The 172059-nt window shown below is 39.9% G+C and carries 133 protein-coding genes, 3 tRNA genes, 1 other RNA gene, 2 pseudogenes and 1 riboswitch (1 of these 140 running past the window's edge); of the genes and pseudogenes, 77 read left to right on the plus strand and 62 right to left on the minus strand.

What is annotated here, in order from left to right; all coding sequences use genetic code 11:
• The 8 genes from H9X96_RS05720 to H9X96_RS05755 form a co-directional block, all read left to right on the plus strand.
• On the plus strand, positions 1 to 705 hold the 3' portion of the coding sequence (locus tag H9X96_RS05720; RefSeq protein WP_187665350.1) for a tetratricopeptide repeat protein. 384 nt of this gene lie to the left of the window's left edge; only the last 705 of its 1089 coding nucleotides appear in the window; its start codon lies off the left edge, out of view; it ends in the stop codon at positions 703 to 705.
• An 84-nt stretch (positions 706 to 789) separates the two neighbouring features.
• On the plus strand, positions 790 to 1938 hold the full coding sequence (locus tag H9X96_RS05725; protein ID WP_187665351.1) for a lipopolysaccharide assembly protein LapB: 1149 nt from the start codon (positions 790 to 792) through the stop codon (positions 1936 to 1938).
• Between the two features lie 350 nt (positions 1939 to 2288).
• Positions 2289 to 4451, plus strand: coding sequence for an FUSC family membrane protein (locus H9X96_RS05730; RefSeq protein WP_187665352.1), 2163 nt, complete (start codon positions 2289 to 2291; stop codon positions 4449 to 4451).
• 51 nt (positions 4452 to 4502) lie between these two features.
• Positions 4503 to 4913: an organic hydroperoxide resistance protein gene (locus tag H9X96_RS05735; protein ID WP_187665353.1), complete on the plus strand. Its 411-nt coding sequence runs from the start codon at positions 4503 to 4505 to the stop codon at positions 4911 to 4913.
• Positions 4914 to 5294: 381 nt separating this feature from the next.
• On the plus strand, positions 5295 to 6236 hold the full coding sequence (locus H9X96_RS05740; protein ID WP_187665354.1) for a sulfite exporter TauE/SafE family protein: 942 nt from the start codon (positions 5295 to 5297) through the stop codon (positions 6234 to 6236).
• Positions 6237 to 6411: 175 nt separating this feature from the next.
• On the plus strand, positions 6412 to 7806 hold the full coding sequence (locus H9X96_RS05745) for a sensor histidine kinase KdpD (protein WP_187665355.1): 1395 nt from the start codon (positions 6412 to 6414) through the stop codon (positions 7804 to 7806).
• 323 nt (positions 7807 to 8129) lie between these two features.
• Positions 8130 to 8906 carry a sensor histidine kinase gene (locus tag H9X96_RS05750; RefSeq protein WP_187665356.1) on the plus strand — a complete coding sequence of 259 codons (777 nt, stop codon included), beginning with the start codon at positions 8130 to 8132 and terminating at the stop codon, positions 8904 to 8906.
• Positions 8907 to 8908: 2 nt separating this feature from the next.
• Entirely contained in the window at positions 8909 to 9997 is a 1089-nt protein-coding gene (locus H9X96_RS05755) for a histidine kinase (RefSeq protein ID WP_187665357.1), read from the plus strand.
• Positions 9998 to 10103: 106 nt separating this feature from the next.
• Here the strand turns inward: H9X96_RS05755 and H9X96_RS05760 are convergent, their stop codons facing one another.
• Positions 10104 to 10754 (minus strand): DsbA family protein, encoded by a 651-nt coding sequence (locus tag H9X96_RS05760; protein WP_187665358.1) that lies wholly within the window; start codon positions 10752 to 10754, stop codon positions 10104 to 10106.
• A 1-nt stretch (position 10755) separates the two neighbouring features.
• Positions 10756 to 11793 (minus strand): aldose epimerase family protein, encoded by a 1038-nt coding sequence (locus H9X96_RS05765; protein WP_187665359.1) that lies wholly within the window; start codon positions 11791 to 11793, stop codon positions 10756 to 10758.
• 84 nt (positions 11794 to 11877) lie between these two features.
• On the opposite strand from H9X96_RS05765, the gene H9X96_RS05770 reads away from it, so the two are divergent.
• From H9X96_RS05770 to H9X96_RS05780, 3 genes are read left to right on the plus strand one after another with little or no spacing between them, the layout of a single operon-like run.
• Positions 11878 to 13029, plus strand: coding sequence for a galactokinase (locus H9X96_RS05770; RefSeq protein WP_187665360.1), 1152 nt, complete (start codon positions 11878 to 11880; stop codon positions 13027 to 13029).
• A gap of 34 nt (positions 13030 to 13063) precedes the next feature.
• Positions 13064 to 13594, plus strand: coding sequence for an RNA methyltransferase (locus H9X96_RS05775; protein ID WP_187665361.1), 531 nt, complete (start codon positions 13064 to 13066; stop codon positions 13592 to 13594).
• A gap of 24 nt (positions 13595 to 13618) precedes the next feature.
• Positions 13619 to 14278: a YdeI family protein gene (locus H9X96_RS05780; protein ID WP_187665362.1), complete on the plus strand. Its 660-nt coding sequence runs from the start codon at positions 13619 to 13621 to the stop codon at positions 14276 to 14278.
• 42 nt (positions 14279 to 14320) lie between these two features.
• Here H9X96_RS05780 and H9X96_RS05785 read toward each other — a convergent pair whose 3' ends face one another.
• The 4 genes from H9X96_RS05785 to gltB form a co-directional block, all read right to left on the minus strand.
• Positions 14321 to 15742: a SusD/RagB family nutrient-binding outer membrane lipoprotein gene (locus H9X96_RS05785; RefSeq protein WP_187665363.1), complete on the minus strand. Its 1422-nt coding sequence runs from the start codon at positions 15740 to 15742 to the stop codon at positions 14321 to 14323.
• Between the two features lie 11 nt (positions 15743 to 15753).
• Entirely contained in the window at positions 15754 to 18798 is a 3045-nt protein-coding gene (locus tag H9X96_RS05790) for a SusC/RagA family TonB-linked outer membrane protein (RefSeq protein WP_187665364.1), read from the minus strand.
• 398 nt (positions 18799 to 19196) lie between these two features.
• Positions 19197 to 20663 (minus strand): glutamate synthase subunit beta, encoded by a 1467-nt coding sequence (locus H9X96_RS05795; protein ID WP_187665365.1) that lies wholly within the window; start codon positions 20661 to 20663, stop codon positions 19197 to 19199.
• 87 nt (positions 20664 to 20750) lie between these two features.
• Positions 20751 to 25256, minus strand: coding sequence for a glutamate synthase large subunit (gene gltB / locus H9X96_RS05800; RefSeq protein WP_187665366.1), 4506 nt, complete (start codon positions 25254 to 25256; stop codon positions 20751 to 20753).
• Between the two features lie 375 nt (positions 25257 to 25631).
• Between gltB and ffs the strand changes: the two genes are divergently transcribed.
• Positions 25632 to 25731, plus strand: an RNA gene (gene ffs, locus H9X96_RS05805) — signal recognition particle sRNA small type.
• Positions 25732 to 25829: 98 nt separating this feature from the next.
• On the plus strand, positions 25830 to 26495 hold the full coding sequence (fsa, locus tag H9X96_RS05810) for a fructose-6-phosphate aldolase (protein ID WP_187665367.1): 666 nt from the start codon (positions 25830 to 25832) through the stop codon (positions 26493 to 26495).
• A 36-nt stretch (positions 26496 to 26531) separates the two neighbouring features.
• Here the strand turns inward: fsa and H9X96_RS05815 are convergent, their stop codons facing one another.
• On the minus strand, positions 26532 to 27026 hold the full coding sequence (locus H9X96_RS05815) for an HAD-IIIA family hydrolase (RefSeq protein ID WP_187665368.1): 495 nt from the start codon (positions 27024 to 27026) through the stop codon (positions 26532 to 26534).
• A 124-nt stretch (positions 27027 to 27150) separates the two neighbouring features.
• On the opposite strand from H9X96_RS05815, the gene H9X96_RS05820 reads away from it, so the two are divergent.
• Both H9X96_RS05820 and H9X96_RS05825 read left to right on the plus strand, forming a co-directional pair.
• A complete protein-coding gene (locus H9X96_RS05820; protein WP_187665369.1) occupies positions 27151 to 27984 on the plus strand; it encodes an alpha/beta fold hydrolase in 834 nt (277 codons plus the stop codon).
• Between the two features lie 259 nt (positions 27985 to 28243).
• A tRNA-Lys gene (locus H9X96_RS05825) sits at positions 28244 to 28316 on the plus strand.
• Positions 28317 to 28578: 262 nt separating this feature from the next.
• Here the strand turns inward: H9X96_RS05825 and H9X96_RS05830 are convergent.
• Positions 28579 to 28797, minus strand: a complete 219-nt coding sequence (locus tag H9X96_RS05830) for a hypothetical protein (protein WP_187665370.1) — start codon at positions 28795 to 28797, stop codon at positions 28579 to 28581.
• Between the two features lie 345 nt (positions 28798 to 29142).
• On the opposite strand from H9X96_RS05830, the gene H9X96_RS05835 reads away from it, so the two are divergent.
• The 3 genes from H9X96_RS05835 to H9X96_RS05845 all read left to right on the plus strand — a co-directional run bounded on the left by H9X96_RS05835 (position 29143) and on the right by H9X96_RS05845 (position 31604).
• Entirely contained in the window at positions 29143 to 30825 is a 1683-nt protein-coding gene (locus H9X96_RS05835) for a hypothetical protein (RefSeq protein ID WP_187665371.1), read from the plus strand.
• A 32-nt stretch (positions 30826 to 30857) separates the two neighbouring features.
• Positions 30858 to 31166: a hypothetical protein gene (locus H9X96_RS05840; RefSeq protein WP_187665372.1), complete on the plus strand. Its 309-nt coding sequence runs from the start codon at positions 30858 to 30860 to the stop codon at positions 31164 to 31166.
• A gap of 276 nt (positions 31167 to 31442) precedes the next feature.
• Positions 31443 to 31604: a hypothetical protein gene (locus H9X96_RS05845; protein WP_187665373.1), complete on the plus strand. Its 162-nt coding sequence runs from the start codon at positions 31443 to 31445 to the stop codon at positions 31602 to 31604.
• On the opposite strand, the gene H9X96_RS05850 is transcribed toward H9X96_RS05845, so the two are convergent.
• Together H9X96_RS05850 and H9X96_RS05855 are read right to left on the minus strand one after the other, a co-directional pair.
• Positions 31605 to 32351, minus strand: coding sequence for an SDR family NAD(P)-dependent oxidoreductase (locus tag H9X96_RS05850; RefSeq protein ID WP_187665374.1), 747 nt, complete (start codon positions 32349 to 32351; stop codon positions 31605 to 31607).
• An 89-nt stretch (positions 32352 to 32440) separates the two neighbouring features.
• Positions 32441 to 32734: a hypothetical protein gene (locus tag H9X96_RS05855; protein WP_187665375.1), complete on the minus strand. Its 294-nt coding sequence runs from the start codon at positions 32732 to 32734 to the stop codon at positions 32441 to 32443.
• Between the two features lie 252 nt (positions 32735 to 32986).
• On the opposite strand from H9X96_RS05855, the gene H9X96_RS05860 reads away from it, so the two are divergent.
• From H9X96_RS05860 to H9X96_RS05885, 6 genes are all read left to right on the plus strand, one after another.
• Positions 32987 to 33136: a hypothetical protein gene (locus tag H9X96_RS05860; RefSeq protein ID WP_187665376.1), complete on the plus strand. Its 150-nt coding sequence runs from the start codon at positions 32987 to 32989 to the stop codon at positions 33134 to 33136.
• 180 nt (positions 33137 to 33316) lie between these two features.
• Positions 33317 to 33961: a Crp/Fnr family transcriptional regulator gene (locus H9X96_RS05865; RefSeq protein WP_187665377.1), complete on the plus strand. Its 645-nt coding sequence runs from the start codon at positions 33317 to 33319 to the stop codon at positions 33959 to 33961.
• 70 nt (positions 33962 to 34031) lie between these two features.
• Positions 34032 to 34826, plus strand: a complete 795-nt coding sequence (locus tag H9X96_RS05870; RefSeq protein ID WP_187665378.1) for a sulfite exporter TauE/SafE family protein — start codon at positions 34032 to 34034, stop codon at positions 34824 to 34826.
• Positions 34827 to 34912: 86 nt separating this feature from the next.
• Positions 34913 to 36331, plus strand: a complete 1419-nt coding sequence (locus H9X96_RS05875) for a rhodanese-like domain-containing protein (protein ID WP_187665379.1) — start codon at positions 34913 to 34915, stop codon at positions 36329 to 36331.
• A gap of 28 nt (positions 36332 to 36359) precedes the next feature.
• Positions 36360 to 36917, plus strand: coding sequence for a YeeE/YedE family protein (locus H9X96_RS05880; RefSeq protein WP_187665380.1), 558 nt, complete (start codon positions 36360 to 36362; stop codon positions 36915 to 36917).
• 4 nt (positions 36918 to 36921) lie between these two features.
• Positions 36922 to 37335, plus strand: a complete 414-nt coding sequence (locus H9X96_RS05885) for a DUF6691 family protein (RefSeq protein ID WP_187665381.1) — start codon at positions 36922 to 36924, stop codon at positions 37333 to 37335.
• 80 nt (positions 37336 to 37415) lie between these two features.
• On the opposite strand, the gene H9X96_RS05890 is transcribed toward H9X96_RS05885, so the two are convergent.
• The 3 genes from H9X96_RS05890 to H9X96_RS05900 all read right to left on the minus strand — a co-directional run bounded on the left by H9X96_RS05890 (position 37416) and on the right by H9X96_RS05900 (position 42923).
• Entirely contained in the window at positions 37416 to 37763 is a 348-nt protein-coding gene (locus tag H9X96_RS05890) for a hypothetical protein (protein WP_187665382.1), read from the minus strand.
• 445 nt (positions 37764 to 38208) lie between these two features.
• Positions 38209 to 39921 (minus strand): RagB/SusD family nutrient uptake outer membrane protein, encoded by a 1713-nt coding sequence (locus H9X96_RS05895; RefSeq protein WP_187665383.1) that lies wholly within the window; start codon positions 39919 to 39921, stop codon positions 38209 to 38211.
• Between the two features lie 11 nt (positions 39922 to 39932).
• Positions 39933 to 42923, minus strand: a complete 2991-nt coding sequence (locus tag H9X96_RS05900) for a TonB-dependent receptor (protein ID WP_187665384.1) — start codon at positions 42921 to 42923, stop codon at positions 39933 to 39935.
• Positions 42924 to 43873: 950 nt separating this feature from the next.
• Between H9X96_RS05900 and H9X96_RS05905 the strand changes: the two genes are divergently transcribed.
• Both H9X96_RS05905 and H9X96_RS05910 read left to right on the plus strand, forming a co-directional pair.
• Positions 43874 to 44092, plus strand: a complete 219-nt coding sequence (locus H9X96_RS05905; protein ID WP_187665385.1) for a hypothetical protein — start codon at positions 43874 to 43876, stop codon at positions 44090 to 44092.
• Between the two features lie 45 nt (positions 44093 to 44137).
• Entirely contained in the window at positions 44138 to 44392 is a 255-nt protein-coding gene (locus H9X96_RS05910) for a hypothetical protein (RefSeq protein ID WP_187665386.1), read from the plus strand.
• 12 nt (positions 44393 to 44404) lie between these two features.
• Here the strand turns inward: H9X96_RS05910 and H9X96_RS05915 are convergent, their stop codons facing one another.
• A complete protein-coding gene (locus tag H9X96_RS05915; RefSeq protein WP_222943839.1) occupies positions 44405 to 44665 on the minus strand; it encodes a hypothetical protein in 261 nt (86 codons plus the stop codon).
• Positions 44666 to 45101: 436 nt separating this feature from the next.
• On the opposite strand from H9X96_RS05915, the gene H9X96_RS05920 reads away from it, so the two are divergent.
• Together H9X96_RS05920 and H9X96_RS05925 are read left to right on the plus strand one after the other, a co-directional pair.
• Positions 45102 to 45845, plus strand: coding sequence for a hypothetical protein (locus tag H9X96_RS05920; protein ID WP_187665387.1), 744 nt, complete (start codon positions 45102 to 45104; stop codon positions 45843 to 45845).
• A gap of 206 nt (positions 45846 to 46051) precedes the next feature.
• Positions 46052 to 47182: a DEAD/DEAH box helicase gene (locus tag H9X96_RS05925; RefSeq protein WP_187665388.1), complete on the plus strand. Its 1131-nt coding sequence runs from the start codon at positions 46052 to 46054 to the stop codon at positions 47180 to 47182.
• 123 nt (positions 47183 to 47305) lie between these two features.
• On the opposite strand, the gene H9X96_RS05930 is transcribed toward H9X96_RS05925, so the two are convergent.
• The 6 genes from H9X96_RS05930 to H9X96_RS05955 form a co-directional block, all read right to left on the minus strand.
• Positions 47306 to 48253, minus strand: a complete 948-nt coding sequence (locus tag H9X96_RS05930) for a nitrilase family protein (protein WP_187665389.1) — start codon at positions 48251 to 48253, stop codon at positions 47306 to 47308.
• An 84-nt stretch (positions 48254 to 48337) separates the two neighbouring features.
• Positions 48338 to 49165, minus strand: coding sequence for a helix-turn-helix domain-containing protein (locus H9X96_RS05935; protein WP_187665390.1), 828 nt, complete (start codon positions 49163 to 49165; stop codon positions 48338 to 48340).
• A 69-nt stretch (positions 49166 to 49234) separates the two neighbouring features.
• The gene (locus H9X96_RS05940; RefSeq protein WP_187665391.1) at positions 49235 to 50668 is read right to left on the minus strand and encodes a TolC family protein; all 1434 of its coding nucleotides are present in this window, start codon (positions 50666 to 50668) and stop codon (positions 49235 to 49237) included.
• A complete protein-coding gene (locus H9X96_RS05945; protein ID WP_187665392.1) occupies positions 50661 to 53828 on the minus strand; it encodes an efflux RND transporter permease subunit in 3168 nt (1055 codons plus the stop codon). Before H9X96_RS05945 ends, H9X96_RS05940 begins: the two co-directional genes overlap by 8 nt.
• Before the next feature lie 44 nt (positions 53829 to 53872).
• A complete protein-coding gene (locus H9X96_RS05950; protein ID WP_187665393.1) occupies positions 53873 to 54955 on the minus strand; it encodes an efflux RND transporter periplasmic adaptor subunit in 1083 nt (360 codons plus the stop codon).
• Between the two features lie 85 nt (positions 54956 to 55040).
• Positions 55041 to 55427, minus strand: coding sequence for a hypothetical protein (locus H9X96_RS05955; RefSeq protein ID WP_187665394.1), 387 nt, complete (start codon positions 55425 to 55427; stop codon positions 55041 to 55043).
• 326 nt (positions 55428 to 55753) lie between these two features.
• On the opposite strand from H9X96_RS05955, the gene H9X96_RS05960 reads away from it, so the two are divergent.
• Together H9X96_RS05960 and H9X96_RS05965 are read left to right on the plus strand one after the other, a co-directional pair.
• A complete protein-coding gene (locus H9X96_RS05960) occupies positions 55754 to 56623 on the plus strand; it encodes a nucleoside phosphorylase (RefSeq protein ID WP_187665395.1) in 870 nt (289 codons plus the stop codon).
• 99 nt (positions 56624 to 56722) lie between these two features.
• Positions 56723 to 57043 carry a hypothetical protein gene (locus H9X96_RS05965; protein ID WP_187665396.1) on the plus strand — a complete coding sequence of 107 codons (321 nt, stop codon included), beginning with the start codon at positions 56723 to 56725 and terminating at the stop codon, positions 57041 to 57043.
• A 61-nt stretch (positions 57044 to 57104) separates the two neighbouring features.
• On the opposite strand, the gene H9X96_RS05970 is transcribed toward H9X96_RS05965, so the two are convergent.
• The gene (locus H9X96_RS05970) at positions 57105 to 59399 is read right to left on the minus strand and encodes a GH92 family glycosyl hydrolase (RefSeq protein WP_187665397.1); all 2295 of its coding nucleotides are present in this window, start codon (positions 59397 to 59399) and stop codon (positions 57105 to 57107) included.
• Between the two features lie 184 nt (positions 59400 to 59583).
• Between H9X96_RS05970 and mnmA the strand changes: the two genes are divergently transcribed.
• The gene (mnmA, locus tag H9X96_RS05975) at positions 59584 to 60675 is read left to right on the plus strand and encodes a tRNA 2-thiouridine(34) synthase MnmA (RefSeq protein ID WP_187665398.1); all 1092 of its coding nucleotides are present in this window, start codon (positions 59584 to 59586) and stop codon (positions 60673 to 60675) included.
• A gap of 2 nt (positions 60676 to 60677) precedes the next feature.
• Here mnmA and H9X96_RS05980 read toward each other — a convergent pair whose 3' ends face one another.
• Together H9X96_RS05980 and H9X96_RS05985 are read right to left on the minus strand one after the other, a co-directional pair.
• Complete coding sequence (locus tag H9X96_RS05980) at positions 60678 to 61625, minus strand: bifunctional UDP-sugar hydrolase/5'-nucleotidase (protein WP_187665399.1); 948 nt, start codon at positions 61623 to 61625, stop codon at positions 60678 to 60680.
• Positions 61603 to 62376, minus strand: a complete 774-nt coding sequence (locus H9X96_RS05985) for a 5'-nucleotidase C-terminal domain-containing protein (protein ID WP_187665400.1) — start codon at positions 62374 to 62376, stop codon at positions 61603 to 61605. The genes H9X96_RS05980 and H9X96_RS05985 overlap by 23 nt, the downstream gene beginning before the upstream one ends.
• A gap of 68 nt (positions 62377 to 62444) precedes the next feature.
• Between H9X96_RS05985 and H9X96_RS05990 the strand changes: the two genes are divergently transcribed.
• From H9X96_RS05990 to H9X96_RS06010, 5 genes are all read left to right on the plus strand, one after another.
• The gene (locus tag H9X96_RS05990) at positions 62445 to 63011 is read left to right on the plus strand and encodes a DUF922 domain-containing protein (protein WP_187665401.1); all 567 of its coding nucleotides are present in this window, start codon (positions 62445 to 62447) and stop codon (positions 63009 to 63011) included.
• Between the two features lie 120 nt (positions 63012 to 63131).
• The gene (locus H9X96_RS05995) at positions 63132 to 64238 is read left to right on the plus strand and encodes an acyltransferase (RefSeq protein ID WP_187665402.1); all 1107 of its coding nucleotides are present in this window, start codon (positions 63132 to 63134) and stop codon (positions 64236 to 64238) included.
• A gap of 107 nt (positions 64239 to 64345) precedes the next feature.
• Entirely contained in the window at positions 64346 to 64945 is a 600-nt protein-coding gene (locus tag H9X96_RS06000) for an RNA polymerase sigma factor (RefSeq protein WP_187665403.1), read from the plus strand.
• A gap of 91 nt (positions 64946 to 65036) precedes the next feature.
• Positions 65037 to 66062: a FecR family protein gene (locus H9X96_RS06005; protein ID WP_187665404.1), complete on the plus strand. Its 1026-nt coding sequence runs from the start codon at positions 65037 to 65039 to the stop codon at positions 66060 to 66062.
• A gap of 54 nt (positions 66063 to 66116) precedes the next feature.
• Positions 66117 to 68792: an outer membrane beta-barrel family protein gene (locus tag H9X96_RS06010; protein ID WP_187665405.1), complete on the plus strand. Its 2676-nt coding sequence runs from the start codon at positions 66117 to 66119 to the stop codon at positions 68790 to 68792.
• Positions 68793 to 69217: 425 nt separating this feature from the next.
• Here H9X96_RS06010 and H9X96_RS23065 read toward each other — a convergent pair.
• From H9X96_RS23065 to H9X96_RS06030, 3 genes and pseudogenes are all read right to left on the minus strand, one after another.
• Positions 69218 to 70901, minus strand: a pseudogene (locus H9X96_RS23065) (serine hydrolase domain-containing protein).
• A 58-nt stretch (positions 70902 to 70959) separates the two neighbouring features.
• The gene (locus H9X96_RS06025) at positions 70960 to 71646 is read right to left on the minus strand and encodes a hypothetical protein (protein WP_187665407.1); all 687 of its coding nucleotides are present in this window, start codon (positions 71644 to 71646) and stop codon (positions 70960 to 70962) included.
• A gap of 88 nt (positions 71647 to 71734) precedes the next feature.
• The gene (locus tag H9X96_RS06030; protein ID WP_370576719.1) at positions 71735 to 72043 is read right to left on the minus strand and encodes a PadR family transcriptional regulator; all 309 of its coding nucleotides are present in this window, start codon (positions 72041 to 72043) and stop codon (positions 71735 to 71737) included.
• 121 nt (positions 72044 to 72164) lie between these two features.
• On the opposite strand from H9X96_RS06030, the gene H9X96_RS06035 reads away from it, so the two are divergent.
• From H9X96_RS06035 to H9X96_RS06045, 3 genes are all read left to right on the plus strand, one after another.
• Positions 72165 to 73103 carry a D-2-hydroxyacid dehydrogenase family protein gene (locus H9X96_RS06035; RefSeq protein ID WP_187665408.1) on the plus strand — a complete coding sequence of 313 codons (939 nt, stop codon included), beginning with the start codon at positions 72165 to 72167 and terminating at the stop codon, positions 73101 to 73103.
• 253 nt (positions 73104 to 73356) lie between these two features.
• A complete protein-coding gene (locus tag H9X96_RS06040; RefSeq protein WP_187665409.1) occupies positions 73357 to 74649 on the plus strand; it encodes a BamA/TamA family outer membrane protein in 1293 nt (430 codons plus the stop codon).
• Between the two features lie 92 nt (positions 74650 to 74741).
• Positions 74742 to 75329 (plus strand): DUF4142 domain-containing protein, encoded by a 588-nt coding sequence (locus tag H9X96_RS06045; protein ID WP_187665410.1) that lies wholly within the window; start codon positions 74742 to 74744, stop codon positions 75327 to 75329.
• A gap of 495 nt (positions 75330 to 75824) precedes the next feature.
• Here H9X96_RS06045 and H9X96_RS06050 read toward each other — a convergent pair whose 3' ends face one another.
• Positions 75825 to 76850, minus strand: a complete 1026-nt coding sequence (locus H9X96_RS06050) for a LacI family DNA-binding transcriptional regulator (protein WP_187665411.1) — start codon at positions 76848 to 76850, stop codon at positions 75825 to 75827.
• A 119-nt stretch (positions 76851 to 76969) separates the two neighbouring features.
• Between H9X96_RS06050 and H9X96_RS06055 the strand changes: the two genes are divergently transcribed.
• From H9X96_RS06055 to H9X96_RS06075, 5 genes are all read left to right on the plus strand, one after another.
• Positions 76970 to 78448 (plus strand): xylulokinase, encoded by a 1479-nt coding sequence (locus tag H9X96_RS06055; RefSeq protein WP_187665412.1) that lies wholly within the window; start codon positions 76970 to 76972, stop codon positions 78446 to 78448.
• Positions 78449 to 78513: 65 nt separating this feature from the next.
• On the plus strand, positions 78514 to 79845 hold the full coding sequence (gene xylA, locus H9X96_RS06060; RefSeq protein ID WP_187665413.1) for a xylose isomerase: 1332 nt from the start codon (positions 78514 to 78516) through the stop codon (positions 79843 to 79845).
• 20 nt (positions 79846 to 79865) lie between these two features.
• Positions 79866 to 81554 (plus strand): sodium/sugar symporter, encoded by a 1689-nt coding sequence (locus H9X96_RS06065; RefSeq protein ID WP_187665414.1) that lies wholly within the window; start codon positions 79866 to 79868, stop codon positions 81552 to 81554.
• Positions 81555 to 81827: 273 nt separating this feature from the next.
• Complete coding sequence (locus H9X96_RS06070) at positions 81828 to 82649, plus strand: hypothetical protein (RefSeq protein ID WP_187665415.1); 822 nt, start codon at positions 81828 to 81830, stop codon at positions 82647 to 82649.
• A gap of 41 nt (positions 82650 to 82690) precedes the next feature.
• Complete coding sequence (locus H9X96_RS06075; protein ID WP_187665416.1) at positions 82691 to 83752, plus strand: PCMD domain-containing protein; 1062 nt, start codon at positions 82691 to 82693, stop codon at positions 83750 to 83752.
• Between the two features lie 24 nt (positions 83753 to 83776).
• Here the strand turns inward: H9X96_RS06075 and H9X96_RS06080 are convergent, their stop codons facing one another.
• The 3 genes from H9X96_RS06080 to H9X96_RS06090 form a co-directional block, all read right to left on the minus strand.
• Positions 83777 to 85666, minus strand: coding sequence for a gamma-glutamyltransferase family protein (locus H9X96_RS06080; protein WP_187665417.1), 1890 nt, complete (start codon positions 85664 to 85666; stop codon positions 83777 to 83779).
• A gap of 88 nt (positions 85667 to 85754) precedes the next feature.
• Positions 85755 to 87017 (minus strand): MFS transporter, encoded by a 1263-nt coding sequence (locus H9X96_RS06085; protein WP_187665418.1) that lies wholly within the window; start codon positions 87015 to 87017, stop codon positions 85755 to 85757.
• A gap of 165 nt (positions 87018 to 87182) precedes the next feature.
• On the minus strand, positions 87183 to 88007 hold the full coding sequence (locus H9X96_RS06090) for a DUF6515 family protein (RefSeq protein ID WP_187665419.1): 825 nt from the start codon (positions 88005 to 88007) through the stop codon (positions 87183 to 87185).
• A gap of 136 nt (positions 88008 to 88143) precedes the next feature.
• Here H9X96_RS06090 and H9X96_RS06095 point away from each other — a divergent pair, with 136 nt between their 5' ends.
• From H9X96_RS06095 to H9X96_RS06105, 3 genes are all read left to right on the plus strand, one after another.
• The gene (locus tag H9X96_RS06095; protein WP_187665420.1) at positions 88144 to 89886 is read left to right on the plus strand and encodes an ABC transporter ATP-binding protein; all 1743 of its coding nucleotides are present in this window, start codon (positions 88144 to 88146) and stop codon (positions 89884 to 89886) included.
• Positions 89887 to 89905: 19 nt separating this feature from the next.
• Entirely contained in the window at positions 89906 to 91504 is a 1599-nt protein-coding gene (locus H9X96_RS06100) for a Na+/H+ antiporter (RefSeq protein WP_187665421.1), read from the plus strand.
• Between the two features lie 293 nt (positions 91505 to 91797).
• Positions 91798 to 92289, plus strand: coding sequence for a YMGG-like glycine zipper-containing protein (locus H9X96_RS06105; protein WP_187665422.1), 492 nt, complete (start codon positions 91798 to 91800; stop codon positions 92287 to 92289).
• A 157-nt stretch (positions 92290 to 92446) separates the two neighbouring features.
• Here the strand turns inward: H9X96_RS06105 and H9X96_RS06110 are convergent, their stop codons facing one another.
• Positions 92447 to 93307: an NAD(P)-dependent oxidoreductase gene (locus H9X96_RS06110; RefSeq protein WP_187665423.1), complete on the minus strand. Its 861-nt coding sequence runs from the start codon at positions 93305 to 93307 to the stop codon at positions 92447 to 92449.
• 124 nt (positions 93308 to 93431) lie between these two features.
• The gene (gene msrA / locus H9X96_RS06115) at positions 93432 to 93923 is read right to left on the minus strand and encodes a peptide-methionine (S)-S-oxide reductase MsrA (RefSeq protein WP_187665424.1); all 492 of its coding nucleotides are present in this window, start codon (positions 93921 to 93923) and stop codon (positions 93432 to 93434) included.
• Positions 93924 to 94130: 207 nt separating this feature from the next.
• Between msrA and H9X96_RS06120 the strand changes: the two genes are divergently transcribed.
• Together H9X96_RS06120 and H9X96_RS06125 are read left to right on the plus strand one after the other, a co-directional pair.
• Positions 94131 to 94631 (plus strand): GNAT family N-acetyltransferase, encoded by a 501-nt coding sequence (locus H9X96_RS06120; RefSeq protein WP_187665425.1) that lies wholly within the window; start codon positions 94131 to 94133, stop codon positions 94629 to 94631.
• 13 nt (positions 94632 to 94644) lie between these two features.
• Positions 94645 to 96549: an AAA domain-containing protein gene (locus H9X96_RS06125; RefSeq protein ID WP_187665426.1), complete on the plus strand. Its 1905-nt coding sequence runs from the start codon at positions 94645 to 94647 to the stop codon at positions 96547 to 96549.
• Here the strand turns inward: H9X96_RS06125 and H9X96_RS06130 are convergent.
• Together H9X96_RS06130 and H9X96_RS06135 are read right to left on the minus strand one after the other, a co-directional pair.
• The gene (locus tag H9X96_RS06130) at positions 96546 to 98039 is read right to left on the minus strand and encodes an acetyl-CoA hydrolase/transferase family protein (RefSeq protein ID WP_187665427.1); all 1494 of its coding nucleotides are present in this window, start codon (positions 98037 to 98039) and stop codon (positions 96546 to 96548) included. The genes H9X96_RS06125 and H9X96_RS06130 overlap by 4 nt on opposite strands.
• A 75-nt stretch (positions 98040 to 98114) precedes the next feature.
• Positions 98115 to 98942, minus strand: a complete 828-nt coding sequence (locus tag H9X96_RS06135) for a helix-turn-helix domain-containing protein (protein ID WP_187665428.1) — start codon at positions 98940 to 98942, stop codon at positions 98115 to 98117.
• 83 nt (positions 98943 to 99025) lie between these two features.
• Here H9X96_RS06135 and H9X96_RS06140 point away from each other — a divergent pair, with 83 nt between their 5' ends.
• From H9X96_RS06140 to H9X96_RS06190, 10 genes and pseudogenes are all read left to right on the plus strand, one after another.
• Positions 99026 to 100381, plus strand: coding sequence for a TolC family protein (locus tag H9X96_RS06140; RefSeq protein ID WP_187665429.1), 1356 nt, complete (start codon positions 99026 to 99028; stop codon positions 100379 to 100381).
• 20 nt (positions 100382 to 100401) lie between these two features.
• A complete protein-coding gene (locus tag H9X96_RS06145; protein WP_187665430.1) occupies positions 100402 to 101454 on the plus strand; it encodes an HlyD family secretion protein in 1053 nt (350 codons plus the stop codon).
• A gap of 2 nt (positions 101455 to 101456) precedes the next feature.
• Positions 101457 to 103040, plus strand: a complete 1584-nt coding sequence (locus H9X96_RS06150; protein WP_187665431.1) for an MFS transporter — start codon at positions 101457 to 101459, stop codon at positions 103038 to 103040.
• A gap of 262 nt (positions 103041 to 103302) precedes the next feature.
• Positions 103303 to 103378: transfer RNA gene (locus tag H9X96_RS06155), tRNA-Lys, on the plus strand.
• A gap of 720 nt (positions 103379 to 104098) precedes the next feature.
• Entirely contained in the window at positions 104099 to 105391 is a 1293-nt protein-coding gene (gene ltrA, locus H9X96_RS06160) for a group II intron reverse transcriptase/maturase (protein ID WP_187665432.1), read from the plus strand.
• A 1009-nt stretch (positions 105392 to 106400) separates the two neighbouring features.
• Positions 106401 to 108746 (plus strand): annotated as a pseudogene (locus H9X96_RS06165) (outer membrane beta-barrel protein).
• Between the two features lie 34 nt (positions 108747 to 108780).
• Positions 108781 to 109653, plus strand: coding sequence for a TraB/GumN family protein (locus tag H9X96_RS06175; RefSeq protein ID WP_187665434.1), 873 nt, complete (start codon positions 108781 to 108783; stop codon positions 109651 to 109653).
• Between the two features lie 308 nt (positions 109654 to 109961).
• Entirely contained in the window at positions 109962 to 111140 is a 1179-nt protein-coding gene (locus H9X96_RS06180) for a hypothetical protein (RefSeq protein ID WP_187665435.1), read from the plus strand.
• 17 nt (positions 111141 to 111157) lie between these two features.
• Complete coding sequence (locus H9X96_RS06185; RefSeq protein WP_187665436.1) at positions 111158 to 112291, plus strand: hypothetical protein; 1134 nt, start codon at positions 111158 to 111160, stop codon at positions 112289 to 112291.
• 215 nt (positions 112292 to 112506) lie between these two features.
• Entirely contained in the window at positions 112507 to 112896 is a 390-nt protein-coding gene (locus H9X96_RS06190; RefSeq protein WP_187665437.1) for a DUF1573 domain-containing protein, read from the plus strand.
• Between the two features lie 293 nt (positions 112897 to 113189).
• Here H9X96_RS06190 and H9X96_RS06195 read toward each other — a convergent pair whose 3' ends face one another.
• Positions 113190 to 113924: an IS3 family transposase gene (locus tag H9X96_RS06195; protein ID WP_187665438.1), complete on the minus strand. Its 735-nt coding sequence runs from the start codon at positions 113922 to 113924 to the stop codon at positions 113190 to 113192.
• On the minus strand, positions 113924 to 114238 hold the full coding sequence (locus H9X96_RS06200) for a transposase (protein ID WP_187665439.1): 315 nt from the start codon (positions 114236 to 114238) through the stop codon (positions 113924 to 113926). Before H9X96_RS06200 ends, H9X96_RS06195 begins: the two co-directional genes overlap by 1 nt.
• Positions 114239 to 114537: 299 nt before the next feature.
• On the opposite strand from H9X96_RS06200, the gene H9X96_RS06205 reads away from it, so the two are divergent.
• Positions 114538 to 114954 carry a hypothetical protein gene (locus H9X96_RS06205; RefSeq protein WP_187665440.1) on the plus strand — a complete coding sequence of 139 codons (417 nt, stop codon included), beginning with the start codon at positions 114538 to 114540 and terminating at the stop codon, positions 114952 to 114954.
• Between the two features lie 11 nt (positions 114955 to 114965).
• Entirely contained in the window at positions 114966 to 116615 is a 1650-nt protein-coding gene (locus H9X96_RS06210) for an MAC/perforin domain-containing protein (protein WP_187665441.1), read from the plus strand.
• Between the two features lie 206 nt (positions 116616 to 116821).
• Here H9X96_RS06210 and H9X96_RS06215 read toward each other — a convergent pair whose 3' ends face one another.
• The 11 genes from H9X96_RS06215 to H9X96_RS06265 form a co-directional block, all read right to left on the minus strand.
• Entirely contained in the window at positions 116822 to 117550 is a 729-nt protein-coding gene (locus H9X96_RS06215; protein ID WP_187665442.1) for a hypothetical protein, read from the minus strand.
• 10 nt (positions 117551 to 117560) lie between these two features.
• Entirely contained in the window at positions 117561 to 118076 is a 516-nt protein-coding gene (locus H9X96_RS06220) for an endonuclease V (protein WP_187665443.1), read from the minus strand.
• Positions 118077 to 118213: 137 nt separating this feature from the next.
• Positions 118214 to 118825, minus strand: coding sequence for a DUF4142 domain-containing protein (locus tag H9X96_RS06225; protein WP_187665444.1), 612 nt, complete (start codon positions 118823 to 118825; stop codon positions 118214 to 118216).
• A gap of 24 nt (positions 118826 to 118849) precedes the next feature.
• Positions 118850 to 119716, minus strand: a complete 867-nt coding sequence (locus H9X96_RS06230; protein WP_255431019.1) for a hypothetical protein — start codon at positions 119714 to 119716, stop codon at positions 118850 to 118852.
• Positions 119717 to 119793: 77 nt separating this feature from the next.
• Positions 119794 to 119976, minus strand: coding sequence for an RNA polymerase sigma factor (locus tag H9X96_RS06235; protein WP_187665445.1), 183 nt, complete (start codon positions 119974 to 119976; stop codon positions 119794 to 119796).
• 85 nt (positions 119977 to 120061) lie between these two features.
• Positions 120062 to 121540: a serine hydrolase gene (locus tag H9X96_RS06240; RefSeq protein WP_187665446.1), complete on the minus strand. Its 1479-nt coding sequence runs from the start codon at positions 121538 to 121540 to the stop codon at positions 120062 to 120064.
• Between the two features lie 58 nt (positions 121541 to 121598).
• Entirely contained in the window at positions 121599 to 122786 is a 1188-nt protein-coding gene (locus tag H9X96_RS06245) for an acyltransferase (protein WP_187665447.1), read from the minus strand.
• A gap of 190 nt (positions 122787 to 122976) precedes the next feature.
• Positions 122977 to 123978 carry a YafY family protein gene (locus H9X96_RS06250; RefSeq protein WP_187665448.1) on the minus strand — a complete coding sequence of 334 codons (1002 nt, stop codon included), beginning with the start codon at positions 123976 to 123978 and terminating at the stop codon, positions 122977 to 122979.
• 3 nt (positions 123979 to 123981) lie between these two features.
• Positions 123982 to 124272: a helix-turn-helix domain-containing protein gene (locus H9X96_RS06255; protein WP_187665449.1), complete on the minus strand. Its 291-nt coding sequence runs from the start codon at positions 124270 to 124272 to the stop codon at positions 123982 to 123984.
• Between the two features lie 178 nt (positions 124273 to 124450).
• Positions 124451 to 126967, minus strand: a complete 2517-nt coding sequence (locus H9X96_RS06260) for a heavy metal translocating P-type ATPase (protein WP_370576715.1) — start codon at positions 126965 to 126967, stop codon at positions 124451 to 124453.
• A 277-nt stretch (positions 126968 to 127244) separates the two neighbouring features.
• Complete coding sequence (locus H9X96_RS06265) at positions 127245 to 128552, minus strand: DUF5074 domain-containing protein (RefSeq protein ID WP_187665450.1); 1308 nt, start codon at positions 128550 to 128552, stop codon at positions 127245 to 127247.
• A gap of 92 nt (positions 128553 to 128644) precedes the next feature.
• A riboswitch (cobalamin riboswitch) is annotated at positions 128645 to 128834 on the minus strand.
• Between the two features lie 183 nt (positions 128835 to 129017).
• Between H9X96_RS06265 and H9X96_RS06270 the strand changes: the two genes are divergently transcribed.
• Complete coding sequence (locus H9X96_RS06270) at positions 129018 to 130793, plus strand: restriction endonuclease (RefSeq protein ID WP_187665451.1); 1776 nt, start codon at positions 129018 to 129020, stop codon at positions 130791 to 130793.
• Between the two features lie 93 nt (positions 130794 to 130886).
• On the opposite strand, the gene H9X96_RS06275 is transcribed toward H9X96_RS06270, so the two are convergent.
• Both H9X96_RS06275 and H9X96_RS06280 read right to left on the minus strand, forming a co-directional pair.
• Positions 130887 to 131303 carry a hypothetical protein gene (locus H9X96_RS06275; protein ID WP_187665452.1) on the minus strand — a complete coding sequence of 139 codons (417 nt, stop codon included), beginning with the start codon at positions 131301 to 131303 and terminating at the stop codon, positions 130887 to 130889.
• Positions 131300 to 131857: an RNA polymerase sigma factor gene (locus H9X96_RS06280; RefSeq protein WP_187665453.1), complete on the minus strand. Its 558-nt coding sequence runs from the start codon at positions 131855 to 131857 to the stop codon at positions 131300 to 131302. The genes H9X96_RS06275 and H9X96_RS06280 overlap by 4 nt, the downstream gene beginning before the upstream one ends.
• Before the next feature lie 113 nt (positions 131858 to 131970).
• Between H9X96_RS06280 and H9X96_RS06285 the strand changes: the two genes are divergently transcribed.
• Together H9X96_RS06285 and H9X96_RS06290 are read left to right on the plus strand one after the other, a co-directional pair.
• A complete protein-coding gene (locus H9X96_RS06285; RefSeq protein WP_187665454.1) occupies positions 131971 to 132315 on the plus strand; it encodes a DUF6249 domain-containing protein in 345 nt (114 codons plus the stop codon).
• A 107-nt stretch (positions 132316 to 132422) separates the two neighbouring features.
• Positions 132423 to 134858, plus strand: a complete 2436-nt coding sequence (locus tag H9X96_RS06290; RefSeq protein WP_187665455.1) for an outer membrane beta-barrel family protein — start codon at positions 132423 to 132425, stop codon at positions 134856 to 134858.
• 90 nt (positions 134859 to 134948) lie between these two features.
• Here the strand turns inward: H9X96_RS06290 and H9X96_RS06295 are convergent, their stop codons facing one another.
• The 3 genes from H9X96_RS06295 to H9X96_RS06305 all read right to left on the minus strand — a co-directional run bounded on the left by H9X96_RS06295 (position 134949) and on the right by H9X96_RS06305 (position 140758).
• Complete coding sequence (locus tag H9X96_RS06295; RefSeq protein WP_187665456.1) at positions 134949 to 137369, minus strand: family 20 glycosylhydrolase; 2421 nt, start codon at positions 137367 to 137369, stop codon at positions 134949 to 134951.
• 237 nt (positions 137370 to 137606) lie between these two features.
• A complete protein-coding gene (locus tag H9X96_RS06300) occupies positions 137607 to 138362 on the minus strand; it encodes a hypothetical protein (protein ID WP_187665457.1) in 756 nt (251 codons plus the stop codon).
• A 71-nt stretch (positions 138363 to 138433) separates the two neighbouring features.
• On the minus strand, positions 138434 to 140758 hold the full coding sequence (locus H9X96_RS06305; protein WP_187665458.1) for a glycoside hydrolase N-terminal domain-containing protein: 2325 nt from the start codon (positions 140756 to 140758) through the stop codon (positions 138434 to 138436).
• Between the two features lie 148 nt (positions 140759 to 140906).
• On the opposite strand from H9X96_RS06305, the gene H9X96_RS06310 reads away from it, so the two are divergent.
• From H9X96_RS06310 to H9X96_RS06355, 10 genes are all read left to right on the plus strand, one after another.
• A complete protein-coding gene (locus H9X96_RS06310) occupies positions 140907 to 141983 on the plus strand; it encodes an aminotransferase class V-fold PLP-dependent enzyme (RefSeq protein WP_187665459.1) in 1077 nt (358 codons plus the stop codon).
• Between the two features lie 413 nt (positions 141984 to 142396).
• Positions 142397 to 143509, plus strand: a complete 1113-nt coding sequence (locus H9X96_RS06315; RefSeq protein WP_187665460.1) for a tetratricopeptide repeat protein — start codon at positions 142397 to 142399, stop codon at positions 143507 to 143509.
• 107 nt (positions 143510 to 143616) lie between these two features.
• On the plus strand, positions 143617 to 145593 hold the full coding sequence (locus H9X96_RS06320; RefSeq protein WP_187665461.1) for a PAS domain S-box protein: 1977 nt from the start codon (positions 143617 to 143619) through the stop codon (positions 145591 to 145593).
• A complete protein-coding gene (locus H9X96_RS06325; protein WP_187665462.1) occupies positions 145590 to 145991 on the plus strand; it encodes a response regulator in 402 nt (133 codons plus the stop codon). The genes H9X96_RS06320 and H9X96_RS06325 overlap by 4 nt, the downstream gene beginning before the upstream one ends.
• 52 nt (positions 145992 to 146043) lie before the next feature.
• Complete coding sequence (locus tag H9X96_RS06330) at positions 146044 to 147213, plus strand: pyridoxal phosphate-dependent aminotransferase (RefSeq protein ID WP_187665463.1); 1170 nt, start codon at positions 146044 to 146046, stop codon at positions 147211 to 147213.
• On the plus strand, positions 147210 to 149147 hold the full coding sequence (locus H9X96_RS06335) for a DsbA family protein (protein ID WP_187665464.1): 1938 nt from the start codon (positions 147210 to 147212) through the stop codon (positions 149145 to 149147). The genes H9X96_RS06330 and H9X96_RS06335 overlap by 4 nt, the downstream gene beginning before the upstream one ends.
• A gap of 121 nt (positions 149148 to 149268) precedes the next feature.
• Positions 149269 to 151704 (plus strand): outer membrane beta-barrel protein, encoded by a 2436-nt coding sequence (locus H9X96_RS06340; protein WP_187665465.1) that lies wholly within the window; start codon positions 149269 to 149271, stop codon positions 151702 to 151704.
• A 77-nt stretch (positions 151705 to 151781) separates the two neighbouring features.
• Positions 151782 to 152144 carry a hypothetical protein gene (locus H9X96_RS06345; RefSeq protein ID WP_187665466.1) on the plus strand — a complete coding sequence of 121 codons (363 nt, stop codon included), beginning with the start codon at positions 151782 to 151784 and terminating at the stop codon, positions 152142 to 152144.
• Between the two features lie 237 nt (positions 152145 to 152381).
• Positions 152382 to 153509, plus strand: coding sequence for an efflux RND transporter periplasmic adaptor subunit (locus tag H9X96_RS06350; RefSeq protein ID WP_255431021.1), 1128 nt, complete (start codon positions 152382 to 152384; stop codon positions 153507 to 153509).
• Between the two features lie 26 nt (positions 153510 to 153535).
• The gene (locus H9X96_RS06355) at positions 153536 to 158083 is read left to right on the plus strand and encodes an efflux RND transporter permease subunit (RefSeq protein WP_187665468.1); all 4548 of its coding nucleotides are present in this window, start codon (positions 153536 to 153538) and stop codon (positions 158081 to 158083) included.
• Positions 158084 to 158192: 109 nt separating this feature from the next.
• Here the strand turns inward: H9X96_RS06355 and H9X96_RS06360 are convergent, their stop codons facing one another.
• Together H9X96_RS06360 and H9X96_RS06365 are read right to left on the minus strand one after the other, a co-directional pair.
• A complete protein-coding gene (locus H9X96_RS06360; RefSeq protein WP_187665469.1) occupies positions 158193 to 159224 on the minus strand; it encodes a saccharopine dehydrogenase NADP-binding domain-containing protein in 1032 nt (343 codons plus the stop codon).
• A 99-nt stretch (positions 159225 to 159323) separates the two neighbouring features.
• Complete coding sequence (locus tag H9X96_RS06365) at positions 159324 to 159875, minus strand: hypothetical protein (RefSeq protein ID WP_187665470.1); 552 nt, start codon at positions 159873 to 159875, stop codon at positions 159324 to 159326.
• A gap of 242 nt (positions 159876 to 160117) precedes the next feature.
• Here H9X96_RS06365 and H9X96_RS06370 point away from each other — a divergent pair, with 242 nt between their 5' ends.
• The gene (locus H9X96_RS06370) at positions 160118 to 160483 is read left to right on the plus strand and encodes a MauE/DoxX family redox-associated membrane protein (RefSeq protein WP_187665471.1); all 366 of its coding nucleotides are present in this window, start codon (positions 160118 to 160120) and stop codon (positions 160481 to 160483) included.
• A 56-nt stretch (positions 160484 to 160539) separates the two neighbouring features.
• On the plus strand, positions 160540 to 161439 hold the full coding sequence (gene bla / locus H9X96_RS06375) for a class A beta-lactamase, subclass A2 (RefSeq protein ID WP_187665472.1): 900 nt from the start codon (positions 160540 to 160542) through the stop codon (positions 161437 to 161439).
• An 80-nt stretch (positions 161440 to 161519) separates the two neighbouring features.
• Here bla and H9X96_RS06380 read toward each other — a convergent pair whose 3' ends face one another.
• The 8 genes from H9X96_RS06380 to map form a co-directional block, all read right to left on the minus strand.
• Complete coding sequence (locus H9X96_RS06380; protein ID WP_187665473.1) at positions 161520 to 162662, minus strand: acyltransferase; 1143 nt, start codon at positions 162660 to 162662, stop codon at positions 161520 to 161522.
• Positions 162663 to 163056: 394 nt separating this feature from the next.
• A complete protein-coding gene (locus tag H9X96_RS06385) occupies positions 163057 to 164175 on the minus strand; it encodes a PepSY domain-containing protein (RefSeq protein ID WP_187665474.1) in 1119 nt (372 codons plus the stop codon).
• A gap of 22 nt (positions 164176 to 164197) precedes the next feature.
• Positions 164198 to 165400, minus strand: a complete 1203-nt coding sequence (locus tag H9X96_RS06390; protein ID WP_187665475.1) for a DUF4374 domain-containing protein — start codon at positions 165398 to 165400, stop codon at positions 164198 to 164200.
• Positions 165401 to 165444: 44 nt separating this feature from the next.
• Complete coding sequence (locus H9X96_RS06395) at positions 165445 to 167832, minus strand: TonB-dependent receptor (protein ID WP_187665476.1); 2388 nt, start codon at positions 167830 to 167832, stop codon at positions 165445 to 165447.
• An 81-nt stretch (positions 167833 to 167913) separates the two neighbouring features.
• Positions 167914 to 169131 (minus strand): hypothetical protein, encoded by a 1218-nt coding sequence (locus tag H9X96_RS06400; protein WP_187665477.1) that lies wholly within the window; start codon positions 169129 to 169131, stop codon positions 167914 to 167916.
• The gene (locus H9X96_RS06405; RefSeq protein ID WP_187665478.1) at positions 169115 to 169777 is read right to left on the minus strand and encodes a hypothetical protein; all 663 of its coding nucleotides are present in this window, start codon (positions 169775 to 169777) and stop codon (positions 169115 to 169117) included. Before H9X96_RS06405 ends, H9X96_RS06400 begins: the two co-directional genes overlap by 17 nt.
• 91 nt (positions 169778 to 169868) lie before the next feature.
• Positions 169869 to 170414 (minus strand): sigma-70 family RNA polymerase sigma factor, encoded by a 546-nt coding sequence (locus H9X96_RS06410; RefSeq protein WP_222943841.1) that lies wholly within the window; start codon positions 170412 to 170414, stop codon positions 169869 to 169871.
• Between the two features lie 184 nt (positions 170415 to 170598).
• Positions 170599 to 171405, minus strand: a complete 807-nt coding sequence (gene map, locus H9X96_RS06415) for a type I methionyl aminopeptidase (RefSeq protein WP_187665479.1) — start codon at positions 171403 to 171405, stop codon at positions 170599 to 170601.
• A 360-nt stretch (positions 171406 to 171765) separates the two neighbouring features.
• Between map and H9X96_RS06420 the strand changes: the two genes are divergently transcribed.
• Positions 171766 to 171841 (plus strand) — tRNA-Lys (locus tag H9X96_RS06420).
• The last annotated feature ends 218 nt before the right edge of the window (positions 171842 to 172059 follow it).

Raw genomic sequence — 172059 nt, forward strand, 5'->3', positions numbered from 1 at the left:
AATGCTTTGAGAAACCGTGCGATTTTTGCTTATAATAAAAAGGATTTCGCAAGTGCATTAGCAGCTTTCAATGAAGTAACAGCTAAAAACCCAACAGATACTTCTATGTATGTGAACGCAGGTGTAACTGCGAAGGCAATAGAAAACTATCCAGAGGTAGTTAAAAACTTCAAAAAAGCAATTGATTTAGGTTATAAAGACTCAAAAGTTCTTTATTCTGAAATCGTAAATGTGACTTTCGATAAGTTAAAGGACAGTGTTGCGGGCTTAGCTTTATTAAAAGAAGCGGGCAGCAAATTTCCAGATGATTCGTATTTCATCGGTTTAGAAACTGATCTTTACATCAAATCTGGTAACATTGCTAAATCTCAAGAAATGTTGACTAAATTAATTGCAAAAGATCCAAAAAATGCAATTTATCAATATTTGTTGGGTGATACTTACTACAAACAAGCGTTAGCATTACAAACCGAGAGAAATAAAATTGATCCTAAGAAAACGAAAGAATTCAATGCGATTAGTGCAAAGATGATCGCGTTTATTGATCAGTCAACTCCTTACTACAAAGCAGCGTTAGAATTGGATCCTAAGAATGAAAATGCATTAGAGAACTTGAAAATCATTTATTTATTTAAAGATGATAAGGTAAACTATGAAGCAACTAAGAAAAAATTAGACGCTTTAAGAGCTGGACAGCCTCAATAAGCAAGTAATAATTAGATTAAAAAGGAGGGGTAATTTTTATCCCTCCTTTTTTTTTATAAGTTTGTAGCTAGAACACACCCTAGTATGAAAAAGACCTATTTATTTAATGCTGCTATCCTTGTTTTATTGAGTGCGAACCATGCTTTTTCGCAAAAAAGCCAGCTGCAAATTGCGAGAAACAGCGTCGGAAAACTTCAACTGGCGATTGCTGGTAAACAGGATGAGAAAAAACAGCTGAGTATACTAGGAGAGGGGATCAAGGCAGCTGAAGCCGCCCAAAATGATAAAAAGACTAAGAAGTGGCCGGAAACCTGGGCAATTAAAGCTTATCTAAGTGCTTATGTATCTATTATTGATGCGGATGTAAATAATTCTGACCGTTATTATACCTTAGCTGTTGAAGCAATAGATTCTGCTAAAAGATTAGATAAATTCCAGGCCAATACGCAACTGATTTCAGCGGCATTCTACAATGTGAATATAAAAAAACAAGATAAAGGAAATACTGCCTTTGCCAGCAATGATTTTAGCACAGCCTATGAACTGCTAAAAGAAGTGAGTGATTTCTTTCCAAAAGACACAACTTTGGCGATTAATACTGCCTTAGCTGCACAAAACATGCAGTCTATAGACAAAGCATTGTTCTATTATAAAAGAGCTAAAGAAAATGGCATTAAAAGTCCTATCGTATATCAAAAGCTAAGCGGGATATATTCTTCGAAATTTGAAAATGAATTGGCCTTAAAGTCATTAGAGGATGGGATAAAAATGAATCCTTATAATATTTACCTCACGAATGATTATATCAATCTGTTGTTAGATATTGAAAAATATGACGATGCAATTCGCGTCATTGAAGCTACGTTAAAAGTAGAAAGTAAAAATAAGCTGTTGTATTTCCTTTACGGATATTTGCATCAAACTAAATCAAATAACAACACAGCAATATTAGCTTATAATAAAGCATTGAGCATTGATGAGAACTATTTTGATGCACTTCACCAATTAGGAATCGCTTATATTAATGCAGCGAACGAATCTCTGAAAACAAAAAGGACTGACAACGGACCATCATTTACATCTTTAATCAACCGTGCTGAAATTGCATTATTACAAGCTCATGAAATTAATCAGAATGATAAATCGACAGTTCAACTGCTGATTGATATTTATACCAGAAAAAACAGACTGGACAAAGTACAGCAGCTGAAAGGGAAACTGGAAGAGTTTTAAAATTATACTTTTGTTATCCGTCAAATCACCTATAGCATAGGTGTCTTGTACAATACTACTTAACATAATATTAATTATCAGACTTTATTTAGGAAGAGTTAGAATTTGATTTGGAGATTTACTGGATGCCTTAGCTTTCGATATCAACCTATACTACCTGCCTTATTCTTGCCTCGATCCTGGCTCAAATTATGAATTTGTAGAAAATAATAGCCGTTTCAACTGTCTTTATCGCAGTTTTATACGGAAAAATTCATTTTGAAAATCTTAATACTATGGTATGATTTTGTTATTTTGCATAAAGCAGTTGTTAATGGCACAATTGATGATTGTAAATCTATTTTTATGCTATGTTCAATCGTCCAGTCAGAAGTATCCAGGATTTTTTATTAAGCACTTATTTCGCTGATGGCCTCAGGATTACTATCGGTGTCCTTTGTCCATCTCTTATCCTTGCTCAATTTGGTCTTCTTCAATACGGAATGACCTTATCCTTAGGGGCTTTGTGTGTGAGTGTTGTAGACACACCCGGGCCAATTGTTCACCGTAGAAATGCAATGACGATCACTACAGGTCTCATCACGATCATTTCTATTGTTGTAGGTCTAACAAATAGTAACGTCTATTTTATTGGAGCACTGCTGTTTATCTGCAGTTTCATTTTTTCAATGCTTTTTTTATATGGCTTAAGGTCTGCTGCGATTGGTACTGCTGCCCTGCTCATTATGGTATTGAGCATTGATGACGTAAGGCCCTGGAAAGAAGTTTTAGTATTTGCATTACTTATATTTACAGGTAGTATTTGGTACACTTTGTTGAGCTATTTTGTGTACAGGATCAGGCCCTTTCGCTTAGTTCAACAAACATTGAGTGATTCCATTCATGAAATTTCTGAATTCTTACGTGCTAAAGCAAAATTTTATCATCAGAACACAGACTATGATGAGAACTATGCAAAGCTTTTACAATTGCAGGTTCTTGTTCATGAAAAGCAGGATGCAGTTCGGGAAGTCCTATTTAAAACAAGGGAAATCATTAGAGAATCTACCCCAGAAGGTCGTTTTCTTCTACTTGTTTTTGTTGACATGGTGGATCTATTTGAACAAGTGATGTCTACTTATTATAACTATGAGCAACTTCATGATCAATTTGACGAATCCGGCATTTTAGCCAGCTATGAATCTGTGATTATAAAGATCGCAGATGAACTTGATGAAATCGCTTTTGCTTTAAAAAGTGGTGGTGTTCCTAAGATCCCAAGCTCTTTGATTGAAGATGTAGAGCGCCTGCGGAATGAAATCATTGCACTTGAAAATAACAATACAGAAGGAAAGTACAATACTTTAGGGATTATAGCACTTAAAAATATAGAGGTAAACATTGAGAATATACTCTCCAGAGTGAAAACGATTAATGGCTATTTCAATAAAAAAGAAAAGAAGAATCTAAAGCCTAGAGTGATTGATGTGGAACGTTTCATCACCAGACAATCTATTGATTTAAAACTGTTGGTTGAAAATCTAACTTTTACTTCTTCTACATTCAGGCATTCTTTAAGGGTGGCTATCGTTATGCTGGTTGGATTTGTAGTCGCCAGACTATTAAATTTCTCCCATAGTTACTGGATCTTACTGACTATTTTAGTCATTTCTAAGCCTGGTTTCAGTCTGACAAAAAAGCGAAATTATGAACGTTTAATCGGTACTGTTATTGGGGCATTTATTGGAATGGGAATCTTGGTCTATGTTCAAGATAAGCACACCTTATTTATCATTCTACTCTTCTGTATGATTGGCTGTTATAGTTTTCAGCGTAAAAATTATGTAGTGAGTGTTTTATTCATGACGCCTTATATTCTGGTTCTTTTTGATTTTCTTGGGATGGGCGGTTTATCTGTCGCACGTGAACGTATTTATGATACCCTGATTGGCTCCGGAATCGCCTTGCTGGCGAGTTACTCGTTATTCCCTAACTGGGAACACCAAAAGCTAAAAGAAGCTATGCTGGCTACGTTACGTGCGAACATGAATTATTTTGAACAAGTTACATTTTTGTATACTGATGAAACGCATAATCTGACGAATTATAAAGTAGCCAGAAAAGAAGTGTATGTAACAACAGCAAATTTGGCCTCGCTTTTTCAGCGGATGTTTTCAGAACCCAAGAGCAAGCAATTGCGGATGAAGGAGCTTCATCAGTTTACAGCTTTAAATCACTTGCTTTCCTCCTATGTTGCTACGCTGTCTTTGTATAGTAAAGAACATTCCTTTAAGATTTCGAATTTCGATGATCTTAAACCTGTAGTAAACAACACAACTTACTTGATGAATTTGTCTATTGAAGTGTTGAATAACCATAGCAGTTCATTGAGTAATGTCCCGTTGATCAGGCAGCCGGTAAAGAGCGAAAATCAATGTCAAAATAGCCATGATGATATGATCCATGAGCAGTTTGATCTGATCCAAAAAGTAGCTTACGATATCTTTAAGCTTTGTGAAAAAATTAAAATCTAAAACTTTAATTGGCTCGGAACTGTTGTAGTGGTATTAAATTTAAATGAAATTATGGAAAAAATATATACAGCTTCCGTTACAGCAAAAGGTGGCCGCGACGGACATATCAAATCGAGCGATGGAACGATAGAATTTGACTTAAGAAAACCAAGAGAAATGGGCGGCCAAGGTGGCGCCACTAATCCTGAGCAATTATTTGCAGCAGCCTGGGGCCCATGTTACTTAGGCGCTTTAGGTTCGGTAGCAGCTCATGACGGCGTGGAAGTTTCTGAAGCTACTGTAGAAGTACATGTCTCTTTTAACAAGGATGACAATTCTTTTGTATTATCAGCTGATCTAGATGTTCATATTCCAGGCATTACCACGGAAGAAGCCCAAAAATTAGCCGATAAAGCGCATCGTGCTTGTCCATATTCAAAAGCAACCAGGGGAAATATTGAAACTCGTGTAACCGCGATTTAAATTCGACTCCTAACCTCATAAATCATCTCCATTAAAAATAAAGGTTCTGAAATTAATTTCAGAACCTTTATTTTTTTATAGTTTCCATAGGCTGAAGGACATTTTCAAATGATATTTCTACTAAGGCACCCACCCTCCTCTTTTTTTAATTCTTATTCGCTAATGCGTTCTTCAATAGCGTAAATCAATAAATAACGGGTATTTCAATGGCCCATTTAACTCTGAAAGTCTTTTATTCTAATTAAAACAGGACAAATTATTTTGTTTAGTCGAAAAGTTAATATATTATTGTCTACTAAATCAATAGACTTAATATGGTTCATGGATTAGAACAACCTTTCACAGACGATTAAACTATCAAATTTTCAGCACAGTACAATAATGAGTTTAGAAGAAAAAGAAATTACCTTAACTATTAAGCCTAGCCTATCTCAGGAAAAGAAATGGAAACGCATCGCTTACTTATGTTTATTGATTCTGGCGGTCCTTTTTATCGGGTATGCCAGCGTTTCCTACTTAAATTACGAATCTGTTTTTGCTTTTGGAAAAGAGGTTTACCTCCAAATTGACGACAAATTCCTATGGATGTTGATGGTTGGCTTTCTTGCACAAATGGTAGATGGAGCCTTGGGGATGGGTTATGGTGTTATTTCTACTACATTATTGCTATCTGGAGGGTTAAATCCTGCTGTGATTTCAGGCAGTATTCATACAGCGGAAATGTTTTCAAGTGGCGCTTCAGGTTTCAGTCACTATAGGTTCGGAAACGTTAATAAGAAGCTTTTTAAAACCTTGCTGATCCCTGGTGTATTAGGAGCTATAGCAGGGGCGCTTTTATTAGGATATGCAGGAGAAAGGTTTTCTGAATATATCAGACCTGTTATTTCTGTATACACTTTAGCTTTGGGAATAAAGATCCTGACCAATGCATTTAAGGAAAAACCCAAGCTTCAGAAAGTCAAAAGAGCTGGCTGGTTAGCAGGTGCAGGAGGTTTTTTGGATTCTTTTGGCGGTGGTGGATGGGGTCCACTAGTCACTTCTACCCTGATATCAAAAGGACGTACTCCGAAATATGTAATTGGTTCTGTGAGCCTAACAGAATTCTTTGTCACCATGGCGAGTGCAGTGACTTTTTTCTTCATACTAGGCGTCAGTCACTGGCAATCTATTTTAGGCTTACTGATTGGAGGCGTAATTGCAGCACCAATTGCAGCAAAATTGGTAGGAAAACTTCCAATTAAAAAGATGTTTATTGGCGTTGCTGTAATCGTTATACTTTCTAGTTTGAGAATCATATGGAATGCTGCCAGTAAAATACTGTAAATCAGTAGAATTAATAAGGTAATGCATATGTTGTTTATGTTTAAAAGTAATTAGTATTTATTTAAATACTAACTTTATACCCTTACAGCACTAGAAATAAAAAGCACATGACTACTTCATTTTCAAAAGATTAGCTATTTGTAAAATAAAAGAATAGATTTGTTCTATTATCAAAATGGCAAACGCTCTCAATCTATTTCTTAGGTACTTTAAAAGACCACCCCTGGACAAAATGATCATGGAAGATGAAGTTAGTTCTACTAACCTCAGTAGGTGCATCACTATAACCAGTTTATTTGTACCAATTACCTTAATCATTCACCTTTATTTCAGGTACGGGAATTTTAAAGTGGGTCCAGAGGAAATCACCTGGTTAAATGATCTTTTCTTTATAAACATGATCATGGGACCAGTATGCTTGTTCTTAAGTTTAATTGGTTTCTTATTAAAATTTACACGAAGAGAATATTCTTTGCTGAGTAAACTATTGCCTCACTTAGTGTTCTTTGTATTCGCTTCCTGTGGTGCTTTATGCTCTATTTTTGGACAATCTTTGGACAATGCAATCATTACTTTTATGCTGGCATGTGTGTTAAATGCAGCGACGATTTTAATTCGGCCTTTACATGCGGCTATTTATTTTGTATTGATTTATTGTTTTTTCATTTATGGGGTGACACTCACTCAGCCAAATCAAAATACAGTATTGTTCAATGCAATTGACGGACTTTGTGTCATTGCTGTTTCTTTTGTAATCTCCTGGGTGCTGTGGAACAACAATATGACCCGTTTTAAGCAAGACCGACTCATACAATCGCAAAAGCAGATATTGGAATATCAATATGAGAAACTATGTGCTGCTAACCAGGACCTGGAAGATATAAATGCAAGTAAAGACCAGTTTTTTTCCATATTGGCACATGACCTTCGCGGACCGCTAAATTCAGCGCTTGCGCTTACCACTTTTTTGGAAGAAGGTGTATTTGAAGAGGATACAGATGAACGCAATAGAACATACAATTTATTGCAGACCAGTCTCAGTAATAGCGCTATATTGTTGGAAAATGTACTTTTATGGTCCACTAATCAAGCGGGAATACTAAATTTTAAACCCCAGATTCTTGATGTAAAGCAAACATTGCAATCCAGCATAGAGGTACTAAACATTGTTGCCGCTCAAAAAAACATCGAAATCATCAATAAGGTGCCTAGTCAGTTATTGATTTCGGCCGATGTGGATATGATCCACACTGTTTTTCGAAACTTGTTGTCAAATGCGATTAAATTCACCCCAAACTTTGGCAGTGTCGAGATTCATGCTGAATTATTGAATAAAGCGGTACGGATTTCTGTGATTGACTATGGTGTGGGGATGAATAGTAAAACGCTAAGCAATCTATTTCGCATCGAAAAGAAAATGCCTGGCAGAGGCACCAACAATGAAAGCGGAACTGGTTTGGGCTTAGTATTATGTAAAGATTTTATAGAGAAACATGAAGGGAGTATAGTTGTTGAAAGTAAGGAGAACGAAGGAAGTAAATTTATTATAACTTTACCGGGAAGAACCTAAAAAACTAATTGATGACTTCCGCTTTTAAGCAGCATTTTTCCCAAACGTTTTCGAATTTCCGTTGGTTGCTACATCTTATATTTTGGGTAGTCTTTATTGGCTTAGTCTATTTCGTAGCCGACAAAAGCAAACTGTTTAACAATCTGAAATTTCCAGAACCATTTCCAGTCATCTTCATTAGTACATTTTGTTTAGTGATGTTTCTGCAATCCTATACTTTTATACTTGGCATTATTCCATTACACAAGCAGAAAAAGAAGTATATATTTTGGTTATGTATGCCCTTGCTCTTTCTATCCTGCTTTCTGATCAACTTATCCATTATGAGTATGGTGATTAGTACAATTCCGGTCATGAGTATCAGACCAGAACTTGGTTTCTGGTACATCTTGAGTAATCATCTACTGCTGTATCTATTTGTCTCCTCAATATTCATCGCTTTTTATTACTTTATCGACATCTATGACCGGCAAAAGGAAATTCAGAATCTTGGGCGCTTTAAATCTGAAAAGATTGAATTGGAAAGCCGGTTTTTAAAATCACAGGTCAACCCCCACTTTCTTTTCAATACACTCAATAATATTTACGCGCTTAGTTTAAAGAAATCAGAAAGAACTCCGGTCATAATTGAGAGGCTAGAATCTTTACTACATTATATGCTATACGATTGCAAGGAGGATTTAGTAGAACTGGACGATGAATTTACATTTACGAATAGCTATATTTCGCTCGAAAAGCTACGGCATAAGGAAGACCAATGTACCATAACGACGACTATAAAAGGAATCACTGCCGGGCATAAAATTGCACCTTTACTTTTGATTAATTTTTTGGAAAATGCATTCAAACATGGTACTAAAACCAGCTTTGGTAAATCCTGGATCAATATGGAGATTGAAGTTCAAAAAAAAGAACTTCATTTTAAGCTTCAAAATAGCAAGCCAGCAAATCCTGCTCTTCAAAATTTCTCTGAGTATCAAGGCGGCATTGGACTGAATAATGTAAAGCGAAGATTAGAAATTCTCTACCCAAGACGCCATAAATTAACGATCAATAATGCTCTTGATCACTTTGAAATCTGCCTAATCCTTATTTTTTAATCATGAGTAATTTCGCGCAACTAGAGATTAACGAACGCAACCGGTGGGTTTATTTTAATAAATACCGCTGGGTAGCCCATGCTGCTTATTGGATCTGGGTATTGATCGTAAGCACCATTATGCGTGCTAAAGGACCGATTACACCTTCTTTGGTTTTTAATCATTTCTTTCTCTCGAATGTGATGATTGCTACATTTTTCTATCTCTACTGCTTGTATTTTATCCCATATTTTTTCAAAAGAAATAAAAACCTGCAATTCTGGTTATTGATGCTGGTTTCCTTACTGGGGATTTCGGCTATTGATGTTTTCTTTGGAAAAACCTTTGTACATCTGACAGATCCTGTTTCAGTTACCAGCGATCTGAGCTTTTCAAAAATTTATGCAGGTAAGCTGGCAAGCTACCTGTTAAATTTTCTGTTCTTCTCCATGATGCTTTTTTTTATGGAGAAAAATGAAGAAGGCAATACACTTCTGGAATTGGAAAAAGAAAAGAAAGAAATTGAACAAGTAAAGCTAGATCTATTAAAAAGCAATATCAATCCAGATTTCCTCATGAGGTCTTTACATCAATTAAAGGAATCCGCCAAAATACATGAAGAAACCACGCCAGAAGCTATCCTTACCTTTTCAGATTTGCTCAGGTACCGCCTTTATAGAGGTCGGCAGCTTTATAGTCCATTAAAAGAGGAACTAGCTGCTTTTAGATCTTTCTTACATTTTATTGGTCTGGACCATTTACATCATCAGCTGCATATCAAACTGGATGTTCAGGGGGAAGATGCTGATCAATATATCGCGCCACTATCTATCGTTAATCTTTTAGAGCCTTTTTGTAAAATCATACACGATCAGGCCGTCAGGTTGGATATTGTTATACTAATTGAATCGGATGAATTGCACTTAGAAATGCAGTACGGATCTCACTCAACGTCACAGCTTTTAGCAGATCTGGAAGCGTACCGCGATAATTACAGTCAGCTGTATGGAGACCTTATAAAGCTGTATTATGAGTGTGAAGAAACTGAACCTTCATTTTTTGTCCGGCTGAGCTTGCCTATAGTTGGACAGCAGGTTACATCGGAAGCCTAATTGCTATTGATCATATCAATATAAAAAAGTTCAAACACTATTTACAATGTTTGAGCTTTTTTATAAAATCTATCGTTTAAAAAAGAAAGCTAATTAGGGATTAGGTTTACGTTGCGCTTGATTGACGGGATTCCCAGGCCTGATTTAATGCTCCGAGAAATGTTTCTGGAGGCTGTGCGCCAGATACCGCCAGTTTCTCATTGAATACAAAGAATGGGACACCGCGAACACCTATTGTTTCTGCAGTTTTCTCATCATATCGTACCTCATCAGTAAAACGATCACTGTTTAACATTTCTCGGATTTCTGACACATCTAAACCAACAGAAAGGCCGATTTTTTGCAGTGCCTCCTGATCATCAATATTCTTTCCATCAGTAAAATGAGCCTTGAACATCGCTTCTTCTATCGCATCACCAAGTCCTTTTGTTTTTGCAAGTTGAATTAACCGGTGTGCATCAAAAGAATTAGCCACTATTGCCTGATCAAAATTGAAAGTCAGGCCAACTTCAGCTGCTGCATTGGCTACGTTTTTATGAGTTTCCGCTGCCCATTCTTTTGACTTTCCATAACGTTCTGCTAAATACTCTTCAGAAGTTTTGTCAAGTATAGTCACCGCATTTGGATCCAGCTCGAAACTATGCCATTCCACTTCTATTTCGCCCTTGTGATCAAAGTCTGCCAAAGCAGCTTCAAACTTTCTCTTTCCTATGTAGCAAAACGGACACCTTACGTCCGACCAGATATCGACTTTCATATTAATTATGTTCTATTTTATAAACTGTAGTTTGTGTGTAAGTCTCTCCAGGTCTAAGAATCGTACTTGGAAAAGAAGGAATATTGATACCGTTTGGATGGTGCTGTGTTTCTACACAAAAGGCCTCAGAAGCATGGTAAGTAGCCCCTCCTTTTCCTCCCAATACTGATAAGTACTTGGCAGTATAAAGGTGTGCGACTGGCTCAGTAGTATATACTGATAGTTTCAGTCCACTTTTCTCCTCAGAGGTTTCAGAAGCCAAAGTGAATTCGCCATAAGGTTTATCCAAAACATACGTCTGATCATAGCCTTCTTCCGAATTCCAGTCATGGGCAAAGGTTTTGCCGCCAAGGAAATCGTGATTTGTGCCTTGTACAGGGATCAACTTGCCAGTTACGACATAATTATCATCCTGTTCCAGATAATTGCTTGCAGGCATTCTATGGAAGTGCTGATCTATAACGCCAAGGTCCGGAGACAAATTAAAATAACTATGATGTGTTAAGTTAATTGCTGTCGCTTCATCTGTAGTTGCTTTGAAATCCAATCTCAATTCATTGTCATCTGTAAGCTTAAAGGTAAGCTGTACGGTCAGATTTCCTGGAAAATTCTCTTCTCCAGCAGGAGAAATATATTGTAATGTCAAACTTGGATCAATGGTTGGTAAAATAGTCCATAATTTTCTGTCGAAACCAATCTCACCACCATGCAGGCAATCTCCGCCTTTTGCTTGCGATAACTGATATACAGTGCCATCAATACTGAACCTGCCACTTTTAATACGGTTGGCATAACGACCGATTACAGCGCCCAGATAAGGATAATTAGCCAGGTAATCTTCATTGATATATCCTTCAAAATCATCAAAACCCAATACAATATCTTGCTTTTCGCCATGTTTATTCGTCACGATGAACTTATTGATGATTGCACCATAGTTGTATATTTTCACATAAGTACCATGTGTATTTGTTAACTCAATTCCGAAGACTTCTTTATCATCAATAAATTTCCCGGTCTTGATTAGCTTTGTTTCCATAAATTGTATATTAGGGCGGTTGTTATTTATAACAATACTATCAATACTTTACTTAAAACAAAAACATTAATTTAAAAAATTACAATGAAAGCGGAATTGACCGAAAAATTCTCAGCGCTATACGGACAAGAACCAAAGGCGAATTATTTTACCCCTGGCCGTGTAAACCTGATTGGCGAGCATATTGATTATAACGGTGGATTAGTCATGCCATGTGCAGTTACTTTGGGTACCTGGTTGAGCATTGCGCCTAATAATGATCAGGTGATCCGCTTTAAAAGCCTTAATTTTCCTGAAGAACAGGAGATTCCATTACAAGAGGCATATACTAAAACTGGCCCGGAATGGTACAATTATCCATTGGGAGTTTTCCATGAAATCCTTAAAAAACATAAAATCCCTACCGGTCTGGATTTGTTGTTTTATGGCAATATTCCTATCGGATCAGGACTTTCCTCTTCTGCTTCTATTGAGGTAGCTATGGCTTATGCATTGAATGATTTCTTCGGTTTAGGCTACGATAAAATAGAAATTCCTTTATTGGCTCAGAAAGTAGAAAATGAGTTTATAGGTGTGAACTGCGGCATTATGGACCAATTTGCCGTTGCATTTGGAGAAGAGAACAAAGCCTTAGTGCTAAATTGTGATACTTTAAAATACAAATCGGTAGACTGTAACCTGGGTGATTATGTTCTGGCCATCATCAATACAAATAAACCAAGGAAGCTGGCAGAATCTAAATATAATGAAAGAGTAACCGAGTGTCAGACGGCTTTGGCAAATCTTAACCAGGAGATTACGCTTAACAATCTATGTGAATTGAATGCAGAGAAATTTGCTTTGCATAGTCAGTTGATTAAAGATGAAACCATATTGAAAAGAGCTACTCACGTGATCAGAGAAAATGATCGTGTTCATCTTGCTGCAAAAGCATTGAATGAAGGCAATCTGCAAGAATTTGGTCGTTTAATGTATGCCTCTCATCAGTCACTAAAAGATCTTTATGAGGTTACCGGTAAAGAGTTGGATGCGGTTGTTGAATTTTGCAGCGATTATGAGCATGTGATTGGTGCCAGGATGACCGGTGCTGGTTTTGGCGGATGTGCGATCGCCCTGCTGAAAAAAGGTGAAGAAGAAAATTTCGCAAAACAGCTTACCGATTTCTATGTAGCACGCATCGGATATCCTGCTTCTATTTATATCAGTGACATCGGCAATGGTGCATCTGCAATTTAAATCCTATTTTTGCCGCATAGAATAATAGTCCTTAATGAAGAAATTAAAAACAGACGAGTTAAACCGCGTTGGTGTAGAAGAGTTTAAAGAACAGGAAAAGTTACCGGTTATTGTAGTATTGGATAATGTGCGAAGTATGCACAATATAGGTTCTGTATTTAGAACAGCTGATGGCTTTGCCATAGAGAAATTATACCTCTGTGGCATTAGTGCTCAACCCCCACACCGTGAAATAGAAAAAACGGCATTGGGCGCAACCCAGTCGGTAGCCTGGGAACACTTTGAAACCACTTTAGATGCGGTTGCTAGTTTACGTAAAGATGGATATGAGATCATAGCCATTGAACAGGCTTCGGGTAGCACGATGCTGAACACCTTTCAGCCAGATGTTCAGAAAAAATATGCTTTGATCTTTGGAAATGAAGTAAATGGAGTGGCCGATGAGGTGATGACCCAGATTGACAAATGTATTGAAATTCCTCAGTTTGGTACCAAACACTCTTTCAATATTGTGATCTCTGCAGGAATTGTACTATGGGACTTCTTTGCTAAATTGAGGTTATAAAAAAAATGTTTTTAAAGCTAGCTGATGGAAAATACATTACTTAAAAAATTGCATATTAAACCTGGATACAGCGTGCTTATTGAGAATGCTCCGGATAATTTAGTGCAATTTCTAGGTGATTATGATGCAGTCCAGCTTAGCTTTAATGCAGAAAGGGTCTTTGATGCGGTCATTTTATTTGTGACTAATGGTTATGAACTGGAAGAAGCTCTGGCCCGTTTACATAAAAGATTAGAGCCAAACACGCTATTATGGATTGCTTATCCTAAAAAAAGTTCAGGAATAACGACTGATTTAAACATGATGGGGCCCTGGGATGAATTGAAAACTTATCAATTGACTCCTTGCGCTTCTGCATCAATTTCTGAGGTCTGGACTGGACTTCGATTGAAGCCTATATCCTCGGTTAAGGCCTCTCCTGTTAGAAATGAGCACATTCAAAAGAATGAATACGCTAATTATATTGATGTGCAGAATAAACAGGTAAAAATACCTGAGGATTTTGAATTTGCATTAAAAAAGGAGCCTAAAGCGCTGGAGTATTTTCTGTCTCTCGCTTACTCTCATAAAAAAGAATACGTATTGTGGATCTTAACAGCAAAACAGGATAAAACCAGGATTGGCAGAATTCAGAAAACAATCAGCATGCTGCTCGCGAAGAAAAAAAATCCAAATGAGAAATAAAAAAAGAGCTGCTAACCTTAGGTCAGCAGCTCTTTACTTGTTCTATTTTGCCCACCATACCGGCTCAGAGGTCAATATTGACTGCTGTGGCTGAGGGTTTGATGTAATCTCTTGAGAAGGATAAGGAAAACGCTGTGGGATATAAGGACGAAATGCATTAACAACAACATTCAGCGTTGGAAATCCTGTTCTACGCCAGTCATTATAAGCTTCAAGTGATAAGAAATTGGATACATACTTTTCTCCAATTAAGCTTTTTAAAGGATTAGCGGGATTCAGTATTCCATGTGCAATGATGTAAGTGTTTATATCATTTGTAGCAACGCCTAATGAAAGCATGTTTTGCCTGATCGCTTCTACGAATATAGGCTGAGCAGTGGCTGGACCAGACTTAATTAATGTAGCTTCAGCTTTAATGAATAAGGCTTCAGCATAATTCGCCAGATAAACTGGTGCTGAGGGGCCTACTTGATCTAAGAGTAAATATCCACCAACTTTAGGTCCCACAGTTGCATATATTTTAGGGTTTGGATTAGGGTCAGTACCGCTTTCTCTACCTAAAAAACCTCCACCAGAACCCGCAAGTCCTAGGATAGGCAGCCTCGGGTCATTATTTGCAGTTAATAAATCGACAAAAGTTTTGTTTAATACCACTCCACCAGCTCCAGGCAAGGTTCCACGATACCATGGGTTTTGTGACTTATCACCACCACTATAGGTTACTTTAGCATTGTCCCTATTGTCCGTAAAGCCATTTTGCAAAGCTGCAAGGGCGAGGTCAGCTTGCGCTGAAGCATTGTATCCTGCTGCCTTACTTAAGCGCAGGTAATATCTTGCTTTTAGCGTGTAGGCAAACTTTTTCCAGGAAGGGAAATCCCCACCATAAATCAAGTCATCTGCTTTTACATTGATACCACTAGGTTCACTATTCAAGATGACAATAGCTTCATCTAAATTCTGTTGAATGACCTTATAAATATCTTCCTGGCGATCATATTTTGGCTTTAATCCATCGAGCGCTCCAAAGGCTTCCGAGTACGGGATATCTCCAAACAGATCTGTGCAAATCGCCAGATTGTAAGCCAGCATTACTTTTCCAATTGCTGCATAACCATTATTCCCTCCTGCTTGTGCTTTACCGATCATAATTCTTAGGTTGTTAAAAATTGCAGGGTAAAGATCAAAACTCCAAGTATTGTTGACGTCGCTTGGGGTAATTCTATAACTATCAATTTCTGGTGATGGCTGATTTAAAGCCAGCTGCTGTGTCCAATAAGCAGCAACAGAGCCGGGAAACCCTCCAAGAATATTTGTAGTCGTATAGAGCTGAACAGGTGTTAAGATCAGCGCTTCTTGAACATCTAAAGGATTGTTCGGATCTTTATTAATATCTAAATATTTCTTACATCCAGATGCAGAAATCAGCATTAAAAATGCTACGAATATATAATATGTCTTTTTCATGATTGGTCTGTTTAAAAAGTAACTTTTACCGCAAAATTGAAACTTTTGTTAGATGGCGTTACAAAATTGGTAAAGCCGGCACCATTTCCAGTTCCATATAGACTCACTTCAGGATCTGAGCCTGTGTAGTGTGGGGTATAAAACCATAAATTTCTGCCTGTAGCAGAGACACTCAACCCTTTAAATGGCGTTTTCCTTAATATATCCGCTGGAAAAGTATAAGCTAGGGTTACTTGTCTTAGTTTGATGTAAGTCCCATCCTCTACTCCATTTTCGTCTACTGCTGAAAAGTTTTCCTGATAATATTTTTGGTCCAATGTAACTTGTTTTGTGTTTTCTGAACCATCTTCAGTCACCCCATCAAAGACTTTAGTGGCAGTTCTGTCTTCAGTAACTTTAGTAACCCCATAAAAATTAAGGTAGAAATTGTCAAGGTTATATACATCACCGCCCTTTTTCATGTCAAGTACCGCAGAAAGCGTAATACCTTTATAGTTCAGCGTTGTGGTTAAACCTGCATTCCACTTAGGTACGGTATTGCCTATAGGACCAAGTTGTTCATCTATAATAGGATAACCTTCAGCATCTATTACTAACCTTCCAGCATCATTTCGAAGGTATCGCGAGCCAAAAATAACGGCATAAGGTTGGTCTTTATAAGCAAATACACCAGGGCTAACAAAACCCGCAAACTGAATGTTATCAAGACCTTGTCCAATCTCAGTTACTTTATTGTTGATTTTGGTGAAATTCAAAGCAATATCCCAGGTGAGGTTTTTTGTTTTTATTGGTGTACCGCCCAATACCAACTCCACACCCCGATTATACATACTTGCCGCATTGATAACAGCGGCATTAAAACCACTTGACGGGGTTATTGGTGTTGTACTGATCAGGTCCTTACTTACTTTATTGAAATAAGTAACTTCAAAATTCAACCTGCTTTTAAGAAATTTGAATTCAAAACCCGTTTCAAATTCCTTCAGACCCTCGTTCTTCAGGTTCCTATCACCGTAAGTATTCGTCAATAAGAACCCATTCAGACCATCATAAGGAAATTCTATATTTCCAATAATTGGTTTTACATAAGGAGTACCAATACTATAAGGTGCAACATTATCATTTCCTACATAGGAATAAGAAATACGGAATTTACCGAAATTCATAATTGGATTATTATTCATTCCTAATGCTTCGGTAAAGATAAAAGCACCGGATGCTGAACCATAAGGATAAAATTGCTTATCGCTATTCAGCACAGAAGTTCCATCATATCTCCCTGTCAATGATAAGGATAGCATTTTCTTATATTCTCCTGTCATCTGTGCGTATATACCTACTTTTCTATAATTACTTTCCGTAATCGTGGAGATCTGGGTAGATGCGTTGCTAATATTATAAAAATCCTTAGCCGATAAACCTATACCCTTATCAAAAACTGTTTTCTGATCAGAAGCCAGAATATTATTACCGATCAAAATACTTCCAAAGAAATCATCGCTGAAGTTCCTTTTCGCTTCTATAATCAAGTCATGATTATACTGTCTGAAATTTATCTCCCGATTGTACATTTTACCATTATCAGATTCTCCACCAACAATTCCGGAAGCTTCATGGTAATGCGTATCATCATTAAAGATATCAGCCCCTACACGTTCGGTAATGGTTAACCAGGGAGTTGGATTGTAAGTAACGGTAAAAACTGGCAGAAATCTGTTGACAAGGGAGCTGAATTTTACATTATCTACTAACCAGTAAGGATTATTTCTTGCAGCACGGAACACTCGCTGTGTTCCATCTGGATAAGTGGTAGGAAATGGATCCCAGGATATAGGTGCCGCATAAACTGTCCAAAATGGACTTGCAAGACTATTTCCTTCTGGTAAACGATCATTAGCAGTGTTAACATAGTTCAGTTGCCCAATGACGTTTATTTTATCAGTAATATTATTCGAAAATTTGGTGAAGAAGGAATGCCGACCAAAGTCAGTGCCTGGCATTGTTCCTTTAGTTTTTAGATAGGAATAGGATACAAGATAGGTTGATTTATCAGAAGCACCACTTAACGCAACGGTATTGTCTGTGGTAAGCCCAGTCCTAAAAAACTCCTTCCTGGGATCGTGTTTCTGTACAGGGACCCCATTCACAGTTAAGCCATCAATCAGTGGCCCCCAAGAACCTGAGCCTAATTCTCCATTATTTCCATCGATGTAAACACCATTGCTACCTTGAGCATACTTATCCTGAAATTCTGGAAATATTGGATGATCTACTGTAATTCCTGAAGAAATAGAAATCGAAGGTTTTCCCTTGCCCGTTTTAGTGGTAATAATCACTACTCCTCTTGCAGCAGCAGAACCATATAATGCACTGGCCGCTGCCCCTTTTAATATAGTCACACTTTCTATAATATTTGGATCAATGTCAATGGCCCTATTAGCTGTTCCTCCTGCACTTAATGCACCGTCAGGATTACCGGCTTCAGAGTTATTAATAGGTACGCCATCCACGACAAAAAGAGCGCCGTTCTCGCCTGTCAAAGAGGTATTACCGCGAATTACAATTTTAGAGGAACTACCTGCGGCCCCACTGGAATTGGTAATTTGAACCCCCGCTACTTTACCAGCCAGTGCATTCACTAAGTTATTTTCTTTGGCAGCCACTAAAGCATTACCTCCAACTTCCTGTGTGGAATAGGTTAAGGTACGTTTATCCCGCTTTATGCCAAGTGCGGTCACCACAATTTCATTTAAACTAGTTTCGTCATCGGATAGAGAAACATTGACTTCATTACTGCTCCCTATTGTTTTCGTCTGAGTTTTAAAACCCAGATAAGAAAACTCCAGACTCAGGTTGGTACCTGTTACTTGAATACTGTACTTACCCGCAGAGTTGGTTAAGGTACCGGTTTTCTGTCCAACCACCCTTATGGATACTCCAGGAAGGGGATTTTGGTCACTTTCGGCTGTCACAGTTCCCGTAATCGTACGGGTTTGTGCCCACGCGGCTATGCTAAATAGCAATAGCAGCATTAAAAATGGTAATGATTTTTTCATAGGTCATTTAGAATTAGTTTGTTACTTAAATTTAAGCATCAAACTGCGGTATCTGAATCAAAACGTCTCTTTTTTGTTACTGATGGCAGAAATGTTGATATAAGCTGTATATTGGCGTTTTTTTTCAAAAAAAACAGTCCGTATCGGGCTAATTATGAGGTCGATAAATCAAGTTTTAATGACCTCATAAAAATAAAAAGAGAATTCTTCGGCTGATTTATAAAGCAGCTGAAAAATTCTTATGCCAAGAATCTTTTTTTGAAATCTCAACATGAAACCGCCTGCTAATTATTTCCCTATAGAAAAATAAGGCATAAAAAAGCAGCTATCATCCAAGGGACAATAGCTGCTTATGTTTAAATGGTGGGATAATTTCCACCAGGTTTATTTTTTAATAATTAGGCGTAAGGGATACCGTCTTTTGATGCAAGTCTGCTGTGCCCCATTAAGTACTCATCCACCTTACGGGCAGCTTCTCTACCTTCTGAAATGGCCCAAACTACCAATGATTGTCCACGGCGCATATCTCCTGCTGCAAAGATCTTTGCAATATTGGTTTGATATTTACCTTCTTCAGCTTTCACGTTACCTCTGTTATCCAACTCTACTCCTAATTTTTCAATTAAGCCTTCTTTTTGAGGATGCAAAAATCCCATTGCCAATAAAACCAGCTGACAAGGCAAATCTCTTTCCGTTCCTGGTTTCTCCTTGAAGTTCAAAGGTCTGCCAGTAGGATCAATCTCCCATTCTACATCTACTACTTTTAAGGCTTTAAGGTTGCCGTTTTCATCCTTGATAAATTCCTTAGTATTTACTCCCCATGCTCTTTCACAACCCTCTTCATGGGAAGAAGTCACTTTTAGTAACATTGGGAAGGTCGGCCAAGGCATGTTTGAAGTACGTTGTGATGAAGGCATTGGCATGATTTCAAACTGCATCACGGATTTCGCCCCCTGACGGTTTGAAGTGCCGATGCAATCAGAACCAGTATCACCACCACCAATTACAATCACATCCTTACCAGTAGCCAAAATCGCCTCTTGCTCAAAGCTAATCTTTTGAACACGCTTGTTCTGTTGTTTTAAGAAGTCCATGGCAAAATGAACGCCTTTAGTCTCGCGACCAGTAATCGTCAAATCTCTTGGAATGGTAGAACCACCTGCTAAAACAATACTTTGGAATTCTCTAAGTAAAGTGTTCAATTCTACATTTACCCCAACATTGGAGTTGCATTTGAACACAATACCTTCTTTTTCCATCAGCTTGATGCGTCTGGTTACTATATCTTTCTGAAGTTTAAAATCAGGAATACCATAATTCAATAACCCTCCAGGTGCGTCATCGCGTTCGTAAACCACCACCTCATGACCAGCTCTGTTTAATTGCGCTGCTGCAGCAAGTCCCGCAGGACCTGATCCGATCACCGCTACTTTCTTACCGGTACGGATCAAGGGCTCTTCCGCTTTGATATATCCTTTGTTGAAGGCAATTTCAATAATATGTTTTTCGATCTCTTCAATAGATACTGGAGATTTGTTGATGCCAAGGACACATGCAGATTCGCAAGGTGCCGGACAAATCCTTCCTGTGAACTCAGGGAAGTTGTTGGTGCTCAACAATATAGTTGAAGCCAGCTGCCAATCTCCTTTATATACCGCGTCGTTAAATTCCGGAATTACATTTCCTAGTGGGCAGCCCGACTGGCAAAATGGAACACCGCAATCCATACACCTTGCGGCTTCACGGTTGACCTGCTCTAGTTCAAAATTCTCTACAAATTCATTATAATGCTTTAAACGTTCTTTAGCATCTTCTTTTATAGGAGCAGTTCTCTCATACTCTAAAAATCCGGTTACTTTTCCCATAGTTAAGCTATATTTAGTTTAGTGGTTCTCGTCATTTTTTGTTTCAATTTACTCTGGTGGCTCTCGATTGTTTTGTGCTGGAAATAATTAAACATTTACAGCAGCTCTTTTCATCATTACGGCTTTGTATTCCTTAGGGAATACTTTGATAAAGTGTGCAGATTGAGTCGCCCAATCACTTAAGATAAACTTAGCTAAACTACTATCTGTAAGCTGGATGTGTTTTTTTAGTAACACATTTATGCGTAGCTCATCCTGTTCATCCAGTGGATCAAGGTCTACCATTTCCTTATTGCATTTATTGGTAAATTCTTGCTTCACATCATAGATCCAGGCTACACCACCGCTCATACCAGCAGCGAAATTACTGCCTGTATCACCGATCACCAGCACTTCACCACCAGTCATGTATTCACAACCATGATCACCTAAACCTTCAACTACAGCTGTAGCACCAGAGTTTCTTACGGCAAACCTTTCACCAGCCTGACCTCTCACATACAACTCACCAGAAGTTGCACCATATAAGGCAACGTTACCAATGATGATATTTTGTTCCGGCACATAGCTGATGGTACTAAAAGGATAGATGGACAATCTAGCTCCAGAAAGGCCTTTACCTACGTAATCATTCGCTTCACCCTCCAGCTGCAATGAGATTCCTTTGGCTGCAAAAGCACCGAAACTTTGTCCGGCTGAACCTTTGAATTTAAAGTTGATCGTATCTGCTGGTAAACCTTGCGATTTATAAATTTTTGAAACTTCATTTGAAAGCATCGTACCTAAAGCTCGGTTGGTGTTTTTCACCTCAAACTCTCTGTAAATCGGCTCTTTATTCAACAATGCAGGAGCTGCAGCTTTGATCAATTGGTGGTCTAAAATATCCGCTAATCCATGATCTTGAGTTTCTGTTTGATACAAGCTCAAGCCATTGTCTGGCGCTTTATATAAAATCGCAGAAAGGTCAAGGTCTTTTAATTTCCAGTCGCTCGGATCAATTGTACGTAAGCTTAAAGCATCTGCCTGACCTACCATTTCCTCTACTGTTCTGAAACCAAGTTCTGCCATGGTTTCTCTCAACTCTTCCGCTAAGAAATGGAATAGGTTTACAACGTGATCTGCTTCACCGGTAAACAACTTTCTCAAGTTAGGATCCTGTGTGGCCACACCCACCGGACAAGTATTCAAATGACATTTTCTCATCATGATACAGCCAGAAGTGACTAGAGCAGCGGTAGCCACACCCCATTCTTCAGCACCTAAAAGAGCCGCAATGGCGATGTCTTTACCCGTTTTTAATTGACCATCCGTTTGTAATACTACCCTGCTGCGCAAGCGGTTTTTAACCAAAGTCTGGTGTGCTTCCGCTAAACCAAGTTCCCAAGGTAAACCAGCATGCTGGATCGATGTTAATGGCGATGCACCAGTACCTCCGTCAAATCCTGAAACCAGGATTACATCGGCATGAGCTTTCGCAACACCGGCTGCAATCGTGCCTACACCAGCTTTAGAAACCAGTTTTACGTTGATTCTAGCTTCACGGTTGGCATTTTTCAAGTCAAAAATCAGCTGCGCTAAATCTTCAATAGAATAAATATCGTGGTGTGGCGGAGGCGAAATTAACCCTACACCAGGCGTAGCATGACGAACTTTTGCAATCCATTCGTCTACTTTATCGCCAGGTAATTGCCCACCTTCACCAGGTTTTGCACCTTGTGCCATTTTAATTTGCAGCTCATCTGCGTTGCTCAGGTAATAACTAGTCACACCGAAACGTGCAGAAGCAATTTGCTTGATTGCAGAACGCATAGAATCACCGTTAGGTAAGGTTTCATAGCGCAATTCATCTTCACCACCTTCTCCGGTATTACTCTTTCCGCCAATGCGGTTCATCGCAATCGCCAAAGTGGAGTGTGCTTCATGAGAGATCGAACCGAAAGACATGGCACCTGTAGCAAAACGCTTCAGGATCTGTTCAACTGGTTCTACTTCTGATAAAGATACTGCAGGACGTTTATAGTTAAATTCAAACAGTCCGCGAATGGTAAACGCTTGATGCGTTTGTTCATTTACAAGCTTAGAATATTGTTTGTATACGTTGTAATCATTCTTTCTGGTCGCATTTTGTAACAAGTGGATCGTTTGAGGATTGAACAAATGCTGTTCTCCTTTACGTTTCCATTTGTAATTACCGCCTGTTGGCAAGATCATATCCGGACGTGTAGCCGAACCAAAAATCCTGTTGTGTTTGATCAAAGTTTCTCTGGCAATCTCATCCAGTCCTAAACCACCGATTCTTGAAACCGCACCGGTAAAGTAATTGTCGACCACCTGTTTGTTCAAACCAAGAATTTCAAAAATCTGTGCGCCATGATAAGATTGAAGCGTAGAAATTCCCATTTTAGAGAAAATCTTCAACAATCCATTATTTACAGCATAAATATAGTTCTGTATAAGTTTCGCGGGTTTAACTTCCAATTCTGTTTCAAAACCAGTAATCGTTTCTTCTGCTAAGTAAGGGTTTACTGCAGTTGCACCGAAGCCAATTAAGCAAGCAAAATGGTGCACTTCCCAAACATCACCAGCTTCTACTACTAAGCCTACATCGCCTCTGTATCCTTTACGGATCAAATGATGGTGAACTGTAGAAACAGCCAATAAAGAAGGAATGGCAGCGTGTTCAGAGTCTAAAGCACGATCTGATAAAATAATCACCTGGAATCCATCTTCTACAGCATCTACTGCATAACGACATAACCTATCTAATGCTTTTGCCATAGCGCCTGGTTTACCAGTAGCTCTGAAATAAGTTTGTAAGGTTTTAGATTGGAATACTCCGGTATCTATACTTCTAAGCTTCTCTAACTCTAAATTCGTTAAAATAGGATGCTTGATACCCACACAGTGACACTGCAGTGCATTTTCTTCCAGAATATTTCCATTATTTCCCATGAATCCCGCAAGACTCATCACCACTTTTTCCCTAATAGGGTCGATTGGCGGATTGGTTACCTGGGCAAACAATTGTTTGAAATAAGAAGAAAGATGCTGTGGTTTTTGAGATAAAATCGCCAATGGAATATCTGTACCCATCGATCCGATTGGCTCTTTTCCATCCTTAGCCATTGGTTTCAGGATTAAGTCGATGTCTTCACGGCTATATCCAAATACCTGCTGATATTTAAAAATAGATTCTTCTGAAAGACCGCTAAACACTACTCTTGGATCAGAAAGTTCTTCTAATCTGATTTGATATTGATTTAACCAATCTGCATACGGCCTGCGACTGCATACTTGTTGTTTAATTTCTGTATCGGAGATGATCCTTCCCTGCTCCATATCTACCACAAACATCTTTCCAGGCGTCAACCTACCCTTTTCAATAATTTTGCTTTGATCTAAAGCCAATGCACCAGCTTCGGAAGCCATAATCACATGGTCATCTTCTGTAATGGCATACCTTTGCGGACGCAATCCGTTTCTATCCAACGTTGCTCCAATCAGGTTACCATCTGTAAAAGAAACAGCTGCTGGACCGTCCCAAGGCTCCATTAAAGTAGCATGGAACTTATAGAATGCCTGTTTTAGCTCGTCCATATCATCGTTACCGTCCCATGCCTCAGGAATTAACATCATTAAGACATGTGGCAGAGAACGACCTGCATGCACTAAAAGCTCTACTATATTATCTAAACAACCTGAATCGGAATTGGATTCATCAATTACAGGAAGTAAAATATTCAGTTCTTCAGGTGTAAAGTGCGAAGAAGCCAATGACTTCACGCTTGCTCTAAACCAGTTCAGGTTCCCCTGAAGCGTATTAATTTCTCCATTATGGGCGATATACCTAAAAGGTTGCGCCAACTTCCAGGAAGGGAAAGTGTTTGTTGCAAAGCGACTATGGATTAGGCCAAAAGCGGAAACAACGCGCTTATCACTGAGCTCAGTAAAATAGGATCTTACCTGCAATGAAGTCAGCTGTCCTTTATAAACTATAGTTCTTGAAGAAAAAGAGGCAATATAAAACTCGCCATTAATCCCCTTCACGGTATTATTAATCGTCTTTGACAGGTAGTTCTTGAAAACGTAAAGTTTACGTTCAAAATCTGCACCAGCAGCGATTGCATACGGGCGGCCAATAAATACCTGTTCCATTTCTGGTTCTACAGATAAGGCCATATCGCCAATGCCTTCTGTATTGGTTTGTACTTTTCTAAAACCTAGAACTTCCAGGCCCAATTTCTCTCCCGCACGATAAATGATTTCTCTGCACTCTTCTCTCGCTTTAACGTCTTTCGGTAAAAACAACATCCCTACTCCATAGTCTCCGGATTCATTCAGACTGAATCCTATTTTAAGACATTCGTCATAAAGAAATTCATGAGGTATCTGTATCATGATACCTGCACCATCTCCGGTGTTAATTTCAGCGCCGCAAGCTCCGCGGTGATCAAGATTTTCAAGAATGGTTATTGCGTCGGAAATGATTTGTTGCGATTTTCTCCCCTTAATATGAGCAACGAAACCAATGCCACATGCGTCATGTTCAAAACGCTGGTCGTATAACCCTTGCTGATCTTGTGTTTGTTCCATAAGTTTAATTTATTGTTGGTTGGTATAGTGTGATTCGAACACTAAGTTACGAAAAAAAATCAAGTAATTATAATATCGGCATCTTTTTTAGGAAAAATGCAGAACATTTAAAATATAAACTCTTTATATTATAATATTGATACTTGAAATCGATGTAAAATGTAATATTGGCAATGAAGATTCCCGGATATAAGGGAGTTAGCATCAAAACAAACTCATGTCTGCTGCTGAGCTTTCATAAGCCCAAAAAAAAATTAAAATTATTTTCCTCTTCAAATCCTTTAATTTCAATCGATTAACTGAAAAACCCCCTTAAAAATGAAATAAAAGCATTTTATACTTTGGTAGATTCAGATCTTTTCCTACTTTTGTGACGGGCAAGTATTACACGATCAGCTCCTTTTGAACTCCCCCAGGGCGGGAACGAAGCAAGGGTAGAAAGTTGTAGCGATGCGATGTAAAGTGCTTGCCCATTTTTATTTTTTAGATTGACATGCTTCAACTGCATCCTCTTCTTTCTAACGACCAAATCGAGTTAATTAAAACCATATATTTTCTTAAACTATATATCTTATGAAATTTTTCATAGACACAGCTAATCTTGATCAAATCAGAGAAGCTCAAGACCTTGGCGTTCTAGACGGCGTAACTACCAACCCTAGCTTAATGGCTAAAGAAGGTATCACTGGCGAACAAAATGTAATTAACCACTACAAAGCAATTTGTGACATCGTTGATGCCAATGTAAGTGCAGAGGTTATTTCCACTGATTATGAAAGCATGATCAAAGAAGGTGAAGCATTAGCTAAACTAGATCCGAAAATTGTTGTTAAAGTTCCTATGATCAAAGATGGTGTTAAAGCCATTAAATACCTTTCATCTAAAGGAATCAGAACAAACTGTACGTTGATCTTCTCTGCCGGACAAGCTTTAATCGCTGCAAAAGCAGGTGCATCTTACGTATCTCCATTCTTAGGTCGTTTAGACGACATTTCTACAGATGGTTTTCAATTGATCGAAGACATCAGATTGATTTTTGATAACTACCAATACGAAACTGAAATTCTTGCAGCTTCAGTTAGAGGACCAATGCACATCGTTAACTGCGCTAAATTAGGTGCTGACGTGATGACTGGCCCACTTTCTGCCATCCTTGCATTAATGAAACACCCATTAACTGATAGCGGCTTAGCTCAGTTCTTGGCTGATCATGCTAAAGCAGAAGCAGCAGCTAAATAAGCTTAAATAACAGATCATAAAAAAAGTCCTGTTGAATTAATTCGACAGGACTTTTTTTACGGCTTCATAACTGATTTGTTCATCTGGTTCGATTAGGATACCCTTCACTCCTGCTCCATTGGCCGCTTCTACATCTCTTGGTTTATCGCCAATCATCACAGATAAGGCCGGATCAATATGATAAGTTGCGATCGCTTCTAATACCATTCCAGATAAAGGTTTTCTGCAATTACAAGGCTCAGAAACTGTTGGATGGTGTGGACAATAGTATGCATGCGTGATTTTTGCCCCCTTTGCCTCAAATTTTTCAGCTAAAATACGGTGCATTTCTGCCAGTGTTTCTTCCGTATAACGTTTTAAGGCGATTCCACCCTGATTGGTAATGATAATCAGCATATACCCCTCGTCATACAGCTTCTTTAATGGTGGGATCTGGTATTCAAGGACTTCAAAATCTTCTACTTTACAGATGTAATCATAGATTTCGTGATTTAAAACCCCATCACGATCTAGAAATATTGCTTTATTCATTTAATTATTCTTTTTTGCCAAATATGGCAATATTATTATTGTTTATTCTCCCAAAATGACGCTTTTATTAAACATAATCACGATATATGGTGTTATTAATCTTTGAACCTTTAAAATTTATAATATGCCATATATCAAAAGAAATCCCGAGAACAGTAAATCTGTGAATATATTTTACGAAGATCTTGGTTCAGGAAAACCAGTAATTTTAATTCATGGCTGGCCTGTATCACACGAAATGTGGGAGTATCAGGTTGCATCAGTTGTTTACAGTGGCTACCGCTGCATTGCATACGACAGACGTGGTTTTGGCCAGTCTGACAAACCTTGGACCGGTTATGATTATGATACCCTCGCCTCCGATCTGAATGAATTAATCCTTGCACTCGATTTATCTGAGGTTACACTCGTTGGATTTTCAATGGGTGGTGGTGAAGTAGTGCGTTACTTAGGTAAATACGGCAGCTCTAGGATTGAAAAAGCAGTATTGATTAGTACAGTTGTTCCTTTAATGCTAAAAACTGACGACCATGAAGAAGGTGTTCCAAAGGATGTTTTTGATGAAATTATTGCCAATATCCATCAGGATCGTCCTGCATTCTTAACTGGTTTTGGAAAACAGTTCTTTGGGGAAGGGATTTTAAATAAACCGGTAAGCGAGGATATACAGAACTGGATGCACCAGCTCGCGATTGTGGCTAGTCCAAAGGCTACCGTAGATTGTGTGAGGTCATTCTCTGAAACTGATTTTAGAACAGATTTAAGTACCATTACCATTCCTGTAATGATCGTACATGGAGATGATGATCAGGTGGTACCTATTAAAGCAACCAGTGCAATTACTGCAATGTTACTTCCTAATGCTGATTATTATGTAATGGAAGGTGCATCACACGGCTTATTTATCACTCATAAAGATGAATTAAACCAATTACTAGTTAATTTTCTAAAAAGATAATTCAAAATGATAGGAATTTGAGCAGAAATGCAAGAGACAATTCTTTGTTTCCTGATCAAATTCCTGTTTTTTTTAATTCCAAATAGTTGATTTTAGCACCAAAATAAGGCCTTTGATAGGGCTTAAAATAAATAATCTAGCTTAAAATCAGTGTAGTATAGATTTTATGATTTTTTAATTTGCACTTCATATAACCTAATCCTATATTTGCATCACTTTAAACGGAAACGCTTAGAGTAAAGCTAAAAATAACAGCTTTGATTCCGTAGCTCAGCTGGTAGAGCATTACACTTTTAATGTAGTGGTCCTGGGTTCGAATCCCAGCGGGATCACAGAGAATAGTAACAAAACGCATAGAAGCCTGAAAATCAGTTGATTGCAGGCTTTTTGCTTTTACGGTTAACACTAAATTACTCACCTAATCACATATAAGTGAGTAATTTAGAGGTTTATTTACTCACCAAATTGAATGTAAATTTCTGATTCACAGAAACTTTATCTATTGAACGACTTGACGTACACTGACTGCAAGACTACTTTTGTTAACCCTAAATCAGTTGATTATGAAAACGAGTTTCAGTCTGCTTTTCTACCTCAAAAATATGATAAACCTATATTTCTTTCAAACTCAATGATCCCATCATTAAAACTACTTAAAAATCCTTTTAACACCATCTCCTCTTTTTCAACATCCCATCCCGGATACTCAATGATGTAATTTTCTGCGGTACTTTTTTCATCACTGGCTAAAAGATCATAAAGGTCTGCCTCACTGATAAAGTAGGCTCTAACATCTTTTTTTAATTCTTTCAACGGCAAATAACTAAGTCTATCAATGAGATCGAAACGGCTGGCATTTCTGCCTAAAAACTGTCTTTCTTTTTTATAAACGGAGTCCTAATTTCATCATATATATATGACCGGAATAAGGACTGAAATTTTTGAGGTGGCGAAAAAACACATTAGTTATCGTTAATACCCAAAAATAGTTAAATTTTATTTGTTTAAAAAGCAAATATGTAATAGAATGCCTATCATAATATTCCTATTATCAAATTTTTATTCAAAAACATTATATATTATTTTTAACAAGTCTAAATAAATCATATATTTGCCTATGATTCATTGAACATTATCAAACTATAAATTAACGAACAAATGGAAATCAAAAAAGAATCTCATTGGCTATATCTGGCTTCTCTTTTTATAATTATATTTATTTCCGGGTGTAAAAAAAGTGACCCGCCGCTTTCCAGTAATTTAAAAATTTTACATAACAACTTAGCGGCTGTTCCAGTGCCAAATTTTGCATGGGAGAATCTTGATTGGATGCCAACCCCTACTGGGCAAGCAAAAATACCGTCTCCATGGTCTGGACAGGGAAGTATTGCTGGAACCTACGGCTTGGATGTAACAAATGACAGAAGGTCACAAGATGGATGGATTTTATTGTATAGTACTTTTGACGAGAACGCCAGGAGCCCACTAATAAATCCATATTTTATTCTGTATAACAAATATCGAGGGATCATGCGGATATTTTCATACACAACAACTCAATTTGTAAGTTATTCCTCTTATATAAAAGAAGGTATCTCTATTAATTCTACCCATAAAACATCTATGTTTAATTTCTTAGGAAGCAGTTTTATTGATGTTAATGATAAACGAAATTCTTACAAGCAGATTCAACCAGCTCCATTGGATGGCTCCTCACCCTTTGCTTCAAATAAATGGTATATGTCCGAATATGAGATTGCATATGATCCTTTGATAAAAGACATACCTTATCAAAATATTCAACTGCTTTGGTCAATGGAGTACCATAACATCACAAAAATTGAATTGGGTGGAAAAATTCAGGGCAGTATAAGTAGCGTTATGGGTGGCAAATCTAAAGGAGCACAGATAGTTTCGGACCTGGAAAATACGGGGAAAGTTGCTGGAACAGCTTTGGTGTCTGGGGTGGGACTTGAATTTTTCAACAAGCACACCTCAAATAAGGAAACAGGAGAAAATAAGATAGGAGTACCCAATGATATTTTCAAATCCATTTTACAAGGATTAAAAGGTGCGCTAACGAGCAATATAGGTAAATTACCAGAAGCTGTAATTGGATTATTCAGCGCCATTTTAGGGGGCTCAAGTGGTTCCAATAATATTAATCTAGGGGTTGATCTTGATGCTAGGCTTGAAGGCACAAGCGTAAATACAGGATCATTCCCATCAAGCCCGACCTCAGTATGGATGCCAGGAACAAACATATTACCAACAGCTACCGGATACATTCCTCTATACAATAAAACTTTGGGCGTGTTTAATGTGAAAGAAAACCTTCCAGCGGTTAAAATTACCGGAACAGATTATTTGTACTTTAAAATGGATTGGGATCGATTTCCTAAGCATATTACTTTGAACATCCCAAAAATGGATTTTTCTCAATATGTTGAGATTAATCCTGAAGTTCAAAAAGAAGCTACTGTGACCATTAGAAAACAAGAATTGATCCTGAGAATTCAACCTAAATTTCAATTTAATTCAACCGCTCAAATTAAAAATGTTAGTGCTGAGAGAGCAGACAAATGGATGGGAAATGCTGAAGATATTCCTGCTGGGTATCAAGGACGGAGCCTTGATGCCTTTGTTAATCCTACTAGTATTTATCTTTATAGCGAGCTATCAGGCCGAGGAGACCCGAAACATGAGTATGATTTTGTTGTTCGTTTTACTATTGATGTAAAGCCTAATAATAATACTCCCATGACAACAATCGTAAAGACTTTTAAATTAAACGTAGACCAAACCGGCTTAATTGTGAAAACGATAAGTGTCAGGTCCTAATTCTATAATTGAAACTAATAATATTATTTAAAATGAAATTAAGAACATATGTACTCACCATAGTCGTAACCTGTTTAATTTTTATCGGATGTAAAAAAGATGATTTTGACGGAAAGTTGCAGATTTCATTTGCTGTTTCACCATCTGAAATCGACATATATACAACGGATAATAAAGAGATAGCAATTAAAAGCATCAAGTTGAACAGCCAAGAGACAACAATAATGGTCAACTTAAATGCAGGAAATTATGTGATAAAGCCATTTAAAAGTGGGCATTTGTATGGGGAGAAGGGCGCTCAGGTAAATCGAGGGAAAACGACAATTTTACAATTTAACTGATCCATATATTTCGTATATTTAAATATAGCAATTGCAGTTAAAAACGTACAAAATAAATGATGAGAAATTCGGTGAGTCGAATTTAAAAACGCACCAAATACTATTTAAACGCTGATTTTCGCACCAGGTGCAAATCCCAGTGGGATCACAGAAAAGCCTCGCAGAAATGTGAGGCTTTTTATGTACAGAGGTATTTTACACCATGCTTGGAACATTATTTTGGATCAAGCGGAGGGGCTATCCTTCGCCTGTACCATCTGCAGATTATCAAAAAAGATGTTTCAACATTACCCGCTAAGACTTAACAGCAATGGCCTGTATGGCTACCGAAACGGTAAGCAGAACATGATCAGATTTCCTAACGAAAAATTACAGGAACGTGAAGGGATAACCATTACTGTACTGGATCTGGAAAGGCTTGCGAAAATGAAGAATTAACTAAGCCATGACTCCTCCATCCAGGATAATTTGTGTTCCATTACAATAACTAGAGTCATCACAAGCCAGATAAATAAATGCTTTAGCCACCTCTTCAGGTGTACAAAGCCGTTTAGATGGCGATCCGTCAATCCATGCTTGATGAATGGCTCCTGGAGCCTCAGCCAATAATGGAGTTTCCACATAATATGGACAAAGTGCATTCGCTCTGATATTTTGTGCGGCATATTGAACCGCTATATTTTTGGTAATGCCTAAAACGCCATGTTTGGCTGCTGTGTATGGTACTAAACCGTGTTCTGCTTTCAATCCACCAAGCGAAGACATATTTACAATTACCCCTCCACCCTGCTTCAAAAACTGCTGCAGTTCATATTTTACGCAATAAAACTGGCCAGTTAAATTTACTGCGATCAACCTGTCCCAAGTAGCCTCAGGCATATCATGTATCCCGGAATAAGTTCCGCCAATACCTGCATTATTAAAAGCTACATCCAAACTTCCAAATTCTGCCACAGTCGTAAGGATAGCCAATTTGACGCTTTCCACATCTGACACATCAATTGGAACAAACATACATTTGGCTCCTAATGCCTTTATTTCATTAAGCGTTTCCAGGTGATCCTTGTTTTCAAGGTCAGCCACAACAACTATCGCTCCTTCTCTTGCAGCCTCAAGAGCAGCAGCTTTTCCAATACCTGAATTTCCTCCGGTGATGAATACCACCTTTTTTTCCAATTTTCTCATAATTTCTAATTAGCGAAAGCATTAGATCCCTTTTAGTATTTGGTCAACTAACAAATAATTTTTTCCAGGCCATTTATTTGGCCCAACGATTAACCTGCTTTCATCCGGATAAAAGAAGTTAAATGCTCTTCAAGTAAAGCGGTTTTAAAGTCATTATCAGGTGCATTTTCAGTTATTGTGATCTCCTGATCTGACACACTAATTGTTAAAGCAGTTCCAGCAATTATATCAGGAAACAGCACATTGATCTCATTATAAACATGGACGAAGTCTATATTCAGCATAGCATCTAATTTAGTGTTGATATAGTCTGGAAATTCCCTTTTTAGAAGGTCGAAAAGAACTACAGCGCTTATTGGATGTATATTTTTAATGCTTGTCATAATGGTTTTTTAAATGTAATGTCTTATCAAAATATTTTGAAAAAACGTGTATCGCCTTTATCCGATCAAATGTAGGTTATCAAAGTTCGCTGGTAATGATCAACATCATAGATTATATTGATTCTGATCAAGTTGAATTATTGTTCGTTATTGATCTTTATATCACAATTCAAACACATTACCCACCCATTAAAATCGATAAGAGAACTCCATCGCAGCTATCGCCAATAACAAAAATGGAAAGAGCGGTCTATGGATAAGAATGGAAATTATAACAAAAAGCAAGGAGGCACGGGAGATGAAGTTCTTGCCAAGAATAATTTATTTTTTTCATATTTTACCGGAGTTCCCGAAAAAAAAGAGGAAAATGAATCACAAGTACTAACATTAGGCAATGTTTAAGTTATAATTATCTATTTAAAATTTATTAAAAACAAGATTACCAAAGGCATTCTCCTGAAATCTTCAGGAAGGATCCAGTAGACCGCTCAAAAGTGCGAGCAGAAGAAACCATCCTTGTGACAAATTAGGTATGGACTTAGTTAAATCGTATTTTCGCAAAAAAAAATACCCATTCAAAAAATGAGCACAGAACCTAGCATCACCAATTATGTAGAATCTCTATTTCCCACTTTTGAACCTGGGTTAAAAAAAGTTCTAATTGAAAGTGGTGACCTTAAAACCTTTGATGCAGGAGAAATGATAATGCAGACTGGGCAAAATATGCGTTCCACTATTCTCATCGTTGAGGGACTTGTTAAACTTTATCGTGAAGGTGATGACGGAAATGAGTTTTTCATGTATTACCTGCAACCGGGAAATGCCTGCGCGCTGTCGATGATCTGTGCTACACGACAAGAAACCAGCCAGGTGATGGCTAAGGCCGTTGAACCTACCAAAGGTTTAATGATACCTATCTCGCTGATGGATACCTTGATGAAGGAATATAAATCCTGGTACTATTTTGTACTGGAAACGTATAGAAACCGATTTGAAGAATTACTGACCGTGATAGATAACATTTCATTTAAAAGTATGGATGAACGACTGGAATTCTACCTGGCAAAACAACACAGAGACCTGAATACCAGAAAACTACAAATTACTCACAGCGAAATTGCTAATGATCTAAACTCTTCAAGAGAGGTCATTTCCAGGCTCCTAAAAAAAATGGAACAACGTGGAACGCTCAGCCTACATAGAAATTACATCTCCTATCTTAAGTAATTTTCCAAAGTGACCTAAGTCACTGTCATTCGAATTGAAAACTTTCAACTTTGTCTAAAATATATTAGACATGGAAGTCATAGCATACTTAGCAGCCGCATTCATCGGCTTATCACTTGGCCTAATTGGTGGTGGTGGTTCAATTCTAACCATGCCGGTGTTGGTCTATCTTTTTGGGATTAACCCACTATTAGCAACCTCTTATTCACTTTTTGTAGTTGGCTCAACCAGTTTGGTAGGTACAATCAGCAATTATCGCAAAGGACAGGTGAACCTAAAAGCGGCTTTTTTTTTCGGATTAGCCTCGATTGTGACTGTCTATATAACCAGAAAATTTATTGTCCAATTAATTCCTGAACATCTATTCTCCATAGGTAGATTCTCTGTAAGTAGTGCATTGGCAACCATGGTATTTTTCGGATTCCTGATGCTAATGGCTTCGATAAGCATGATAAAGAGTAAGCAAATTGACGGAGAAGAGCAAGAATGCAAGGATTGTATTAAATTTTTCAAATTACTTGGTTATGGTATCACTATTGGCCTGGTAACCGGACTTCTTGGTGCTGGAGGAGGCTTCTTACTGATCCCCGCCTTGGTATTCTTAGTAAAGTTACCGATGAAAAACGCAATCGGTACCTCGTTACTCATCATCGCTCTCAATTCGTTAATCGGATTTACAGGAGACCTGGGACACTTTGATATCCAATGGAAATTCCTATTGGGGATCACCGCTATTGCCATAACAGGTTTGCTGATCGGCAACCTTTTTAGTAAAAAAATTCCCGGAGAGAAACTTAAAAAAGGATTCGGTTGGTTTGTATTGATTATGGGAATTTATATCATTCTAAAAGAACTTCTAAAATAAAATCGTTAGGTGACCTGAGTCACCGTCCAGCGCCTACTTTTTAATGAAATTTGTATTGTAATTAACAACAACTAAAAATTAAACACATGACTATTGAACAGATTTATACTGGATGTTTAGCACAAGGTGCTTACTATATCCAATCAGGTAATGAAGCCGCTATCATAGATCCATTAAGAGAAGTAGCTCCTTACATTGAAAAATCGTTGGCAAATCATGCAACCATTAAATATGTATTTGAAACGCATTTCCATGCTGACTTTGTTTCAGGACATGTGGATTTGTCTAAGCAAACCGGTGCACCGATTATATATGGTCCCAATGCCAAGCCAACTTACCAGGCACACATTGCAAAAGACGGCGAGATTTTTAAGTTAGGTGACATCAGCATTAAGGTATTGCATACCCCGGGGCATACGATGGAGTCAACCTCTTATCTATTATTCGATGAGCTAGGCAAAGAAACTGCACTATTCTCGGGTGATACTTTGTTCATAGGTGATGTAGGTCGTCCGGATTTAGCACAAAAAGCCGCACAGATGACCAAGGAAGATTTAGCAGGCATTTTATTTGATTCGCTGCGAAAAAAAATAATGCCTTTAAGTGATGATATTTTTGTTTATCCAGGCCATGGCGCCGGATCTGCCTGTGGTAAAAACATGAGTAAAGAAACTACTGACACCTTAGGCCATCAAAAATTAAGCAATTATGCTTTAAGATCCGACATGACTCGTGAAGAATTCATTAAGGAAGTAACTGACGGATTGACTCCCCCACCCGCGTATTTCCCTTTGAATGTAAAAATGAACAGAGAAGGTTACGACAGTTTTGAAACTGTGCTGAAAAAAGGAACTCAGGCATTAACACCTGAAGAATTTGAACTCATCGCCAATGAAACCGGAGCCTTGTTACTGGATACAAGAGCTGCACAAATATTTGCCAGTGCCTTTGTTCCCAACTCAATTAATATAGGTATTGATGGCAATTTCGCACCATGGGTTGGAACACTGATACCAGATATACAGCAACAAATTCTGGTCATTGCAGATGATGGACGGGAAGAAGAAGTGGTAACCAGATTGTCAAGAGTTGGATATGACCATGCAGTAGGATACCTTAAGGGTGGAATCGAATCATGGATCAAAAGTGGCAGAGCAATTGACCAAATCCAGTCTATAACGGCAAAAGAGCTGGCGAACAGATTTGATAAAACACCACTGAACATTCTCGATGTACGTAAAGCATCGGAATACTTTTCTGAGCACTTGCTGAATGCAGAAAACACACCATTGGATTATATTAATGATGTTATGGCCAAACTTGACAAAGCAAAAACCTATTATGTACACTGCGCCGGGGGATACAGATCAATGATCTTCAATTCTATTTTGCGTGCTCGTGGATTTGATCACCTGATCGACATTAAAGGTGGTTTTAAAGCGATCAAAGAATCCGAAAAACTTGAGGTATCCGATTATGTTTGCCCAAGCAAAATGACTAAATAAACATCATAAATAATTTAATTAAAACATCATGCTTGATTTATTGAGACAACCCTGGCCATGGTATACCTCCGGGATTGCCATCGCTACAATTATGGTCTTGCTTTTATTCTTCGGGAAGTCATTTGGTTTTTCAACGAATCTGAGAACCATCTGTACCATAGCTGGAGCCGGCAAAAGAGTAAAGCTCTTTGATTTTGACTGGAAAACACAAAAGTGGAACCTTTTATTTCTACTTGGCTCCGTACTTGGGGGAGTTGTAGCTGCAACATTTCTTGATAGTGGGGAGCCACTACATTTGTCTGTGGCAACGATTAAAGATCTGAAACAGATTGGTATTCAATTCGATGGACAGCTGAATCCGGCACAGATTTTTGGTCCAGATTTCATTAGTTCCCCTTATGGAATATTCATTCTCCTACTGGGCGGAATACTGGTTGGCTTTGGAGCTCGATATGCCGGTGGCTGTACCTCAGGTCATGCAATTAGCGGCCTGTCAAACTTACAACTCCCTTCTTTGATATCAGTAGTGGGATTTTTTACAGGTGGACTGGTGATGACCCATTTTTTATTACCATTAATTTTTTAAAGATATGAAAGGAATAAAATTTATAATTACAGGATTAATATTTGGTGTCATTATGGCTAAATCCGAAGCTATTTCCTGGTACAGGATTCAGGAAATGTTCCGCTTTCAGTCCTTCCATATGTATGGAATTATAGGTACAGCCGTTGTGATTGGCCTCATCGCCGTATATGTGATCAAAAAGTTCAAACTGAAAGATACCCAAGGTGACCAGATCATCTTTCATGATAAAGATAAGAGTTGGGCACGTTACCTAATAGGAGGATCAATTTTTGGTTTGGGTTGGGCGCTAACGGGAGCATGTCCGGGTCCTATGTTTGTGAATATTGGATACGGCTATTGGGCCATGGGAATTGTTGTACTGGGTGCGTTGATGGGAACTTACCTTTACGGAGTTATTAAAAATAAACTGCCGCATTAAAAAATCAATAGAAAAGATTGATCCGACTGGTGATTTTCACTACTACATTGAACCAGCTTCTTTTTTAATGATGAGTTCAGCTAATAATCCCTCACATATCCGGTTCGTAATACAAACTGTATCGGATCATTAAGGCCGATGGATGCGTTCAGACTTTGATGAATGGATGGCTCTTCCAGTATTTGGGTCATCGGATGTATGGCGATACCTTTTTCTTTTACTTTTAGGAACAGCCGTTGCATCCGCCTGCCGGTTTCGATGAGGGAGTCTACAGAGTTATCTTTACTTGTTATTAAAAACCAACCTGCAGATGAAGCTACCTGTTTCTCTACCTGGTTAATATTCTGATTCCTGAAGTTTTTAACCATCACGTTGGATTTTCCATAAAAGTTACGCACCACCCAACTAGAAATAACCTCGATTTCCATACTGCCAGTGGTAAGGCCATCTCGGTATTTTTAGTCCTGCCCATTCTTCGTGGGAAATCAGTTCGTGCAGAAATTGGTGCTAATTCAATGTCCAGTTCTAAGGAAACAAGTATTTAAATAATTTTCGTATCTGAATCAGTAAGTCCTTTGGGTATTCCCTGGCGGAACAAATTAGCTTTATTAATGTGCAGAGTGAAAAAATCTTTAGCTCCCTTGGCGGCGTTTTAAGCGGCGCTGCGTTAAAAGAATATATTCATTACTACAACAATAAAAGATAAAAAACAGGTTAAATGCAAAGAGCCCGGTGGAATACCGGGCTCTCGCACAAAAAACTTAATTTTGTCATCTGTCCAACATTTTGGGGTCACACCATAAATGATCAGCCTCTTCAAAATATTGTTTGTAATTATAATTTATCTAATGGCATCAATGACCATTTTCACCATTACTGAGTTGGGTTTTGAGTTAATTTTCCAGGATATGAATTAATAGCGCTTTGAGGAATATAGTATATTACTCTAAAATCAGTAGCGGCAATACTTACATTTTGATTTTGAGGTCCCGGATATTGACGCCTAAGTGCCTTTCCATTACGGAATACATCAAAACTACGTTCAGCCTGGTAGGCCAGTTCCAATTGTCTTTCTTTATCGATTAAATCTCCCGCATTAGTAGCATCTAACGAAGCATAGCCGCCATTAACAATAGAACGGGTTCTTATGGCATTTAAATCGCTAAGTGCCTCTTGAAATTTCTGTAATTTGGCGTATGCTTCGGCTCTGTTTAGATACACCTCGCCCAACCTGCTAATTACTGGAGAATGTAACTGTGAATTTTCACCTTCACGCGAATCTTTAACGATATAAAATTGTGGGTAAACACGATTTAATGTTATAAAATAATCTATATAACCAGTGTAAGTTTTTCCGTTTTTATAATTTACGGTATAAATTTCTTGTGTCGCATTTAGCGGTGTTAGCGTGTATACATCTGTACCTTCAGTGCAGGTAATTGTACTACCAGATCTGGTTACAGTTGCTTGCACATAGTTGACCACATTACCTGCATCATCTTTTATAAATCTAAATACCTCGGTATAGGCTCCAGCTGTATTTTTCGAATAAGTAGGCTCTATAAATGCCGCTCTGGCATCCACAATTTTATATTTATCTGGTCGCCAATCATTTCTACCAGTTTCATTTAACAAGCCAATGTATTTGGCACTTGCATACATTTCGCCCCAACCCTGTCCACCAATATTCGAGTACATGCCACCAACACCAAAAAAATGATCTGAACCAGAGAATTCTGATGCTATACGCTTAATTGCAAAAATGGTTTCCCTATTGTTTTCAGGTGTTAAAGTGTTGTATTTCATGAACTGATCCCTTGGTAATAGGCTGTAAGTAGATGAACTAGCTATTACTTTATTTGCATAATCTACTGCTAGCTGAGCATTGGCCTGATTAGGGTTTTCATACGTGCCACTCATGTAAAGATAAATTCTCGAAAGCATAGCCTGAGCAGCACCTTTAGAAGCAAAAGCAGACCCTTTATTTATAGTAATTAATTCCTCTGCCTTTTTCAAGTCCGAAATTGCTTGTTCATAAGTTGCTTTAACCGTAGACCTATCTGGTAAGTTGATGTTGATAACATCTTTAGGTGTACCGTTCACAATAGGCACGCCTAAATTGGTCTCTGGACTTTGGTAGTAAGGGCGTCCAAAAGCACGAACCAAATAAAAATACATCATTCCTCTAACATAATAACACTCTCCTAATTTACTATCAAGTATCGCATTTTTACCTTGTGGAATTAAGTTGATGATATTTGATGCTTGTGCAACGGCCTTATAACCACTATCCCAAAAAGTTGTTAATCTTGAATTATTTGGGGTTCTGGCAAAGGATATAAATTCGTAAAATGGATCCGTAGAAGATCCTCTGATCATCATATTGTCTCCCGCATATTCACCTAGGCGATGCATAGGATCTGACCAAGCTTTAAGCTGTGCATATACTCCATTAAGTAATCCATCTATAGATTCTTCTGGATTTTGATTTATCTTTTCAGATTGTAATGATCCGAATGGCTCTCTATCAACCTTACAAGATGATAGGGCAATTGTAGCAAAGATGATAACTAATATCTTTTTCATTTTTATGTGATTTAGAATGAAGCATTAAGTCCGAACATGAATTTTCTTGACATAGGATAAACAGACGGTCCTGTAGAGAATAAAACAGCTCCATCATTAGCAGGTAATTCTGGATCTACACCCGAATATTTGGTTAAAACAAATAAGTTTTCTCCTGATAGAAACACCCTCAAATTCCTTACTTTGTATTTTTTAAAATCGAAACTGTATCCTAATCCCAATGAACGCATTCTGAAAAAGTCACTACTTTCTAAATAACGTGATGACATAGCATTGCCTTTATCTTGATTATTATATCGAGCTACCGGGTGAGTTGCAATGTCGCCAGCTTTCTGCCATCTGTTCCAACCATCAGCTAACTTCATCTGATTTCTATCCGTATAAGCTCCATCTGAATCGTATTCCTGCCGCGAATAATTATAAATTTTTCCTCCTATTGAATACCCAAAAACTGCATTTAGATCAAATTTTTTCCAGGTTAAGACAGTAGTAATACCACCAAAGAAATCAGGTGAAGCTTTTGATAATTTTTCCTGAGTAGCTTGCGCATAGGTAGAGGTCTTTGTTCTGTCTATTTCATTCCCATTTGCATCTCTGGTTACTTTATACCATTGAGGTAAACCATTATCTGGGTTAACACCCGCCCATTCTGGCATGTAATAGGTATCCACTGGTAAACCAATTTGTAGTATTCGAGTGGCAGAGCCAGCTATACCTAAACCATCATCAACAATTATTGGTTTGGCAGTGTACGTTCCATCTAAATTTCTAGTTTTGTAGATATCGCTAAGCTTATTAACGTTGTGTCCTAAATTCATATCCAGGCTCCATGTGAAGTCGTTGGTACGAATAATATCGCCCCCTAGCGCTATCTCTATACCTTGATTTCTCATTTCACCAACATTCTGGTATAACCTTGTTACGCCTGTTAGACCCGAAATAGGTACATTATAAAGAATATTATTGGTATTCTTTATGTAAAAATCTAAGTTCAATCTAAGTCTGTTATTAAATGCAGCAGCATCTAAACCTAATCCACTGGTGTAAGTCTCTTCCCAGGTAAGGTTTGCGTTTCCAAGCTGACTGATCAAAAGACCTGGTACCCCATTGTAACTAGCTGCTGGGTTTACAGCGTATAAATCGAATTGTGGATACAAAGCACTTGGACGGTTACCTACAGTACCAACAGCAGCACGAAGTTTTAAGTTATTAATGTACTTAGTATTAAACCAATTTTCTCGGTGAATGTTCCAACCTGCTCCCACTGAAAAGAAGTTTCCATATTTTTTGCCGAAATTCGATGCACCATCCCTACGAAATGATACTTGTCCCAGGTATTTATCATCATAGGAATAACTAGTTTTAAAAAGCAAGGATTGCAATGCCCATTCGCTTATTCCTCCTTTAGTTCGTTCAGGTTTAGATACTACATCCAATACCTCAAATCCTGGAATTAATCCCGTTCCGTAAACATCTAATGATTTGCTTCTGTAATCATTAAATTCATAACCTGCAACAGAATTTAAGCTATGCTTTCCCCAAGAATTAATATAAGTTAAAAGTTGGTTGGTATAACGACGTGTATATTCGTCTCTGTATTCAGTAATACGACCATTTACACTTAATCCTCCATTCGAACGGGGATCCGTATAACTGCTGGCAGAATAGGTGTTAAATCTATAGTTATTAACAGAAGAAAAAGTTAACTTATTTGTTAATTTGATATCAAAATCAAAATTACCCATTAATTCATAGTTCGTATTTGCTGCTTTGTTCCATTGTAAATCATAAAGATAGTTAGTGGATACGCTATTTACCCAAGTGCTGGAACGATGAGGAACTAAATTTCCGTTGGCATCATATGGGCTGTCCCATGGTAAATTTGAATATATTGAAGTTACAGAATATTGTTTATCGGTAACCGCGCGGCGAGCCCCCACTAAAGATGGCTTAATGGTAAGCCAGTTAAAAGGCTTGTAAACAGTATTCAATCTGAAATTATAACGTTCGTAATCATATCCCTTTATAGCTCCAGATTCGTCGTATAAACCGATTGATAGCATCGATTGTAGCTTTTCTGTTCCACCTTGAAAAGTGATATTATGATTTTGATTGAAGCCTGCTTTCGTTGCTAAATCCCACCAATCGAAATTACTGTCGCGTAAATCTGGTTTCCACCTAGGAAAGCTAATGGTATTTGCGTTGGCAAAGGAAGAAAAATATTCGTATAATTCAGCACCGTTCATTACTTCCAAATTACCATTAGTAAGTTGTGTTACGCCTAATCTGGAAGATACATCGATTGTCATTTGTCCAGATTTGGCTCTCTTAGTAGTCACGATGATTACACCATTTGCGCCTTGAGAGCCATAAATTGCAGTAGATGCGGCATCTTTTAATACACTAAGACTCTCAATATCTTCTGGATTTAAGTCTCCAGGACTAGAGCCAATAATGACGCCATCAATTACCCATAACGGACTAGTAGTTCCACCTAAAGTAGCCTGTCCGCGAATGATAACTGCCCCTGCTGAGCCTGGCCTTCCTGAGCCTGGTGCAACAAAGAGACCAGCGGCCTTCCCAGCAAGCAGATTTTGTACATTTGGCGAAGTAACGTTTTTTAATGCACTGCCTTTAATGGTGCTTAATGCTCCTGTTAAACTTTCTCTTTTTTGAACACCATAGCCAACAACAACAACTTCATTCAAAGACTCAGTTAATTCTGCAAGTGCAATATCTCCTAGAGATTGCTGGTTAATAGTGATTTCTTTAGAAGTGAAGCCAACAAAGCTAATTATTAAAACTTCACCTATTCTTGCTTCTATGTTAAAGGAACCTGAAGAATTGGCAGATGAAACGCGGGTAGTGCCTTTAACTTTTACAGACGCGCTTGGAATAGGTCTTCCTTCTAGATCCTTAATGGTTCCAGTTATTGGCAGATTTTGTGCCCTGGCTAAAATAGCAAAAGCACTTAGAAAAAATAATAGAAATAACTTTTTCATAATAGAATTACAGTTTAAAATGGTTAGTTAGTTTGTTTTTTAATTGATACGAATAATTTGAACACATTAAAGCATAAGACAGTTGATTAGTTGGTTGAAATTTATTTTTAATTAAGTTTAGCTGTCAACTAATAGGTCTTTTTAACTCCTAATTGAATTCTAAATTATGTGATTGAAAACATTAAAAACAAACAGACTCTACACAAACGTTTGTTCAATTGAAGGCATTCATGAAAATTCTAAACTTAATCTTGACTAAACTATTTAGAATTCAGTGTTTTCAGTAGAATGAAAGATTTTAAACCATATTTAGGTCCGTTTTCTATAGAAATTAACGCTTTATCAGTCTTGATGAAGCTTCTTTTTAGCAACTTTTCAATCCAAAATAAATTGAAAACTGATTTTTCGCAATCGTTTGCGTTAGGATTTGTTCAAATCTTCCATGTTTTTTTATAAGAAAGAAATCATACTAAAACTTGTAAATATTATTAAAAAATCTTTTGTAGGGCGTGTTCAGGTTTATTTTACATCGAGAGTAGAAATGCAAAACTGGTTTGAAGAAACAAACTAGCTGGGCTTAAGCTTTCCTGCTTATATCAGTGGGTTTTTAACCATCCCCTCCACTTCCAGTTTGAAAATCAGTACTATTAAATCATAGGATAATCAATATCAGGTGTTTATTGTAACCTTGATTTTAAGTCTATTTTCACAGCGTTACAAGAAAGGTCAAACGGAGTTACAAGGTCATCTTATCCTGTAAGGGTCCTAGCAACCTCCTCGTAGAACCCTGGCAAAAATCACAAAATTACACACAGATTCTGGCTTCATTCTCACAAAGCCAGGGCATAAATTTAATTTCAGCATCAGGAACTTAAATGGCCAAATGAAACATAAAACCTACTTAGGTTGTTTTTTAGGTAATTGTCTACTTTTTAATAATACTTCAGATTATGACAAATCAAGAAAATATCAAAAGAAAAGATAACGCGCCAAAAAAGACTGTTTACAAAGAAACAGAAGAACGCAACAATGTAAACAAACCAGATAACGGAGAGACCTCCTCTGTGGCAGATATGGGAAGAACAGACCTAATTTCAAGGACTGAACGCAAGCATAAACCATTGGGATCAAGTCATGAGCCAGGAACAGCACCAGGCAGTGACCTCTAAATTTGCTATATAGCCAATAAGGTAAATCATTTAAATAGTGAACAGATGAAAAACAATAAAACATCAAAACCAGGTTCCGAGGAGTACCATGTCGAAAAGACCGAAGATTTAAACCTTCCTAAATACCATAGCAGCACAGACCGTAGAAATAGTGATGAGTTACCGGCGACTGAAAACCTGAATGATCAGCCCGAGGATACTACTCAGAAGACCGCAAAAGAGCAAGATCTTCCCAAAACTAATTTAGGGAATAAGGAGCATGGTGACGAAAAACAACGTGAAAAGATCATCACTCCCTAACTTGGCCCTTGTCTAATTAAAATCAACAGCTACCGTAACACACAGATTTCCAAATGAAGTAGCCAGACTATTGGCAAATTCCAAGGATTTCGGTGCCGAAGAAATCATATAGGTAGAAGCATTCAAGAAACTAGGTGCATATAGAAATCCCCATACCGCAATGACAATAAGGGTTGCGATGGCATTTCCTCCTGAAAAATGCAGCAATCTTGGAATAATGATGGTCCCGGAGAGAAAAAATGCGGTAGTTTTTGTCACGTTTTTATTTAGCATTTTTCTAGCAACCCAGATAATCGGCAAAAGGAACTCCTTCCGATTTAGTCGGAGTTGAGGAAATGGGGTACAAAACATCGGGAAATGATGAAATAAAAATCAAAATAGAAAAGCCCTTGATCTGCTTTGAAAATACGCGCATCCAGGGCTTTCAATTTGAGAATTATTTAAAAATTTCGCTATTTCTTAATAAAATCCTGTATTGGTTAAAAACGATATTCTTAATAAAATCTCGGTGTCGGATTTAAGCTTAAATCCTTTATAATCTATCCGTACTATTTATATAAGGACTTTCGTGCATTTTATAAAGAAACCAAAAGGTTTCGGCCTTAATTTAAACAGCAATATGGCAGAATACCGGAATAATGCTAAATAAAACACAAACAGATTTCTATATTTGATTCCAAAATACTTCACAGTTTTAACAAAACACATTATGAAAAGATACCTTTTTATACTCTTTTTGTTTTTCTCCTTTTCAGGGTTTGCACAGCAGACGCTGAACAATTACAAATATGTAGTGGTTCCGGAAAAATTCAGCTTCTTAAAAACCAATAACCTTTATGGATTAAATGACCTGGCTAAATTCCTGGTGGAACAAAAAGGATTTACGGCTTATTATGACAATTCAGAATTGCCTTCAGAGATTGTAAATAACAAATGCCAGGCCCTGAACCTGGATTTAGTAGAGCGTAAAACCATGTTCACTACTAATCTGACGATCCTATTAAAAGATTGCCAGGGTAATGTGCTCTTTAAAAGTAAAGAAGGAAAAAGCAGAGAGAAAGAGTATAAAACCTCTTATAATTTTGCACTCAGAGATGCCTTTGCTTCCATGGATAGCCTGAATTATGTAACTTCATCTGCGCCAGCGGTTATGCCATCTGCAGCAGTTGTTCCTCAGCAAAACAGGGTAGTAACCACTTATGCACCCGCTGTGGCTGCTGAAGTCGTTCCTGCTGCAGGTACCTTATATGCACAGCCAATTGCGAACGGTTTTCAACTGATCAATACTGTCCCAAAAGTAGTGTTGACCTTAATGATCACTACCATACCGGATTACTTTATTGCAAACAATGCCACTGCTCAAGGCATCGCCTACAAAAGAAATGGCGAGTGGTTCTTTGAATATTATCAGAACAATAAACTGGTTACTGAAAAATTATTGATTAAGTTTTAAAACAGTGCCCACACCTGGCTCCTTCCCGGAAATTCGACAGGTGTGGGACTATTTCCCTCCATTTAGCCCCAAATTATAGAACCTTTACTATATAATTGATGATTATAGAACAAACACTCTATATTTATTGGGATCAAAGGCTAAATTAATTTAAACCAAGGCTAACAACGATTTTTGCTTACTTTTACACAAAAAATTGAGTAATTATGCCTTTTACAGCCTTAGGTTTGTCCCCTGCTTTATTGAAAGCACTGGCAGATCAGAATTTCACCACAGCTACCCCTATTCAACAAACTGCTATTCCAGCGATATTAAATAAAAAAGATGTTTTAGGTATTGCGAAAACTGGTTCTGGAAAAACAGCCAGTTACGTTTTGCCGCTTTTAATGAATTTGCAGCAAACCATTGGTGTGAAAAATCGCCATGCGAATGTATTGGTACTAGTGCCTACGCGTGAATTGGCAGAACAGGTAAAAGAAGTATTCAAGACTTTTAGTCCGGCACTGCCCAAGCCAGTGAAAACGCTGGCGGTATATGGCGGGGTTTCCATTAATCCGCAAATGATGGGTATGCAAGGAGTAAATGTGCTGGTGGCTACCCCGGGTAGATTATTGGAATTGGTAGACAACAATGCGGTGCACTTATCTGATATTGAAACCCTGGTATTAGATGAGGCTGATAAAATGCTCAACTTAGGTTTTAAAGAAGAACTGAACAAAATCCTCGCTTTATTACCTAAGAAACGTCAGAATTTATTGTTTTCTGCTACGTTGAGCCCTGATATTGAAAACATCAATCAGATTGTGCTGCATGATGCGGTAGTCATTAAATTGGAAGCAGAAGAAGATACACTGGACACGATCAATCAGCTGGCTTATATTGTTTCAGAAGAAAAGAAAGGACCATTTTTACGCTACCTGATCCATCATCATGATATGAAACAGGTATTGGTATTTACTTCTTCCACGCATCAGGCAGATGCCGTGGTCAACAAGCTTAAAAAGAATAATATTGATGCCAGAGCCATCCATAGCAAGAAAAGTCAGGGCTCCAGAACGGAATCTTTACTGCTCTTTAAATCCGGTAAACTAAGGGTATTGGTCGCCACAGATTTAATGGCCAGAGGAATTGATATTAATTTCCTTCCTTATGTGATCAATTATGAATTACCAAGATCACCTAAAGATTATGTACACCGGATTGGTAGAACTGGACGTGCAGAAGCTGCAGGAGATGCCATTTCCTTAGTGAGCAAGAATGATTTGCATCATTTCGAAGTGATCCAGAAAAAGATGGGTAAAACAGTGAACTTAATTGATGGCGAGAATATTACCTAACGTAACTTCTTATTTTCAGCTATTATAGACTAATAACATCATAAAATACCCCAAATAAGCAGTAGACTGCCCCCAAAAATTTTGACACTTTTTGAGGGCAGTCCAATTATTGTTTGATTTGCTTTATTTTTTTAGCCAGGATACCTGCTGCTTGCTTTCATGTGCAGCACCGATGATGTCTTTATAAAGCTCTGGTCTTCTGGCTTCCAGATAACGGAATCCTCCGGCCAGATGTAGCGGCTCAGGACTCAGTTCCGCTACCACAAACTCATTATTCAAGGACCTGCATTCAGCCATCACCTCACCAAAAGGATCAATAACCATCGAACATCCATTTTTAAGCTGATCGTCATCCATACCAATTGGGTTAGCAAACACCAGGTAGATCGCATTGTCGTAAGCACGGGCAGGCAGCCATTTCATTAGCCATTGACGCCCTTTTAAACCGTCAAATTCGGCCCTTAGTACTTCCTGATTGCCAATTTTGTCTTTCCAAAGCCCAGCGTCCACAAAACCTGCACCTGGTCTGGTAGATGGTGTACACATAGTCACATGAGGCATAAAGATCACCTGAGCACCTAATAAGGTGGTTGCCCTAACATTTTCAACGATGTTATTATCGTAGCAAATCAGGATACCACATTTCCAGCCATACAGGTCAAATACAGTATATTCATTGCCTGGTGTCAGATGAGGGTTAATAAAAGGATGTAATTTACGGTGCTTGGCTACCAGTCCGCTTTGATCTACGCAAATGTAAGCCTTAAATAAGTTATCGTCTTTGTCCTTTTCAAAAAGTCCCGCCAGGATCGCAATATTATACTTTTTTGCCAATTCTGTTAATTTAAGAATACTGGGCCCATTTGGGATGAATTCCGCCAGATCCAGCATTTCTGATTTGGAAAGCGGCCTTGCGAAAGTATAACCGGTGATGGAACATTCATGGAAAGCAATCGCGTCTGCTCCAGACGCTGCGGCATTTTTAGCCATTTCGGCAATCACAGAAAGGTTATAATCTTTATCCCCGCTGCGGTTTTCAAACTGTGCTGAAGCTATTTTAATGTTTTTCATTTTGAGGTGATTAATATTTAAGAAGAAGCCCAAAACTAGGTACGCTTGCGGAGAAAAATTTGTATAAAACCGACAAAATGATTCCTACACGGCCATGAGATTGATCGCCAGCAGTTGCTGTGTATGTTTATAATACCTCGGACTAAGGCCTGTCATTTTTTTGAAACTGTTGTTCAGATGGGCCTGGTCGTAATAGCCAGCTGCATAAATCAGTGCTGCGATTTTATCCTGATCCCTTTGCTTTTGCAGGAGCTTTAGCAAATGCTGGAATTTAATGGTGTCTGCAAATCGCTTAGGGCTGGTTCCGATATATTCTCTGAATTTACGCTCCAATTGCTTTTCCGTCAAAGGCAGCTCTCGCAAAAGTTCGGCAATGCTGATGACGCCCTGCTGCTGATAAATCAGCTGCATCGCGCTGGCGATCTCTGGCTTTAAAGCACAAGACTCCATCAATCTTTTACATAAAAACTTTTCAATGCGGCCAACCGCAGTATCAATTGAAACCGAAGAAATGACCTGCTCTTCCAGATCCCGGGCTTCGGAACCAAATAAATGGACCAGTGGTATGGTCTGGTCTTTGAATTCATCAGCCGGAATATGAAAATGTGTAAACAGCGCATGTGGCTGCAAAACCACCACAATCATACTCAAATCGCCACTAGAAGCCATGGTGCTGTAATGACTCAGCTGCCCGTAAACAAAGCTCCGCGGCTGTATTCGAGGGATAAGATGGCCTTCCTCCCATTGCATCAGCTGGTCTTTCAGATGAAAAACAATGCCGGGATTTCCGTCGGAAAACATACGGTAATGCCGCTGGGTGTCCGTCTGCGGATTTAACACCAGGTGGTGTTTAACCAAACCCTGAAGTAAACTTTGAGGAGGCAATTGCATATCGGATATAAAGGTAAACAAAAACGGCCCAGAATGTTGTTGATCCCGGGCCGTTCTATTGATATTAATAAATGGCTATGATGTTACTGATTATTTCCAGCCTCCGCCTAAATCCCTGTAAAAGTGGACTACCGCATTCAGCTGTTCTTTCTTAGTTTCAATCAGTTCTAATTTAGATTCCAGCGCATCTCTTTGTGTCATTAAGACTTCAAAGTAGTTCACTCTGGCCGACTTAAACAGGTCATTTGAAACCACGATCGACTTATTTAAAGCATCCACCTGCTGTGATTTCAGATCGTAGCTTTTTTCCAGGTTGCCGATCTTGGAAAGCTGATTAGAAACCTCTAAATAAGCATTTAGGATGCTGCGCTCATAATTGTACATCGCCTGAAGCTGACGCGCATTAGCCGTCTTAAACGCTGCTTTAATTGCGTTTCTATTGATCAGCGGACCAGCAACATCACCTGCCAGTGAATACAAAACTGACTCCGGGAACTTCAGGAAGTAACTCGGTTTAAAAGCCTGTAATCCTACTGCTGCAGAAATGTCCAGGGTAGGATAAAACGCCGCCCTTGCTACTTTAACATCTAGTTTTGCTGCTGCAAGCTCCAGCTCTGCCTGCTTAATATCCGGGCGGTTAGCGAGTAATTGCGATGGCACACCAGCCTGAACAGCCGCAGGCAGTAAACCTAAAAAGTTAGCGCGTTCTCTCTTGATCTCCTGAGGATACTGACCCAGCAGGAAGTTAATCCTGTTTTCCGTTTCTTTAGTCCTTTGCAATAGGTCAAATTCTAAATTTTTTGACGCCAGTACTTCTGCCTGAAATTTCTGAACACCTAATTCTGTCGCCCTGGCCGCCTCTTTCTGAACTTTTACAATGGCCAATGCATTCTTTTGCAATTCGATGTTTTGTTTTACAATTTCCAGCTGGCTATCTAGCGACAGTAACTCATAATAAGATGCTGCTACTTCCGCGATCAGGTTGGTTACAGCAAAGTTCTTCCCTTCCAAAGAAGACAAATACCTGCTCACAGCCGCTTTCTTAGCACTTCGCAGTTTCTTCCAGATGTCAACTTCCCAATGCGCATAAGCGGATAAATTATAATCCATCAATGGATCTGGAACGGCTTTCCCCGGAGCGATTTCCGTTCCGGCATCACCTGCCCCCTGACTGGTATAACGGCCTACTTTTTCTACGCCAATACCTCCGCCTAAGCCCAACGTTGGCAGCAATTCTCCTTTTTTGATCTTGATTTCGTTTTTGGCAATTTCAATTTCCTGCATCGTGATTTTCAGCTCCTGGTTATTTTTCAAGGCCGTATCAATCAAATTGATCAGGTTTTGATCCTTAAAAAAGCTGCGCCATGGCATCGCTGCGATATTAGTGCTGTCCTTGCTATTACTGTAAACTTCAGGCACAGCTGTATTTGAGGTTTGTATGGCAACCGAAGGCACTTTACATCCTGCTACCGCTATTGCGGCGCTCAATGCCAGCATGGAGCCTTGTAACTTAAATTTATACATGGTGATCAATTTCTTCGGTTAATGGATTTTCTTCTTCGTTTTTAACTAGTTTATGTTTTTCTGCAATTCTGCCGAATACATAATACAAGCCTGGGATGATCAACACACCGCAGACGGTACCTACCAGCATACCGCCAGCCGCTGCTGAACCAATCGTCCTGTTCCCAATTTTACCCGGCCCATTCGCCAAAACCAATGGAATCAAGCCGGCAATGAAAGCAAATGAAGTCATTAAAATCGGACGGAAACGAACGGCTGCTCCTTCCATTGCTGCCTGCAATACCGTGGCTCCTGCCCTGTGCTTCTGCACTGCAAACTCCACAATCAGTACTGCGTTCTTACCCAGCAATCCAATCAGCATGACAAAGGCCACCTGTGCATAGATGTTGTTCTCTAATCCACAAATTTTCAGCAGCAGAAAGGCCCCGAAAATTCCGCATGGCAGCGAAAGAATTACTGTTAATGGCAGGATGAAACTTTCGTACTGTGCGGCAAGAATCAGGTATACAAAGCCTAAACAGATGAGAAAAATGTAAATCGCCTCATTTCCACGGGATACCTCATCTTTGGAAATACCGGCCCAATCGATGCTGAATCCTCTTGGCAAGGTCTTCTCCGCCACATCATTGATGGCATTAATCGCCGCACCACTACTGTAACCCGGTGCCGAAGAACCGCTGATCTCCGCAGTATTGTACATATTGTGTCTGGTAATTTCAGAAAGACCATATACCTTTTCCATCCTCATAAAGGCCGAAAATGGCACCATTTCGTCCCGGTTATTCTTAACGTATAACTTAAGGATGTCCTCTGGTAATGCTCTATATTGTGGTAAAGCTTGTACCATTACCTTATACTGACGGTCGTATTTGATGAAATTGGTTTCATAATTACTACCTACCAAGGTGGAAAGGGTGTTCATGGCATTTTCAATGGTCACACCTTTCTGCTGTGCAATGTCATTGTCCACACGCAGCATATATTGAGGGAATGCTGCACTGTAGAAGGTAAATACCGACGACAATTCCGGACGTTTACTCAGCTCCTTCACAAAATCCTTACTCACAGTTTCCATCTTTTTAAAGTCGCCAGACCCAGCCTTGTCGAGTAAACGCAATTCGAACCCCCCGGCAGCACCATAACCTGGTACAGCAGGCGGCTGAAAGAATTCAATGGTAGCTCCGGAAATCCCTTTGGATTTTTCTTCCAGTTCCTTCATAATCTCCTCCACACCGTTTTTGCGGTCTTCCCAGCTTTTCAGGTTCACCAAACAAGTACCCGAGTTGGCACTGGTGCCTTCTGTCAGAATTTCATAACCTGCAAGCGCAGAGACAGATTGAACGCCCTCTACGCCTTCCGCAATTTTCTGTAGTCTTTCTGCAATTTCATTGGTTCTTTCTAAAGAAGAGCCTGGAGGAGTTTGGATAATCGCATAAAACATCCCCTGATCCTCATTCGGAATAAAACCTGAGGGCAGACTGTTGTTCAGGAAAAAAGTTCCGGCACAGAATGCCAGCAGTACGCCAAAAGTGATCACCTTACGGTTTACAATCAGCCCAAGTAGCTTTTGGTATTTGCCGGAAAGTTTATCAAAACCTCTGTTAAAACCATCCAGAAACTTATCTAAAGCATTCTTTTTCTTTGTGTGTCCATGGTGATTTTTTAGTAGAATCGCACAAAGTGCCGGTGTTAGCGTAAGGGCAACGATACCAGAAAGGATAATCGCTGTAGCCATCGTAATAGAGAATTGCCTGTAAAAAATCCCCACTGGGCCAGACATAAAGGCTACCGGGATAAATACAGCAGCCATCAAAAAGGTAATCGCGATAATGGCTCCACTGATCTCGTGCATCACTTTCTTTGTCGCTTTTCTTGCAGAGATGTGGTGTTCCTGCATCTTGGCATGGACCGCTTCAATCACCACAATGGCATCATCGACGACGACCCCAATCGCCAGTACCAGGGCGAATAAGGTCACGAGGTTGATGGTAATCCCGAAAAACTGCATGAACATAAACGTTCCAATCAGCGATACGGGCACGGCAATCGCTGGAATCAAGGTAGAACGCCAGTCGCCCAGGAATAGGAATACCACCAATCCAACCAGGATAAAGGCCTCCAAAAGCGTATGGATTACTTTTTCAATCGAAGCGTCCAGGAATTTTGAAACGTCGTAACTTATCTCATAATCTACACCTTTAGGAAAGGAAGATTTCTTGATTTCCTCCATTTTGGCCTTGATGTCTTTAATCACCTGACTCGCATTACTTCCATAAGATTGCTTCACCGTAATCGCCGCTGAAGGCCTGCCGTTTAAGTTCGAATAAATATCATACATCGAACTTCCAAACTCTATATTGGCTACATCTTTTAGTCTCAAAATCTCCCCTTGCGGCGTAGACCTTAGAATGATATCTCCGTAAGCTTCCTGGGTAGTGAAACGACCTGGATATTTTAACACATATTCAAAGGATTGAGATCTTTTTCCGGAACTTTCGCCAGTTTTTCCTGGTGATGCTTCTAAACTTTGCTGGTTCAATGCTTCCAAAACCTCATCTGCAGAGATTTTATAGGCCAGCATGCGGTCTGGTTTCAGCCAGATGCGCATCGCATATTCCCTATTACCCAGGATATCTGCCACACCAACACCGTCTACCCGTTTCAGTTCAGAAAGCACGTTAATGTCTGCAAAGTTGAACAGGAATTTCTGATCCATCTTCGGATCCTTGCTGTACAAGTTGATGTACATCAGCATATTTGATTCTTCACGAGTGATCTTTACGCCTTCACGCACCACTAATGGCGGTAATTTGTTGATCACGGAAGCGACACGGTTTTGAATGTTAACGGAAGCCTGATTGGGATCCGTTCCCAGGTTAAACACCACTTGAATCGATGCTTCACCATCATTACCAGCATCAGAAGCCATATATTTCATTCCTGGAACACCATTAATGGCTCTTTCTAAAGGAATGATGACCGATTTAATCATCAGCTCGCCGTTAGCTCCGGGGTATTCGGCAGTGATATTCACCTTTGGCGGTGAAATTGAAGGGAATTGCGTCACCGGTAAATGGCTCAAAGCCAAAGCACCCAGAAACACAATAATGAGGGATATTACTATAGAAAGGACTGGCCTTTGTATAAACTTATTAAACATTTACTTAGTTTTAAATGATAGGATCAAACTGAAAAGACTCGTAATTATTCCGCTTTTAATCTCAAATGAGAGATGACTTCCTTAGGATCCTGGAATTTATACCTGATCTTTTCATCATCTTTAACTTTCTGAACACCTTCCAAAAGGATCTGATCGGTTTCAGAAAGACCGCTTCCTACTACGTACAGGTCAGGCATTTCACTGGCAATGGTGATGTTTCTGGAATGGATCACATCGTCCTTTCCTACTACAAACACATACATTTTATCCTGAATCTCGTAAGTTGCTTTCTGCGGAATAATCAGTGCCCCACGTAATGGAACCACCATCTGTATTTTGCCGGTTTCGCCATTTTTTAACAGCTTATTGGCATTTGGAAAACGGGCCCGGAAAGCAATGTTACCGGTTTCTCCATTGAACTCACTTTCAATCACCTCTACATTTCCCTTTTCTGGTAAGACCTGGTTATTGGCCAATACCAGGCTCACTTTTTTATCGCCACGATCTTTTACATTCATCTGGTAAGACAAATATTCAGGCTCAGAAACATTGAAATATGCGAATACTTGACTGTTATCAGAAAGACTGGTTAGCAATGCGCCTTCATCAATCAAACTTCCTAATTTCAGTGGAATCCGGTCGATGGTGCCATCAAAAGGCGCCTTGATCTCGGTAAATGACAGATGGAGTTTCGCCAGCGAAACTTCGGCTTTAGCAGCATCCAGTTTGGCTTGTGCTACTGCCTGCTCATTTCTGGAAACTACATTTTTATCGGCCAGAAATTTTACATTCTGCAGTTCTATCTGCGCTTCTTTTACTTCAGCCTGAGCTTTTAGCAGCTCCGCTTCGTAAAGCTTAGGCATGATGCGAAACAGGAATTGACCAGTCTTAACAGACTGTCCTTCATCAACATATATGTTTTGAAGGTAGCCCTTTTCCTGGGCGCGGATCTCAATATTCCGAACGGAACGAATTTGAGATACATATTCTTTCGTAAAAGAAGTATCCGTTTTTAAAGGATTGGTAATGGAAAACTGACTTTCTTCTTTTTTCTCTTCTTTTTTTGTGGTACAGCTTGTAAGGTTCAACAAGGCAACAGCGCCTGTCAGCACGAGTATTTTCTTCATGAGTAATTAATGGAAATTAAGCGAATAAATTCCTGGAATCCATAGAATTCCAGCGTAAGGGTTCTAAACGAAAATTACGTAGTGCTCAAATTCTCAGTACTCGTTGTCTGATGTAGATTGGTGAAGAATTGCCGGAAAACGGCAGAAAGGGTTGATAATGCTGATGATCATCAGCATCAGCGATTAAAATCGAATAAAAGTTTAGATACCACCTGTCCAGGAAGTAATAATCCTGGTGTAAGTTCTTAGCAGGAAGTTCTTCGCTGCTGAGGTGTTCCTCATCCAGATCTAAATCAGCCTCTTCGATGATATTAATATCCTGTCCAGCACCCCATAATTTTGGCCGCTCACTTTTTGCAAGTCTCTGATTGGATGGACAATGTTTGAAATGATGAGGCGTATCCGCATGAAGATAGTGCCCTCCGCATAGCAGGAAGGTAAACAAAGCCACGAAAAATACGACTACTCTCATTTTGGTCGCAAAAGTAATCAAAGTATTGAAAGAAAAAAATGAATATAAACAAATTGAAAATCGCGTGATATTTGATCATCCAACAATTCCATGTTTATTTGTCGTCTGAAATCACCAGCAGTGTACCCTTATAGTACTCCCGAATTAAAATGCGGAGCTTGTTCATACACACTGAGTTTAGGATCAATGATGGAATACTCCTGTTCTACGTATCCTGCGGTAAATGCTAATTTTCATCATGCACTCCTTTCAAACCTGAGGTATTTTTTTTAATTTTAATTTACTCCTTCAGGTTTCATAGGTTTGCAGGATCAATCACTGTAATTATGGAAAACAAAATATCAGAGTCAGATTTAATTATCAATCAGGATGGGAGTATTTACCATTTGAATTTATTGCCTGAAGACCTGGCCCAAACTGTGATCACCGTTGGGGATCCCGATCGCGTTTCAGAGATTTCTAAACATTTTGACCGTATAGAACTTAAAAAAGGAAAACGTGAATTCATCACCCATACCGGTTATGTAGGTAAACGGAGGATCACGGTGATCTCCACCGGAATCGGAACAGACAATATTGACATTGTATTTAATGAACTGGATGCCCTGGTAAATATTGATTTTGAAAGCAGAACAGTAAAAAAAGAGCTGACTTCATTGGATATTATCCGGATTGGAACCTCTGGTGCCATACAACCAGATCTGCCGATGGGCACCATCCTTGCTTCTTCTTTTGGCCTAGGCCTGGATGCTTTGATGCAGTATTACATCCATGAATTATCTGTAGATGAACGTCCGATTTTAGAAGCATTCCATTCCCATTGTGCGCATATTAAGGGAATCCATCCTTATTTAACGGCTGCCGATGATACCTTATTAAAAACTATTGGGGCTGATATGGAACATGGAATTACGATTACTGCACCTGGCTTTTATGCACCTCAAGGGCGCCAGGTCCGAGCTAAGAATGCCATCCCTAATTTCATCGCTTTACTCAATACCTTTCAGCATGGCAATTACCGGATTACGAATCTGGAAATGGAAACAGCAGGGATTTATGCGCTGGCTAAAGTATTAGGTCATAAAGCGCTGTCCGTAAATGCAATACTCGCCAGCAGGGTGAATTTTGAGTTTAGTAAAGCTCCGAATAAAGTAGTAGATCAGGCGATCCGAATGGTGTTGGAAAAAATGGGCTAATCCCAGTAACCTGACCTGATTTACGGTAAAAGGATTTTAAAGATTTCCAAACAAAACAGGCCTTTCTGTGTTCAATTGATAGATATAGAAAGAATAGTTATGTTTGAAGTATTAAAAAATAAAGTCCGAATTATAGCTGCAACATCATTGTTAAGTGCGTACGATACAGAAGAATTAGATGCAGGAAAAAGATTTATTGCCATCCTTGCTGGTGCATATATCTTTCAGAAAGGAATTAGAGCCATTTCAAAACATCCTGTAATAGGAATTCAGGAAGCGGTACTCGGTGGTATATTGTTATACAATGGTACGGTAGGTATTCATAAAAAGATCGTTAAAAGGCCTAGAGAGCTTTCTGACATCAGAAAAAATCAAATACAGGGAAACGACCCAAGATCGGCAGTACCCGCTTTTGTTTAATTTATTTGATAGGCCGGAAATCCCGGCCGTATCACCAAATTCTGAGCAACGGATTCTACTTTTAAATTTTCGCTGTTTTCACAGGTTTTGAAGTCATATAGAATGTTAATTTCCCACCTTTTAAGATATCTGAGTGTTTAATCAGATGATTGCTAATAACAACACCATTTAACAATACTTTTTGCACGTAAACATTCTGATCACTCTGGTTGATGGCTTCTACTGTAAATGTATTTCCGCCTTCTAAATGGAGGATGGCAGATTTGACTGCCGGACTGCCTAAAGAATATTCATCTGAGCCAGGTGCTACCGGATAAAATCCTAAAGAAGAAAACATATACCAGGCACTCATCTGGCCACAATCGTCATTGCCGCCCAAACCATCGGGAGTTGGTTTATACTGCATTTTTAAAATGTTCCTCACTCTTGCCTGAGTTTTCCAAGGTTGTCCTGCCCAGTTATATAGGTAAGCAACATGATGTGCTGGTTCATTACCATGTACATATCCACCAATAATCCCTTCACGGGTAATATCTTCGGTATCTGCGAAAAACTCATCAGGAAGGTGCATATTAAACAAACTGTCGATTCTTGCGCCAAATTTCTGCTTCCCTCCCATGATATTCATTAAGGATTCCGGATCCTGAGGAACAAAGAAACTGTAATTCCAGGTATTTCCCTCGATAAAACCTTGTCCGTGGGTACTCAATACATCAAATTCCTTTTTGAAAGAACCGTTCGCTAACCTTGGACGCATAAAACCAATCGTTTTATCATACACGTTTTTCCAGTTTCCAGAACGTTTCATGAATTCTTCATATACAGGCTGGTTATTTAATTTTTTTGCGATTTGCGCAATGCACCAATCGTCGTAAGCATATTCCAAAGTGTTCGACACGGAGGTTCCACTATCTTCTGCTGGAATATACCCCATATCAATATATTTTCCTATACCTTCATAACTGCGATGATTAGCGGTCGTGATACAAGCCTCTAAAGCTTTTTGAGCATCTCCATTGTAAACACCTTTGATGATCGCATCAGCCACGACAGAAACGCTGTGGTAACCACTCATACACCAGTTATCATTGGCATAATGCGACCAGACCGGCAGCATTTTTAAGGCACTCTGATCATAATGTGCCATCATAGACTTCAGCATATCATTGTTACGCGAAGGTTGGATCAGATTAAAAAATGGATGTAAAGCACGATAAGTATCCCATAAAGAGAAGGTCGTGTAATTGGTGAAACCATCTGCCTGGTGCACGTTCTGGTCTAAACCTTTATATTGTCCATTTACATCCCCATAAGTAGTAGGGTTGATAAATGCATGATACATCGCGGTATAGAAATTCACTTTATCATCTTCAGAGGCGGCAATATTAATCTTGTTCAGTTCTTTATTCCAATCGGCTTGTGCTGCTGCTTTTACACGGTCGAAATCCCATCCTGGAACCTCGGTCTTCATGTTTTCCAATGCGTTAGCCTGACTAACCGGTGATAATGCAAACTTCACTTTCACCTGCTCCTGAGCATCGGTATCGAAGTCGAAGTGCATGCGGATTCTCTTTCCGGCAATCTCCGGGAAGTTATGATTCTGATCGAATTTTCTCCAGAAACCCTGGTACGCCTGTTTCTTGTCAAAATTCTTCTGTCCATAGCTTTTAAAAGGCTTCGAGAAGGTCATCGCAAAATACACCGTCCTTGTTCTCGCCCATCCGTTGGTTTGACGGTAGCCGGTCACCAAAGTATCATTGACCACGCGTACATAAGTCCATACTGTTTTGTCGTCATAATTATAAATTCCAGACATTAGATCGAGAATAATGTGCGACTGATCCGATTTTGGAAAAGTATAACGGTGCATACCTACTCTTTTACTCGCAGTTAACTCCGCCTGAATCTGGTGGTCATCCAGTTTCACTTTGTAGTAACCTGCTTCCGCAGTTTCATTGGCATGGGAATACCCGGAGCGAAATCCACTTCCCGGCACATCGGCAGTACCCGGGTTCATTTTTAAAACGCCTTGAGTTGGCATCACCAGAAAATCACCCAGATCCGAATGACCAGTACCGCTAAAGTGGGTATGACTAAATCCAACAATCGATTTGTCCTCATATTTATATCCTGCACAGTACTTATACACATCGCCATTGTACTTGCCATTCAGTTCATAAGAAAGCGTATCTGTATCCGGACTCAGCTGCACTGAACCAAAAGGAACAGTGGCTCCTGGATAGGTGTGGCCCATTTTCTGGGTCCCAATAATCGGTTTTACATACTTTACCAATTCCTTTTGTGCTTGCGCAGAAAGGGCTGGAAGCAGTATACAAAACAATAATGCTTTTTTCATTTGTTTAAGTTGAGGTTTTTTTACAATACTCTAAGGTATAAATAATTGGCAAAAATCCACTCTAATTAAGTTGCTATAACGTTTAATCTAATCATTATACTTTTATCCTTTTTACAAGCAACTGACGCCTGATATGAGAATGTATGGGTAAAAACCGCTATTTTTGCCCTCAGAATAAATTATAATGAGTAAACTCGGTAGAATATTGGTAGCCATGAGTGGCGGAGTAGATAGTTCAGTGGCAGCAGTGATGCTGCACGAACAAGGATATGAAGTAATCGGATTAACCATGAAGACATGGGACTATGCGACCTCAGGTACCAGCAGTAAGGAAACCGGATGTTGCAGTCTGGACAGCATCAATGATGCACGTACATTGGCGGTAAATTACGGATTTCCACACTATATATTAGACATCAGGGATGAGTTTGGTGATTATGTAATTGATAACTTCGTTGATGAATATCTTGCAGGCCGTACCCCTAACCCTTGTGTTCTATGTAACACCCATATCAAATGGGAAGCATTATTGAAACGCGCAAACAAATTGGATTGTGAATTTATCGCGACCGGTCATTATGCTAACGTTAGACAGCACGACAATGGTCGTCATGTGATCTCTAAAGGTCTGGATGAAAATAAAGATCAATCTTATGTCCTTTGGGGTGTTTCTCAGGAAAACCTGGCGCGTACTAAATTCCCATTGGGATCTTTCGCAAAGGCGGACATCAGACAAATGGCTTTAGATATGGGACAGGAAGAACTGGCTAAGAAAAGCGAAAGCTATGAAATCTGCTTTGTACCGGACAATGATTACCGTGCTTTCTTAAGACATAAAGTAGGTGATTTAGAAGACCGCGTAGCTGGTGGAAATTTCATTACCAGTGACGGTATGGTGGTTGGACAGCATAAAGGTTATCCATTTTACACCATCGGACAGCGTAAAGGCTTAGGGATCGCTTTTGGTGAGCCGATGTTTGTGACGCAAATCCTTCCAGAAAGCAATACCGTGATGTTAGGCAGAGCCGATGAACTGGAACGTCATGAAGCCCTGGTTAGAAATGTGAACCTGATTAAATATGAAAACATTTTAGAACCCATGACTGATGTGGTGACTAAAATCAGATATAAAGATGCAGGAACCCTAAGTACTATTGTACAGGAGGATGATAAAATGAAAGTAGTATTTGATCATGCTGTATCTGCAATAGCACCGGGTCAATCCGCAGTATTTTATGAAGGAAACGACCTTCTTGGTGGCGGTTTCCTTTGTTAAGCTTAGCTATCTAATCGATCTGAAATGGTATAAGGTGCAGCAGTTTTAATACGCTTGCCCTTATATCTTTCAAAGTAATAATCCAATCTTCCCAGGTTAATCCCCGCAAATCCTACCTGATTTATCGTGGTGATTTTTCCATCCAGGTTCAATACGTCTTCCGGCTGATCCATAAAAGTATGGGTATGCCCACCGATGATTAAATCTATATTTCTGGTATTTTTAGCCAATTTCTGATCTGAATCCCTATCGCTGTCATATTTATATCCCAGATGTGATAGACAGATCACCAAATCACATTTCAGCTCATTTTTAAGCAGACTGGCCGTTTGATTTGCGGTTTTCACAGGGTCTAAGAATACGGTGTCTCCGTAATTGATTTCCCCTACCAATCCTGCTAATTTAATTCCGATTCCGAATACACCGATCTTGATGCCCTGCTTTTTGAAAATCTGATAAGGCAAAGTTGATTTGTTCAGTAAGGTATTCGAGAAATCGTAATTGCTGCATAAAATTGGAAAATTGGCATGCGGCAACTGCTTGTAGAAGCCTGCCAGGCCATTGTCAAAATCATGATTTCCCATCGTTGCAGCATCATAATTCATTTCAGACATCAGTTTAATTTCTAGCTCTCCGCCATATTTATTGAAATAAGGAGTACCCTGAAAAATATCACCTGCATCAAAAAGCAATACATTTTTTTCTTTAGCACGAATAGATTTGATCAGGGCCGAACGTCTGGCAGTTCCACCTAGTCCTTCATACTTTGAACCATCCATTGGGAAAGGTTCTATTCGGCTGTGCACATCATTGGTATGTAAGATGGTCAGCTTTACCATATCTCCGGCAGCTAGCGCGTCAAAAGCATTTAAGTTTAATGCTGCAGCAGCAGCCACTACCCCTCCTGTTTTCAGGAAGTTTCTGCGATTAATCTTTTGTAATTCTTCCATCTAATTTTGGATTTATTGTTTTTCCAGCAGCCTGGTTTTCTTTAATGTAAGTAATCAGGGCATCGCGCATTCTGACACCTAAAATCTTTTTCTCAATTGGGTTTTTGAAACTTTGAACGTTATCACCTCCATCCGCTACATAGTCTGAAGTTAAGACCCTATAGTTTTTATTTGGATCCAGCGGTTTTCCATTGATCATGACCTCCGTTGGTTTGTCATTTACAATTTTCATTCTTAAGCCGGCAACCGGTTGTCCGCCTTTCTCAGCAATGTAATTCAGCAGGTTTTGGACAGCAGCTGGACTCAGGGTGAAAACCATCATTTCATTCTCAAAAGGCATGACTTCAAAAACATGTGACATTTTGATGTCTCCTTTAGGAAGCGCCACCCGGATTCCACCATTCGTAGAGGGCATCGCGAAATCTATAGTCGGGTCGTATTTGAGTGCTTCATGCAGCAAAGCATCAGAGAAGAAATTTCTTAGCAAATTTTCAGCAACGGGTTTATCGTCTTTTTTATCCAGCTTTTCCATCAGCACCTCAGAATGCCCAATTACGGTATTCATCTCCTGATCCATCTTGATTTTATAAGGCAAATAGGTCTTGATCACCGCACTGTCTACTGGCTGATTGCTATTCATATTGTACTCACTTCGGTTACTTTTAACCACCATATAATGTGAACTACAGGAAAGTATCAATGGTATAGCACCTAAAAGCAGGTATTTTTTGATTGGATGAATGTGTTTCATATCGATTTGAAAGCACAAAGGTAAAAAACCTTAGCCTGATATTGTTTTTTTTTGCTTCTTTGCCAAATATGAAACCGCTACTCAAATCAGCCATTACCCTGGCATTCTTTTCCATATTCCTTATCGTTTTAAGTACTCCACCTGCTTTCAGTCAGAAAAACCAAATTGACCGGATCAATTTAAATTGGAATATGTACAAAAAGCTGAACAATTCTAACCTTCCGTTTATTGCTTATACTGCACACCGGACCTTACATCAATATAGGGCCACTCAGAAAGGAAGTCAGTTGTCTTTAGTATTCAATGTAGCAGTTTCATTGGATGGCCAGCAATCTACCGTTGATCTGCGCAGGTTGGCCACACTGGCTGAAGAAGGGAAAAAGAATTTGTTGAACCATGAGCAGGGTCACTCAGATCTGGCGGTTATCTATGGTAGAATCTTATATAAGGCCTTAACTAAAAAAGTATATACCGTCAAGAACTATCAGAAGGAAGTGAAAAAGATTTATGAGGATACGTTAAAAGAACTGGCGGAAATAAATGCCCGTTATGATATGGAAACGATGCATGGTGAAGAGCAAGAACCACAGGATAAATGGGACCTGTATTTTAAAAAAGAGTTAAAACTTAAATAATAGGGTTTTCATCAAGCTAAATCCAATAAAGCTTGATATCATCGCAATTAATTGGTATTCTTGATCGCACACAACCACACAAAGAAACCAAATCATTAATTCTAAAAGAACCAAAATTAGATGAACCCTAAAACGTTAAGTCAAGATATTTTAAAAACCAAAGAACATTTTCATATCCTCGATGGATTGCGGGGAGTAGCTGCAGTAGCCATTGTCATCTTCCATTTCATGGAGGTGGTGTTTATTCCTTCAAAGAATTTCATCGGTCATGGCTTTCTTGCTGTAGACTTTTTCTTTTGCTTATCCGGATTTGTCATCGGCTACGCTTACGACGATAGGATCGGCAAAATGGGAATTTTAGCCTTTTTAAAAACAAGACTGGTCAGGTTGCACCCTTTAGTGATCATGGGATCGGTATTGGGGCTGTTAGCTTTTCTATTTGACCCTTTTAATCTGCATAATGAAGTGTATAGCGCAGGTAGAATGGCACTCCTCTTTTTAAGTTCTGTTTTATTGATTCCTTTTCCTGTAGTATCAGAAAGGTATTTCAACCTATTCAGTCTTAATGCCCCTGCCTGGTCCCTGTTCTGGGAATATGTAGCTAATATTGTTTATGCCACGGCACTATACAAAGCGACGCGTAACCTCTTATTGATCTTAGCAATTCTGGCTGCTGGTACCATTTGCTATATCGGCTATTCTAGCGGAAACCTTCTTGGCGGCTGGAGTGGAGAAACCTTCTGGCATGGTGCTGCCCGTATCTCCTATTCGTTTTTAGCAGGATTACTGATCTTCCGTTCCAAATGGATCATCAAATCAAACCTGGGCTTTGTAGGATTAAGCATCTTACTTTTACTCGCTTTCCTTATGCCGGATAGTCAATGGAACTGGATCACTGAACCATTTATAGTATTGATTTATTTTCCCTTATTGATCTCTTTGGGAGCTGGTGCTAAACTACAGGAAGGCGTAAAAAAACTATGTATTTTCTCGGGAAACATCTCCTATCCGCTATACATGACACATTATATGGTGCTTTGGCTTTTTGCTGACTATTATTCGACTTACAAACCAGACCACACGCAATTGTTTTTTATCATTTCAGGTGGAACCATTTTACTAGTAGGTTTCGCTTATCTGATGATGGTCATTTATGACATCCCTGTTAGAAGATACTTCATGAATATGCTTAAAAAAGGACAAGCTCAGGTAGCTATCAATAAGTAGCACAAATCCTCTATCGGCAAGATATGAAAAACGTCTTTTAGCCCTAATTCGGCAAAAGGGCGTTTTTTTTATCGACCAGATTTATATCTTAGCATGAAATTCATCCTATGCCTGATCCAACTGAATCCATTTACTGGCAATCTTTTAAAGCTGGTCATGCAGACGCTTTCGAATATTTATACCGAAATTATGCTTCAGCGCTATACAATTATGGATCAAAGTTCAGTCAAGATAAAGACCTGATCAAAGAGTGTATTCAGGATCTTTTTGTGGGTATCTGGACCAGAAGGGCTTCCCTTGGAAATCCTGAACACCTCAAAAACTACCTTTTTAAATCCTTCCGTCACTTAATTTTCAAAAAGGCCTTCCAGTTACAGAACTTTGAGACTTATGATGAGGCCAACGACAACTACGCTTTCCAGATCAGCTTAAATGTAGAAGAGGCAATGATTGATGGAGAACATCGCATCAACGTATCCGCACAATTAAATCTAGCCATGGCCAAGCTGACTGCCAGACAAAGGGAAGCGGTATTTCTTAGGTTTTATGAGCAGCTGAGTTATGAGGAGATCGCAGAAGTAATGGACATTTCAGTAAAAGCAAGCTACAAAATAATGGCCAGGGCCTTGGGTTTTATGAAAGAGAACTTGTCAAAAGACGATTTAATGCTGCTTTCCCTATTGTTACATCTAAAATTATTAAGCTGATATTCAGCTTAATATCTATTATTTCTATTTTTTATTCCTTTTCATGGGGTAATTTGCTGTACCACCAGCTAATAGGATCAAAAGCAGCAATATGAAGAAACCAATTAGCGCGTATACCTCCTATCACCTGGAAGAACTGATCAATGATGAAGACTTTTTATTATGGGTGCTCCATCCTGATGAAATGTCTAATCTCCATTGGCAAAATATTCAGGATACTTTTCCTCCACTAAGAGAGACTATCACCCAGGCCAAAACTATCGTTCAATCTATGCGTTTCGAAAGAGACAATTTAAACGACAATGAACAATCGGAATTGTGGGTCGCCATTCAGGCTAGAACTACCCTGCTTAAAAAATCTGGCAAAAGAATGCCTTTATGGTATCGTTATGCGGCAGCCGCTATGCTTGCGGGCATTTTATTGAGTGTGGGTGTTTTTTACCAGATGACTCAGCCGATCTCCATCAATACACCTTACGGTCAGCTGAAAACCATTACCTTACCAGATGGCTCTTTAGTGACCTTAAACGCCAATTCTACGATAAAATATGATAGAAACTGGAGTAAAAATGAAATCAGAGAAGTCTGGATTGAAGGAGAAGCTTTTTTAAAGGTGCAGCATTTAAATACTTCCAAAAAAATAGCAAACCATGAACGTTTTGTAGTCCATACTGGCGAAGTCAATGTAGAAGTACTCGGTACCTCTTTCAATGTAAATGACAGACGCGGGCGCACTGAAGTTGCGCTACTGGAAGGTAAAATCAGTTTAGGCTTAAAAGGAACTCCGGGTAAACCGCTGGTGCTGGCCCCTGGAGATATCGTAGAATTTGAAAAAGGTAAGCTGATTAAAAAGCCGATCAATGTAGCAGAGTACGCTTCCTGGAAGGATGGGAAGTTGTATTTCAAAGATGTTCCAGTGGCTAAAATTTTCAATTACTTCGAAGATATTTATGGGTATAAGGTAGTCGTCGATGATCCGGAGATCTTGAAGAAAAGAGTGTCAGGGTCCTTAAACACGCAAAATGAACAGGTTTTGTTTAAAGCGTTTGGTATGACGTTAAACCTAGATATTACTCCGAATAAACAGACCAGGGAATTAATGATTACCTCAAAATAAGGCATGAAGATGAAAAATTTAAAAACATGCCTGATGAGTTTAACTTACCTACTAATGCTACAATCTTTCGCATTCGCAAGACAAATTAAACCCGTAGAAAAGCAAAGCCAAACCGTAGAAAAGCAGGCGCTAAACAAAATATTGAATGAATTAACCGTTCAGCACCAGATCAACTTCCTATATGAAGAAGCCAGTCTTAAACAAAAGATGGTCGCCTATAATGCAGCGGCTGATAAAGGGAAGTCCATTGCCGAGGTGTTAAATGGCTTATTGTTGCCCTTAAACTTGTCCTGGTTCAAAGTAGACGCTAAAAACTACTCCATATTCATTACCCCGAAAAAACATACTGCGCCGGATAAAAGCATCGAAATGAAAGCTGTTAACCGAGATTCTTCGAAAGTAGAGAAAGTAGCCGGATCAGTTTTAGATGAAAACGGAAAACCCTTGGAGTATACCACTGTAATCCTATTGCAAGCGGTAGATTCCACTTTTGTGATCCAGTCATTGACGGATTTACAGGGTGTTTTTGCTTTCCCTGCGATTAAACCCGGCACTTATATGCTTAAAGTTTCTTCACTAGGTCATCAGGCTTACTTCAGTAAGGCTTTTAATGTGGGAGCCGGTACAGCAGCAGTTGTCATTCCGCCGATTGCCATGAAAGCTGCCAATAAAACCTTAAAAGAAGTGCGGGTGGTGGCCAGAAAACCGCTGGTAGAGACTAAAAGCGACCGGTTTATCTTCAATGTAGAGAACAGTGCGATGGCTGTAGGTAATTCTCTTCAAGTCTTGAGATCTGCACCATTTGTAAAGGTTTCTACTGATAACTCTTTGACTCTGCAAGGCAAAAGGACCATGGTGCTCATCGATAATAAACCCGTACCAGAGGTGGCATTGGAAAATATCCTACTCACCATGCCTGCCGGAAACATCGAAAAGATTGAATTGATTACACAACCTTCCGCCAGGTATGATGCCTCCTATGGCGCAGTCATCAATATCATCACCAAAAAAAGTCAGATTGAAGGCGTGACCGGTAATTTAAGAGCCGACGGTTCTGCTGGGAACTACGCCACTGGCAGTGTGAATGCCGGCGCGACTTATAAAAGAAAGAACTTCACCATCTATGCGAATGCCGGTTTAAATAGAGGGGACAATTATTTCAGTATTGAGTCCGAAAGATTTCAGGATCCTACAGATCCATCCTATTACCTAACGAACAATTGGACGAGGTTATCCCACAATAAGATCTATACTTTCCAGACCAATATGGAATTACAATTGGGGAAAAACCAGACCCTCGGCCTATTTATGGACCTGAGCGATGTGGTGTTTAAAGGCCCATGGACAACCACCAATGGATTTGGCCGCAAAAATGGAAAGCTGGACTCTGTGTTATACACTGATGCTTCTTTCAACCAAAAGGGCAATGCTCAAACCTATAACATCAATTACCACCTCTTATCGGATTCCGGTAAAAACGAGTTGACCGTTCTGGGCACCTTCACGCCATGGCAGAGAGACTTAAGACAATCCTTTCCATCTACCCTTTACGATGGCAATGGGCAAGTGATCAAAAATCCGCCACTTTATCAGATGCAAAACAAAGGTGATATTGAAGTTTTTATTGCCCAGGCAGATTATTCGCATCAGTTTAAAAAGCAATGGACATTTGAAACCGGCCTAAAATATCAGCATACCAATTCTAAGACCATCGTAAATTATGAGGACTATAAAACTGGTCAGCTGGAGATCGATCCCAATTTTTCTAGTAATAACAGTTTAAAGGAATCCATAACAGGAGCCTATGGAACCTTAACTAAAGATTGGAAAAATGATCAGCTGCAGCTTGGGTTTAGAGCAGAAGTATCAGACGTAGATTTTGAAGGGAATTTTAAACAGCGCAAGTACAATTTTTTCCCGACTTTACGGTATCAGCACACCATCAATAAAGACTTTAATCTATCCGGATCCTATAAAAAAACCATCAGAAGGCCAGCCTATACAGATCTGGTTCCTTACAGTGTGTTCTTAAATCAGTATAGTATTGAGCAGGGAAATCCGGAAATGGTACCGCAATTTGACCATACGTACACCCTTTCTGCAAACCTCCATAAGTTAAATATCTCGTTGAGCTATACTGATATTGAAGGAATGATTGGCTTATTCCCGTCTCAACAGGATTATGCCACAAAGGTGACCTATTACAAGCGTCAGAATCTGAAAAAAGCCAGTACTGTTGCCTTGTATTTATTTTACCCATATCAAATCAACGAATGGTGGGAAACGATGAATAGTGGAACACCGATTGGGCATAATAGTGCCGAAGGGGTAGTTCTGGGAACAAGCCATAAGCTCGCCGCTTTCTATTCGGATTTTAGAACGGCACAGATTTTCAAAATCACTAAGGATTTGAAGTTACAGATCGACGCTTATTTCTGGACAAAGTATACACAGGATCTTGGCAGCTATCAAGGGAATAAAAACATTGATGCCTCTTTTTTACTAAACCTATGGAATGGCAATGGGCAGCTTAGGATAGCGGGAAATGAATTGGTTTTCAGAAGAAATGATTATCTGTTGAAACGTGATTACGGAACTTTCCGATCTGCAGAGCGCATACATACCGACAGCAGACGAGTGTTTGTAGGCTTTACTTATAAGTTCGGAAAATCCCGTATTGCCAAACCTGATTCGAAATTAGGTAATGAAGATGCGATGAAAAGACTGTAAAAATCAACAAAATAACGACACCTCTATTTAAAGCCATCAGATCATCTCTGATGGCTTTTTTGTTTCCAGTAGATAAAATGGTTGATGGTGGAGGGATCGTTGATCCTGAGTCTCCATTTTATTAACATTTGCAGGCTCATCTACAATGATTTGTTCTGTTTATCTATTTCTGTGAATACGTTGCTCTAGATTCAGGGGGATACCCAGCTAATTGCTGTACAAGCTGAACTGAACTCCAGAAAAGCCAGCAAATGGTCTAACATTCAAGCTTCGTTATTTAAACGAAAACTTAAGAATTGACGGCAATATCAATTATTTTCTCAATAAGATAAGCGAAGAGGTGATTTAAGTTTATAAAAACAGATTTAATGATTTAAACACATTTCCTCATTCGGTGAAATTTACACAAACGTTTGCGCATAAATTTATTTTCCTATAAATTTCAATGAGTTTAAGAGGTATTCACCTAAATCAGCCGAACCTCTGTCGTAATTCGAGAGGATGATCACCATGTAACCTGTTTCAGGAAAGAGATAAGCTACTGCACTTACTCCAGGCGCTCCACCAGAATGTCCTACCACATGTTTCCCTGGTGTATCCCATATTTGGAAACCATATCCGTATTGTCTGCCCAGTTCATCCTTAAACATTTTTTGCATTGAGGAGTCATTCAATAGCTTGCCCGACAATAAGGCCTGTCCAAATTTATGCAGGTCAGCGATGGTCGAGTAGCCTCCACCTGCCGGTGATGCCCGGGTAAAAGCAGAATTTAAGTTCGGCTCATAACTGCCGTCCAGCTTAGGAATATAACCTATTGCCTGATTGGCCTCCACTCCTTTCTCAGCCTCAAGTCCGGAAGCGGTCATCCCAGCAACCGAGTAGATGTTTTTCTCTATATAATCAAAATAATTCTGGCCTGATACCTTTTCAATAATGCCACCCAACAGCAACATTCCAGTATTGCTATAGAACCAGGAAGTTCCTGGTTCAAATTGTAGCTGCGCCTGGTTCAGGTATTTTTTATAGCTTTCGAGGCTTTGAAAATCTACAGTAGCATCTTCCTTGAACGCATTGCTGAAGAAGTCGCCAAGACCTGAACTGTGGTTTAATAAATGTCGGACTTGGATTTTATTGGCCAGCTCTTTTGGCAGCCAGCTGCATCACCCCTACTGCCGTAAACATTTTGTTCATAGAGCCAATATTGAATCTTGTATCCGCTGTATTTTTTAAATCTGGCTGTTTTGTCGCTGATCCACAGGTATATTTATATAAAACCTGACCTCCTTTGGCAAGCATCACAGTTCCAGAAAAAACATCTTTTTGAGCCAATTGCTTTAAAGTAATGTCCAGATTTGCAAGTAGCGTCTTTTCAGTATCCGGCTTCCGCATCAGGTCGGGATTGAAAAACACCCTGCCATTGTAAAGCTTTACTTTCTGCTGCTTATCTAGCTTTATACTAAACTCATACACATTATTTAGGTCCTCACTGAGGTATTGGTACTCTCCAAAAAATGCGTCCGCATTAAAATAAATGTTTTTGAGGTATTTAACTCCTCCAGTTGAACGGTATACAGCTAGCATTCGAGCGGGCATCTCATTTTTTGAGCTGGACTGCAGTGCTGCTGAAAAGTTGTCTTGCAGGTATTTCTCCCGAACCGCAAGAGAATTAGCGTTGATGGCTTGGATTAACTTGTCGGCCTGCTCATCCAGAATTGCCCTGACTTGTTCCTGATGGAGACCCGTCACTTTTTCCGGCACATAAGCAGGTATCTTCTTCCAGACCTCCTGCCCTATGGTTACTGCATCAATTGCATTGCTGTTATTTCTTGAAAAACTCAGCTTATATTTCCCTCCAGCATCAGAAAAATCGCTTGCTGTTTGCTGAACTAACCACAACTCCCTGCCATCCCATTCCCGTATCTGATGCAGTTTATGGCCAGATACCACCATTTTAAGGTATAATTCCTTAATCTGCGGGTGCTGGTAATAGCCCTCAGCAGATTTCAAGATCGGAATTGAAGGCTGCATCTGTGCATTTAACCCTGGGCAGAAGGAAAATATTGAAAAAAGAAGAAGAGAAACAGAAAAGAGCGCTTTTTCAGGAATCATATCTTTAAGGGGGAGTCAAATAGGTAACTCCCTTATTTAGATATGAATATAGTAAATATTATGAATTCAGGTACTGGTATTTTTTTTTCAGCTCCATGCTTTCGGCGATTCCAAAGTTCATTTTCCTGAAAGCAGTAACAAGATAGACTACGTACAGCACAAGAAATACAGACACGATAGCACTTGCCAAGTGCAATCCGAAGATAGGATCAACGACTTCGACATGCGATTTGAATAATAAAACAAAAAATAAGAACGTGCCTTGCAGGACAAAATAGTCTCTTGACAACCTAAAAGATAGGTATTGCCCCAACTTTACCCTTGAAAACTTGGTCAGAAGAGTGACCAGAGCATCCAGCAGCAATGTCACCGTTAATACAGTTAACCACCACCCCTTGTCCATCAAAAGCAACTGAGCTTGATAAGCGAGTAAGGTGCCCAGAAGCAGTAAAAGGATGTATTTATAGCTAAAAAATGAGCAGAAATTCTTCCAGAAGAATCTATTGTATTTTTTGTGGAGCCCATTTGTTACCGCATCTGCTATCGTTGAAAAACCCAATACGCCAAAGCTGGCATGCGTTTCCTGCAGCGCCCTGCTAAAATCCAGCTGCGGATCAGCCTTCATTCGCTCTTCTATGGCAGAGGCTACATGGTCGACGATTTCCATCTGAACATCCAGATAGACAAAGCCTTTACGCAATACAAATTGCTTGATTTCTTCTAATTGTTGCTGACTTAGCTGCATATTTTAAGCATTAAAAATGAGGAGGCATTGGTATTGACAAGGTACTTTCCCACAAAAGAGATCTTCCTATCTTTTTGGTCGATATGGATCAGGATGTGGGCTTAAGATTGAGTAACAGCTGCAGGTGCTGAATGAAATCTTTCGCTTCCTGCAATTTATTAACCACCGCTTTTTCGCCAACCTGTGATAAAGGATAGTATTTGCGAACCCTGTTGTCTACGACTTCTGTAGCCGTTTCCAGCAAACCTTCCGCCTCTAGCTTGTGTAATGCAGGATATAAAGCGCCCTCTTTTAACAATAGTTCGCCTTGCGTAATTGATTTTACTTTCTGGGTGATTTCGTATCCATACATCCGTTCATTCTCCGCTAAAAGATGGAGAATAAATACATTATCAATATCATCTCTGGAATAAGATCAATAATCCACTGATTCTACCCAATTCCAGTTCTAATGGGTAAATTTAAGGTCAATAAAAACTATTGCTGGCAATTACCGTTTACTATAAAATGAATAAAGAATGAACACACGACCACAGATTGCCATACTAGATGATTATCAAAATGTAGCCTTAACCTACGGAGATTGGTCAGATGTAAATAAACTTGCTGAAATCACCGTCTTTAATGACCACTTGTCTGTAAAAGAAGAAATCATTAAGCGATTAAAACCTTTCCAGGTCATCGCAGTAATGCGGGAACGTACACCATTAACACGTGAAATTCTTTCGCAATTGCCCAATCTAAAGCTTATCATTTCTACTGGTGAGCGGAATGCCTCCATAGATATAAAGGCTGCGGAAGAGTTTGGCATCACCATTTCTCCCACCAGATACCTGTCCAATGGTGCTCCAGAACTGACCTGGGCATTATTACTTGCTTTAGCAAAACACTTGGTTACGGAAACGAATCAGGTACGTAAAAATGGCTGGCAAACAGAGGTTGGCATAGATTTGAAAGGGAAAACAATTGGAATTGTTGGTCTTGGCCGAATTGGAAGTACCATCGCCCGTTATGCTAAGGCCTTTGAAATGGAAGTCATTGCCTGGAGCGAAAATCTCACCGAAGAAAAAGCAGCTGCTCAAGGGGCAAGACTAGTCAGCAAGGAAGAATTATTCAAAAATGCTGATTTTGTGTCGGTACACCTGATTCTAAGTTCAAGAAGCAGAGGCATTATCGCTGAAAAAGAATTAAACCTCATGAAGCCAAGCGCCTTCTTAATCAATACTGCCCGAGGACCATTGGTAGATGAACCTGCTTTAATTAGGGTATTAACACAAAAGAAGATCGCTGCTGCTGCGCTGGATGTATATGAAATTGAGCCATTACCGCTTCAGCACCCTTTTCGAACGCTAACAAATGTATTGGCAACGCCACATATTGGCTATGTGACTGAAAACACTTACCAGACATTTTATGAGGACATTAAAAATGAGATTGCCGCATGGCTGAAAGAATAAACCTTATCTACGTCTCTTCACAGGGATGCAGATGGCAATTAAGGAAAGAATAAGCAGCCATTAATCCATTTAAAACTCAGCAATTCTATTAAAAAGTAAAAGACACAGTAGCCTTATCAAAAGAGTAGATCATTATTTTTATTGGAACAGTAATTACGCCTTGTTTAACAAATCAAACATTAGCTTTGCCGAACCAGGTTGATCAGTTTTGCTGAACCGGGTAAAGTAAAACAGGCATACCTCAACAGTATATATGATAAATAAATTGAAGATTAAGCAATCATCCAAAGTAAGCGTAGTTCTATTGGCTCTCATGTTATTTGGAGAAGCATATAGCTATGGGCAAACGACCATCCCAAAGGATTCGTTACCTAAAGACAGTGTAAAAAGCACTTATGATATCGCTGATTTAATATATCAAATCTTCCGTCCTGGTAAACCACGAAAACCTGCACAAAAAAAATCAGGCATCACTCCTATGCCTAGTATTGCCTACAATCCAAGTATTGGTGCGCAAATTGGATTAAAAGCGGTAGCAGGAAGAGTACTTGGCCATGAACCCAACACCCTGATGTCTATTGCCGCCACATCGGCTTCCATTACGACGAAAGGAATTATTTATTTTTACCTGGCCCACAACGTCTATACTCCGGGAAACCGCTGGAATTTCCAGGGAAGCCTGGTGGCTGCAAAAACTGTAGTTCCTGATTTCGGATTTGGAATTGGTGCAAAAGGAACAGGCACACCTGAGGAAGTCATCCTGGCCAATCCAGATCGGAAAGGCTATGTGATCCATGGCCAATATTACAACTTTCGGGAAAAAGTATACAAACAGGTGATGGAAAACCTTTTTATTGGTGCTGGCGTTTCCATTGACATCAGAAGGGCCTTAGAAGATAAAAGCAATCCCGACGGACTTACCCCTTATCATATTTACAGCAGAGAAAAAGGATTTAAAACCGACCATTACCTGGCCAACGGCTTCCTGTTCAACCTCCAATATACCACCCGCGACAATCAGAATCGTGCATACAAAGGAATCTATGCAGATGCAGGCTTGCGGGTCAACCAAAGCTGGATCGGTAGTACCAAAAATGCAGTTCAGCTTACCACAGATTTCAGAAAATACTGGAGTCTTTCCAGTAGAAACCCTGAACACGTACTCGCTTTTTGGAATTGGGGCTCCTATTTAGTCAGCGGTACACTGCCTTACCTGGAACTTCCGGGTACTGGTAAAGATGTGAATTATAGAAGCGGAAGAGGGTATACAGTTGGGTATTTTAAGGGAACTGATTATTTCTATTCGGAACTGGAATACCGCTTCCCGATTACTGCCAACAAGTTTTTGAGTGGAGTCACCTTTGTCAACGTACAAACAGCCAATGACAATCTGGGAACCAAAATATTCCATAAATGGCAGCCTGCAGGTGGCGCTGGTCTAAGGATATTGTTCAATAAAGCAACAAGAACCAATCTATGCGTGGATTATGCCATTGGCAACTATGGCGCAAAAGGTCTGTTTCTTGGCTTAAATGAAGTGTTTTAATCCTCAGGACATACGCTTAAAAACAAACCATTAATCCGCTGTAAAACAATAAATTAATAACGGTTGTTATAGGGGAAACAAAATCTTACGTTATGAAAAAATTGATCTATTTATGTGCAATTTCTGCTACTGCATTTGCATTCCAAGGATGTAATAGCAGTACAAAAGATGCCCGACAAACTGCGGATAGTTTAAACATGGTAAAAGATACCACCTCAAATGAAAAGATGACCGGTGGAATCGCTGTAGAACCTTCTGATTCAGAGTTTGCAACCAAAGCTGCTGTTGGCGGCATGGCCGAAGTCGAATTTGCTAAACTTGCACTTACAAAAACTACCGATCCTCAGCTTAAAGAATTCGCAACGATGATGGTCACGGACCATGGTAAAGCCAACGAAGAATTAATGGCCATTGCTAAAATGAAAAACATTACCCTGCCTAATGGACTTGACGAAGCACATCAGAAAAAAATGACTGAGCTGACTCAGAAAACAGGCAAAGACTTTGACAAAGCCTATACTGAGGCTATGGTTGAAGGTCATAAATCAACGCTTGACCTGATGAAAAATGAGGCAAAAAATGGCACAGATAATGATCTTAAGTCGTTTGCGACCAAAACTGAACTGGTGGTTAAAGCACATCTGGACATGATCAATGCCATCCACGAGCGCATAAAATAACCTGCTGATGAAGCGCAAAAGTTTTGTGGAACTTTTGCGCTTTAATACTAAAACAGACAAACGTTATAAAATATAATGCAAGGCGAGCACCAGCAGACATTCGAATTTTCCTGGGGTTGGTTCATCAGATTCGACAAGGTCTTTCCATTGCGGCGCATGAGTTGACGTTCTTGTTTTTTTAGGCCTGACATTCTGTCTTGTCAATTTTTATAAATTCTTAATAATCAATGATAATACATCTGCAAACTCATGACTTACATCAGTCAAAAACTTAATCTTCATTGAGTCCAATTCAAACCGTCATCAGGTTTTAACTGATCAATTCCATCAAAACTTCCACTCCAGAGGCTGGCTCCTTTATCTTCAATCAGAAAGGAAGTCAGAACATTCTGGAGAACTGAATCTGTCCCGGCTGTGCGGAGGCCGCCGAGAAAATCAATAAAAAGAGTAATAAAACAAGTATTTTTCCTGAAAACATGGATGTTACATTTACAGTTAAACCCGCTGACTGGATTTTCTAACAATCAGCTTTGGCCTGATATTGACCGTCTTTTTGATGACCATCCCCGAATTTACCAGCTCCTGAAAATGAAGATTGCCTATCGTTTTCCCCATTTCTATGCTAAACTGGTCGATCGTGGTGATGGATGGACTGGTGATTTCCGTAAAAGGCTCATTGGAATATCCACAGATCCCCAGCGCTTCTGGAATGCGAATACCCTTTCCTGTAGCCACTTCCAACACCCCTAAAGCCGCAAAATCGGAAGTAGAAGCGAAAATAGCATCAGGTGGACTGGCCATTTCCAATAATTTATAAGTAGCCTGAGCACCAAGCTCTTGTGTCCAGGCATTGGCATACATCAATTCTTCCAGTACTGGAAAACCATGCGCCTTCAATGCCGCGATATAACCTTCCTTTCTTTCCCTGAAAATATGGAGCTCCTGCGGACCTTCCAATAAAGCAATCCTTCGGTAACCCTGCTCAATCAGGTGAGTTACGGCGGCGTAAGAAGCCTTATAGTTATCGTTCAGCACCTTAAAGGTCTCCAGCTCTTCCACTACACGGTCAAACTGAATCAGCTGGATGTTGCGGTCTAAAACCTGCTGCAAATGGTCTGAACTGCCCGTTTCCGCGGCAATCGAAATTACAATTCCACTCACATTCTGGTTGATCAGGGTGTTCACCACCTCTACTTCACGCTCATGGGACTCGTTCGACTGGCAAATCACCAGGTTATAACCTTTGTTAAAAGTCACTTCCTCCAAACCAGCAATAATGTTGGAAAAGAAATATTGATTGATGCGGGGAACCACCACGCCAATCGTCGGATTACTGCCTTTCCGCAGATTGGAAGCCATCGCATTTTGCTGATAATTCATCTCAGCAGCAGTTTTAAGCACCAATGCCTTCGTTTCTGCGTTAATTTTATCACTATTGCTCAGTGCTCTTGACACCGAAGAGGCCGCTAAATTGAGTTTTTCAGCAATATCGTATATAGTTGTTCTTTTCTGGCGCTTCATAATTAAAGTAAAAATACAAAAATATTTTAGGCAATCGATTGCAATTGTAAAACTTTCTCCTAAATTCGTTTACTGATAACCAAATATTCATCCTATAAAATCCACTAAAACAACACGATATGTTATTACTGGGAATAGACATTGGCACTTCTTCCATAAAAGTGGCCGTCGTAGATGCGCAAACGCAAAAAACCATTGCAGCCGCGCAATATCCGGAGGAAGAAGCAACCATCCATGCCTCCCATCCCGGATGGGCAGAACAAGACCCCGAGCTCTGGTGGGCACATACCCAGCAGGCTTTTGAGATTTGCAAAAAGAAAGCGAACTTCCAGCCAATGGACATCTCTGCTATAGGAATCGCCTATCAGATGCATGGTTTAGTACTGGTGGACAAAAATCAGCAGCTACTTAGAAACAGTATCATCTGGTGTGACAGCAGAGCCGTAGCGCTTGGAAACGAAGCTTTCGACGAGTTAGGCCATGATTATTGCCTGAGTCACCTACTCAACTCCCCTGGTAATTTCACCGCTTCCAAGCTGGCATGGGTGAAACAAAATGAACCGGAATGTTATGCTAAAATAGATAAAGTGATGCTGCCAGGTGATTTTATTGCCATGAAGCTCTGCTCCAGCATAACCACCAGTATCTCTGCCCTTTCTGAAGGTGTTTTCTGGGATTTCCAATCGGATACCCTATCTGAAACCTTGATGGAGTACTATGGATTTGACCGCAGCCTCATTCCTGAAATCAAGCCTGTATTTTCAGCACATGGCCAGGTAAGCGCCTCTTCCGCGAACCTATTGGGCCTAAAAGCAGGGATTCCTGTGAGCTATAAATCTGGAGATCAGCCCAACAACGCCCTTTCCTTAAATGTACTGGAACCCGGAGAAGTAGCGGCCACAGCTGGCACCTCAGGAGTGATTTATGGGGTAAGTGACCAATTGGCCTACGACCCGCAATCCCGGGTAAACACCTTTGCTCATGTCAATTATACCGAAGCGCAGAAAAGACTCGGCATTCTGCTCTGCATCAACGGAACAGGAAGTATGAATCGCTGGGCAAAAGCCCTGCTGGCACCAGGAATCGCTTATAACGACCTCAATACCGCAGCCAAAAAGATCGCCATTGGCGCCGATGGACTGCGCATACTGCCCTTTGGAAACGGCGCAGAAAGGATGCTCAACAACAAAATGGTTGGCGCTCACCTGCAGCATATCGACTTTAACCTGCACAGTACCGCTCATATTTTCAGGGCAGTACAGGAAGGAATCGCCTTTGCTTTCCGCTACGGACTAGACATTATGCGCAGCAATGGACTTCAGCCAAAGGTGATCAGAGCTGGAAAAGCCAACCTGTTCCTAAGCGAACTCTTCCTGGAAGCTTTCGTGAACAGCACCGGTGTTCCTGTAGAACTTTATGAAAATGATGGCAGCGTAGGTGCTGCTATAGGCGCAGGTATTGGGGCTGGAACCTACCCGGATGCTGCCGCAGCTTTTAGGAACATCAAGCCTTTACAATTGGTAGAGCCTGCTTCAAATCTGGGCTATGAAACTGCATATCAGGACTGGCTGCAAAATCTATCTAATAAGATGAAGTAAAACAAATCAAATAACTAAAAATCAATACGATATAAATATTATTTAAACCAAAATATAGAAGTATAATGACGACAGTAACGACAGGACAAAAGGAATTTTTCAAAGGAATCGGACAGGTAAAATTTGAAGGATTAGACTCAGATAACCCGCTGGCATTTCGCTGGTATGATGAAAATAGAATCATTGCAGGAAAGACGATGAAAGATCATCTGCGCTTTGCCTGCGCCTACTGGCATTCTTTTGTAGCGACAGGCGGAGATCCATTTGGAGAGCCAACGATCATCCATCCATGGAATGACAAGACTGATGCCGTAGCACGTGCAAAAGATAAGATGGACGCCGCCTTTGAGTTCATCACCAAAATGAACCTTCCATATTATTGCTTCCATGATGTAGATCTGGTAGATTATACCAATGACATCGTCGAAAATGAAAGACGTTTGCAAGCCGTTGTAGATTATGCAAAGCAAAAACAAGCGGCAAGCGGCGTTAAATTGCTATGGGGAACGGCCAACCTTTTCTCTCATCGCAGGTATATGAATGGCGCTGCCACCAACCCTGATTTCCACGTCCTGGCGCATGGTGCAGCACAAGTAAAATCCGCTTTAGATGCTACAATAGCTCTTGGTGGAGAGAATTATGTATTCTGGGGAGGTCGTGAAGGCTATATGAGCTTGCTGAACACCAATATGAAGCGGGAACAAGAACACCTGGCTAAATTCCTGCATTCGGCTAAAGATTATGCTAGAAAGCAGGGTTTTAAAGGTACATTTTTCATTGAGCCTAAACCATGTGAACCATCTAAACATCAGTATGATTATGATTCCGCAACGGTAAGTAATTTCCTTCGTCAGTATGGCCTACTGGAAGATTTTAAACTGAATATTGAGGTGAACCATGCCACCCTTGCTGGTCATACCTTCCAGCATGAGTTACAAGTGGCTGCAGATGCCGGATTACTGGGCTCTATGGATGCGAACAGAGGCGATTATCAAAATGGCTGGGATACCGATCAATTCCCAAACAACATCAATGAGCTCACGGAAGCCATGCTGATCGTACTGGAAGCCAATGGATTGCAAGGCGGAGGAATCAATTTTGATGCGAAGATCAGAAGAAACTCAACGGATCCTGCAGACTTATTTTATGCGCACATTGGTGGCATGGACACCTTTGCCAGGGCATTAATCACTGCAGATCAAGTACTTCAGCATTCTGATTACAAGAAAATCAGAACCAATCGGTATGCTTCATTTGATCAGGGTGCCGGAAAGGATTTTGAAAATGGCAAACTGAATCTGGAACAACTGCGCAATTATGCGGTTGAAAAAGGAGAACCGAAAACAATCAGCGGTCAGCAGGAGCGCTTAGAGAATATCATTAACAGATTCATTTAAAAGTAAATAAACCTATTTATATGAACTCATTGAGTACGTACGACTACGTTGTTTTTCTCGTTTATTTTCTGATTGTCGCGGTATACGGATGGTCAGTTTATAAGAAAAAACAAGCCCATAAAGAAAACTCCAAAGATTTCTTTTTAGCAAAAGACTCACTGACCTGGTGGGCAATTGGAGCCTCTCTAATCGCTTCAAATATCTCAGCCGAGCAATTTATCGGCATGAGCGGTTCTGGCTTCACTATGGGCCTTGCAATCGCTACCTACGAATGGATGGCTGCTGCAACCCTTATCATTGTCGCTATCTTTTTCATTCCGGTGTATCTGAAAAACAAAATTTACACCATGCCGCAATTTCTTGGACAACGGTACAATAGTACGGTAGCCATGATTATGGCGGTGTTTTGGTTGTTACTGTACGTGGTGGTGAACCTCACCTCCATTCTTTACCTGGGTGCATTGGCCATCAACAGCATTTCAGGCATCAATACCACGGCTTGTATGTATGTGCTTGCCGTATTCGCCATCATCATCACCCTCGGTGGAATGAAAGTAATTGGCTACACGGATGTGATCCAGGTATTCTTTTTAATTCTCGGCGGACTAGCCACTACCTATCTGGCCTTAGAATTGGTGGCCACACATTTTGGCAGCTCTGGTGTATTAAACGGACTGGCGATGGTGAAAGAAAAGGCAAGCGACCATTTTCACATGATCTTCAAGCAGGAAAATCCGCATTATATGGACCTTCCAGGCTTAACAGTGCTGATCGGAGGAATGTGGATTGTGAACCTGAACTATTGGGGCTGCAACCAGTACATCACACAAAGGGCACTGGGTGCTGATTTGAAAACAGCGAGATCTGGTTTGTTATTTGCCGCTTTCCTGAAACTGCTGATGCCAATAATCGTGGTATTGCCAGGAATAGCCGCTTATGTTTTATACAAAGAAGGCTATGGCGATTTCAAAACCGCGATGATGAAAAACGGAGAACTGAATGCAGATTCAGCTTATCCAGTCTTGCTAAACCTGCTTCCTGCCGGATTAAAAGGTCTTTCATTTGCCGCTTTAACCGCAGCAATTGTAGCCTCACTCGCCGGAAAAGCGAATAGTATTGCCACTATTTTCACGTTGGATATTTACAAGAAAGTGATCCGAAAGGACGCAGATGAAAATAAACAAGTAGTTGTTGGAAGAATCACAGTGATTGTAGCCATGTTATTGGCGATTGTGATTGCCCCACAGCTTGGCATTGATAAAAAAGGAGGTTTCCAATTTATTCAGGAATACACCGGATTTGTTTCCCCAGGTATTTTTGCGATGTTCCTGCTGGGTTTCTTCTGGAAAAGGACAACGTCCAACGCGGCATTATTTGCAACGATTGGCGGATTTTTACTTTCTGTAGGCTTTAAAGCCCTGCCAAACTTCTGTAATCTGGAAGCCTTGAGCCAATTCGGATTCTCTAAACTTGCCGTACAAAAAGACGGCAGTATGATTTATGAAATTCCTTTCCTGGACAGGATGGGCTTTGTCTTCCTCATCTGCGTAGTGGCAATGGTCGTCATCAGTTTATTTGAAAACAGAAAAGGTGTCAATCCTAAAGGACTGGAGGTAGATCGTGGAATGTTTAAGACCAATACTGGTTTTGCCGCAGGTGCCTTAATCATTGTTGGGATCATTATTGCGCTTTACAGTATCTTCTGGTAGCTATTGGAAATCCTTAAAGGATAAAAATCACCGGTTATTGGTCGGGTAGTGTTCGGGAAGAGATCGGCCTTATAATAGGAGCTGGAAGGGGTTCGGTTAGGGTCCGCGTAGGGTTACCTTAGTCTGTGCTACCCAGACCCTAACCAAACCCCTTCCTGCATCTAAGAAAAAGCAGGTCTCTTCCCGACCACAACTAAAGTGCTTTCCACATCTTAGCCGAAATCATTCTTTTCTTTTGCAAAATTATCCTTATTTTGAGATAAATCATTCTGAATGAATACACGATCTACTTTGACACCATTTTCAAGCTTACACCGCTTAAAATCTACTGCCTTTTCTTTAAAACTAAGACCAGTTACTGTGGCTTTAGTTTTCTTTTTATGCTGCAGCAGTTCAGCACTGTTTGCTCAGGATCAGCAATCGATCAAGGCTGATGAAAAACCCTTTGCTTCAAAAGAAGAGCAATCAGAAGGACTGGTGATTGAAAAAGGGTTGAAATTTTCTATACTCACCTTTTCATTGAGCAGCAGAAATGCGGTAAATGACAACAATTTTTTCGTCAATTATCTGGATCAAAAGAAAAGCAGCTGGGCGGTACGTGCCGATGGAGGATATATTATAAAGAAGAACCTAGGTGCTGGTTTGGGACTATCCTACGGTCAATCAAAAGAAAACAACCTGATTAAAGCTGCTGATGGCGCTTTAACCAGCAATCGAAGCTTTTCTAATAATTACGGGGTCAGACCATTTATCAAGAACTTCATTCCACTGGATCGTAAAAACAGGTTTTACATTGTGAATCAGACGGAAATACAGCTGTTATTTGACCGTTCCATTAAGGAAAGCACGGTCAATGAAATTTTAACCAGAACTTATACCTCAAAAGACACTTATGGTGTTGGACTAAGACCGGGATTGATGATCTTTATTGTGAAAAACTTCGCATTTGAGACTACGGTCGACATATTCGGGATCAATACTTCAGTAGAGACAGGGCGTAGCACTGGACAGCCGGATACGAGGGTAACTACGACTGATATGAACTTTAAAATCAACATTCTAAAAATCGGGTTTGGCTTTTCTACCTATTTCTAATTGTTAATTCCTCATTTTATCAACTATTTACTTGTTTAAACATGCTAAATTATAGATCTTTTCTTTTTGTATTTACCGGGGCCTTACTCTTGTCTTCAGGCTGCGTTAAAGAAACGTATTTTGGAAAATCAGCGTTTAAGAAAATCCTTTATTTTACGGTTTCCAATGAAACAGGAAGCTCTTCCATCAATCAGGACAGCTTAATCATCCGGCTAAATGTAGATGCGAACGCTGACCTGAGGAAGCTGTTTCCTGATTCGGTAAGGCTTTCTACTTATGCACAGTTGAGCCCCGGCATTCGTGTTCCTCAGAATTTTAGTGGACCTGTACCTTATACGGTAACTGCAGAAGATGGTAGTCAGGCGGTTTATACAGTGATTGTGAACAAGCAGTCTGCAAATCCGCAAATCAGCAATTCCAATTTCAACGATTGGTATACCCCATCAGGAAAGAATTATAAACAACCTGGTTTGGATGCCAGCACGGAATGGGCCACCGGAAACGATGGCGTAGCGAGTCTTTCTACTGCCAATACCACTCCTATTGAAATTGCTTCGGGAGACCTTGCCGCTCAAATGGTGACAAAAGATCTGGGGATCCTTGCCCAGCTTACTGGTCAGCGAATGGGCGCGGGAACCTTGTTTACCGGCACATTTAAGCTGGATATCGGCAACCCGCTAAATTCCGCAAAATTTGGAATCGCTTATACTTCCAGACCGAAAAGCTTTACGGTAAGCTATAAATATCAGGCAGGAACGCCTTATAAAAACGGATCTGGTCAGACACTGAATAAATTAGACAGCTGCGATATTTACCTGTTACTGGAAAACAGAAACGGAACATTGGTTAAAAGAGCCGCTACTGCCTGGTTCAGGTCTGGAGAAATGGTAAACGACTTCAAAAAAATCACCATTCCATTGGTTTACGGAACCTTGCCAGCAGGCAGCCCATCTTATCAGCTTCCTCAAAATGGCTTGTTTGCGGCCGAAAATGAAGCAATCACACATATCAGCATCGTGTTTTCTTCCAGTGCGGCTGGGGCGACTTATGAAGGAGGTGTAAATAGTACGCTGGTGGTCAATGATCTGGTACTGAATTATTAACCCCTAAAAAAGGCGCCAATCACATTACCAGCCAATTCCGTAATCTTCCCCATGGTTACTGGATCCTCCCCAAAGGCTGCCATGTTTCCAATCAAAATAAATGGCGTTGATCGGACCGCTGGTTCGGTCTCCGAAGCTCATGATATAACCCATTTTCTGAAGGGCTTCTCTTGTTGCTGATGGAGTATTGCTATTGAGTAAGATCTGTCCTGGTTTAGGCATGCGGTCTTCCGTCTTTGTTCCTCCTAAGGAAAGCCACAATTGATTGGTATTGAAATTCGCTGCTTCTGAAGCTTGCTGCACATTCATTCCAAACTCCGCTACATTTAAGAAAAACTGCAGCAGGTTCTGATCCTGGGTATCTCCACCTTGTACCGCGGAAGCCAGAAATGGTTTTCCATCTTTTAATGCTAAGGACGGTGATAGCGTTACTCGTGGTCTTTTACCGGGTGCCACCACATTAAATGGGTTCAGCGTGCTGTCTAAAACAAAACTTTGCATCCGCTGACTCATTCCAATCCCAGTTGCTCCTGCAATACAAGCTGGCAACCAGCCACCACTTGGCGTAACCGACACCACCCAGCCTTCTTTATCTGCAGCTTCAATAGAAGTTGTCCCTAAATGCAGTCTTTCCTGATACAAGTTATCCGGAGAAGTATTGAGCTTTCCAAGATCATGTTTCGGTGCAAAATTTCTTCGTGTGGTGTCCATTTCATACCCTCTTTTTTGCAAAAGGTTTAAATATGGATTGGTTTTTCCTTCAAAAGGATAGGGATTACCGGGTCCAATGTTTGGGTTGTTTTTATCGTATTGAATCAGTTTAGCACGTGATTTTGCATAATCCTTGTTGAGTAAGCCTTTGATCGGTCCTTTAGGTAAGGTGGCAGGATCTCCGTAATAAAAATCACGGTCCGCGAAAGAGAGATTCATCGCCTGATACAGCGTGTGAATGTATTTAGGACTGTTATAGCCCATACTTTTCAGGTCAAAATTCTCGAGAATATTTAGCGCCTGCAGCATTACCGGACCTTGCGTCCATTGCTGCAATTTATACACGTCTATGCCTTTGTAATTTACCTGAAGCGGCTCTTCTTCCAATGGTTTCCAGTTTGCAAGGTCTTCCATGGTGATCAATCCACCTTGTTCCTGAGCACCACGCACAAATTCTTTTGCGATATCACCTTTATAGAAGCGGTCGTAGGCAGCCATCAAGGCTTCTTTTCTGCTTTTCCCTTGCTTTAAGGCTTTACTTTCGGCTTCCACCATTTTTGTTAACGTGGCCAGCAAGTCTTTTTGAACAAAGATCTCTCCCGCTTCCGGAGCTTCTCTTTTCTCCCCTGGATGCGTTAAGAATACTTTTTTACTATATGGCCATTTGTTGATGTGCTCTTTTCCTCTTTCAATGGTATTTGCTGCCTGTGCTTCGATTGGATAACCGGCTGCCATCTCCATCGCTGGCGCGAGCACTTCCTTTAAGCTGAGCTTGCCATAGTTGACTAACATATAGATTAAGCCCCCAGGGGTTCCCGGGGTGGTTGCCGCTAAGGGACCATATTCAGGGGGGAAATTATACCCTTTAGTCTTAAAAAACGCTACGGTGGCCCCTGTTGGAGCCACGCCCATCGCATTAATTGCCATTACTTTTTTCGTATTGGGATTGTAAATGAGGACTTGCGTTTCACCTCCCCAGCTGAGCGTATCCCACATCGTACAGGTGGCAGCGAGCATCGCGCAAGCCGCGTCAACTGCATTTCCTCCTTTTTGAAAAGTCATCGCGCCAGCTGTTGCTGCTAAAGGCTTACCAGTGATGGCCATCCAGTTACGGCCATGCAATACTGGTTTTTGAGTCTGCTGAGCAGCTGCTGGTGCGATAGCTGCTGCAGAAATGCAGAGTATAGAAAATAAGTATTTCATATCAATGGGATCAGGTTTTAAAATTACCTATTTTCAAAAGCTACTCCAAGGAGAATATAAATATAGGTGTCACAATGTAGCTACCAGCCTATACAGTGGTAGCGTTTGCATCAGGAGCAATTTCTTGCTGGTCTTGTAGTTTTCTTTCTTTTGCTTTTCTCAGAAATCGGAAAAGCAGCAATCCAATGCCGAAGGCGATAAAGCCTTGGATCATTACCGTATCCGGAGTGCCGATCATTTGAGAAAGATAACCGATCAGCAAGCCACCTAAAGGCTGCATACCAAAGAAGGCCATGGCATAAAAACTAATGACTCTACCTCGCATCGCCGGGTCTACGGTGGTTTGAATGAGCGTATTGCTAATGGTGATCTGCGACATCATTCCAAACCCGGAGATCGTGGCAAACACTAAGGCAATCGGATAATAGGTTGTATGGGAGAATAAGATCAGTCCGGCGCCAAAAACGAGCGTATTTGCGGCCAGGATTTTCCTTAGGTTTCTTCCGGGTTTTAAGGAAGCCAGGAAGATTGCTCCAGTAAATGCTCCCAACCCAATCACACTGTCAATCACCCCAAATGTGGAGGCTGTTCCTTTAAAAATGTCTTTTGCATAAACGGGGATTAATGTGCTAAATGGCAGAACCAATAAACTCATGAGGGCCAGCATCACCAGTACTAATGAAATGGAAGGAGTTCTTTTGATATATTGGAAACCTTCTTTTAGTTCTCCAAATATGTTCTTTGTGGAAGCGGGAACGACAAGTTTCGGCAGTTTCATCATCAATAGAGAACCGATCACGGCAATGAAACTGATGGCATTCATTCCGAAACATATATCTTCTCCGAATTTCTCCAGTGCCAGACCGGCAATACCGGGACCAATCAGCCTGGAAAGATTCACCATAGAGGAGTTTAAGGCCAGAGCATTGGGCAGATCGGCTTTGTCCTCTACCATTTCATAGACTAATGATTGCCTGGCTGGAACATCAAAAGCATTGATTAAGCCCAGTAATGCGCTCAAAGCAATGATCTCCCAAACTGAATAATCTTTAAAAAAGATCAGCAAAGTTAGGAGTAACGCCTGGATCATAGAAGCAACCTGCGTGACCAATAACAGCTTATACCTATTGTAGCGATCGGCAGCCACACCGCCAATAAAAGAAAAGATAAAGGAAGGAAACAGACTGGCAAAAAGCGTCAGTCCTAACATAAAATTAGAATGTGTTTTCTCGTAAATCACCCAGCTAACAGCAGTCTTTTGCATCCATGTGCCAATAAGGGAGACAGACTGTCCAGTAAAATACAATCTATAATTACGGCTTTTAAAAGCGCTAAAGGTGCTAATGTTCATAATTTACGAGCAGCCGGCGGATCGGAAATGGTCTAATCGGACAAGGCTAAAATCTGTACAGAAATTGAGCCAAAAAAGAAAACCTTCTGATGATTCAGAAGATTTTCAAATTTTATCTGGACAACGTTACATTTTTCTCATTTACAATGGCCGGCGTTATTAATTTTATTGTTTATCGATATCAACCGGCTCATTATCCACACCGATTACTTGATAACTCACATTACTGCCATCTGTTAGTTTTTCATAATAAACACCATCGGGACTTACATAATAAGTTGCTCCTTTGATCAGTACTTCTCTGGTTTGCTCAGGCAATTGAACTACAATATCTCCAATTTGAGGTAAAGGGTTGACATCAACGTCTTTTCCATCTGTATTCAATACACCATCTTTACCGGCAACAACAAATACCTGTTTTCCATCTGCATTTTGAGTAGCTGAATAGTAAACACCTTTACTTTCGTAATAGGTTTGTCCATTAATCACCACTTCTTTTGCATCGTTTGGAAGTGTAGGAACTTCTGCACCTACCGGAGGAACCACCACCTTATATTCATTGTCGTATTGTTTATAAAACAAGCCATCAGAGAAATAAAAGCGGTCAGAACCATAATAAAACGGGTAATAACCGAATGGCAAAATATTAATACTTAAACCAAGATACGGCCTGTAATAGTTGTAATAACTATAATGAGGTCTGTAGTATGGTCTGTAATGAGGCCTGTAGTTCGGACGATAATTAGGGCGATAATTAGGGCGGTAATTTGGTCTGTATACACTTCCCGGACGGTAGCCAGGTCTATATGGCCTGTCACCAATTGACGGTCTGTTGTTTCCTGAAGGCCTATCCATAGATGGTCTGGCTGCACCGCCTCCACCACCTGATGGCCTCTCGCCTCTTTGGGCAAGAACATCAGTTGTCGTGATTCCGCTCGCTAATAAAACGGATCCTGCAATGACGAACGATTTAAACCATGAACTTTTCATATATTTTCAATTTTTCTAGTATGACCAAATAATCATGAAAAGGATTATTCTATAGGAAAAGTTATTAAAAAGCTGACCTACAGATGATAAAACTGCATTATTTTTAGTATTTTGATGAAACCTGAATCTTTTACCTATGCCGATCCTCTGGAAATATTTTAAAGAACAAAAATGGTTTGTGCTGCTGGCACTTTTCCTGGCCGCAATAGCGCAACTGCTTAGCCTGACTGACCCGATTATTTTCGGAAAGATCATAGATGAATATGCGACCAATCCGGGCAATAAAACCCAGAGCGAGCTGGTAAATGGTGTATTATACTGGCTAAGTATCGCCATAGCAGTCGCAATAGCGGCAAGAATCGCAAAGGCTTTCCAGGAATATTATACGCGATTGGCGGTACAGCAATTTGGAATGCAGATCTTCAATGATGGTATCCGGCAAACACTACGCCTCTCTTTTCAGGAATTTGAGGAGAGCCATAGCGGCGAAACACTGTCAATCCTTCAAAAAGTAAAAACCGATACGGAGCGTTTTGTCAATTCCTTCATCAATATTCTCTTTTCTTCCGTTGTCGGAATGGGCTTTCTCGTATGGTATTCCATTACCAAGAACTGGATGCTGGTCCCAGTCTTCCTTATCGGAATACTAGTACTGGGCTCTCTGACTGGTTTATTGAGTAAGAAAATCAAAATGGTACAGCGTTCTATCAATAGAGAAACTAATAAGATGGCGGGGGTAATAACGGAGTCCCTCAGAAATATAGAGCTGGTTAAAAGTCTTGGGCTCACCTTCCCTGAAATCCGCAGGTTAAAAATCCAGACGAAGAAGATCTACGACCTCGAGATGACCAAGACCAGGCGGGTAAGGACCCTTTCTTTTCTACAAGGAACCACGCTCAATGTGCTCAAGCAATCCATCCTGTTTATTTTACTATGGCTGATTTTCCGGAATAAATTGAGTACGGGCGAGCTGATTACCATGCAATTTATCTCTACCTCCATCTTCGGCCCATTACAAGATCTTGGAAACATCATCCTCAGCTACCGGGAAGTAGAAGCTTCAGTACATAGTTTTGATCAATTGATGCATAAGCCGGTAGAGCGCAAACCAGATTCTCCAAAACAAACCGGTCCTTTGCAAAACCTTTCTTTTGATCAGGTGGTCTTTCGTCATAAAACGGCACAGACAAATGCCATTGATGATATTTCGTTTCCTGTCAAAACCGGAGAAACAATCGCTTTTGTTGGTCCTTCTGGCTCCGGAAAATCAACACTAGTGAAACTGCTGGTTGGTTTATACAGACCGGTTTGGGGTGCGATCTTATTTAACGGTATCCCTTCCACAGAGATCCGATACAATGAACTCCGGCGACAAATCGGCTTTGTGACTCAGGATACACAGCTTTTCGCAGGTACCATAAAAGAAAATCTGTTATTTGTTAAAGGAGATGCCACAGAAGAAGAACTGTTGCTGGCATTGGATAAGGCATCTTGCACCAACCTTCTTGCTAAATCTGAAAAAGGCATGGATACCTTATTGGGAGAAGGCGGACTAAAACTTTCCGGAGGTGAGAAACAAAGGATTTCCATTGCAAGGGCACTCCTGAGAAACCCTAGACTACTTATTTTTGATGAAGCGACTTCCGCATTAGATTCTTTAACTGAAGAAGAAATTACCTCTACCATCCGCGACCTGTCTATGAGCCGGGAACGGATCACAGTAGTAATTGCCCACCGATTGTCGACTATTATGCATGCTGATGTGATCTACGTTTTAGAGAAAGGCAAGATCTCCGAGGCTGGTTCTCATGCAGAACTGCTGGAGCAAAAAGGATTATATTATGCCATGTGGCGACAACAAGTTGGAGAAAGAAAGTGATATTTTTATATTTTTGTCCATGATACACGCTAATTTACTGCTGATCCTCGCCTTGTTTTTTGCAATGGCACTCCTTTATTTGTTGAGTCAACGCTGGAAAATCTCCTATCCTATTTTTCTTGTAATCGGAGGATTGGGCATCAGTTTTATTCCCGGTATCCCCGCAATTAGCATCAATCCAGATATTGTATTCCTTATCTTTTTACCGCCCTTGCTATTTGAAGCAGCCTGGTACACCTCCTGGAACGACTTCTGGAAATGGAAAAGATCCATTATGCTATTAGGCTTTGGTCTAGTATTAATTACTTCCCTGGCGATCGCCTACTTTTCAGTAAGTATCATTCCTGGCTTTACCTTGGCCTTAGGCTTTTTACTGGGAGGTATCATCTCTCCACCAGATGCGGTTGCGGCAACCTCTGTACTAAAGGGCGTAAACATGCCAAGACGAGGTTTAACCATGTTAGAAGGCGAAAGTCTGGTGAACGATGCCGCTTCATTAACCGTATTCAGATTCGCACTGGCCTCTATCTTAACTGGTCAATTTGTTTTCCAGAAAGCAGCAACAGACTTTATCGTATTAGCCGTCATGGGGGTATTTGTTGGTCTGGTGATCGCACATATCCTATATCTTATACTTAGGTATTGGGCCAAATCGTCCAGCATCACTACACCAATTACCTTAATCGCTCCTTATCTGATGTATATTGTAGCGGAGGAGTTCCATTGGTCGGGTGTTTTAGCTGTAGTTAGTGGTGGTCTTTTTCTCTCTTTCCGCTCTAACGATTTCTTAAATTACCATACTAGAATTCAGACAAAAGAAGTATGGGCAACTGTAGGTTTTCTTTTGAATGGGTTTGTATTCATCCTGATCGGATTGGAATTACCGGTGATTGTAGCTGCTTTAGATGGCTATTCTATCAAAGAAGCCATCCATTATGGGTTAATCATTAGCGCGATCGTCATCATTGCCAGAATTATTCTGGTTTATGTGGTTGCTTTCCTACCTAGGTTCCTGAGCCCGAAAATCCGTGCCTCGGAATCAAGTCCGGGTTTAAAGCTTCCCTTTATCATTGGCTGGGCAGGAATGCGCGGAGTGGTTTCACTTGCTTCCGCACTAGCAATTCCACTAACTTTAGACAGTGGCGAGGCCTTTCCGCATAGAAACCTAATCTTATTCATCACTTTCATTGTGATCCTGGTGACTTTAGTATTCCAGGGATTGACCCTTCCTATTTTCCTGCGTTTGCTTAAAGTAGAAGAAACTGAGGATCATATTCCATTTGATCAGCAAAAAGAAGCCATCAGGCTGCAGCTCGCTAAAGAATCGGTGACTTTCCTAAACAGCAAGTACCATCAGGAAATGAAGGAATTTGAAACCATTGCGAGAATCAAAGAGCAGCTGGAACGCAGTATCCAGGCCACAGAGCAAACTTTAAGCGAACAAAAAGAACAAGTGACCTCTGTTAGGAAGCTATACAGAAAGATCATGCTGGATTTGATTACCATCAGAAGAAGGGAACTGAATAAATTGCGCGCAACTAAACAGTATGATGATGAAGTGATCCGAGATCTGGAAGGTAGTCTGGATTTAGAAGAAGCACGTTTATATCAACAATAAAAGATCGACCACTATTCTTACGCTTCCTTAGCACCAAGCTTAAACAAAATAGACCTGTATTTAGGTCTATTAAAATTTAACAGAAACATCGATGCAATATAAATTGTTCAAAAATTCAGCGCTTTTTAAATATTAGGATTCAAGTTTGACAATCAACATTTTATAGTAAAAAAGCAGAATAATGTCAATATTTTCCGGTAACATTTAAGCTACTTTAAGGTCATCTGCCTCGAGGAAATAAAGAGTTTGGCATCATTTTTACAGGTTACCCGGTGTAAACAATATTCAAAATTATGAAAAAGATATTTTCAGTAGCGGCATTGGCGATTTTATTATCTGCATGTTCAAATAATGCCAAAGAGGAAGCGTTAATCAAACAACAAGCGATTGTTGCTGTAAAAGATAGTCTGAGATTGGATAGTTTCAAAAAAGCAGACGCTCTTGAAAAAGAGAGAATTGCTCAAGTAAAAGAGGAAGAAATCAAAAAGGACCGCATAAGAGAAGAAAAAAGAACACTGCTGTTAGCAGAACGTAATGATGCGGCAGAAAAAAGATCTTCGTCTTCATCATCGAATACTGTAGCTACTCCTGCTAAGAAAAAAGGCTGGAGTCAAGCCGCTAAAGGTGCTGCAATTGGTGCTGGTGCCGGAGCAATCGGTGGTATTTTAGTAGATAAAAATAACGCCAGAGGTGCCATTATCGGTGGTGTAGTTGGCGCTGGAACAGGATACGTGATTGGTAGAGGTCAGGATAGAAAATCTGGTAGAGTACAGCCTAAGAACTAGTATTTCAGCAATCAGGATATAAAATTCATAAGCATCATCAGCTGATGAATGACAAAAAGGAAGGGCGTTTAATAGCGCCCTTCCTTTTTCGTGTTAAATCCAGATCATGCTTCAGTTAAATTCCATTGGAAAGATGGTCTTTATGCCAATAATTTGTTTATTTTTTCGACAATGACTTGATTACTGCCATGACATCTTCTTCTCCCAAGCCTTCCTGCTGAGCTTGTTGGAAAGTATGAAACAAAGGATCGATTAAAGGAGCATCCAGTCCGGCAGCTTTAGCCAGGCCCAGATCCTTCACTAAATGTTTCAATGCGAAAGCAGCAGGATAGGATTCGTTTAAAATCGAAGGCGTTTTAAGCTTGGTAATGCCGTTTCCGCAGGCTCCCTCATTGATAATCGTCAGCATATCAGTTTTATTAACGCCATTCTTTTCCGCAAAAAGCAGGGTTTCTGCTAGTCCCTGCAAGTTTAAGCCCAACAGGTAATTGATCGCAAGTTTTGCAGAGCCGCCTACTCCTGCTCCTCCAACATGTACAGAAAGTTTGCCTAAGGCATCAAAAGCAGGCTTAGCTTTTTCATAGGCGGGCGTTTCTCCGCCCACCAGGATAATCAATGTGCCATCCTGGGCAGGTTTAACACTACCCGATACTGGTGCTTCCAGAAAATCAATATCGTTCTTTTTGCAAAGTTCCGATAAATACCTTGAGGTATCCGGGGAAACTGTGCTCATATCGATGATCATTTTACCGGCAGCAGGATTTGTCAGCAAGCCTTTTTCTCCTTCAAACACCATTTTTACTGCTTCGTCATTGGACAGCATTGTAAATACGATATCGCAATCTTCCAATAGCGTTTGCGGATCTGGCGCAGTACTGGCACCATTAGCGATCAATTCTGCTTCTTTTTGTTTCGTACGGTTGAAAACAACCACTTCGAACCCAGCCTTTAGTAAGTTCTTTACCATCGGGGTTCCCATATTTCCAAGACCTATCCAGCCTAATTTTAATCTACTCATGAGGTATGCTTGTTGTGATTCAGTGGCCTAAATTACGAAATTGAATGGTTTAGCGTAGGGGAAGGTGGCTGTCCAAGAAAATAAGAAGGCGCAATACGACAAAACCATGGCCAGGAATTGCAGACTAACTTAACTTCCAGTCTGGGCGTTCAAAGTGGCAGGTATAACCATAGGGAACCTTTTGCAAATAGTTCTGGTGATCCTCTTCAGCAGTCCAGAAATCCGTTTCAGGCACAATTTCTGTGACAAACTTACCTGGCCATTTCCCTGAAGCTTCCAGTTCTGCGATTAAGGACTTGGCAGTTTCCTGCTGCTGTTCATCAACATAGAAGATCGCAGAGCGATAAGAAGTACCGATATCGTTTCCTTGTCTGTTTTTTGTGGTCGGGTCGTGAATCTGAAAGAAATACTCCAGAAGTCCACGATAACTCAGTATTGCCGGATCAAATACAATCTCTATTCCTTCGGCATGTGTTCCATGGTTGCGGTAGGTTGCATTCGGAATATCCCCTCCGGTATAACCTACAACTGTTGAAATCACACCTGGATGGTGGCGAAATAGTTCTTCTACTCCCCAAAAGCAACCGCCTGCTAAAATGGCTTTTTCAGTATTCATATCTTTTTTCTTTTAATCAGCTAAAGGTATCCAATTTTCAAATACCTGCTTCAGGTGTAAAGGACTGAAATCTCCGGCTATTTATTGTTAATCTACTATCATTTTTGAACGATAAGTTGTGAAGATAATTCTTTCTAAATACATTTATAAGCTTTCCAAAATTTTAACGCCCAGGCTTCGTTTAAAGAGCCTTGTTTATTCAGACCTATGCTAAACATTTATACCGCCACAAAAAATGATTTTCCGGTGATTCAAAAGATCGCCAACGAGACATGGCCAGCAACATTTGGGGCCATCTTATCTCCTAAACAAATCAGCTATATGCTGGAAATGATGTACAGCACTGCTGCATTAACGGAGCAGGTGACAGAAAAAGGACATCACTTCTTACTGGTCAAAGATGTAGCAAACGACTTAGGATACGCCTCTTATGAACTGAATTATAAAGGCTTACCAAAAACAAAAATCCACAAAATCTATTTACTTCCAGAAGCTCAGGGTAAAGGTGTTGGAAAATTACTGATGAACACCATCACAGCAATTGCAAAAGACAACCAGAATACCGCCTTGTCGCTGAATGTAAACCGCGACAATTCCGCGTTCCAGTTTTACAAAAACGTGGGCTTTGAACTGGTCGGAGAAGAGAATATCGACATTGGCGATGGCTTCCTAATGGAGGATTATATCATGGAAAAAAAATTAGCATAACCCCCTATCCCTGTTGGAATATTTCAAAAAACTCCTTGAGTTATTAAAAATTGAACGCGAGGAAGACTTAAGGTCTTACCTCCAATTGACTGCATCTTCTTCTGTAACTACCCGTAGGGCAAACGGATTGTCCTGGTATCCAATCGCCATCAGAGGCTCAGAAATGAGTCGTGGAGATTATTTAACAGTAGAAGTCGAACGTACCACACATCAAGAACTTGCGCATCAGCTTCGTTTTGGTGTTTCGGCAGTATTGTTCTCTAATCATGATCCTAAAGATCGTGTAGAGGGTACCATTACCCATCAAAGCGGCAACCGTTTAAAGATTACTTTAAAGACGGATGAACTGCCAGACTGGACACGTGACGGCAAATTAGGTATAGATGTATTGTTCGACAACAACAGCTATGATGAGATGCAAAATGCGTTGAAGCAAGCTGCAGCAAGATTGGAAAAGTCGGAAGACAGTCAGCTGGTTAAAATATTGACCGGTCAGGCCAGCCCCAACTTCTCTAATCAAGCACCTCATTATGCCATTCCAAAATTAAACCCGGTACAGCAGCAGGCTGTTGATAAAATCCTTTCTGCTCAGGAATTAGCCATTGTTCATGGTCCTCCGGGAACAGGAAAAACGACTACTTTGGTTCAGGCGATTAAGGCATTGATCAAACAGGATCATCAGCAAATCCTCGTTGTTGCGCCCAGCAATACTGCAGTAGACCTCCTCACAGAGAAATTAGATGAAGAAGGTTTAAACGTTTTGCGCATTGGAAATCCGGCTAGAGTATCAGAAAAACTACAGTCTTTAACACTCGACGGCAAGTTGTCGGAACACGACAGCATGAAACAAATCAGAGCATTAAAGAAACAGGCCAATGAGTATAAAAACATGGCCCATAAGTACAAACGGAATTTCGGCCGTGCGGAAAAGGAACAGCGCAAAGCACTCTTTGATGAGGCACATAAGATCATGAAAGAAGTGGGCAATACTGAGCAGTACATGATTGATGATCTGCTGAGTAAAGCTCAGGTGGTGACCGCTACGCTGGTTGGCGCGAATCATTATACGGTCCGCGGATTAAAATTCCATACGGTAGTGATTGACGAAGCCGGGCAAGCATTAGAACCTGCCTGCTGGATTCCAATCCTGAAAGCACAGAAGGTCATCTTAGCTGGTGATCATTGTCAGCTTTCTCCAACGATAAAGTCTAATGAAGCGGCAAAAGCAGGCCTGAATACTACTTTATTAGAGAAAACCACTGCCCTGCACCCAGAAGCAGTAACACTTTTAGAAGAGCAATACCGCATGCATGAAATCATTATGAGTTATTCTTCTCAGGTGTTTTATGAGAACAAATTGAAAGCTCATGATACAGTAGCAAAACACGTGCTGTTTTCGGAAGAAGCGCCATTGGCCTTTGTAGATACGGCGGGCTGTGGCTTTGAAGAGAAATCTGAAGGCACGAGCACCACCAATCCAGAGGAAGCTGCATTCTTGTTTAAACACCTGACACAGCTTACGACTGCCCTTGGTAGCCATTATACCCAAGAAAACTTCCCTACCATTGCAGTGATCTCGCCTTATAAACAGCAGATTTTACTGATGAAGGAATTGATGCTGCATTCGCCAGAACTGATGGTTTATGCAGATAAAATTACCGTGAACACCATTGATAGTTTCCAGGGACAGGAACGTGATCTGGTCTACATCAGCATGACCAGAAGCAATAATGAAGGCAGTATAGGTTTCCTTTCGGATATCCGAAGGATGAATGTAGCCATGACCAGAGCCAGGAAAAAACTCGTGGTTATTGGCGACAGTGCTACCCTATCCCGCCTTCCATTTTACTCAGATTTCATCAGCTATGCAGAATCCGTAAACGCTTATCAGAGCGCATGGGAGTTTGCAGATCTTTAATCTGCTTTCATTGTACCTTTTTCGCGCAGGCGACCATACCAGGCAAACGCTTCCTCTAAAAGATGAGGCGTTTGTCCGCCACGCAGGCAAGCCCTTTCAAAGTAGTCCAGCAGTGCTGCCCTGTAATCCGGATGTGCACAATTTTCAATCACTACTTTAGCACGCTGTCTAGGTGCCAAACCGCGCAAATCCGCCAGTCCCTGCTCTGTGACCATCACATCCACATCATGCTCTGTATGGTCAACATGGGAAACCATTGGAACAATTCGTGAAATAGTAGCTGATTTTGCAGCGGATTGCGTGACAAAGACACTTAAATAAGCATTGCGCGCAAAATCTCCGGAGCCTCCGATTCCATTCATCATATTCGTTCCGGCCACATGCGTGGAGTTCACATTGCCATAAATGTCACATTCCAATGCGGTGTTGATGGTAATGATCCCTAGCCTGCGGATCACCTCTGCCGCATTACTGATTTCTTGTGGGCGCAGGACGATCTTGTCTTTATAGGATTCGAAATTATGGAATATCTTTTGATAGTATGCTTCTGAAACGGTGATGGATGATCCAGAGGCAAAAGTCATTTTTCCAGCATCGAGCAAATCAAAAGTACTATCTTGCAGGACCTCTGAATACATGGTCAGGTTTTCAAAGTCGCCTTCCATAAAACCGAGCAGTACTGCATTGGCTACCTTACCAATACCAGCTTGCAGTGGAAGTAATGATTTAGTCAGATTACCTTTCTTCACTTCTGCTGAAAAGAAGCTGACCAGGTGTTTTGCGATTGCTTTAGTGGCCTCATCCGGCGGCACAATTTCTGCCGGACTATCCGTTTTATTCGTGATCACCACCCCTATAATCTTTTTGGGATCGATGTAAATCGAAGAACGCCCCACACGATCCGAAGCAGCTATAATTGGAATCTCACATCGGTTCGGGTAGTCCCCTGCAGAAAAGATATCGTGCAAGCCGCATACGGAAAAAGGAACGGCGGTATTGACCTCGATAATGACCTGATCTGCCAGTGCAGCAAAAGATGCCGAATTACCTACAGATGTGGTCGGTATGATACTGCCGTCTGCTTCAATTCTACACGCTTCCAGTACTGCAATATCAATTTTAGGAAAATGGTTTGATTTCAAAAGTGAAACGGTTTCTCCCAAATGCTGGTCGATAAATAAGACTTCCCCCTGGTTGATCGCCTTTCGCAAAACAGGATCTACCTGGAAAGGCAGTCGTAAAGATAGCGCGTCGGCATCGGCTAAAGCACCATCCGTACCGTGCCCAAGAGAAGCACCCGTCATGAGTGTGATTTTAAGCGGCTCGCGCTTTGCGCGTTCCGCAACTGCGGCTAATACAGCTTTACTGTCGCCGGCCTTGGTAAATCCACTGGAAGCCACCACCATCTTGTCTTTAAAGAGCTGTGCGGCTTCTTCTGAGGTCATTATTTTGGAAATTAATTCCTCCCTCAGTATTCTATCTGCGTACATACATTTGGTTTAAAACACAAATCTATACGCATTAATCAGGCAAAAGGTATCCTTTCCGGCCAATTACATATCTTATTATGCCAGCATAGTATCCAGACTTAAAACCCCTTTCATCTTTACATATTCTGAGGGTCTAACGCCCAAAGTTTTATAAAAAGTAGTGCTGAAAGTAGGGATGCTATTGTAACCGACCATTGATGCGACTTCCTTTACCGACATTTTATCCTCTAGGAGCAGCTGCACTGCCAGCATCATTCTTTGAATGCTCAGGTATTGAATAAATGACATGCCTACATCACCTTGAAAAAGACGGGAAAGACTCCTTTCACTCAGTCCGAATTTGCTGGCTAAAGCTGGGAACACTATGGCTTCCGACAAGTTTTCTCCCATATAATGAATCACGGCCGCGAGCCTTTTATCCTTTGCATAAGGCAAGGCTAAAGGCAATTTATAAAGGCTCACCTCTGGCAATATCGCCTTTAAGGCTAGTGCAAAACGATAAGAACTCAGTGCCGTCTCGTCAATATCTCCACTCCATCTGTTGCTGAAAATGATCATTTGAAGCAGCAAATCGTTGACTGGATAAATCCCTTTTTGCTTATAGAAAGGTGGTTCATTGGCTTCCACAGGGAAATAAAGATTCCTCATGATCACCTCTGCTGAACTGGGATGGATGCTATGGATCACCCCCGGCGGAATCCACATGTAATGCCTGGCGGGCAAGAAATAGGTCTTTTGCTCCGTACTCACATGAACCACTCCTCCTTCGGTATATAGAAACTGTCCTTTCTCATGCTGGTGCACAGAAATATCCTGCTCTCCCATCAGGTCATGCATACAATAGATCGTATGAGGGAGTTTATCCACCTCTGTTAAATAGTAATCTTTATGAATATTGCCCATGGCTGAAATGAATAAACATTTGACCAACAAAGATAATCAAGCCAACTGGAATGGTTGCAACTTTGTAATGAAAAATTTACACGATGAAAAAGCTCCCCCTTATCTCAAGGGAATCATTAAATGCCTTGAGCGGTCTGCCTGGAAGACTGTTCGGTACACTATTATTAACGGGAACCATTATCTTCCCTGTTCAATCACAACAAGTTTTAACACTGCCACAAGCCCTCAGTCTGGCGGCCGAACACAACAAAACTGTTCAGAAATCCAGGGTCCAACAGCACATTGCGGAGGAAGAAAAGAAAGAAAAGGAAGAAATGAGGATTCCAGAAGTGGATTTCCATGCTTCTTATGCTAGAATCACGGACTTAACTGAGTACAAAAGCGGATTAAGCGGTAAAATGGTGACTGCTACGATCCCAGAGATCGCAGATGTAACCTCTTCGGCCAGCATGCCGATTTATGCTGGAGGACAAATCAAATACAGCATCAGGAAAGCCAAACAGGAACAGGAAATCAGCAGGCTGAACGTCCAGAAAACTGTAAATGACGTGCAGATTGAAGTGGTAGCGACCTATTTGGGCATATTTAAACTGATGGAACTGCAAACGCTGATTCTAGAAAACATCAAGGAGGAAGAAGACCGTTTAAAAGAAGTCAGGGCCTTTAAAGCGCATGGAACAGTAACAGGTAATGAAGTATTGAGGGCAGAATTACAGCGCTCAGATATGCAATTGCGCCTTTTATCAAACCAAAGAAACATTGCTATTGGTCTCCATGATTTACAAACCTTACTGGAATTACCTGAAGAAGAAAAGTTATCATTAGACACTAGTGGATTACTCGGCAATAAGTTAACACTTTTTAATTACCAGGATTATCTGGCTTCAGGCTTTCAAAAAGAGGAAATGGGGATTGCTAAGCAGCAGGAAGCCATCCGTCAGACTGAGCAGCAACTTGCGAAAAGTAGCTCATACCCTAAACTTTCCTTGTTTGGTTCTTATGGCTATAACTATCCCAACTACATGTTTTTTCCTCCAACAGATAACGGTTATACTTTGGGGAAGATCGGAATAGAAGCCCATTTCAGCCTGTCTAATTTGTATAAAAACAAGACTAAAATGAAGCTGGCAGCGCAAAGAATCGAAGAGGAAAAAGTAAATACTCAAATTCTTGGCAACCAGATCCGCGATGAGGTTTTCAAGCAGTACACCAGATACCAGGAAATTATGGATCAGCTGCCGGTTACGGAGAAAGCAAAAAGACAAGCTACTGAAAACTATAGGATCATCAAATTGAAGTACCTGAATCAGCTGGCCTTGGTAACCGACATGCTGGATGCAGACAATGCCTTACTCCAGGCCAAGTACAATGTCGTGTCTACGAAGATCGACGCCTTAATGAAACATTACGAGTTGCGTTATGCAGCAGGACAATTATAAAATCAGCCTCAAAATTTACAATGAACACAGCAAAAGTGCCTGTACAGCATGGCCCATTCCACACTTTTTTTACCATTATAGCCAGCATCATAGCCTCAGGAGGCCTGATCATGGGCATCTGGTTTTTCATCTTTTACAATAATAATGAGGAGACAAACGATGCGCAGATGGATCAGTATGTGACTCCGGTAGTAACCCGTATTACGGGTTATGTGCAGGAAGTTAAGTATGTAGAAAATCAATTCGTACACAAAGGTGATACGTTAATCGTCATCGATAACAGAGAATATCAATCACATTTAGACCTGGCTTTATCAGAAATTGAAAATGCAAAAGAGAGTATTGGTGTATTGCAAAGAAATGTAGCCACCACGAGAAGTCATACGGCGGTTCAGCAATCTCAGCTGGATGCGGCAAAATCGCAGGTATGGAAGGCGGAAGAAGAATACAAACGCTATCATGCACTTTTGAAAGAAGATGCGGCTACACAGCAGCAGGTAGAAACCATAAAATCAAATTACGACTTGGCAAAGGCTCATTACGAAGAGATTTTACATGCATTACAGTCTACAGCATTGAGTACTTCGGAAGCTTCGTCTAAGGTTCCGGTAGCGAAAACTGTGATTGGTGGTAAGAAAGCAGCTGTAGATAATGCCGCACTGTACCTCTCCTACACCATTTTAACGGCCCCTTACGATGGATGGGTGGGCAAGAAAACTATTCAGCCCGGACAGCTGGTCAAAGAAGGACAAACGCTGGTTTCAGTAGTGAGCCAGGAAAAATGGATTACGGCAAATTATAAAGAAACACAGGTAGGCAGGATCACAATTGGTCAGAAGATCACTTTTAAAGCAGATGCCAGCGGGAACCAGGTTTTCAATGGGATCGTAGAATCGTTCTCCCCAGCAAGTGGCGCAAGGTTTTCGATGCTTCCCCCAGACAATGCCACTGGAAACTTTGTGAAAATTGAGCAGCGAATCCCAGTACGCATAAAACTGACTGATCCTGTAAAGGACACTGAATTTTTACGTGCAGGGATGAATGTGATCGTTGTTGCTAATCATCAGAAATAACAATGGCCAGTCAAACTGTATTTAAGCCATGGATGCCCGATTGGGCCATTAAAGCGGTGTTGATCTTTTGTATGCTCCATTCCATGGTATTATTAGGGCTGTATACCTCTAACACGACCTATTCGGCGAGTTTTCTGGATGTGGAAGTGGAGGATCTGCAGTATGCGATGAGCCTCACTTATGGCACTTTTCTAGCCACAATATTAATTGAAAGCCGCTTGTTTAAGTATTTTCCAACTCGAAATTACTTCATGGCGATCTATTTCCTTGCCGCAGTGAGTTTTATCATTTCGGCCTATACGCATGATTATGTGCTGTTTATCATCTTAAGAATGGTAGAAGGTGTTTTAATGGCCCTGCCATGGATTCCTTTAAGACTGCTGCTGCTCAGCAGGTTCAAATCTAAGAATGCCATCATCATTGTATTCTCCCTGACTTATGGAACTTTGCTGATCGCCTCCCCTTTTATCATGAATATCGTAGTCTGGCTACTGGAAAATTACGACTGGAAGTATATGGCTTATGGATCGGCATTTTTTCAGCTGATATGCGTGGCATTGGTGCTGATCACTTTTACTGGACACCGTTTTCATAAGAAAACACCACTTTATCAGGTAGATTGGGCAAGTTATGTACTCGTGCATACGGCAATTATTTGCGGTGCTTTTGTATTGATTTACGGGGAAAAGAAATATTGGTTCCAATCTTCACAAATCATCCTCGCGACAGCCATTACAGCAGTTAGTTCCGGTTTGTTCCTTGTGAGGCAGCTATCAGTGAAGCGTCCATGTTTCGATTTAAAGGTTTTTCGCTATGCCAATCTGCGAACGGGACTGGTTTTATTTGTGCTCTTTTATATTTCGAGGGCCAGTTTGAACATTTGTCACACGACGATGAGTAAAGTCTGGAATTGGGAACCAGTACGTGTAGCAAATATTCAATACCTAAATGCCTTGGGAGATCTGATAGGGATTTTTATTGCCGCGGTCTTGCTTTCCAAAGCAGTGGCAACTAGGTACATTTTTGTCCTTGGATTTAGCCTGATGGCCGTTTATCATTTATGGTTTACTTTTCTATTTGTCCCCGATATATCTTTAGCAGATATTGTTTTACCATACATTCTTCAAGGCGTTGCTGTAGGGATTTTGTTTGTTCCCCTGGTATTGTTTACCGTTTCTTCCGTTCCAGCATACCTTGCCCCTTTTTCTGGCACTGTAGGCGTAACCGGAAGGTTCTGGGGTAGTACAATTGGTTTTTGCGTGATGCAGAATGCGCAGGTGTTCTTAGCGCAGAAACATTACAGCAAGTTTAGCGAAAGCATTATCCCTGAACGTCCAGAGATCCAGGAACAAATCAGCAGGTACACACAAAAGTTTCAAGGGAAAGGTTTTAGCCTGGAGGAGGCCAGTACATTAGCGATGCAGCAGATTACTGCTGGATTGAAAAAACAAGGTATTTTGCTGTCCAATATGGAGATCTTTACAGCAATAGGATTTGGATTGATTGTTTTGGTGGTACTCCTGATTTTCAATCGCCACCTCCGACAGACTTTTGACATCTTTAAAAACAGGATCTGGGGCAATTAAAACTAAGTTTTTGGACGGTTTATCATAGAGAATTCCCTAGCAGGCTAATAAATTGCAGCTCTTGATCCTGCGCAATCGAAAAAAAGTTTAAATATTCACTGGTTATTCAGAAAACAGAAACAACTGATTATTAAATAAATAGAATGGATAAAAGATGCTAAAATAGAAATCAGCTCATAATTAACATAAATTTTCTTCAAATTTATTAGCAACTGAATATTATTTTTCTACCTTTGCACTCCCGAAACAAGGGAACATAAATGATTCCGTAGCTCAGCTGGTAGAGCATTACACTTTTAATGTAGTGGTCCTGGGTTCGAATCCCAGCGGGATCACCAGAAATAGTAACAAAACGTTTAAAAGCCTGCAAATCAATTGATTGCAGGCTTTTTGTTTTTATCCAAAACTACAGTTTATTCAATAAATCACATATAAAATTGAGTGATTCGGTGTTGCGCTGTGATAAGCTCGTGAGGTGGGGATTGCAAATGAAACACCTCTTCACAACCCGTCAGGTATCCAAACCTGACCGACAAGGACTAGTCATCCACCGGAAGCGAGTCTTGCGTAGTCGTCAGAAATGATGGCACGAAGCGTAGACAGCGATTGCCAAAGGTATGCTATTGAGTCTCGAAACCACTGAAATGTCGAAGCCTTGGTTTTCACCGACACCAGGGCAACATCAATCCGGCGCTAATGACAAGGCGGTACGATTCGACCGGGGTCTTAGAACATATCAGAAGCATATTGGGGTTGTACGGGAACACAGGAGAGCCTCCCGCTTCCATACGAAAAGCGGAAATAAGGATGACCGGATCAGAACCATCCTAGCCTACAGGGTACATATCGCCACCCTGACAGGCACATAAGAAAAGGCGATATCGAATGGTATCCTGACCGAGGGAAACCGAAGGAATGGAAAAGAGCGAAGGCAGTCTTAGTATCTTCATAGTACTGATAGAAAGGTGGGAAATCAACTCCATGAAAGCCACTGAGTAAGGAAGGGAGGTACCTATATTACGGAGCTGCATTTTAGAAACAAGGAGTGTACCAGAGACATGAAACAATTGTTAACAGTAGAAATGCAGATAGCGGAAAGGGCAAGGAAATATCCTGAGGAAGCCTTAACGAACCTGCATGAAATGGTAGATGTAGGGCTATTGGAAGCCTGTTTTGCCTCCCTGAATAAAAAGGGTGCAAGCGGCATCGATGGTCAGACATGGAAGGATTATCAAACACAGAAAGGAGAAAGAATACCACAGTTGCTGGCAGAATTCAAGAGTGGAAAATACAGGGCACCTCATATCCGCAGAGTATATATACCTAAAGGAGATGGAAAGTTACGCCCATTGGGTTTGACCACAGTAGAAGATAAGCTATTGCAAACAGCAATAACCAGGATTCTGACCCCGGTGTATGAACAACTATTCCTCCCCTGCTCTTATGGGTTCAGACCAGGAAAATCGCAACATCAGGCATTGGAATCTTTATTTAAAGAAGCTAGTTTTAAAGGGATGCGCTATGTAATAGACGCAGATCTCCAAAATTACTTTGGTAGTATAGATCACCAAAGCCTAAGGACTTTCCTTGACCGCAGGATAAAAGATGGCGTGATCAGAAAAATGATCGATAAATGGCTCAAAGCAGGCATAATGGACAAAGGGCAGCTGAGCTATCCGCGGGAAGGAACGCCGCAAGGCGGAGCAATTTCCCCGCTGATCAGCAACATCTTCCTACACTATGTATTGGACGAGTGGTTCAAAGAACAAATTCAACCTCTGCTCAAAGGAAAAAGCTTTATCATACGTTTTGCTGATGATTATCTGTTAGGATTTACCAATAGAGAAGATGCAATGCGGATGATGGAAGTGCTACCTAAGCGCTTAGGTAAATTTGGATTAACATTACATCCTGAAAAGACCAGATTAATAGATCTTGGCGCAAATACTAAAAAAGCGCAATCAAACAGGACTTTTGAGTTTCTAGGCTTTACACATTACATGGGTAAAAGTAGAAAAGGGAATCTGGTGCTAATGCGTAAAACAAGCAGTAAAAAGCTAAATGCGGCACTAATAAGGATGGATGATTGGATCAAAAAGAATCGGGATAAGATGTCTGTAAAAGAGATTATCTATGAACTCAACCTAAAATTGCGGGGCTATTATGGGTACTATGGCATCACATTCAATCTCAGGAAGATCAGATCTTATTATCAAGGGACTAAGCGTATACTTCAGAAATGGTTGAACCGTAGAGGTGGAAAACGAATATGGACATGGGAAAGGATCATCAAACTTGTAGAGCAATGGCAGCCATTAATAAGACCCAAGATCGTACACACCTATTTGTAGCAAAACCGTAAATAGAGGAACCGTGTGCAAGAAAGATGCTCGCACGGGTCTGTGGGGGTGCGGGGAGGTAACGAACCGCTCTACCCGGAAGTAAATTGAAGTTCCCCCGACTCACCGAATAAACGAGTTAACATTCTGATATACAGAAAGTTCATTCATTAAACGACTTGACGTCCATGAATTACAAAGCTACATTTGTTTAACCTTAAATCAGTTGATTATGAAAACGAATTTCAGTATGCTCTTCTACATGAAAAAACAATATAACAGATTTTCACGAGCCTTTCCAAACTGACAGCTTTAATGTTCCTTTCATTTATAGAGTAAACATTTTGTGAGATGTTTAATTGAATGGCCATGTATTGTTGACTGAATCCCTTTTCAATTCTTTTCATGAAGATTTTATTTTTAAGGGCATGAAACATTTTCTCATTATTCATAGGAGGGCGCTTAAGTGATTTAATTCCTTAAATGTTGACACCCGGCTCTCGCTATAGTCCTACTCATAATCCACACTTTAGCAACAGATTTGTCTGATTTTGTTGGGAAATTTTAGATTTTGACCATTGGATCATCAGATCAAATCCAACTGCTTTTTTTGTTGAAACTAATCAGATTGCATTTAAAATATATTTTGTTTAAACTAAGCATAACACAGATTATATAAACAATATATAAGTTGTTTCAACATAATATCATCCACTATATTTATACCAATGATTTGTTTCGATGAAATAATCTTCAGATCACTAGGATCGACATTTTTTTTATACATGTTTCTTAAAAACACAACCTATTATAGCTAATCATTTTAATTCTAATAGTAAATTCCGTCGAATACGTTACGAAAGTAATAGAATAAAAAAAATGCAGCGAAACATAGCTGTAGAATAGTATTAAGCTTAGATTAAAACCTATTATACCCTAACCTTGTAAACAAGGAAGGGAAGTTGTTTACAATTTATTATTATGAATTATCTTGAAAATATTATACCTATTGTTTTATTTTATGATAGTATCTAACCTGGCATTCTCACAAAAGACTGATTCCTGTATAAGTGGAATTGTTAGGCACAAAGTGTCTAAGAAAATTTTACCAGGTGCAATAGTAACTATCGAAACTTTGGATGGAGTTCCTCTAGATAAAATGAAGACCGATACGATAGGAGTCTTCAAGAGTAAAAAAATTCAATTTGGCACTTATGTAATCAAGGTTGCATTTATTGGATTTAAAGATCAAACAGATACGATTATCCTGAAAAGTAATCAACAGGATATTAATATTGGTTTAGAAGAATCTGCCTACGGCTTAAATACAGTTAATATTACCGCTCAAAAAGAAACTCCATTTCTCACTTTTTCAAAAGGAAAAATTACGCTTAATGTACAAAATAGCTCACTTTCGGCAGGAAGTACGGCCTATGATGTGATTCTTAGAGCGCCAGGTATGTCGGAACAAAACGAAAGATTAAGTTTTAGAGCAAAAACGATTGCCGTTTTAATCAATGGCCGACCCTCAAATTTAACAGGAACAGATTTAAAAAACTACTTAAATGCCCTAACTTCAAACCAGATTGAAAAAGTCGAAATTATCCCAAATCCTTCAGCTAAATACGATAGTGATGGAGGGGTTGTAATCAATATTATTTTAAAGAAAAATGATAAAAATGGTCTAAGTGGGTCTTTAGGTTTGACATTAGGATCTGGTAAGTTTTTTAAAGGGAATAAGGGCCTTAACTTGAATTATGGAGAATCTAAGATGAACACTTATTTGTCGTATGATTTTATGCGGAGCAAAATGTATTACGAAGATTATAGTAAGTCTACTTTTAATAATAGTTCTAGTGTTATACAAAATGAATATGCTATTCGAAAACGGAATATACACACACTTAGAGTAGGTATTGATTATAATTTAAATTCCAGATTGAAAATTGGAGGCCAGTTCAGGACACTTATAAATAATGGCAATGGCGACAGGGATAACATTTCTGAAAATCTACAAAATAATCTATCTCTAAGCACTGCAAATGTAAAGACAATTAGTGCATCAACACTTTCAAATCCTTATCTAAACAGCTTCTTAGAATTGACAATAGATTCCTTAGGAAAAAAATTGAATATCAACGTTGATGTTTTCCAGCAAAGTAAGATGTGGAATGATGAAATTAAAATTGTTGATAATTTATCAAAAATAGGAAAAATTAGAAGCACTCAGCCAACCAAAGTTTTCACACAGATATACAGCATTGACTATGTTCAGCCATTAGTGAACGGCAAATTAGAATCTGGTCTAAAACTACAGCAAACTATTAATAAAAATAATCCGGTGTGGGAGAACAACATAAATGAAGAATGGCAAATTGACCAAATCAGAACCTATCGGTTTCTTTTTAAAGAAAATATCTATTCCGCGTATTTAAATTGGAATACAACCTTATTAAATAAAGTTGATATGAACTTTGGTACTAGAATAGAAAATACCATTTTAGAAAGTAATCTCCTGTCTCAGGATCTAAAAAATAGACGGTCTTTCTTTTATCTATTTCCATCACTCGGCTTAGAATACGTATAATCTCAACAAAGCTCTCTTTCAGTAAATTATAGAAAAAATATTGATCGATTTGGTTTTGGCGTAATTAATCCCTTTAAAAACTATGTTAACCCATATTTTTCTACTATGGGTAATGCCAATTTAAGTCCGCAAATTAATCACGATATGGAACTGTTTTATAGCTACAAAAAGGTATTTGTTTTTGGGGTAAGTTATACAAAAACAGTTGGAGTTATTGCACCAGTATTAATCCCCATGGGAACTAATCAGATTATTTCGACATATGAAAATTTACCAGGTGCTAACCTGTTTTATATGTACGCTAATGTACCCTATCGATTTTTTAAGTGGTGGAGTGTAAATTTCAGTGGAGGATACGGATTTTATAATTATAACACTACCGAAAAACAAACACTTACATCGAATAAAACTTGGTCGTACTTAGGTCAACTGGATTTTAGTTTTAATTTTAATAATAATTTTATGATAGAGTTAAGCACCTTTTCTAGAGGCCCTTATGCTTCAGGTATTAATCAAACAAAAGGTGTTTCTGTGATAAACGTCGGTGCTAAAAAATCTTTCTCTAATAATAAATTCGTTCTAAGTGCAAATGTAAGCGACGTCTTTAATTCTAATTCTACAAAGCAAACTACCAATTATAAAGGTGTATTTATTGATGCTAAAAACAAGGTTGAAAGCCGGTTTATTACTGTCGGATTGAATTATAGCTTTGGCGGAAAAAAGGAAAAGACAATTCATTTAAAAAATGATAAGGTTGAAGAATATGAAAAGCGTATGTAGTAGTGTTTGAATTTAATTTATATATAATAGAAACATGGTAAAAATAACAAGTATTATGGTATTAGCACTTATTGGGCTATATAATCAAACAAATGCCCAAAAATTTGATGGAAAAAGCAACTCTTTGCTCTGGAAAGTATCGAAAAATGGAATAAACGGCAGCTCATATATTGCATTTACTATGGCCGATTTATGTGAAACCAGCCCAAGCTTATTAGGGAAAATGACTAAACTGGCTGATAAACTGGATACTTACTATACAGAAACGGATCAAACAACAAATGAAGTAATGGAGAAAATATTAAAAATAGAAAATTCTGACGAATCGTTAAGGAATATTTTACCAGCAAAGTATTATCTGAAAACCAAATTAAAATTAGGAGATACTTATGATGAGAAGAAAATCAATCATTATCACCCTGCTGTAATTTATAACTGGTTGGCACGTCGCATCACACCAGAGTGCAATAATGTTAATCTAACACAGCAAATATTTTTGGCATATGCCGAACAACATGCATATCCAACAAAAGGATTAACCCGCTTTGAAGAACTATTTAATATTTCGAAAAAATCCGGAACAGCTTATTACATTTCAGAAATTAAAAATATCATTGATAACGAAGATCAAATAAAACAGGATGTCCAAATAAAGGCTGCGCTTTATTTGAAGGAAAATTTGCATGAACTCGAAAAATTGTATAACAAAAGCAGTTACTTAAATCTGAAACCTGCAGCCGTGTCAGGATTTGAAAATAGAATTCGCCTACTGACTGAGCGTTTGGACAAGGCATTTAAAACAGGGAATATAATTGTTACTGTTAATCTAAATAGTGTAATGTATCCAAACAACAATATTTTTGATGAATTAAGGAAAATGGGTTATTTACTTAGCCCGGTTTTTTAACTAAAAAATTACCATCAATATGATGATATAAAAATATTCTAATGGCCAACAGAATGAAAGGGAAGCCTGAAAACCTTATAGAGTAGGGAATCAATTTAAAATTAAAAACATGAAAAATGTAAATTATGATTTGTTTTTGAACGCCATTTCGATGGAAGAATTAGAACCAAGATTAGAGTTAGCTGTCTTAAAAAGGACCACCATTACGGTTAGGGGTTTTGGTTGTGAAGTGTCTTGTACATTCGAAACGTAAATTAATCTGGGAGCCATCTTTTAGATGGCTCTTTTAAATATTCTAATATATATATATGTTTTCATATACTCTCCATGCTGATTTAGATACTAATAGATATTTGCTGATAAGCGATGATAGTGCATTTATTTTAAGCAAAGTACTCTATGATTTGTTGGATAAATACAACGAGAAGCAAAATATTCATGATGTGCAATTTTATTTGATGGAAAAATATAATGAGCCACAATATAACACTGAATTTATTAGAAAGGTCTTAGATACAGTTTCTAATAAATTAGATAAAGCTGATGGAGATAAAAAGATCTATGATTTTTTACATTATAAATGTACAATAATTAAGGAGGGGGCATTAAAGTCTTTTTTTAAATATTCATCAGCACTTTTTGGAAAATATGTTTTTCTAATTCTAATGTTATTTTCATTTTTTTCTACAATGTATTTTTTTATATATAATGACCTTTTAAGTATTAATTCCTTAGCCGTTGCCTCCCATGAGCATTTAACTTTTAGTAATGCGTTACTTACATATTTTTTGTTTTTTGTTTTCATTTTTATTCATGAGTTAGGTCATGCAGGTGCTACCACTTATTTCAAATTACAACCAAAAGAGATTGGCCTTGGCTTTTACTTCATTTTCCCGGTACTCTATACCAACGTCTCTGAAATTTGGCAACTTAATAAGGCTAAGAGGAATATTGTTAATTTGGGCGGTATTTATTATCAATCTTTAATTAACATGATACTTATTGGCCTTTTTTTTCTAAATGATACTGCTGGTTTGGTATTTAATCTTATCATAGCAAATACGTTAAGTATGTTGTTTTCCTTAAACCCGTTTTTTAAATATGATGGGTATTGGATACTCAGCGACTCTTTGAACATACCTAATTTGACAAGTAAAGCAAGAAGAATGATCATTCAATTTATTAAATCTCCTTTGATTTGTATTAAATCTCTACAGGAAAAAGGAGGTATAATATTAGTTTATTCACTATTCCAGTCTTTGTTTTGGCTATATGTTTATTTTGAGGTTTATCAGTATCTGAAAAATATTATACCACAACTTATCGAACACATCCATTCTGGATTTTGGGATATGGAACAAAAAATCATTTTTGATTTTTTTATCAATACAACGATTATGTCGGTAGTGGTTTTCTTCATGTGGCTCCATATAATATCCATAATAAGATTTGTAAGGGATAATTTATTGAATAGAGTTTTTGTTTAATCCTTTTCTCCTCCAAGATGAATTTAGAAGAATACACGAAAGCATTGGAAAATTTAACAACCAAATCAGAAAATCTTACTATAAAAGTTAGTGAGATGTTAAGAAGAACTTTGTGTTTAACAAGTGCTAATTTGGGTAATTTTTTACCAAAAATATCAGGCGAACAGCATGAAAGAGTATTAAAAAACATTCTTTTGAATAAAGACAAAAGTGTGCTTGATGGCAAATATAGAAGCATTTTAGAGCATGTTCACTACGAAAATAAGACTGGAAATATAACCAGCCTCTTATTTAATGTTCCATCCATAATTTATACATTTCATATTGGATCTATGCAGTTAACAAATCATTTCTTGGCTTATAATAAGATCAAATATTCATTTATAGCATCAAAGAAAACGCTTGATGAACACCTGGGTGATTTCTTGGAAATGGCTGAATTCCAAAAGCAAAATTATGGGGAATTGGAGTTGAGCTATATTGAAGCTGACGAATCAACATCTTTGTTGAAAATGATTAGAGCGTTAAAAAACGGGAAACATTTGTTAATTTACATAGATGGTAATATTGGATCTGGGGAAAGAATTGCTGAAAAACGTAATATGTCAAATATTAATTTCTTTGATCGGCAAATTTCTGTTAGGTCTGGTGCGGCAATTTTATCTTACCTATGCGAAGTCCCTATGATTGGAGTTGTTAATTATAGAAATAAAAAACATGAAAATTGCATGTATTTTATTGATCCCGTTTTCCCCAAAAAAAAGGAACACCGTTTAGTAGAATGTAGAAGTTTAATGCAGTATGCATATTATAAATTTTCCGAAATCTTAAATAAGTTCCCCGATCAATGGGAATGTTGGATATATTTACATTTATGGGTAGATACTTCTAATTTTGAATATCAACCCACCGAAGCTTTTAGGGCTAGTTCGTATCAATTTAATAATGGTGATTTTGGTCTTTTTATGATTGATAGAAGTTGTTATCTTTTCTGTAAGAGAAACTATCAGTCTTTTTTCATTGACGAAAGCATTTACAACAGTCTAGTCCAATATACCAACGAACTAATTCCAGGAACCTTATTTCCAGAAGAAATTACGGACCAGTTTTTAAAGAGAGGTGTATTCAAAAATGTAAAAAATAGATTATGAGAAAAATCATTCTATTTGTTGTTCTTTTAATTTATAGTCTTCCAAATGTTGATGCTCAAGATATGCCATTCGGAATTACTGAGACTATCCAAAATCAACAACTATGATTGGCGTAATACGGGATAAAGATACCGAATCTGATGAGGTAACAGTTAAAGATGGTAAGATTAAAGTTCTTACAATTCAAGAAAACAAATTCAGCTTTACAAAATAGTATGAAAAAGAAAAGTGTGTTAATTTTGTTTGTTATTTTATCCATCCTTACAATTTCAATGTATGCTCAGGAAAATTCCGCTTTGAAATTTGATGAGATATCTTTTGATTTTGGAAAGATAAAGCAAGGCATTCCAGTGAAGCATATATTTAAGTTCAAGAACACCGGTAAACAACCGGCAGTAATTAAGAATGTTACGACATCATGTGGATGTACGGTTCCTGAATATAGTCAGAAGCCTGTATTGCCAGATCAACTTGGAAAAGTTGTAATTACATACGATGCCAAAAGTCCATTACCTTTTAATAAAACCATAATTGTATCTCTTTCAACAGAAAAAGACCCAATCTTAATTCGTATCAAAGGTGAGGTTGTAAATAAAATAGAATGATACGTGTTTGGACAGAAATGTGAAGCCACAAATAGCGGGATAGTATTATTGAAAAATTAGTGCCAGGTAATCAAACGCTGATTGACAGCTTCGAGCGCAAATATGCCAATATCAAGGCCAAGCCCCGCAAGCTAATCTATCTGGTGTTTGTGAGGCAATTGATAAGGGGCTGTTTAGTGTTCGTGAAGCAATTGAGAAAAGCCCATACCAAACGCTAATAATCAAATGAAAAATAAAAGAATAATAATATTTATAGCAGCATCTATTTTGCTGACTAGCTTTAAATCTGTTGCTCAGAATGTCGAAGGTGAATTTAAAGTAAAGGAATCTTCAACAAAATAATGGGTGATTGATTCTGAAATAGGGACAGTATTTAAGGGATTTAACGACGCTAGATTCTTTGAAGACGGGGATGAATTATCCAATACACTCCTAAATTCATTACAGGCATACTGAACCCCGCGATCAGAGTGAAAAATAAGCTCCTGGGTAATAGGCCTGTTTTTTTGAGCCATTTTAAATGCTGGTATTGTAGTATCTATGGCCTTCATTGTTGTGCTCAATGCCCAGCCGATCACTTTTCTGTCACCCAGATCTATAACGGTGGTCAAATAGAGCCAGCCCTGCTTTGTTTTAATGTAGGTGATGTCTGATACCCAAACTACTCCTAATGTTCCAGGCTTAAAATCACGGTCCAACTTAATTTCCGGTACTGGGAACTTATGATTGGAATCGGTGGTGACTTTGAACTTTTTCTTCACGATACTTCTCAAATTGGCTCTTCTCATCATTCTGGCAACCCTTGGTCTGGACACTTTTATGTTCTTTTTATTAAGTTCTTCAGTGATCCGGGGACTTCCATATATTTTTTTACTATTTTCAAAAGCCTGAAGAATCTCGGTTTCAAGCATTTGATTTTCAATTTTTCTGCTTGAGGGAGCATTTTTCAACCAGGTGTAAAAACTACCCCGACTCACCTTCAATACTAAACACATTTTCCCAACAGGAAATAACGTACTGTGATTCATTATGAACCTGAATATTTGCTATCGTTCCTGGAGAAAATGCTGATGGCCTTTTTTAAGATATCGCGCTCCATTTGTGTTTCACGACGCTCTTTTTCCAATCGCGCTAACTTTTGTTCGGTTTCGGTTAGTATTACTTTCCCATTCCCTGGAAAACTAGTGCTCTGTTTATCTGAAAACTCCTTCCTCCAGCGATACAATAAAGAGACTTTGATATCCAACTCTTTGGCTAGGGCTGTCAAATCGTTACGGCTATTACTCAGTTCAACACTCATCAGCTTGAACTCTTTGGGATACGCTTTTCTTTCTCGTGACATAATTTCTGTTAAGTTATGAATTCTCTTAACTTACTGTCTGTTCAAATGTAGCAACTCCACAGATCAAATATTCTATTGTTGATAATAAAGTTCTAAAATTGACATATATATAAACTATATTTACCCCATAATCAATATTTATACTTTAAATGATTCTTAAATTAAGAGAAATCATTAGTTTAGGCTAACAAAAATCTTAAGAGATTGAAATTCACTCATTATCTACGCAAGTCGTCATTTTAGATATAAATTCTTTTAAAGAAAACAAAGCAACCAGTAAGGTTTAATAAATAAAATCCATGAAAACAAAAACACTACTTCTTTTAATTACACTCCTAGCTTCTACAACCACAGCTTGTAAAAAGAAATCCGAATCAGCTGAAAATTTTCATGCTGAAACATTAACTAACAGTTCTTGGAACGGAAATTTGAAACAAAAATCCAATAATAATATTGATGTATATGATGTCAATATTACCTTCGGAACCAATGGAACTGGTTCATACACCTATCGTAAAACAAATTTAAAAGAACGTGAAACCGCTAGTTTTGAATATAAAGCAGATAATAAATCTTTGTTTATCGATCATGGCTACAATAACATATTAGCGGGTTATTGGTTAATCGAATCTGCTGGAAAGAACAAGCTTCACATCGTCAGAAATATAGAAAATCCCGATAACACTGATCAACTTGAATTAACTAAAATATTATAACACTCTTAAAAATGAAAATTTCAACCAAGTTCTTAATCATTACCCTGCTTGCATTCTCTTCCTGTAGCAAGGACGTTCTCAGTCCAGAGACTAACAACTCTAAACTATTCAAAGATAAGGAGTTGATGTCTAAGCGTACTGGGACCGGAAAAATTATTCTAAGTTCCAAAGAACTAAACTCCGGCAGGTTAGCATCTGCTCAATCCCTTTCACTTCCAGCACCGTTGCAGCCAGAATATTACTTAGGCAGATCTTATCGTGGCGACGGAAGTATTATCGTAGAACCGGAAAACGTAAGTTTCAAAGTAATAGAAATTGAAAGATTGTTACAAGAACATCCAGATTATTACACCCCTTTGAACATCGATATTGTTACAGCGACAAGTTCATCCTTCGCTTCCTTCGATCGATATGAACAAAAAACCAATTCAAATAAAACTATTTCAGGTGGGTTCAATATTAATCTAGGACTTTTCAGTTTCGGAGCAAAAAACAAGTGGACAAATACATTTTCGTCCTCGGTAATTAATGAAAACAATAGAGTTTTTGGAGAATTAAATGTTGAAGTAAAAGGCTCATCTTATTCGCTATTGTCCTCTATAAATGTACGAAAATCTATCATTGAGAATTATCTGAATCCAACCTTCTTAAACGAAGTTAATAACAGCTCAAGAGGTGAATTCATTCGTAATTATGGTGCTTTTGTACTCGGAAAATATTATACTGGTGGAAAAGCGACTGCAATGTACACAGGAACAGATTTTAGAAATACGACAAGTGAGAATAAAGAAAAAGCAATGGATGGATCTATCAACGCTTCTTTTGGATTTAAAGTTAAAAAAGATGCTACTGGAAAGATTGGTGGCGACTTTGGGTTTGCAAATGGAAGCGGAGAATCCTCAAATGAGCAACATAATATTACGCAATTGAAGCTATCAATCCAGACAATCGGTGGAAATAAGGGATTAGGAGCATTTACAGTTCCTAAAAAAATTGAAGACATTAATATCAATTTGGGAGAATGGGTGACCTCGCTAAATGACCGCACGAAATATAATTTAATCGGAATACATGAAGGGGGCTTAAATCCCATTAGTGATTTTGTACTGGAAGAGAATTTCAAGAGGTCAATTCAACAATATCTAAAGAATCCTACAACTATAATCAATCGCACAACATTAGACCAGCCAATGGTATGGATAAGACCAACATACCCTCCTGGAGATCCCTACGGAGCAACAGGCGCAGTGTATTCAATGTTCTTATTTACCCGATTTGGTGAATTTATAAACATCACTCCAAGCGATATGCTGCAAGCTAAGTTAAGTTTTTCACCTGAACTTTATCAGTCCTACATCGGTAGAAAAAAGCCATTCATAGACGTAGATTACTATGCAGGTGGAGACTACTTTGTTCCTGAAACTAGTGATGTACCCGTGATTTCTTTGGTTGGAATAGAGGAAAACGCGATGCGGAAATTTTATTATAATAAAACAAATACAACTTATCTTTTATATTCTGGGGCTGGGAAAAAATATGCATTTTCTATCCATGATGACTATGTACTTGATACCTACGGCATGCGTACTTGGGTTAACGGGATGCCAACAACGAGCATTTCATTTGCAGAACTTCAGAATTACACCATAATAGGTTTATAAATTGACATGATTTTGGTGCATTTTATTTAGAATAACACTACATTCATCACTATTACTGCAAATAACCAGAAATAAAAAGTCTGGTTATTTGTTCTTTTTCCTAAAAGCGCTTCTATCTATTTTAATCTTCTTGACTTAGTAAATATACATTAATTAGGAAATTCACTCTACTTCTTTGGAATTGCAACAATAAAATAGACATTTAGTTAAGCTGCAATATTTTGTATGTTTAATTTTTGACCAAATTCTTCTGGGGACATGTATCCAGTTCGGTTATACTTGTCGAATATCATTTCAAAAGGTTCATAATTACGTGCTGGCTTCCAGTGTTCTGTTGTGGTACGCGTACTCCCTTCAGTGAACGTTTTCGAATCTATTAAAGTCCCTTTTCTACTGTCTTTAAATTCAAAACTAACTTTTGATTGTAAGTACTTTCCAACCAGATCAGGTAGGTCTTTAAAATTTACAGCATCACTTTTTATACTTATTTTATGGTGTTTTTGCTGGTAAGGGAATAACCTATTTAGCCACCAGGGGTTTTCCTTTTGAGTGCATACTGGTAATTCATTGACATAAATGATATACTCAGCATATTCTTCATTTCTAGAATCTGAATAAATAATGCTATCAATACTATTCCATTTGATGAAACAAGAACAATCAAATAAAACCATTTCGAAATTAATGCCATCCGGACTGAAAATCAACTGGTTACTATTGGACGCTACAGCGTTACGAGGGCTGAAACCAAATACGAACCCATATATCACTAGCATTGGGAGGATGATAAAAGCTCCAATCAGGATCCAGCCATAAAATGGAATCATTTCAACTGTATGGGCTGCAAAATAAAGCAATGCGCATCCTATTAAAAAGAAAATGAGAAGCGGAATAACAAAGATTAAGACGGGATTTTTTTCAATTATTCTTTTCATGAAATTTCAATTATTGAATGATCCATGTGTTTTTCGTTGCTGTATCCACTTGTTTAATGAGGTTAGGCAGTCGATATTTCCCAAACATATCGGCGATCAATAGTGATGCTTCTTGCAGCTCAATTCCTATTGCAGATACATATAACGGTTTTGTACTCTCTCCTCTAAATACTTCCTCCACATACTTCGTATTGCTGTAGAATCTCGATTTGGCGGCCCCAATTATAGGGATTCTCTGATCTAAACTATCATATAAGTATGCGTCTAAGCCATACTTTTTTTCGTCATCTAAATAAATAAAACCGTCGATGATGAGGAGTTCTATTTCGTCCAGAGGAACATCCTTCAGGAATTCTAAAATACAGGGCAGCTCTCTTTTATAAAATTCTCCAGAAACATATTCCTGTACATTTCCAACAATCTTTGAGGATTGTTTTAACATAACATCATCAGACCAGTCTTCAAAAAAACCTCCAACCACCTTAGCTTCATTACTTTGATAAGCTACATCTATAATTAACTTCATTGACTTTATTTAATTTCTGTTGATAGAAATCTTCAATCCTTACAATTGTACCAACATTTCAAATTTCTTAATCTTACCAACAAGCTGGTGCTCCTCGAGATTAATTTCATTCTTTGGAGGAGGAAATCCTAGCTTTTTTATGGACTTATTTTACTCATATTTAAGTGTTTACCAATCTCCAAAGCCTTCTTATAATGCTGTTCAACCGATGGAAGAGCTTTAACTGCAAATGCTTTTAATTCCGGATCAGTTAAACCTGAGCCATCGGTAAAAAGCTGCAAGGCTTTCTGATGCTGATCTATCACCATGCGAATATATTGTAAATCAAATTCCCGATTAACCAATGTATTCAGCACTTTCAAATCTTCTTCTGATTTTCCAGATATGGCTTGCGCCAATTGAATTCCTTTTGCGCTAGCAATCCGATTAAGTTCAGCATTAGCCTCCTTATGATCTTTTAATAGACTGGCCGCAAAATCCTTTACTTGTTTATCTTTGCTTTTGTTCATCGCCAAATTTGCAGCTTCAATTGCCTGGAGCTCCACTGTTGAGGCGTTTAAGACGAACATTTTACCATTACCATTTACATCCACATCGGCAGTTATCGCCTTTGCCCGGAGGGTCGTATCGCTTAAGGAATCTACGATCCCAGTTGCTGCTTCATCTCTCCCATTTCTATCTCCCTGGGTACAGGCCTGCATTCCAATCAGCAAACAAACAGGCAACACATTTTTCCAATACTTTTTCATAAGTGAACAATTATAGATTTTAAATTAACTAGACTGATAATGGCTATCATGATTCAGCAGACCTTTAACTAGGGCTTTCCATTGTGGATAAGAAAATCCGATTTTGGCGCCCCAGCCAACAAAAGTATTACGGACATTATCCAAAGGATGATCCGTGTCAGTATTAGGAACTTCATTTCTACCATGTTCTTCAGCATAAATGGTCCGGCCAATACGCTTCACCTGAAAAGTAGAAGTCGCTTGATCAGTTAGAAAATGTGCCGTATCTTCCCCCTTATTCAAGGGATTACCAGAGGGCCTGGCCGTCATACTTAAGACTTCAGCATCAGCTATAACCTCCGACTTAATTTCTTCAATTGTCACCCAATCATATCCATTGCCAGTTTTTGTTCCCGGCCCGGGGATATCAATTTTAATTCGATCTCCATCAGTAGCCTTACGATGAACTGCAACGCCATCCGCATCAGTAAGGTAAAAATCGGAAGAGCCAGCACCAGCAAATTCAGCCCATCGATTCACATCCAGCAGACGCTCCTTTACAATTTTATAAAAATGAATTGCTTCAGCTTCCGAACTCATCTCTATCTTTTCCACAGCATCCATTTTCGACCCTATTTCCTGAGCAGGCAGGTGAGCAGCTCCCGGATCACTAACCTTTTGATTTTTTTCCATGACATCTATTGATTTAAGATCCTTTCGTATTACCTCCAACTTAACACTCTGCATAACAGAATGTTTCAAACGAGAAACAATTAAGACAACTACCGACTCGCCGTTCTTATCGATGAGCACCGTTATCGCTTCCCAAGTATTTTCGGCAGATAATTCAATAAAACTGATCTGTGGATTTTCCGAGGAGACTAGTCCTTGTACCCATAAACTTTCGTCCATATCAATGCCAAATACGATGCCACACGATACAGGTAAGCCGCAAGACTGCTTTTGACTACTAGTTCCTCTCTTTCGTTCTAGATGCCTGAGAACAACTCATGAACCACCTCCTGAGCCTCTTCCCTATCCCGCAATCGCTGATAAGCATGAACGTACAGCTCGTCGAAATAACGGTTGTAAATCATCGTATACGCGGCAGCATTTCCTTCTTTTAAGAGAGCGATTAATTCCTTATCAGAAAGTAAAGTTTGAGTCAGCACTACCGCCCCCCAGCTATAATTAGAACCATAAAACAAATATCACCATAGCACATCAACAAGCAATCCTTGCTATAAAATAAAGAATCTATCCTGTCTTCTCAACTTTTCTACCGTTAGTATCTGTAAATCCATTGACAAAACCATTTGCATCTATGGAGAATTTATAATCCACAGCCTTCTCGGTCATATAAAAATCAACATCAGAAGTAAAATACAGCTTACTTTTCACCGGAGCATTTAACCACAATTCACCCTGTTCATTTACAATTTCGACCGGTTTACCGTACCACATATAAGTGCCCAGGTATTTTTTCATCACCTCATCAGTTGGCCTGATCGTCTTTTTTATGCTGGGCTGATAAAAGTCTTTCCAGCCATAAGCAATACTGACACTATTAAAGATTTCTCTGGCAATGCCAGGGTTTGCGGAATTGGTCATCACCACTACCCCATTTCCATTTTCAAAACTTCCGATATACTCATCTATAAATCCGGTAGTTCCACCGCCATGGGTAAAGTACTTTTCCTGTCCTTTTTTCTCTATAAATACACCTAAAGCACTCTCATCATCTATGTAGGGAGTTAGCCTTAATTTCGTGCTTTCCTTAGAAAGGACTTTATTCGATTTTCCATTTAAGGACAATTGTGTTTCAATGACATACTTGGCCAGATCAGTTGGCGTGCTCCAAAGCGAAGCTGCTGCCTGCTCCGGATAAATGTGGTAATTCCCTTCCACCATCTCTTTACCGTTTTCTAAATATCCGGAGGCCAGCAGACTGTTTTTGCTTTCCGCTGGAATGGGATTAAAAAAGCTCTGCGTCATCCCCATGGGCTTCAATACTTCCATCCATAAATAGTCCTCATACTTCTTTTTGGTGATATCCATCAGGATCAATTGAGATATGGTGATTCCCCCACCCGAGTATTCTGCCATTATTCCCGGCTCATACATCGAACGTACAGGCTCCGAATTTGCAGGTTTTTTACCGTCAAGTATCTCATAAATCGAAGGAACTTTTTCTCCTTTTTTGTAGCCATAAAAGCCATGAACAGAAACCCCTCCCGTATGACTCAGGAGGTTGGCCATACTAATCTTTTTGTTTTTTGATAAGGAGTCGTATGGGAATTTCCAGGTATTCAAATCGTCATTGATATCTGCATATAAATCCAGTTTTTTGTCCTGAACTAACTTTAGAATAGCAACTCCATTTAATGATTTACTGACCGATCCAGTCTGAAATATAGTGTGGGTAGTTACCGGCTTCTTTTCCGCCGCATTGGCCCAGCCATAACCTTTTGCCCAATCAATTTTATAGTCTTTTATGACCACGATACTTAATCCATTCACATTGTACTTCGCCATTCTCTCCGCAATAGTATAACTGCGGGAATCCTGATTCATTGCCCAGGGAACTAGGCCAGTTTCTACTTGTTGGATTTTCTCAGCTGCTGATTTTGAAATTGGCGAAGCCGATTGTGCAAATAATTGCACAGTACTGGAACCCTGAAAAAAGAGAAGCGCAGTCAAGGTAAAAGAAACCGTTTTTAAGGTCATGTATTTCATGCTATTTAAAATATCGAAATTGCAAATCAAGTTTTGTAAATCCTATAGGGATACCTGCTTATTTTCCCCAAATCCGGTTTATAAACTTCCTACTGGGCCCTTCTACCCATCGATAGGTAACATAAGAGATTAGAATGAGTAAGAGCAGGTAAACCGCACAATAGCCCAGCCCAAGAAAAAAATCAATATTCTGTTTGCCTCTGCCTATTCCTACCGTGCCAGGCAGGTATGCGCCATGTGAAAATGGCTCTTGCAGAAAGATTTGCATCAGGTATACCGAATAAGAAATATTCCCTAAAAACTGCATAAATTTCAGGTTACAGAAATCAGCAATCTTACCGGTGTTTGCCGTAAAACTGAGTACAAGGATGGCGAATAGGAAAACTGTAATTCCATCATTCAGTGCATAATGTAAAGAAAGTGTGATCGCCGCAATAATCAGCAGAGAGACTATATCAGAAGAAAATGCCTTCCTAACGCCCTGCAATTGGTAAAGCAGGTAAACGAGTACACCTGTAGTAAACCCAGCTATTCCCCGAATATAACCATAGTCGAATGTGGTATTCAGGTTATGAGGAACTGGTATCGCAGGATGAATAGGATTTACCCGTGGCAGTACATACATAATTGAATAATAGGCCAGTATGATCATTATGCCGAACAATAGCACAGCAAGTGCTTTTTTCCTATTTATAAAAAATGCTATTAGTGGAAACAAAAGGTAGGCGGCAAATTCTGCACTGATGCTCCAGGAAGGAATATTCCAGGAATAAATATGCGTAAAGCCAAAGGAATGCAACAGCAGGATATTCGGTAAAATATCAGCTGGCTGTTCAAGGATAATCGGTGGATTGCCCCAATCTGTAACCCAACGTACAATGACGATCAGCAGCAGCAATGAAAATATATGCAGTGGATAGACCCTCGCAAAACGCGCGACAAAGAACTTTTTCAGGGTATCTGGCTGTATTTTATGTTTAAATTCGCTGCTGTAAACATGCATCATAATAAAGCCGCTCATAATAAAAAAGAGATCCACCATCAGATAGCACTTTTCAAAAAACATGGATTGGGCAGCAGGAACAAAGCGTGCAACCGCCATTTCAAAATGAAATATGGCCACCAGCAATGCAGCGATGCCACGTAAGGCGGTTAATGAAGAAAGATACTCGACTTTATGAGCTGTGGTTTGAAAGGATTCAGCACTATTCATCACTGGTGGTTGGTTAAGTGTTTGGTTATTCATCGTTTAGTATGGTCGTAAAAGTTACTATTTTTTTTCATACTATAAAATGATTTTCTCAGAGATCTTATGGAAGGAACTACCTATTGGATGGCAACTTAACCAGAAAAACCATTGAGGCCTTCCCTGAAAAGGAACTTTTCGAATATTCCATTGGAGGCATGCGTTTTTTTGCCAACAAGACAAACCTATTTTATCCAGCCATAGTTTCCGATTCCAAGACCGCCTCAGGAAGTCCTAAACTCGCGATTACTTTCATCGCCAGCTGCTGGACTTGTACTTTCAGTGATTCTGGCTCCAGTATTTCAGCATAATCGCCAAACATCATATACCAGCGGGCAAAACCTTCATCAGTACCTGAGGCCATAAAGGTCATCTCCATCTGGTTCCCCCGATCCTCCTCAGCTACGAAACCATAATAGCTTTTGTTGCTTTTTATATATTTACCAATCTTTTTATCTACCAGTATTCTGACCTGGATTTTCCCCTCCGGGACACATTCTTTGCTGCGCAGCTGCTCCAGGGAATCATGTTCTTTCCCGTAAGGTATGTCTGTACGGCGAATCTGAACAATACGGTCGGTGCGGAATTGCCTATAATCTTGTCGTAGGTGACAAAATCCTAAGATGTACCAGTAGTTGTGTTCATGGAACAAGCCTACAGGCTCAATCGTCCTTTGTCCCGGCTCCTCAGCGGTGAATGCCTGATACAGCAAAGCCACCTGCTTTTGCGAGGCAATCCCTTCCATAATGATTTCCAGTGCATCCGGGATGTTCTTATTGAAAAGTTCCTGATAAGGTTTAACGAGAATTTGGGATTCCAGCGCCGTAATCCAGTCTTTGTCCTTGTTCCGCAGCACCGATTTCACTTTGAACATAGCCGAACAGAAATAAGCACCCAGCGTTTTGTCGGTCATTTGCTGCATGAGTTTTTCGGCGGCGACAAAACTTCCTGCTTCTTCACGCGTGAACATAACCGGAGGCAATCGGTAGCCTTCCATGATTGAATAACCGGTTCCTGCTTCCGACAAGATCGGCACGCCTGAGCTCTCCAGGCTGCGAATATCCCGGTAAATGGTACGCAAGCTGACCTGAAAACGATCCGCCAGCTCCTGTGCTTTTACCACACGGCTAGACTGCAGCTGGATCAGGATGGCTACGATTCTATCAAAACGTTTTGGGCTTTCGTCAATCATCTTCTAATTTAAATTACGGTAGTCATTTGGCGACATACCTGTTCGTTGTTTGAATACTCGGGTAAAATGCTGCGGATATTTGAAGCCAAGTTCATAAGCAACTTCGCTGATGGATTTCTCCCGATCAAAGATCTTTTCTTTTGCCACATCTATCACTTTCAACAGGATATATTCCTGTGCAGATTTCCCGGTTTCTTTCTTGATCAAATCTCCGAAATAATTAGCGGAAAGGTTCAATTCCGCAGCAGAATAAGCAACGGAAGGTAATTCTAATGTTTTAGATTGAACGCGCAAAACATATCAATACCGCTGATTTATATGATAAAGCGATCAAATTGAACATCAGCATTGCTCCAGGAAGGATGTTTACCTTACAAAATCAGTTCAACAACTGCATGAGGTTAAGTTATGGATTACCCTGGAATGAAAGCACCCATCAAGCCATTAAGACGATAGGTGCTTTATTATAGAATCAATCAATTTTAGCATTTCTAAGCCTTAAGGAGTTTAGAATCACCGACACAGAGCTAAAGCTCATGGCCAATGCCGCAATCATAGGTGAAAGTAAGATCCCAAAAAACGGATATAAAAGGCCTGCTGCGACCGGAATCCCAAGCACATTGTAACCTAATGCAAAAAACAGGTTCCCTTTGATATTGCCCATGACTTTATGGCTCAGCAATCTGGCTTTAGCAATCCCATTTAAATCGCCCTTTACCAGGGTAATTGCAGCGCTTTGAATAGCGACATCTGTTCCGGTGCCCATTGCAATCCCAATATCCGCCTGCGATAATGCAGGAGCATCATTAATCCCGTCGCCAGCCATAGCTACCATTTTACCCGCAGCTTGTAGCTTCTTGATCTCATTCAATTTATCTTCCGGAAGCATCTGCGCTTTGAATCCATCCAGATTTAAGGTCTGACTTACCGCTTTTGCCGTGTCTTCATTATCGCCGGTGAACATCAAAACCTGCAATCCCTCCTCTTGTAACTTGCGGATTGCGGCTGCACTAGTGGGTTTAATCTGATCAGAAATAACCACAAAACCTATAGCAAATTTCCCTACCGATAAATAGGAAACTGTTTTACCCAGTTTTTGTTCAGATTTTACCTGTTCATTCATTTCAGTCGAAATTTCAGCACCTACATGCTCCATTAACTTCTGATTGCCTAAAGCAAGGTGCTCAGTTCCAAGTTTTCCAATAACGCCTTTACCCGTTACGGCCTCAAAGTTAGCTATGGGTTGTATAGCGACCTTCTTTTCTTCCCCATAACGAAGCGTTGCTGCCGCTAGTGGATGCTCGCTGCTGCTGTTTAAGGCAACAATTCTTTCTAAAACATCCTTTTCGCTATAATCCGGATGAACACTGCTTACTTTTTCTACAGATGGTTTTCCTTCTGTTACTGTTCCTGTTTTATCAATGATGACGACATCAATCTTATTCATTTTCTCCAGGGACTCTGCGTTTTTTATGAGGATACCCGACTGGGCACCTTTCCCTACACCGACCATCACCGACATCGGCGTGGCTAAACCAAGGGCGCATGGACAAGCGATAATCAATACTGCAATTGCATTTACAAAAGCATATACATATGCGGGATCAGGGCCATAGATTGCCCATACGGCAAAAGTTGCGAGGGAAATCAATACCACAACCGGCACAAAATATCCAGAGATTTCATCGGCCAACTTTTGGATTGGTGCTTTGGAGCGACTTGCAGCATTGACCATTTCTATGATTTGAGAAAGCAAGGTTTCTGAGCCTACTTTTTCGGCCAGCATAACAAAGGTTTTATTCCCATTGATCGTTCCTGAACTCACTTTGTCACCAGGATTTTTCTCTACTGGCACAGGTTCACCGGTGATCATGGATTCATCAATAGTGACTTCCCCCGTTTTGATGCTGCCATCCACAGGAATCTTCTCTCCAGGTTTAACACGCAGTAGATCTCCTTTTTGAATGTCATCAATGGATACCATCAGTTCTTTTCCATCCACAATCTTTGTAGCGGTATTGGGTGCTAATTTTAAGAGCTCCTTGATGGCAGTATTGGTTTTTCCGTGTGCTCTGGCTTCCAGGAGCTGTCCTAATAACACAAGGGTCAGGATCACTGTTGCCGCTTCAAAATACACATACACTGTTCCGTGATGGGTTTTGAACTGATCCGGAAAGATATCTGGGAAAAGCATGGCGACAATGCTAAACAGCCAGGCCACTCCTGCTCCGATCCCAATCAGCGTGAACATATTCAGCTTCCAGGTCACAATTGACCTCCAGGCGCGTTCAAAAAACATCCAGGTCGCATAGAACACGACAGGTAAAGAAAACGCGAATTGAACCCAGTTCCAATATTTGAGGTCCATCAGCTTGAATAATGGATTATTAGGCACCATTTCTGTCATGGCAATGATAAAAATAGGACCGGTGAAGATCGCAGCGATCTTAAATTTGCGTGATAGGTCTTCGTAAGCATGGTCTTCCGCCTCGTCATCCAGTCCCATAGGCACCAAATCCATTCCACATATAGGACATGCTCCTGGTTGATCACTAATGATTTCCGGGTGCATTGGACAGGTGAATTGCGAGGCCTTTTGTACTGCAGGCTGCTTTAAAAGATCCATACCACAGACCGGACAGCTGCCGGGTTGATCATAGGTCTTTTCTCCTTCACAGTGCATCGGGCAATAATATACCCCTCCAGCCCCATTAACTTTAGGTGCCGGGGATACCTGAGCTGCTTTATGTATATGTTCTTTGCCAGAATGCGAATGATGGCCTGCCATTTTAATCTTATAATTCCCTGCAGCCGATAATCCTTGCTGCAATTTTTCAGTTGGAATAGGTGTCTCCATCGTAATGACCGCTTCTGCAGGTTCCAGGGTGACTGTTGCTTCTACTCCATCAATTCCATTTAAAGCCTTTTCAACTTTAGTTCGACAACCATCGCAGGTCATTCCGGTAATTTGGTAAGTATGCGTCATCATAGGAGGATAATAAGATTAGTATTAAAATATCAACAAAATGCCCGTTAATATGTTTTCTGCAATAAAACACGAGCAGTTTTACATTTCAGGAAGAAACAAACCTAGAGGAAAGCTGCCCATTAAATTTATATAATTCGGTGGTTTTTTTACATAATCGGTATCCGTATCGATTGAGCTCCCGCTGTAATTATCCTCAAATTTCTGATCACATCATCACAAAAAATCCCCCAATAAGCGGCTAACTTTTTGGGGGATTTTATATTTAATCAACGTTTATCTATTGAGGGAAAACAATATCAGTAATCTGATATCCTGCTTTCTTCACTTCTTTCCTAAGCTTTCCGCTTTTATCAAAGATGAAAAGCTTACTGAATGGCTCTCCTCCCGAGAATATCTCCGGACTATCAGCAACATAAAGTTCTCCATTTTTAGGGTTAACTTTCCAACTGGTGGCAAATATGATCCCAACATTGGCATGATCTACAAATTCCTCTGCTGTTTTAGTACGGGTATTAAATCTACAGATGACGCCTCTGGAGGTTTCCTGCCAGTATAAATACTCATCTTTTCCACCTGAGGTCAGAACACCATTGGCAGGAACTTTGAAATTAACCGCCAGCTCTACAGAATCTACACCTTTATTGCTTTTGTCTAATTTGACAAATTTGGCTTTATTGGCGGTGCTTCCCTGAACACCTACCCAATAGCTGTTGTCGCCAGTTTTGACTACTCCGGCTACATTTTCTTTATAGGTATTCAAGACCACTACTTTGCCACCTTCTACTTTTATCAGCTGTTTCCCAGCTCCGGTAACAATAGTCTGATTCACCGTATTAATAGGTACCAGCGATACTTCTTTACTTCCTTCCAGAATCGTTGAGCTAATATTTTTATTTGTTAAATCAACCGTGTACAGACCTGATTTCCTACGGTTAGTTACATTCACATAGCCTGTTTTTCCATCTGTTGTAGCAAAATAGGTCACCTCACTTGCACCAGATTTATTAACTACATAGTTTAACTTCATGGTTTGTGCATCCACAACGCTCAAGAAATTTGGTCCTGAAGAAGAAGTGATGTAGTATTGGTTATTGAAGTAGTACAGATTGTTTGCTTCTGGTGATAAAGATGCGCCTGGGTTAGCTCTTGAAAAAATGTTCAGCTGAATGGTTCCATCCTCATCCATGTGAGATAAACCGGAATTTCCAAAGCCAGTTTCATCCGTAAAACTTAACAATAAAACCCCATCTCCATAAGGTCCTAATACTTTTACACGATAATTCAGCGAGGTTTTACCTTTATCATTTTCTACGCTAAACTCGATGTTATAAGTTCCAGGTTCGGCTTTTTTAAAGGTATAGGTTGCAGTATTCGCTACTTCTTTTCCGTTCTCTACCCATTGATAACGGTTGGTTTTACCTATGACTTGAGGTGCCAGGATCAACTCTTTGTCTGCCTTGATGGTGATTAGACTGTCGCTCTCCGACTGATAAGTTAATCTGGCGATTTCTGTTTCTTCTTTTTTGCAGGATACAGCAAGTATACCCAGGCAAAACATTGCTACTATGGTTTGTTTTATATTCATCTTCTGCTTTAAATCACAGCAAAGGGAATAATAAAGAACATGGGTACCCCAACAAAGCGTATCCTCATTCCAGCTTCAATCCCCGAAAGCTATGAATCATAAATGCTAAAGGCAGGTCTTCTGACTTGCTCCCCTAAGTACGGTCTTCCCATTACGTGAATAACAGTGACCTTTAATTGTACCTCGGTTAAGGAGCTTACAGCTGCGGGACAGTTCTGGATTTACACCAGATTCCCTTTTAATTCCGGGTGTATGCCGGAAACCAAAAGCGCCGCAAAGATATAAATCTAACTGAATAATTCGCATGGTAAATATATCTGGCACTTTTACCGTCATCAAATTTCTTTTTCCTTCAAATTCTATCAAAAATTCCTATGATCAAAAATTTCCTTTTTTCATAGGGCTACTCCTCTTTTGTACTGAAATAAAAATTTGACTACCTTCGGTTAAAAATTAATTGCCTCTATGGATAATCGTCAAATCACAATTATATACCGAAATGAAACACTCGGTAGTAGAACTTACCGAATAAAATTCATTGCTGAAGTTACCCACAAAGGGCTCAACGACTATAGAGTTTTATCTTCAGATGATTCAGCGATATTGCAGAATAAAGTGAATGCTCATGTTGTTAAATTAGAGGAGAAGTGGCAAAAAGTTATCCAAAGAAATCATATATTCAAAACCAAGGAAGAAATCCAAAGAAATGTAGAAAGCAGGAATAGAGAGGCTCAAGATCTTATGCAAATGGTGGATAGCATTTTACACCATACTTTAAATATCAATGATACGATTGATTGGGAGCAATTAAAAGATAAATCAAGATACAATGTTCCATATCCCGAAGATGAATTACCAAAATTAATATCGTCAATTCGCCTGCCTACAAAACCAGTACTTTCCACTTACACGGCTCAGCCAGACGCCATAAAATTCCAACCTAAACTTACTTTCCTTGACGGATTAATTAAATCTAAAAAAGATGCAAAACTTCAGGAAGCGCAAAATTTGTATGAACGTGCTATAAATGATTGGAAAAGAAAATGTGAATTAATTGACCAGGCAAATCATAGACTAAAACAGCAATTTGAAGATGAAAAATTAAAATACGAAAGAGATGTCGAGTATTTTAAGAAAAAAATTGCTAAAAAAGTGAATGAATGGCAAATTGAAAAAGCTGCTTTTTTAAAGCAGCGTGAAGAATCAAACTATAAAATAGCACTTCTTAAAGAAGCATATTTGAAACATGATACTGCTGCAGTCATCGAGTATTGTGATCTAGTATTAAATAATTCAACGTACCCAGAGGACTTCCCGCAGAACTTCGAACTTGATTACATACCGGAAACTAAGATTTTGATTGTTGAATATTCACTTCCATCAATGGATCAATTACCCTCCATTAGTGAAGTAAAAGTTGTTAAAGGAGAAGCGAAGGAAACTTACCTATCCGAAACGCAACTTCAAAAAATATTTGACTCCACCATGTACAAAATCACATTGAGGACACTGCATGAGCTCTTTGAAGCCGATTCCATCAATGCGATTGACGCCATTACATTTAACGGATGGATTAATTCAATTAACAAGGGTACTGGTCTTAGAGAAAACAACTGCATTCTTACCATTCAAGTAAAAAAAGAAGAATTTACATTAATAGATTTAAGACATGTAGATCCAAAGACATGTTTTAAAAATTTAAAAGGCGTTGGTAGCAGTAAACTCAGCGGTATGACTGCTGTGGCCCCTATACTACAAATTAATAAAAATGATAGCAGATTCGTCAATTCTTATGACGTCGCAGATTCTTTAAATAATACAACAAATTTAGCTGCTATGGACTGGGAAGATTTCGAACACTTAATTAGAGAAGTATTTGGTAAAGAATTTAGTTCAAATGGTGGTGAGGTCAAAGTAACTCAAGCGAGTAGAGATGGAGGGGTTGACGCAATTGCATTTGATCCAGACCCAATACGCGGTGGTAAAATCGTAATTCAGGCGAAACGATATACAAATACTGTAGGTGTTTCGGCAGTAAGAGATTTGTATGGAACAGTCATGAATGAAGGCGCTACAAAAGGGATTCTGGTCACTACGGCTGACTATGGTCCAGATGCTTATGAATTTGTAAAGGGAAAACCGCTCACATTAATGAATGGTGGAAACTTACTATATCTACTGGAGAAACATGGACACCGGGCACGAATAGATCTAAAAGAGGCCAAATTACTTTCTAAGTAAAGATTTTTGGGGAAGAGTTTGACTTTAAAGCGACTTACCTAAGGATTCAGAAGCTACGCTTCCCTTATGCGTTCCGGCAAGTCTTCCCGAGCATTACGCCATGCGTTCTTTTACGAATTTCTGATCCAAATAGAGGATGCTTAAAAACACCAGTGTTCCCAATACAATTGCCCACTTAAATTTCAGTACCACCACAAGGAATTGATCGGCAGCAGATTCATTAATGGTTTGCAACAATCCATAAAATAATAAAAAGCTAACGGTAAGCGCCACAAATGCAACCAGGTAAAACCTAAGATCCTTTTTACGGTTCAATCGGGCCTGCAACCGTTTTTTAACATTTGCAGCGAAACTGAAGGGCAAACCCTCCTTGGGCTCCTCTTTCAACTGCTCAAACAGAAAACGGTATTGCTCCAGATTTTCCTTTTCATGATCACTGGACAATTCCGCAGGGAAATGGAGATTCTCTTCTAATAAGCGCTGTATTTCCTCCTCATTTAGTAGTTTCATAATGGTTCGTTTTTAAAGTCTTTCTCTATTTTTTCTTTCAGCAGTTTTCTTGCCCGGAACAGGTTGCTTTTTACAGTTCCCTCAGGAGTACCAGTAATCTGTTCGATCTCCTTACAGCTAAACTCATTCAAATGGTATAAAGTGATCGCGGTTCGGTATGGTAAGGGCATTTGAGCGATCAGGAGATTGATGTATTCCGAGATGTTCTTTTTACTGAATACCTGTTCCGGGCTTTCCTCTGTAAAATGGTACTGATCAATGTTATCCGGATATTCGGATTCAAAGCCCTTTTTATACTTTTTTAGGTAATTAACGGCAGTTAAATAGGCTATCCGAGCAATCCAGGTGGAGAGTTTAGATTCAAATTTAAAATGCGGCAGACTTTTATATACCTTAATAAAAACTTCCTGACAAATATCTTCTTTATCCTGGAGGTCATATACTAGGCGGTTAATCACAAAGAATACCAGTTTTTCATGCGCTTTGACCAATTGCTCAAAAGCCTGGAAATCTTCCTTCATTATCCTGGATACAATTTCCTTATCGTTGAGCATATTACAGTAGTCAGCCGTTAATAGTATACGGTTGCAAAAATTAATAAAAAATACTTGCAACCGGAGTATCTCTTTTATTGACTACTGTATCAAATCACTATCAAAACATTATCATGAAACAGCTACTTCCATTTATCATCGTCATCTTGTTTTTTGTCATTATCGCAATTTTAATCATTGCCATGCTGAATTACAGGCTAAAAAAGAGAATCCTTGAGGCAGGACCGATAAATGAATCTACTGTCCAGATGTTATCAGCCTTGGCCAGCTATGGTACAGAAGCTTTGAAATGGGGTTTAATTCTGTTTTTTGCAGGCCTTGGCCTCATTGTCCTGGAGTATATACCTTTTAGTGGAGTAGATTCTCCATTGCCTTATGGTGTCCTGACCATCTTTATTGCGATTGGCTTTTTGACCTATTATTTAATTGTACAGGCTAAAAAAGGAAAACAACCATAAGCCCAATTCCTACCCATAAGATTTATTAACCATACCATGAATTGTGTATCAGCGCAATAATAGAATTGGTATGCCCTATTTTTTTCCTCATAAATCCATCCAAGCTCATGAAAAACAAGCTTCAACCATTCTTTACACTGTTCCTCATCAGCCTAATTCTACTGATGCATAAAATCACCTTTGCACAACACATTGCCCCTACCTACCCAATTTCTGGTCAAATAGTCGATTCGATTAGTCAGCAACGAATGTCTATGATCACCATAAGATTGAAGAATGATAAAAATGAACAGCTGAATGCATTGGTCACAAAAGGCGGCGGGACCTTTAGCTTTCCGGCATTACACGGAAAATCCTATTGGATCAGCATCACTGCAATTGGATATCAGCAAAAGGTGATTTCTATCGCAGGATCAAATAAGGGAATAAACCTGGGTATCATCCTGCTCCAACCGCAGGTTAATTCCTTAAAAGATGTTGCCATCATTGCTGAGCGGCCGATCATCCAGCATAAACCGGATCGCATTATCTATGACATGCAGGCCGATCCAGAAAGCAAAGGCAGCAGTGTGTTAGGGATGCTGCATAAAATTCCTTTTCTCTCATTAGATGGCAGCGATCAGCTTTTATTAAAGGGTAATTCGAGCTATCAGGTCATGATCAATGGCAAACCTTCCAGTATGGTGAATAGCAAGCTCACAGCCATATTGAGAAGTATGCCTGCCGCTACCATTCAGAAAATAGAAGTCATCACCACTCCTCCTTCGAAGTATGATGCAGAAGGTCTTGCTGGAATCATTAACATCGTTACCAATAGAAAAATAAGTGATGGCTACAATGGCAGTTTAAATCTGAATGGCAGCGGCCCCGTCGCCGGACCAGGTGCAGGAGGCTCATTTACGGCCAAAGTAGGTCGGTTTGGAATCTCCGCGTTTGCCGGAGCGGGTATATTCGACAATCCGCAAACCAGTTTCCAAAACACGCGGATAAGTTCAGGTCATAGTTTGTCTACGCTTCGACAGCATGGATTTAGCGTTTCAACTCAACGCAACGGCTATTTTGGCACGGAACTCAGTTATGAGATCGATTCTCTGCAACTCATTTCAGGTCAATTTAATACCAATGGCAATCGTACAAAAGGAAATCAAAACATAACTGCCATTTTAGCTGAAGAAAAAAGGGCCGAACACCAGTATGATTTCGCAAATCAACATACGGATCATGCTTACGGGACGGATGCTGCAATTAATTATCAATTAGGTTTTAAATCCACAAAAAACCAATTCTTTACCCTTTCTTACAGATACAGCAGCAATCCAGGTGACCAGTTTATGAAAGCAGACTTTTCAAATCAGGTAAACTACAACGCCCCAGCCTACCAGCAAAATGGCCAGCAGCAATTTAAAGAACAGACCGCTCAGCTGGATTTTACAAGCCGTGTTAAAAAGATCAATATTGAAACAGGTTTGAAAGCCATTTTCAGAAAAAGTGAAAGTGATTTTGAATACCACGCATTAGACGAACTATCCATACCATCTGAGCCAGTTCACTCATTTTCTGAACAATATCGGCATACACAAAACATTTTTAGTGTGTACAACGCTTATCAACTGGCATTGGACCGATGGAATTTTAGCTTAGGTCTTCGATTTGAGCATACCGTAATGCGGGCAGATTTCTTATCGTCAGGAGCTGTTACGGATCAAAACTACAACCACCTGCTCCCTTCTATCGCAATCGGTAAAAACTTTAAGAATGGAAACAGCATCAATTTCGGATGGTCTCAAAGGATCAGACGACCGGGTATCAACAGGCTGAATCCTTACACTGACCGATCAAATCCAAATATTGAATCCACAGGAAACCCAAACCTTCGTCCGGTACTGATGAACAGTTTACAAACAGGTTTTAGCAGCAATAAAAAACTATCAGTAAATCTTTCGATCGACTATTCCTTTATGAACAACCTGGACCTTAAGATCAGCAGCTATGATCCACTTAATGAGATCACGACTACCACTTTCGCTAATGTGGGCAAGGCCAAAAGTTTAGGTATGAATTTCAACTTTGCATACCCCTTCACCAAATGGTATCATTTGGGCATCAACGGTCAAGTCATGTACTTGTGGCTATCAGGGCCAAGTGATGGGGTTAAAATCGATAACAATCGCTGCACGTATTTCCTATCCCTATCTAACGCATTCATTATGGCCAATGGCTGGCGGGTAAATGCAAATTTGAATGCGATCAGCCGCAATCCAAATGGTTTGCAAGGGAGTTCAAATGGGCTAATCAGTACTGAAATCGGTGTAAATAAGCAACTGATTAGAGATAAACTGGGATTTGCGCTAGGCTTAAAGAATCCATTTACGAAATATCGTACCGCCAGCAATGAATGGTTTGGCCATAACTTCCAGCAATTCAGCAGCAGTCAGGAGTATTTCCGGAGTTTCCGTGTGAGTTTGAATTACAATTTCGGTGGCTTAAAAGATGGATTAAAGAAAAGTAAAAACGAAATCAGGAATAATGATTTGTCTAACTGATGGGAGTATCCAGATGGAATATAAACACAAAGGCGCCCGAGTCAATTGACTCGGACGCTCCCCCAATTTTTTAATACTGAATACGTGTTTTTATTTAGAAACAGATCCCTTACTCAAATACGCTTTACTGATCTCTTCATTGGAAAGCATTTTATTAAAAACTTTCAAATCGTCTACCGCACCGGAGAAACCATTTTTCGCAGCGCCCAAGATTTGTAATGGAAACACCAATGTTTCTACTTTGAACATTTTTGCTTTAGTATCAGGGAATAAGATTTCCTTACCCGTCATCTTCTCCTGAAGTTTTCCATTGATGTATAAGGAAGTTCCTTTATGATCACCGCTGATCACCACTTGTGTCCATTCATTTAATGGCAACTGGTAGTTGAACTCATAATCCATCCCTTCCCTGGAGAAGCCAAACTTTTGAGATTTAGTCGAGGATTTAACTACCCCATTTTCTGAGCTAAATAAGATCCGCTCGCCCAGCGAGTTTTGAGCTGGTTTTAGCCACATAGAAACGGTATAACCATAACCAATCTCTTTAAGCGGCAGTTGCAGGAAGCTATTCTCGCCTGATAAAACCAATGCATTTCCGTTGATCCCTTTGGTAACATTTACCTTATTTTTAACCGCAGATCCCCTTTTATAGCTGGATTGATCTTTAAATTTTGAATCCTCAAAAGTATAATTCAACACTAGAGAATCCTTTCCTAAAACATAACCAGCTACGTTAACACCCGGTCCTTCTTTAACTCCTTTACCTTTAACCAGAAAATCTTTAAAAGGAATGCTGTCTGTTCCCGCCCACATCTTTTGGGATAAAACCTGTAATGCAGGGAAAACGCGATCATGAACATCTTTCTCCGTAATTCCATTGCCAGCTGGCGACTTATCATTCCACACGGCAAACATTCCTCCAATAACAGCCGGATCCCCAGCCTGGAAAGTCACATCGCCAATATTTACGGGCTCCCATTTTCTGTACAAATTTGTTAAGTTCAGGTAATCATAGTAATAGCCTGCGGCCGGAACGATGTATAACCAACCATCAGGAGTGCTGATTTGCGGATAACCTAGTTTTTTCATTGCTCTTGGTTCACCGTAGCCATTGTACCAGGCATTCATCGCCACCCCCTTAACGGCCACAGGGGTTGTCCCTTTTGCATGAGACAAGGCACCCCAAACACGAACATCTTTTCCAAATCCCTGTGCATATTTGATAAAATAATCCGTAAAGTACCTGAATTTTTCTGCTTCTTCTTTTGCGTATTCATCAGTACCAATGTGGACTACCTTCCCTTTAAAAACTGGATTTGGGCCCTCCAGGTATTCTTTAAATATATTACTGACAATCTCGTAGGTTTTAGGATGATAAAGATCCAAGTGATCCATTCCATACTTTTTACTGCCAATTTCGGGCAGAATCCTAGTGATGGCTAAAGAATGCGCTGGCACATCGATTTCAGGAATAATAACTACGCCATAATCATCGGCCATATCCTGAAGCGCAATAAATTCTTTCTTTGTATAATGTCCATCTTTAGCCGTTAGCGATGGATAAGTTGTACTTTCTAAACGGAAGGCGGCATATACATCTTCCCATTTGTTCTTAAAGTAGATTGGAAATCCGTTGTCATTTAAGTGAATGTGAAATTCGCTCATTTTATAATAGGACATCATTTTCACATATGCTCTCAAAAAATCTATGGTAAAAAACTTTCTTCCTACATCCAGTACTAATCCTCTGACAGCATATTTAGGATAATCCCTACTTTGTCCTTTTACGATTTGGTGATTTAAAGGATCCTGTTCCAGCAATTGCAGCAATGTCCTTGTACCCCAGATCGCCCCTTTTTTATGCAAAGCATTGATCTGAAGGTAATCCCCAATGATCAATTCATATCCTTCTTCGCCCAATCCTCTATCAGAACTGTTCAGCGCAAGTACAATGTCACCGGCAGCAGGCTTCCCTATTTTGATTTCCAAAGCAATATTCATTGCTTTCAGGTCTTTCTGCAATAAATCAGCGATTCCTTTTAAAACGGAATTCTGGTCTGCCAGGACAATACGGCTTTTCTTTTTCAATTGAAAATTACCTGTTGCCCCATGCCATTCTCTTAAGGCTGGAATCACAAAAGGTTTAGCATTGATCGCTTTTCCCTGGTCATTGAACTGACCTGGCACTTTTAAAGTGATGGTTTGCATATCCATAGTCACCTGATCACTTTCCCGTTTCAGCTGATAGAACAAAGAAACGTCCACATTTTCCAGTGGCATGAAAACCTTTCCATCAGCATTGATGACTGTTAAGCGATCAGTTCCTTTTAAAACGGCAGAAAATCCCTTAGGCACTTTAAGTTTAGGGATTGCAGTATCTCCAGATTTCAGAGCGGCGGAAAAGGCCACCTGTTTTCCAATTTCTCCAAACAAGACACTATCGGTCTGCTGGGCAAATACCTGTCCGCCAAATAAAAAGGCACAGGATACCATTACGTATAGTTTTTTCATATTCATATCTTAGGTTTCGTTGAAAAACAGTGCATCTCTACACCGTTCCAGCGCATATACTTTAAGAAGTCTCGCACTTCTTAAGGGTTCAATATATCGTCGCTTACACAATGCTAGTAAAATATCAGGCATTAAGACGACAAATGAACGCACTGAAATCGCACAAACGTTTGCGCTAACGTAGTTTGCCGTTAATGACGATTCAATGGAAACCATAAACTAGGATAACCTAAGTGCTTATTTAATTTTAGCGGGGCCGATCTGATAATATCCTTTACTAAATTTCAACACACTTTTGTTCAGCTTGATTTTTACAACCTTCTCTTCACACTCTTCAGCTTTCTTATAGGATTCAGTATTGGTGATTTTGCTATTGAGGAGTAGGTCAGCGTAGCCATTCGTTTTGGTATTGGACACTTCAATAAGGGTCTTTTTATTTTCAAAAACTCCAGCACAACGCATATCCCACTCGCCATTGTATTGCTCCAAAACTAGCTTGTCGACCACTTTAATCAAAGTATTGCCCTGTTGAATAAACAAAGAGATCGTGTTCTGGCTATAAGGATTTGGGGCAGAACTTCCTGCAAACTGTGTGGTGATGCCAAAAGCCCTGGTCTGCGGATTTAACCGATAAGGCGCTGTGTCTATTCCAATATCCTCGAGACGAATCGCATCTGATTCCCAATATCCTTCCTCATAATACTGCTGTAAGATCTTACCCGTTCTTAACTCCACCACTAAAATGTAAGCATCCATTGTATAGGAACTTCCCCCATCTTCTTCGCTCAGCAATACGGGAATACTGACGATCATTTTACCAGGGTCATTTGGCATCGCTTTCGTACGGATAAATTCTTCTTTAGTTTTGGCAATTGGTATCTTTAGTTCTTTCAAAACCTGGCGAATCAATAAGCTATCCGCCTCCTTAGATGCAGCCCAAACCTCTAGGTAAGAGCTCATACTGAGCAGCAATATTAAAAGGTGTTTTTTCATAAATCATCTCTTATTGAGCCGTTCCAAGTATGAGTATCGGACAAAGCTGGTACTAAAATAGCATAACATTCTTAGAATGTTGCTTTCAAGGTCTGCCCTTTATTCAAAGTCACCTCATAAACCTCTCCTATTTTAGTCACAGATTTAACATTCCATACTGGTTGAAGCCCATTAAAATTATCCTTAATCCGGAGCTGACCAGTCCTGCCTGCAGTAATGCGGAAGCTCGTTGTTCTGTTGTTTTTACGTACCGCGGAAACCAGGTGACCACCTTCTGCCCTAAGGTCCGTAAAAGAAGCGTCTGCCCATTTTTTAGGCATCGCCGCAAAAATACGGATCAGGCCGGTATGAGGATCTCCAGGCGTAGCACTCCAGCTTTGCATCAACATTTCATGTACTGCCTGCGAAGCCAGGAAGTTACCTTCCAGCGTAAAAGGGCGGTAAGTAAAACCCGAATAACCACTCTTAGTTTGATCGCCATTTACATGGAAACCATTGCGCAATACAAAAGCTTTAACGAAAATATCCAGGTTTTTAACCGCCCCTTCTCCATCACCTATCCTTGCTTTCAGACCGCTCATCCAGGAGAAAGTATAACCTACCCAAGATCGGGTGCCTAATTTATCCCAGTTTTTCAAACTAGCTTCAATTACTTTTGCATCTGACTTACCAGCTTCATTGTTGATCAGATTGAAAGGATAAATTCCGATGATATTAGATAAATGTCTGTGGCTTTCGGTCAATTCATATTTTGCATCTAAAAGTAATGTGCCATCATCTTTCGTATGGAAATCACCTAATGCAATTGCCGCGTCTCCCCATTTCTTCGCCTCTTCTTTTTTGCCCATTTCTCCAGCCATTTCCTTTAAAGACAGGAACAGCATTTTTAAACTCATCAGGTCATAATTACTATTGGGTTCTAACCATGCCTTCGGACTATTATCGAAAATTTCCGGAGAAGAAGAAAGCGGCAGTTTCAACAAGCCATTGCTGTCTTTTTTCAATAAGCCTAGCATACATTCTCCCACTTCTGAACTCCATGGATAAGCCTTTTCCTTCAGGAAAGTATCATCAGCGGTATAAAGCCAATGTAAATAAAACAGGTGTGCACTCCAAGCACTCATTGTTGGCGACATACTATATTGCCCCCATCCACCTAATGGCTGACCAGAATAGGACATTACACCCGGGCAAGCCAGACCTTTCGTGCCATAAAAATCTCTCGCAAAATCCCTGAAGAAATCTCGGCGATCCCAAAGGAAATTCAGGTAAGACGCCCCTTCGTCGAACCTTCCAGATTGCTGATAAGCCATATACGTCATCTGCGTATTCAGGTCGTTATGGTAATCCCCTTTCCATGGTGGTAAAGTGCCATTATCTGCGGTCCACACTCCTTGGAGTGGCATAGGAGGAGCATTTAAACGAGATGCTGCACCATAAAAATACTGCACCAGGTTGTATTGTTTCTGAACCGCTGTATCTGGAATCTGCACACTCGATTTCTTCCAAAAATCTGCCCACCACTGTACATGAGGTTTGCGCATCGCCTGATATCCCCTATGTAAAGCAAGGGCACATCGCTGACGAGCCAATGCCAAAGGATCCTTGCTATCGGCTGTAGAAGTGATGCTCAAAGCAATCAGCGTTTCTTTATTAATTTTCTTGTGCGCTAGATATACACAGTATTTTAAACCCTCGGCAGCTTCCTGGATGTACCATTCGGCATGATCTGATTTTCCTTTTATCGCTTCAGCGTAACCCAATTTACTGACAGATCCACCGCTACTTGTTCCACCCTCTCCTTTTACGGTTTTCCGATACACTTCCATCGGACTAAATAACTGAATCGCATCCGGCACTACTCCTCTAATAGACAGCATCGCGACCGGATCTTTAGCACTGTAAAAAGCATGCATTTCGACACCGGAATTGAATCTTGCTACGCCTTCTGCCGTTGCTTCCAGCAATTCAAAGTCCTTCAGAACTTCTCCTTCAGGGAATCTAAATTCAATCCTTCCAGCTGGCAGTTTAGTTGGACTTACACCATTGTACGCTTCATCCCACCAGGAATTTACCGTATTAAATTCCTTTTGAGCAATAAGTGCGGCTCCCTTATGATAAGTATGTTTTTTCCACCATTCTTTCTCTCCATGAGTACGCTCGTCCCATAAATCACCCCTATCTAAAGAGAGTTTGACGGTGTTGTTCTCTCCCCATAACAAACCACCCATCAATCCATTACCTAGTGGCAATGCTTCATCCCAGGTCACTACAGGTGCTTTAAGTACGAGATTATATGCGGGTTTAGGTAAGACTGCCTGCTGAGCGCTGGCCGACAGGCCCATGCAGAGATTTAAGATCAGGAAACTGGTTTTAAAGATATTAGGTTTAAACATTAGGGTTTAGATTTTTGGTTGTTTTACATTTGTGGTTAATCGCAAAGATAAATGCCACACCCTAGTCGGCGAATAGATTAAGTAACTATTTTAATGGATTATCTGATGAAGTCATTCCAGTTTTTTAGGTAATCTGTATATTCGTGCCATGAGTTTCAAAGCACAATTTCCGCTACTCTCGAATTGCACCTATCTAAACACGGCCAGCTCGGGTATACTATCTACTTCTATTTTGGAATGGAGAAAATCACATGATGAAGATTTTTTCCATAGAGGAAGTGACTTCCGCCTGGAGCAACGGAGTTTTTTACAAGAGGTGAGGGAACATGTGGCCAGATTCTTTCATAGCAAGGCAGAAAACACTTTTCTTGTGCAAAACATGTCTTACGGTTTTAATACCTTTCTGGATGGCCTGGCGGCGGATCATAAATTTTTGCTGATCACCAGCGATTATCCTTCCGTAAATTACCCTGTCGAGAGCAGAGGCTTTCATTGTGCGTATGCCCTCCCAGATGAACATCTTGAAGAGAACATCCTGGAGCAAATCAAAACTTTTAACCCTTCAATATTGGCCATCAGTTTAGTTCAATATGCCAGTGGTATTCAAATTGACCTCAATTTTATCAGAACATTGAAAGAAAGCTACCCAGATTTGCTGATTGTAGGTGATGGTACTCAATTTTGCGGTACAGGCAGTTTTAATTTTGAAGAATCGGGATTAGATGTACTCATCAGCAGTGGATATAAATGGATGCTTTCTGGATATGGCAATGGATTTGTACTCCTGAAAGACCAGGCTTGCCGTCTTTTATACCAGAAAAGAATGAGCTATTCATTGCCTACGGAAATATTTTTAAAAGACAGGAGCATGTTATCGCTTTGTTTTGAACCAGGCCACCTGGATACCTTTAATTTTGGCACCCTGAAACAGTCAATTTTAAACTTTGAATCCATTGGTATGGATGTCATTCAGCAAAAATTACATTCGATTGGCGAACTAGCAAAAAAAGCATTAACGGATCGTGGACTGCTGTCTAACACAGTCGCAGCAAGGGAACTGCATAGTACCATCTTTAATATTTCTACTCATCCTGAATTGACGCAGCGCCTGCAGGAGGCCAATATCATTGTTACCCCGCGTGGTGAAGGATTAAGACTCTGCTTCCATTTTTACAATACCGAAGAAGATCTTGAAAAACTATTGAGGGTATTGGATAAGAATTAACGGCTGCAAACCCTGATATTCTAATCACCTAATATGTTCATAAAAAAGCCGAATTTTCTAAAGAGAATTCGGCTTTTTATTAGTGGAATGATTTAAAAGGAATGGACTATTTATTTTTTGGCCCGTAAGCATTGATCTTTTCCAGCAGCTCTTCTGCGTTACAATCAATGATTTCTATAGAATTCCATGTTAATTTTTAATTAACCTTCCATATTTACATAGAGAAGATTAAGGATGAGTATTGAGAAAGGCGTTTATATCCCTTAATTTTCGGCGATGGTTTCAATAATCAAGCCATACAAGAGGAAATTACCAAATCAGCACTTATCCTATTGAATGTCTGAAACATTTCTTTTTTTATCTATTTCTCTTCCTTTTTAAATGTTGGCCTGAAAAATGAGCATTGATTATTCATGAAAATATTCCTCAGCGCTGCACTTCTATTTTTATCTGGTATTTCATTTGGGCAATCCAGCCAGTATGAAATGACCGCGGATTCGCTCAATAATATCGGGCAACGTGAAAAGATCATTCCTTATTTAGAGCAGGAGTTAAAAGTAAAACCCAAGGACGAAATTTTACTGAGGATGTTGGGCGCTTATCATATTGAAGATAAAAACCTCAATGTTGGGGAACAATATTATCGGGAGGCCTTACTAGTGAACCCAAAATGTGCGAAATGCTATATGCACATTGGGAGGACTTACGCGATGCGCGATGATTTCGAAAAAGCACTGGAATATTTTAACCTGGCCGTCCTCACTGACCCAAAAGACGGAGACCTGGTACTATGGAGGGCTAAATTAAAAGAGCATCAAGGTGATCAAGCGGGTGCATTAATAGACTATAGTAACTCCATCACCCTATTACCAAACGATCTACTCACTTACTTACTACGTGGATCACTTAAATATAAAATGGAAAATATGGACGGAGCCTGTCAGGATTACCAAACTGTTAAAAAATTAAATGCGCAGCAAAAAGTCGTAGACACTTTGCTGACCCGCCAAATTGAAAGCGCCATACAAGATATATGTAATCCCGCAAAACCAAGCTATTTTTACCAGAGAGGCATTGGATATTATAACTTAAAACAATACTCATCTGCATTAGAGATTTATGAGCAGGGCCTGAAAAAATTCCCTGCTCATGGCATGATTTTAAACTTCAGAGGGAATGCCTATTTAGCTTTAAAGCAATATGATAAAGCCCAGTCCTCCTATCAGCTTGCTTTAAAAAATAAGGAAAGCCTGATACAAGAAATCAAGGCTAATCCAAGGTTTTCTAAAGGCCTTCAGCAAGCAATTTCAGCAACCGAAACCATAAATACCTTTCTTGCAGAACTCCATTATCACCTAGCCGAATGTAAAATGTATACCGCCGCTCATGAAGCAGCACTCACCGAGATCAATACAGCAATCGCATTAGCACCCGATTCAGCCGATTTTCCTAAAGATAGTTATCTAAACCTGCGTGAACAGATCAAGAAAAAAATATCCTCCAAAAATATTCGTACACATTGGTAACCAATCAATAATTTTAATTAATATTACAGTGTTAGAAGTCTAGCGAAAGATTTCAAGTAATAATTTATAACTTTAATCTTAATACCATTCTAATTTTGAAACAAAGTATGAGATTAGACTCCTATCCGGGGATTGAAAAAGCAGGCTTCCTTCAGTTGCAGCTTCTATTCGATGAAGAAAATAAAAGTAGTTTTAATAACATTGTATCATTAGCAGCGCTATTGTGTGAAATTCCAATTGCATTTATTGCCATTGAAAATGAAGACCATACCTTACTAAAAACCACGACCACATTCCTTGATACGGAGCAGTCCCGGACACTCCCATTCAGCGCTCATTCCCCTTTATTAATCCCGGATATTAGACTGGACGATCGTTTTTCTAACCACCATTTATTAAAATCAGGTTTCTGTTTTTATGCATGTGTCCCGATTCTTGATGCTAAAAACTTTCTTTTGGCTCATCTGTGTGTGCTGGATAAAATTCCTCGCGAATTAGATAGCAAGCAGATCAGAGGACTCGAACTAATCGCAAATCAGGCTGCCGAAATCATCAGACTGAAACTGGATCAGCAGCACCTTCAAAAACGGGCGGATGATCGCATTACTGCAACTCAGGAAATCGACACTATTTTTCATAACGCAATAGATGCGGTAATTGTTGTGGATGATTATGGCACGATATCACAATGGAATCCAAAGGCTGAAATGATCTTTGGATGGCTAAAATCCGAGGTGATCGGACTTCCTTTCCAGGACGTAGTCCTCCCTATCTCCTATCACGAGCAGTATAGGCAGCTCATGATACAGTTAAAATATGACGAAGCTCAAAACTATCCCAATTCTACGGTAGAGATTTCGGCCATTGGAAAGGATGCTCATACTTTTGATATTGCGCTGAGTATTTCTCCGGCAACCATTCAGGGCAAGCATTTTTACATCTGTTTTGTTAGCGACATTACCAGCCGCAATCAGATTGCTCAGGAGCTTGATAAACAACAAAAATTTTATGAGAATATATTAAATAAGCTACCTACCGATATTGCCGTTTTCAATCCAGAACATAAATACCTGTTTGTAAACCCTGGGGCGATCAGTATTAAGGAATACCGCGATTTTATCGTGGGCAAAGACGACTATCAATATGCAGCCTATCGCAACAGAGATACAAAGACCGCTGATTTAAGAAGGGCGCAATTTCTGGAAGTAAAAAACAAGGGCAAGGAAATCCGTTGGGAAGACAGCCTGAAAGACCCTGAGGGCAACACCATCACCCATTTACGCCGGATGTATCCTGTTTATGATGAAAGTGGCGCACTTTCTATGGTGATTGGCTTCGGTATTGACATTACAGACCGCAAAGTAATGGAAGAAAAACAAGCGGCATTGGTACAGCAATTGTCCTCTCAAAATACGCAGCTGATCGACTTCTGTAATATCGTTTCTCATAACCTCCGGGCGCCATTGGTAAATATGTCTATGCTGGTTGAATTTATTGAGGACACCGACAACCCTGAAGAACAGAAAACACTGATTTCCAAGCTAAAACCTGTTATTGAGAACCTGCACACCACATTTAATGAATTGGTTGAATCCATACAAATTAAACAGGACCTGGAAATTAAATCGGAAGATATCCTGTTAACCGACTGTATCCGTCGGACTTTCGAAGGCTTACAATCCGAGATTAATAAATCCGAAGCGATTATAGAAACTGATTTTGAAGACGCTCCTTCGGTTTATTTTCCAGCAAAGTACCTGTATAGTATATTTCACAACCTTTTTAGTAACTGCCTGAAATACCAGAGTCCAAAAAGAAAACTGGTGATCCAGCTTAAAAGTAAAAAAATAGATGGAAAAGTATTACTGTCTTTTACTGACAATGGGTTGGGGATCGACCTGGAGAAACATAAAGACAATTGCTTCAAAATTGGAAAAGTATTTCACCACCACCCTAATTCCAAAGGTTTTGGGCTGTACATGACGAAGACTCAGGTAGAAGCTATGAAAGGAAAAATATGGGTAGAAAGCCAAATTGATGTAGGCTCCACCTTTTTTATTGAATTTATAAATCAAAGAGCATGAATTCGTTAAAGAAAATAGCACTCATAGATGACGATAGTACCTTTGTTTTTTTGACAAAACGAATGATTAAGGCTGCAAATGTCTCCACACAGCTTGATGAATTTAAGGATGGCCTTCAAGCCATAACTTTCATAAAGGACAATCAGAACAATAGTGAATTATTGCCTGATGTGATATTTTTGGATCTCAGTATGCCCATTATGGATGGCTGGGAGTTTTTAGAGGAATTTACAGTGCTTCAGCCAGCAATAAAAAAGCGCATCATGTTGTACATTGTATCTTCTTCCATTTCCCCCCATGACATTGAAAGGTCTAGAAACTTCAGTGTGGTATCCGATTTCATCATTAAACCATTAAACAAAGAAAGATTCATCCAGATTATGGGTGATTTATCATAGTATACTTATTTATTGCAATAAACAATTTAACGCGATTTTATAATCCAAAAACATGTTTTCCTCTCCAACAGTTGACCTTGACATTCTAAAAAAAAGGGCTTTTAATTTAAGGTGGGCAACCGTACCAGACGGTGTGATTCCCTTAACAGCAGCAGATCCAGATTTCCCATGTGCCCCGGAAATCGCCGATGCAATTATCAGATTTACTAAAGACAGATATCTATCTTATGGCCCGCCGGAAGGTTTGCCAGAGTTCAAAGAAAGTATGGCAGGTTTCTTTCAGGAAAAACGAAATATTCCCGCAGATCCAGCGCTGCTTTTCCCGGTTGACAGTGCCGCTTTTGGTATTTGGCTGACTTGCAAAGCCTTTTTAACGGCTGCCGATGAGGCCATTATTTTTGATCCGGTAGACTTTCTCTTTAGGTATTCTATTGAAGCCGTTGGTGCTACCGCGATTCCTTTTTCTATCCCTCCGGGAGCGCAGCCCGTAGATTTTGACCGCCTGGAAACATTGATCAGCAAGCAGACAAAGATGATTTGCATCTGCAATCCATTAAATCCAACAGGGAAAGTTTTTACTAAAGATGAACTGATTCGTTTTGGAGAAATCGCTTGTAAATATGACCTGATCATCCTATCTGACGAGATCTGGAGTGACATTATTTATGCGCCTCATGTTTTTACCAGCATGGCCGCTCTTGACGAAGAAATCCGCAACAGGACCATCACCATTACCGGATTCAGCAAATCTTATGGTTTAGCAGGATTGAGAATTGGGACAGTGATGGCTTCGAATCCAAGTCATTATAGTCAGCTATTTGAAGCTTCGCTGCATGGTTCTACCATCAATGGCGCCAACGTATTGTCGCAGATTGCCGCTACAGCTGCATTGGATGAATGCGGGTATTACCTGGAGGCTTTCAAAAGACACTTACATCGGATGCGGGAATTAGTGCTGAGCGAGCTGAATCAAATCGATGGCTTCCATTGCATTAAACCTGAAGGCTGTTACGTGGCCTTTGCAGACATTACAAGGACTGACAAAACCAGTTTAGAGATTCGTGATCTGCTTTTTAATGAGGCAAAAGTTTCGGTGGTACCCGGATTAAAACAATGGTTTGGCGAAGGTGCTGAAGGCTATATCCGCCTTAGTTTTGCCACTTCAGAAGAAATACTTACAGATGCGCTCTCCCGTATCAAGAACACCATAAAACTACGATGAAAGTTGTCATAATTGGAGGAGGCATTGCCGGACTCACCCTTGGTATATTTCTACGAAAAAAGAATATAGAAGTTGTCATCAACGAAAGACTGGTCAACATGCCAGAACGCGGACATGCTTTTTTAATGCATAGCGATGGCCTCAGTAAATTAAAAGAACTCAGTCCAGACGACCAAACGGCGGTTCCTGGGAAAATAGTTCGTGACTTTATCTTAAAAAGGCCATCAGGAAAAGAAATCAAACATTTACACCTCGATTCCTGGAAATGTATCAAACGAGGAGATCTGATTCGTTTTCTGAAAAACTCCTATCCCTGCAATCTGGTGAAAGAGGGAAGAGAATTCTCGCATTTCATCTATGAAAATGACAAGGTTGTTGCCGCTGCTTTCCGAAATGGAGAACTGGAATATGGGGATGTTTTTGTAGGCGCTGATGGTGGAAACTCAAAAGTAAGACAGCAGATCATGGGCGACGTTTCCTTTAGTCCGGTAGCTGTTAAAGAGGTGGTAGGCGTTTCTTATAATGAAAAGCTGGGAAAAACTCATGGAGAGAACTTTACCAAGTTTCAGGACAATACTAAAGGTCTAGCTTTTGGCATGATTCCTACAGATCAAAACGAATTTGTTTGGTTTATACAGTATGATGCCAATGCAAATGAGCTAAAGGAGCAAAGTCCGGAGGGCATCAAAGCATTTTGCAGGGAGCTGTTAAAGGATTTCCCTACAGAAGTGAACGAATTATTGTCTACCAATGATTTTACCAGCAGCTACATCTGGAATACACGCGATTTTGATCTCTTACCTAAATTTCATCACGAAAATGTGGTTTTAATCGGCGATGCCGCGCACCTTTCCCTGCCATTTACCAGCGCAGGCACCACCAATGCCATTGTGGATGCGAGGACGCTAGCCGATGAACTGATGCTTCATAAAAACCTGGAACAGGCTTTTGAGCAGTATTACGCCACCAGAGCACCGCAAATAGAAAACCACATTCTGCTGGGCAGAGAGCTCAAACATATTTTTCTAAACCCTACAGCGCAGAATGATGATGATATTCCCCTGCCATTAATTGTAAGTAAAGAAGCACAGGACCAGGTGGCTGCGAGTATGCAAATTGATGTACTTTATTTTACAGACCCGATTTGCTCTACCTGCTGGACCATACAGCCTTTACTTAGAAAACTTAAATTGGAATACGGCAGTTACCTAAACATCAAATATTGCATGGGTGGAATGCTGCCTTCCTGGGGAGAATATCCTAAAGGAAAAGTGAACAGCCCTGTTGAAGTAGCCAAACATTGGGATGAGGTTTGTGCCATCCATGAGATGCCTATAGACGGTGATTTATGGATTGAAGATCCAATGAATTCTTCTTACCCACCTTCTATTGCGTTTAAAGCTGCACAAATGCAGGACAATGACCTGGCCCCGCTTTTCTTAAGGCGAATCAATGAGATGGTTTTCGTAGAGAAAAAGAACATCATTAAATGGGAGTTTCTGGAGATGGCTGCTCTAGAAGTAGGATTGGATTCTGCGAGATTATTAAGAGATTTCGAAGGCCCTGCGAAAGTACTGTTTACAGAGGACCTGAACACTGGAAAGTCTCATGGGGTAACGAGTTTCCCTACCCTTATCTTCTCAGATCAGCACAATGAACATGTGACCATCAAAGGCCATCAGACCTATGACCATTTCGTGGACATCATTTTACAGCGTATTCCTCATGCCAAAAAAGCCGATATAGATACCGATCCGAAAATCTTGTTCAGCCATTTCCCTACCATGGCGGATAAAGAATTTGCTTATTTGAGCAATATCTCCATGGAGGCAGCGGCAACTCAATTGGAAGAGCTATATGACCAGGGCTTCCTCAAAAAGATGGAAAGTAAAAACGGAACGCTTTGGAAAAGTAATTACTACGAACTGATCTAAAAAGCAAGGTCAATTCACAAGAATCAAAGTTTGCGCTGCAGCTTTTGGTTCTCGTAGCATTGAGCGGCTGTCTTTTTTGAAGACAGCCGCTTTTTTTAAAGAATAATAGCCATCTTAGGTGATGAAAAAAATTGCGCTCTACCTTCTGCTGATCAACCTATTGACGACAACCGACAGCTTTTCACAATCCTTGCAGCCAACTCAAAAACAGCAGCTTTCTGGTAACGTAACGGATGAAAAACAGCTTCCATTAAGTCTGGTGGTGGTGAGTCTGAAGCAAGGCGCCAAACTCATCGGCAATGCCATTACCGACCAAAAAGGAAATTACCAGTTCAAAAATGTAAATAAAGGGGATTATCAGCTTCTGTTTAAATATGTAGCTTACAAAGACACCACATTAATGGCCAGCATAAATGGCGATACCTATGCAAATTTGCAGTATCAGCATTCCCATGCTTTAAATGAGGTGGCCATCAGTGCTAAAAAACCCATCTTTCAGCGCCAGATAGACCGCCTTAGATTCAATGTAGGCGAAACTGACCTGGTTTTTGGCAGCAACATTTGGGAGGTAGTCGAGAAAACCCCATTGGTTAGCGTTTCCGCAGATGGAGGCATTCAGATCAGCGGGACTACCGGTGCCGTTGTTTACCTGAACAATAAAAGAAAAGTACTCAGTGGAAACGCTTTGAAAAACTACCTCAGCAGCATTCCTGCTGAAAATCTGGAAGCCATTGAAGTGATGACTACCCCTTCCAGCAAGTATGATGCAGCAGGTGGCGCAGGAATCCTCAACATCATCACCAAGAAGAACAAAGAAGAAGGATTTATAGGAAATGCAGGATTAAGCGGCAGACAAACCGCCCTGAACTCCCAGGCGGGCAGCATTTATGGAAACAATCGTTCCGGTAAATGGAATACTTACGCTAATCTTAACATGAGCAACAGAAATCGGAAGCCAGCTTTCAAAAAGGACATCTACTTTCCCGCCGGCAGCCCTGATGATTTGCTACATAGAAGCGTCCAATCGGCCAATGACTTTCAGATCTTATCGCCAGGAGGTAATGTGGGTATAGACCGTCAAATTAACGCCAACCACATCGTAGGTCTATTGTTCGACTATTCAGTGGAAAAACATAGGGAAAACCGCAACGCCTTTACCAGAGATCAGTATACTGCCATCAACGATTCTTTACATTTAACCAAAAATAGGGATGATTTAAGTTCAAATACTTATTCCTTAAACTTGAATTATCAGGGGAAATTAGACGGAAAAGGTAAAACGCTAAGCATAGATGCGGATGCCTTGGAATACAATTCAAAAAACAAGTCCATCAGCAAAACCGAGGCCCTAGACCTCGGCAATCAGCAGAGCCTGTTTGTAAAAGACTGGTTTAGAAGCGCTGCGCCTCAAAAGATCAGTAATCAATCTATCAAAGCTGATTTTGAATGGCCGGTAGATAAAAACCTGTCTATTGATTTCGGGGTTAAAACTGCGCTGTCCAAGATCGACAACAACCTGGTTTTTGAAGATAGAGGAACCGACGACAGCTGGATAAGGGATGAAAAAAGAAGCAATTTCTTCCAATATAACGAGCACATCAATTCCCTTTATGGCATTGTAAATGGCAAAGTTAAGGCCAGCTGGTCTTATCAATTGGGTTTACGTGTTGAAAACACCATCGCCAAAGGATGGCTGGAAGGCGCGAAAGTTGTGGATAGAAATTATACCAACCTATTCCCTACTGCCTTTTTAAAATATACCAGCAGCAAGGAGAAATCTTATGTATTGGCCGTTTCCAGCAGGATCAACAGACCCGGATTCTGGGATGTAAACCCATTCAGAACTTACAGCACAGATCAGACGTATTTTGAAGGAAACCCATTCTTAATGCCTTCTAAATACTATAGAGAGGAATTGAACCATACGGTAATTGGTAAATCGGGAACCTTTACTTTTCAACTGGCCGCTAGTCAGTCGCTGGAGGAGATCTATGCCCTTCCGAGTAACCCCAGCGCAAACATCATCGCCAATAAGAAAGTCAATTATGGCAACAAATACAGCTTCAGCAGCACCCTGACCTATTATCAGCAGCTATTACCCTGGTGGAGATTTTCAGGGACAGGGCTAACCGGCTATGTGATCTCCAAAGGCAATTATGCCGATAACATATTGATCGATAACAAAACATTCCTGCTCAGCCTTTCCACGAATCAAACTTTTAACATTTCAAAGAAAAAAGGCCTTTCTTGTACGGTAATCGCGAATAACACCTTCCCTGTCACCATTGTAAACACAGAAATAGGCAATAGATTGGAAACCGAGCTGAGGTTAAGGAAATCCATGGGCGCCTGGAATGTCACCTTATCCGGTCAAGACTTTTTTAAGAGCAACAAAGACCGTTATAAGGTACAGGTCAATGACCTGAGGATCGTTGATGAGAACTATTATGACACGCAAAGTGTAGCCGTATCTCTAAGTTACAACTTCGGCAAAATGACCGTAAAAGATAAGCGAGACCGGGATACCGGATCGGATGATGTGAAAAGAAGAATCTAAATGAAGATTATCATAAAATTGTAAAGACGGAATTCTGTAAGGAAATCAGGGTGCTAAAATTCTATATTTGGCTCCGTATGTTCATCAAGCTTTTTCATTTCTTATCGCTGTTCGCCTATCTGAACATTATTGCCTATGAAGCAGGAGATGCTTCGGTGAAGCAATATTCGTTTGCCGGCGACTCTTTACTTGAAATTGTACTGGATGACCTTTTAGACATTCCAATGCACAATTATGAAGATGGCATTGAAATTCCAAATGAAAACTACCGTCTTTTCCAAACAGGGATTTACATCCTTCCGGCCATCCTGATCCTTTTTTCCTTCTTTCTTTTTAAGCAGATTGGAAAAATCATCACCGTTAGCCACCCTTTCTACAAAACGAAAAGCACTTGTTTACCAAGTTATTATACACACCTATTTAGGTTAAAGCCATTCTAGGCCAGCTTTCCCATTTTAGTATTTCTAATTGAAAACCAGACTACTGGTACCCTCGCCCGACCTAAAGTCTGGGCCTTGTCCTGCTTTTGTCTGCGTTCCATCTATTAAAAATACGAATGCCTTCCCGGCTATGGTTTTAAACGTCCAACAACTTTAAAACCTATTATTTACCTGCATTTTTTTTAAACCATCCATATCACGGGCCGCATTAACGCGTCCCTAAAAATCATTATGACCATGAAAGTTAAGTATTTAGCTTATTTCCCAATTTTAGCTGCCGTAACTATTGCCAGCTGCACCTCAAAAAGCCAAGCGCCGCTGGCTGCAGACCAGGCCAGAACCGTACCTATCGCTGCTGTCAGCGTACTGGACACCTTGATTTTTAAAGAATACATTGCCGATATCCAGGCTGCAAAGAACGTAGAAGTAAGGTCCAGGCTATCAGGATTCTTAGAAAAGATCTATGTAGAAGAAGGTTCAGCGGTTAAAGCCGGTCAAATCCTCTTCAAAATCAATGATGAAGAATACAAAGCCGACCTCAGTAAAGCCGAGGCCGTATTGAACAATGCCATCGCAGATGCGAAAACTGTAGATTTAGAACAGGAAAGAACGAAGGTTCTGGTCCAAAGTAATATCGTTTCTAAAACAGAACTTGATTTAGGAGCCGCTAAGTTGAAAGCAGCAGAATCGCGTGTGGCAGAAGCCAGATCCGTGTTACGCTATGCAAAATCAAGACTTTCCCATACCCTCATCAAATCCCCTTTTACAGGAAGAATCGACAGGATGCCATTGAAAGCAGGAAGTTTATTGGAAGAAGGTTCCCTCCTGACCACGGTGTCTGATTTAAGCACTGTAAACGTCTATTTTTCAATCACAGAAAAGGAATACCTGAATATTGCCAGCGACACTGCTTATTCAAAAAACAACTTCAAGAAACGGGTTAAATTGAGTTTAGCCAATGGTGTAGTCTATCCTTTTGAAGGTACTGCAAGATTTGCCGAAAGTGAATTTGCGAGTCAGACAGGCTCTTTATCGCTAAAAGCCAGCTTTCCAAATGCCGAGGGGCTGCTGAAACATGGTGCTTCCGGTAAAATCAGTGTTCCTGTAGAAACTGGAGAAATCTTGGCAGTTCACCAAAAATCTGTGTTTGAGATTCAAGATAGAACTTATGTGTACGTGTTAAATGAAAACAATACCATCAAAATGACTCCTTTTGAAGCCGGACAGCGTATTGGACACTATTACATGGTGAACTCCGGACTAAAAAAATCCGATAAGATCGTCTTTGAAGGTACCCAGAGCCTGCGCGATGGTCTGACGGTTAAACCAATGGATGTCAAAACAAACCCTATCGCTAAAAACTAAATCCTGCGCATAAATCATAGCTCATTATGTTTGAACAATTTATAAAACGACCGGTATTGTCACTGGTTATTTCCCTCTTTATCACCCTCTTGGGTTTACTGGCACTATTCACTTTGCCGGTTACCCAATTCCCGGACATCGTTCCGCCTTCCGTTGTGGTGACGGCCAATTATACCGGTGCAAATGCCGAAGTGAGCACCAATGCCGTTGCTATTCCTTTGGAAAGGGCTATTAATGGTGTAGCCGGAATGACTTACATGAGTTCTGTGTCTACCAACAACGGAACTACGCTGATCCAGGTCTTCTTTAAAGTGGGCACCGATCCTGATATTGCCGCTGTAAACGTGCAGAACAGGGTGACCACTGTGCTCGACGAATTACCCGAAGAGGTGATCAAAGCCGGAGTAACGACCGAAAAAGAAGTGAACAGTATGCTGATGTATTTGAATATATACAGCGATGATAAAACTGCAGATGAGCGCTTTATCTACAATTTCACAGACATCAACATCTTAAAGGAACTGAAACGTATTGAAGGTGTAGGTTTTGCACAGATTATGGGTTTAAGGGATTATGCCATGCGTGTTTGGCTAAAACCAGATCGCCTTGCGGCGTATCACATTTCCTCTGACGATGTCATTGCAGCCTTGAGGAAACAAAACGTAGAAGCAGCACCCGGACAAACAGGGATTGGTTCTGATAAATCGATCAATATGCAGCAATATGTGTTGCGCTATCCTGGTAAGTTTTCAGAGGCTGATGAATATAAAAACATTCCAATCAGAGCAAACGCAGATGGTTCTATCATCCGGATTAAAGACGTCGCAGACGTAGAGTTTGGTTCACTCGACTATGAGATGGTTTCTAAAACGGATGGCAGACCCTCTGCTTCTATCATGCTCAAACAACTGCCAGGCTCGAACGCTCAGGAAGTGATTAAAAATGTGAAAGAACGAATGGCCGCTTTACAGGAGAACTCCTTCCCTCCGGGAATGAAATACACGATGGGCTACGATGTATCCAGATTTCTTGACGCCTCTATATCAAGTGTATTGATCACTCTACTTGAAGCATTTATTTTAGTATTTATTGTAGTATATATCTTTTTACAGGACTTCCGGTCCACCTTAATTCCGGCATTGGCAGTACCTGTCTGTCTGATTGGCGCCTTGTTTTTCATGCAGATGCTGGGCTTCTCGATCAACTTACTGACCCTCTTTGCACTCGTCCTGGCGATTGGTATCGTAGTGGATAATGCCATTGTAGTGGTGGAAGCCGTCTATTCCAAAATGGAAGAAGAACACCTGCAGCCGATGGAAGCCACCATTGCTGCCATGAAAGAGGTAGGTAAACCGGTAGTCGCGATTACCCTGGTGATGTCGGCCGTATTTATTCCGGTAGCCTTCCTTTCTGGTCCGGTGGGTATTTTCTACAGACAATTCTCGCTAACGCTGGCTTCCGCAATTATCATTTCAGGGATCAATGCCTTAACGCTGACCCCAGCATTGTGCGCAATTATTTTGCGTTCTCCGCATGATAAACCAGCATCCAAAGGCTGGATGGCCAGGTTCTTTGCAGGCTTTAACAGGGCTTACAATAGAATGGCGGGCGGTTATAAAGGTTTATTGACCCGAATCGCAGGTCGGAGAATCCTGACTTTTGGACTGCTGATTGCTTTCTTTGTCACCACCTGGGGCATGAGCAGCATTCTGCCTTCCGGATTTATCCCAACAGAGGATCAGGGCATGATTTACGTGAATGTAACCACTCCTCCGGGAGCAACGGTAGACAGAACGGAAAGCGTGCTGAATGAAATTGATGCCATCAGCAGAAAAATGCAGGCTGTTGAAACCGTTTCCACCCTTGCCGGATATAGTCTGGTAAATGAGGTTTCCGGCGCTTCTTATGGAATGGGTATGATCAACCTTGTGGCCTGGAAAGACCGTAAGGAATCCGTAACGGACATGATTGAAAACCTTAAAAAGGCCACTTCGCACATCATGGATGCAGATATTGAGTTCTTCCCTCCGCCTACTGTACCCGGTTTTGGTAACTCTTCAGGCTTTGAATTGCGCCTTTTGGACAAAACTGGTGCCGACGACCTGAACAGGACTTCAGAAGTGATGAAGAAGTTCATAGAAGACTTGAAGGCGAGCCCTGAAATCGGAAATGTGTTTACCACTTTCGACGTCAGCTTCCCGCAATACCTGATCAAAGTAGACCATGATTTAGCCGCTAAAAAAGGCATCAGCGTGGAGAATGCGATGAACACCCTGCAAACTTTAATGGGGAGTTATTATGCGACCAACTTTATCCGTTACGGACAAATGTACAAGGTGATGGTGCAGGCAGGTCCTAATTACCGCGAGAAACCAGAAGATGTTTTGAACCTTTTCATTAAAAATGATCAGGGAGAAACAATGCCTTTCTCTTCTTTTATCACGATGGAGCGGGTTTATGGCCCTGAACAGATTACACGTTACAATATGTTTTCTTCCGCAATGCTGAACGGTGATGCCACGGCAGGTTTCAGCAGCGGACAAGCCATTGAAGCTGTAGAAGCGGTTGCAGAAAAGCTTCCTGCTGGTTATGAAATTGAATGGTCTGGGATGACGCGGGAACAGATTCTTTCCGGAAATCAGGCTTTGTACATCTTTGCATTGTGTTTATTGTTCGTCTACCTGATCCTTGCGGCCCAATATGAAAGCTTCTTACTGCCCTTGCCAGTATTACTTTCTTTGCCGGCAGGTATTTTTGGTGCCTTCCTATTCTTATGGATGTTCGGATTGGAAAACAATATTTATGCGCAGGTTGCGCTGGTGATGCTCATCGGTTTACTCGGAAAAAATGCGATTCTCATCGTCGAGTATGCCATTATCAAACAAGAACAAGGTATGACTTTCTTAGATGCGGCCATTGAAGGCTCCGTAGCCCGTTTACGCCCTATTTTGATGACCTCTTTTGCTTTTGCAGCAGGATTGGTTCCTTTAATGATCGCCACTGGCGCGGGGGCATTAGGAAACCGTTCCATCGGAACAGCCGCTGTAGGCGGGATGATCATCGGTACTGTGGTTGGTGTGATCGTAATTCCAGGTCTATATGTGCTCTTCTCCTCTATGATGAAAAAGAAAGCTGGAGCAAGTGCTAAAACGGTTGTCGCCATTGCCTCAGTGATGCTGATCAGCAGCTGCTCAATGAAAAAAGACATCCCGGTTTACGAACACCGTACCCTGCCGGAAAGCTTCCAGAACAGTACAGACACGACTACCGCTGCCAATACGACCTGGAAAGAATTCTTTAAGGATGAACAGCTGATTTCATTAATTGAAACCGCATTGGCCAATAACCCGGATATGAAGCAGACCCTGCACCATATCGAGCTGGCGAAAGCAAACTTAAGAATGCGAAAAGGTGCATCATTGCCAAATATCGACCTCGCAATTGAAGGAGGTTTAAGGAAATATGGTTTTCATACTGCTGATGGGATTGGTAATTATGACACCAACTTCTCTCCGAATTTAAAACCGGGTGAGCAGGTTCCGAACCCGCTTCCAGACTATTTTGTAGGAATCAGGACTTCCTGGGAACTGGATTTATGGGGCAAACTGAAAAACAAAAAACAGGCAGCCGTCAACAAGTTTCTGGCTTCTTATGAAGGGCAAAAACTGGTGCAGACAGAACTGATCAGTAATGTCTCTGCGGCCTATTTTGAGTTGCTGGCCTTAGAAGAGGAGCTTCAGATTTTAAGCAGAAACATCCAGCTGCAGCAGAATGGATTGAAACTGATCCAGGTGCAAAAGGAAGCCGGCGTAGCTACCGAATTAGGCGTGCAGCAATTCAAAGCAGTACTGGCCAACTCTAAAGGAAAAGAACAGGAAGTGCTGCAGCAGCAACTGCTGATGCAAAACCACCTGAACTTTCTGACGGGCAAATTCAACAGCACTATTCTTTTAAAAAACAAAGGATTAGAAGAATTCATCTCCAGTGAAACTTTAAATGAAGGCACTCCTCTGCAGATGATTGCTTTAAGACCGGACATCAGACAAGCCGGACTGGAATTGATTGCCTCGCAGAAAGAAACGAAGGCCGCAAGTGCAGCTTTCTTACCTGCACTTGTATTAGCCCCACAGATCGGATTGCAGTCTTTTGACCTGGCTAAGCTATTTCAGCCACAAACTGCCCTGGCTTATGGTTTGATGGGGGGTATAACTGCTCCTATCTTCAATCAACACCGTATAAGAGCAGAATACGAGAGTTATAAAGCAACTTATGGAATAGCATTCCAGAATTATGAGAAGATCGTACTGAAAGCTTATAATGAGGTGCAGGATGCCCTGAAATCTCAAACTTTCATTAAAGCAAAAAGAGCCTACATTTCTGAAGAAGTGAAAGCGCTAAATGCTTCCGTTAAAGCAGCTAATGCGCTGTTTTTAGCAGGAAGAGTCACTTATCTGGACATCATTACTACACAAAGAAATGTTTTAGATGCAGAAATCAATGAGGTTCTTGCGAAGAAACAAGAAGTATTGAACCAGATTTCTATTTACAAAGCCTTAGGTGGCGGTTGGAAATAATTTTGATAAACAAGCCCTGACCATTCAAATCAGGGCTTGTTTGTTTATTCATCATAAATCTATCCTCTAACTTTGCGCTACAGCAGGAATTACTTATTAAAAATCTGAGTTACATTTCCACTTTTATGGAATCAGATGATTTCAGCAGCTCCAGGAACTTTATGGGCTCATGCAACTGGTGGCTAAAGAAAACACCTTTTTTAGGAGCTGATTTCATCATGGTTTCCAGGTGTAGCACCGTGTTAAAGGCAGTCAGGTGTGCTTGTCCCTGTGTATCCTGTAAGGCGACTTTTCTAATCCCTTTTCCGTTGTCAACCAATATATCAAACAAGGTTTGGTCACCTTTACCGTTGGCGCTAAAAATCAGCCTCCTCATTGCTAATGAAAGTACATCAAACAATTTGACACGTTGAAAAGCACCGAGCAGCCAGGTGATCAACTCAGAATTGTACGTCATTTTTACCTGCACTGTAGGTACCCCTTCCCCTTTATGAAGGATATATAAATCGGGTGTATCAAAATTATACGCTTGCCTCTTTCCTATTCCAAATGAATAATCATGCTTTTCAGAATTCAGAAAGTGCTTGAGCCAGACTAGCTTATTTTGCACATATCCTTTAAATGGTGTGGCCACATGCTCCGCCATGAAATGTGCTGAACTTACCCCTGCCAGGTCATTTGCAGAATAATACACATACAGTTTTATAGATTTGATACTTTCTTTATCTGGCACAGCGAGAAAAGCCAGGCTGCTCACCAAACCGCCCATCCAGCCGGAACTGAAAACAATCTGACTATTAATTGCTTTGTTCTTTGTTGATAATAATGCCTTTTCAAGGTCGGGAGTAGGTTTTGTGATGTCGATATAATCAATCCCATTGTCGATGCAGTATTTTAAGATATGGTTGGAGTGGTCGTTGGTACACAATACTACAAAATGGATGTTCTTTTCTTTGATAGAGGAAAAGGTTTGAGGATTGTTGACGTCTATCTGCAGGGCATTTGGCAAGGAAGCGCTGAGGTTACGACTTCCTATGAAGATTTGTACGGTTGGATTTCTTTCTTTGATCAGTTCAACAATCTTGTTTCCAACCAGCCCTTTTCCGCCTACTACGAGGATATTGTTCTTTACGCTTTGCATATTTAAATGATAAATTTATATCGCAAAGTTGTTTCAAAAGACTAGGCTTCCAGCAGACAAATGTCCTAAAATCATCCAGTGGAAATGACGGCTATTTTTTTAGTCCCATTTTACATTTAAATCATGCTTTTGAGCATAAACTTTTCCTTTTTCCAGTAATAAGGCAAATTTCTCTTCAAAGGCAGGCACATATTTCTTTTCTATATTCTGAATAATTTGCTGTTTCTGATCTTCTGGACCTTTAGTATCGCAAAGCTTCGCATAAGCAGTGTATTCATTTTTATAAACTGGGATGACATACTCATATATGCTTAACGATAAATCTCTAATTTCTTTGGTATCGGCATTTTCAGGAAGTTCTTTGATGTCTTTCAACACCTTTTCCATATACAATACGTTGTTATTTACATAAGTTACTGCCTCCTCTCCTTTTTTCTTTGTCGAAGGTCTGTCGGCAAATTCCAATGTTTGCAATTGGATGTGTTTTGCCAATCTATCCGTTCCAAAATCATTGATGGTATTGGTGTTCAGTACGGCTACCCCAAAAAATTTATCAGGTGAAGTATTCAGGTTACAGGAAACAAAAAAGAAAGCAGTGGCTGCAGTCACTATGGCTAATTTAGGAAGTGCTTTTAGGGAAAAAAAATTCATGAAGTTCAATTGGAATAGAAGATTATCTATTGATCTGAATCAAAGACCAGGCCATATCTACTTAAAATACGGGATAAAAAGCTATCCTACTCATTACCTGAAGGCTTAAATTCGAGTTAATTTGTTAGTCCAGGAAATTCAGAAATTCTAGTCAATGAATCTTCATCTTTACTCGTATCTTGTATAGAAAAGACAAGTCCTCTTTCCTTAATGAAAGCAGGCTGTTTTAAAAAACATACATCATGAGTAACTTAAAGCTAATATTGACCTGGTTATTTGGCCTTTTCATGCTGGGTGCCGGCATCAATCACCTCATCAAACCGGCATTCTACAACCCATTTATTCCAGACTGGATGCCTTCCCTTGCTGTGAACTACCTAGTTGGATGCTTTGAGGCGGCTATTGGCCTGGGTTTACTCCTGCCAAAGTTCAGAAGAGCTGCTGCCATTGCGAATTTGCTGCTGATGATATTTTTCCTTCCCTTCCACCTGGTAGATGTTTTTAAAGCAAATCCGTCAATAGGATCTCATGTATTGGCTTACATTCGACTACCGATTCAGTTTGTTCTCCTCTATTGGGCCTGGTTTATCCTTCCGAAAATAAAATAACCTGCTGGTCATTATAAATTTTTAACCTTTGTAACGTTACTATTAAAACTTATCAAATGAACAAGCGTATATACCTTTCCTGCCTGATCCTGTTTTCTGTATGCTTCCATGGTGTGGCTCAGAAAAACCAGTTAAGAAACCAGATTAAACAAGTAATTGCCCATAAAAAAGCGGATGTAGGTGTTTCCGTTTATGGGATTGAAAGCAAAGACACCATTAGTGTGAATGGCGACCGGCATTACCCGATGCAGAGTGTTTTCAAATTTCACATTGCTATGGCGGTTTTGAACCAGGTAGATAAAGGCAAATTTAGCTTATCGCAGACAATCCACATCAAGAAAAGCGACCTTTTACCTGATACCTGGAGCCCGATCCGCGATGCGCATCCTAATGGCGAAGTAGATTTGCCGCTCGCTGAAATCATCAAATACACCGTTGCCCAGAGCGACAATAACGGCTGTGACATCCTGATGAGGCTTCTTGGCGGCCCTAAACCAATCAACGACTATATCCACAGCCTTGGCGTTAAAGATGTAGCCATTAAGGCAAATGAGGAAGAAATGCACAAGGAATGGAACGTCCAGTTCTCCAACTGGAGCACACCAAAGGCCATTACTGAACTCCTGGTTAAATTCTATACGAAAAACCTATTGTCAAAAGAGAGTTTCAACTTCCTATGGACCACCATGGTAGAAACCTCTACCGGGGTCAATAGAATCAAAGGACAACTGCCAAAAGGAACTGTGGTTGGCCATAAAACAGGAACCTCAGGAACCAGTAAAGCAGGCATTACCGCAGCAATTAACGACATGGGAATTGTTCGTCTGCCGAATGGTAAACATTATGCCATTGCTGTTTTTGTTTGCAATACAAAGGAAAATGAGGCAACCAATGACAAAATCATTTCGGAAATTTCGAAACTGGTTTGGGATTACAACACCCACAAATCCAAGTAATTATAGCAGCGATCAAACCCTGGTTAACACCCAAGACTTTAACCAGGGTTTGATCTCATCGGATACGGCAGTATTGTGCCTTACATCACGAATCGACGGGTCAACTTAAAGGACCTCATCATCAATACCACCAAAGCGCTGATGGCAAAAGTGAAACCCGCAATACTGATAATTTTAACCAATGGGTGCAGCGGTGCAGCAATGGCCTCCACCACATCATAACTAACTTCTACAAAGACAAAGTGACAAAGGTAGATTCCAAAGGTCAGGGAAGCCAATTTCGATAATGTTGCAGAAGAAGCAATATTCATTTTTTGAACGATGACAAACACAGGGAAAGTCATCATAAAAACGTTAATACCAGCAAAATACCATACAATTTCCAGGTTGGCATAATTACCAGGAAAGTGCTTTTGAGTCTCAATAAATCCAAATGAAGTAATCAGGTAGCCCACCAAAAACATAGGAATAGTAATGCTCAACATCTTATTCCAGCTCCAATCCAATGGATATTTCACTAAATAATAAGCCAATACCAAATAACCAGTGAATCCGGAGATATAATAAAAGGTACCATAATCATTCCAGTCGCAGACTCCAAAAAGCCCCATATTGCCGTAATTTCCGCTGTACCCTAATAATGGCGCCGCCATTTTGATATAAGGCAGTAGCAAAGCGATCCCCCAAACTCCTAGAAAAACTTCGATATCTTTTTTCGTAGCTTGTTTTAACCAGCCGCTAAATACCGGCATAATCAGGTAAAGCCCCACCAGCATATACATATACCACAATGGAATGGTGGCAAAACTAAAGTTGAAAATGAAGGTATATAACTTACCGAATGTGGCATCAAAAGTATGATTCGCTAGGCTGAGCGCTTTATTTTGAGTACCTGGATTCACAAAATTCAAATAAACGTAGAATAATATAGGCAAGGCAATCGACCAGAAAATAAGGGGAATCAAGATCCTGACAATTCGTTTTTTATAGAAATCAGCCATACTCATATTGATGGGCAGCAATAAAACGCCGGACATCATCACAAATAAGGGGACACAGGCCCGGACAAAACTTCCGGTAAACACGCCAGTGAGAAAGGATTCCCGGTTGGTATCAAACTGTGAAACAAAAGGGTCACAACTGTGGGATAACACCACCAAAAAACAAGCAATAATTCGTAATAGATTCACCCATCCCATCTCTCCCTGCACTTTTTTTTCCATATGATATATTTATTAAATTTATAAAAGAGATCCATCCCAAAAAGACGCTATTCCTCCTCTACGAAATCGTATAAATTGCATAATGGTGTCGGTTAGTTTGAATGTTAACGCAAAGTAGCCAAAAGTTCCAAAAAAAATGAACAATAACGAAAATATTTAGCAGTCAGGTGACCAGAGATTATGGGATGCCTGGATTGGGAAAGGATAAAATTTCCCTGGAAGTGACCGGGAAGTGTTCGGGAAGAGATCGGCCTTATAATAGGGTTCGGAGGGGGTTCGGTTAGGGTTCGCGTAGGGTTGCCTTAGTCTCTGCTATCCAAACCCTAACCGAACCCCCTCCTTCCTCTAAGGAAAAGCAGGTCTCTTCCCGAGTACTTCCTATCTATGCGCTTGGCTAAGGTTTCCTAAAAATCCTTTTCTTCCTTTTTCCCGATTTCTTCTTTTTCCCCCACCAAATCACAAAACCTGTAATCGGTAAGGAGGCACAGATCAGACTAACGATGAAAAAGAGAATCTTTGTCGGCAACTCGCCAATTGCACCGATATGGACGCCGTAATTTATCCTTCGAATCAAGTCGGCAAAGTTTTCATCCAGCAATTTCTTATTAGAGGCCGGCAGGACCTCCAAAGTATGCTGATCCAGGTAAACATCTCTCCAGCTACCATTAAACATGTCTGTGCAGATGTAAATGGCCTCTGAAGCCTTCTTAGGAAAGCTTACAATAATCTCTTTTGGATTGTGCTCTGCGAGCTCATTCATTCCTTTATACCAGGCTTTATCTACTTGCACTAACATTTTTGTCTGAGGATTGCTTAGCGTATCGGATACTGCTTCAATTCTGGGTTGATCCATTCCTCCGGCCATCCAGAACAGCCCTTTATTGAACCATTGGAAACTCATCATCAAACCTGTAATTGCAAAAAGCAGTGCAATGATGATGGAGTAGAAACCCAAAACATTGTGTAAATCATAGTTAAGGCGCTTAAACCTGGCTTTCCATTCGATTTTAAAGCTTTGATCTCTGCCTTTCTTATTCCATCTTTTTGGCCACCATAGGACAAGTCCAGTCAGCAGTAAAATGAAAAAAATAAAGGTTCCCCAGCCCACGATCACGCTACCAATTTCTTTCGGCAGCCAAAGGTAAAAGTGTCCTTCTTCGACGATATGAAAGAAGTCTTCGAGGTCTGCCATGGCCACTACTTTGGCAGTATAAGGATCTACGAATACCGTTGAATCTGAATTTACCCTGACCTGTGCGGTACGGTTTTCACCATAATACCAGATGGAATGTACCGCTTTATTAGGCAACACTTTAAGCACTCCCTCCTGAATTTTAGATGGAGGTAAAAATTCTTTGCCTTTTGACTCTGCATGGAGCCATGGAGAAGAAACGTTTCTGATTTCCTGTTCAAAAACAAGGATGCAGCCAGTGATGCCCAGAATCACCACGACGATCCCGGAAGCGATTCCGAACCAGAGGTGAACCCAGGCATTTATTTTTTTTAAAATCATTTAAAACGTATAGAACGGTCAATTATTTCAGTTTCTCTATGCGAAGAATATAGTCGATACCGCCTATAAATTCCACTCCCTTTGTCAATTGATCACTTGCAGGATTGTATTGCCAGATATAATCTCGATCAACTGCATTTACTGCAATGAAAGCCTTACCATCCTCTACAATCACTGCATTCACCATACGCTCGCCTTTATCTGCTGGAAGATCTAATTTCTTGATCATCGTACCAGATTTTACATCAATCAATCTGTAATAATGCTCCAGATCTATATTATTCCCACTAATTCTTGAGCGGACAATTCCTTTACCATTTCCGATGTACCACATTGCCGCTCCTTTTTCATTATTTGATGCAGCGGAGTAATTAAAGAAATAATCAGGATCGATCACTGTAGATCCACTTTTAATGCGGTACATGATAGATGGAGATTTGTAATCATAACCTGCTACTGGATCACTGATGAAGTATAAATCGTTGTTGTCATCCACAAAAGAAGAAGGCGCATAGATGTTCATACTGCCTAATCCGGTGGTACGGGTTTCTTCCAGAGACTTTTCAACAGCCATGGTGTGGTAATCAATTACGGCGACATAAGATTTTGGATAAACCGGCATATTTGGAAACACACTCCAATCATTGGAAGCAAAACCATAGCCAAGAAACAGCTTACTATCTCTATACTGAGCAAATCCGAAGCTGTATTGCTGGAAACCTGCAGGGATTTTACCAAGCTCAAGCTTCCCGGTTTTGATCGTCATTTTGTCCACTTTAACCACCGCATAACGCGCTTCAGAATTGCCTTTACCAAAAATCACCAGGGTATTTTTGTCTGCCCAGGCATAAGAACTCCAGCTCAGGTAAGCGAAAGGAATCTCTTTGTCGATGAGCAATGATCCGTTTTCAACATGGTATTTGCCGAAACGTCCGCTGGTAGAATTCATATGATAATAGAAACCGTCTCTTTGAATCACATCCTGCGCATAAACTTTACCGGTCATCTCTGCACCATTCCCTTTCAGGCTGATGGTTCCGCTCGTTAATGACGGAATACTAGAAATGTAATAAGCTGTATTTGGCCAGCTCCCTACACAAAGAATCGCCGCATAATTGGTGCCTTCTTCGACCTGTCCTTCTTTTCTTTTTTCACAGCCACTGATGCTGAGCACTAACATGACGAGCATTAAAAGCTCAGCCGTATACTTAAATAATGTGTTCATATATATGATGATAATATGTTGATATTCTTTTTATTATTATATAGTTATTGAATGAAGTATCTGAATTTTACTGAGAATGACCTGCCTGGCTTCTGCAGTTTAAAATTGTCGTAGGTCAGCTGATTCGTTAAGTTTCTACATTCTGCAGAGATGTTGTATTTGCCTTTTTGAAGAGAATAACTTAGTGATGCACTATGAACGAATTGAGTTGGGATGTCCGACTTATCAAGTGGATTTCCTTTACTTTCCCAAGTCAGGTAAAACCAATTCACATATTGTGTGAACCAGTTAAATTGCAGGCGGGTATCCTTTCCTAACAGGTTATCCTGTCCAATGGTAAAGTCGGCATTTCCAAACAACCAAGGTTGATTAGGAATTTTATTCAGGTAAGTACCGGGCACACTATAAGATTCCGTCTGCCCTTCTTTTGTGGTATTTACCGCATTTTGATAGGTCAGATTCAGCGTTAGGGACAGCAATTGAGCATAACTATACCTGGCTTCAGATTCAAAGCCTGTAATACGCACGCTGCTCTGATTTTCATTTTTGATCAATTTGGAACGAACATCAGGAACCGGGAAGATAAAATCTTTGGCATTACGATAGAATCCTGAAGCTTCGAAGAAGAAGCTATTTTTATTGACTTGGAAACTATAATAGGCACCAAGGTTTAGATTGTGACTGCTTTCTGGCTTTAAATTAGGGTTTCCCAGTACATTTAATCCATCACCAAACACTTCTTCTGTTTCCTGCAGCCTGTAAGAATGCTCATAAGAAGCTTTCAGGCCTATCCCCTCTGTCACTTTATATCTTGAAGCGATCCCGTAACCAAAGTTCGAGAAAGTAGTATCCTGCGTCATATATCGTCCAGCTATAGATTTTGATCTTTCCAAACCCAGGTGGTAATATTTACCAAAAATGGTATTGGATAACCTATTGTCTAACAGATTTTGCTGATAGGCAAAGCCAAGAATTTGTTTGTTAATTAGTCCAGGCACACTATCGCGATCTGTTTGCAGCTGATTGAAGCTCTTATTTCTTAAATGATCAATCGTATAGTTCAGGTTTAAAGAATGTTGATTGTTGATCATATAACTCAGATTGGCCATTGCATAGGTGCGAGGTCTGATGATGTTACTCATCGTTTTGACATTATTCCCCATTTCTGTATACCCTTTAGTAAAATAAGTACCATCCCAGTTGTAATTGCGGAAGGCGGTATCAGTAGTCTTATAAGTATCTTTTGATCGGGCAGCGAATACACTTAAGTTTAGTCCTTCTGTAAACAGGTTGTTCTTTTTATAGCGTAAAGTGGCGCTTTTAGCGAAATTGGCACGTCTAACTTTCCCATAAACAGTCTGCTGATCAAAACCAGTCTGTAGATCCTGGCGGCCTTCATTATAGCCTCCGCCAATAAATAAGACATCTGCCCAGCTTTTATTGGTAATCCCTACTTCAACTTGTCCGAGGGCAGACAGGTAATTATCGTGAAAACGTCTCGCATCGCCTTTATAATATTCTGCACCGTTTACATCGTAAATGAAGTTTCCATCCCTTAATCCACCAGTTACAAGATCTACATTTTTCATCTTATAACTGTTTTCCGAAGAATTAAAGAATCCACTTCCTTTAATAATCAGACCCGTTTTTTGGTCTACATATTGCCCTGTTAAGGATGACCTGTTGGTTTGAAAAGAGCCATAGCTATGGCTTAAATCCAGGTAATTACTTACTTTTTGATTGGTCACCACGTTTACCGCTCCGCCCATCGCATCCGCACCCAATTGTACAGGTACCACGCCCTTGTAAACTTCCAATCGCTCGGCCATGTTTACCGGGATGTTGTTTAAAGACATCGCAGTACCCATCACATCCATCGGAATCCCATCAATAAAAAACTTGACTTGCTTTCCAGATAAACCGTTGATAGAGAACTTAAAATCAGAACCTAAGCCTCCTTGTTCGCGAATCCTCACGCCTGTGCTTCTGTTTAAAATCTGATTCAGATCAGCAGTGGTATTGGCATATTTCTTTGTTTCAATAGCGTTTACAGAGAAACCTGACTCTTTCATCTGCTGGGTTTTAGTTTTCCCATTGATGTTTACATCATGAAGCTGCTGCTGGTCCTTTTTTAAAGAGAAGTTTAGGTTTAGGTTTTGACCTGGTTTTAACGTGACTTGTTTACTGTCTTTTTTGTAACCAAGAAAGGAAATGGTGACGTTATAAGATCCAGGTGCCAGGTTTTTCAGTTCATAATAACCCTGAGCATTTGACACTACCCCTTGCTTAGTGCCTTTTAAAAAGATGGAAGCCCCTGTGATCAGTTCGCTACCGTCTTTTACATATCCCGAAATGGTAGAAGTAGTTTGTGAATGTGCAGCAAATGAAAAGGTGCTGAGAAGAATGAGTAGTAGAATTTTTCTGTAGGTCATTATTTTAATATTGTGCATTTATACCTGTTAGTAGCATAAGCCCAATATTCCCGAAGGTGCAACCAGAAAAAAAATGAAGAATTATCTCAGCTGATCAATTCTAAGGATGAAATCTGTATTTCCAGCAAGCTCGAGTCCTTTACTCAAAGCACCTGTTTTGAGGTCGTATTTCCAGATAAAATTCCCTTCTGCAGAGGAACTTATAGAGATATAAGCGATGTTATCCTTTAACAGCACACATTCCCTTCTGGTTCCTTTATCTAATGGAAGCGCTAGTTTATTGATGACTTTATTATTTTTCACATCTACGAGGTAGAATTCAAAATGCGGCGTACTGTAATGATCCCAAAGTCCTTTGAACAAATCTTTTCGTTCTGCCCTAACGATGGCTTTATCGCCTCCAACCGGCCACATTCCATAAGCATGATTGCCAATTGACCTGGAGATATTGAAAAAGTAACGAGGATCTGGGGCAGTTTCATTTTTATTGATGCGCAGGATTCCAGTAGCAAGTTCCGGGCGATTACCCAAGGCAATCCCTGGACAGTCCATGAAGTAGAAATCACCTTGTACATCCTCAAAAGAAGAAGTCTGTACGGTATTTACACCGCCAGGATAAGTAGAACGCGTGTCCTTTGCTGTTTTAACAGCGGTCATTTGCGGGTAATTCAGTTCAGTCACATAGGTAGTATCGCTGGTGGTATAATTGAGTAGTCCAAGTTCCTGATGGTAAGTATAGCCAACCAGGAGCTTTGAATCTTGTTTTTTGACAAAACCTACCGACATATTGTCGAACTTTCCAGAAGGAATAGGGATTTCCATATTTCCTTCACTGATGGACTTCATCGCCGCCACATTTAGCATGGCATATTTAACTTGCGTAAAATCCGGTGTATTTAAACCGGTGAGCAGCAAAGTATCTCTGCCTAGCCAATGAAAGTTCTCCAAAGAAAACTTAGTTAAACGCATGGACTGAACTGCTCTCAGCTGTCTGTCTCTTAATTCATACTGTACCAATGCTGCTTTTTTCCTGTTGAGGTGATAATAGTAGCCGTTTTTCACGATCACACTACGGTCCATTTCCCTGGTATTTAGTTCAGCACCCTCCTTTTCGGGCAGTATGATACCTGAATCCAGCTGATCAGTTTCTACGATATATTCATTTCCATCCTTAGCCAGGATGTAAATACTGTACTTGTGAGCACCTTCATTTTTAGCAGTTAAAGAACTGTCTGTACACCCAAAAAGGCTGGTCAGCAGTAAAAGAAAAGATAGAGAACGCTTAGATATTGAATTCATTGATGATTTGCTTTTGAAGAATTGGAGGCAGATCCATTAGGTTTTTCTCACTAACAATGATCTGATTTTTTCCTTCTTTGCTTTTAAGTATGATATAAGTTTGATCTTTTTTGAAAGTGATCTTGTCAGGACTACCCTCAAATTGGAGTGTAATGTCTTTTTTAGGGGAAATGAGGATACTTCCGGATAGGTCTACCAGCCCGGTTAGGTTATCGATTTTGGCAGAAGTACTGGTTCCCACCGACAAGTCGTATCCTTTTACTTCCAGGTGATGCACCTTAACAGTAGAGGTATTGTTAACTGATACCAGCTCAGGATCGGTTTGCTGTCGGTTTCGCTGCAATTGAACCATACCTAAACCCGAGACACCTACTATAATAGTCGCTGCTACTGCCCCCATCCAAAATGAATATTTGCGGATTGGTTTTTCAGTTAAAGTTTTTGTTTCAGAATGCACTTCTTCCGGAAGAATATCAGTGATTCCTTTCCAGATGTCCGCTTTATGTGCTGCTTTAGACTCGCCCAATGGCAATTGAAGACCTTCATCGGTATGGCTGGAAAATAGCCATTCCTCCACTGCATCACGCTCTTCAGCGCTGCATTGATTGCGATGGTATTTTTCTATGAGGTCTTTGCTAATGTTCATTTTCGTATTGAAGCCTGCTTTTATCGGAATACAAACTTATATAAAATATAAGTAGCATCATGACTCGTTTTCCCTAATGCCTTAAGTAATTTTATTCAGAATAATTGGAAAGACGTTGTCTAAGGGCAGCTAAACTTTTAGTAATATGGTATTCTACAGCCCTTTCGCTGATAAACAAGGCGATAGCAATTTCTTTGTTACTCATTCCTTGCTCCCTACTCATCCGGTACACCTTTTTACACTGGCAAGGGAGGGTGTCGACAAGGAGGTTGACGTTTTCCTTAAGGTTGTTGTAGTTGATGTGCTCTTCCGTGCAATTGGTGGAATGCGTACAGCCCTGGTATTTAATACAAATGTGCTTTTCACGGCTCACTTTGTTTCGGATGTATTCAAAGGTTTTAAATTTTGCAGAGCGGATCAGGTAATTGCTGACGTTTTCGAGTTCGAGCTCCGCTCTTCTCTCCCACAATGATTTAAAGATGTCCTGAACCATTTCTTTTGCTGGCTCAATCTCTCTGATGTTGTTGTAGCATACGGCGTAAACCTTATCCCAATACAAATTGTATATGGTCTCAAAAGTTTGTCGGTTGATACGGGTAAGGGTATCAGCTGCATGTATGTTTGTGATTTCTGCCAAAATTGGTTCTAAAGACTACGCCGCAAATATATGCTATTTAGACTAATTACAAACAAAGGCGGTACGAAATATTTAAATGTGGCTTAATTTAACATTAGCAGCGACCAAAAACGTGAATTACGGCGTAAACAACACAGGCCAACCCTGTTAATGGATTGGCCTGTGTTTTCAAAATATATGAGTTCTAGTTGTAATAGCTGCTATTTAGATTTGCATTTGCTTTTTCTGCAGCTTCAATTGGGGCATAGTCTGAAAGGATAATCGGAGCACCTTTCTTCACACATACATTGTGTTCGAAATGAACTGCTGGTAAACCATCTTCTGTCGAGATTGTCCAGCCATCCTCTTCTGTAAAGATTTGACGACTTCCCATCGTAATCATCGGCTCAATTGCCAATACCATGTTTTCAATTAGCTTTTTACCGCTTCCTTTTCTACCGTAATTTGGCACTTGAGGATCTTCATGCATCGCTCTGCCTACGCCATGACCTACCATCTCGCGTACTACGCCATAACCATGTTTTCCATTGGTATACTGCTCAATAGCATAGCCGATATCGCCAGTGCGGTTGCCCACTACTGCTTGCTTTATCCCTACGTAAAGTGATTCTTTCGTAATCCTCACCAAGTCAAGCACTGCTTGCGAGACTTCGCCCATAATAAAAGTATAGGCGTGATCGCCATGAAAACCATTCTTATCAACCACAGTATCAATAGAAACAACATCACCTTCTTTTATAATATATTCACTCGGAAAACCATGAACAACCTGCTCATTTATAGAAATACAAAGGCTGTAAGGGAAACCGTGATAACCTTTACAGGTTGGATTTGCCCCATTGTCTCTGATAAACTGCTCTGCCATTACATCAAGCGACAACGTAGTGATCCCTGGTTTAAGAATCTTAGCCACCTCTGTAATCGTAGCACTTACCAATAAACAACTTTCACGTTGAATCTCAACTTCCTCATCCGTCTTATACATACTCATTTTGTTATTTAACTCTGATTGACCTGCTGTCTGTTCAGAAGATTTGTTTTTTTATGTTTAGAATTGCAAATATATGGGAAGTATGATATTTCTACGGAAATATTATACATATCAGTGTAATTTCAAGAAAAATGAGATAAAGTACTAAACATCAATTGATTTATTTGAAAAAGTGCCTATAGAGCGTTGCAAAGCGCTTTATCCGAAAGTTGAGGAAATTATGATCAAGGAAAAATAACTGTGAAATTATTCAGCTAAAATACAGCCATTTACAGGAGGAAAGCGTTTTTTTAGTATCGTTAAGGCCGATTTTACATAATAATTAATATCTTTGCAATACCAAAAAACGAAATAATAATTGATTCCGTAGCTCAGCTGGTAGAGCATTACACTTTTAATGTAGTGGTCCTGGGTTCGAATCCCAGCGGGATCACCAGAAATAGTAACAAAACGTATAGAAGCCTGCAATTCAATTGATTGCAGGCTTTTTGTTTTTGCTCAAAACGACAGTTTATTCAATAAATCACGGATCAAGCGGAATTCTTGGGGGGAAGGAAGTTTAAGCATAGATTTTAGAAAGTCTGAACAGAAAGAATTTGACATCTCTTACGCCCCTGGAAGTAGCCCTGAAAGCTTTCACTTTTGCATTGAAAG

Source organism: Pedobacter sp. N36a, from assembly GCF_014472395.1.
Lineage (GTDB): Bacteria > Bacteroidota > Bacteroidia > Sphingobacteriales > Sphingobacteriaceae > Pedobacter.

Bases quoted from the DNA above. Each gene is read 5' to 3' on its own strand.
- H9X96_RS05730 (WP_187665352.1), top strand. From the start codon at position 2,289: ATGTTCAATCGTCCAGTCAGAAGTATCCAGGATTTTTTATTAAGCACT.
- H9X96_RS05915 (WP_222943839.1), bottom strand. From the start codon at position 44,665: ATGCTAAATAAAAACGTGACAAAAACTACCGCATTTTTTCTCTCCGGG.
- H9X96_RS05760 (WP_187665358.1), bottom strand. From the start codon at position 10,754: ATGAAAGTCGATATCTGGTCGGACGTAAGGTGTCCGTTTTGCTACATA.
- H9X96_RS05835 (WP_187665371.1), top strand. From the start codon at position 29,143: ATGGAAATCAAAAAAGAATCTCATTGGCTATATCTGGCTTCTCTTTTT.
- H9X96_RS05930 (WP_187665389.1), bottom strand. From the start codon at position 48,253: ATGAAAAACATTAAAATAGCTTCAGCACAGTTTGAAAACCGCAGCGGG.
- H9X96_RS05745 (WP_187665355.1), top strand. From the start codon at position 6,412: ATGGCAAACGCTCTCAATCTATTTCTTAGGTACTTTAAAAGACCACCC.
- H9X96_RS06380 (WP_187665473.1), bottom strand. From the start codon at position 162,662: ATGGAAAAAAAAGTGCAGGGAGAGATGGGATGGGTGAATCTATTACGA.
- H9X96_RS06175 (WP_187665434.1), top strand. From the start codon at position 108,781: ATGGTAAAAATAACAAGTATTATGGTATTAGCACTTATTGGGCTATAT.
- H9X96_RS05875 (WP_187665379.1), top strand. From the start codon at position 34,913: ATGACTATTGAACAGATTTATACTGGATGTTTAGCACAAGGTGCTTAC.
- H9X96_RS06220 (WP_187665443.1), bottom strand. From the start codon at position 118,076: ATGAAGTTAATTATAGATGTAGCTTATCAAAGTAATGAAGCTAAGGTG.
- H9X96_RS06345 (WP_187665466.1), top strand. From the start codon at position 151,782: ATGTTCATCAAGCTTTTTCATTTCTTATCGCTGTTCGCCTATCTGAAC.
- H9X96_RS06185 (WP_187665436.1), top strand. From the start codon at position 111,158: ATGAATTTAGAAGAATACACGAAAGCATTGGAAAATTTAACAACCAAA.
- H9X96_RS06065 (WP_187665414.1), top strand. From the start codon at position 79,866: ATGAACTCATTGAGTACGTACGACTACGTTGTTTTTCTCGTTTATTTT.
- H9X96_RS06355 (WP_187665468.1), top strand. From the start codon at position 153,536: ATGTTTGAACAATTTATAAAACGACCGGTATTGTCACTGGTTATTTCC.
- H9X96_RS06195 (WP_187665438.1), bottom strand. From the start codon at position 113,924: ATGAATCACAGTACGTTATTTCCTGTTGGGAAAATGTGTTTAGTATTG.
- H9X96_RS06145 (WP_187665430.1), top strand. From the start codon at position 100,402: ATGAACACAGCAAAAGTGCCTGTACAGCATGGCCCATTCCACACTTTT.
- H9X96_RS05965 (WP_187665396.1), top strand. From the start codon at position 56,723: ATGTTTGAAGTATTAAAAAATAAAGTCCGAATTATAGCTGCAACATCA.
- H9X96_RS06110 (WP_187665423.1), bottom strand. From the start codon at position 93,307: ATGAGTAGATTAAAATTAGGCTGGATAGGTCTTGGAAATATGGGAACC.
- H9X96_RS06200 (WP_187665439.1), bottom strand. From the start codon at position 114,238: ATGTCACGAGAAAGAAAAGCGTATCCCAAAGAGTTCAAGCTGATGAGT.
- H9X96_RS05840 (WP_187665372.1), top strand. From the start codon at position 30,858: ATGAAATTAAGAACATATGTACTCACCATAGTCGTAACCTGTTTAATT.
- H9X96_RS06080 (WP_187665417.1), bottom strand. From the start codon at position 85,666: ATGAAATACTTATTTTCTATACTCTGCATTTCTGCAGCAGCTATCGCA.
- H9X96_RS06350 (WP_255431021.1), top strand. From the start codon at position 152,382: ATGAAAGTTAAGTATTTAGCTTATTTCCCAATTTTAGCTGCCGTAACT.
- H9X96_RS06245 (WP_187665447.1), bottom strand. From the start codon at position 122,786: ATGAATAACCAAACACTTAACCAACCACCAGTGATGAATAGTGCTGAA.
- H9X96_RS06285 (WP_187665454.1), top strand. From the start codon at position 131,971: ATGAAACAGCTACTTCCATTTATCATCGTCATCTTGTTTTTTGTCATT.
- H9X96_RS05955 (WP_187665394.1), bottom strand. From the start codon at position 55,427: ATGAGAGTAGTCGTATTTTTCGTGGCTTTGTTTACCTTCCTGCTATGC.
- H9X96_RS06230 (WP_255431019.1), bottom strand. From the start codon at position 119,716: ATGGACGAAAGTTTATGGGTACAAGGACTAGTCTCCTCGGAAAATCCA.
- H9X96_RS05795 (WP_187665365.1), bottom strand. From the start codon at position 20,663: ATGGGAAAAGTAACCGGATTTTTAGAGTATGAGAGAACTGCTCCTATA.
- H9X96_RS05845 (WP_187665373.1), top strand. From the start codon at position 31,443: ATGTTTCAACATTACCCGCTAAGACTTAACAGCAATGGCCTGTATGGC.
- H9X96_RS06315 (WP_187665460.1), top strand. From the start codon at position 142,397: ATGAAAATATTCCTCAGCGCTGCACTTCTATTTTTATCTGGTATTTCA.
- H9X96_RS06250 (WP_187665448.1), bottom strand. From the start codon at position 123,978: ATGATTGACGAAAGCCCAAAACGTTTTGATAGAATCGTAGCCATCCTG.
- H9X96_RS06045 (WP_187665410.1), top strand. From the start codon at position 74,742: ATGAAAAAATTGATCTATTTATGTGCAATTTCTGCTACTGCATTTGCA.
- H9X96_RS06180 (WP_187665435.1), top strand. From the start codon at position 109,962: ATGTTTTCATATACTCTCCATGCTGATTTAGATACTAATAGATATTTG.
- H9X96_RS06370 (WP_187665471.1), top strand. From the start codon at position 160,118: ATGAGTAACTTAAAGCTAATATTGACCTGGTTATTTGGCCTTTTCATG.
- H9X96_RS05755 (WP_187665357.1), top strand. From the start codon at position 8,909: ATGAGTAATTTCGCGCAACTAGAGATTAACGAACGCAACCGGTGGGTT.
- H9X96_RS05970 (WP_187665397.1), bottom strand. From the start codon at position 59,399: ATGAAAAAAGCATTATTGTTTTGTATACTGCTTCCAGCCCTTTCTGCG.
- H9X96_RS05895 (WP_187665383.1), bottom strand. From the start codon at position 39,921: ATGAAAAAGATATTAGTTATCATCTTTGCTACAATTGCCCTATCATCT.
- H9X96_RS05790 (WP_187665364.1), bottom strand. From the start codon at position 18,798: ATGAAAAAATCATTACCATTTTTAATGCTGCTATTGCTATTTAGCATA.
- H9X96_RS06040 (WP_187665409.1), top strand. From the start codon at position 73,357: ATGATAAATAAATTGAAGATTAAGCAATCATCCAAAGTAAGCGTAGTT.
- H9X96_RS05985 (WP_187665400.1), bottom strand. From the start codon at position 62,376: ATGAAACACATTCATCCAATCAAAAAATACCTGCTTTTAGGTGCTATA.
- H9X96_RS05820 (WP_187665369.1), top strand. From the start codon at position 27,151: ATGCCATATATCAAAAGAAATCCCGAGAACAGTAAATCTGTGAATATA.
- H9X96_RS05880 (WP_187665380.1), top strand. From the start codon at position 36,360: ATGCTTGATTTATTGAGACAACCCTGGCCATGGTATACCTCCGGGATT.
- H9X96_RS06290 (WP_187665455.1), top strand. From the start codon at position 132,423: ATGAAAAACAAGCTTCAACCATTCTTTACACTGTTCCTCATCAGCCTA.
- H9X96_RS06405 (WP_187665478.1), bottom strand. From the start codon at position 169,777: ATGAACATTAGCAAAGACCTCATAGAAAAATACCATCGCAATCAATGC.
- H9X96_RS06075 (WP_187665416.1), top strand. From the start codon at position 82,691: ATGCTAAATTATAGATCTTTTCTTTTTGTATTTACCGGGGCCTTACTC.
- H9X96_RS05920 (WP_187665387.1), top strand. From the start codon at position 45,102: ATGAAAAGATACCTTTTTATACTCTTTTTGTTTTTCTCCTTTTCAGGG.
- H9X96_RS06150 (WP_187665431.1), top strand. From the start codon at position 101,457: ATGGCCAGTCAAACTGTATTTAAGCCATGGATGCCCGATTGGGCCATT.
- H9X96_RS06325 (WP_187665462.1), top strand. From the start codon at position 145,590: ATGAATTCGTTAAAGAAAATAGCACTCATAGATGACGATAGTACCTTT.
- H9X96_RS05815 (WP_187665368.1), bottom strand. From the start codon at position 27,026: ATGAATAAAGCAATATTTCTAGATCGTGATGGGGTTTTAAATCACGAA.
- H9X96_RS05885 (WP_187665381.1), top strand. From the start codon at position 36,922: ATGAAAGGAATAAAATTTATAATTACAGGATTAATATTTGGTGTCATT.
- bla (WP_187665472.1), top strand. From the start codon at position 160,540: ATGAACAAGCGTATATACCTTTCCTGCCTGATCCTGTTTTCTGTATGC.
- H9X96_RS06360 (WP_187665469.1), bottom strand. From the start codon at position 159,224: ATGCAAAGCGTAAAGAACAATATCCTCGTAGTAGGCGGAAAAGGGCTG.
- H9X96_RS06365 (WP_187665470.1), bottom strand. From the start codon at position 159,875: ATGAATTTTTTTTCCCTAAAAGCACTTCCTAAATTAGCCATAGTGACT.
- H9X96_RS06090 (WP_187665419.1), bottom strand. From the start codon at position 88,007: ATGAAAAGTTCATGGTTTAAATCGTTCGTCATTGCAGGATCCGTTTTA.
- H9X96_RS06320 (WP_187665461.1), top strand. From the start codon at position 143,617: ATGAGATTAGACTCCTATCCGGGGATTGAAAAAGCAGGCTTCCTTCAG.
- H9X96_RS05910 (WP_187665386.1), top strand. From the start codon at position 44,138: ATGAAAAACAATAAAACATCAAAACCAGGTTCCGAGGAGTACCATGTC.
- H9X96_RS06005 (WP_187665404.1), top strand. From the start codon at position 65,037: ATGAAGAAACCAATTAGCGCGTATACCTCCTATCACCTGGAAGAACTG.
- H9X96_RS06010 (WP_187665405.1), top strand. From the start codon at position 66,117: ATGCTACAATCTTTCGCATTCGCAAGACAAATTAAACCCGTAGAAAAG.
- H9X96_RS06105 (WP_187665422.1), top strand. From the start codon at position 91,798: ATGAAAAAGATATTTTCAGTAGCGGCATTGGCGATTTTATTATCTGCA.
- H9X96_RS05850 (WP_187665374.1), bottom strand. From the start codon at position 32,351: ATGAGAAAATTGGAAAAAAAGGTGGTATTCATCACCGGAGGAAATTCA.
- H9X96_RS06340 (WP_187665465.1), top strand. From the start codon at position 149,269: ATGAAAAAAATTGCGCTCTACCTTCTGCTGATCAACCTATTGACGACA.
- H9X96_RS05995 (WP_187665402.1), top strand. From the start codon at position 63,132: ATGAACCCTAAAACGTTAAGTCAAGATATTTTAAAAACCAAAGAACAT.
- H9X96_RS05940 (WP_187665391.1), bottom strand. From the start codon at position 50,668: ATGTATAAATTTAAGTTACAAGGCTCCATGCTGGCATTGAGCGCCGCA.
- H9X96_RS06390 (WP_187665475.1), bottom strand. From the start codon at position 165,400: ATGAACACATTATTTAAGTATACGGCTGAGCTTTTAATGCTCGTCATG.
- H9X96_RS05740 (WP_187665354.1), top strand. From the start codon at position 5,295: ATGAGTTTAGAAGAAAAAGAAATTACCTTAACTATTAAGCCTAGCCTA.
- H9X96_RS05785 (WP_187665363.1), bottom strand. From the start codon at position 15,742: ATGAAAAAGACATATTATATATTCGTAGCATTTTTAATGCTGATTTCT.
- H9X96_RS06260 (WP_370576715.1), bottom strand. From the start codon at position 126,967: ATGATGACGCATACTTACCAAATTACCGGAATGACCTGCGATGGTTGT.
- H9X96_RS06305 (WP_187665458.1), bottom strand. From the start codon at position 140,758: ATGTTTAAACCTAATATCTTTAAAACCAGTTTCCTGATCTTAAATCTC.
- H9X96_RS06310 (WP_187665459.1), top strand. From the start codon at position 140,907: ATGAGTTTCAAAGCACAATTTCCGCTACTCTCGAATTGCACCTATCTA.
- H9X96_RS06025 (WP_187665407.1), bottom strand. From the start codon at position 71,646: ATGCAGCTAAGTCAGCAACAATTAGAAGAAATCAAGCAATTTGTATTG.
- H9X96_RS06085 (WP_187665418.1), bottom strand. From the start codon at position 87,017: ATGAACATTAGCACCTTTAGCGCTTTTAAAAGCCGTAATTATAGATTG.
- H9X96_RS05905 (WP_187665385.1), top strand. From the start codon at position 43,874: ATGACAAATCAAGAAAATATCAAAAGAAAAGATAACGCGCCAAAAAAG.
- H9X96_RS06100 (WP_187665421.1), top strand. From the start codon at position 89,906: ATGATACACGCTAATTTACTGCTGATCCTCGCCTTGTTTTTTGCAATG.
- H9X96_RS05750 (WP_187665356.1), top strand. From the start codon at position 8,130: ATGAGTATGGTGATTAGTACAATTCCGGTCATGAGTATCAGACCAGAA.
- H9X96_RS06205 (WP_187665440.1), top strand. From the start codon at position 114,538: ATGAAAACAAAAACACTACTTCTTTTAATTACACTCCTAGCTTCTACA.
- H9X96_RS06335 (WP_187665464.1), top strand. From the start codon at position 147,210: ATGAAAGTTGTCATAATTGGAGGAGGCATTGCCGGACTCACCCTTGGT.
- H9X96_RS06095 (WP_187665420.1), top strand. From the start codon at position 88,144: ATGCCGATCCTCTGGAAATATTTTAAAGAACAAAAATGGTTTGTGCTG.
- H9X96_RS06215 (WP_187665442.1), bottom strand. From the start codon at position 117,550: ATGAAAAGAATAATTGAAAAAAATCCCGTCTTAATCTTTGTTATTCCG.
- H9X96_RS06275 (WP_187665452.1), bottom strand. From the start codon at position 131,303: ATGAAACTACTAAATGAGGAGGAAATACAGCGCTTATTAGAAGAGAAT.
- H9X96_RS06400 (WP_187665477.1), bottom strand. From the start codon at position 169,131: ATGAATTCAATATCTAAGCGTTCTCTATCTTTTCTTTTACTGCTGACC.
- H9X96_RS05770 (WP_187665360.1), top strand. From the start codon at position 11,878: ATGAAAGCGGAATTGACCGAAAAATTCTCAGCGCTATACGGACAAGAA.
- H9X96_RS05725 (WP_187665351.1), top strand. From the start codon at position 790: ATGAAAAAGACCTATTTATTTAATGCTGCTATCCTTGTTTTATTGAGT.
- H9X96_RS05735 (WP_187665353.1), top strand. From the start codon at position 4,503: ATGGAAAAAATATATACAGCTTCCGTTACAGCAAAAGGTGGCCGCGAC.
- H9X96_RS05945 (WP_187665392.1), bottom strand. From the start codon at position 53,828: ATGTTTAATAAGTTTATACAAAGGCCAGTCCTTTCTATAGTAATATCC.
- fsa (WP_187665367.1), top strand. From the start codon at position 25,830: ATGAAATTTTTCATAGACACAGCTAATCTTGATCAAATCAGAGAAGCT.
- H9X96_RS05860 (WP_187665376.1), top strand. From the start codon at position 32,987: ATGGATAAGAATGGAAATTATAACAAAAAGCAAGGAGGCACGGGAGAT.
- ltrA (WP_187665432.1), top strand. From the start codon at position 104,099: ATGAAACAATTGTTAACAGTAGAAATGCAGATAGCGGAAAGGGCAAGG.
- map (WP_187665479.1), bottom strand. From the start codon at position 171,405: ATGAGTATGTATAAGACGGATGAGGAAGTTGAGATTCAACGTGAAAGT.
- H9X96_RS06055 (WP_187665412.1), top strand. From the start codon at position 76,970: ATGTTATTACTGGGAATAGACATTGGCACTTCTTCCATAAAAGTGGCC.
- H9X96_RS06225 (WP_187665444.1), bottom strand. From the start codon at position 118,825: ATGAAAAAGTATTGGAAAAATGTGTTGCCTGTTTGTTTGCTGATTGGA.
- H9X96_RS05865 (WP_187665377.1), top strand. From the start codon at position 33,317: ATGAGCACAGAACCTAGCATCACCAATTATGTAGAATCTCTATTTCCC.
- H9X96_RS05765 (WP_187665359.1), bottom strand. From the start codon at position 11,793: ATGGAAACAAAGCTAATCAAGACCGGGAAATTTATTGATGATAAAGAA.
- H9X96_RS06330 (WP_187665463.1), top strand. From the start codon at position 146,044: ATGTTTTCCTCTCCAACAGTTGACCTTGACATTCTAAAAAAAAGGGCT.
- H9X96_RS06300 (WP_187665457.1), bottom strand. From the start codon at position 138,362: ATGAAAAAACACCTTTTAATATTGCTGCTCAGTATGAGCTCTTACCTA.
- H9X96_RS06190 (WP_187665437.1), top strand. From the start codon at position 112,507: ATGAAAAAGAAAAGTGTGTTAATTTTGTTTGTTATTTTATCCATCCTT.
- H9X96_RS05870 (WP_187665378.1), top strand. From the start codon at position 34,032: ATGGAAGTCATAGCATACTTAGCAGCCGCATTCATCGGCTTATCACTT.
- H9X96_RS05960 (WP_187665395.1), top strand. From the start codon at position 55,754: ATGGAAAACAAAATATCAGAGTCAGATTTAATTATCAATCAGGATGGG.
- H9X96_RS06385 (WP_187665474.1), bottom strand. From the start codon at position 164,175: ATGATTTTAAAAAAAATAAATGCCTGGGTTCACCTCTGGTTCGGAATC.
- H9X96_RS06035 (WP_187665408.1), top strand. From the start codon at position 72,165: ATGAACACACGACCACAGATTGCCATACTAGATGATTATCAAAATGTA.
- msrA (WP_187665424.1), bottom strand. From the start codon at position 93,923: ATGAATACTGAAAAAGCCATTTTAGCAGGCGGTTGCTTTTGGGGAGTA.
- H9X96_RS06130 (WP_187665427.1), bottom strand. From the start codon at position 98,039: ATGTACGCAGATAGAATACTGAGGGAGGAATTAATTTCCAAAATAATG.
- H9X96_RS06240 (WP_187665446.1), bottom strand. From the start codon at position 121,540: ATGAAATACATGACCTTAAAAACGGTTTCTTTTACCTTGACTGCGCTT.
- H9X96_RS05775 (WP_187665361.1), top strand. From the start codon at position 13,064: ATGAAGAAATTAAAAACAGACGAGTTAAACCGCGTTGGTGTAGAAGAG.
- H9X96_RS05950 (WP_187665393.1), bottom strand. From the start codon at position 54,955: ATGAAGAAAATACTCGTGCTGACAGGCGCTGTTGCCTTGTTGAACCTT.
- H9X96_RS06210 (WP_187665441.1), top strand. From the start codon at position 114,966: ATGAAAATTTCAACCAAGTTCTTAATCATTACCCTGCTTGCATTCTCT.
- H9X96_RS06270 (WP_187665451.1), top strand. From the start codon at position 129,018: ATGGATAATCGTCAAATCACAATTATATACCGAAATGAAACACTCGGT.
- H9X96_RS05925 (WP_187665388.1), top strand. From the start codon at position 46,052: ATGCCTTTTACAGCCTTAGGTTTGTCCCCTGCTTTATTGAAAGCACTG.
- H9X96_RS06280 (WP_187665453.1), bottom strand. From the start codon at position 131,857: ATGCTCAACGATAAGGAAATTGTATCCAGGATAATGAAGGAAGATTTC.
- H9X96_RS06395 (WP_187665476.1), bottom strand. From the start codon at position 167,832: ATGACCTACAGAAAAATTCTACTACTCATTCTTCTCAGCACCTTTTCA.
- H9X96_RS06140 (WP_187665429.1), top strand. From the start codon at position 99,026: ATGAAAAAGCTCCCCCTTATCTCAAGGGAATCATTAAATGCCTTGAGC.
- H9X96_RS05900 (WP_187665384.1), bottom strand. From the start codon at position 42,923: ATGAAAAAGTTATTTCTATTATTTTTTCTAAGTGCTTTTGCTATTTTA.
- H9X96_RS06120 (WP_187665425.1), top strand. From the start codon at position 94,131: ATGCTAAACATTTATACCGCCACAAAAAATGATTTTCCGGTGATTCAA.
- H9X96_RS06050 (WP_187665411.1), bottom strand. From the start codon at position 76,850: ATGAAGCGCCAGAAAAGAACAACTATATACGATATTGCTGAAAAACTC.
- H9X96_RS06135 (WP_187665428.1), bottom strand. From the start codon at position 98,942: ATGGGCAATATTCATAAAGATTACTATTTAACAGAGGTGGATAAACTC.
- H9X96_RS06000 (WP_187665403.1), top strand. From the start codon at position 64,346: ATGCCTGATCCAACTGAATCCATTTACTGGCAATCTTTTAAAGCTGGT.
- gltB (WP_187665366.1), bottom strand. From the start codon at position 25,256: ATGGAACAAACACAAGATCAGCAAGGGTTATACGACCAGCGTTTTGAA.
- H9X96_RS06295 (WP_187665456.1), bottom strand. From the start codon at position 137,369: ATGAAAAAACTATACGTAATGGTATCCTGTGCCTTTTTATTTGGCGGA.
- H9X96_RS05780 (WP_187665362.1), top strand. From the start codon at position 13,619: ATGGAAAATACATTACTTAAAAAATTGCATATTAAACCTGGATACAGC.
- xylA (WP_187665413.1), top strand. From the start codon at position 78,514: ATGACGACAGTAACGACAGGACAAAAGGAATTTTTCAAAGGAATCGGA.
- H9X96_RS05990 (WP_187665401.1), top strand. From the start codon at position 62,445: ATGAAACCGCTACTCAAATCAGCCATTACCCTGGCATTCTTTTCCATA.
- H9X96_RS05890 (WP_187665382.1), bottom strand. From the start codon at position 37,763: ATGGAAATCGAGGTTATTTCTAGTTGGGTGGTGCGTAACTTTTATGGA.
- H9X96_RS06265 (WP_187665450.1), bottom strand. From the start codon at position 128,552: ATGAATATAAAACAAACCATAGTAGCAATGTTTTGCCTGGGTATACTT.
- H9X96_RS05980 (WP_187665399.1), bottom strand. From the start codon at position 61,625: ATGGAAGAATTACAAAAGATTAATCGCAGAAACTTCCTGAAAACAGGA.
- H9X96_RS06070 (WP_187665415.1), top strand. From the start codon at position 81,828: ATGAATACACGATCTACTTTGACACCATTTTCAAGCTTACACCGCTTA.
- H9X96_RS05855 (WP_187665375.1), bottom strand. From the start codon at position 32,734: ATGACAAGCATTAAAAATATACATCCAATAAGCGCTGTAGTTCTTTTC.
- mnmA (WP_187665398.1), top strand. From the start codon at position 59,584: ATGAGTAAACTCGGTAGAATATTGGTAGCCATGAGTGGCGGAGTAGAT.